Consider the following 228,628-nt stretch of genomic DNA (forward strand, 5'->3'; position numbering starts at 1 on the left):
GCTCTATGCGGACGAGTGGATCGTGTCCGTCACCGATGTCACGGCGACGGCCCGAACCATCCACGCCCTCGTACGGGAAGGCGAACTGGGCGCCGCGGCCGCGCTGTTGCCCGAGGAGACGGTGTATCCGGCGGACGACGAGCTGCTTGGGCGGCTGCGGGTCTGAGCGGGGGGAGCCGCGGGGGTGGAGGTCTAGAGCGGGGGCCTGGAACGGAGGCCTGGAGCGGGGCCTGACGCCGGGACTGAAGCGGGCCTGACGCCGGGACTGAGGCGGGGCCCGAGGCCGGGACTGAGGCGGGGCCCGACGCCGGGACTGAGGCGGCGGGCGGGATGGAGGCCCCTTCGGGGGACGGAGGTCAGTTCGGGGGATGGAGGTCAGTTCCGGGGATGGAGGTCAGTTCCGGGGACGGAGGTCAGTTCCGGGGACGGAGGTCAGTTCCGGCGGGTTGCCGTTTCGGAGCGGAAGCCGTGGCCCAGTTCGGGGCCGAGACCGAAGTAGTGGCGGAAGTTGTAGAGAAGGGGGCTCCACCGGGACGGGTCGATGTGGTCGGTGCCGGGCACGACGATCGTGGAGTCGGCGTGGACGCGTACCACCTCGCACTCCGCGATCCGGAAATGGCCCTCAGGACCGGCGGACCGCAAGGTGCGCACCCGCGCCTCCAGGTGCAGCGGGCACTCCGCGACCCGGGCCGGGCGCACCACGTGGGACGGCATCCGGCTGAGACCGGCCGCGCCGAACTTGTCGGGCTCGTGCCGGTAGACCGCGCGCTTGGCGTCCGGGACAGGGTGCGCGCCGGTGAGCGGAGCCAGGCGTTCCACCGCGGCCCACTGGTGCGGGGACGGCAGGCTGACGGCGAGTTCCGGACGTTCGGCCAGGTTGGCCGCGGTCCGGCTCTCCGCGCCGATGCCCAGGACGAGGGTGTGGCCGAGCGCCCAGGCCGACGAGATCGGGGCCAGATTGTCACTGCCGTCGGGGTTCTCGGTGGTCAGCAGGACCACCGGGGTGCCGAAGTACAGGATGGACGGGGAGATCGTCAGGTGGGACGGGGAGATCGGCTCGCGGGACGGGGAGTTCGCCAGGTGGGACGGGGAGATCGGCTCGCGGGACGGGGAGATCGGCTGATCGGTACTCGATGACGGAGCCGAGGAGGAAATCGGCAGGTGGGAAGGGGTGGTGTCCGCTGTGGTGGTCATGGAGGGACGCTAAGACGGGGTTGTTTCGGTGCCCGCCGAACCGTGGGGCGGACACAATCGATCCATGACCGTCACCTCGGCACCTGCCTCAGCGCTCGGGCCCGCCCGCACCTCGGCGCTCGCCCCCGCACCCGCCTCGGCACCCGCCCCCGCCCCGGCACCTGCCTCAGCGCCCGCCCCCGCCCAGACCGCGCCTGACCGCACCCCCGCCCAGACCACCCCCATCAGCATCTCCGCCCCCGACCTCGCCTCCCTCGCGGGGCTGCTCGCCGATCGCACCCGGGCGTCCATCTGTCTGGCCCTGCTCGACGGACGGGCGTGGACCGCCACGGAGCTGGCGCAGCACGCCGGGGTCGCCCGTTCCACCGTCACCGGGCATCTGCATCAGCTCGTGGCGGGCGGTCTCCTGGAGGAGGCACGGCAGGGCAGGCACCGCTATGTGCGCCTTTCGGGCCCGGCCACCGCGGAGATGATCGAGTCGCTCGCCTCGCATGCGCCGCTGCGGACGACTCCCGTACGTTCCCTGCGCGATGCCAGCCGCCGTCGCGCGCTCGCCCACGCCCGCTCCTGCTACGACCATCTCGCGGGCTCGGTGGCCGTGGCGATCACCGACGCCATGACCGAACGGGCGCTGCTCGCCTGGGACTACGGCCCGTCGCTCTCCGCGGACGGCAAGGCCTGGCTGCGGGACATGGGCATCGACGACCACCGCCCGCTCGGCTCCTGCCGCGCCCATATCCGCACCTGCCTCGACTGGACGGAACGGCGGCCGCATCTGGCGGGTGCGGTGGGCGCGGCCCTGTTCCAGCGGGCGCTCGACGCCGGGTGGGTGATACGCCGCGGCACGACCCGCGTGGTCGAGCTGACCGACGCCGGCCGTGCCGTATTCCGGGAGCAACTGGGCCTCGGGGACGAGGTGTTGACGCCTCCAGAGCGATGACGAGCAGTCAGGACACCGCAGCGACGAGGGGAATCAGACCGTCAGCACGATCTTCCCCCGCGTCCGCCCCTCCTGGCTGAGCCGCCAGGCCTCCGCGGCCTCTGCCAGCGGGAAGGCCTTGTCCACATGGACGGTCAGCTTGCCCGCGTCCGCGAGTTCGGCGAGCGCGGTGAGGTCCTCGGCCGACGGCCGCACCCACACATAGTGGCCACCGGCCTCCAGCGCGCCCTGGCCGTCCGCGATCGACGCGACCCGGCCCGGCTGCTTGAGCAGCGGCAGCGACTGCGCCACCGCGCCCTCGCCCACGAAGTCGAGCACGGCGTCGACACCGTCCGGTGCCAACTCCCGTACGCGCTCGACGAGTCCGTCGCCGTACGTGACCGGCTCGGCGCCCAGTTCCCGCAGATACGCGTGGTTGCGCTCACTGGCCGTACCGATGACCTTCGCCCCCAGCGCGACCGCGATCTGCACACCGAGCGAGCCCACACCGCCGGCGGCGGCATGGATCAGCACGGTCTCGCCCGCGGCCACACCCAGCCGCTTGAGCGACTGATACGCGGTGAGCCCGGCCAGCGGCACCCCGGCCGCCTGCTCCCAGGTCAGCGCCGCGGGCTTCTTGGCGAGGGTGCGTACGGGGGCGGAGACGAGCTCGGCGTAGGTGCCGTTCTGCGTCCAGTCCTTGCGTGCGTAGCCGAACACCTCGTCGCCGACGGCGAACTCCGTGGCGTCGAGACCCACCTGCTCCACGACACCGGCGACATCCCAGCCGGAGATGAGCGGGAAGCGGACCTCCATGATCGGGTCGAGGTAGCCGGCGGCGAGCTTCCAGTCGACCGGGTTGACCGCGGCGGCCTTCACCCGGATCAGCACCTCACCGGGTGCGACCTTGGGGTCGGGGAGGTCGACGAGACGCAGGTCGTCGGGGGAACCGTACTTTTCGAGTGCAATGGCCTTCATGATGATCGGCAACTCCGTAGGCGAGCGGAACATTCCTGGACTACTGGGACGCCGTCGGCCGCGCGGGATATTCGGATGCGCGAGCCGCGGCCTGGCGTGAGGATGAGCGCGGCCGCTTTGTCCAGCATCCGCACAGTCGCGGCGCGCGGCCACTTGGCACGTGTTCCCTTGGAGGCAGTCATCATCCAGCGCAAGGTCGCCGCCGCAGGTCTGCTCAAGCCGCCCACGTATTCCCATGCGTCGATCGTCGAGGCCGGTACGCGGCTGGCGTTCCTGGCCGGTTCCGTCCCGCTCGACGCGGACGGACAGCTGGTCGGTCCGGATGATCCGGTACGCCAGACCGAGCAGGTGCTCGCCAATCTCGAGGCCCAGCTGCGGGACATCGGCAGCGATCTGTCCCAGGTCGTCTATACGGATGTCTATGTGGTGAGCGGCGACCCGGCCGTGCTCGCGGACGTGTGGCGGGTGGTCGAGGCCTCGGGCCTGAGCAGGGCCGAGGGCGGTCCCCACTCGTCGACTCTGCTCGGTGTGGCGAGCCTCGGCTACCGGGGGCAGCTGGTCGAGATCACGGCCACCGCGGTCGTGCCGGAGTGACCCCTGAGCTGCGCAGGGCCCGCGCGGCGGACGCCGAGGACCTGGCCGAAGTCTGGCTGCGGTCGTACGCGGCCGCGCTGCCCGGCGTTCGGCGCGCGCATACGGACTCCGAGGTACGGGACTGGTTCCGCCATGTCGTCGTGCCGCAGCACGAGACCTGGGCGGCTTCGGCTCCGGACGGGACCGCGGTGGGGCTCCTCGTCCTCGACGGGCCGGAGCTCGACCAGCTGTATCTCGCACCCGAGTGGCGCGGCCGGGGTCTGGGCGACCGGCTCGTCACCCTCGCCAAGTCCCGCCGCCCGACCGGCCTTTCGCTGTGGACCTTCCAGGTCAACGAGCCCGCCCGCCGCTTCTACGCCCGCCATGGCTTCGTGGAACGGGAGCGTACGGACGGCTCGCGCAACGAGGAGAGCGAGCCGGACATCCGGATGACGTGGACCCCCTGACGTATGCCGACCCTGCGACGGCTCTGCCAAGCCGCCCGCCCCTGCGACGGCTCTGCCAAGCCGCCCGCCCCCGCGACGGCTCTGCCGAGCCGCCCGCCACGTGACGGCTGCGCCAAGCTCTCCGCCACCGCGAGGGCTGCGCCGACCCTGGACGTGAGCGCTCGGCGCACCCGCCGCCGTGAAGGCTGCGCCGAACTCTCCCCCACCGTGACGGCGGAGCCGAGCCCAGACGCTCGCGTCTGGCACCGCCCCGCCGGGCCCGGCGGGGGCTCCGCCCCCTGCACCCCCGACACCTCGCCCCCACACGCCCGCCATCCCCCCGAAGTGGCCTCGGCCCCACCCCGAGGCCGCGCCATCACTCCGAAGCCACACGGACACCCTCAAGCCCGCACCCCACGCACCCCACGCACCCCACCCACCCCGCCACCGCCTACCGCCCCGAACCCGCATCCCGATCCCCCGCCGCGAACCGGTCCGTAGCCCTCACCAGCAGATCCCCCACGCCGCCGTCCGCGGTGTGCCCCACCTCGTCCACCATGGTCAGTTCCGCGTCCGGCCAGGCCGCCGCCAGGCGCCAAGGGGTGCCCACGAGGTTGCCGAAGTCCAGGCCGCCCTGGACGAGCGCCGCCGGGATGCCCTTGAGTGCGCCGGCCTCGCGCAGGATCACGCCGTCCTCGCCGAGGAAGTGGCCCTGGCTCCAGTAGTGCGTGATGATCCGGGCGAAGGCCATCCGGAAGCGCGCGTCCTCGTAGCGCTCCATGGAGCGCGGGGGGCGCCGGGATCGTCGCCGTCTCCCAGTCGCACCAGGCGCGGGCCGCCCGCTCCCGTATCGCGGCGTCCTCCGAGGCGAGGAGCCGCGCGTAGCCGGTGGCCGGGTCGGGGTCGGGTACGCCGTCCATGAACGCTTCCCACGCCTCGGGGAAGATCCGCCCCAGCCCTCGCGTGAGCAGGTCCACCTCGACCTGCGTGCCCATGGCCAGACAGGTCAGGACCATCTCGGAGACCCGGTCGGGGTGCAGCTCGGCATAGCGCAGGCCGAGCACCGATCCCCAGGAGGCACCCCACACCAGCCACTGTTCGATCCCCAGATGCTCGCGCAGCAGCTCCAGGTCGGCGATCAGATGGGCCGTCGTATTGACCGAGAGATCGGTGGCGGGGTCGCTCGCGTGCGGCCGTGAGCGTCCGCAGCCGCGCTGGTCGAGCAGCACGATGCGGTACGCGGCGGGGTCGAAGAAGCGGCGGGGACGCGGACCGCAGCCGGAGCCGGGGCCGCCGTGCAGCACGACGGCCGGTTTGCCCGAGGGGTTTCCGCAGGCCTCCCAGTAGATCTCGTTGGCGTCGCCGACGTAGAGCATGCCGTGGTCATAGGTTCGATCTCCGGATACAGGCCCATGCCCGGCACCGTACCGACGGCTTTCCACAGGCGTCCCCGGGTTCCCGCCGCATCCGGACCGAAAGTCCCCTCCCTCGACGACCAACGGCACCACGTTCTTACGCGTCCCCGACTTGAGGCTTGTCTCGGGCTGACACCCCATACAGCCATGAACGAGAACAAGGGTGCCGAGAATGACCGTCACGGAGCAGGGCGCCGCAGTACACGGCAGCGGTGACATCACCACGCAGATGAGGGAGTTGGTGGATCTTGTCGGTGGCGCCGGCAATGTCGCCACCGTCAGCCACTGTCTGACCCGGCTCCGGTTCGTCCTGGACGACCCCTCGCTGCCCGACACGCAGAAGATCAGTCAACTGCCGGCCGTCAAGGGCTCGTTCGCGCAGGGCGGCCAGTTCCAGGTGGTCATCGGCAGCGAGGTCGAGGAGTTCCACAAGGAGCTCACGGCGCTGCTCGGTGCGCAGGCCGCCGGTTCGAAGGACGAGGCGAAGAAGGCGGCGCGCGCCAACATGGCGTGGTGGGAGCGCGGCATCTCGCATCTGGCCGAGATCTTCGTGCCGCTGCTGTTCGCGATCATCACCGGCGGTCTGATTCTCGGCGCCCGCAATGTCATCGGCGACATCAAGTTCGGCGATCGGACGCTCGCCGAGTCGAGCCAGTTCTGGCAGGGCACGTACGACTTCCTGTGGCTGCTCGGCGAGGCCATCTTCCACTTCCTGCCCGTCGGCGTCTGCTGGGCCACCGTGAAGAAGATGGGCGGCACCGAGATCCTCGGCATCGTCCTCGGCATCACGCTCGTCTCGCCGCAGCTGATGAACGCGTACGCGATCGGCACGGACACCCCGAAGGTCTGGGACTTCGGCTTCGCCGAGATCCCGATGGTGGGGTATCAGGCGCAGGTCATCCCGGCCGTGCTCGCCGGTCTCGCCCTCGCCTTCATCGAGCTCAGGCTGAAGAAGATCGTGCCGAACGCGCTCTACCAGGTGGTCGTCCCGTTCGTGGCGCTCGTCTCCACGGTGCTGCTCGCCCATGTCGTGCTCGGCCCGCTCGGCCGCGAGCTGGGCGACCTCGTCGGCAACGGCGCGAAGGCGATGCTGACCGGCGGTTTCGCGCCCGTCGGCGCGGTGGTCTTCGGCTTCTTCTACGCGCCCCTGGTCATCACCGGCATCCACCACACCACCAACGCGGTGGACCTGCAGCTGATGCAGGACATCGGCGGCACTCCGATCTGGCCGCTGATCGCGCTCTCCAACATCGCCCAGGCCTCCGCCGTGGTCGGCATGATCATCGTGGCGAAGCGCGGCAAGACCCGTGAACTCGCCGTCCCGGCCGCGATCTCCGCGTATCTCGGTGTCACCGAGCCCGCGATGTACGGACTGAATCTGCGCTTCAAGTACCCGATGCTGGCCGCCATGATCGGCTCGGCGTCCGCGGCCCTGATCTGCGGGATCGCGGGAGTGATGGCCAACGGCATCGGTGTCGGCGGGCTGCCGGGCATCCTCTCGATCAAGCCCGAGTACTGGGTCGTGTACGCCCTCGCGATGGCCGTCGCCATCGCCGTAGCCCTCGCCCTGGTGATCGTGTTCTCGCGCCGTGCCGCCGCCCGCGAGGCCCTCGCGGAGGCCGACGCATGAGCACCGCACCGACGCCTTGGTGGCAGACCGGCACCGTCTACCAGATCTATCCCAAGTCCTTCCAGGACACGACCGGTTCGGGCACGGGCGATCTGCGCGGAGTGATCCGCCGCCTCGGCCACCTGGCCGAGCTCGGCGTCGATGCGGTCTGGCTGACCCCGGTCTACCGCTCCCCTCAGGTCGACAACGGCTACGACGTCGCCGACTACTGCGCCATCGACCCGGCGTACGGCTCGATGGCCGACTTCGACGATCTGGTCACCGCACTGCACGCGCGCGGGATGAAGCTCGTGATGGACATGGTGTTCAACCACACCTCCACCGAGCACCCGTGGTTCCGCGCGGCCGTACAGGACCCCGAAGGCCCCTACCGCGACTTCTACATCTGGCGCGCGCCCGCCCCCGACGGCGGTCCGCCGAACAACTGGCGCTCGAAGTTCGGTGGCAGCGCATGGACTTACGAGCCGGGTTCGGGCGAGTACTACCTGCACCTGTTCGCGCCCGAGCAGGCCGATATCAACTGGGCGAATCCCAGGGTGCGTTCGGCAGTCCGGGACGTCATCCACTTCTGGGCCCGCAAAGGCGTGGACGGGGTCAGGCTCGATGTGGTCAACCTGATCTCGAAGACGCAGGGGCTGCCGGACGCCCCGGACACGGACGGCCGCGAGTTCTACACGGACGGCCCCGAGGTCCACGCGTATCTCCAGGAACTCAGCGGCAAGGCGCTGCGCCCCTACGGCTTGATGAGCGTCGGCGAGATGTCCTCGACGACCCTGGAGCACTGCCGGCAGTACGCGGACGCCTCGGGCCGCGAGCTGTCGATGACGTTCAACTTCCATCACCTGAAGGTGGATTACCCGGGCGGCGACAAGTGGACGGTCGCGCCGCCCGACCTCGTCGAGCTGAAGCGGCTTTTCGCGCACTGGCAGCAGGGGATGCACGGCCGGGCGTGGAACGCTCTGTTCTGGTGCAACCACGACCAGCCGCGCATCGTGTCCCGCTTCGGCGACGACGGCGAGCTGCACGGGCCGAGCGCGAAGATGCTGGCCATGGTGCTGCACGGCATGCAGGGCACTCCGTACGTCTATCAGGGCGAGGAGTTCGGCATGACGAATCCGGGCTACCGCTCGATCGGCGACTACCGGGACGTGGAGTCGCTCAACCTGTACGAGGAGCGGATCGCGGCCGGCGTACCCGAGGCGCGGATCCTCGACGTGCTCGCCGCGAAGTCCCGGGACAACGGCCGGACGCCCATGCAGTGGGACGACACCGTCAACGGCGGCTTCACCACGGGCACGCCCTGGCTGCGTCCGGCCGGCAACTCCGGTGCGCTGAACGCGGCTTCGGCCGTCAAGGACGAGGACTCCGTCTTCCACACGTACAAGCGCCTGATCGCGCTGCGCAAGGAGCTCGACGTCCTCGTGCACGGCGACTACACGGACCTGGATCCGGCCGATCCCCGCGTGTGGTCGTATGTCCGCCGCCATGGCGCCGACGAGCTGCTCGTCGTCGCCAACTTCTCGGGTACGCCGGTGCCGTGGGACCGTCCCGGCGTCCTCGACGGCGGTGGCTGGCTGCAGCTGCTCACCAACTACCCGCAGGCGTCCGGCACTCCGACCTCGGGGACACTGCGGCCGTACCAGGCGGGGATGTGGCTGCGGCGGGGCTGAACGCCTGAGCGGGGCGCGCCCCCGTGCGCACCCCGCTCCCCCGTCCCCCTCGCACCTGCCGCGTCCCCCTGACGCGGCAGGAACGGCTCCGTCACCGCAGCAGGAACGCCTCCGCGGCCCGCGCCCCGGCATCGCTGCGCCGCTGCACCGAATGCCCCGCGCCCTCGATCACGGCCAGTTCGCCCTTGGGCGTCTTCGCCGCCAGCTCCTCGGCCCAGACGACCGGCGTGGACAGATCGCGGTCGCCGTGAAGCAGCAGCACCGGCATCGTCAGCTTCGTGTGCGGCGGCGCCGGGTTGGGCACCGAGCGCGGCCAGGGCAGACACGTCTGCGGAATGCCCTGCTCACCGGCCGTCTTCCGTTCGAACGGCCAGGTGTACGAGGGCTTGATGCCCTGGACGGCCTTGCGCAGCGCCTGTTCCCTGCCCGCCACGGGAGCCGAGGCGCCGCCCCACGGGAAGCGGGTGTCCGCGCACAGCGTGGCCGCGTGCAGCCCCGCGCTGAACTTGGCCGGCGGGGTTCCGCTGGGGTCGTTGAAGCCGGCGACCAGGCCGTTCAGATGGGCCGTGTCACCGCCCGCCGCGCTGTGGATGGCGTCCAGGATCCGGAAGTTGGGGTTGTTCAGCTTCGGGTCGATGATGCTGGCGACGACGAGCATGCCGAAGACCGGCACCCCGTTGTCGTCCCTGCGCACGACCTCCGCCAGATCCTTCGCCGGGTCGAATCCGCAGGCCTGTTCCTTGCAGGCGGTCCGCAGCACCGTACGGGCGTGGTGCAGCGAGTCCTCGTACAGCGCGCCGGCCCCGTCGCTCGGCACGACCGAGTCGAGGACGAGCCGCTTGGTGTGCCGCGGGTACGTCAGCCCGTACTGCGCCGCCGTGAACGTCCCGTACGAGACGCCGTCCAGGGTCATCGACGGCACCTTCAGGGCGCGGCGCAGATCCTCGAAGTCGGCGACGGTGTCGGCCGTACGGTAGAAGTTCCGGTTCTTGCCGAGGAGTTGGGCGCACTCGTCGACGGCGGCGCGGCTCGGCGGGGTGGTGTCGCTGCCGCCGACTTCCTTCTGCAGCGTCGGGCAGTCGACGGCCGTGCCGCCCGTGCCGCGCTGGTCGATCATCACGAGCCGGTAGTCCTTGACGGCCTTGGGCAGCCGCTCGGCCATCGACTTGTAGAACTCCACACCCGGCTGCCCGGGACCACCGGTCAGGAGCAGGAGCACTCCGCGCGGTGCGTCGGTGTTGTTGCCGGTCGCCACCTGGAGTTTCAGGGTGCCGGGCTGTTTGCCGCTCCGGTCGAGCGGCACCACCAGGTCGGAGCAGGTGACGTCGGTGAGTTCAGGGCAGGGCCGCGGGTCGGTCAGGCGCGGCCCGGCCTGCGCCGCTCCCTCCGCCGGCGGTGCGGCGCCGGTGCAGGCCGCGATCGTGATCAGCGCCGCCGCGAGCAGGCCGGCGCGTCGAGTGTGAGCCATGAGCGTCCCCCGGGAAGCCGAAGTGCTGTCCGTCGGCCGCCATTCTCGAAGGCCCCCGGTCGCGCGGCGTTGGACATTCATGCTCACTTCACCCGTCCGCACCCGAGCAACTCCCGTACGGCGCTGGGAGGTTCCCCCGTATGGCGGCGCATCACCCGGGTCAGATGCGCCTGGTCGGCGAACTCGTACGCGGCCGCGAGGGCCCGCAGACCGCCGCGGCCGTCCTCGATGTCCTGGAGCACGGCCCGGATCCGCAGCTCGTTGCGGTACTCGGTCAGGGTCCGGCCCGTGACCCGCCGGAACACCCGGCTCAGATGGTGCGGCGAGGCCCCGACGCGGGCGGCCAGCGCGTCGAGGGAGCCGTTCAGGGACCCGGTGGCGAGGGCCGCGCACACATCGGCGACGAGCCGCTGATGGACCCGTTGCGCGGGCAGCGGCGGCGTGCCGTCATAGCCCCCGCAGCCGGTGCTCGCGGCCACCTCGTCGAGCAACTGGTGCAGCCGCTCGGCGAGTTCGAAGTCGTCGGTGCCCCGCCGTATCGCGGCCATCAGTGCCCGGTGGCGCAGGTCGGTGCGGCCCGTGATGACGAGCTTGCGCCGGCCGTCCCCTCCGTCGAAGCGCTCGCCGAAGACCTCCGGGCTCAGCGCGATCTCGGTCGAGCGGTCACCGGTGCCGAGCGGATGCGCGGTGAACACCTCGTCGCCGGGGCGTACGAGATAGCCGGCGGTCGCGTCCATCCACGACTCCTCGCCCTGCTGCCGCCACCGGTACGCCCCGGACCGCGAGAGCACCACGCCGTGACCGGTCTTGTAGCCGGGCCCGAAGAAGCCCTTGTGGTCGGTGCAGCACTCGGTGTCGACCACATGCACCCCGGGCAGCCGCAGCACCCGCCGCCCGCGACCGCCGCGCGCCCGCTGCGCCTCCGTCCACCCGCCGTCCTCGCACAACTCCCGTAAGCCCATGGGCCCACCCCCCGCGCCATCGTGCCGCGCGCGGGGCGGTGCGGGCGAGGTGGCAAGGGGTCACATTCTGGCGGCGGCCGCCTTGATGGCCTCGCGGATACGGACGTACGTACCGCAGCGGCAGACGTTGGCGATCTCGTCGATCTCCGCGTCGGTGGGCTCCGAGGTCCGCTTGAGCAGCGCGACGGCCGCCATGATCTGGCCCGGCTGGCAGAACCCGCACTGCGCGACGTCCTGCTCGAGCCACGCCTCCTGTACGGGGTGCAGCCGGTCGCCGTCCGCGAGGCCCTCGATGGTGGTGACGGAGCGGCCGGCCACCGCGGCCACGGGTGTGGCGCAGGGGTTGAAGGCCTCGCCGTCGAGATGGCTCGTACAGGCCTTGCAGACATCGATTCCGCAGCCGTACTTGGGGCCGCGGATCCCGAGCAGATCGCGCAGCACCCACAGGAGCGGCAGATCGTCGGGGGCGTCGACCGTCACGGTCTCGCCGTTCACGGTGAACGTCTGGTCCGGCATGGGTCCAACTCCTCAGCGGGGAAAGGGTTCGAAGTCGATGCGCGCGTCGATCGGGAAGCTGCGGGGCCGGCGCCCGGTGGCGCGGGCGTAGGCGTTGGCGATCGCCGCGACGGGCGCGGGCACACCCAGTTCGCCGATCCCGCCGGGTTCCGCCTCGGGTCCGCCGTCGAGGACGTGGACCTGCACCTCGTACGGGGAGTTGCGCTGGCGCGCGTAGTGGAACTGCGAGTAACTGCCCTCCAGCGGAAGGCCCTTGTCGAGGTGGAGTCCCGCCCGCAGGGTGGTGGCGATGGCGTCCGTGAGCCCGCCGAGCATCTGCGCCTCGATCCCGCGCGGGTTGACGGCCCGCCCCGCGTCCACCGCGATCACGGCCCGCATCACACGCGGCGCCTTCGGGTCGGTGGCGTCGAGGTCGACGACGCAGGCGGTGCGCGACTTGTACTCCTCGTGGAAGCCGACCCCCTGGGCCCACCCCTCGGGCAGCTCGCGTCCCCAGCCGCCCGCCGCCTTGTCGAGCACGGCCCGCTGCGCGGCCGTTTTCAGCCGGGCCCGCCGGAAGGCGACCGGGTCCTGTCCGAGCCGCTCGGCGAGCTCGTCGACGAACATCTCCTCGGCCGCGCGCCCCGTTCCCGAGTACACGCTGCGCCACGACCCCGTGGGCAGGGCGACCGGCAGCTCGGTGAGCGTCTGCCGGGTGGCGCCGAGGTCGTACGGGGAGCGCAGGGACAGTGCGAACATGACCTGCGCGGTGGCCTCGCCGAGCAGCGGAAGGCCGGTCAGGCCCGCCGTGAGCGCATCGCCGAACCCGTGCCGTACGTCCATCGCGACCGAGGCCATCCGGTGCCGGAACGACAGCGGCGCGCCGGCCGCGTACGTCGCCCGCAGCTTGTGATGCGTGGGCGGGCGCATCCGGCCGTGCCGCATGTCGTCGATCCGCGACCACATCAGACGTACGGGCCGCCGTACCGCCTTCGACACCTGGGCGGCCTCGATCGCCGCGTCGTGGAAGAGCCGGCGGCCGAACGAACCGCCCGCCTGCACCACATGCAGCTCGACGAGGGCGTCCGGCAGCCCGATCGCGTCGGCCACGGCCTTGCGGGCGGCGATCGGCGACTGGGCCGGGGCCCAGACGGTGGCGCGTGCGTCGCGCACGTCGGCGACCGCGCAGTTGGTCTCCAGGGGTGCGTGGCTGACGGGCGCGAAGTCGAACTCCGCGTCCAGATGCCGGCCGAGCAGCGGCGGGAACCCGTGCGCCACAGCGCCCCGCAGCTTCGCGCGCAGCGTCTCGTCGTCGAGTTCGTCTACGGGCCCGGGCCCCCACTCCACGTCCAGGGCCTCCTTCCCGGCGAGCGCCTGCCCGAAGGTCTCGGCGACGACGGCGACCCCGGTCGGGATGGTGGCGACGGCGAGCACTCCGGGCAGGGCCTCGACGGCGGCCGCGTTGCGGACCCGGCGTACCGTGCCGCGGAGCGTGGGCGGGCGGCGCACCATGGCGGGCTTGGCGCCGGGGATGTCCAGGTCGAGCGTGTACTGCTGCTTGCCGGTGACGAGCGCTCTCGCGTCGATACGGGAGGTCGGGCGGCCGATCAGCCGGTGTGCGGCGCGGGGCTTGAGCGCGACCGGCTGCTCGGCGGCACGGTCGCTGCTCGCCGCGCGGGCCAGTTCCCCGTACGAGGCGGAGCGCCCGTCGGCGAGGTGCGCCCGGCCGTCGCGCGTCGTGACCCGTTCGGGGTCGGTCCCCCACTGCAGCGCCGCCGCCCAGGCGAGGCGCTGCCTCGCTGCCGCGGCGGCGGTGCGGACCGGGTCGTAGAGGGAGCGGATGGAGTTGGAGCTGCCGGTGAGCTGGTTGAAGACCAGCTCGGGGCGCGCCTTGTCGAGATGGACGCGGACCTTCTCCAGGGGCGTGTCCAGCTCTTCGGCGACCAGCATCGCGACCGCGGTGGTGAGGCCCTGTCCGACCTCCTCGCGCGGCAGCCAGAAGTCGACGGTGCCATCCTCGGCGACCTTCAGGGTGAGCAGATGCGAGGTCGGCAGCGCGGCGAGGTTGAGCACGTCGCCGAGGTCGGGCAGCTCGGGCAGGGGCGCGGCGGGGGCGGCCTGCGGGTCGAGCTGGACGGCGACGGTGAGGGTGGGCGCGGCGACCAGGAGGGCGAGGAAACGGCGCCGGCCGACGCCGGGGCGCTCCGCGCTTGCTGCGGGCTCGGCGGGCTCGGCGGCCTCGGTGCGCTCCGAGCTTGCTGCGAGCTCGGCGGGCTCGGTGCGCTCCACGCTCTCTGCGAGCTCGGTGCGCTCCGCACCTTCTGCGAGTTCGGCGGGCTCCGTGTGCTCCACACTCTCTGCGTGCTCGGCGTTCTCGGTCACGGCGAGGGCTCCAGGCGAAGGGACAGCGCGTGCCGGACCGCACGCGGCAGTTGACAGACTGTCAGCAAGGCGGGTGGCGGGGAATGCCCCGGAAGCCGTGTCGTCCACCTCCGCACCACTTCCGCCCCACCGGATCACAGCCCGCGGCCGCGCCCATTAGGGTCGGTGCATGACTTCCGATCCCTCCGGAGCCTCCGGACTCTCCGAGAGCGGCAGCGTCCGGGTCGACGCGTGGATCTGGTCCGTCCGCCTGCTCAAGACCCGCTCCGCCGCGGCCGCGGCCTGCCGTGCGGGCCATGTCCGGGTCAACGGCGAGCGCGCCAAGCCCGCACAGCCCGTGAAGGCGGGCGACGAGGTGCGCCTGCGGGCCGAGCACCGCGAGCGGGTCGTGATCGTCAAGAAGATCATCCGCAAGCGCGTGGGCGCCCCGGTGGCCGTGGAGTGCTACCAGGACAACAGCCCTCCGCCGCCGCCCCGCGAGGCCGTCGCCCCGGCCGGCATCCGCGACCGCGGCGCCGGGCGCCCGACCAAGCGCGACCGCCGCGAAATGGAGCGCCTGCGGGGCCCCGCCTCGCCCGACCTGGCCGCGGCCCTCGGCGCCTTCGACCCGGTCACCGCGGAAGCACCGGACACCAAGTCCGGCCGCGGGCGCGACTCCCGCAGGTCCCGCCCCGACGACTCCCGTAGGTCACACCCCGACGACTCCCGCACGTCCCGGCGCGATCAGGGCCGCCGCTCCCGCTGAGTGACGCCCGTACGCGCGCCGAAAGGCCCGTACGCATGCCGAGGGCCCGGACCGCCGGACGTATCCGACGGGCCGGGCCACGCGGCCGGAGCCCGGGCATCACACCCGGCGCTGCACCGCCTTCAAGAGCCGCACCGTCTGATCCCGCTGCGCCCGCGCGATCAGGAGCAGCGGCACGATGAGGATCAGCGGCGTGTACCAGAACTCGCCGCCCAGGAAGGCGAGCGAGAAACTGAAGGCGCCCACCATGAGGCCCACGAAGGCGAGTGAGGCGACCCCGGACAGGACCGGGATCAACAGGGCGATTCCACCGGCCAGTTCGAGACCCCCGATGGCGTACATGAACCAGTCGCCGAACCCGATCTTGTCGAACGGCTCGGTCGCCGACACATGAGCCGTCAGCTTCGGGGACGCGGAGGCGATCGCAAAGAACAGCCCGAGCGCGATCCGCAGCGTGTGCAACGCGACGGTGGCACGGCGGCTGCGCTGGACGGCGGCGGGGGCGGCGAGAGTGGCGGACGCGGGAAGAGTGGCCTCGGACATGAGCTGCTCCTTGTGATGCGAGGGCGGGCGCTTGGTTGCGCTGTCACAGGGATGGACCGGGGGTACGGCCCCAACTCATCGGTGTGGCCCGACATCTCTCAGACCAGTTCGCGTCCGGCCGTGCTGTCCACATGCTCCGGCAGCTCGCCCTCGAAGCGGTCCCCGGTGGACACCGTCCCCGACGGCTCGAACATCAGGATCGACCCGCCGGGCGAGGACGGCTTGTGCTCGGTGCCGCGCGGCACCACGAACACATCTCCCTTGTGCAGCACGACAGTCGACTCCGCCCCGTCCGCGTCGCGCAGCGCGATGTCGAAGCGCCCGTCGAGGACGAGGAAGAACTCGTCGGTGTCCTCATGGACGTGCCAGACGTGCTCGCCTTCGGTATGGGCGATGCGGACGTCGTAGTCGTTCATCCGCGCCACGATCCGCGGGCTGTAGACGTCCTGGAAGGACGCGAGGGCTTCGGTCAGGTTCACGGGTGCGGCGGGCTTCGCCGTGCTGTTGTCCATGCGTCCAGCTTCGGGCCGGCGCCGGACGGAAGTCTTGTACGGAGCTGACACGGAATCCCGTACGGAACCGGCCGAGGCTCACCGGCCCTCTGGGACTCATCGCCCCCCACGGTCCGGTTCGTACGGCGGGACGTCGCGCCCCGGCTGATAGTGCGGACCCTGCCGGATGTGCCGCAGCACCATCGCCAGGTCCACCGTGATGACCAGCCACAGCAGCCCGCAGGCCACCGCCCAGCCCGTCCGGCCCGCGAGGGCGAACGCGACCGTACCGGCGATCGCCCACACCACACCCCACAGACTCAGCCAGAAACGCATCCTGAGCGGACTGCGCGCGGTCACCGGCTCACTGCCTGTACGCATCACGGCTCACCTCCCTGGCCTCCCGCCGCTCAGCTCAGCGTGGGCGGGCGCTCTCCTTCCAGGATGCACCCGCCGGGATGCGCCCGCCGGGCGGCCGAAGCCCGGCCAACTGGCTCCCGCGCGGCACTTAATCCCTTGCCGTACGGCGAGCTCCCGGATGCAATGTCCGACATGGCTCCCCAGGCAAGCCCGGCAGGGCATGACGACTCCCCCGGCTCCCCCGTCCGTATCGGCGTCCTCGCCCCGCTGACCAGGCCCGGCTGGACCGAGGCGGGCCAACAGCTGCTCGCCGGCGTCGAGTTGGCGGTCGACGAGGTCAACGAGAGCGGCGGGATCGACGGCCGCCCCCTCGAACTGCTCGTACGGGACACGGCGGCCGATCCGCAGCGGGCGGAGGCGGCCGCGGCGGAGCTCGATGCGCTGGGCGTGGCCGCCCTGGCCGGCGAGTACCACAGCGTGGTCGCCCGCGCCGCCGCTGGCCGGGCGGACGCCCTGGGGCTGCCGTACCTGTGCACGTCGGGTGTGCTCGACGCGCTCACGGACGAGCCGACGCAGTGGGTCGCGCGCCTGTCCCCGGCACAGTCCGTCGGCTGGCGGCTGTATGCGGACTTCCTGCTCGACGCGGGCCACCGCCGGATCGCCGTGGCGGCACAGCCGAGCGTCTACTGGGCCGCGGGGACTCGTATCGTCCGGGAGCATGTCGCACCGCGCGGCGGCAGCGTCATCGAGCTCGATCCGGTCGCGCTCGGCCCTGCGGGCGTCTGCGACGCACTCGCGGACAGCGGGGCGACGGCGCTGCTGCTCCTCGTCGGCACTCCCGAGCCCGCGGTGCCGCTCGTACGGGCGGTCCGCAGCGATCCGCGCCTGGGCGAGGTCCTGCTCGGCGCGCCCGCGGGGCAGCCGGAGTTCGCTCAGTGGGCGGAGCTGCTCGGCGCCGACGGGGCGGGGATCCCGTTCCTGCGCTATCTGCCCGCGCGACTGGGCGAGTTGGGCAGCCGGGTCGAGGGGCTGCTGCGTCAACGCCTGGGCGCGGCGCCCTCGTTCGTCGCGTTCGAGGGGTACGACACGGTCACCGTGCTCGCCGAGGTGCTGCGGACACACGGGACGGAGCGCAAGCGCGTGGCCGATGCCTGGCCGCAGCTCGCGGTCGAGGGCACGCGGGGCACGGTCCGTTTCTCGCGCGCCCCGGGGATCGGCGTCTGGCAGTGGGCGTGGCCGCCCGTCCAGATCACCGACCGCGACCCCGCGGCCCCGGACCGTTTCCGGGTCCTGCGGACAGCGGCGCCCTGAGGGGCCTCCTGAACGGCCTCGTGAAGGGACTACCCGGCCTCGTCGAAGCGCGCCGCCGCCAGATACTGCGGCTGCGGATCGAGCGCGGCCGCGAGGCGGAAGTGCCGTTTCGCGGGGCCGGGGCGGTTCATGCGCTCGTAGGTGCGGGCCAGCGCGAAATGAGCGAACGCATTGTCCGGCTCACGCTCGAGCACGATGGAGAACTCCAGCTCCGCGGCGCGCAGTTGGGCCCCCGCGAAGAAGGCACGGGCGCGCAGGAGCCGCGCCGCCGTGTGCTCGGGATGCGCCTCGATCACCGAGTCGAGCAGCTTGATCGCACCGCGGGGATCCCGCGCGTCGAGCAGCTGCTCGGCGGCACGGAAGTCGATGACGTCCGTCTCCGGGGTCCGTCCACGTCCATTGTCCAAAGACACGCCGTCATCCTTCCGCTTGCCGATCACCTACAACGCCCGTCGCTCCAGCGCTATTCCATACGGGACATACGAGCCGGGCATCCGGGCATCCGCACGCCGCTGTGCAGGACCCCGCCGGAGTTGTAAGGCTGCCCCGGCGCCGCACACCCCATACGCGCCGCCGCTCAGCGCCTGCTCAGCCCAGCGTGACGGCGAGCACCGCGCCGAGGACCACGAGGGCCGCACCGGCCGCGATGAACGTCCGGTCCAGGAGCACCCGCTCGCCGCCCAGGAGCACGGTGTCGCGGGGGTCGGCGGGGTCGTAGGCGAGGCGTACCTCGGTGCCCGGAAGCAGGGGTGTGCGCCGGTTCGGCGGCACGGGCGAGGGCAGTTCCATGACCCGTCCGTCGAGCGTCTCGAACTGCAGGAGCGGCCGCTGCGCCCCGTGCGGCGCGGGTTTGACCAGCGCGTTCACGGCCTGTCCCGAGGCCGCTATGCGGCGGGTCTGCCGGAGCCCGTAGGCACCGGCGAGCAGCGCGACCAGACCGCCGAACGAGGTGAGCGCGGCGAACACGACCACGTCCGCGCCCCGTCAGCCGCGCGCCGCGCGCGTCCGCAGCTCTTCCCAGACCGCTCGGACCCGGGGCTCGAGACGGTCGAGCGGCCCGTCGTTGTCGATCACGATGTCGGCGATCTCGAGCCGCTTCTCGCGGGTGGTCTGCGCGGCCATCCGCGCGCGTGCGTCGTCCTCGGTCATCCCGCGCAGCCGTACGAGACGGTCCAGCTGGGTCTCGGGCGAGGCGTCCACGACGACCACGAGGTCGTAGAGCGGCGCGAGGGAGTTCTCGGCGAGCAGCGGTACGTCATGGACGACCACCGCGTCCTCGGCGGCCGCACGCTCCAGCTCCGCCGAGCGGGCGCCCACGAGGGGGTGCACGATCGCGTTGAGCTGCGCGAGCCGCTCGGGGTCGGCGAAGACGATGGAGCCGAGGCGTGGCCGGTCGAGGGTGCCGTCCGGCGCGAGGATCTCCTCGCCGAAGGCCTCGACGACCGCGGCCAGGCCGGGAGTTCCGGGCTCGACCACCTCGCGGGCGATCCGGTCGGCGTCCACGATCACGGCGCCGTACGCGTCGAGCAGCCGTGACACCGCGCTCTTGCCGGCGCCGATTCCGCCGGTCAGACCCACCTTCAGCATGAGCGAGAGCTTAGGCCCTGAGTTCACTGTGTGCCCAGGGCCCCCGGGACGTACGCGAAACCCCTACGCGTCCTTGTCGCGGCCGCTCGTGCTCGCCCCTGCCCCGCCTACTTGTCCCCGTCCCTGTCCGCCAGGAACTGCTCGAGCTCCCGCCCGATCTCGTCCGCGGACGGGATCTCCACGGGCTCGGCGAGCATGTTGCCGCGGGTCTCCGCGCCGGCCGCCGCGTCGTACTGGTGCTCAAGCCCCTGGACCATGGAGACGAGCTCCTCGTCGCCCTCCTGGATCTGGCGCTCGATCTCGTTCTGCGTACGGTGCGCCTGGGTGCGCAGGGCGTGCGCGATCGCGGGCAGCACCAGGCCGGTGGCCGAGGTGATCGACTCCAGGACGGTCAGGGCGGCATCGGGGTAGGCGGACCGTGCGATGTAGTGCGGCACGTGCGCGGCGACGCCGAGCACGTCGAACCCGGCCTGGATCAGCCGGTACTCGACAAGGGCCGCCGCGCTGCCGGGCACCTGCGCCTCGTCGAAGGGGCTGCGGTGTCCGGGCACCAGGTCGGTGCGGTTGCCGTGCGGGGTCAGGCCGACGGGGCGGGTGTGCGGGACGCCCATGGGAATGCCGTGGAAGTTCACCGCGAGCCGTACGCCGAGCCGCTCGACGACCTCGCCGACGGCCTGCGCGAACAGCTCCCACTCGACGTCCGGCTCCGGCCCGGAAAGGACCAGGAACGGCGCTCCGGTGGCGTCCTGCAGCAGCCGCACCTCGATGGCGGGCTCCTCGTAGTCCACCCACTGGTCGCGCTGGAAGGTGAGCAGCGGGCGGCGGGCGCGGTAGTCCACGAGCCGGTCGTGGTCGAAGCGCGCCACGACCTGGCCGGGCAGTGCTTCGAAGAGTTCGTCGACGATCTGCTCGCCGGTCTCGCCCGCGTCGATGTAGCCGTCGAAGTGGTAGAGCATCACAAGTCCGGCCGAGTCCTGCGCCAGCGCCATGTCGGCCACGGCGAGACCCTTGGCATCCCATTCGTACAAACTCTGCGCGTCAACCACAGTGACCGTTCCTCCTTGTGTTCGTACGCAAGAACGCCCACGCCCCGCATGGCATTCCCCAACACCCGTACGTCCACGCCACGGAAGGCCCGAAAACGCAGCGAGGCCCGCATCCCCCGAAGGGGATGCGGGCCTCACCGGCGATCAACTACCGCCTAGGGGCAGAGCGTCAGCTCTGGCCACCCGCGAGCTTCTCGCGGAGCGCGGCAAGCGCCTCGTCCGAGGCGAGCGCACCGGAATTGTCCGCACCCTCGGAGGAGTACGAACCGCCACCCTGGCCACCGGCGGCCGGAGCGGCGCCGGCCGGAGCCGCCGCACCCTCGGCCTCGGCCTGGGCGTCGGCCTCGCGGGACTTGATGACCTGCGCCTGGTGCTGCTCGAAGCGCTGCTGCGCCTCGGCGTACTGGGTCTCCCAGGCCTCGCGCTGGGTCTCGAAGCCCTCGAGCCAGTCGTTGGTCTCGGGGTCGAAGCCCTCGGGGTAGATGTAGTTGCCCTGGTCGTCGTACGACGCGGCCATGCCGTACAGGGTCGGGTCGAACTCGACCGACGCCGGGTCGGCACCGAAGGACTCGTTGGCCTGCTTGAGGCTCAGCGAGATCCGGCGACGCTCGAGGTCGATGTCGATGACCTTGACGAAGATCTCGTCGTTGACCTGGACGACCTGCTCCGGGATCTCCACGTGGCGCTCGGCCAGCTCGGAGATGTGGACCAGACCCTCGATGCCCTCGTCGACGCGCACGAACGCACCGAACGGAACGAGCTTCGTGACCTTACCCGGGACGACCTGACCGATCTGGTGCGTACGGGCGAACTGCTGCCACGGGTCTTCCTGGGTCGCCTTGAGCGACAGGGAGACGCGCTCGCGGTCCATGTCGACGTCGAGAACCTCGACGGTGACTTCCTGGCCGACCTCGACAACCTCGGAGGGGTGGTCGATGTGCTTCCAGGAGAGCTCGGAGACGTGGACGAGACCGTCGACGCCACCCAGGTCCACGAAGGCACCGAAGTTGACGATCGAGGAAACGACGCCGGAGCGGACCTGACCCTTCTGCAGGGTGGTGAGGAACGTCTGGCGGACCTCGGACTGGGTCTGCTCCAGCCAGGCACGGCGGGACAGGACCACGTTGTTGCGGTTCTTGTCCAGCTCGATGATCTTCGCCTCGAGCTCCTTGCCCACGTAGGGCTGGAGGTCGCGAACGCGGCGCATCTCGACCAGGGAGGCCGGGAGGAAGCCACGGAGGCCGATGTCGAGGATGAGACCACCCTTGACGACCTCGATGACGGTACCGGTGACGATGCCGTCCTCTTCCTTGATCTTCTCGATGGTGCCCCAGGCGCGCTCGTACTGGGCACGCTTCTTCGAGAGGATCAGGCGGCCTTCCTTGTCCTCCTTCTGGAGAACAAGGGCTTCGATCTCGTCACCGACGGCGACGACCTCGTTGGGGTCGACGTCGTGCTTGATCGAGAGCTCGCGGCTCGGGATGACACCTTCGGTCTTGTAACCGATGTCGAGGAGAACCTCGTCCCGGTCAACCTTGACGATGACGCCGTCGACGATGTCACCATCGTTGAAGTACTTGATCGTCTCGTCGATGGCGGCGAGGAAAGCTTCCTCGTTACCGATGTCGTTGACCGCAACCTGCGGCGTGGTGGCGGTGGTCTCGGTGCTGCTCGTCATGTGGGAAAGGGCTCCGGTACGGGCATGGAAGTCGTAGGTACTGCTACGCCGGGAGCCCGTTTCGCTCTGCAGAAGCCGGACAGCCTAGGAAGCGCCTATCCGGAACCAGGTCCGTGGCGCCTCGACAACCGAGGGGACATACAACAGACGCGAGCGCAGCCTGCTCTGTCCGAGGCACGCAGGCTCGCAGCGCAACTTGTAGCATACGGGGGCTGCCGGGCAGGGTCAATGCGCGAAGGCGCACACCCGGGGCGGATCGCCGCATTCCCGGCACAAGAACTGTCGCACGAGGCCACCGGGGTAGCTCTGGTCCCGCTGGCCCGCACCTTACGACGCGGGAGCCCACCATCCAAGAGTCAGCAGCAGACGCTTCCCTATACGACGACGCCGTGGCCACGCGACGGGACGCCGGCGCAGCCGAGAGCAGCCGCGCGAACCGCGGCTGGTGGGACCGGAACGCGGACGAGTACCAGAGCGATCACGGGGCCTTCCTCGGGGACGACCGCTTCGTCTGGGGCCCCGAGGGCCTCGACGAGGCGGAGGCCCGGCTGCTCGGTCCCGCCTCGTCGTTGAAGGGTGCCGCGGTCCTGGAGATCGGCGCGGGCGCCGCCCAGTGCTCGCGCTGGCTGGCCGCGCAGGGTGCGCACCCGGTGGCGCTCGACCTGTCGCACCGCCAGCTCCAGCACGCGCTGCGGATCGGGGCCGAGGGCGTGGGCCTGGTGGAGGCGGACGCGGGGGCGCTGCCGTTCGCGGACGGCACCTTCGACCTCGCGTGCTCCGCGTACGGCGCACTCCCCTTCGTCGCCGACCCCGTCCTCGTCCTGCGCGAGGTGCGCCGGGTGCTGCGGCCCGGCGGCCGTTTCGTGTTCTCGGTCACGCACCCCATCCGCTGGGCGTTCCCCGACGAGCCCGGCCCCGAGGGCCTGTCCGTCTCGGGCTCCTACTTCGACCGCACGCCGTACGTGGAGCAGGACGACAGCGGTCACGCCGTGTACGTGGAACACCACCGCACCGTCGGCGACCGCGTACGGGACGTGGTCGCGGCGGGCCTGCGCCTGGTGGACCTGGTCGAGCCGGAGTGGCCGGACTGGAACACCCAGGAGTGGGGCGGCTGGTCCCCGCTGCGCGGCTCACTGATCCCGGGCACGGCGATCTTCGTCTGCGACCGCGACTGAGGTCACGGGGCCGGCTTTTCCGTACGGGAGCCCGGGGCCTTGTCCGGGCGGCGGGCCAGGTCCAGGGCGTAGTCGGGCCACCAGTTCCCCGCCGGCGGTCCGCCGCGGCAGGCGCCGTCGGAGTCGCCCGGGTGCTTGATCCACAGGAACGCGTCGATACGGGGATGGCCCGTCGCGGTCGTCGGGGTGCGCCCGAGGGTGCGGCCCGGCGGGTTGCACCAGGGTTCGGCCAGGCCCGGGGGCGGCGGTCCGCTGCCGTTGCGGCTCGTGTCCATGACGAAGTGCTTTCCGCCGAGGAGTTCGCCGAGCGTGTTCCCGTACGCGATGACCTCGGCGTCGGCGCGGAAGTTGGACACATTGAGCGCGAAGCCGTCGGCGCGGGCCGCTCCGGCGCGCATCAGGGCCGGGACCATCCGCCAGGGGTTGGGCACCCAGGCCGGATGGCCGGCGTCCAGGTACACCTTGGTGCGGGGCTGCTGCTTGAGCCGGTCGACCGCCTTGGTGAGCAGATCGACGCGTTCGTCGTGGAAGCGGGCCGGGGTGCAGCCGTCCAGCAGGTGCGGGACCGCGTCGGGTTCGAGGATCACGAGGGCCGGGGCGTCGCCGATCGCCGCGGCGAAGCGGTCGATCCAGCGCAGGTAGGCCGGTCCGCTCTCCGCGCCGCCCGCGGAGTACTGGCCGCAGTCGCGGTGCGGGATGCGGTAGGCGACGAGCAGGACGGTGCGCCCGTCCGCCTCCCGTACGGCGCGTTCGATCCCGAAGGTGGGGTCGGCGTCGGCGAGCCAGGTGGGGGTGGGCTGCTCGGCGATACGGCGCATCTGCCGAGCGTCTTCGATCCGGCCGGCCTGCTGCCAGGTTTCGGCCTGGCGGGCGGCGGCGCTTTGCGGGTCCACCCAGAAGGGGTGCGGGTCCTGGGCCGCGGCGGGTGTGGTCACGCCGGTCGTGAGGAGTGCCGCCAGGAGTGCGGGGGCGGTGAGGGCGCGGTTGAGCATGCGTTTCTTTCCCCCACCCCGCCCCTTCCCGAAACCGGGGCTCCGCCCCGGACCCCCTTTGCGGAGTCCCCACGGATGGGTGGGCCAGCGGGGGCTCCGCCCCCTGCACCCCCCTTTTCGCGCTGAACGCGCTCGGCCTCAATCGCCGGCGGGGCTGGGTATTCAGCCCCTGCGGCGATTGAGCAGATCCGAGCGAAGCTCGGATGCGGGGTCCAGGGCGAAGCCCCGGTTTCGGGAAGGGGCGGGGTGGGGGAGAAAGCCCGCCGCAGGCGCCCACCCACCCGCACCCTCACCGCCCCGCGCCCGTCCACCACACTGGACCCCGTGATCCGCACCGACGCCCTCGCCGAGCTGCCCGTCCGCACAGCCCTGCCCACCCTGGAGGCAGCGCTGGACACCCGCGGCACCGCGGTCCTGTGCGCCCCGCCCGGCACCGGCAAGACCACCCTCGTACCGCTGGCCCTCGCCGGGCTCCTGGGCCAAGGAGAGCCCCGCCGCGTCCTCGTCGCCGAGCCACGAAGGATCGCCGCGCGCGCCGCCGCACGGCGGATGGCCTGGCTGCTCGGCGAGCAGGTGGGCGAGAGCGTCGGTTTCACGGTACGCGGCGAGCGGAACGTCGGACGCGGCACCCGCGTCGAGGTGGTCACCACCGGCGTGCTGCTGCAACGTCTGCAGCGCGACCAGGAGTTGAGCGGCGTGGACGTGGTCGTCCTCGACGAGTGCCACGAACGGCATCTGGACGCCGATACGGTCGCCGCGTTCCTCCTCGACGTACGGCAGACGCTCCGTCCCGAGCTGCGCCTGATCGCCGCCTCGGCGACCACCGACGCCGAGGGCTGGGCCCGCCTCCTCGGCGACGGAGGCGACGGAGGCGACGGAGGCAGCCGAGCAGCCGAGCCCGCCCCCGTCGTCGAGGCGCAGGGCACCGCCCACCCCGTGGAGATCGTCTGGGCACCACCCACCCGCCCCGTACGTCCCCCGCACGGCATGCGCGTCGACCCCGCCCTGCTCACCCATGTCGCGGCCACCGTCCGCCGCGCCCTGACCGAACGCACCGGCGACGTGCTGTGCTTCCTGCCCGGCGTCGGTGAAATCGCCCGTGTCGCAGGCCAGTTGGGCGGTCTCGGGGACGTGGACGTGCTGCAGGTGCACGGCCGTGCACCTGCCGCCGTGCAGGACGCGGTGCTCTCCCCGGGGACGCGGCGCCGGGTCGTTCTCGCCACCGCCGTGGCCGAGTCCTCCCTCACCGTCCTGGGCGTGCGGGTCGTCGTCGACTCGGGGCTCGCCCGCGAGCCGCGTACGGACCATGCGCGCGGCCTGAGCGCACTGACCACCGTACGGGCGTCGCAGGCGGCCGGGCGGCAGCGTGCGGGGCGGGCCGGGCGTGAGGCGCCCGGTGCGGTGTACCGCTGCTGGGACGAGGCCGAGGACGGGCGTCTTGCAAGGTTCCCCGCGCCGGAGATCAAGGTCGCGGATCTGACCGCGTTCGCCCTGCAGACCGCCTGCTGGGGCGATCCGGACGCCTCCGGGCTCGCGCTGCTCGACCCGCCGCCGGCCGGCGCGATGGCCGCGGCGCGCCACTCGCTGACGGCGATCGGTGCGCTCGATCCGGCGGGCCGGGTGCCCGAACGGGGCCTGCGGATGGCCCGGTTGGGCCTGCATCCGCGCCTGGGCCGCGCGCTACTCGACGGTGCGCGCGAGCTCGGCGCGCGGACGGCGGCCGAGGTGGTGGCGCTCCTGAGCGAGGAGCCGCCACGTGAGTACGGGAACGACCTCGCGGGCGCGTTGCGCGCGGCCCGCCGCGGCGGCGACGCGTACGGCGCCCGGTGGCGCACGGAGACCCGCCGGCTGACCTCGGCGCTCGGCAGACAGGGCGACGGCCGGGAGGCCGGCCCCTCCCCCGCGACCGCACCGAACCCGCCGTCGGCCCGCCTGTCGGCGCCGACCGCCGAGGACCGCGCCCCCGCCCTCGTCACCGCCCTCGCCTTCCCCGAGCGCATCGCCCGCTCCAAGGGCGCCGGCGCCTACCTCATGGCCTCCGGCACGGCGGCCGAACTCCCCGACGGCTCCCCGCTGTTCGGCTCCGAATGGATCGCCGTCGCCGTCGCCGACCGGCCTGTCGGCTCCGCGCACGCACGCGTACGGCTCGGGGCGGTGCTCGACGAGGACACCGCACGTGCTGCCGCCGCACCGCTGTACAGCAGCGGCGCCGAGGTCGGCTGGACCGACGGCGACGTGGTCGCGCGGCGGGTCGACCGGCTCGGCGCGATCGAGCTGCGGGTGCGCCCGCTCGGCGACCCCGACCCCGCTCTCGTACGGCAGGCGCTGCTCGAAGGGCTGGCCGCGGAGGGCACCGTACTCCTGAAGTGGCCGCAGAAGGCACAGGAGTTGAGGCGGCGGCTGGCCTTCGTGCACCGGCAGCTGGGCGAGCCCTGGCCCGCCGTGGACGAGACGGCGCTGCTCGCGCGGGCGGACGAGTGGCTCGAGCCCGAACTGTCGAAGGCGCGGCGCCGCGCGGACCTCGCACGGATCGACGCCGGGCAGGCGCTCACCCGGCTGCTGCCGTGGGCGACCGGTGAGGCCGCACGGCTCGACGAGCTCGCACCCGAACGGTTCACGGTGCCGAGCGGCTCGTCCGTACGGATCGACTACACCGACCCCGAACAGCCCGTGCTCGCCGTGAAGTTGCAGGAGATGTTCGGGCTCGCCGAGACACCCGAGGTCGCCGGCGTGCCCGTACTCGTGCATCTGCTCTCGCCCGCGGGCCGGCCCGCCGCCGTCACGGCCGATCTCGCCTCGTTCTGGCACTCCGGCTATCAGGCGGTACGGGCCGAGCTGCGCGGACGCTACCCCAAGCACCCGTGGCCGCAGGACCCGGCGGGCGCAGCACCCACGAAGTTCACCAACGCCCGCCTGCGCAGGGAGAGTTGATCAGACCCCGGCCGGTTCGGGTTCCGGCTCGCGGTCACCCGAAGGCTCCGGACCGTCGGGACGGCGGCTGCGGGCCTCCAGCCACAGCGAGAGGGACAGCAACAGCAAGGCGAGGAACCCGAAGCCCCACGGAATGTACGTGGTCATCGCGAGCACCAGCTGACGCTGCGACTTGACCAGATCCACCGTGGACTTGATGAAGTCCTCGCGCATCTTCACATGCCCGTCGAAGACCGTGAGCTTGTCCTTGCCCGGGGCCATGGCCACCAGGAGCGAACCCCCGCGCATCTCCTCCTTGTGGATCTCCTCGCCGTAAACGGGCGCGCCGGTGGTGGGATCGACCCAGAACTTGCGCACGGTCGTGTACCACATCTCCGTCTTGCTGTTCTTCAGGACCTCGGGCGAAATCTCCATGCCGCCGGGCATCGTGCTGGGCCAGTCGACCTTCCGCCAGGGGATCGTCTGCTCGAAGTAGTAGACGTCGAGGCCACGGAAGTTCTGCTCGCCCTTGAAGAAGATGGTGTTGGTCGAACGGCTGCGCGCGTCGAAGTACTTGTAGTCGCGCTTCTCGGTGAGGAAGGGCCACTTGAACTCCAGGCCCTCGCGCTTGACCGGCTGCTTGTCGGCCATCTCGCCGGTGGCATGCACGGGCTCCGCGGAGTGGGCGTCGAAGATGTAGCGCTCGGGGATCTTGGTGACCATGTTGCCGTCGGAGTCCTGCGCGTAGGACAGGCCGTCCCACACGACGACGTCCTTGCCGGCCGTCTCCTCGATCTTCTCGGACTCCTCCACATTGCCCTTGAGCGTCTGCACGATCGACAGGTCGGTCTTCACCACCCCCTTCCCCACCTGGTAGATGCTCGCGCCCTTCGCCTCCAGGACCATGATCTGGTACTGGTTCGCCGGCACCTTCGCCAGGCGCGGGAACGCGTAGAAACGGATCAGCGGCGAGAGGGCCGCGAAGAACACGGCGAAGCCGAGAAGGATCAAGCTGGCCTTGCGGCGCATCGCAGCGGCCTCCCTACGGGTGCTTGGGAACGGTGGTGAGCAACGGCTTCGGCGAGGTCTTGCCGGGCGGCGCCTCCATCGAGGAAATGGTGAGGACCAGGGCGAGCGCTACGGCGAGACCGATCCCGGCGGCTATCAGAGCGCGCATATCCGGCCCCCCTCCCAGAATCTGATACGGCGTCAGGGCTGGGGCACCGTAGCAACGCGGGGGCGAGATGAGAACACGTCGCACCGCCCCTGATCCGGGATTCGGTTCAGGGGCGGTGCGGTGACGCGTGTGAAGTTGTGTGACGCGCTACGGCGTCACCGAGCGGGGCCGCACGGCCTCACGGAGTGGGGTTCGGCGACGGGGAAGGCGAAGGCGACTCCGCGGCCGCCACCTTCAGCTCGATGTCGAGCTTGCCGCCGCCGTTCGCGAGCAGACGCAGCGTGTACGTACCGGCCGTGTCGTCCGCGTAGATCTCCGGCACCTTCACCGTGCCGTCGGCGCCCGTGGTGAGCGTCAGCGTCCGGATGACCTTGCCGTCGGCGTCCTTGAAATAAGGACCGGCGTCGTTGGGGTCGCCCTCCGCATTCTTGATCATCGTGGCGGTGACCTTGACACCCGCCGCGGCCGCACCGTCCAGCGTGGCCTTCACCTCGACGGTCTCGGCGAACGCCGCACCCGGCGCACCGGTCAGCGTGGCCGTGGCACTCGTCAGCGCGTCGGCCTGACGGGCCGTGACCGTGGCGGAGAAGTCCGCGGTGATCACCCGGCTGCCCTCGGTGGTGGTGGCGCGGATGACGAACTCCCCGGGCTGCTCCCCCGCCAGGATCCTGGGCGCGGTCGCGAAACCGGAGATGTCGGTGGTGACGACGGCCGACTTCGACCCGTCGGCGAACGTCGCCTGCGTACTGCCGACGATCGCGAACCGCACCGCCTGCTTGGGCACCCCGGCACCGGAGGACGTGGCCGCCTTCACCTTCGGGCTGCTCGCGAAAGCGGTGCCCTCGGTGGCGGTGAACGGGCCACCGCTCTTGACCAGCCGGGCGACGGTCACCGGCGTGGGCGTCGTCGGCGGAGTGGTCGGGGGCGTCGTGGGCGGAGTCGTCGGCGGAGTGGTGGGGGGCGGCGTGGTCGCACCGCCGCCGGAGGGCGGGGTCGTGGCACCCGGAGACGTCGGGCCCGGCGTCGGGTCCGGGTCCGGAATGTCGTCGTCACTGCGGTTGCCCGGCTCACGGCCCGTGCCGTCCGGCACCGTGTCGACACCCTTGCGGAACTTCTCCAGCCACTTCAGGACCAGATCGAGATAGTCCGTGGAGTGGTTGTAGCTCAGGATCGCCTCACGCAGATCCGCGGCCTTCGACAGATCACGGTTGTTGGCACACAGATACTTGCCGGCCGCGAGCGCCGCGTCATAGACGTTGTTCGGATCCTCCCGGCCGTCCCCGTTGCCGTCCTGACCCCACGTCGCCCAGGTCTGCGGAATGAACTGCATGGGGCCGACAGCCTTGTCGTGCACCGTGTCACCGTCATAGACACCGCCGTCGGTGTCGGTGATGTTCGCAAAACCGTTGCCGTTCAACTGCGGGCCCAGAATCGGCGCGTTGGTCGTGCCGTTCGCATCGACCTTGCCACCGCGCGCGTGCCCCGACTCGACCTGACCGATCGCCGCCAGCAGCTCCCACGGAAGGTTGCACCCCGGATTGTCGCCGCGCAGCGCGTTCTCGGCCTTCTTGTACGCATCGAGAACCGTCTCCGGTATCCCCGACGTATCGGCCTCGACGGAGTCACCCGGGCTGTCGACATCCGGCGAAACAAGATCGGGCAGATCCGTGTAGTACGAGTCGTCGCCACTCGCCGAATCGGGAGCCTCGACCTTCCCCGTGGACTGACGCCCACCCGAAGGAACATCCGTGACGCCGGGCGCCTGCGAGGCGGACAGGGCGGCGAACGCCGCCGCGGCCACCGCGGCCGCTGCCGTTGTCTTCCGCATCCGCTTACCGAAGAGCGCTCGCATGCCTACGGTTCCCCTCCTGCAGTTCCCACCCGGCGCGCGCTCCCCACGCGCCAACGCACGCGACCCTACGACAACTTCCCTTGCGCAGAAACAGGTTGCTGTCCGGTTTATGACCGGATGGCTATGTGTGTGCACTCGGAAAGTTCACCGCGGCCGCACGGCACCTTCCACCGTCGATCAAGATGTCCCCGTACGCATACACGCCCGCCATGTGCCCGCCACCCGCCCGCCCCAGGAGCACCGTTGCCGTTCACGCTCAGCCACGCCGCCGCCGTACTGCCCCTGGTACGCAGGGACGGAACCGGGCGCGGACCCCTGCTGCCCTCCGCGATGATCGCGGGCTCCTTCGCCCCCGACCTCACCTACTTCGCGGCAAGCGTGCTGCCCGGCGCCATGGAATTCGGCACCTTCACCCACTCCTGGCCCGGCGTCCTCACCGCGGACGCCGCCATCACCGCACTCCTCGTCGCGGCATGGCTGCTCCTGCGCGAACCCGTCATCGCCCTGCTGCCCCACACCTGGCAAGGACGCGCACTCGGACTCCTCCGCGGACGCACATGGCACCAACGCCCGCGCGGCCCCCTGCTGTTGTGGGCCTACCTGTCCGCCGTCCTCGGCGCCGCGACCCACACCGTATGGGACGCCTTCACCCACCACGACCGCTGGGGCAGCGAACTCCTGCCCGCACTCGACGACAACATCGCCGGACAACCCCTCTTCTGGTACCTCCAATACGGCGGCTCCGCACTCGCCCTGCTCGCCGTGACCTGCTTCACCACCTCGGCCCTGCGCAGAACCAAAGCCGCCCCCACCGACACCCTGCCGCACCTCACCCACCGCGCCCGACTCGGCGCACTCGCCCTCATCGGCACATGCGTCCTCCTCGGAGCAGCCCACCGCACCGCACGCTGGCTCGACCACTGGGGCGGCATGCCCGGAAAACCCTGGGAAATCATCCCCACCCTCTGCTTCGGCGCCGGCGCAGGACTCGTCCCCGGACTCCTCCTGTACGCGACAGCAGTCAGGGTGCGGCCGGACCGGACGGGTCCTGACGCGACGGGCCGGACGGATCCTCACACGGCGGACCAGCAGGATCCGCACCCGGCGGAACCGACCCGTCCGACTCCTCACTGATCTCACTCAACGGCGTCAACCCCTGCCCCCCGGCACGCCCCTTGTTCAACGCACGATGCACCACCTGCGCCACCCGCTCGATCGTCCGCACCCCCTGCGCCTTCGACGGATTGTCATGACTCAGCACCACGATCCGATACGTACGCCCCGCCCCCGTGAACGCACCCACACTGTGCACCCGCCACCCATGCGTCGCCCGCGGCAGCCACCCGTTCTTCACATGCGCCGTGACACCCTTCGCCATCCCCGACGGCACACCCCACCGCTGATCCGCACGCACCTTCCGCAACTGCTCCAGCCCATACCCACGCGACCGCAGAAACGACCGCGCCTCCGTCAGCACACCCAGCAACCGCATCTGATCCAACGCCGTCGTACGCGTCAGACCCCACAGACCATTCGGGCCCGGAACGGTCGAGGTCGCCCGCGCCTTGCTCAGAAAACGCTCGATACGACTGGGCCCGAGATCCTGCCAGAGCTGCCAAGCCGAACCATTGTCCGAGACCTGGATCATCGGCGGGACACGACGGGCCTCCCACCCGGTGAGCTTGCGACGCCACTGCTCCGCCCGCCACAGCACCGTCTCCATGATCAACACCTTGGCGATGCTCGCCGAGTCGTAAGGCCGATTCGCATCCACCGCACACCACAAGTCACTCGCATCGTCATGCACCGCCACCGACACCGTGCCACCACCCGCCCGGGACGACAAAGCCGCCCGTATGTCCTTCGACATACGAGCGGCAAGACCCGGATCACGAGCAGAACGACAAGCCGGCGCTATCGCAGCACCCCGACGCACAGCATTCGCATCGGCCGCCGCAGCTATCGGAGCAATCAGCGCAGAAGCCACCGCGGCAGCAACCGCAGGACGCCAATGCCGCCCGCCACCGGCCACGCCATGACGGCGACGAATGGCCTGACGAGTGAGCGTACGGCGCGTGCGTATGTGAAGACCCATGCCCGCCACGATGCCGGGACGCCCGCAGTCAGGCCTGACTGCGAGGGCCGTCTGAGTGAGGGCCGATCGGGCGGTACGCCCAGGCCCCGCATCACAGGCAGGGCCCGGGGCCTCGCACTACGGGCAGGCCCGGAAGGTGAGCCCGGGGACTACTGGCCGCCCTTCGCCGCCTTCTTCTCCTCGGCATCCTCGATCACGGCCTCCGCCACCTGCTGCATGCTCAGCCGACGATCCATCGACGTCTTCTGAATCCAACGGAACGCAGCCGGCTCCGACAGCCCGTACTCCGTCTGCAGAATCGACTTCGCGCGGTCCACCAGCTTCCGCGTCTCCAGACGCAGCGTGAGGTCCGCGACCTCCTTCTCCAGCGTCTTCAGCTCCGTGTACCGCGACACGGCCATCTCGATCGCCGGCACCACATCACCCTTGCTGAAGGGCTTCACCAGATACGCCATCGCACCCGCGTCCCGCGCACGCTCCACCAGATCGCGCTGCGAGAACGCCGTCAGCATCAGCACCGGAGCGATCGACTCCTCGGTGATCTTCTCCGCGGCGCTGATGCCGTCCAGCTTCGGCATCTTCACATCGAGAATCACGAGATCGGGCTTGTGCTCCCGGGCAAGCTCGATGGCCTGCTCGCCATCGCCCGCCTCGCCCACGACGGTGTAGCCCTCTTCTTCGAGCATCTCTTTCAGGTCGAGCCTGATGAGCGCTTCGTCCTCGGCGATGACGACGCGGGTCGTCAGCGGGGGCACGTGTGCCTTGTCGTCGTCTTCTGCGACGGGCTGGGGCGACTCGGGGGCGGTCACGGGGGCTCCTCTGGGGCCGGGCCTGGCAGGTACTGCTGGCTGCAGCCTACCTAGCTGCGCTGAGCTGCGATGACCCGGTACACTTCCCGGCAGCCTCCCTGACTTGCCCGGTTGGAGGAACTGGTCAGACTCGCGGTGCTCAAACCACCGTGCCTTAGGGCATGTGGGTTCGAATCCCACACCGGGCACAAGCAGAAGCGGATGTTCACATTCTCGTGAACATCCGCTTTTTGTTACTCGCTGCGACGGCTGGTCGCACACAGTGTCGATATGAACTTTCATGGCACAGAAGTGCGACAGAAGGCGCTCACGCTGCTGCGAGGCGGGGCCAAGAACGCGGACGTCGCGCGCCAGCTGAACGTCCCGAAGGGAACGGTCGGCTACTGGAAGCACGAGGACCGCGCGAAACGCGGCGAGTGCCCAGGCCGAGTCCATACGAGATGCCCCCGATGCGACGACGACCTGGACAAACCTGCGTACGCATATCTTCTGGGCCTCTACTTAGGGGACGGCCACATCATCCAGCACAAGGCAATGCGGGCGCCGTCCCTCTCGATCACATGCACGGCAACCTGGCCAGCCCTCATGGACGAGTGCGAGAAGGCCATGCGCGCCGTGCTCCCCCACAACTCACCCTGTCGGGTCCGCCGTAAGGGCTGCTTCGACGTGAAGGTCTACTCGAAACACCTCTGGTGCCTCTTCCCGCAGCACGGCCCCGGCAGGAAGCACGAACGGACCATCGCCCTCGAACCGTGGCAACAGGAGATCGTCGACGCCAACCCGTGGGAATTCATCCGCGGGCTGATCCACTCCGACGGATGCCGGATCACCAACTGGACGACGCGCATCGTCGCCGGTGAGCGCAAGCGCTACGAATACCCCCGGTACATCTTCACCAACAAGTCCGACGACATCCGCCAGCTCTGCACTGACACCCTCGACAAGCTGGGCATCGCCTGGACCCACTGCACTCGCAACGGGAACCCGTACAACATCTCCGTTGCCCGCAAGGCGGATGTCGCCCTCATGGATCAGCACGTGGGGCCCAAGCACTGAGCCCCACCGTCGCCGCCTACTTGGGCTCCAGCCGTACCACCACCGCCTTGCTCACCGGCGTATTGCTGGTGTCGGCGGTTGAGTCGAGGGGGATCAGGACGTTCGTCTCCGGGTAGTACGCGGCCGCGCAGCCGTGGGCCGTCGGGTAGTGGACGACGCGGAAGCCGGGGGCGCGGCGTTCGACGCCGTCGCGCCATTCGCTGACAAGGTCGACGTACGTGCCGTCTTCCACCCCGAGCGATGCGGCGTCTTCGGGGTTGACCAGGACGACGCGGCGGCCGTTTTTGATGCCGCGGTAGCGGTCGTCGAGGCCGTAGATGGTGGTGTTGTACTGGTCGTGTGAGCGGAGGGTCTGCAGGAGCAGGCGCCCGGCGGGGAGTTGGGGGTATTCGACGGGTGCGGCCGTGAAGTTGGCCTTGCCGGTCGCGGTCGGGAAGCGGCGTTCGTCGCGGGGGGCGTGGGGCAGGGTGAAGCCGCCGGGTGCGGCGACGCGGGCGTTGAAGTCCTCGAAGCCGGGGATGACGGCGGCGATGCGGTCGCGGATGGTGGCGTAGTCCTTTTCGAACTCGGCCCAGGGTGTGCGGGAGTTGTCGCCGAGGACGCGGCGGGCGAGGCGGGCGACGATGGCGGGTTCGGAGAGCAGGTGGGGGCTTGCGGGCTGGAGGCGGCCGCGTGAGGCGTGGACCATGCCCATGGAGTCTTCGACGGTGACGAATTGTTCGCCGCTGCCTTGGAGGTCCTTCTCGGTGCGGCCGAGGGTGGGGAGGATGAGGGCGCGGGCGCCGGTGACGGCGTGGGAGCGGTTCAGTTTCGTGGACACGTGGACGGTGAGCCGTGCTCGGCGCATGGCTGCTTCGGTGACGTCGGTGTCGGGGGTGGCGGCGACGAAGTTGCCGCCCATGGCGAAGAAGACTTTGGCTTCGCCGTCGCGGAGTGCGCGGATGGCGCGTACGACGTCGAGGCCGTGGTGGCGCGGGGGTGCGAAGCCGAATTCTTTTTCCAGGGCGTCGAGGAAGGCGGGGGCGGGGCGTTCGAAGATGCCCATGGTGCGGTCGCCTTGGACGTTGGAGTGGCCGCGTACGGGGCAGACGCCGGCGCCGGGGCGGCCGATGTTGCCGCGCAGGAGGAGGAAGTTGACGACTTCGCGGATGGTGGGTACGGCGTGTTTGTGCTGGGTGAGGCCCATGGCCCAGCAGACGATGGTGCGCTGCGAGGCGAGGATCATGGCGAGGGCTTCGTCGATTTTGTCGCGGGTCAGGCCGGTGGCCTTGAGGGTTTCGTCCCAGTCGGCTTCGCGTGCGGAGGCTGCGAACTCTTCGTATCCGTGGGTGTGTTCGCGTACGAAGTCCTCGTCGACGGCGTCTTCGGTGTCGAGGATGAGTTTGTTGAGGAGGCGGAAGAGTGCTTGGTCGCCGCCGAGGCGGATCTGGAGGAAGAGGTCGGTGAGGGCGGTGCCTTTGAGCATGCCGTGGGGGGTCTGGGGGTTTTTGAACCGCTCCATGCCTGCTTCGGGGAGCGGGTTGACCGTGATGATCTTTGCGCCGCCGGCTTTGGCCTTTTCGAGGGCGGTGAGCATGCGGGGGTGGTTGGTGCCGGGGTTCTGTCCGGCGACGATGATCAGGTCGGCTTTGTAGAGGTCGTCGAGCAGGACGCTGCCCTTGCCGATGCCGATGGTTTCGACGAGGGCGGAGCCGGATGACTCGTGGCACATGTTGGAGCAGTCCGGCAGGTTGTTGGTGCCGAACTCGCGGGCGAAGAGCTGGTAGAGGAACGCTGCCTCGTTGCTGGTGCGGCCGGAGGTGTAGAACACGGCCTCGTCGGGGGATGTGAGGGCGTCGAGTTCTTCGGCGACGATGTCGAAGGCGCGTTCCCAGGTGACGGCTTCGTAGTGGTCGGCGCCTTCGGGGAGGTACATGGGCTGGGTGAGGCGGCCTTGTTGGCCGAGCCAGTAGCCGCTGCGGTGGGCGAGGTCGCTGACGGGGTGGGCGGCGAAGAAGTCGGGGGTGACGCGGCGCAGGGTGGCTTCTTCGGCGACGGCTTTGGCGCCGTTTTCGCAGAATTCGGCCTTGTGGCGGTGTTCGGGTTCGGGCCAGGCGCAGCCGGGGCAGTCGAAGCCGTCTTTCTGGTTGACCTTGAGCAGGGTGAGGGCGGTGCGTTTGACGCCCATCTGCTGTTGGGCCATGCGCAGGGTGTGGCCGATGGCGGGCAGTCCTGCGGCCGCGTGCTGCGGGGCGGCGACCTCGGGTGCGTCCTGGACGGGATCGCCGGCGGGGGGCTTGCCTGCCATGGCCGTTCTCCTTCGAGCGGGCTTTGTCGTACGGTCCGATCCTGCCACGCGAGGGTGACGGGGCTCACGCCGCAGGGCACGGGGCGGGCTCGGCTGTCAGTGGGGCGTGGGAGGATCGGGGGCGTGGCAGAGAAGACACCGAACTCGCAGCAGACACCGTCCCGACCGCGCCTGATGCTCATGGACGGGCACTCGCTCGCCTACCGGGCGTTCTTCGCGCTGCCCGCGGAGAACTTCACGACGGCGACCGGGCAGCCGACCAACGCGATCTATGGTTTCGCGTCGATGCTGGCGAATACGCTGCGTGATGAGCAGCCGACGCATTTCGCGGTGGCGTTCGACGTTTCGCGTAAGACGTGGCGTTCGGCGGAGTTCCCCGAGTACAAGGCGAACCGGTCGAAGACGCCGGATGAGTTCAAGGGCCAGGTCGAGTTGATCGGCGAGGTTCTGGACGCGATGGATGTGGACCGTTTCGCGGTGGACGGTTTCGAGGCGGATGACGTCATCGCCACGTTGGCCACGCAGGCGGAGGCCGCGGGTTTCGACGTGCTGATCGTGACGGGTGACCGTGATTCGTTCCAGTTGGTCACGGAGAATGTGACGGTGCTCTACCCGACGAAGGGTGTCTCGGAGCTGACCCGTTTCACTCCGGAGAAGATCGAGGAGAAGTACGGGGTCCATCCGTCGATCTATCCGGATGTGGCGGCGATCCGTGGTGATTCCTCGGACAATCTGCCGGGTGTGCCGGGCTTCGGTGAGAAGACGGCCGTGAAGTGGATCAACAAGTTCGGCTCGTTCGACGCGCTCCTGGAGAACGCGGACAAGATCACGGGTAAGGGTGGCGAGAATTTCCGGGCGCATATCGAGTCGGTGCGGCTCAACCGTCGCCTGACGGAGATGGTCCGCGATGTCGAACTGCCCAAGTCTCCGGCGGACTTGGAGCGTCGTCCGTATGACCGCAAGGCGCTCGCGATGATTCTGGACACGCTGGAGATCCGTAATCCGTCGCTGCGTGAGCGGCTGCTTGCGGTGGATCCGGGGTCGGAGGAGGCCGAGGAGGCGCCGGCCGCTCCCGGTGTCGAGGTCGACGGGCAGGTGCTCGGCACGGGTGAGCTGAAGCCGTGGCTGGAGGAGCACGGCACGGTGCCCCTCGGCCTGGCCAGTGTCGATGCGTGGGCGCTCGGCGCGGGCTCGGTTGCCGAGGTGGCGCTGGCCTCCGCCGATGGTGCGGCGGCCTGGTTCGATCCGTCGCAGTTGGACGAGGCCGACGAGAAGGCTTTCGCGCAGTGGCTGGCGGATGCCGCCAGGCCCAAGGTGCTGCACAACGCGAAGAATGTGCTGCGGGTGTTCGCCGAGCATGGCTGGGCGGTCGAGGGCATCTCGATGGACAGTGCGCTGGCTGCGTATCTGGTGAAGCCGGGGCGTCGTTCGTTCGCGCTGGATGCGCTTTCGCTGGAGTATCTGGGCCGTGAGCTGGCTCCGGCCGCAGCGGCGGAGGGTCAGCTGGCGTTCGGTGCGGAGGACAGTGCCGAGGCCGAGGCGCTGATGCATCAGGCGCGCACGATCCTCGATCTGGGGACGACGTTCTCGGAGAAGCTGAAGGAGGTCGGTGCGGCAGAGCTGCTCACCGATGTGGAGCTGCCGACGTCGATTCTTCTGGCGCGTATGGAGCGGTCGGGTATTGCGGCGGACCGGCCTCATCTGGAGGCGATGGAGCAGCAGTTCGCGGGCGCTGTGCAGCAGGCGGTGAAGGAGGCGCACGAGGCTGCGGGCCATGAGTTCAATCTCGGTTCGCCCAAGCAGCTGCAGGAGGTGCTGTTCGCGGAGCTGGGGCTGCCGAAGACGAAGAAGACGAAGACGGGCTATACGACGGATGCGGATGCGCTGGCGTGGCTTGCGGCGCAGACGGACAACGAGCTGCCGGTGATCATGCTGCGGCATCGTGAGCAGGCGAAGCTGCGGGTGACGGTCGAGGGTCTGATCAAGACGATCGCGGCGGACGGCCGGATCCACACGTCGTTCAGTCAGACGGTGGCGGCGACGGGGCGTCTGTCGTCGACGGATCCGAATCTGCAGAACGTGCCGGTGCGTACCGATGAGGGCCGGGCGATCCGTCGTGGGTTCGTGGTCGGTGAGGGCTTCGAGTCGCTGATGACGGCGGACTACAGCCAGATCGAGCTGCGGGTCATGGCGCATCTGTCGGAGGACGAGGGTCTGATCGAGGCGTTCACGTCGGGTGAGGATCTGCATACGACGGTGGCTTCGCAGGTGTTCTCGGTGGCGAAGGCGGATGTCGACGCGGAGATGCGCCGCAAGATCAAGGCCATGTCGTACGGGCTGGCGTATGGTCTGTCGGCATTCGGTCTGTCGCAGCAGTTGAACATCGACGCGGGTGAGGCGCGGGCGTTGATGGACACGTACTTCGAGCGTTTCGGCGGGGTGCGGGATTATCTGCGCCGTGCTGTCGACGAGGCTCGTGCGACGGGTTATACGGCGACGATGCTCGGTCGGCGCCGGTATCTGCCGGACTTGAACAGCGACAACCGTCAGCGGCGTGAGGCCGCGGAGCGGATGGCGTTGAATGCGCCGATCCAGGGCACGGCCGCGGACATCGTGAAGATCGCGATGCTGAATGTGGACAAGGCGCTGCAGGCGGAGCGGCTGACGTCGCGGCTGCTGCTGCAGGTGCACGACGAAGTCGTTCTGGAGATCGCTCCGGGTGAGCGGGCGCAGGTCGAGGAGCTGGTGCGCAGGGAGATGTCCTCGGCGGTGCAGTTGCGTGCGCCGCTGGACGTGTCGGTGGGTGTGGGCCCGGACTGGGAGTCTGCGGCGCACTGACCCCGTTGACGGAAGGGGCCCTGCTTCTCGTATGTACGAGAAGCAGGGCCCCTTCCGTGTGGGACTGGTGTCGGTCAGTCCTCGCCGAGGTAGGCCTTGCGGACGGACTCGTCGTGGAGGAGGTCCTGGCCGGTGCCGGACAGGACGATCTTGCCGATCTCCATGACGTGGGCCTGGTCCGCGAGGGAGAGTGCGGCCTGGGCGTTCTGCTCGACCAGGAGGATCGTCGTGCCGCGGGACTTGAGCTCGACGATGGTCTCCATGATCTTCTGCATCATGATCGGCGAGAGGCCCATGGAGGGTTCGTCGAGCATGAGCAGCTTGGGCCGGCACATCATGGCGCGGCCCATGGCGAGCATCTGCTGCTCGCCTCCCGAGAGGGTTCCGGCGGCCTGCTTGCGGCGTTCCCCGAGGATGGGGAAGAGGTCGTAGGCCTGCTGGATGTCCTTGAGGATGCCGTCCTTGTCGTCGCGCAGGTACGCGCCGAGGCGGAGGTTGTCCTCGATGGTCATGCGGGGAAAGATGTGCCGGCCTTCGGGGGAATGGGCGAGGCCCAGTGCCACGATCTGGTCGGCGCGGAACTTGCGCAGCGGTTTGCCGTCGAAGGTGACGCTGCCGGAGAGCGGCTTGAGCAGTCCGGACAGGGTGCGCAGGGTGGTGGTCTTGCCCGCACCGTTGGTGCCGATGAGGGTGACGACCTGGCCCGCTTCGACGCTGAAGGAGATGCCCTTGACGGCTTCGATCTTGCCGTAGGCGACCTTGAGGTCCTCGACCTCGAGCAGTGCGGTCACTGGGCTTCCTCCGTGCGGGAGTTGGTGCTGGGTGCTGCGGCCTCCGCTGCTTCGACCTCGGCGAGCTCGTCGGCGCCGGGTGCGCCTTCGAAGGGGGTGCCGAGGTAGGCGGCGATGACGCGTTCGTCGCTCTGGACGACCTCGGGGGTGCCCTCCACGAGCTTTTCGCCCTGCACGAGACAGGCGACGCGGTCGCAGAGGTTGAAGATGAACCGCATGTCGTGCTCGATGACGAGGACGGCGATGCCCATGTCGCGGATGGCGAAGATGAGTTCTTCCGCGGCGCGGGTTTCCTGCGGGTTCATGCCGGCGGTGGGCTCGTCGAGGAGCAGGAGGCCGGGTTCGCTGGCGAGGGCGCGGGCGATTTCGAGCTTGCGCTGTTCGCCGTAGGGCAGGTTGCGGGCGAGGTGGTCGGCCTTGGCGGCGAGGCCGGTGAACTCGAGGAGTTCCATGGCCCGTTCCTTGGATTCCTTCTCGGCCCTCTTGAAGCCGGGGCCGCGCAGGAGGGCGGACCAGAGGCCTTCCTTGGTCCTGGTGTGGCGTCCGACGAGGACGTTCTCCAGGACGGTCATGTTGGCGAAGAGCCGGATGTTCTGGAAGGTTCGGGCGATGCCTGCCTGGGTGACGAGGTGGGGCTTGGGCGGCAGGACGGTGCCCTTGTAGCTGACCTTGCCCTCGGTGGGGACGTACAGGCCGGTGAGGCAGTTGAAGAAGGTGGTCTTGCCGGCGCCGTTGGGGCCGATGAGACCGACGATCTCTCCGCTGTTGACGGTCAGGGACACCGAGCGGACGGCGGTGAGGCCGCCGAAGCGCATGGTGACGTCGCTGGCGTCGAGGACGGTGGTGGTGGTTGTGGTGGTCATGGTGTTCACGCCCCCGCCTTCGTCGTGTCCACGGCGGTATCGGACAGTCGCTGTTCGGGGAGGTCGAGTTGGTCGTTCTCGTGGAACTGCAGCTGGGCCCGCTTGTTGGCGACGATGCCCTCGGGCCGGAAGCGCATCAGGAGGATGAGCGCGAGGCCGAAGAGCAGGAGCTGGTAGTCGTCCATGAAGTCGAGCTTGGCCGGGATGAGGTAGAGCAGTGCGCCGCCGATGAGGGGCCCGCTGACGGTGCCCATGCCGCCGAGGATGACGGCGGCGAGCAGGAAGGCCGAGTTGGGCGGTGCGGTGCCGGCGAACTCGTACTGGTCGGGTGTGACCGAGTAGGCGACGTGGGCCTGCACGGTGCCGGCGAGACCGGCGAGGGTGGCGCCGAGGGCGAAGGCGATCAGCTTGACGCGGAAGCCGTTGATGCCCATGGCGGTGGCGGCGGTCTCGTCCTCGCGGATGGCGACCCAGGCGCGTCCGATACGGGAGGAGCCGGAGCGGTTGAACACCATGACCACGATGGCGGTGAACAGCAGCATCAGCAGGAAGTAGTTGGCGTTCCGGCCGAGGGTGAAGCCGCCGATGTCGTGGGGGGATCCGAGGTCGAAGCCGAAGATCTTCACGTCGGGGATGGCGGAGATGCCCTGGGCGCCGTTGGTGACGTCGGGGCCGCTGGCGCCGTTGAGGTTGTTCATGGTGACGCGGAAGATCTCACCGAAGCCGAGCGTCACGATGGCGAGGTAGTCGCCGCGCAGCCGCAGGGTCGGTGCGCCGATGACGACACCGAAGACCAGGGAGACCGCGCCGCCGGTGAGGACGGCGGCCCAGAACGGGAACTCGACGCCGATGGTGGAGGCCGCGGAGCCGGAGACGAGGGCCGCGGTGTAGGCGCCCACGCCGAGGAAGGCGACGTATCCGAGGTCGAGGAGGCCGGCGAGGCCGACGACGACGTTGAGGCCGAGGGCCACGGTCGCGAAGATCAGGATGTTGGTCCCGATCAGCGCGTAGTAGTCGTTGTCCTGGGTGAACGGGAAGCAGAGCGCGGCGGCGAAGGCCGCGGCGAGCGAGATGCCGCGGTACCTGGCGGTGAGCGCGGTGAGCCGGGAGACGAGGCCGGCTCGTGCGAGACCGGTGAAGGCGAAGGCGACCGTGATGAGGAAGCCGACGAAGAGCTCGCCGTACTCGGTGTCGATGCCGTACGTGAAGACGATCAGGCCGAGGGCGAAGCCGGCGACGATGATCAGGATCTCGACCGCGGAGGGCAGGGCCCGGGCGCGCGGCGGGTGGGGGGCCGTGAGGCTGTGGCGGAAGCGGGCCCAGCCTCCCTTGTCGGGGTCGCCGGCCGGGAAGGGCTGGTCGAACGGCAGGGCGAGGGAGCCCACTACGGCGATCAGTGCGCCGATGCCCGCGACCCACGCCCCGGGCTCGAGGTTGACCACGCCGCCGAGCTGGAAGGCGATGGCGCCCAGGGTGTAGCCGACGGTGCCGAGGGTGCCGAGCGCGGTCAGGCGCGCCGCGGCGTTGGGGCCGCCGGGGGCGACCCAGTTCAGGCCTCGGATGCCGTAGCCCGAGAGCGCGAACAGGAGGGTGAGTGCGGAGCTGATGAGGACGAGGACCTGCAGGCCGCCGGGGTAGCCGGTGACGGTGAGGTCGCCGGGGAAGGCGCTGGTCCAGGTCCACGCCATGAAGGTGCCGGCGAGTGCCAGGACGGAGCCCGCGACGGTGGCGATACGGGCGGTCGCGGCCGGCAGGGAGATCAGCGGGGTGACGTCGCCGCCGGTGGGCGGGCTGTTCTTGGTGATGGTGTCAGCCATGGTGATCACGCCCGATCCGCGACGCGTTCGCCGAGCAGGCCCTGGGGCCGCACGAGCAGGACGATGATGAGCAGGGCGAAGGCCCAGACGTCCTTCCAGCCACCGCCGCCGAACAGTTCCATGCCGGGAACGTCGCCCATGTAGCCGGTGGCGAGTGCTTCGGCGACGCCGAGGACGATGCCGCCGAGCATGGCGCCGTAGATGTTGCCGATGCCGCCGAGGACGGCGGCGGTGAAGGCCTTGAGGCCCATGATGAAGCCCATGAGGTAGCTGACCTGGCCCTGGTGGAGGCCGTAGCCGACTGCCGCGACGGCGGCGAACGCGGCACCGATGGCGAACGCCATGACGATGATGCGGTCGGTGTGGATGCCCATCAGCTTCGCGGTGTCCGGGTCCTGGGCGGTGGCCTGCATACCGCGCCCGGAGCGGGTCTTGTTGACGAAGAAGCCGAGGCCGAACATGCAGACCGGGGCGGCGATCAGGATGAACAGCGAGTTCACCTTGATGTCGGCGCCGAGGAAGGCGATCGGGTCTGCGTCGAACTGCGGGAAGGAGAGGTCCTTCGTCGCGTCCGGGTACCACTTCCAGATGGCCTGCTGGAGCAGGATGGAGAGGCCGATGGCGGTGATGAGCGGGGCGAGTCGTGGCGCTCCGCGCAGTGGCCGGTACGCGAAGCGTTCGGCCGCGGTGCCGACGGCGACCGAGCAGATCACGCCGAAGACGATCATCAGGGGGATCTGGGCGAGCAGCGGGAAGTCGCTCGGCAGCCAGAGCGAGACGGTCAGGGCGCCGAAGCCCCCGATCATGAATATCTCGCCGTGAGCGAAGTTGATGAGCTGGACAATGCCGTAGACCATCGTGTAGCCGACTGCGATGAGACCGTACATCGCGCCGAGGATGAGTCCATTGGCCAGCTGCTGCGGCAGTTCGTTCACCGCAAGGCCTCCGTGGAGTGGTTCGGATATGGCACCGCGCGGGAGCGCTGGTAGCGCCCCCGCGCGGTCTGGGTCAATGTGTTGGGGAGAGCCGAACTAGGACTGCGGCTTGACGGCCTCGCTGAACTTCGGCACCCAGGCGCCCTTTTCGACCTGGTAGGCGGTCATCAGGGTGTTGGTGGTGTCGCCGAACTCGTCGAACGAGACCTCACCGGTGACGCCGGAGAACTTGACCTTGGACATGGCCTCGAGGACCTTGGCGCGGGCGTCCTCGGGCAGCTTGCCGTCGTTGCCCTCGACCGCGATCTTGACGGCCTCGATGATCGCCCAGGTGGCGTCGTAGGTGGAGCCGCCGTAGGCCTCGTACGCGTCCTTGTAGCCGGCCGCCTTGTAGTCCGCGATGAACTTCTTGGCGGAGTCGAGCTGCTCGACGGGCTTGCCGACGGAGGTCGCGAGGTCGCCCTCGGCCTTCTTGTTCAGCTCGATGAAGTCGGCGCTGTAGATGCCGTCGCCGCCCATGAGCGGGATCTTGTTGCCGGCGTCCTTCAGCTGCTGGCTCAGCGGGCCGGCCGCCGGGTACTCGCCGCCGTAGTAGACCGCGTCGGCGCCGGTCTTCTTGACCTTCGTGACGACGGCGTTGAAGTCACGGTCCTCGGGGGTGACGTGGTCGCTGCCCACGATCTTGCCGCCGAGCTTGGTGAAGTTGTCCTTGAACGACGCGGCGAGGCCGGCGCCGTAGGTCTTCTGGTCGTCGATCAGGTAGACGTTCTTGATCTTCGCCGTGTTGTAGAGGTAGGTGGCGGCGAACGCGCCCTGGACCTCGTCCGTGGTGGCGGTACGGAAGAACGTCTTGAACTGGCGCTTGCGGTCGCCGGTCTTCCAGCCGTCGCCCTGGGTCAGCTCCGTACCGGTGTTGGCCGGGGAGACCTGGGTGAGGCCGGCGTCGTTGAACGGCTTCTGCATCGACTGCGAGACGCTGGAGTTCAGCGGGCCGACGACACCGACGATGTCCTTGTTGCCGATGAACTTGGCGGCGTTCTGCTGGCCGATGTTCGGCTGCGCCTGGTCGTCACGGGCTTCGATCTTGAACTCGACGCCCTTGACGTACTCCTCCTTGTTCGCGGTCTTGGCCGCGAGGTCGGCGGAGTTCTTGATGCCGAGGCCCAGTGCGGACAGGTCGCCGGAGGTGGGCGAGTCGACACCGATGACGACGGTGGTTTTGCCTCCCCCATCGCTGTTCTTGTCGTCGTCGCGCGAACCACAGGCAGTGAGGGTGAGTGCTCCGGTGGTCAACACCGAAGTGAGTATGAGCAAGGAACGGTTACGCACGATGGGTCCTTTCCCTGGCGCCGGCTTCCTCGACGTGAGGGCCGTACTGATCGCCGGGCCGTACTGGTGGTGGTACAAGGCCGTGCTTTTCAGTTCACGCCCGGCGGCGCGGTGACTGGCCGTGACTCTAAGCGCAGGTGACGGGCCTGGGGACCTGCGAAGACCAGATGTGACTCTCTTGTTATGCGTGCGGAATTCCCGGCGGAACAGTGCGGGCCAAACGGACTTCTCGCAGCCGCCCCAAGTGTTCACATACTGAGAAGTGGCAGTTCCGCTAAGGGGCTTGAGGCGATCTTGCTCCTGACACGTGCCAGGAATCCTCCAGACTGAATAAGGGATTCCGGAAAAGGGAAGATCGATTCGCGCCGCGAACGGAATGTGTTCGCGGCGCCCGCGGCGACTACTCAGGGTGAGGGGGACGCGGAGCCCATGGGGCCCGGGGGTGTCGAGCTCGGTTCGCGCCAGATGCCCTCGGTGGGCTTTCCGTGCCGGTAGCGCTCCTCGCATCCCTTTTCGACATGAGCGTCGAGCACCTTCAACGCGGCGTCCGTATCGGTCCTTTTACGCTCTTTCCGTGCCGCGTCGACGGCTTCGAGCAGAATCGCGTTCTGTCCGTTGGACAGGCCTTTCTGCATGAAATCCCGGCCTGAGGTGGGCCGTTCGAGAAAGACCTCTTTCGACCAGTAACCGACCAACGCGATACAGATCTCCGTATCGGAACTGGTGCGCGGGGAGGGGCCGGGCCCGGAACGGTCGTCGTCCGTACCCGAACACCCGGTCAGGGCCGCCGCGATGGCGCAGGCGGCCGCCAGGGCGAGGATTGCTCGGCGGGGGGCGGCTGGCGCGGGCCTCATGTTCGCGACGCTAAGGCGGGGTGCGTGCAGGCATCAAGAGTCGTGCAGACGGAAGCAGATGGATCCGGACGCATGCGGAGCGAAGGGGCACCCCGGTCCAACCGGCGTGCCCCTTCGGTGAGTTGGTGTCGCGTGCGTCAGTCGCGCGCCGGCTGCCCGTCGCCCGGGTTCACCTCGCGCAGCAGGCAGGTCAGGCGCGCGGTGCACACCCGCCGGTCCTGCTCGTCGGTGATGACGATCTCGTACGTGGCGGTCGAGCGGCCCCGGTGCACGGGCGTCGCCACCCCGGTGACGAGACCGGAGCGCGCCCCTCGGTGGTGCGTGCAGTTGAGGTCGACGCCGACGGCGATCTTGCCGGAGCCGCCGTGCAGCATGGCGCCGACCGAGCCGAGGGTCTCGGCGAGCACCGCGGAGGCGCCGCCGTGCAGGAGTCCGTACGGCTGGGTGTTGCCCTCGACCGGCATGGTGCCCACGACGCGGTCGGCGGCGGCCTCCTTGATCTCGACGCCCATCCGGGTGCCGAGGTGGCCGGCCGAGAACAGGGCGGGCAGGTCCACGCCGAGCGACGCGTACTCGTCGATGACTTCCTGCGGGAACTTCACGGTGTTCTTCTCGCCCATGGGGTCTCGCTCCAGTTCTGTTCGGACCGCGCGCACGGCGGTGCGTGCCGTGTGCACCGTCCTATCAGGATGACTGAGCGAACGCTTAGGCGGTAGCTGTGACGGTGGTCACGTCACGGCGGCCCGGACCCGGCCGCGCAAGAAGCGCCACAGGCGCGCGAAGGCCCCATGGACCGGCGGACGGCGATCCATGGGGCCGGTGCGGCGAGGCGTCAGCGGTGCGGGGTGTCGTCCTCGCCGATGCGGTGGACACGGACCAGGTTGGTCGAGCCGGGGACGCCGGGCGGGGAGCCGGCGGTGATCACGACCACGTCGCCGCGCTGACAGTGGCCGTACTTCAGGAGCAGCTCGTCGACCTGGGCGACCATCGCGTCCGTGGACTCGACATGCGGGCCCAGGAAGGTCTCCACGCCCCAGGTGAGGTTGAGCTGGGAGCGGGTGGCCGGGTCGGGCGTGAAGGCGAGCAGCGGGATCGGCGAGCGGTAGCGCGACAGGCGCCGCACCGTGTCTCCGGACTGCGTGAAGGCGACCAGGTACTTGGCGCCCAGGAAGTCCCCCATCTCGGCGGCGGCGCGGGCCACGGCGCCGCCCTGCGTACGGGGCTTGTTGCGCTCGGTCAGCGGCGGCAGGCCCTTGGCGAGGATGTCCTCCTCGGCGGCCTCCACGATGCGGCTCATGGTGCGCACGGTCTCGACCGGGTACTTGCCGACGCTGGTCTCGCCGGAGAGCATCACGGCGTCGGTGCCGTCGATCACCGCGTTGGCGACGTCGGAGGCCTCGGCGCGGGTGGGGCGGGAGTTGTCGATCATCGAGTCCAGCATCTGGGTGGCGACGATGACCGGCTTCGCATTGCGCTTGGCCAGCTTGATGGCGCGCTTCTGGACGATCGGCACCGACTCCAGGGGCATCTCCACGCCGAGGTCGCCACGGGCGACCATGATGCCGTCGAAGGCGGCGACGATGTCGTCGATGTTCTCGACGGCCTGGGGCTTTTCGACCTTGGCGATGACGGGGAGCCTGCGGCCCTCCTCGCGCATGATGCGGTGCACGTCCTCGATGTCGCGGCCGCTGCGCACGAAGGACAGGGCGATGACGTCGGCGCCGGTGCGCAGCGCCCAGCGCAGGTCCTCCTGGTCCTTCTCGGAGAGCGCGGGCACGGACACGGCGACGCCGGGGAGGTTCAGGCCCTTGTGGTCGGAGACCATGCCGCCCTCGACGACGCGGGTGCGCACCCGGGGGCCGTCGACCTCGATGACCTCGAGGGTGACCTTGCCGTCGTCCACGAGGATGCGCTCGCCCGCGGTGACGTCGGAGGCGAGGCCGCCGTAGGTGGTGCCGCAGGTCTGGCGGTCGCCTTCGACGCCCTCTTCCACCGTGATGGTGAACTCGTCGTCGCGTTCAAGGAGTACGGGACCTTCGCTGAAGCGGCCGAGGCGGATCTTCGGGCCTTGAAGGTCGGCGAGGACGCCGACGCTGCGGCCGGTCTCGTCGGAGGCCTTCCGCACGCGCTGGTAGCGCTCCTCGTGTTCGGCGTAGGTGCCGTGGCTGAGGTTGAAGCGGGCCACGTCCATTCCGGCTTCGACCAGTGCCTTGATCTGGTCGTACGAGTCGGTGGCGGGTCCCAGGGTACAGACGATCTTTGCTCGGCGCATGGTTCGAGCCTAGGCCTTACCGGCGGGTAGAGAATTGGCTGGGCATGACTACTCAACAACCTTTGCGTGAAAGGTTATTGACAAGTGTTGAATTGTGCGCCACCCCGCTCCAATGAGCATTTCCCTTACCGGTAAGGCCCGTTGGCCGCTCGAATGTGCGCCTATTCCTTCACCTGTTGACCGGTCCGAGGCGCATCGGCGTCAGTTGGTGGATGTCGTGCCGGGCGCGGAGCTCCCGCAGGGCGTCCGGGGCGGGCGGCCCGCCCGCGCTCATGAGGTCGGCGACCTCGTTGAGGTAGTCCTCGTGCCCGGAGGGCGCGACATGCAGCAGAAGCCGGGCCGGTGCGGTGCCGGGGTTGGCGAAGGCGTGCGGACAGCCCGAGGGGACGAACATGAGGCTGCCGGGTCCGCCACGGGCGACCTTGGTCCCGTCGGCGGACTCCCACAGCTGCCAGTCGCCCTCCGTGCGGTGGCGCGGCTCGAAGGCGAGCAGGTCGAGCTCGCCTTCGAGAACGTAGAAGAGCTCTTCGGCCGCGTAATGCAGATGGGCGCCGACGTCGAAACCGGGCTGTATGACGGCTTCGAAGACCGACCATCGAGGGGATTGCTCCGCGCCGATCTTGAGTGTCATACCGAAGTTGCCGATCAGCTGTCCCGTGCCCGGTTCGAGAACCAGTCCGTCGGTCATGAGCACGCCCCCTGGAAATCGGTCATGGAGAACTCCCCCTGGATTTCGGCGATGTCGACGCCTGGGAAGCATGCTCGCGGCACGCACCTGGGTTCGCCAGAGCGCACCGGGATGGTTAGAGCTCCGGCGGATGCATGGTGAAGCGGGCATTGACGGTGGCGTAGACGGTCTGGCGCTGCGGCTCGAGGTCGAGGGGGGCTGCGCCCTCGGCGGCTTCCATGTCGTAGGCCATACCCCTGGCGGCCATCATCTGGGGCCTGCCGTCGAACGGATGGTGGCCCTCAGCACCGACATCGGCCAGTTCGACGAGGGCCGCGAGCCGGGTGTCGAGGGCGGCGGCGTACTCGCGGGCGCGCTGGACCGCCTCGCGTACGGCTTGGCGGCGGGCCTCGCCGTGGACGGGCGATTCGGGTCGCAGCTCCCACCAGGGACCTTCGACGGCCGTCAGTTCGAGGTCGGCGAGCCGGGTGGCGAGTTCGCCGAGCGCGGTGAAGTCGCCGAGCACGGCGGTGATCCGTACATGGCCGTGATAGGTGCGAACGTGTTCACCGCGGCCCTTGGAGGCGTATTCGGGCCGGATGGACAAGGCCCCCGTCTCCAGCTTCTCCACGGCCTCCGCATAGGACTTGATCAGGTCGAGCACGGCGCCATTGCGGCGGGTGAGGTCGTCGAGCGCCTGCCGGCGGTCGCGGCCGCGGGCACTGACGGTGACGGCGATACGGGCCACCTCGGGGTCGACTTCCAGCCGCGCCTCTCCGCTGACGGCCACACGGGGCGCGTCGGGGGTGCCGTAGGGCGTGAAGGCCGGGGTCTCGTCCATGGGATTCCTCTCGTACGGAGGCGGATGCGGGCGTGTTCGTCACTGTTGCATCCGTTTACGACATCCGGGAGTCACCGGATCGCAACGCGCTGAGGGTGTTGCCGGGTGGGGTTCGCGGTGCAGAATCTACGCGCGTTACCGATGCGAGATCTACGCGCGTCACACAGGACTGCCGCACACGCGTCACCACAGGACGCAGCTTCACAAGGGAGACGAAATGCCGCTCGATCGAAGGACGTTCCTCGGCACGTCGGCCGCGACGGGTGTCGCGATCGCCGCGGGTGCCGCGCCGCAGGCGGCCGCGGCGCCGGCCGCCGGAAAGGGGCGCGCCAAGCGGTACTCCTTCACCGTGATGGGCACGACGGATCTGCACGGAAACGTCTTCAACTGGGACTACTTCACGGACAAGGAGTTCGACGACAAGGCGCACAACGACGTGGGCCTGGCGAAGATCTCCACCCTGGTGAACCGGATACGCGAGGAGAAGGGGCGCCGCAACACTCTCCTGATCGACGCGGGCGACACCATCCAGGGCACGCAGCTGTCGTACTACTACGCGAAGGTCGACCCGATCACCGCGGCGAGCGGTCCGGTGCACCCCATGGCGCAGGCCATGAACGCCATCGGCTACGACGCGGCGGCGCTCGGCAACCACGAGTTCAACTACGGCATCCCGGTCCTGCGCAAGTTCGAGGAGCAGTGCGAGTTCCCGCTGCTCGGCGCCAACGCCCTGGACGCGAAGACGCAGCGGCCGGCCTTCCCGCCGTACAGCATGCACCGCCTGCGGACCCCGCACGGGCGCGATGTGAAGGTCGCCGTGCTCGGCCTCACGAACCCCGGGATCGCGATCTGGGACAAGGCCAATGTGCAGGGCAAGATGACCTTCCCCGGTCTCGAGGAGCAGGCGGCGAAGTGGGTGCCGAAGCTGCGGTCGATGGGCGCGGACGTGGTGATCGTGTCCGCGCACAGCGGTTCCTCGGGCACCTCCTCGTACGGTGACCAGCTGCCCTACATCGAGAACGCGGCCGGTCTCGTGGCCGAACAGGTGCCGGGCATCGACGCGATCCTGGTGGGCCATGCGCACACCGAGATCCCGGAGTACTTCGTCACCAACAAGGAGACGGGCGAGCAGGTCGTCCTCTCCGAGCCCCTGAAGTGGGGCCAGCGTCTGACGCTGTTCGACTTCGACCTGGTGTGGTCGAAGGGCCGCTGGACGGTCGAGAAGGTCGCGGCCAAGGTCCTCAACTCGAACACGGTCGAGGAGGACCCGAAGATCACGGGCCTGCTCGGGGACGAGCACGAGAAGGTCGTCGCATACGTCAACCAGGTCATCGGCACGTCCCTCGCGGCGATGTCGACCGCCGAGGGCCCGTACAAGGACGTGCCGATCATCGACCTGATCAACCACGTCCAGGCCGAGACGGTCAAGGCGGCGCTCGCGGGCGGCAGTTACGCCGCGCTGCCCGTGCTCTCGCAGGCCTCGTGCTTCTCGCGGACCGCGGCGATCCCGGCGGGCGAGGTGACGATCCGCGACGCGGCGGGCCTGTACCCGTTCGAGAACACCCTCGAGGCGCGGATCATCACGGGTGCGCAGCTGAAGGAGTACCTGGAGTACTCGGCGCGCTATTACGTGCAGACCCCGGCCGGCGCGGCGGTGGACCCGGCGAAGCTGACGAACGCCGAGAGCATTCCGGACTACAACTACGACGCGGTGTACGGCGTCACGTACGAGATCGACATCGCGAAGCCGTCCGGCTCCCGGATCGTGAACCTGCAGTTCCAGGGCAAGGCGCTCGACCCCGCGGCCGAGTTCGTGCTCGCGGTGAACAACTACCGGGCCAGCGGCGGCGGCAACTTCCCGCATGTCCCGGCCGCCAAGCAGGTGTGGTCGAACTCGGACGAGATCCGCAACACGATCATCCAGTGGGTGACGGCGAAGGGCACGGTCGACCCGGCCGCGTTCGCCTCCGTGGACTGGAAGCTGACGCGGGACGGCGTGCCGGTCTTCTGACGGGCGCGCAGCTCAAGCTAAGGGGGCCGGCCTGGGAAAGGCCGGCCCCCTTTCGTACGAGGACATCCTCAGCTTCGTACGACGACATCCTCGGCTACGTACGGGAACTGCCTCAGCCCTTGAGCGGTACGAGCGTCCCCTTGCGGTCCGGCTCGCGGCGCTCCAGGGCCGCCGGGTCGAGCCCGAACGTGGTGAACGCGGTCCGCTTCGGCAGCACGTAGGGCTGCTTGCCTGTCAGGGAGTTGAGGATCGACGCGCTGCGCCACGCCATGAGGCCCAGGTCGGGGGCGCCCACCCCGTGCGTGTGCCGTTCGGCGTTCTGGACGTACACCGATCCCGTGACGGAGGGGTCGAGCAGGAGCCGGTAGTCCTCGGAGATCCGCGGCCGCGAGGAGCCGTCGCGGCGCATGTACGAGTCGAGCCCGGCGAGCATCTGGTCGAGCGGGCGCTCCCGGTAGCCGGTGGCCAGGACCACGGCGTCGGTGTGGATACGGGAGCGGGTGCCCTGCTGGGCGTGTTCGAGGTGCAGCTCCACACGGGTGGCGCCGACCCGTCCCGCGGTGCGCACGAAGACCCCGGGCGTGAGGGTCGCGTCGGGCCAGCCGCCGTGCAGGGTCCGCCGGTACAGCTCGTCGTGGATGGCCGCCATGGTGTCGGCGTCGATGCCCTTGTGGAGCTGCCACTGCGCGGGCATCAGCTTGTCGCGCACGGATTCGGGCAGGGCGTGGAAGTAGCCGGTGTAGTCCGGGGTGAAGTGTTCGAGGCCGAGCTTGGAGTACTCCATGGGCGCGAAGGCCTCGGTGCGCGCCAGCCAGTGAAGCTTCTCGGCGCCGGCGGGCCGCGCCTTGAGAAGGTCGAGGAACACCTCGGCGCCCGACTGGCCCGAGCCGATCACCGTGATGTGTCCCGCGCCGAGGAGCGTCTCGCGGTGGTCGAGATAGTCGGCGGCGTGGATCACCGGGACACCGGGTGCGTCGACGAGCGGCCGCAGCGTCTCGGGTACGTACGGGGCGGTGCCGACGCCGAGGACGACATTGCGGGTGTACGTACGGCCGAGGGCCTCGGCCTCCCCCTCGGCGTCGAGCTGGGTGAAGTCGACCTCGAACAGGGAGCGTTCGGGGTTCCAGCGCACCGCGTCGACCTGGTGGCCGAACTGCAGCCCGGGCAGCTGGCAGGAGACCCAGCGGCAGTACGCGTCGTACTCGGAGCGCTGGATGTGGAACTTCTCGGCGAAGTAGAACGGGAAGAGCCGCTGCTGCTCACGCTGGTAGTTGAGGAACGACCAGGGGCTGGTGGGGTCGGCGAGGGTCACCAGGTCGGCCAGGAACGGCACTTGGAGCGTGGCGCCGTCCAGGAGCAGCCCGGGGTGCCAGTGGAAGCCGGGCCGCTGCTCGTAGAACGCGGTGCGCAGTTCGGTCAGCGGGTGCGCGAGGGCGGCGAGCGACAGATTGGACGGCCCGATGCCGATGCCCACCAGGTCCTGGGGCTCTTCGGGGGCTGGGGCAGGGCCGCCGTTGACGGGAGGGGTCATCGGGGGGTGTGTCCTTCCACAAGGTGCAGCAGTGCGGCGAGGTCGCCGGTTGATGTGCAGGGGTTGAGCAGGGTGGCCTTGAGCCAGAGCCGCCCGTCGAGGCGGGCGCGGCCGAGCACGGCGCGGCCTTCGGCGAGCAGGTTCCGCCGGATGCCGGCGAGTGCCTCGTCGTCGGCGGCGCGGGGCCGGAACAGGACGGTGCTGAGCGCGGGACGGTCGTACAGCTCGAAGCCTTCGTGCGCCTCGATCAGGTCCGCGAACTCCTGTGCCCGTACGCAGACTTGGTCGACCAGGTCGCCGAGGCCGCGGCGGCCGAGCGCACGCCAGGTGACGGCCGTCTTGAGGATGTCCGGGCGGCGTGTGGTGCGCAGGGAGCGGCCGAGGAGGTCGGGCAGGCCGGCTTCGGTGTCGTCCTCGGCGTTGAGGTAGTCGGCGCGGAAGCCGAGCGGTGCCAGGTCGTCCGGATCACGGACGGCGAGGAAGCCGGCGGCGACGGGCTGCCAGCCGAGTTTGTGCAGGTCGAGCGTGACGGTGTGGGCGCGGTGCAGCCCCTGGAGCTTCGATCGCCGCGTACGGCTGAACAGCAGCCCCCCGCCGTACGCGGCGTCGACGTGCAGCCGTGCCCCGTGGGCGGCGCACAGGTCGGCGATCTCGTCGAGGGGGTCGATGAGGCCCGCGTCGGTGGTGCCCGCGGTGGCGACGACGAGCTGGGGGCCGGGCAGTTCGGTGAGGGCTTCGTCGAGGGCGGCGGGATCGAGCAGGCCCGCGGGCGCCGGCACGGTCACGGGGTCGGGCAGGCCGAGCAGCCAGGCGGCGCGGTGCACGGAGTGGTGGGCGTTGGCGCCGGCCAACACCTGTACGGAGCCCAGGAGTTCACGGGCGAGCAGCAGGGCGAGCTGGTTGGACTCGGTGCCGCCCGTGGTGGTGAGGGCGTCGGCGGTGGCGGTGAGGGCGTCGCTGTCCGTTCCCGCCTCCCCGTACACCTCGGCGGCCAGCGCCCGTGTGACCAGGGCTTCGAGGGTGGACGCGGCCGGTGCCTGGTCCCAGGAGTCGAGGGAGGGGTTGAGCGCGGACGCGGCGAGGTCAGCGGCGGCGGCCACGGCGAGCGGTGGCGCGTGCAGATGCGCGGCGCACAGCGGGTCGGCGGGGTCCGCGGCGCCGGCCGCCATCAGCGTGACGAGGGTCCGCAGGGCCTCTTCGGCGCCCTGGCCCTGCTCCGGAAGCACCTCGTCCAGGGCCTTGCCGAGCTGCAACTCGACGGCCCCCGGCCCTCCTTCGGGCAGCGGCCCACCGCGCGCGACCGCGCCTTCGGCGAGCGCGTCGAGGACGGCAGCGAGCAGCGGGCGCAGGCCGTCGGGGCCTGTTACGCCTCCGGCTAGGGGCGGGCTGCTCATGACTGGTGTCCTTCGAACGGGAGAGTTCGTGTGCGGGACATCCAGCGTGCAGCGTGATGTGCGGTGGCGCCCGCGGAGATAAACGAGCGCAACTCGAAAGTGGTACTGCCGTACGGGGAAAAGCAGTTGGAGTGGTATGGGAGGTACAAGCGGTTTCCGCTGCCCCCCTGTGACCGGCAGCGAAGGGGCGCCGGTACGTGACCGGCGCCCCCGACTACCGCGTGCCTACTGGACCCCGCGCACCCGCAGCGCCCGCGCCAGGTCGTCCATGTGGTCCGCCAGGCGGCGGCGCAGCGGCGGCGGGACCTCCGCCTCGGCCAGGCACCGCTCCCCCAGCTCCAGCGTCGCCGGCTCCACGACCGCGATCGGTACGGCGTGCCGGCCGATGCCGTCGGCGAGAGCCGGGCCCCTGCGCTTGGCGGTGGCGACGGCGTCGGTGAAGAAGCGGGTCACGTACGGGCGGACGAGGTCGAGCTGTTCCGGCTGCCAGAAGCCCTGGGCCGTGGCCACGAAAAGGTAGTTCGACAGGGTGTCGCCGCCGCCGAACATCGCCTCCCACGCGGCCTCCTTCGCGGCCGGGTCGGGCAGCGCGGCACGGCAGCGTGCGGCGCCTTCCTGGCCGCTGGCGCTCGGGTCGTGCAGGAGCTCGGCCTCGATCACGTCGTCGTCGATGGCGCCGAGCACCGCGAGCCGGGTGAGCAGCCGCCAGCGCAGCTCCGGGTCGAGCTCGGGGCCGCCGGGCACCGTGCCCTCGTCGAACCAGGCACGGATGACGTCCGCGCGCTGGGCATGGTCGATGAAGTGCCGTACGGCGGTCAGGCGCGCACCCGGCGAGGAGCCGTCCTCGGTGAGCCGGATGATGTCCTCGCACAGGTCGGACAGGAGCGTCAGGGCCCCGGGCCGGTCCTCGGGCGCGAGGTAGCGGTCGGTGACCTGGGTGCCCGCGAAGGCGAGGACGCCCTGGACGATCGCGAGGTCGCGCTCCTTGGGGAGGTGGGTGCGCGCGGCCTCCAGGTAGGCGGCCGGGGCGAGTTCGCCGTCGCGGACCATGTCGCGCAGGGCGTTCCACAGGACGGTGCGGTTGAGCGTCTCGGGGATGCCGGAGATCTGGCCCAGGGCCGTCTTCTGCGACTGCTCGTCGAGGCGGATCTTCGTGTACGTGAGGTCCTGGTCGTTGAGGACGAGGAGTGCGGGCCTGCGGCCGGAGCGGGTCGTCTCCGTGTGCTCGGCGGCGATGTCGAGCTCGAAGCGTTCGCGCAGCACGAGGGCGCCGTCGTCCTGCAGATCGGGCTCGTAGGCGGCGACCCCGATGCGGTGCGGGCGGCCGCCCTCGCGGGTGACGGTGAGCTGCCAGGAGTTGCCGGTCTCGGTGACGGCCGGGGTCAGCTTGTCGACGCCGGTGGTGCCGAGCCAGACGCGGGCCCATTCGTGGACGTCGCGGTCGGTGGCCGAGGCGAGGTTCTCGATGAAGTCGGCGAGGGTGGCGTTGGCGAACTTGTGCCGCGCGAAGTGGGCGTTGATGCCCGCCGAGAAGTCCTTGTCGCCGAGCCACGCGACGAGCTGGCGCAGCGCCGATGCGCCCTTCGCGTACGAGATGCCGTCGAAGTTGGCCTGCGCGGCGCCCGTGTCGGGGACGAGCTCCGGCTTCGGGGCGACCGGGTGCGTGGTGGGGCGCTGGTCGGAGTCGTAGCCCCAGGTCTTGCGGGCGATGCCGAAGTCCGTCCAGGTGTCCGAGAAGCGGGTGACCTCGGCGGTGGTCTGGTAGCCCATGTACTCGGCGAAGGACTCGTTCAGCCAGATGTCGTCCCACCAGCGCAGCGTGACCAGGTCGCCGAACCACATGTGGGCCATCTCGTGGGCGATGACCATGATGCGGGTCTGGCGCTCGGTGTCGGTGACGGCGGAGCGGTAGATGAACTCGTCGCGGAAGGTGACCAGGCCCGGGTTCTCCATGGCGCCCGCGTTGAACTCCGGGACGAAGGCCTGGTCGTACGAGTCGAAGGGGTAGGGCTCGGTGAACTTCTCGTGGTAGCGGTCGAAGAGCGCCTTGGTGGCGTCGAGGATCTCGTCGGCGTCGACGTCCAGGTGGGGCGCGAGCGAGCGGCGGCAGTGGATGCCGAAGGGCAGGCCGCGGTGTTCGGTGGTCACCGAGTGGTACGGGCCGGCGGCGAGCGCGGCGAGATAGGTGGAGATCCGCGGGGTGTCCGCGATGGTCCAGCGGCCCTGGCCCTCGGCCTTGGCGATGCCGTTGCCGAGGACGGTCCAGCCCTCGGGTGCGGTGACGGTGAACGCGAAGACGGCCTTCAGGTCGGGCTGGTCGAAGGCCGCGAACACGCGCTGGGCGTCGTCCATGCACAGCTGCGTGTAGAGGTACGTCTCGCCGTCGGCGGGGTCGGTGAAGCGGTGCATGCCCTCGCCGGTGTGCGAATAGCGCATCTCGGCGTCGACGGTGAGCTCGTGCTCGCCCGCGGTGAGGTGCTTGAGGGGCAGCCGGCCGTCGGCATACGACTCGGGGTCGAGCGGTTGTCCGTCCAGGGCGGCCTCGCGCAGCTCGGCGGCCTTGAGGTCGACGAAGGTGTCACCCGCCTCGCGAGCGGTGAAGCGGATCACGGTACGGGAGTCGAACGTCTCCTCGCCGCGCGTGAGGTCCACGGCGACCTCGTAACGCTGCACTTCGAGGAGTCGGGCACGGGTCTGCGCTTCGTCGCGCGTCAGTACGGACATGGGGACATGCTGCCTGATGTGCCGATCCGAGCACAGAGGGGGCCTGATCACGTGGGGCGGGCGGCCCGCGAGAGGCGGGAAGTCGGAGGGTGGCGACCCGGCCGACCCGAGCGTGTCCGGATCGCGGACACGTAGGCTCCCGTCCCATGACCACGCGTGACACCTCCCCCACCGACCCCGCCGTACAGGCCGAGCTGGCCCGGCTGCGCGACTCCATCGACAACATCGACGCGGCCGTCGTGCACATGCTCGCCGAGCGCTTCAAGTGCACCCAGCAGGTCGGCCATCTCAAGGCCGCCCACCAGCTCCCGCCGGCCGACCCGGCCCGCGAGGCCCACCAGATCGCCCGGCTGCGCGCGCTCGCGGAGAACGCGAAACTCGACCCGGCCTTCGCGGAGAAGCTGCTCAACTTCATCATCAGCGAGGTGATCCGCCACCACGAGCAGATCGCGGGAGCCGCGGAGCACTGAGAGCCGGGGGCGTCACGGGATCAGGCGTCGACTTCTTCGGCATCCCCTGCGCACGCCCCCAGCATCGGCGGATCGTCCGGGTCCGGGATCTCCTGGGACCAGCCGCCGGGGACCGTGCGCGCCTGCTGGTCGCGGAAGCGGATCGGGGCCAGGCCCACGCGGCGGGTGAACAGGCGGGAGAAGTACGCGGGGTCGTCGTAGCCGACGCGGCGCGCGACCGCGGCGACGGGGAGCTCGGTCGCGGCGAGGAGTTCCTTGGCGCGACCGAGCCGTATCGAGAGCAGATAGTCCTTGGGGCTGCAGCCGGAGCCGCGGCGTACGGCGGTGCGCAGTTCGGTGGGCGTCATGCCGAGCCGGGCCGCGTGCTCGGCCACGGACAGCGGCAGATACGCGTCGCGCGCCAGGGCCTGCAGGACCGGGTCGCCGTCGGGTGCGAGGTCGGCGCGCGAGCGGCGCAGCGCGACCAGGAGTTCATGGACGGCGGCGCCCGTCTCGACCTCCAGGAGCGGGTTGCCCACGCGGGCGGCGCGCGCGATGCGGGTCACGACCGCGCGGGCCGGGGCGCTGTCGCCGAGCGGCACGACGGGCCGGGCGGGTTCGATGTAGCCGAGTTCGGTGTACGTGGCCGTCGCGGGGCCCGTGAAGTCGACGAAGGCCTCGTCCCAGCCGGTGTCCGGATCGGCGCCGTACTGATGGGGCACCCCGGGAAGGAGCCAGACGAGGGCGGGTGCGGTGACGGTCAGGCGCCGTCCGTCCGGTAGCCGGTACCAGCCGCCGCCCGAGCAGATGACCATCGCGACATGGTGGTCGAGCGTGCGCGGTCCGACGGGCGGCAGGGCGCCGTACTGCAGGCCCACGCCGAGGCAGACCAGGCCGAGCCGGTGGTGGACGGGGCTGGGCGTGAAGTACCGCATCCACGTGTGAAACGTGTTGTTCATGCGGATCTGCCCCTTCTGGCCGGCTTTGGTTCGCGCCCGCAGTGCAGTGCAAGCACGGCTGATCTTTGTCCATGGACCGCCGCCCCGCCAGGGGGTGAATCTTGCGGCGTACCAGCACGAACCAAGGGGCGGGATCATGAGCACTAACGGGGTCGGCGAACTCAGGACCGGTGAGTTCGCCGTCGGTGACGAGCACTTCGAGCTGGACGGGCGCCCGGTGCGGCTCCTGTCCGGCGCGCTGCACTACTTCCGTGTCCACGAGGACCAGTGGGACCACCGTCTGGCGATGCTGCGGGCGATGGGCCTCAACTGCGTGGAGACGTACGTCCCGTGGAATCTGCACGAGCCCTCCCCCGGCACGTACCGCGATGTCGAGGCGGTCGGCCGCTTCCTGGACGCGGCGGCCCGCGCCGGGCTGTGGGCGATCGTCCGCCCGGGCCCGTACATCTGCGCCGAGTGGGAGAACGGCGGGCTCCCGCACTGGGTGACCGGACCGCTCGGGTCACGGGCGCGCACCCGCGACCCCGAGTATCTGCGCCTGGTGGACCGCTGGTTCGAGACCCTGATGCCGCAGATCGTGAGCCGTGAGATCCACCGCGGCGGCCCGGTGATCATGGTCCAGGTCGAGAACGAGTACGGCTCCTACGGCAGCGACGCCACGTATCTGCGGCACATCACCGACGTGTTGCTCGACCTGGGGGTGGAGGTCCCGCTGTTCACGTCGGACGGCCCCGAGGACCACATGCTCACCGGCGGTTCGGTGCCGGGCGTCCTCGCCACGGTCAACTTCGGTTCGGGTGCCCGCGCCTCCTTCGAGACCCTGCGTCGCCACCAGCCGGCCGGGCCGCTGATGTGCATGGAGTTCTGGTGCGGCTGGTTCTCGCACTGGGGCGGCAAGAGTGTCGAGCGGACCCACGAGGACGCCGCCGCCACGCTGCGCGAGATCCTCGACTGCGGCGCGTCCGTGAACCTCTACATGGCGCACGGCGGCACCAGCTTCGCGGGCTGGGCGGGCGCGAACCGCAGCGGCGAGCTGCACGAGGGCGAGCTGCTGCCGGACGTGACCTCGTACGACTACGACGCCCCGATCGACGAACAGGGCGGGCCGACGCCGAAGTTCTGGGCGTTCCGCGAGATCCTCGCCGAGTACGCGGACGGCCCGCTGCCCGAACTTCCCCCGCGGCCGGACCGGTTGGCGGCACCGGTGGAGACGAACCTCTCCTCGTGGGCCCCGCTCGACGAGGTCCTGGCGGAGCTCGGCGGCCCGGAGACGGTCTCCGGCACCCCGCCCACGTTCGAGGACCTGGACGTCGACCGCGGCCTGGTGCGCTACCGCTTCGAGGTGCCGGGCCCGCGTCAGCCCTATCCGCTGTCGGTCGGCGGGCTGCGGGACCGCGCGGTGGTGTACGTCGACGGCGAACGCGCCGGGGTGCTCACGGAGAGCTCCCCCGTCCTCGACAAGCCGGTGGCGGGCCCCGCGGTGGTGGAGCTGTGGGTGGAGTCGCTCGGCAGGGTCAACTACGGCCCGCTCGTGGGCGAGCCCAAGGGCATCACCGCGGGCGTACGCCACGAGCGCCAGTATCTGCACGGCGCGACCGCCCAGGGGCTGCGCCTCGACGCCTTCGACGCGGGCCTCGGCGCCCTGTCCCTGCGCTCCCCCGAGGGCGCGACGGGCCTCTACACGGGCACGCTGGAGATCTCCGGCGCGGGCGACGCGTGGCTCGAACTCCCGGGCTGGACGCGGGGCTTCGTCTGGGTGAACGGGTTCAACCTGGGCCGGTACTGGTCTGTGGGGCCGCAGCGCGCGCTGTCGGTGCCGGGGCCGGTGCTGCGGGAAGGGGCGAACGAGGTGTGGGTGCTTGAGCTGGAGGGGGCGGCGGTGGAGCGGGGGTTGCGGGTGCGGTAGGGGGCGGGTGCGGCTGTTCGTCGGGTGCGGGTGCGGGTGCGGTAGGGGGCGGGTGCGGCTGTTCGTCGGGTGCGGGTGGGTGGGTGGCGCCTGCGGGGCCGGCTAAATGGGAAGCACCGCCCGCACCTCCCACCCCCCCTCCGTACTCGGCCCCGCCGTCAGTTCTCCGCCCAGGGCCGTGACCCGTTCCGTCAGGCCGGCGAGGCCGAAGCCGCCGCCCCTTGCCTGGTCGTTCAGGGGGGCCGGCTTCGTGCCGTCGTCGGCTACGCGGATCTCGAGGCCCGCGGGGACGGTGCGCAGGCCGATGCGGACCGCCGTGGCATTGGCCGCGTGCTTGCGGATGTTGGTGAGGCATTCGCGCACGATGTGGTGGGCGACGGCCGCCAGGTCGGCGGGGAGACGTTCGTCGAGGGCGGGTTCGACGTAGAGGATCGCGGGCGGGCCGGTGGCCGAGAAGCGTGCGGTCATCTCGCGCAGCTCGGCCAGGCCCGCGGCGGGCGCGGTCTCCGCGGCACCCTCGCGCAGCACCTTGACCAGGCGGCGCATGGCGCCGAGTGCCTCCTCGCCGGCCTTCTCGATCCGCGCGAAGGTCTCGGCGGCCTGGTCGGCGGAGACGGCCGTGAAGCGGGCCGCGCCGGCCTGGACGACGATGCCGGTGACGTGGTGGGCGACCAAGTCGTGGAGTTCCCGGGCGAGTTCGATGCGCTCGGCGGAACGTACGGCCTGCAGATCGCGGGTGCGCTGGACGGACTGGGCGCGCAGGAGGAGGGAGTAGGCGGCGACCACGACCGTGAGGACCGCGAAGAGGGTGGTGAAGCGGCCCGGGTTCTCGTCGCGTACCGGGGCGGCCATCGCGGCGAGCCCGAGCAGCGGGCCGAGGACCGCGGCGACACGGGTCGGGGCGCGCTGCAGTACGCCGCTGAGGAGGATCAGGAGCGCGATGGCCTCGGCCAGGCCCCAGACCTTGAGCGGGTGGTCGCCGGTGAACAGGAACAGCGTGACCGCCCCGGACACCGCGACCGCGGGCCACGCGCGGTACAGGAGCGGGATCCCGGACCAGGGCACGGCGCACAGGCAGACGAAGACGCCGGAGAAGGCGACGATGGCGTGCGGGTAGGTGGGCTGGCGGGCGAGCGCGACGCCTTCGAAGGCGACCAGCGAGATCAGGACGAGGGCGAACAGGAGCTTCGCCGCGACGGCCCGCGCCCGGCTGCGGGCGAACCAGGCGAGCAGCGCGTTCACTTGTCGCCCGAGGCCAGTCCGCTCTCCCAGGCCCATGCGGCGATCTCCACGCGGTTACGGGCGTCGAGTTTGGCCTGCACGTTGGCCAGATGGGTCTTGACCGTGGAGAGCGAGACGAACAGGGCGGAGGCGATCTCCGCGTTGGTCATGCCCCGGGCCAGGCACCGTACGACCTCGATCTCGCGCTCGGTGAGCGGTTCGGCGGGCTCGCGGACCTCGCGGCGCGCGGAGACCGGGGCCATCTCGCGAAGGAGCCGTACGGTGATCGCGGGTGAGACCAGGGAGTCGCCGACGGCCGCGGCGCGTACCGCCTCGACCAGCATCGCGGGGCTCGCGTCCTTGAGGAGGAAGCCGCTGGCGCCGCCGTGCAGCGCGGCGTGCACGTACTCGTCGAGGTCGAAGGTGGTGACGATGACGATCCGGGGGCGTTCGCTGCCGGTCGCGGCAAGACGCCGGGTCACTTCGAGACCGTCGAGCCTGGGCATCCGGATGTCGAGCAGGAGCACATCGGGGTCATGCCGCCGTACGGCTTCGAGCGCGGCCTCGCCGTCCACGACGTCCTCGACGACCTGGATGTCGGACTGGCTCTCCAGGATCATGCGGAAGCCGGTGCGGACCATTTCCTGGTCATCCGCGATGACCACCGAGATCGCCATATGCGCCGCCGCCTGCCCACCGGTTTTCTGACATGTGCCTTCCATGGGACCGGCGCCCTGAGCGGCGCGCAACCGCAGGCGGTCCGGGGAAAGGAGGCCGCAGGGCCGGAGCGGCGCTGATCCAGCCCTGCGATGCCACGTACGACGCTACGCCGCCGGGGTGCACACGGCCTCGGCCGGACGGACGGCTTCGGACGGGCACCCGATCGGCCGGAAGAACCAGGCCAGGACGAACCAGGCACGGACGAACCTGACACGGACGAACCAGGCACGGCCCGGCTTCCGACCGGAAGAACCCGCCGCTGCCCGACTTACAGTGGAGAGCGACCTACGCGAGGGGGTGCGGGCGTGGCGAACGGCGGACCCGTGGAGCACGGCTACCCGCATCTGGAGACGGTGCGCTCGGCGATCACCGCGCTCTACAAGCGGCTCTCGTACGACACCGTGCACTCCTTCGACACCAGCGTCGCCCCGGCCGACGTGGCCTTCTGCGAGATCGACGACCTCCATCTGGGCGCCCAGCGCGTGGCCCGCGTCATGGTGCAGCATCTGCGCCTGCCCGACGCCCGGATGATCGTGTCCTTCCGCGAGATGGAGCACGCGGCCAATGTCGAACTGGCCGCGGGACCCGAGTACTTCATCGAGCTCAACGACCGTTTCCGCACCCACCGCCGCGACATCGGCGCCGCGCTCGCGCACGAGGTCATGCACGTCTATCTGCACCGCCTCGGCCTCGCGTTCGCCGGCACCCGCGACAACGAGATCCTCACCGACACCGCCACCGCCTATCTCGGCGCGGGCTGGCTGCTGCTCGACGCGTTCCGCGAGGACGGGACGAGTTCGCAGAAGCTGGGCTATCTGACACCCGAGGAGTTCGGATACGTCCTCGCCAAGCGGGCACTCGCGTTCGGTGAAGATCCGGCGATCTGGTTCACCAGCCCGCAGGCGTACACCGCGTACACGAAGGGCCTCGACCTGGCCCGCCGCGACGAGCGGCAGCCGCCGCTCACGGCGGCCGGCTGGGCGGGGCGCCGCCGCTATGCCAAGGACCGGCGCTACGCCCAGGACCACGGTCCGGGCGGTGCCTGCGGCGGACCGTACGCGTTCGACGCCGGCAGTCCGCTGCGGGTCTCGTTCCCCTGCCCGACCTGCCGGCAGCGGATCAGGGTGCCGGTGCGCGGGCGGGTGCGGGCGCGGTGCACGCTGTGCCGGTCGGTGTTCGACTGCGATACGTGAGCACGCGCCCCGCTGTGCGATACGTGAGCACGCGCCCCGCTGTGCGCAAGGTGAGCACGCACCCGACGCGCGATACGTGATCTTGAGAACAGGGGTGGAAAAACTTTGCGCCCTGCCGCCTTCCCGGGCGAAGGTAGTCGAACCATGCAGAACGCTCACGACCCGGTCCAACCTGTCCAACCCGTTGCATCAGCCCTCTTCTCCGCGGTGTTCGACGGAGACGAGAACGCCGCCGTGCGACTCCTTCGCGACGGCGCCGACCCCGACGCGGCCGACGAGGACGGCGAAAGCCTGCTGTATCTGGCGGCGATGAACAACCGGCCGGGCATCGTACGGCTGCTGCTCGCCGCGGGAGCGGATCCGGCCCGGCTGAGCAGGGACGCGGATCTGCCGCTGTGCGGTGCGGCCTGCGCGGGTCATCACGAGGTCGTACGGGCGCTGCTCGCGGCGGGCGCCGAGCCCGACCAGCCGGAGGAGGGCGGGTTCACGGCGCTCGCCTGGGCCGTGCAGCTCGGCCACGCCGACACGGCCGCGGCGCTGCTCGCGGCGGGCGCGGATCCGCAGCGGCCGGGTCCTGACGGTCTGCCGCCGCTGGTCTCGGCGGTACGGAGGGGCTCGTTCGGAACCGTACGGGCGCTGCTCTTCCATGGCGCGCGGCCCACGCACGAGGCGCTGACCGAGGCGCGGCGGTGGCTGGCCACCGATGTCGAGGAGCAGCTGCGCCAGGAGGTCGCGCAGGGCGCCGATCCGGCCGATGTGGTGGTGCGCCGCTTCGAGGAGTACGCGGGGATCACGGTGAGCGTGGAGGTGCTGCGGCCCGACGGCGGCGGATACGGCCGCGAGCAGCAGACGGGCCACGGCGCCATAGCGACCGTGCTCGAGCATGAGCTCGGGGTGCGGGCGCCGTTCGGTGAACTCCTCGACCGCGCCCTACCATCCCCGAGCTCTCAACTTCGTTCGAGCAGGGGAGACCCCACTGCGGACCCCGACAACGAGAACTGGCGCGAGGCCGCCGCCGAGCTGGCGGGGCGCGGCGACGAGGTGACGTACCGGACCGCGGCCGCGCTCACCCGGGACGAGTCCGCGCTGCGGGCGGCGTTCGGGGTGGATGTGCTCGGGCGGCTCGCGTCGGCAGCGCCGGCGTTCGCGGGGCGGGTCCTCGCGCTGCTCGGCACCGCCGTGGAGCGCGAGCAGGAGTCCGCCGGGGCCACGGTGCTCGCGCGCACCCTCGTGCGCGCCCTGGGCGAGCCGGGCGACCGGGCCGCGCTGCCGCTCGTGCTGCGGTTCGCCGGGCACGCGGACGCCGGCGTGCGGGCCGCGGCGGCCGCCACCCTGCACACGCTCGGCGTCGGCGCCGACGAGCCCGCCGCACAGGCCCTGGCCCGGCTGACCGGTGACGCCGACCCCGTGGTCCGGCACCGGGCGACGCTCGCGCTCGCCTGGAGCGAGGCCGACTCCCTGGACGTACGGGAGAGCCTGGCCGCACGGCTGGCGGACCACGACCCGGCAACGGCCGCGGAGGCGGCGCGCGGCCTTGCCCGGCGCGGCGACCCACGGGCCGTCGACGCCCTCGCGCGGCTGCTCACCCGCGGGGAACCGGGGAGCGCCGCGTACGACACGGCCACCGAGGCGGTCGACGAGGTCGGGGACGAGCGGGCGCGGGCGCTGCTGCGGGGGACGTTCCCGCGGCTGGGGACCTAGTGCGGCTGGCTAGCATGGCCGCGTGATCGTCGCCCGTTCCGTCGCCCTGTTCGCCGTGGCCGCCCTCTTCGAGATCGGCGGGGCCTGGCTCGTCTGGCAGGGCATCCGCGAGCACAAGGGCTGGATCTGGATCGGCGCCGGGGTGATCGCCCTCGGCCTGTACGGCATGGTCGCGACCTTCCAGCACGACGACAACTTCGGGCGCATCCTCGCCGCGTACGGCGGGATCTTCGTGGCCGGTTCGATCGCGTGGGGCATGGTGGCCGACGGGTACCGGCCCGATCGCTTCGATGTGATCGGGGCGTTGATCTGTCTGGCCGGGATGGCTGTGATCATGTACGCGCCGCGGGGGCAGTGATCCGCAGCAGGGTTCCGGCAAGGAACGGCCGGTGAAGTCTGCCGTGATCGTCCGAAGCGGACCCCCGGCATGGTCGGCGACACTCCCGTCATGAACGACGTCCTGGTCATCCGTATGCCGTACCACGCGAGCACGAAGGTCTTCATCGGTCTCGGTGTGCTCGCCACACTGGTGGTCATGGTGTGCGGGGCGTACCGCGTACGGGTGCTCGGCATGGACACGCCCCCGCACCCCGTGGACGCGGCCGCGCTGATCGCGCTGCTCTTCGCCCTGCTCGGCCTGTACGTGCTGCGCATGGCCACAGTCTCGGTGCGCGCCGACGCCCAGGGCGTGCACCTGCACACCTGGCTGCGGCCGCGGACCGTGCCGTGGCAGGACATCGCGGACATACAGCAGTTGGACAAGGTCTACCGTTCGACCCGGATCCGGCGGGCCGTGCTGCGCCTGCGCGGAGGCGGCCAGGTGACGCTTCCGCTGCCCTACGGCTCCGACCACGCGCGGTTCCATGCCCTCTTCGACTCCGAGCTGCACGCCCTGCGGGAACGGCACCGCCGCCACGGCACACCCGCCACCGACTACCTCACGGTGATCAACTCCCGCACCGCGGGACGGTCCTGGAAGGGCCTGCTCGTGGTCTGCGTCGTGCTGCTGGCCTGCAGCGCGCTGACCGCGTACTTCGTACCGCCGGCGTCGCGGCACCTGCAGGCCTGGCGGTCGGCGGTCGCCTGCCCCGCCGGCCGGGCGGCCCCGGACTGCCTCAGCACGATGCGGGCCGTCGTGGAGCACACCGACCCGAACCCCGGGAAGAGCCAGAGCTGGGTGTACTTCACCGACGACCGCCCCGTCGACCGCAAGTCGGTGCCCGAGGACACGGCCAAGGCGTTCCAGCCGGGCGACCGGGTCACCCTCACGCTGTGGCAGGGCGGCATCCACCGGATCACGGGCAGGCACCACCAGTGGACCGAGCACTTCGCGACGGGCGGTGAGGTGGCGGTCGTGTCGGCCCTGGCGGCGCTGGCCGCGGGGGTGCCGGCGGCCCAGCTGATGATCCGCCGACGGCACCGGCGGCTGCCCTCCGACGAGGTGCTGCCGTCGGTCCGGCCCTTCCTCGTGGCGCTGGCGGGCACGGGCGTGTGGCTGCTGCCGTACGTCCACACGCTCACCACGGACCCGTTCCTGTCACGTGCCGCGTACCTGTGGGCCGTACCCGGCGTGCCGGTGTCGGCGGCGCTGTTCGCGTGGGCGTGGCGGGCGACGCGGATCCGCCGCCCGGAGGCGGCCGGCTCGCCCGCCCCGGTGACGGGCGAGGTGTTCGTGTCCGCCCGCTTCCTGGACGCGACCGAGTACAACCCGCACGGCTTCGGCACGCACATCGTTGTCGGCGACGGGGCGCCCGCCGTGGTCCCGCATCCGGGCCCTGGACGTTTCGCGGCGAAGGAGATTCCGGCCCGGCGGCTTTCGGTACGGGGGATCCGCCGGGCCCGGGGCCCTGAGGCCGAGCTGATCCCGAGGTCGTGGCACATCGCCGAACTCGACGACGAGGGCCGGTGGGTGCGGCTCGCGGCCGCACCTCGGGATCTGCGCGTGGTCCTGCGGGAGCTGGGGCTCGACGACCGCCCCGCGCCCGCGAACCAGCCGGCACCGTAACCCCCGCACCCGCGAACCGGGCGGCACCGTAGCTCCCCGCATCCGGGCACAGCGCGGGCGCCGCGCGTCTCTCCCGCAGACGGACGGCGCCCCTTGGGCCGTGGTGCTCAGTTGTACATGCGCCAGTCGTACGTGAGCCGGTAGCGGCCCCCGTGCCCCGCGAACTCCACGGAGCGGTCGGAGCTGTTGTCCTGGCCGGCCCAGCGGCTGGTCAGGGACGGGATCACCGTGCTGACGGTGATCGGCTTGAACACCTCGTCGCCCCACAGGCCCTTCAGGAAGTCGAAGATCTGGGTCACGGCGTACCCCACGGCGATCCCGATCGCGATGCCCACCGGGCCTCCGGGAGAGCCGATCGCCCCGCCGATCGCGGCCGCGACCGCCGCGGTGACCTTGGACTTGACCTTGTCGAGAAGCCCGTTGAGGAAGTCCGCGAGGCCGCCCCAGTCGACCTCCGCCAGCACGAGCGTGACGAAGTAGGACTTGGGGAACGTCACCGTGGACTCGGTGAGCGAGAAGAACGTGAACCGCTTCGGCGGTGTGTACGTCTGCACGTCACCGGTGTTGAAGCTGCGCACCTTGAACGACGAGATCTTCTTGGTGTCGCCGCTCTCGTCGATGCTGGTGCCGCCGAGGTGGATCTCGTCCTTGCCGATCTCACTCGTCTCGTCGAGGCACTTGACCGAGTGGATGCGCAGTTCGAGCAGCTTGAGCTGGGCCACCGCCTGAGCCACGGCCTCGGCCTGGACCTCCTCGGCGGCCTCGGTCAGGGATGTCCCCGGCATCTTGCGCAGTTCGTCCGCGGGGAACTTCAGCTTGTCCGGGAACGGCAGCGCCCTGACCTGCGCCTCCACCGAGGCCGGCGAGCGCAGATCGACCTTGGCGAGATCGCCGAGGCGCCCTGCGCGCTTCGGGCTCTTCAGCTCGGCGGCCGCCTTGTCCGCCGCCTTCTTGCGCTGCCCTTCCGGCAGGCTCTTGAACCGCGCGGCGAACAGCTGCTCCACGGCCGACTTGGCCGTGGGCAACGGGTACTTGGCGGGGTCCCCGTGGTGGCAGGCGACCTTCTCCGCCGCCAGCTCCATCTCCCGTACGACACGGTCCACGACCGCTTTGAGCTTGGCGTTCGACAGCGTGGTCACCACGCTGTCCTTGTTGTCGGCCATATCGGCTTCTCCCCCGATCGTTGCCTCCGCGGCTCGTCCGAGGAGGTGTCAACGACGTTAGGGAGCAGGGCTGTCGCCCGCCCCGGGGAAGGCCCCGGGGTTATCCCCAGGGTCGCCCTGGTCCTCCGCGGCGAGCACCGCGGCCAACTGGGTACGGGAGTCCACGTTCAGCTTGTTGAAGATCCGGCCCAGGTGGTACTCGACGGTCTTCACGCTGATCACCAGCTCCCGTGCCACCTGCCGGTTGGTGAGCCCGCCCGCCACCTGACGTGCCACGGCCAGCTCCTGGGGCGTCAGGCGCGCGGACTCCCTGGTACGGCGCCTGCCCGGCTGCAGTCCGCAGGCCGCCAACTCCCGCTCGCAGCGCTCCAGATCGGGCCGCGCGTCCAGCCGTACGAGGAGTTCACGGGCCCGGGCCAGCTGCTCGCCCGCCCGTTTGCGCTGCCCCGCGCGCCGCAGGAACTGCCCGTACGCGAGGTGAAGCAGCGCACGGTCGAAGGGGATCTCGACGTGCTCGGCGTGCTTGAGCGCCAGCCGGAAGGCGCGTTCGGCCGCGCTCTGGTCGCCGCGGCCCGCCTCCAGGACGCCCCGGGCGCGGGCGGCGAGCAGCAGCGCACCGTGGTGGCCGCGCTGCACGGCCGCCGTCTCGCAGGACGCGAGGGCGGACGCGGCGCGCTTGTGGTCGTCGAGCGCCGTCCAGGCGTCGGCGAGCACATCGGCCCACGGCATTGAGCCGGGCTCGGCGAAGTCACCGCGGTCGCCGAGCGCGAGCAGCGGGTCGAGGGCGAACGCGACCTCCTCGTGGCGGCCTTGGGCACGGGCGAGGTGCGCTTCGGCGAGCGCCGCCCACACCACCGGGTTGAGATGGCCGAAAGACGCGTACTCGCGGACGACGCGGGCGTGGGCCGCCGCCTTGGCGAAGGAGCCGCGGGCGCTGTGCAGGAGGGTGGCGATGGTGCGGCAGTACAGGGCGATGTGCGGCTGGTCGGTGTCCGCGGCCAGGGTCAGCGCGAAGTCGCAGTGCACCAGGGCGTCGTCCCAGCGGCCCGCGCGGTACTCGGTGGAGGCCAGCGCCGTGGCGGCGAGCACCCGGAACGACGCGGCCCGCCCCGGGCAGTGCGCGTACACCCCGGTCAGGTCGGCGAGCGCGCCCCGCAGATCACCTGTCATCTCGCGCAGCGCGCCGCGGGCGAGCAGTTCCTCGAGTTCGGCCGGCGAGGCGAGCGCGGGGTCGGGGAGCCCGGGCAGTCCGGCGAGCGCGCCGGCCGCGTCGCCGCTCATCGCGCGGCCGATCAGGGCGAGGTAGCGGATCATGTCGGTGGCGGTGTCGTCCGGGGCGGTGTGCAGGGCGAGTTCGGCCCACTCGGCCATCTCCGCGCCGCGTGCCATGCTCCCGTACAGGGCGGCGAACTGGCCGGCGATCCGGGCCGCGAGCACGGGTTCGGCCTTCGGGTCGCAGCGCCGCCAGGCGTCCTTGAGCAGCAGCTCGGCCCGGTCGATGTCGAACAGGCTGAGTCTGCCGAGCAGATAGCTGCGCCAGCCCGACGCGGCGAACGTGCCGAGTTCGCGTGCGGCCTCGCCCACGTCCGGCACCTCGCCCGCGAGGATCCGGCACTCCACCGCTTCCAGGGTGTAGCGCTCGTACGCCTCCCGCTCCTTGACCAGCCGTGCGGCGGCGCCCAGGCGGGCCGCGGCGTTCGCCCAGGCGCCGTCGGCCGCGAACCGGCGGCCGAGTGCGGCGAGATCGGCGGCGAGCACCGGATCGGGTCCCGTCGCGGCGGCCGCGCGGTGCCGCAGGGCGACCGCGGGGTCCGCCGTGTGCGCGGCGGCGCGCAGATGCAGGGCGGTGCGCCGGGACGGGCCGAGGTGGTGGTAGACGGCGGCGTGCACCAGGGGGTGCGGGAAGCGGATCAGCGGGTCGCCCGGGCGTTCGCTCAACAGCCCGGCCCGCAGGGCCTCTTCGAGCGACTCGGCCGCTTCGGCGACGCCCGGCCGGGGGCCGATGCCGCCGGCGAGGGCGGCCGCCTCGTCCAGGGCGCAGGAGGTCCCGAGCACGGCGGCCGCGCCCACCAGCGCCTGTGTACCGGGTGAGCAGGCGCCGAGCCGGGTCAGGACGAGCGCGGTGTACGACTTCGGCGCGGGCGGCGCGGTCTCGCTGCGCTCCAGGGCGAGCAGGAGCTCGGGGCCCTCCTGGTCGAGCAGGGCGAGGGTGTGCAGCGGGTTGCCGCCCGTGTGGGTGCGCAGCCGGGACGCGGCACGTGCGGTGAGGGCGCCGCCGCTCAACTGCCGTAGTTCCACGGCGTCCAGACCGTCCAGTTCGACATGGGTCGCGGTGTCGGCGGTGAAGAGCCGCCGCAGGCCGTCCGGCAGCCGCGCGTCGTTGACGTCGCGTACGACGAGCAGGGTGAGGACCCGGTCGGCGCGGAGCCGGCGGACCGCGAACGTGAGCGCCTGCAGCGAACTGCGGTCCGCCCACTGGGCGTCATCGACGACCAGCGCGACCACCTGTTCCCCGGACAGATCGCCCTGCGCCTCGTCGAGTGCCGCGAGAAGCGCGGCGCCCGCGGCCGGCGGGTCGGGCCAGCGGGTGCGCCGCCCGTCGAGGAGCCGCTCGACCAACGCGTACGCCAGCTGCGCCTCGGCCTCGTCCCCGTCCGCGTGCAGCGCCCGGTCGACGGTCGTCAGGAACTCCCGTACGAGCGCGGTCTTGCCGATCCCGGCGGGGCCCTGGACGAGCACGTGCTGCGGCAGCCCGGAGCCCGCCAGCCGCCTCGCACGAGCAAGGGTGGCAAGTGCGGCCCGACGCCCTACGAAGCCCACCCCGCACCTCCCCCGTCGTGCGCATCGTTGCGCGCCCACGGGTTCGGGTCCAGGCTCTATCCAGCCCCTGCGGCGCTTGAGCAGATCTTTCAGCCCCTCCGGCGTTTGAGGAGATCCGAACGAAGTTCGGATGCGGGGTCCGGGGCGGAGCCCCGGTTTCGGGAAGGGGCGGGGTGGGGGAGAGAGTGCGCCGCAGGCGCCCTACCCCGCCCCGTACACCGCCCCCGGAACCTCCGCCGAAGCCAGCAACTTCAACGCCACCTCCCCCACCTCACCCGGCGCCCACCGCGCCCCCTTGTCCGCGGACGGCCCCCGCCGCCACCCCTCCATCACGGTCACCTTGCCCGCCTCGACCTCGAAGACCCGCCCTGTCACGCCCTCCGAGGCCGTGGACCCCAGCCACACCACCAGAGGCGAGACGTTCTCGGGAGCCATCTCGTCGAACGCCCCCTCCCCCGGCGCCGCCATCGTTGCCGCGAAGGTCTCCTCCGTCATACGGGTCCGCGCCGCCGGGGCGATCGCGTTGACCTGCACCCCGTACCGCCCCATCTCGGCGGCCGCCACCGCCGTCAGACCGAGGATCCCGGCCTTCGCCGCCGAGTAGTTGCCCTGCCCGACCGAGCCCAACAGACCCGCGCCGGAACTGGTGTTGATCACCCGGGCCGCCACCGGACGCCCCGCCTTGGCCTCCGCACGCCACCATGCCGCCGCATGCTTGAGCGGCAGGAAGTGCCCCTTGAGATGCACCCGCATCACCGCGTCCCAGTCGTCCTCGTCCAGGTTGACCAGCATCCGGTCCCGCAGGAACCCGGCGTTGTTGACCAGGGTGTCGAGCCGCCCGTAGGTCTCAAGTGCCGTACGCACCAAGGAAGCGGCGCCCTCGGACGTGGCGATGTCACCGCCGTGCGCCACCGCCGCACCGCCCGCCGCCTCGATCTCCGCGACCACCTGCGCCGCCGGGCTGTCCGCTCCGGCCGCCGTGCCGTCCAGACCGACCCCGAGATCGTTCACGACCACCCGCGCGCCCTCCGCGGCGAAGGCCAGCGCATGCGCCCGGCCGAGGCCACGCCCCGCTCCCGTCACGACGACCACGCGCTCCGCACACAGACCAACCGGCATATCAGCTCTCCTTGTTGACGTTCGCCGCATCCAGAAAGGCGGGCCGCTCCCCGCCGCCGTGCACGAGCAGCGAGGCCCCGCTGACATACGAGGCCCGCTCCGAGGCGAGGAACACGGCCGCCGCACCCACGTCGGAGGGCTCCGCGAGGCGTCCGAGCGGTACCGTCCCGGCGACGGCGGCGATTCCCGCCTCGTCCCCGTAGTGCAGCTCGGACAGCTCGGTGCGCACCATCCCGAGCACCAGCGTGTTCACGCGCACCTCGGGCGCCCACTCCACCGCCATCGACGTGGCCAGATTCGCCAGGCCCGCCTTCGCCGCCCCGTACGCGGCACTGCCCGGCGAGGGCCGCTGACCGCTGACGCTGCCGATCATCACGACCGAGCCGCGGCTCTCGCGAAGCAGCGGATACGCGGCGAGCGACACGGCCAGCGGGACGACCAGGTTGAGTTCGAGCACCCGCGCATGCCGGGCCGGGTCGGACTCGGAAAGGAGCCGGTACGGCGTGCCCCCGGCGTTGTTGACCAGCACGTCCAACCGGCCGTGGGTACGGCCGACTTCACTGAACAGCGCCTCGACCCCGGCCGGATCCCGCAGGTCGGCCGCCACGAACTCCGCCTTGCGCCCCGCCACTTCGACCGGCCCGTCAGGGGGTCTGCGGGCGCAGATCACCACCTGCGCACCGGCCGCGAGGAACGCCCGGGCGATACCGGCGCCGACGCCACGGGTGCCGCCCGTGACGACCGCGACCCTCCCATCCATGTCCATTCGCTGCTACCTTCCCCACCTAACAAATGTTTGGTGGAAAGGTAGCTGATCCTCACATGGGTGTCTCCACCTCGAGCCCGGACAAGGGCATCGCACTGGTCACAGTCGACTTCCCACCCGTCAACGCGCTTCCCGTACAAGGCTGGTACGAGCTGGCCGACGCGCTGCTCGCGGCGGGGCGTGACCCCGAGACGCGGGTCGTGGTCCTCAACTCCGCGGGGCGCGGCTTCAATGCGGGCGTCGACATCAAGGAGATGCAGCGCGACACCGGGCACACGGCGCTCATCGGTGCCAACCGCGGCTGCGCCGCCGCCTTTTCGGCGGTGTACGAGTGCGAGGTCCCCGTCGTAGCCGCGGTGCACGGGTTCTGTCTGGGCGGCGGGATCGGCCTGGTCGGCAACGCGGACGCCATCGTGGCCAGCGAGGACGCCACCTTCGGGCTGCCGGAGCTGGACCGCGGCGCGCTCGGCGCCGCCACCTATCTCTCGCGCCTGGTCCCGCAGCACCTGATGCGCGCCCTGTACTACACCTCGCGCACCGCGACGGCCGCCGAGCTGTACCAGCACGGCTCGGTCTGGAAGGTCGTCCCGCGCGAGCAACTCCTCGACGAAGCACTGGACTTGGCGCGCGAGATCGCGCGGAAGGACGGCTATCTGCTGCGGCTCGCGAAGGCCGCGATCAACGGGATCGACCCGGTGGACGTGCACCGCAGCTACCGCTTCGAGCAGGGCTTCACCTTCGAGGCCAACCTCAGCGGGGTGGCCGACCGCGTACGGGACACCTTCGGCACCTCCGGAAAGGACGCCTGAGCATGGCCGACAAAACCATGACGGTCGAAGCGGTCATCGGCCGCCTGGAGAGCGGGATGACGCTCGGCATCGGCGGCTGGGGCTCGCGCCGCAAGCCGATGGCGCTGGTGCGCGCGCTGCTGCGGTCCGAGGTCACCGACCTCACCGTCGTCTCGTACGGCGGCCCGGACGTGGGCCTGCTCGCCGCCGCCGGCCGGATCCGCAAGCTGGTCACGCCGTTCACGACCCTCGACTCCATCCCCCTCGAACCGCACTTCCGCGCCGCGCGCGAGAGCGGGGCCTTCGAGCTGATGGAGGTGGACGAGGCGATGTTCATGTGGGGGCTGCACGCGGCGGTGAACCGGCTGCCGTTCCTGCCGGTGCGCGCCGGAATCGGCTCGGACGTGATGCACGTCAACCCGACGCTCAGGACGGTGACTTCACCGTACGAGGACGGCGAGACCTTCGTCGCGATGCCGGCGCTCAGGCTGGACGCGGCCTTCGTGCACCTCAACCGCGCCGACCGGCTCGGCAACGGCCAGTATCTGGGCCCCGACCCCTACTTCGACGACCTGTTCTGCGAGGCCGCCGACGCCGCGTATGTCTCCTGCGAACGCATCGTCGAGACGGCCGAGCTCACCAAGGAGTCCGCACCGCAGACGCTCCTGGTGAAGCGGCACAGCGTGGCCGGGGTGATCGAGACGCCGAACGGCGCGCACTTCACCTCCTGCGCGCCCGACTACGGCCGCGACGAGCCCTTCCAGAAGCTGTACGCCACCACGCCGTACGCCGAGTTCGCCGAGCGCTTCCTCGCCGGGGACGAGGCCGCCTACCAGTCGGCCGTGGAGGCCTGGCACGAGGAGCAGAAGTGACGACGACCGTGCAGATCACCCGCGCCGAATACTGTGTCATCGCCTGCGCCGAGGCCTGGCGCGACAACGGCGAGGTGCTCGCCAGCCCGATGGGCCTGATCCCCGGCTTCGGCGCCCGCCTGGCCAAGCGCACCTTCGCGCCCGACCTGCTCCTGACCGACGGCGAGGCGATGCTCGTCGACCTGGACGGGACGGTGGAGGGCTGGCTGCCGTACCGCCAGCACCTCGCGATGGTCACGGGCGGCAAGCGGCACGTGATGATGGGCGCGAGCCAGATCGACCGCTACGGGAACCAGAACATCTCCTGCATCGGCGACTGGGCACAGCCCAAGCGGCAGCTGCTCGGGGTTCGGGGCGCGCCCGTCAACACCCTCAACAATGCGACCAGTTACTGGATCCCCAAGCACTCCCGGCGGGTCTTCGTCGAGCACGTCGACATGGTGTCCGGGGTCGGCTACCGGCGCGCGGCCGAGGCGGGCCCGAGCGCGACGCGCTACCACCGCCTCCCGCGCGTGGTCACCAACCTGGGCGTCTTCGACTTCGCGACCCCCGACCACGCGATGCGCCTGGCGTCCCTGCACCCCGGCGTCACGGTGGACGAGGTGGCCGAGGCCACCGGGTTCGCTCTGGTCGTCCCCGACGACGTACCGGAGACGCGGGAACCGACCGCCCACGAGCTGGAGTTGATCCGCGACGTGATCGACCCGCGCTCCCTGCGCGACCGCGAGGTGCCCGCCTGATGGAGACAGCACTCACGCGCCTGGTCGGCGTCCGCCATCCGATCGTCCAGACCGGCATGGGCTGGGTCGCCGGCCCGCGTCTGGTCTCGGCAACGGCCAACGCGGGCGCGCTCGGAATCCTGGCCTCCGCGACGATGACGGTCGACCAGCTGCGGACAGCGGTACGGGAGGTCAAGTCCCGTACGTCGGAACCGTTCGGGGTGAATCTGCGGGCGGACGCCGGGGACGCGGGCGACCGGGTGCGGATCATCATCGACGAGGGTGTGAAGGTCGCGTCCTTCGCGCTCGCGCCCTCGAAGGAGCTGATCGCCGAGCTCAAGGAGGCCGGTGTGGTCGTCGTCCCCTCGATCGGGGCGCGGCGGCACGCCGAGAAGGTGGCCGCCTGGGGCGCGGACGCGGTGATCGTGCAGGGCGGCGAGGGCGGCGGGCACACGGGTGACGTGGCAACCACCGTGCTGCTGCCGCAAGTGGTGGACGCAGTGGATATCCCGGTCGTGGCGGCGGGCGGGTTCCACGACGGGCGGGGTCTGGTGGCCGCGCTCGCGTACGGGGCGGCGGGCGTCGCGATGGGCACGCGCTTCCTGCTGACCTCCGACTCGACGGTCCCCGACGCGGTGAAGGCCCGCTATCTCGCGGCCACGGTGAAGGACGTGACGGTCACGACGGCCGTGGACGGGCTTCCCCACCGGATGCTCCGCACCGACCTGGTGACCTCCCTGGAGAACGCGGGCCGCACCCGCACCCTCGTCCGCGCCCTCCGCCACGCGGCGGCCTTCCGCAGGCTCTCCGGGCTCGGCTGGCGGGAGATGGTCCGCGACGGGCTCGCCATGAAGCACGGCAAGGACCTGGCGTGGAGCCAGGTGCTGCTCGCCGCCAACACCCCCATGCTCCTCAAGGCCTCCATGGTCGAGGGCCGTACGGACCTCGGCGTCATGGCGTCGGGGCAGGTCGCCGGAGTGATCGAGGACCTGCCCTCCTGCAAGGAACTGGTGGACCGCGTGATGGCCGAGGCCGAGGCGGTGCTCACGCGACTGCACGCGCAGTCGCGTCAGGCCTCCCCGGCACAAGCTCCCGCACCCGCATCCGCACCAGTGCACGAGCAAGCGCAAGGCACCCTGCCGACACCAGGGTGATCCCTTTTCTCCGTACAGGAGGAGCGTCATGCCCTTGACGCGACGCGCACTGCTGAGCACTACCGCCGCGACCGCAGCCCTCGCGGTCGCGGCGCCGACGGCCACGGCCCGCCCCGGCTCCACCGGGGTGCGGCACATCCCGCTGCAGGGCGCGGTCAATGTCCGCGACCTCGGCGGCTACCGGACGTACGACGGCGACCGGTTCCGCCACGGCCGTGTCTTCCGCGCCGACGAGCTCGGCAAGCTGACGGACGCGGACGTGACCACGCTCGCCGGGCTGCGCCTGGACCGTGCGATCGACTTCCGCGTCCCGTTCGAGATCCAGCAGAACGGCGCGGACCGGCTGCCCGCCGGGGTGACCGCGGTGGCCCGGCCGGTCAGCGATCTCGGCCTGTACGCCCAGCTGTTGCAGATCATCGGCTCGCGCGATCCGGTACGGCAGGAGGCCATGCTCGGCGGGGACCGGGGTGCGGCGCTGATGCGCACCATCTACCGCGCGTTCGTCACGGACGCGGCCAATCGCGGCCAGTTCGCCACGACCCTGCGCGATCTGGCACGGGCGCGCGGCCCGGTCCTGTACCACTGCACCTCGGGCAAGGACCGTACGGGCTGGACGAGTTATCTGCTCCTTCGCCTGGTGGGCGTGCCGGCCTCGGTGGCGGAGGCGGACTATCTGCTCTCCAACACCTACCGCGCCGAGGCGGACCGCCGTACGCGCGAGGGGGTGCGGGCGCTCGGCCTGATGCAGAACCCGGATCTGCTGATCCCGGTCCAGGAGGTGCGGTCCGACTATCTGGGGGCCGCGCTCGACCAGGCGCAGACGGACTTCGGCGGCCTCACCGGATACGTACGGGACGGGCTCGGCCTGAAGTGGGGGGACATCGCGGCGCTCAGGGCGCGGCTGGTGGACTGAGTCAGCCGCTCGGACGCGAGGCGGCGGACGCAGGCTCGGCCTGCGGTTCGGCGGACCCGGCCCGTACCGGACCCGCGTCCGCGCCCGTGTCCACCGCCCCGTCCATGACCTTCAACCGCCGCTTACTGGCCCGCATCTGCACGACGGAGAGCCCCGCGAGCACCCCGCCGAGCGCGAGCCAGCCGGCCGGGCCCGCCGCCATCACCGCACCGGTGACGAGCGGCGGCCCGGCGGACTTCTGCACGGACTGGGCCATCCCCGCGACGCCCAGATACGCGGCGCGCTCCCGTACGGGGGCGAGCGAGACCGCGAGTTCCCAGGAGCTGACCGACCGCAGCAGCTCCGCGACCGTCACCACGACCGCCGTGACCACGAGGAGCACCCCGGCCCAGACGGCGGACGCACCGGCGGACAGGGCGAGCAGTCCGCAGGCCGCCGCGACCGCCAGGCCGTAGCCGCGCAGGGCCCGCACCGCGCCCCGGGGTCCGTCGAAGCGTGCGGAGAAGGGGAGTTGGAGCAGCACCACCATCACCGTGTTCACCACGAGGAACGCCGGTACGAGGAGATGCGGCGCATCGGTGCTGCTCACCAGCCACAGGGGCAGGCCGACCATCAGGATCGTGTCGTCGAGGTTCAGGGGGATGTCGAGCAGCACGAACCGCAGATATCCGCGGTCGCGCCAAGGCCCGCGCCCCTTGCGGTCGTCCGTACCCGCCTGCGCCTCCTCGGTCCTGACGAGGGCGGCGGGTGTGCGCAGCCGCGTGCAGCGCACCAGACAGGCGGCCACCAAGAACGTGAGAACGTTGGCCAGGATCAGCGTCCGGTACGCGTCGAAGACGAGACCGACCGCCGCGATACCGGCACCGAGCGCGTATCCGGCGTTGGCGACCGTACGGAACAGTGCCTGGTAGGTGCCGCGCCGCTCCCCCGCCACCTCGGTCGCGAACACCATCTCCAGGGTCTTGGCCGCCCGGTCGCCGACGGAGGTGAGGGCGACGACGGGCAGCAGCGCGGCGAAGCTGTCGAGGGCGAGCAGCAGGCCGACGCTGCCGATCCGCAGCACATGGCAGGCGATCAGGAGCGTCCGTACGGGAAAGGCCATCGCAAGCCGTCCCGCGAGCGGCGAGCCCACGACCCCGGCCACGCCCGCGATCCCGAGGAGCAGCCCGATCCGTGCCGCGTCGAGGCCGGTGACGACTGTGAAGTACAGGACGCAGGAAGCGCCCCACACCCCGGTCCCCGTGCGGTCGACGAACTGCCCGAACAGCATCAGCCGCGCATCCCGCCCACCGGGCGGCCGCCTCAACTGCGCGATGAGCCCACCACCGTCACCCGTGCCCCGCACTTGTCCCCCACGCCTGAACCGGTAAGTATCTCGACATCAAGACACCGGGTAGTTTCATGTCGCGAATTCTCGATGTCAAGAAAGTTTCGGAGAGGGAGCCTACGCATGAGCCTGCACGACACCTGGCGCACGGACCGCATCGGCAGCGCACTCCGCGGCGAAAACCCCACGGTCATGCGCCGGTTGAGCGCCGGATTCGCGGTGATCGGCGATGTGCAGTTCCTGCCGGGCTACTCGGTGCTGCTCACCGACACTCCCGGCGCAGGCCGCCTCACCGACCTGCCGCGCGCCCGCCGCCTCGCCTTCCTCGAAGACATGGAGCGGCTCGGTGAGGCGGTGGAGCGGATCTGCGGGCGCAGGGACCCCGGCTTCCGCCGGGTCAACCTGGAGATCCTCGGCAACAAGGACCCCTTCCTGCACGCCCACGTCTGGCCCCGCTACGACTGGGAGCCGCCCGAGCTCGCCGCCAGGCCCGTATGGCTGTATCCGGCCGGGCACTGGACGGACCCGCGGTACACGCTCGGGCCGCAACAGGACTCCCTGCGGGCGCAGTTGGCGCAGGAGCTCGACAGGTTGCGCGGCGACGGCTCACTGTGAGCGCGCACCCGCGGCGGCCACCTCTCGTACGGCTTCACCGGGAGGTCCGGCCTCCGAGATCCCGAACCGCTCGTGCGCGCCCCTCATCCACCGGGGCGCCCACCAGTTCCACCGCCCCGCGAGCCGCATGAACACCGGGACGAGCACCGCGCGGATCAAGGTCGCGTCGACCAGAATCACCACGACCATGCCGATCGCCAGCATCTTCAGGAAGACGATCCCCGAGCTCGCATACGTGGCGAAGGACGCCGCGAGGATCACGGCCGCCGCGGTGATCAGCGGTCCGCTGCGCTCCAGGCCGGCCGCGACGGCGCCCGTGGTGTCCCCGGTGCGGTCGTACTCCTCCTTGATGCGCGACAGCAGGAACACCTCGTAGTCCATGGAGAGTCCGAACGCCACGCAGAACATCAGGATCGGGATGGACGGCTCGATACTGCCGGTGGCCGTGAAGCCGAGCAGGCCGGCGAGACGGCCGTCCTGGAAGACCCACACCAGCGTGCCGAACATGACGGCCATGCTGAGCGCGTTCAGGACCATCGCCTTCGCGGGCAGCAGCACGCTTCCCGTCATCAGGAAGAGAATGACGAAGGTGACGGCCAGAACGAGCCCGAAGACCAAGGGCATCCGGTCCGTCAACTCGGCACGGAAGTCGGCGAGTTCGGCCGGGTAGCCGCCGATCTCCACCGGTGCGCCGACACTCGCCCGGATGTCGCCGAGCATCCGGCCGGCCTCCTGCTCCAGGCCTTCGTGCGTGGCGATCACCGAGTACCAGGTGCCCCGGCCGCCCTCGAACCGCTGCGACCAGGCACCCTCGTCGAGGATGCGGCGGCCGTCGGCGTACGAGCCGGTGAGCGCGTCGACCTGGCGCACCTCGTCGATCCTCGACAGGGCGATCGCGGTCCGCTCGATCTCCCCCGCGGACGCCGACCGGCCGCTCTCCCCCGCCGACGCCGACCGGTCGAGCACCTGGATCGCGTCCATCTCCTCCGCCGCGAAATTGTCCCGGATGTCCTGCTGTACGACACGGCTCGAGGTGTCCTCGGGCAGCACCCGGTCGTCCGGGACACCGAAGGTCAGGCCGAGCACGGGCGCGGAGAGCGTGAGCAGCACGGCGAGGGCCGGAATCCCGTGGAGCAGCGGGCGCTTCATCATCCGCAGCGCGGTCCGCCGCCACCAGCCGCCGCCCCGGCGGACCTTGGCCGGGACGACCCGGTGACCGAGCCGCGCCAGAGCGGCGGGCAGGATCACCAGAGCGGCGAACACCGAGGTCAGGACCGTACCGATGCCGGCGTAGGCGAAGGAGCGCAGGAAGGGGAACGGGAAGAGCAGCAGGCACGCGAGGGAGACGGCCACCGTCAGACCGCTGAAGGCGACGGTGCGTCCCGCGCGCGTCACCGACTCCCGTACGGCATCCGGCACTTCGGCACCCGACGCCAGCGCCTCGCGGAAGCGGTTGATGACGAACAGGCTGTAGTCGACGCCGAGTCCGATGCCCATGACGAGCGTGAGGTTGGCGGCGAAGGTCGAGACCTCGGTGAACATCGTCACGATCCGCAGCAGCCCCAGCGTCCCGATCACCGAGAACAGGCCCATGCCGAGGGTCAGCGCGGCCGCCGAGAACCTGCGGTGGATCGCGAGGAGCAGCAGGAGCACCAGCGGGAAGACGATCATCTCGGCCCGCAGGAAGTCCGCTCGGGCCTGCTCGGCGGCCTGCCGGAACACCTCGTCCCCGCCGCCGACCCGCACCTCGACGAGCGCGCCCTCGCGGGTGAACTCCGGTGAGAACACCCCGAGTTGTGTCCGCGCCTCGGTGACCGAGCCCGCCATCCGGGCGATCACCAGGGCCTGCCGCCCGTCCTCGCCGCGCATCACGGGCGAGTAGCCGCGGCTCCAGTACGAGGCGGTCTCGGCCACCCCGTCCTGCGCGGCCAGCCCCTTCTCCAGGTCCCGTCCTGCCGCGGCGACCGCAGGGGTGTCGACGGTGCCGTCCTTGGCGGTGACCATGAGCAGCACGGACGGTGTGCCCGTGCCGAACTCCTTCTCCAGGACGGCCCGGGTCGTCACGGACTCGGAGCCCGGGCTCTCGAAGCGGCTCAGCGTCAGCCTGTCCATGGTGCCGGCGGCGAGCACGAGGGCGAACAGGGCGAGGACGACACTCGTCCACAGCGCGCGGCGCGGGCGGCGGGCGAGGGCCGACCCGAGGCGGGCCAGAGGGTCGCGAGGGGGCACGTCGGGTCTCCCTTACGGGGGCCGTGGCCCTCGAAGGCAGGGCGCACGGACTGGCGGGAACGGATCGCCCCCACCTTCGGGCCCGCCGCTTCCACGACCGCTGGAAGAACCGCTGGAAGTCCACATGCGTCAGCGGGAACTGCCCGGCCCCCGCCGGGAGTTGAGAGCGCAGGAGCCGGGAGACTCCCGGCGACCAGGGGGAGCGATGTCCGGAGTCCTGCTGCGGGACCGCCATGGCGGCCACGACTGCCGCGAGCACCCCGATCGTTCCTCGGTCACACTGCTCGGCCCGTTCGTAGTGCGCCGCGCCGGCGTGGAAACCCCGCTCGGCCCGCCCCGGCAGCAGGCGCTGCTCGCGGTCCTGCTGCTTCAGCCCGGCCGCACCCTCGGACTGAAGCAGCTCGTCGACGCACTGTGGGGCGAGCACCCGCCCGCGCACACCAAGAATCTGCTGCAGAAGTACCTCTCTGGCCTGCGCCCCGCGCTCGCCGCCCACGGGATGACCGTGGAGTGGACGGGCACCGGCTACCGCCTCGACCCGGGCGACGCCTGTGTGGACCTGTACGAGTACGACCGTCTCGCCTCAGCCGGCCGGACCGCCCTGGCCGCGGGCGAGCCCGTGCAGGCGGCGCGGCTGCTCGACCGGGCGCGGGCCCTCAAGTCGGGCCCGCTCGCCGAAGGCCTGGACGCTCCCCTGCTCGAACGCGAGCGGGTCTTCACGCGGTCCCGGCTGCTCGTCGACTTCGAGCTGCGCGCCGAGCTCGAACTGGACCTGGGCAGGCACCGCGAGGCCATCCCGTATCTGGAGTGCCTGGTCCACGCCCATGCGCTGCACGAACGCTTCGTCTGGCTCCTGATGCTCGCCCTGCACCGCGCGGGCCGCGACAGCGAGGCGCTCGCCGTCCACCGCGACCACCGGCGCCGGCTCGCGGCGGAGCTGGGCGCCGAACCGGGCCCGGCCCTCAAGGACCTGGAGCTCGCGGTTCTGCGCCAGGACCCGGCACTGGCGTCGCTCACCGCGCTGTCGTCCGCGCCACGGCCCACTGCGGTCGCGCACTGACCGGCGGGCTCCCTCGCGCACTGACGCGTTCGGACAGGAGGGTGATGCGCCGGGCCCCTTCCCGGGAGGGCCCGGCACACCACCCCGGTCCTCAGAGCCGCTCGATGATCGTCACATTCGCCTGACCGCCGCCCTCGCACATCGTCTGCAGCCCGAACCGGCCGCCCGTGCGCTCCAGTTCGTGAAGGAGCGTGGTCATCAGCTTGACGCCCGTGGCGCCCAGCGGGTGGCCGAGCGCGATCGCGCCGCCGTTGACGTTGACCTTCGAAGGGTCGGCGCCCGTCTCCTTGAGCCAGGCGAGGACCACCGGCGCGAACGCCTCGTTGATCTCGACGAGGTCGATGTCCCCGATCGACATCCCGGACCTCTTCAGCGCGTACGCCGTCGCCGGGATGGGAGCGGACAGCATCCGGATCGGGTCCTCACCGCGCACGGAGAGGTGGTGGATACGGGCGCGCGGGGTCAGCCCGTGTTCCCGTACGGCCTGTTCGGAGGCGATGAGCAGCGCCGCCGCTCCGTCCGAGACCTGCGAGGAGCAGGCCGCCGTGATGGTGCCGCCCTCGACCACAGGGTTGAGGCCCGCCATCTTCTCCAGGGAGGTGTCACGGCGCGGACCCTCGTCCACGGTCACGTCCCCGTACGCGACGGTCTCGCGTGCGAAGCGTCCCTCGTCGATCGCCCGCAGTGCCCGCTGATGCGACCTGAGCGCGAACTCCTCCTGGTCACGCCGCGTGATGCCCCACTTGGCAGCGATCAGTTCGGCCCCGTGGAACTGGTTGACCGGCTGCTTCCCGTACCGCTCCTGCCAGCCCACCGAACCGTGGAAGGGCCCGTCCGTGAGCCCGAGTGGCTCGCCGGCCTGGCGGGAGGCGAAGGCGATCGGGATCATCGTCATGTTCTGCACGCCGCCCGCGACCACCAGGTCCTGCGTGCCGGAGAGCACGCCCTGCGCGGCGAAGTGGATGGCCTGCTGCGAGGAGCCGCACTGCCGGTCGATGGTCACGCCCGGCACCTCCTCCGGCAGCCCGGCCGCGAGCCACGCCGTACGCGCGATGTCACCGGCCTGCGGCCCGACCGTGTCGAGGCAGCCGAAGACCACGTCCTCGACGGCGGCGGCGTCCACGCCCGAGCGCTCCACCAGCGCCTTGAGCACATGCGCGCCCAGGTCCGCGGGGTGCACCTGGGACAGACCGCCCTTGCGGCGCCCCACCGGCGTACGGACCGCTTCGACTATGTAGGCCTCGGCCATGACAACTCCCTTGTACAGAACGTGGATTACGTACGTACGGCGATTCCGTCCAGGACCATCGACAGATACTGCCGGGCGATCTCCTCCGGGCTGTGCTGCCCGCCGGGCCGGTACCAGGACGCGGCGACCCAGACGGTGTCGCGCACGAAGCGGTAGGTGAGGCGGATGTCCAGGTCGGAGCGGAAGACCTGGGCGGCGACCCCGCGTTCGAGCGTGCCGAGCCAGGCCTTCTCGAACTTCTGCTGGGACTCGACGAGATACGCGAAGCGCTCCTGCTTGGCGAGGTGGCGCGACTCCTTCTGGTAGATCGCGACGGCCGCGCGGTGCCGGTCGATCTCGCGGAAGGACTCGGTGACCAGGGCCTCGATGGTCTCGCGCGGCCCGAGCCCGGCGGCGAGCACCTCGTCGTAGCCCTGCCAGAGCTCGTCGAGGAAGGTGGAGAGGATCTCGTCGAGGATCGATTCCTTCGAGTCGAAGTGGTAGTAGAGGCTGCCCGCGAGCATCCCCGCCTCGTCGGCGATCTTGCGGACGGTGGTGGCGTTGTACCCCTGCGCGGCGAACACCTCGGCGGCGGTCGCGAGGAGTTCACCGCGGCGGGCGGGCGAGGGGGTCACGTTCTTGCTGTCGTTCTGCTTCGGCACGCGTCCATTGTCCCGCCCCTATGCGTGCTGGCTGCTGACGGAGACGACTTCACCGGTCATGTACGAGGAGTAGGGACCGGCAAGGAACACGATCACGTTGGCCACCTCCCACGGCTCGGCGTACCGCCCGAAGGCCTCGCGCGCCGTGAGCTCCTCCAGGAGCTCCGGGGTGGTGACCTTCACGAGATGCGGGTGCATGGCGAGGCTCGGAGAGACCGCGTTGACCCGTACCCCGTACTCCGCACCCTCGACGCCCGCGGTCCGGGTGAGCGCCATGACGCCCGCCTTGGCGGCCGCGTAGTGCGCCTGGCCGGCCTGGGCGCGCCAGCCGATGACGGAGGCGTTGTTGACGATCACCCCGCCGGAGCCGGACTCCTTGAAGTGCCGCAGGGCCGCGCGGACGCAGCGGAAGGTGCCGTTCAGGGTGACGTCGAGGACGCGCGACCACTGCTCGTCGGTCATGTCGACCAGGTCCGAAGTCCCGCCGAGTCCGGCGTTGTTGACGACCAGGTCGAGTCCGCCGTGGCGTTCGACGACATACGAGAAGAGGGCTTGCACCTGGGCTTCGGAGGTCACATCGCAGGGCAGCGAAGCCACCCGGTCCGCCCCGAACTCCTTGGCCAGTTCGGCCTCGGACTCGGCGAGGCGGCGCTCGTGCGCGTCGCTGATGACGATGGACGCGCCCTCCTCCAGGAAGCGGCGCGCCGTCGCCCCGCCGATCCCCGCTCCGGCGGCCGCGGTGATGACGGCCGTCCGTCCTTCGAGGAGGCCGTGGCCTTTCACGTACGGCGGCTTGGTGCCCGCCACAGGCTTGTTGTCGGTCACAGCAGGAGGCTAACCTACCAAACACTTGTTAGGGAAGGGAGTTGGGGCGCCCCGTGGACCTGGACGAATCACTCGAGGAGCAGGCATTCCGACAGGAGGCGAGGGCCTGGCTGCGCGCCAACGTCCCCGCCGAGCCGCTCACTTCACTGGAGACGGAGTCGGGCTTCGCCCAACACCGGGCCTGGGAGCGGCGGTTGTCCGAGGACCGCTGGTCGGTGGTGTCCTGGCCCGAGGAGTACGGCGGCCGGGGCGTGGACATCTTCCGGTGGCTGATCTTCGAGGAGGAGTACTACGCGGCCGGCGGCCCCGGCCGGGTCTCGCAGAACGGCATCAACCTCCTCGCCCCGACCCTCCTCGACCACGGCACCCCGGCCCAGAAGGCACGCATCCTGCCCTCGATGGCGAGCGGCGAGGTGATCTGGGCGCAGGCCTGGTCGGAGCCCGAGGCCGGCAGCGATCTCGCCTCGCTCAAGTCCCGTGCCGTACGCACCGACGGAGGCTGGCTGCTCAGCGGCCAGAAGACCTGGTCGTCGCGGGCCGCCTTCGCGGACCGCGCGTTCGGGATCTTCCGCACGGACCCGGCGGCGGACCGGCCCCACCGCGGCCTGACCTATCTGATGTTCGATCTGCGGGCACCCGGCGTCACCGTCCGCCCCATCGGCCGCCTGGACGGCAAACCGGCCTTCGCGGAACTCTTCCTCGACGAGGTCTTCGTGCCGGACGAGGACGTGATCGGCGAGGCCGGCCAGGGCTGGCGGATCGCCATGTCGACCACGGGCAACGAGCGCGGACTCACCCTGCGCTCCCCCGGCCGCTTCATGGCCGCGACGGACCGCCTCGCCGACCTGTGGCGCGCGCGGGGCAACCCCTCGGACACCGCGCTGCGCGACCGGGTGGCGGACGCGGTGGTCGGCGCCCGCGCCTACCAGCTGTTCACGGCGGCCAACGCGTCCCGCTTCGCGGCCGGCGAGACCATCGGCGCGGAGTCCTCCCTGAACAAGGTCTTCTGGTCCCAGTACGACATCGCCCTGCACGAGACGGCCCTCGATCTCCTGGGCCCGGACGGTGAATTGGCCGAGCACCCGGAAGGCTCGTACGACTGGGCCGAGGGCTATGTCTTCTCGCTCGCGGGCCCCATCTACGCCGGCACCAACGAGATCCAGCGCGACATCATCGCCGAGCGGCTGCTCGGTCTGCCGAAGGGACGGCGCGCATGAGGTTCCTGCTCGACGACGAACAGCGCGAGTTCGCCCGCAGCCTGGACGCCATGCTGACGGCCGCCGAGGTGCCTTCGGTCGTACGGTCCTGGGGCGCGGGCGAGTTCGGGCCGGGGCGCGCCCTGTGGTCGAGGCTCGCGGAGGCCGGGGTGTTCGCGCTCGCCGTACCCGAGGAGTACGAGGGTGTCGGGCCGCTGCCCGTGGAACTGGCGCTCGCGTACGTGGAGTTGGGTCGTCACGCCGTGCCGGGTCCGGTCGTGGAGACCGTGTCGGTGGCCGCGCTGCTCGCGGCGACCGGCGACTCCGCGCACGCCAAACAGCTGCTCCCGGGCATCGCCTCCGGCGCCGTGATGGCGACCGTCAAGGCTCCGGGCGGCCCGTACGCCCTGGACGCGGAGGCCGCCGATTTCACCGTCACCTTCGCCGACGGCGCCCTGCACACCTGCGCGAGGCACGGCCCTGTGCACCGCTCGGCCGACCCCGCGCGCCGCCTCGCCGAGCCGGGGGCGCCGGCCGAACTCCTCACCCAGGACCGCGCGGCGTTCGCGGCCACCGACGCCTGGGGCACGCTCGCCGCGGCCGCGCAGGCGCTCGGCGTAGGCCGGGCGCTGCTCGACCGGACGGTCGCGTACGTGAAACAGCGCAAGCAGTTCGGCGCCGAGATCGGGACGTTCCAGGCAGTGAAGCACCAGCTCGCGGACACCCTCCTGAAGCTGGAGTTCGCCACGCCGCTCCTGTACAGCGCAGCCCTCACCATGAGCCGCGCGGATCTCGCGGCCGCCAAGCTCACCGCGTCGGAGGCGGCCTACCACGCCTCGCGTACGGCGCTGCAGCTGCACGGCGCGATCGGGTACACCGAGGAGCTGGACCTGTCCCTGTGGATCCGCAAGGCGCAGGCCTTGCGCACGGCGTGGGGCTCGCCAAGCGCCTGCCGCAAACGGGTCCTCGCCTGAACCGTCACCCCCGGGCGGCGGCCACCAGCTCCGCGAGGGACTCCCGGGTGAGCGCGAGGCGCTCCAACTCCTGGTCCACCCGGGAGAGTTCCGCGAGCACCAGCGGGCTCAGGCACGGCTCGATCTCCTGCTCGCTGCCGCAGACGCACTCGATGATCTCGGCGATGATGCGCGTGGACAGGCCCGCGTCCAGGAAGCGGCGGATCCGCCGTACCGTCGCGGGTGCGTCCGCACCGTAGACCCGGTGGCCGCCGGGTGTGCGGGTGGAGGTGAGCAGGCCCTGCTCCTCGTAGTAGCGGAGCAGCCGGATGGAGACACCCGTCTCGGCGGACAGCTGCCCGATCTTCATCGCGTCCACGGCGATCCCCCGTCCACTGTGATCCCCCTCACAGGCACTTGAACCTCACATCGGTGTGAGCTCATAGCGTTCCCACCATGACGAACACCACGACGCGGCACACGGCCATCGACCCTACAACTGCCCACGTCAGCCCGACATTCCGGATCGGCGGCGACCTTCCCGTACGGCGCATCGGATACGGCACGATGCGCCTGGCCGACGGCCCGGGAGACCCCACGGGCCCCGAGGCCCGGATCTGGACCGCACCGGCCGACCGCGCGGGGGCGATCGCCCTGCTCCGCGGCGCGGTCGAGCAGGGCGTGCAGCTGATCGACACGGCGGACGCCTACGCCCTGGGCGCCGGCGAGGAGTTGATCGCGGACGCGCTGCACCCGTATCGCGACGGGCTCGTGATCGCGACGAAGGTGGGCGTCGTCCGGCCATCGCCCACTGAGTGGGTGCCGCTAGGGCACCCCGCCTATCTGCGCCAGCAGACCGAGCTGAGCCTGCGCCGGCTGCGCACCGACCGCATCGACCTGCTGTATCTGCACCGCATCGACCCCGCGTACCCGGTGGCCGAACAGCTGGGTGCGCTGCGGCAGTTGCAGGAGGAGGGCAAGGTGCGGCACATCGGTCTGTCCGAGGTGGGCGTGGAGGAGATTCGCGAGGCGCAGGAGACCGCGCCGGTCGCGAGCGTGCAGAACCTCTACAACCTGGCGGCGCGCGACCACGAGGAGGTCGTCACGTACACCGCCGCGCAGGGCATCGCCTTCGTACCCTTCTTCCCCGTGGCGATGGGCGCGCACGCGACGCCCGGCGGTCCGCTCGACACGATCGCCAAGGAACTGGGCGCCACCGCGGCCCAGACCGCGCTGGCCTGGCTCCTGCACCGCTCCCCGACGGTGCTGCCCATTCCGGGCACGGCCTCCGCGGCCCATCTGGCCGAGAACATCGGGGCGCTCGCAGTCGCCCTCGGTCAGGAGCAGTTCACCCGCATCGAGGCGGCGACCCGGGCGTGACCCAGGGGGCCTCGTCCCGGGGCCCGCCCGCGTGCCGTACGCATGGCCGACCGCGCACGGGTCATACGGTCCAGGAGTGACGGCGGCGGATACGGAGGCCACAGAGGACGGGTGCCGACGACGGCGGTGACGGTGTGCGAGAGCACGACAAGGCACTGGCACCCGTCCACCGGGCCCCCGCCTGCCGCACGCTCGAAGAGCTCGACCTGCTGGTCACCAAGTGCCGCGCGTGCCCACGGCTCGTCGAATGGCGTGAACACATCGCCGCCACCCGCAGGGCCGCCTTCCAGGAGGAGCGCTACTGGGGCCGGCCCGTCCCCGGCTTCGGTCCGCCGGACGCGGCCCTCGCCGTCGTCGGCCTTGCCCCGGCCGCACACGGCGGCAACCGCACCGGCCGGATGTTCACCGGTGACCCTTCGGGCGACTACCTCATGGCCGCTCTGCACACGGTGGGGCTCGCGTCGCAGCCCACTTCGACCGGCCTGGACGACGGCCTGCGGCTGCACGGGGTGCGCGTGTCCGCGCCTGTGCACTGCGCCCCACCGGACAACAGACCCACGCCCCAGGAACGCGACACCTGCCGGCCCTGGCTCGCGCGCGAACTGGACCTGTTGCGTCCCACCCTGCGCACGGTGGTGGTGCTCGGCGGATTCGGCTGGCAGGCGCTGCTCCCCGTGCTGTCCGCGGCGGGCTGGCGCCTGCCCCGGCCGCGCCCGGCTTTCGGCCACGGCGTCCATTTCACCGCGTACGGATCCGGCGGCGAGCTCGACGTCCTTGGCTGCTACCACCCCAGCCGACGCAACACCGCCACCAAGCGCGTGACGATGCCGATGCTGGTCGACGTCCTCGGCCGAGCGGCGGCCCTGGCGGGCCTGGCCGGACGGTGCGACTGAGGCTGCCGTGGCGGGGGATGAGCCCGGAAGCCCACGCGAGTGGCGTTGCGTATGCCACAAAAAGCAGCCGATGAAACTCGGGGTGAATCTTGTGCTGGTCTGCGGGTAAAGGGGGTGAGTTGCTCCTTTGACGACGAGTTCTCCCAGCGAAAGGTCGCTCCATGTCCCCCGACGGCCACGACACCGAGGCCGATCCGCAGGCCCTCAGACGGCACCGCCTGCTGTTCCGCGCGCTCGAACGCCGCCGCAACCCCCGGCTGCGGCGCACCGACATCACCGTGACGGACCAGGCGGCGGTGAAACGCGCCGTGAAGGCCGCTTCCCTCGGCAATGCCATGGAGTGGTTCGACTTCGGCATCTACAGCTATCTCGCCGTCACCCTCGGCCATGTCTTCTTCCCGTCGGGCAACGACACCGCGCAGCTGCTCTCGTCGTTCGCCACCTTCGCCGTGGCGTTCCTGGTGCGCCCCCTTGGCGGCATGGTGTTCGGACCGATGGGCGACAAGGTCGGCCGTAAGAAGGTGCTGGCCCTCACCATGATCATGATGGCCGTGGGCACCTTCGCCATCGGCCTCATCCCCTCGTACGACAGCATCGGCTTCTGGGCTCCCGTCCTGCTGATCCTCTTCCGGCTGCTTCAGGGCTTCTCCACCGGAGGCGAGTACGGCGGCGCCTCGACCTTCATCGCGGAGTACGCGCCGGACAAGCGCCGCGGATTCTTCGGCAGCTTCCTCGAACTGGGCACGCTGGCCGGCTATGTGGGAGCCGCCGGCCTGGTCACCGGGCTGACCGCCGCTCTCGGCAGCGACACCATGGAGGCATGGGGCTGGCGCGTGCCGTTCCTGGTGGCCGGACCGCTCGGCCTCGTCGGCCTCTACCTGCGGCTGCGCCTGGACGAGACCCCCGCGTTCCAGAAGCTGGAGGACTCCACCACGTATCAGGCCTCCGAGGCCGCCACCGCGGTGGAGAGCTCCATGAAGGGCGATCTCAAGAAGATCTTCCGGCAGTACTGGGGCACGCTCGTGCTGTGCATCTGTCTGGTGGGCGCGTACAACATCGTGAACTACATGCTGCTCTCGTACATGCCGACGTACCTCTCCGACGAGATGCACTACAGCGAGACCCATGGACTGCTGATCCTGGTGGCCACCATGGTCGTGCTGATACTGGTCATCAACCAGGTCGGCCGGCTCTCGGACCGCTTCGGGCGCAAGCCGCTGCTCACGGCCGGCATGCTCGGCTTCCTCGTCCTGTCGGTCCCGGCCTTCGCCCTCGTACAGGAGGGCAGTCTGCTCGCGGTCTCGTCGGGCATGCTGATGCTCGGCCTGTCGCTGGTGTGCCTGCTCGGCACCATGTCCGCGGCGCTGCCCGCCCTGTTCCCCACCCATGTGCGCTACGGCGGCCTCGCCGTGGGCTACAACCTGTCGGCTTCCCTGTTCGGCGGCACCACACCACTGGTCGTCACCGCGCTCATCCAGGTGACCGGCACGGACATGTTCCCCGCGTACTACGCGATGGGCGCGGCGCTGGTCGGCCTGGTGGCCGTGGCCTGCATGAAGGAGACGGCGCAACGGCCGCTGGAGGGTTCACCGCCCTCGGTGGAGACCCCTCAGGAGGCTGCGGAGATCGCCGAGGCCCAGGCTCCGGCGGGCCGTTTCTAGAGACGGCACGACTCTGAGCCCGGCGCGGGGCCGCCCCTCGTCGGGGCGGCCCCGCGGGTCTTCTCAGCGGGACTGCAGGGCGTCCAGAGCGACTGCCTGAGCAATGACAAGGCGCCGGTCGAGGCGGGGGTCCGCGATGTCCACCTGATACCGGTCGCGCAGCGCGAACTTCTTGGTCACCGAGAAGGCGGGGGCGCCGTCGGACGCGCCCTCCGCCCCGGCCGGCTTGCCCGCCGCACCGTCCTGCGGCGCGCTCTGCGACCTGAACGTGAAGTGGTACGGCCAGGCGAAGGGTATGGCGTTGAGGAACGGCAGAAACTCCCAGACGCGGCGCACTATCGCGAGCGCCGCATTGCTCTCCTCGCCCTTCGCCCTGGCCGCGCCCGGCTGTTCCAGATACCAGGTGGACCGCAGCAGCGAGCGCTTGAAGTCCTTGCGCAGCGAGCCGAGTTCGCCGCCGGACGGATCCGTGACGTCGTAGGTCGCGCCGACATCGATCACGTTGCGCGCCCGGAACTGGGCGAACACCCGCTCCTTGGACGCGTCCGTGTACAGGGTCACCTTCTCCTTGAAGGCCATCCGCTTCTGCTGGACGAACGCGACCAGCTCGCCCTCCGAGCCGTCGGGAGCCTGGGTGTGCACCTCGTACTGGTCGACCATGAACCGGACCCGCTGGCGGATGAGCAACCGGTCCTGCCGCTGCAGGGTCTGAACGTCCAACGACGCGCCTCCAGTCGTCACGGGTGCGCGGCCGAAACCGTGGCGGACTCGGAGGCGCACCAGGGGTTGTCCGGTACCGAATCCCCCGTTGCCGCGGACTCAGTGCCGGAGGGAGGCGTTCCGGCCACGGCCGGCCGGCATCCGGTACGGCGTGCCAGGTCCGCAATCCGTTGCCCGCGCCACAGGCTGGGTATGCGAGCCGGTGCCCACCTGCCGGGCCGGCCGGCCACACGGACCCACGGCCCTCCGGCTCATCAAGCCACCAACCCGCCGAGGAGTACACCAGCTCATGCACATCGATCTGACGGGACGGACCGCTCTGGTCACGGGCTCGACCCAGGGCATCGGCGCCGCCATCGCCACGTCCTTGGCCCGGGCCGGCGCACGCGTCGGCATCAACGGGCGCACCGAGGAACGGGTGAAGGAGGCGGTGGACCGTATCCGGGCCGAGGTGCCCGCGGCACAGCTCGTGCCGGTGGCGGCCGATGTCACCACCGATGACGGCGCGCGCGAGGCCGCCGCGGCGTTGCCGCAGGTGGACATCCTGGTGAACAACCTGGGGATCTTCGGGCCCGCCGATCCCCTGCAGATCAGCGACGACGAGTGGCGCCGCTACTTCGAGGTCAACGTGCTCGCCGCGGTGCGCCTCATCCGCCGGTACCTGCCCGGCATGAGCGAGCGCGGCTGGGGCCGGATCGAGAACATCGCCAGCGACTCGGCCGAGATGATCCATTACGGGATGTCGAAGACGGCCCTGCTCGCGGTCACGCGCGGCTTTGCCAAGCAGGCCGCGGGCACCGGCGTGACCGTCAACTCGGTTATCGCGGGCCCCACCCACACCGGTGGCGTGGAGGAGTTCGTGTACGAGCTGGTCGACAGGAGCCTGCCGTGGGACGAGGCCCAGCGTGAGTTCATGCGGGAGCACCGCCCGCAGTCCTTGCTGCAGCGCCTGATCGAACCCGAGGAGATCGCCAACATGGTGGTCTACCTCGCGTCCGACCAGGCGTCCGCCACGACGGGTGGTGCGGTGCGGGTCGACGGCGGATATGTCGACTCGATCCTGCCCTGACGCCGCGGTCGAGGACGGGCACGAGGGCCGGGCGGGGACGGGGACGGACACCCAAGTGCCTCAGTGCCCGCCCCGGCACCTCAGTGGCCGCCCCCGTCACCTCCGTGGCCGTGTCCGCTGGTGACCTCCCGGTACTCCTCCACCGTCGGCTTCTCCACCTGGGTACCGGGCCCGTACATCGCCTTGGACAGACGCACCCGCATCCGCTCGCCCCGCGTGACGGGCCGCCGCACGCCGTTGGTGTCGACCGCCGGACCGGGGTCGTACGCCGACCGCTGCTCATGCGAGGTGAGCGTGAACCGCTGGCCCTGCGTGAGCGGCTCGTGGATCTCCACGAACTCCCCGTGCGGAAGGCGCTTGATGGTGCCGCTCTCCCGGCCGTGCAGGACCTTGTCGCGGTCGCGGTGCTGCAGCCCGAGACAGATCCGGCGCGTGATCCAGAACGCCAGGACCGGGAGGACGAAGAAGCCGATCCGTACGAACCAGGTGATCGCGTTGATGGACAGATGGAGCTTGGTGGCCACGATGTCGTTGCCGCCGCCGATCAGGAGCACCGCATATCCCGCGAGCCAGGCGACACCCAGCGCCGTACGGGTCGGGACGTTGCGCGGACGGTCGGCGACATGGTGCTCGCGTTTGTCACCGGTGACCCAGGCCTCGATGAAGGGATAGACCGCGATCAGCGTCATGTACACCGGGAAGAGCATGAACGGGATGAAGACGCCGAGCACGAGCGTATGGCCGAAGGCGTTGATCTCCCATCCCGGCATCACCCGGATCAGGCCCTCGGAGAAGCCCAGATACCAGTCGGGTTGAGCGCCGGTGGTGACCAGGTCCGCGCGGTACGGGCCGAAGAGCCACACCGGGTTGATCGTCGCGACCGCGCCCATGAACGCGAGCACACCGAAGACCAGGAAGAAGAAGCCGCCGGCCTTCGCCACGTAGATCGGGAAGAAGGGCGCACCGACCACCTTCTTCTCGGAGCGTCCGGGCCCCGCGAACTGGGTGTGCTTGTGGTAGAAGACCAGGATCAGATGGGCCACCACCAGGCCCAGCATGATGCCCGGCAGCAGCAGGATGTGGATCGGGTAGAGGCGCGCGATGATGTCGGTGCCGGGGAACTCCCCGCCGAACAGGAACATCGCGAGATACGTGCCGACGATCGGGATCGAGAGAATCGCGCCCTGCGCGAAGCGCAGGCCGGTGCCGGAGAGCAGGTCGTCCGGCAGCGAGTAGCCGGTCAGGCCCGTGATCAGTGCGAGCATCAACAGGGTCCAGCCGAACAGCCAGTTGATCTCGCGCGGCTTGCGGAAGGCGCCGGTGAAGAACACCCGCATCATGTGCACGAGCATGCCCGCCACGAAGACGAGGGCGGCCCAGTGGTGGATCTGCCGGATGAGCAGTCCGCCGCGCACATCCATGCTGATCTCTACGGTGGACTCGAAGGCCCTGGTCATCAGGACGCCCTTGAGCGGCTCGTAGGAGCCCTCGTAGACGACCTCGACCTGGCTCGGCTCGAAGAACAGCGTCAGCCAGGTGCCGGTCAGGATCAGGATGATGAAGCTGTACAGACAGATCTCACCCAGCATGAAGCTGGGGTGGTCCGGGAACACCTTGCGCATCTGCGACTTGGCGAGCGCATAGACGCCGAGACGGCCGTCGGCCCAGTCGGCGAGACGTTCACCCTTGGCCGGCTGGACCGGCCGGCCATTACTGCGTATCCGCTCCTGGCTGCTCATTCCGGCCTCTCCCCTTCAGGCGTACTTCAGGGTAGACACAGCGCCCTTCCGCGCCAACAGGTACCCCCCACAACGGAGTTGCCGCACGCCCGTTGATGTTCCTGCGCCGCACCGCGAGTATGACGATTCGTCATATCCGCAGCAGGCACGGGAGGCGCACATGATCTCGCTCGACGGCAGGACGGTCCTGATCACGGGTGCCGCGCGCGGCCAGGGCGCCGAGGAGGCCCGGCTGTGCGCGGAGGCGGGGGCGTGCGTGGTGGTGACGGACGTGCGCGAGGAGGAGGGCCACCAGGTGGCCAAGTCCCTCGGGGAACAAGGCCTGTTCGTACGGCACGACGTGACCGGACCGGAGAGCTGGGCCACCGTGGTGCGTGCCGCGCTCGACCGGTTCGGACGGCTCGACGCGCTGGTCAACAACGCGGCCCTGTGGCGTACGGCCCCGGTCGAGGAGGAGACGTACGAGAACTTCGAGGCGCTGCTGCGGGTCAATCTGCTCGGGCCGTTCCTCGGGATCCAGGCCGTGGTGCCGGCGATGAAGGCCTCGGGCGGCGGCTCGATCGTGAACATCTCGTCCACGGCGGGCCTGAAGGGGCTGCCCGGACATGCGGCGTACGGCTCCACGAAGTTCGCCCTGCGCGGCCTCACCCGTTCCTCGGCGCTCGATCTCGCCCCGTACCGCATCCGTGTGAACTCGGTGCACCCCGGCGCCATAGAGACGCCGATGATCGCCGAGGCCACGGCGGGCCGCGACTGGTCGCATGTGCCGCTCGGCCGGGTGGGGCAGCCGCGGGACGTGGGCGCGCTGGTGGTGTTCCTGGCGTCGGAGGCCTCCTCGTACGTCACGGGCACGGAATTCACCGTCGACGGCGGACAGACGGCCTGACGCCTTCACCGCCGACAGCGGACAGACGACCCTGCCGCCTTCGGCAGGGACCGGACGACCTGACACCCTCTTCGGCTGCGGCCGTGGCCCGAGCCCTACCCTGTGCGCATGAAACGTGCCGGTTGCCTCTTCCTCACCATTGCTCCCGTGGCGACCCTCGCCGTCTATCTGCTCGGCCCCGAGCCGGACGCGGGCGGCCCGGACAGCAAGCCCTCGGCCTCCCAGGGCGCGGACGGCCTCGCGCGCGAGACGCAGGAGGAGCTTGAGGAGCGCATCAAGAAGATGCCGCCCGGGCTCGCGGCGCCGGACAAGAAGGAGCTGGCCCAGCAGATCGTGGCGAGCGCCGAGAACTCCACGCTCGACTGGAAGACGACCTACGGCTACATCGAGGACATCGGCGACGGCAACGGCTACACCGCCGGCATCGTCGGCTTCTGCTCCGGCACGCACGACATGCTCAAGCTCGTCGAGCAGTACACGGAGGATCACCCGGACAACGGGCTCGCGAAGTATCTGCCCGCCCTGCGCGCGGTCGACGGCACCGACTCGCACGAGGGCCTGGACGGTTTCCCCGCGGCCTGGAAGAAGGAGGCCGAGCGGCCCGAGTTCCGCGAGGCACAGGACTGGCTGCGCGACGACGACTACTTCGATCCCGCCGTACGCCAAGGAAAGATGGACGGTCTGAACACCCTCGGCCAGTTCGTCTACTACGACGCGATGGTGATGCACGGCCCCGGCACGGGACCCACCGAGTTCTACGGGATCCGCGAGGAAGCCATGCAGCGCGCCAAGACCAAGGCGGAGGGCGGCAAGGAGGAGGCGTACCTCAAGGCCTTCCTCGATGTGCGGCGCGAGGTGATGCAGTCCCACGACGCCCATCGCGACACCAGCCGGATCGACACCGCACAGGCGGTCTTCCTCAAGGCCGGGAACCTGCGCCTGGACACCCCGCTGGAGTGGCGGATGTACGGGGATGCGTACCGCGTGAAGTGAGCGGTCCCCGTCCGCACGCGGACGGGGACCCTCGCCGTCAGCCCTTGACGGCGCCGGCCGCAAGCCCCGAGCCGAGCCGCCGGTGCACCAGGACGAAGAAGATCATCACGGGCAGCGTGACCAGCGTGGAGCTGGCCATGACCGGCCCCCAGGCCGTCGAGTTCTCGCCGAAGAACTGGTAGATGCCCACGGCCGCCGTGTACTTCTCGCTGTCCTTCATGAAGGTGTACGCGAACACGAACTCGTTCCACGCCGTGATGAAGGCGAAGATCGAGGTGGCCACGAGCCCGGGCGCCACCAGGGGAAGCAGCACCGAGCGGAACATCCGGAACCATGAGGCCCCGTCGATGTAGGCGGCCTCCTCGACCTCCTTGGGCACCGCCTGGACGAAACCGCGCAGCGTCCAGATGGCGAACGGGAGCGAGAGCGCGATGTAGACGATCGTCAGACCGAGCAGCGAGTTGAGCAGCTCGTAGTCCCGCATCTGCAGGAACAGCGGGATGACCAGGGCCTCGAGCGGCACCATCTGCACGATCAGGACCATGATCAGCACCGAGGTGCGGAAGCGGAACTTGAAGCGGGCCACGGCGACGGCCGCGAACAGAGAGAGCACCGCGGACGCGAGGATCGTACCGAGTCCGACATAAGCCGAATTCAGCAGGAACGTTCCGAAGTTGCCCCGCTCGAAGACCAACTCGAAGTGCTCGAAGCCGAAGCCGCTGGGCAGCACGTCCGAGCCCCGGGTGCTCGCCTTCGGATCGAGCGCGGTCGACACCATCCAGTACACGGGGAACAGGGTGAAGACCAGGAGCGCGACGACGGCGGCCACGAGACCGGCGCGCGCGGCGGGTGAGGAACGGCGGGCTGTCACAGGTCCTCCTCCCCCTGCCGGAACAGCGTGCGGATGTAGACGACGGTGATCAGCAGGAGCAGCAGCGTGAGCAGCACCGCGGCCGCGGACCCTGCGCCGTAGTCGTCCTGGCCGAAGGCCTGGATGTACGAGTAGACGCCGAGGTTGTAGACCTCCTCGTTGGAGCCGCTGCCGCCGGGCATCACGAAGATCTGGGTGAAGACCTTGAAGTCCCAGATGGTCGACAGGATCGTGACGACCAGGAAGACGGGACGGATGGTCGGCACGGTGATCTTCCAGAACCGCTGCCAGGCATTGGCCCCGTCGATCATCCCCGCCTCGTACAGCTCCCGTGGAATCGTGAGCAGTCCGGCGAAGACGGTGATCGCCACGAACGGGAAGCCGTGGTGCACCACGTTGAGCGTGGCGATCGCATAGAACGGCAGCCGTTCGGTGAACCAGTTGGTGGTGGCCGGATCGATCAGGCCGAGCGCACCGGCGAGCTGGCTGAACATGCCCTCCTCCGGCTGGAAGAGCCAGATCCAGACATACGTGCCGGTCACGGCCGGCATCGCCCAGGCGGCCAGGATCGACACCGAGCAGATGGCACGCCAGGTGGTCCCGAGCCGGTTCAGGAGCAGCGCGACCAGGGTGCCGAGCAGCACGGTGAGGCCGACGCAGGCGGCGGCGAAGAAGACGGTGTTGGGCATGACCGTCTTCCACAGGAGCTCGCTGGAGAGCAGCTCGGTGTAGTGGTCGAACCCGGTGAACTCCCCCACACCGCCGCCGAACTTGACCTCCCAGTCCTGCAGGGAGATCTTGCCGACCTGGAAGATCGGGTAGAGCAGCAGTCCGGCGAGCACCGCGAGCGCGGGGGCGAGCAGCAGCCAGGGGCGGGTGAGGTGGACCAGGCGCCTGCGGCGGGCCGCCGGCGCCTCCGCGGAAGGGCGGCGGCGGACAGGGGACTCCTGCCCGCCGCCTGCGAGCATGTTCTTCACGGTCGCCGAGGCCCTACTTGTCCTTGGCGAAGATCGCGTCCATCTGCTGGGCCGCCTTGTCCGCGGCCTCCTTTACGGAGGATTTGCCGGTGATGATCGACTGGATCATGCCGGGGACGACCTGGGCGGCCTGGATCTTGCCGTACGACTCCGTCTTCGGGACCGTGGCGCCGGCCTCCAGCATCTGCTGGGCGAAGGGCTCGACGAGCGGGTCCTTCTTGGCGGCGACCTTCTCCAGCTCGGAGTTCTGGCCGGGGAAGTAGTTGGTCTGCTCGGCCCACTTGGCGGCGAACTCACCGGTGGTGAGCATCTTCACGAACTCCCAGGCGAGTTCCTTCTTGTCCGTGTCGAACGTGGACAGATAGGAGCCGCCGAGGAAGGAACGGCTCATCCCGCCGTCGGGGCCGGGAATCGGCACGGCGCCGAGCTTGCCCTCGAGCTCGGGGTTCTCGTCGACGAAGGCCTTCGGGGTCCAGTTGCCGGAGAGGGACATCGCGATCTGCCCCTTCTTCCAGGCGTCGCCGACCTCCTTCTCGGTCCAGGTGTTGACCTTGGCCGGGGAGACCTTGTCCTTGGTCGCGAGGTCCGTGTAGAACTCGATGCCCTTGATCGCCTCGGGCGAGTTGATCGCCGACTTCCAGGAACCGCCGTCCTGCTTCGCGAGTTCACCGCCCGCGCCCCAGATGAACGGGGCCGCGAACATCTCGGCGCCGCCGGCCACGGGGAAGGAGATCAGCCCCGGCTCCTTCTCCTTGAGCACCTTGGCGGCGTCCTGGAGCTCCTTCCAGGACGTCGGGGGCTTGATCTTGTGCTTCTCGAAGATGTCCTTGCGGTACAGAATTGAGCGAACGCCTGCATACCAGGGCATTCCGTACTGCTTGCCGTCGAGCGTGCCGGCGTCCTTGAGGCCTTCGACGAGATCGTCGGTGAGCCCGGACTTCTCGACCTCCTCGGTGACGTCGACCAAGGCCTCGGCCTCTGCGAACTGCGGCACCCAGGTGGTGCCGACCTCGGCGACATCGGGCACCTGGTCCGCACCGCCGGCGATCGCGGTGGTGAACTTCCGGTTCGCGGTGGCCCATTGCTGGTACTCGACCTTGATCTTGGCCCCGGTCTTCTTCTCGAAGGCGGCCGCGGCCTCCTTGAAGAACGGGCGCGCGTCGGGGTTGGTCCCCTCCATGATCCATACGGTCAGGGTCTTGCCCTTGCCGTCGGCCGCATTGCCGTTGCCGTCGCCGTCCCCCGAGTCGCCGCCGCAGGCCGTGGCGGTCAGTCCGAGCGTCAAGGCGATCGCTGCCGCGATGACACGTCGCTTCATGAGGAGCCCCCTTCATGGATGGCGGTCCATTTGCGTGGGTGATTGTCACCACAGGGCTTCCCGAGCGGTCCAGACCATCCCCGATACGCGGCCGAACCGTAATCACCATTGCAACCGATGCAACATACGCATGCGCCATTGCGCACAACGCAACGCCATTCGGACCCGGACAGGTACGCAATCGCCGATGTGAGGCACGTATCAGTCGCTTTCAGCGAACACCGGACAACTGTGGAGATCGCGTGTGTAACTTGTGCCCGTTCCATGCTCAACCCCCCCTTCGGGGGCCACTTCCGAGGAGTCCTTCTTGCGCTCTCGCACCGTCATAGCCGCCGTCACCGCCGTGCTCGCCACGAGCGGCCTGACCGCGCTCGCCGCCCCCGCACAGGCGGCCGAATACTCCTCAGCCCTCAAGCTGTACGGGGTGCAGTACGACGCTCCGGGCAGGGACGACAACCGCTGCTCGGGCGGCAACACCAAGAACGAGTACCTGACCGTCAAGAACTACTCGCGCACCACGACGGTGAACCTGAAGGGCTACGTCGTGAAGGACGCGACGGGCAACCGCTTCGTGTTCACGAACAACCACACGCTCCAGCCCGGCGACTACATCAAGCTGCGCGGCGGCAACGGCACGGACTCCGACGCGAACAACGTGGTCTACCGCAACAACTGCAACTTCATCTGGAACAACCCGGGCGACACGGTCTACCTCTACAAGCCCTCCGGCGCCGGGGCGGACTCCCACTCGTACACGAAAACCGGCAGCGATCCCGACAACAACGGGTACGTGAAGTTCCACGGCTGAGCGGCCCGGGCCGCGCTGAGCCACATCCCCCTCGACCTGGGCTTCCCGCCTCACCGACCAAGATCAATTGTCAGTGCCTGCTGGGAAGATGGAGACATCGAACGGGCGCTGCGGAGGCGCCCGGGACGAGGGGGATCACTCATGTCCGGATCGCAGAACTACATCAACCACGTCGCGCTGGTCCTCGACGCCAGCTCGTCGATGTCCCACCTCAGCCGCAAGGTCGTCGAGGTGGCCGACCAGCAGATCGCCTATCTGGCCCGCCGCTCACAGGAGTTGGACCAGGAGACGCGCGTGACGGTGTACGTGTTCGCGAGCCAGGTCGAGTGCGTCATCTATGACAAGGACGTGCTGCGGATGCCGTCCCTGAAGCAGCTGTACCGGGCGAACGGCTCGACGGCGCTGCTCGCCGCCACCCTGAAGTCGCAGCGCGAACTGGCCCAGACGGCCCAGCTCTACGGGGACCACAGCTTCCTGACCTTCGTTCTGACCGACGGTCAGGAGAACACCAGCCACCGCTGCCCGGACGGCCAGGGCAAGACGCCTCGGCAACTGGTGCAGGCGGTCGCCGACTTGGCGCGGACCCAGGAGGACAACTGGACGCTCGCGGTCCTCGTCCCCGACCAGATGGGCAAGCGCGAGGCCATGCAGTGCGGCTTCCCGAAGGACAACATCGCGATCTGGGACGCCACCAGCACCCAGGGCCTGGAAGAGGCCGGCCAGGTCATCCAGGAGGCCACCGAGAAGTTCATGGTGGGCCGCACCAAGGGCATCCGCGGCTCGCGCGCCGTGTTCTCCACGGGCGCGGACACGGTCAACAAGGACACGATTCTGGCGGCCGGCCTCACGCCCGTCGCGCCCGACACGTACCAGCTGCTCACGGTCGACCGGTCGGAGGCGATACGCACCTGGATCGTCGACAACGGCCACACCTACCGCACCGGCGCCGCCTTCTACGAGTTGAGCAAGTCGGAGAAGGTGCAGGCCCGCAAGCAGATCGCGGTCCTGGAGAAGAAGACGGACAAGGTCTACACGGGCCCGCAGGCCCGAGCCCTCCTCGGCCTGCCGGACGCGGAGGTCCGCATCAAGCCGGATCACAACGACGAGTTCACCATCTTCGTCCAGAGCACCAGCGTGAACAGGAAGCTGGTGGCGCAGACGCGGCTGCTCCTGATGACGCAGGGCTGACGGCACTCAAGGGCCCGGACTCCTGGCGGGGTCCGGGCCCTTGCGGTTCCCGTGCGTTCCTGTGGGCGCCTGTGAGAAGCATTGCGTTGCATCGTCTCGTGTGCAGTTGCGATGATCAGCCGTATGTCTGAGTACGGGGGTACGGCGGGCGAGCCGCCGCGGTCGCGACTTGCGGATTACGCGGAGTCGACCGAGGAGGTTTCCGCAGCCGCGCAGGAGCCGGCGCCGAGCACCGAGCCGCCGGACCGGCCGGCAGCGCCGACGGAACCCGCCGGGGCGACCATTCGGCGGCGGGAGTTCGCAGCGGTCCTCGGCGAGTTCCGGCGTACGGCGGTACTGGTGCCGTTGGCGACCGACGCGGCCGGCGAGTCGAGCCTGCTCACCGGCGACCTGGGCGGAGTCCGCTGGATCTTCGCGTTCTCGAACGAGCAGGCACTGGCCCGGTTCGCCGTGGCCCGGGGCGAGGGCGCCCGGGAGTGGCCGTACCGACGGGTGCTCGGCGCCCGGTTGCTGGATGTGGCGGTGCCCGCGGCAGGCGTGCCGTGCGGCGTGGCGCTGGACTGCGCGGACGGACCGGACGGGGTGGTGTTTCCCCCAGTGACCGGGATCGTGCCGGACGCTGCCGCCGTGGACACCGACGGACAGAGCGGGGGTGCGTCATGAGCGGTGACGGCAAGGATCTGAAAGCTCAAGGCCTCGGCCTCATCGCGCAGGGGCTGACCGCCGCGCTCGACGAGCTCAAGGAACTGGGCATGGTGGGCACGGCCGGAGCCGGGCGCGGTTTCGGTGATATCGCCCTGTCGGGCCTCGAGTTGGGCCACGAGGGCCTCACCACCGACTTCGGCTCGTTCTGCGAACGCTGGGAGTGGGGCGTGCGCTCGCTCATCAACGAAGGCAACTCGTTCGCCCAGAAGACCGGCCTGTCCGCAGGCACGTACTACGAGACCGATCAGTACGTGGAGGGGTCACTCAAGGTCGCCACGAACTCCCTGATCGGCAACCCGTATGCGACGGAGGACGAGGTGACCCGGCAGAACTGGGGCGACGTCGCCACCTCCGGCATCTTCGGCGGCGATGTCGACTACAGCAAGGAGTCCTTCGACACGGCGTTCGCCAATGCGGGGCAGGGCTGGAAGGACGCGGGCCGGGACGTGGCCACCTCCGACTTCCTGGGCACGTCCCGGGCTCAGGACCTCGCGGGAATGACCGACGCGGAGTACGAGGCGCAGCTGGACGAGACCTTCGGACCCTCGGCCGAGGAACGCGCGAAGGCCGCAGAGCAGGGCGGAGGTGCCGGCTGATGGGGCTCTTGGACGATCTCAGCGATGCCGGCGGTGCGATCAAGGACGGGGTCAACGACGGGCTCGGCGCGATCGAGGACGGCATCGACGCCGGCAAGAAGGCGCTCGGCGAAGGCGTCGACTGGACCACCGACAAGGTGGGCCAGGGCCTGGACTACGTGGGCTGGGAGTCCGGCGCGGACGCGGTCACGGACTGGGGCGACGAGATCGCCTCCGACCTGGGCGCCACCCCGGGTGAACAGCAGCTGGGGCAGACCGAGGACGCGAACGAACTCGTCCACGGCAACCCGGAGAAGATCCGTGCATCCGCCAAGCATCTCAAGGACTTCCACTCCGCCTTCGACAAGGTCGCGAGCGGCATGCGGAAGGTCGACTCCTCGGGCTGGGCGGGCGAGGGCGCCGACGCGTTCCGCAAGAAGTTCGGCGTGCACCCCACGAAGTGGGCGCAGGCCGCCGACGCCTGCGAGAAGGCGGCCGGTGCCCTCAACTCCTATGCGGACACGGTCACATGGGCGCAGGGGCAGGCCAAGGAGGCCATCGAGCTCTACAAGAAGGGCAGGAAGGCCTCCGACGACGCGGTGGACGCGTACAACAAACGCGTCGACGCCTACAACGCCAAGCTGAAGGCGAACGAGGATCCCGGCCCACGCCCGGAGCCCTTCAAGGACCCCGGCAAGGCGGACATCCAGCGCGCTCAGGAGAAGCTGACCGAGGCCCGCAAGCAACGCAACACCGCGGGCGCCGAAGCCCAGACCAAGGTCAAGGCGGCCCTCGCACACGCCCCCGCCGAACCCCCGCCGCTCGACCGGATCGGGGACAACGTCGTGGACGGCTTCAAGGCCCTCGACACCGAACTCACCCATGTCGTCGGCGGCGTGCTCAAGGGCGGCGCGGGCCTGGTCAACTTCGTCCGCGGCCTCAACCCGCTGGACCCGTACAACCTGACCCACCCGGCCGAGTACCTGCAGAACGCCTCGATGACGCTCTCCGGTCTGGTCTCCACGGCGGCCCACCCCGAACGCGCACTCTCCGCAGCGGTCGACGCCTTCAAGAACGACCCGTCGGAGTTCGTCGGCCGCCTGATCCCGGAGATCCTCGGAACCAAGGGCGCGGGGCTGGCGCGCGGGGCTCTCACCAGCGGGATCAAGACCGCGGCGAAGGAGTCCCTGGAGAGTGGGGCGCAGAGGGCGGCGCGTGAGTCGGTCGACGACGGCCCGAACCAGGTGGCCCGCGACAAGGACTCCGTGGAGACCAAGGGCTCCGACCCGGTCGACATGGCCACCGGCAAGATGTTCCTGCCGCAGACCGATGTGGTCCTGCCCGGCGTACTGCCGCTGGTGTTCCAGCGGCGCGTGGAATCGGGCTACCAGCTGGGCCGTTGGTTCGGTCCTTCATGGTCGAGCACGGTCGACCAGCGTCTGGAGATCGATGCGGAAGGCGTGCTCTTCGTCACGGAGGACGGCCGCATCCTGGCCTACCCCCATCCCGCTCCCGGTGTCCCCGTGCTGCCGAGCCACGGTCCGCGCTGGCCGCTGGACCGCGAGCCCGGCGGTTACACGATCACCGATCCGTCCTCCGGCCGCGTCCGGCACTTCTCCGACCGGAGCGACGAACTGGCCGTCCTGGTCCAGGTCGACGACCGCCACGGCAACTGGATCACCTTCGAATACGACGCCGAAGGCGCCCCCACGGCGCTGGTGCACAGCGCGGGCTACCACCTCGGGGTCACCACGACCGAGGGCAGAGTCACCGGCCTGCACCTGGCCGGGGCCGGCCCGGACGGCACGGCCCTCGAACTGATCCGCTACGGCTACGCGGACGGCAACCTCACCGAGACGGTCAACTCCTCGGGCCTGCCCCTGCGCTTCACCTACGACGACCGACGCCGGGTCACCTCGTGGACGGACACCAACGACCGTTCGTACCTGTACACGTACGACGACGAGGACCGGTGTATCGCCGAGGGCGGCAGCGACGGCCATATGACCCTGCGCCTGGACTACGACGGCATCGACCCTGCCACCGGGCACAAGGTGACCACGACGACCACGGGTGACGGCCGCACCCGCCGCTTCGTCATCAACGACGACGCGCAGGTGGTCGCGGAGATCGATCCGCTCGGTGCGATCACCCGCTACGAACGCGACCGCTACAACCGGCTGCTCTCCACCACCGACCCACTGGGCCACACCACGACGCTGGCCTACGACGAGTCGGGCAACCCGACCACCGTCACCCGCCCCGACGGCCGCAGCAGCACCGCCGAGTACAACGAACTCGGCCTGCCGGTACGGGTGGTGGCTCCGGACCGGACCGTGCGCCGCTACACATACGACGCCCGCGGCAACCGCACTGCGGCCACGGACCCGGCCGGCCTCACCACGCACTTCACGTACGACGAGGCCGGCCACCTCACCGAGATCACCGACCCGCTCGGGCACAGCACACGCATCCACTGCGACCGCGCAGGCCTGCCCCTCACCGTCACCGACCCGCTCGGTGCCACCACGCACTTCCGACGCGACGGCCTCGGCCGCCCGATCACGATCACGGACCCGCTCGGCGCGGTCACACGCCTCGAATGGACCGTCGAAGGAAAACTCACCCGCCGTACCGCGCCCGACGGCACATCCGCATCATGGACGTACGACGGCGAGGGCAACTGCACCACGCACACGGACCAAATGGGTGCGGTCTCCACCTTCGAGTACACGCACTTCGACCTGCTGACGGCCCGAACGGGCCCGGACGGTGTCCGCTACACGTTCGCCCACGACCACGAACTGCGCCTCACCCAGGTCACCAACCCCCAAGGCCTGACCTGGAACTACGCGTACGACGCCGCCGGCCGCCTGATATCCGAAACGGACTTCGACGACCGCGAGCTCGGCTACTCCTACGACGCCGCCGGCAGGTTGGTCTCCCGTTCCGACGCCCTCGGCCGGACCACCACGTTCGAGCGCAACGCGCTGGGCCAGGTCGTCCGCAAGGACGCGGCGGGCTCGGTCACCACCTTCGCGTACGACCTCACCGACCAACTCGCGCACGCCGCCGGGCCGGCGACCGAGCTGACGCTGCTCCGCGACCGCTTCGGCCGCCTGGTCGCGGAGACGGTCGACGGCCGCGAAATGCGGTACACCTACGACGAGTTGGGGCGCCGCACCGGGCGTACCACCCCCACCGGCGCGGTCAGCACCTGGTCCTACGACGCGGCAGGCCGCCGCACCCACCTCACCACCTCCGGCCGCACCATCGATTTCGCGTACGACGAAGCAGGTCGCGAAATCTCCCGGCACATCGGCGAAGCCGTCTCCTTCACGAACGCCTACGACCCCCTGGGCCGTCTTCTGGACCAGGAAATCACCGGGGCCGACAGCGCCACGGTCCAACGCCGCTCGTACGCCTACCGCGCGGACGGCAACCTGACGGCCATCGACGACCACCTCGCCGGCGCCCGCCGCTTCGACCTCGACGCCGCCGGCCGCGTCACGGCCGTCCACGCGGCCAACTGGACCGAGACGTATGCCTACGACGAGGCGGGCAACCAGACCACGGCCGCGTGGCCTTCCACCCACCCCGGGCACGAGGCAACCGGACCTCGCACCTACGAAGGCACCCGCATCACCCGCGCGGGCGGCATCCGCTACGAACACGACGCCCTCGGCCGAGTCACCCTCCGCCAGAAGACCCGGCTGTCCCGCAAGCCGGACACCTGGCGCTACGAGTGGGACGCGGAAGACCGTCTCATCGCCACAACCACCCCGGACGGCACGCTCTGGCGCTACACGTACGACCCGCTGGGCCGCCGCACGGCGAAGCTGCGCTTGGCAGGCGACGGGGAAACTGTCGTGGAGCGGGTGGAGTTCACTTGGGACGGGACTACGCTGTGCGAACAGATCTCGAATTCACCCGAGCTGCCATTCCCGATAGCACTCACGTGGGATCACCAAGGCCTGTGCCCCCTCGCCCAGACCGAGCGCCGCCTGATGACGGGGGCCTCCCGGGACGAAGTCGATTCCCGTTTCTTCAGCATCGCCACAGATCTGGTCGGCACGCCCACTGAACTCCTGGATGAGCGTGGGCATGTCGCTTGGCATGCACGAGCGTCTCTGTGGGGGCGGACTGCATGGAACACCTCAGCCACCGCCTACACCCCGCTACGGTTCCCTGGGCAGTATTTCGACATAGAAACGGAGTTGAACTACAACTACTTCCGCCATTACGCGCCCGAAACGGCACGCTACCTCACCAACGATCCGCTGGGACTTGCAGCAGCTCCGAATCCAGCATCGTATGTTGATTCTCCGCATACCACGACTGATCCGCTTGGGCTCGCACCCATAGATGGCGAATGCCCTCGCGCTCTCGGCTTCAGCAGTGACGTGGAGAGAGCCATCCAGAAGCTGGAAAACATCATTGCGGATCCAGTTGGCCGCATCAATTCCGAGCCGAATCACAATCACTACGACGCCGCAAGACGTGAGGCCAATGGCGAGGTGGTGGCCCGGAAGGCCAATGGGGTTCCGTTCGACCATATTCAGGATCTCAAGCAGGCGCGTAACGGGCTCGAAAACGTGCGTCAGATTCTGTGGTCTACCATGGAGAGGCTCCCGGATGGGCTCACCTATCGCGGACTCGAAGTACTGATTGCGAAGCATGATCTAACAGTCCATCATTTGGACAGTTTGAACGGATTTCTGCACAATATCGGCCATCGCTAACCTGAGGATGACGCGGAAAATGTCCTACGAAGTCGACAGAAGTCGATCCCTTGAAGAGCTCGACGGCGAGAAGTGGCCGGAGCCGGGCCCCGGTTCGACAAGCTTGGTGTCGGCAATCGATCGACTGCGCCGCAGACCCATCGGAGAACTCACGGCTTACGACTTGAGTCGGTTGATCGGCCAGGACATCGGCCTGCGTTGGCTCATTCCCGTTTCCTTGGAGATTCTCAGGGAAACCGCCCCCGATCAAGCTGCAGGCGGATTTTACGACGACGATCTGTTGACCGCTGTACTTTCACGTGGCCCCGACCTTTGGGAAACCCATCCGGAGTGGGCACGCGAAGTCAAGGAAATCCTTTCCATGCTCGGAGCCCTTTCGGTATACGTACAACGCGAAGCGGATGACTTCCTTGCGCGGTGCCCAGAGAAATCCTGATCGCATCGGTCGAATCGCGAGGCCTCGGTTTCGGCATGCCTGACGCGGTGCCCCCATTCTCCGCGATGCAGATCGCCGCGGTCGAATCGCGAGGCGATGGCATGGGGATCTTCGTCGTGCGCTGCGTGAACGGCACTGTCCGGGAGCGACAGGTCTTCGGCGTCGCCTCGGCGGCGACAGTGACGGTCTCCGTGGACTGGATCGACCGGTACGGCCGGAGAGTCGATGTCTTCGACGCGCCGCACGTAGCCATGGTTCAGCTGTCGGGGGACGCGGTGGGTGCGCTGGAGAGAGGGAGCATCCTCGCCGCGAGCCCACCACACGGCTGAAACCGAGTCCCTCAACGCCGCAACGCCCACCCCATCCGGTCGGGGACAGGGGCGGGCGTCGCGTCAGTGTTCCGTACGCCGTTGTACGGACCGTCTGTTGGGGCTCGCCTCGCAAGGAGGCGGGCCAGGGGGTCAGACCGTCAGCGAACGGTCCGTCGGGCGGATCGGGGCCGGCAGCTGAGACGCACCGGTGAGGAAGCGGTCCACACCGCGCGCCGCCGAGCGGCCCTCGGCAATGGCCCAGACGATCAGCGACTGACCGCGGCCCGCGTCACCGGCGACGAAGACACCGGGGACGTTGGTCTGGTACTCGTCGTCGCGGGCGATGTTGCCCCGCGCGTCGAGCTCCAGGTCGAACTGCGCGACCAGACCGTTCTCGACGTCCGTACCGGTGAAGCCCATCGCGAGGGTGACCAGCTGCGCCGGGATGACCCGCTCCGTGCCCGGCTTCTGCTCCAGCTTGCCGTTCACGAACTCGACCTCGATGAGGTGCAGTTCCTGGACGTTGCCGTCCTCGTCGCCCGTGAAGTGCGTGGTCGAGACGGAGTAGACCCGCTCGCCGCCCTCCTCGTGCGCCGAGGTGACCTTGTAGAGCATCGGGAACGTGGGCCACGGCTGGTGCGGCGCACGGTCCTCGCCCGGCTTGGGCATGATCTCCAGCTGCGTCACGGATGCGGCGCCCTGACGGTGGGCCGTGCCCACGCAGTCGGCGCCCGTGTCACCGCCGCCGATGACGACCACGTGCTTGCCCTCGGCCGTGATCGGCGGGGCCACGAAGTCGCCCTCGACCACCTTGTTGGCGAGCGGCAGGTACTCCATCGCCTGGTGGATGCCCTTCAACTCACGGCCGGGGACCGGGAGTTCACGGGCGGTCGTCGCACCGGCGGCGATGACCACGGCGTCGTACCGCTTGCGCAGGTCCGTCGCCTTGAGGTCACGGCCGATCTCGACGCCCGTACGGAAGCGGGTGCCCTCCGCGCGCATCTGCTCGATGCGCCGGTTGATGTGCACCTTCTCCATCTTGAACTCGGGGATGCCGTACCGCAGCAGACCACCGATACGGTCCGCGCGCTCGAACACGGCCACCGTGTGACCGGCCCGCGTCAGCTGCTGCGCGGCCGCGAGACCCGCGGGACCCGAGCCGACCACCGCGACGGTCTTGCCGGACAGGCGCTCGGGCGCCTGCGGCTTGACGTCGTTGGCGTCCCAGGCCTTGTCGATGATCGAGACCTCGACGTTCTTGATGGTCACGGCCGGCTGCGAGATGCCGAGGACGCAGGCCGACTCGCACGGAGCCGGGCACAGGCGGCCGGTGAACTCGGGGAAGTTGTTCGTCGCGTGGAGACGCTCGGAAGCAGCCGCCCAGTCCTCGCGGTACGCGTAGTCGTTCCACTCCGGGATCAGGTTCCCGAGCGGACAGCCGTTGTGGCAGAACGGGATGCCGCAGTCCATGCAGCGCGAGGCCTGCGTCGAGATGATCGGAAGCAGGGATCCGGGGACGTAGACCTCCTTCCAGTCCTTGACGCGCTCCTCGACGGGACGGGAGCAGGCGACCTCGCGGCCGTGCTTGAGAAAGCCCTTCGGATCAGCCATTGGTCGCCGCCTCCATCATCTTCTCGGTGATCTCGGACTCGGAGAGCCCGGCTCGCTCGGCGGCGTCCTTGGCGGCGAGCACTGCCTTGTACGTCTGCGGAATGATTTTGCTGAAGCGGGCGGCCGAAGCGTCCCAGTCGGCGAGCAGCTTCTCGGCGACGGTGGAGCCGGTCTCCTCGGCGTGGCGGCGCACGACATCGTGCAGCCACTGCTTGTCGGCGTCCGAGAGCTCCTCGACCGCGGCCAGGTTCCCGGAGTTGACGTTGTCGCGGTCCAGGTCGATGACGTACGCGGTGCCGCCGGACATACCGGCCGCGAAGTTGCGTCCCGTCTCGCCCAGGACGACCGCCTGGCCACCGGTCATGTACTCGCAACCGTGGTCGCCGACGCCCTCGGACACGACCAGCGCACCGGAGTTGCGGACGCAGAAGCGCTCGCCCGTACGGCCGCGCAGGAAGATCTCGCCACCCGTCGCGCCGTACGCGATGGTGTTGCCGGCGATCGTCGAGTACTCGGCGAGGTGGTCGGCCGCACGGTCGGGGCGCACGATGACGCGGCCGCCCGAAAGGCCCTTGCCCACATAGTCGTTGGCGTCGCCCTCGAGGCGCAGCGTCACACCGCGCGGCACGAAGGCGCCGAAGGACTGACCGGCCGACCCCGTGAAGGTGATGTCGATCGTGTCGTCCGGCAGGCCGGCTCCGCCGAAGCGCTTGGTCACCTCGTGACCGAGCATCGTGCCGACGGTCCGGTTGATGTTGCGGATCGCGACCTGGGCCCGAACCGGCTGGGCGGCCTCGGCGGAGTCCACGGCGAGGGCGTCGGCGGCGAGCTTGATCAGCTCGTTGTCGAGCGCCTTCTCCAGACCGTGGTCCTGGGAGATCAGCTGGTGACGGACGGCGCCCTCGGGCAGGTCCGGCACGTGGAACAGCGGAGCGAGGTCCAGGCCCTGTGCCTTCCAGTGCTCCACGGCCCGCTCGGTGTCGAGGAGTTCGGCGTGGCCGACGGCCTCCTCGATGGTGCGGAAGCCGAGCTCGGCGAGCAGCTCGCGGACCTCTTCGGCGATGAACTCGAAGAAGTTGACGATGTACTCGGCCTTGCCGGTGAAGCGCTCGCGCAGGACCGGGTTCTGCGTGGCGATGCCGACCGGGCAGGTGTCCAGGTGGCAGACGCGCATCATGACGCAGCCGGAGACGACGAGCGGCGCGGTCGCGAAACCGAACTCCTCGGCGCCGAGCAGCGCGGCGATGACCACGTCACGGCCGGTCTTCAGCTGACCGTCGGTCTGCACGACGATGCGGTCGCGCAGGCCGTTGAGCAGCAGCGTCTGCTGGGTCTCGGCGAGACCGAGCTCCCAGGGACCGCCCGCGTGCTTGAGCGAGGTCAGCGGCGAAGCACCCGTACCGCCGTCGTGGCCCGAGATCAGCACGACGTCGGCGTGCGCCTTGGAGACACCCGCGGCGACCGTGCCGACACCGACCTCGGAGACCAGCTTCACGTGGATACGCGCGGCCGGGTTGGCGTTCTTGAGGTCGTGGATCAGCTGAGCCAGGTCCTCGATGGAGTAGATGTCGTGGTGCGGCGGCGGCGAGATGAGGCCGACGCCCGGCGTCGAGTGACGGGTCTTGGCCACCCACGGGTAGACCTTCGGGCCCGGCAGCTGACCGCCCTCACCGGGCTTGGCGCCCTGGGCCATCTTGATCTGGATGTCGTCGGCGTTGACCAGGTACTCCGAGGTCACACCGAAGCGGCCGGAGGCGACTTGCTTGATCGAGGACCGTCGCGCCGGGTCGTACAGACGCTCCGGGTCCTCGCCGCCCTCACCGGTGTTGGACTTGCCGCCCAGCTGGTTCATGGCGATGGCGAGGGTCTCGTGCGCCTCCTTGGAGATGGAGCCGTACGACATGGCGCCGGTGGAGAAGCGCTTGACGATCTCGGAGACGGGCTCGACCTCGTCGATGGAGATGGACGGGCGGTCCGACTTGAAGCCGAACAGACCGCGCAGCGTCATCAGGCGCTGGGACTGCTCGTCCACGCGCGAGGTGTACTGCTTGAACACGTCGTAGCGGCGGTTGCGCGAGGCGTGCTGCAGACGGAAGACCGTGTCCGGGTCGAACAGGTGCGGCTCGCCCTCACGGCGCCACTGGTACTCGCCGCCGATGTCCAGGGCGCGGTGCGCCGAGGGGACGCCGGAGGCCGGGTAGGCCTTGGCGTGCCGGGCGGCGACCTCCTTGGCGATCACGTCGATGCCGACGCCGCCGATCTTGGAGGCGGTGCCGTTGAAGTACTTGTCCACGAAGGCCTGGTCGAGACCGACGGCCTCGAAGACCTGCGCGCCGCGGTACGAGGCGACGGTCGAGATACCCATCTTGGACATGACCTTGAGGACGCCCTTGCCGAGCGCGTAGATCAGGTTGCGGATGGCCTGCTCGGCCTCGATGCCCGGCAGGAACGTTCCGGCCCGGACGAGGTCCTCGACGGACTCCATCGCCAGATACGGGTTCACGGCGGCCGCACCGAAACCGATGAGCAGCGCGACGTGGTGCACCTCGCGCACATCGCCGGCCTCGACGAGCAGCCCCACCTGGGTGCGCTGCTTCGTACGGATGAGGTGGTGGTGCACGGCCGCGGTGAGAAGCAGCGACGGGATCGGCGCGTGCTCGGCGTCCGAGTGCCGGTCCGACAGGACGATCAGGCGGGCGCCGTCGGCGATCGCGGCGTCGGCCTCGGCGCAGATCTCCTCGATACGGGCGGCAAGCGCGTCACCGCCACCGGAGACCCGGTAGAGACCGGACAGCGTCACGGCCTTCATGCCCGGCATGTCGCCGTCGGCGTTGATGTGGATGAGCTTGGCCAGCTCGTCGTTGTCGATCACCGGGAAGGGCAGCGTGACCGAACGGCAGGACGCGGCCTGCGGGTCGAGCAGGTTGGAGCCCGGGCCGAGCGACGAGAGCAGCGAGGTGACGAGCTCCTCGCGGATCGCGTCGAGCGGCGGGTTGGTGACCTGCGCGAACAGCTGGGTGAAGTAGTCGAAGATCAGCCGCGGACGCGAGGACAGCGCGGCGATCGGCGAGTCCGTACCCATCGAACCGATCGGCTCGGCACCGGACTTGGCCATCGGCGTGAGCAGGATGCGCAGCTCTTCCTCGGTGTAACCGAAGGTCTGCTGGCGGCGGGTGACCGAGGCGTGGGTGTGCACGATGTGCTCACGCTCGGGCAGGTCCGAGAGCTCGATCTCGCCGGCCTCGAGCCAGTCCGCGTACGGGTGCTCGGAGGCGAGCGCCGACTTGATCTCGTCGTCCTCGATGATGCGGTGCTCGGCGGTGTCGACGAGGAACATCTTGCCGGGCTGAAGCCGTCCCTTGCGGACCACCTTCGCGGGGTCGATGTCGAGCACGCCGACCTCGGAGCCGAGCACGACGAGACCCTCGTCGGTGACCCAGTAGCGGCCGGGGCGCAGGCCGTTGCGGTCCAGGACCGCGCCGACCTGGGTGCCGTCGGTGAAGGTGACACAGGCCGGGCCGTCCCAGGGCTCCATCAGCGTGGAGTGGTACTGGTAGAACGCGCGCCGCGCCGGGTCCATCGAGGCGTGGTTCTCCCACGCCTCCGGGATCATCATCAGGACCGAGTGCGGCAGCGAACGGCCACCCAGGTGCAGGAGTTCGAGCACCTCGTCGAAGGACGCGGAGTCCGAGGCGTCCGGCGTGCAGATCGGGAAGATCCGCTCCAGCTGCTCGCTGCCGAACAGATCGGAGGCGAGCTGCGACTCACGCGCCGTCATCCAGTTGCGGTTGCCCTTGACGGTGTTGATCTCACCGTTGTGCGCGATGAAGCGGTACGGGTGGGCAAGCGGCCAGCTCGGGAAGGTGTTCGTCGAGAAGCGCGAGTGCACCAGCGCGAGCGCCGAGGCGAAGCGGCGGTCGGACAGGTCCGGGAAGAAGGGCTCCAGCTGGCCGGTGGTCAGCATGCCCTTGTAGACAATGGTGCGCGCGGAGAACGACGGGAAGTACGTCGCGGCCTCCCGCTCGGCCCGCTTGCGCAGCGCGAAGGCCTTGCGGTCCAGCGCGATGCCCTCGGACGTACCGTCCGCGACGAACATCTGGCGGAACACCGGCATCGTCGAGCGGGCGGAGGCGCCGAGCAGCTCGGGCGCGACCGGTACCTCACGCCAGCCGAGGACGTTCAGGCCCTCCTCGGCGGCGATGCCCTCGATCTTCGCGGCGGTCTCGTCGGCTTCCTCGACCGGCAGGAAGGCGATACCCACGGCGTACGAGCCGGCCTCGGGCAGCTCGAACCCGGTGACCTCGCGCAGGAACGCGTCGGGGACCTGGCACAGGATGCCCGCGCCGTCACCCGAGTCGGGCTCGGAGCCGGTGGCACCGCGGTGTTCCAGGTTGCGCAGCACGGTCAACGCCTGCTCCACCAGCTGGTGGCTGGCAACACCGGTCAGGGTGGCCACGAACCCGACACCACAGGCGTCGTGCTCGTTACGGGGGTCGTACATCCCCTGCTGGGCGGGGCGACCGTCCATGGGCGACCAGGCGTCGGAACGCATCGGCTCTCCCGTCGTCGTCGAGGCAAAAGTGCAGGTGCCGAGGGACGACGTTGGCCCTCACGCTTCAAGTCTGCGCGAAATTTCGTGCAGGTTACATGATGGAGCGCTTCTCAGGAATCGGATAGCGCGTTCCACCATGCGGACACCGCGGGTGACGGTCTTCCCCTCGGGGACAGGACCTTCGCGGGCAGATCAGTGACCGGGGGCCCATGTTCTGTGTGGGCTTCTTTGCCCATGGGTGCGCCCGGGCCTCATTGCCCACGGCGCTTACGGCTCATGCCCTGCTGTCATGGCTTCGAAACCGCTCGGTAACGACTACTTATGCCAGCAGCCGCATAGACCTGCAAGCCCTTATCCTACGGCCGTTCCGAACAGAGTGCCGAGGGCGTACGTCACACCGGCCGCCGCGCCACCGAGCGCCAACTGCCGCAGACCGCTGTACCACCAGCTCCGCGCCGTCACCTTGGCCACCACCGCTCCGCAGGCGAACAGGCCGGTCAGCGCGAGCAGCAGCGCCGGCCACAGCGCGGTCGCGCCGAGCAGATACGGCAGTACGGGCAGCAGAGCGCCGAGCGCGAAGGCCCCGAAGGACGAGACGGCCGCCACGACGGGCGAGGGCAGATCGTCCGGATCGATACCGAGCTCCTCGCGCGCGTGGATCTCCAGCGCCTGCTCCGGATCCTTGGACAGCTGCCGCGCGACCTCCCGCGCCAGCTCCGGCTCGACACCGCGGGAGACATACAGCTCGGCGAGCTCCTGCTCCTCGCACTCGGGGTGCTTGCGCAGCTCGCACCGCTCCACGTCGAGTTCCGCCTGGACGAGCTCGCGCTGGGACGCCACGGAGGTGTACTCCCCCGCCGCCATGGAGAACGCACCGGCCGCGAGACCCGCGAGCCCGGTGATCACGATGGTCTGCTGCGATACGGCCCCGCCGGCGACACCGGTCATCAGCGCGAGGTTCGAGACCAGCCCGTCCATCGCCCCGAACACGGCAGGCCGCAGCCAGCCACCGTTCACATCACGATGCGTGTGGTTGTCACGGTGCGCCTCATGCAACGGCGCTTCGGTCTCGATGATCGCCATGTCTCCATGCCCCCTGTTTCCTTCGCGGTACGCCATCGAAAGTACGCGCGAAATATCGCCCCTGCCAGCAAGGAAGGCCTGGCTAACACTCCTCCTTCGCCCCCTGCGGCGTTGAGCAAGCCATCCAGCCCCTGCGGCGTTTGAGCAGACCTTCCAGCCCCTGCGGCGCTTGAGCAGATCCGAACGAAGTTCGGATGCGGGGGTCCGGGGGCGAAGCCCCCGGTTTCGGGAAGGGGCGGGGCGGGGAGAGAAGCGGCCGCAGGCGAAGGGGTGACATAAGCCGCATAAACGCAGCGCAAGCAACCCGCGTGGAACGCATGACCCATGCAGCAACCGATTGCATACGTTCCGTCCGGCACTCAGGAGCGCACAGCCCTCCCCGCCCCGGACACCCTCGCGCAGCGCAGCCGCGCACGAGGCGCCCTCCTCGGCCTGGCCGTCGGCGACGCCCTGGGCGCCCCCGCCGAGAACCTCAAGCCCTCCGAGATCCGCGAACGCTGGGGCCGTATCGAGGACTTCGTCGTCGACAACCCCGCCGGCACCGACGACACCGAGTACGCCATCTTCTCCGGCCTCCTCCTCGCCCGCTTCGGCTCGGCCCTCACCACGGCACGCGCCGAGACCGCCTGGCACCAGTGGATCGCCGACCTCGACGAGGGCCCCTTCAAGGGGGCCGGGTTCAGCGAACGCGGCACCCTCGAGAACCTCCGCCGCGGCCTCGCCGCCCCTGTCACCGCCCAGCACCGCCACGCCTGGAGCGACGGTCTGGCGATGCGGGCCGCACCCTTCGGGGTGTACGCGGCGGGCCGGCCCGCCGAGGCCGCGCGGCTCGTCGCCATCGACGGCTCGGTCAGCCACGACGGCGAGGGCATCTACGGAGGACAGGCCGTGGCCGCCGGGGTCGCCGCCGCGATGGGCGGCGCGGGCCCGGCCGGCGTCATCGGCGCCGCGCTCTCCGTGATCCCGATGGACTCCTGGACGGCACGCTCGCTGCGCCGCGCCGTGATCGCCGCCCCCGCCGGCGAACGCGCGGTGCGCAGCGCGGTCGTCATCGGCGGCTACCCGTGGACCGACCTCGCCCCCGAGGCGGTGGGCCTGGCCTTCGGCGCCTTCGCCGCGGCCCGCGGCGACTTCCGCGAGGCGGTGCTCACGGCGGTGAACATGGGCCGCGACGCCGATACGACGGCCGCGCTGGCAGGCGCTCTGGCCGGCGCACTCCAGGGCGAGGCCGCCATCCCGCAGGCGTGGGCCGAGGCGATCGGCCCCGTCCGCGGCAGCTGTCTGCCCTCCATGGCGGGCCATCACGTCCTGGACGTGGCCGACCTGCTCACCCCGGACGACGAGGAGGTGTCGGGATGACGTCGAGCCATTTCCACCGCGGCGCAGGGAGCGCCACCAGTGATGGCACGCGTACCAGGTCAGGTATCCCGGGGTTTCCGGGGGCTCCTATCAGTCGCCCCCAGCGCATCGAAGGACTCCTCCTCGGACTCGCCGCAGGCGACGCCGCCGGCTGGCCCGCGGCCAGACACCGGGCGGCCCGCATGCCCGAGTGGACCAGGCGGCTCACCCGCGAGCTGGACACCTTCGCCGAGCAGAACGCCACCACCACGCTCCCCGTCCCCATCGCACTCAACCAGCCGCCCGAGCCCCTGCGCCTCGGCCCGTCCGACGACGCCGAATGGGCCGCGTTCACGGCCGTCTCGCTGCTCAAGTCGGCGGCCGCGGGCGACCCCGCACTGCGCGTACGGGCGGCCGTGGACCACACCTGGCAGACCCTCGCGGCCCAGATCGCCGAGGCCGAACAGCGCGCCCCCGAGGTCGAGTCCGCGGTGATCCCGCTGCGCGCCCGTATCTCCGTACGCGCCGGCCTGGGCAATCTCGCCGGCGGTCTGCGGCCGCCCGCGACCGGCCACGACAATCCGCACTACTTCGACGACGCGGCCTGTGTACGCGGCTGCGTCCTCGCTCTTGTCCACCCCGGCGACCCTCAACCGGCCGCCGATCTGGCCGAGTTCGACGCTCGCTACACCCAGGACGGCGACGGCGTGCACGGCGCGCGCGCCATGGCCGCGGCGAGCGCCGCGCTGCTCGGCGGCTGGGACATCGACGCGGCCGTGGACGCCGCCCTCGACCAGCTCCCCGACGACACGGAGATCGGCCGCAACGCCCAGCACGCGGTGAAGCTCGCCCGCGACGCCGAGGACGCCTTCGCCCTCGTACCGGTCCTGGAGCACCAGATCGTCGACCACGTCTACAGCTACGGGATCGCCGCCGCCGAGACCGTCCCCGTCGCCCTCGCCCTGACCACCGCATCGCGCGGGTCCCTCGCCCGCGCGGTGCCGGCCGCCGCCTGTCTCTCCCGCGTCGCCGACTCGGCCCCGGCACTCGCGGGTGCCCTTGCCGGTGCGTACGAAGGGGCGGCGGGCGTCCCCGAGTCCTGGCGCGCGGCCTGCCGCACCCTGTCGGGCTGTGCGCTGCCCCGGCTCGCGGACACCGATCTGGTGGAACTCGCCGCGGAACTCGCCGAACTCCTCGCACCAGACCGGGAACTGGCCGCCACGGGTGGACAATTCACGCATGACAGACAAGAAAGGTGCACCTGACGCAGCCGCCGCGGGTCCGGGTCTCGACGACCGGATCAGCCGCGCCCTGACCGGCGCCGCGGTCGGCGACGCCCTCGGCGGGCCCGTCGAGGGCTACAGCCCCGAGCAGATCCTGGAGCGCCACGGCGGCCGGATCCACGGCATCGTGGGCCCCTGGTTCGAGGACTGGCGCACCGCACGCCCGATCGCCCCGTACCACAAGGGCGATGGCCACATCACGGACGACACCTTGCTGACGCACGCGCTGATCAGGGTGTACGAGAAGGTGCGCGACCACCTCGACGCGTACGCGGTGGCGGAGCACCTGGTCCCCGAGCTGACCTCCGAGCCCCGCTGGATCCCGGAGCTGGAGACCGAGGCGATCCTGCTCCAGCGGGTCTTCCTCGCCGAGAAGTGGCTGGTGGCCCGCCTCCACTACGGGCATGTGGACCCCCGCGAGGCGGGCTCGGGCAACATCGTCAACTGCGGTGCGGCGATGTACATGGCGCCGGTCGGGCTGGTCAACGCGGGCAATCCCGCGGGCGCTTACGCGGAGGCCCTGGACATCGCGGGCGCCCACCAGTCCTCGTACGGCCGCGAGGCGGCAGGGGTCTTCGCGGCGGGCGTGGCCGCGGCCTGCACCCCGGGCGCGACGCCTTCGTCCGTGGTGGACACCTGCTTCTCCCTGGCCAAGGACGGCACACGGGCGGCGATCGAGGCGGTCTGCACCGCGGCCTGTTCGTACGACTCCTTCGAACCGGCGCTCGCTCCGCTCCGCGCGGCGGTCGAACCCTTCGACACGGTGGGCCCGGAGTACCGCTCCCCCTCCCTGGGCGCCCGCCGCCCGTCCCGTCTGCACTCCATCGAGGAACTCCCCGTCGCCCTCGGCATGCTCCTCGTCGGCGGCGGCGACTACCGGCGTACGGTCCTCGGCGCGGTCAACTACGGCCGCGACTGCGACTCGATCGCCACGATGGGCGGGGCGCTCGCGGGGGCCCTTGGCGCGGAGGTCCCGGCCGAGTGGGCGAAGACGGTCGCGGAGGCCAGCCGTATCGACTTGTCGGCACCGGCGGTCGCGCTGACGGGCGTGGCCCGCGAGATCTTCGCGCGCGACGTGGACCGCAGGCGCACGCACGAGGCGGCGTTCACGGCACTGGAGGCCTCGGCGTGACCGCCGCCGTCGCCGCACCACTGCGCCTCACCTGGGTCCAGCCGGAGGACCTGATCGGCCACGAGCTGCGCCAACTGGCCCTGGAGGGACGCGATGTGTCCGCCCTCGAACGGAGATGGCTGGCAGCGGGCGGCCACTTGGCCCCGGACCGGGCGGGCGCGTCCGCCGGCCCTGCCACCCCGGAGCTACGCCGACTCGCGACAGAACTCCTGGACGAGGCGGCTGCCATTTCGGCCCCTGCGGCGCTTGAGCAGATCCGAACGAAGTTCGGATGCGGGGGTCCGGGGGCGAAGCCCCCGGTTTCGGGAAGGGGCGGGACAGGGGAAGAAGAGACCCCACCCACCCACCTGCACGCCCTCCACGCAGCCTGGCTGGGCCGAGCCGCCGGCTGTCTCCTGGGCAAGCCCGTCGAGAAGCTCCCCCTGCAAGGGATCAGACAGCTCGCCCGAGCCGCGGGCAACTGGCCACTCCGCACATGGTTCACAGAGCGCGGCGTCCCCGCAGACCTCAAGGCCACGTACCCGTGGAACAGACGCAGCGCGACCACCAGCCTCGCCGAGAACATCAACGGCATGCCCGAGGACGACGACCTCAACTACCCCCTCCTCGGCCTGCTCCTGCTCCAGCGCCACGGAAAGACCTTCACCACCGCCGACGTGGCCAAGCTCTGGCTGGACGAACTCCCCGCCGGCCGCACCTTCACCGCCGAGCGCATCGCCTACCGCAACCTCCTCGACGGCATCGAGCCGCCGCACACCGCCCGCCACCGCAACCCGTTCCGCGAATGGATCGGCGCCCTGATCCGCGCCGACCTCCACGGCTGGACGAACCCGGGGCAGCCGGAGCGGGCCGCGGCCCAGGCCCGCCGCGACGCCGAGCTCACCCACACCGGCAACGGCGTGCACGGCGCCGAGTTCATCGCGGCCGTGATCGCCGAAGCCGCCACGGGCGCGGACGTCCACCAGGCGATCGGGGCCGGCCTCGAAGCCGTACCCGAGGACACCCACCTGTACCGGGCGATCGCGCACGCCCGCCAACTCGCGTACGTCATCAAGGACTTCGACGAGATCGTCGACGTGCTGCACCAGGTGCACGCGGAACACCACTGGGTCCACGTCATCCCCAACACCGCGGCCATCACCGCCGCACTCCTCCACGCGGACGGCGACTTCACCGCCACCATCACCCGCGCCGTGAGCGCCGGCTGGGACACCGACTCCAACGGCGCCACGGCCGGTTCCATCGCGGGCCTGATCGCCGGCCACCCCGACCGCATCCCGGCGCAGTGGACCGACCCTCTGCGCAACCATCTCTCCACGACCGTCGCCGGCTTCGACGGCATCGGCTTCGACACCCTCGCCCAGCTCACCTTCCGGGAGGCGGCCCGATCATGAGACTTACGCCCCGTATCTCCGTACTCGGCTCCACCAACATGGACCTCGTCGCCTACGTGGCGAAGGCCCCGGACCGCGGAGAGACCGTCACCGGACGGGAGTTCCGCACGATCCCCGGCGGCAAGGGCGCCAACCAGGCCATCGCCGCGGCCCGCGCGGGCGGGGACGTCACGATGATCGGGGCGGTGGGCGCGGACGACTTCGGCGTACGGCTGCGCGGCGCGCTCGGCGAGTCCGGTGTGGACACCAGCCGCCTGCGTACGGTGGAGGGCGCGAGCGGCACCGCGCACATCGTGGTCGACGACGAGGGCGGCAACGCGATCGTGGTCGTGCCCGGCGCCAACGGCACGGTCACCGGCCTCGCCCCCGGCGATGCGGAGGCCATCGAAGCCACGGACACGCTTCTGCTCCAGCTGGAGATCCCCCTGGAAGGGGTGCTCACCGGGGCGCGCACCGCCCGCGAACGCGGCGTACGCACGATCCTGACGCCCGCACCCGCACAGCCCCTGCCGCCCGAACTGCTCGCCGCCACGGACCTGTTGGTGCCCAACGAGCACGAGGCCGCCGCGCTCACCGGACGCACCGACCCGCACGAGGCCGCGGAGGCCCTCCTCGAACAGGTCCCCGAGCTGGTCATCACCCTGGGCTCGGTCGGCAGCCTGTACGCGGACCGCTCCGGCACCCGGCTCACCGTGCCCGCGCCGCAGGTCAAGGCCGTGGACACGACGGCCGCGGGCGACACCTTCGTGGGCGCGCTCGCCGTGGCGCTCGGCGAGGGGCGTCCGATGCCGGACGCACTGGCCTGGGCCTCGGCTGCGGCCGCGCTCTCGGTCCAGCGCCCGGGCGCCTCGGCCTCGATGCCGGCCCGCGCGGACATCGACGCCGCCGTCCGCCCGTAGCGCAAAACCCCTCACCAAAGGACCCCATGGCACCCGCACCCCCTCCCCCACTCACCGGCCTGCGCGTCCTCGACCTGGCCACCCTCTTCGCCGGGCCGCTCGCCGCCACGATGCTCGGTGACTTCGGCGCCGAAGTGATCAAGGTGGAACACCCCCGCAAGCCCGATCCCTCGCGCGGCCACGGGCCCGCCAAGGAGGGCGTCGGCCTGTGGTGGAAGCTGCTCGGCCGCAACAAGCGGACGATCACCCTCGACCTGTCGACGAAGGGCGGCCGCGAGACCCTGCTCAAGCTCGCCGGCACCGCCGATGTCGTGATCGAGAACTTCCGCCCGGGCACCCTGGAGAAGTGGGGCCTCGGATACGAGGAGTTGAGCGCGGTCAACGAGCGGCTGGTGCTGGCCCGTGTCACGGGCTTCGGCCAGTTCGGACCGTACGCGCACCGCCCCGGCTTCGGGACGCTCGCCGAGGCGATGAGCGGTTTCGCGGCGATCACCGGGGAGCCCGACGGACCGCCCACGCTGCCGCCGTTCGGCCTCGCGGACTCCATCGCGGGCCTGGCCACGGCGTACGCGGTGATGACGGCCCTGACCGGCCGGCAGCGGACGGGCCGCGGCCAGGTGGTGGACATGGCGATCATCGAGCCGATCCTCACGGTCCTCGGCCCCCAGCCCCTCTGGTACGACCAGCTGGGTCTGGTGCAGCCGCGTACGGGCAACCGCTCCACGAACAACGCGCCCCGCAACACCTACCGCACCGCGGACGGCCGTTGGGTCGCGGTCTCGACCTCGGCGCAGTCCATCGCCGAGCGCGTGATGCGTCTGGTCGGCCGCCCGGAACTGATCTCCGAGCCGTGGTTCGCGACGGGCGCCGAGCGCGCCGCCCACGCGGACGTGCTCGACGAGGCGGTCGGCTCGTGGATCGCCACGCGCACCCGCACCGAGGTGATCGCGGCCTTCGAGCAGGCACAGGCCGCGGTGGCGCCCATCCAGGACGTACGGGATGTCATGGCGGATCCGCAGTACGCGGCCCTCGACACCCTCACCACCGTCGACGACCCCGAGCTCGGCCCCCTGCGGATGCAGAACGTGCTCTTCCGGCTCTCCGAGACCCCGGGCGCCATCCAGTGGGCGGGCCGCCCGCACGGCGCGGACACGGACGAGGTCCTGTCCGAACTCGGCCTGTCGGCGGGCGATATCAGTGAGCTGCGCACGGAGGGCGCCGTATGACCGCGAAGATCCCGCTGACCTGGCTGTACGTTCCCGGCGACCGCCCCGAGCGGGTGGCGAAGGCCCTCGCGGCCGGCGCCGACGTGGTGATCGTGGACCTGGAGGACGCGGTCGCCGCGGACCGCAAGAGCTATGCGCGCGCGGCCACCGCGGAACTGCTCGGTGACCGCCACGCCGTCCCGGTCCATGTCCGCGTGAACGCCCTCGACGGCACCCTGGCCCGCCTCGACATCGAGGCGCTCGCGGACCGGCCCGGGCTGGCCTGTCTGCGCCTGCCGAAGGTGACCGCACCGGACCAGATCGCGCGGGTGGCCGAACTCGCCGGCTCTCCCCCGCTGTTCGCGCTCATCGAGTCGGCCCTCGGCGTCGAGGAGGCCTACGCGATCGCCCGCGCCCACCCGTCCCTGACCGGTCTCTCCCTCGGCGAGAGCGATCTGCGCGCGGATCTGGGGATCAGCGCGGACACGGGCCTCGACTGGGCCCGCTCACGCGTGGTGTGCGCGGCGCGTGCGGCCGGGCTGGCACCGCCGCCCCAGTCCGTGCACACCGACCTCTACGACCTGAACGGTCTCGCGGCCTCCTGCGCACGTGGCCGTGCCCTGGGTTTCCTGGGCCGGGCGGCCATCCACCCCAGCCAGCTGCCGGTGATCGAGCGGGCGTACCTGCCGACGGCGGAGGAGATCGCCGCCGCGGAGGACATCACCAAGGCGGCGGCCACGGACTCGGGCGCCCTGGCGCTCCCCGACGGCCGCTTCGTGGACGCGGCCGTGGTGGCGGGCGCCCGCCGCACCTTGTCCCTGGCCCACCGCCGTCCGTCCGCGTAACCCATCCATGCAGCTTCCCGTCCGCATAATTCCCTTGGCCCCGTCCCCCGACCTCCGTACGCTGCCGCGGTGATCCCCCATACACCGCACCTGCTCGACGCCACCGGCCGCGCCGTCACCCTGCACGAGGTGACGGCGGCCAACTGGCGCTCCGTCGCCGACATCGCCCCGCTGGACTCCCAGCGCACCTTCGCCCCGGCGCTCGCGGGCCGCTACCTCCTGCTCTCGCTGCTCGAGAACGTCTGGCACTCCTTCGCGGTGCACGCCGACGACAAGGTGGTCGGGCACGTCATGTGGGCCCGCGACGAGGACGGCTCGCACTGGGTCGGCGGCCTCCTCATCGACGCATCCGAGCAGGGCAAGGGCCTGGCTCGCGCGACGATGCGCGCGCTGATCCCCTGGCTCGCGGCGCAGCCGGGCCATTTCGCCACCCGCCTGTCGTACGACCCGGCGAACGTGCCCGCGGCCCGCCTGTACGCATCCCTCGGCTTCACGCTCACCGGAGCCGAGGAGGACGGCGAGGTGGTGGCGGAACTGCCCGCCTGACGGGACAGCACGGCCGTGGTCGCGGGACGCCTCCTAGGCTGCCCGCCATGGACATAGTGATCCCGCTCTTCGACCGCTTCGAGCCCCTGGACGCGATCGGCCCGTACGAGATTCTCGGCTACGCACCCGGCGCCACCGTGCGCTTCGTGACGGCCGAACCCGGCCTGGTGCAGGACGTGTTGGGCTCGCTGCCCGTGCACGTCCCGACGCGGTACTCCGACGTGGAGCGCTGCGATGTGCTCCTTGTCCCCGGCGGCGGCAGCTTCCTCGCGATGGTGGACGACCCGGCCTTCCTCGACTGGGTGCGCCGTATGCACACCACCACCCGCTTCACCACCTCGGTCTGCACCGGGTCCCTGGTGCTCGGCGCGGCAGGCCTGCTCGACGGGCTGCCCGCGACGACCCACTGGGACGCGGCGGCCCAGCTGGAGTCGTACGGAGCCCGCTACACCCCCGACCGCGTGGTCCGCGAGGGCCGGGTGATCACCTCGGCCGGGGTCTCCTCCGGGATCGACATGGCCCTGCAGCTCACCGCCCTGCTCACGGACGAGCTGAGCGCCCGGGCGATCCAGCTGTACACGGAGTACGACCCGCAGCCCCCGTACGACGACGGCTCACTGGCCAAGGCCCCGGCCGAGGTCGTGGCACGGGCGCGCACGCTGGGCTGAGCCACTGGAGCTCGTAAAGCCGCCGGCGCAAAAGCGGGCGGGCCGCCGAACCCGGAAGGTTCGACGGCCCGCCACGCGAAAGGAAAGCTCAGCCCTTGTTGGCCGATCCGGCCTCGTCCTTGACGTCGGCATCGGAGTCGGAGTCGGCGGACTCGGTCTCGGAGGCGCCACTGTCCTTGGACAGCTCGACCTTCTCGCCATTGGCGTCCGCGTCGGAGTCCGACTCCGCATCCGCGTCACCGGAGGCGCCGGAGACAGCGTCCCGGTCCGGCTCCACGACTTCCTCGCGTCCCGGCCGCAGACGGGCCGACACCACCATGTACACGACGGCGAGGACGAAGACGACGATCGACGTCCATACGTTGAACCGCAGTCCGAGCACATCGTTCAGCTGGACGTCGTCCACGCGCATGTACTCGATCCAGCCGCGCCCGACGCAGTAGGCCGCGACGTACAGCGCGAACGCCCGCCCGTGACCGAGCTTGAAGCGGCGGTCCGCCCAGATGACGAGCAGCGCGACGCCGATGCACCACAGCGACTCGTACAGGAACGTCGGGTGGTACGTGCCCGGCACGCGCCCGCCGTCGGAGCGGGTGATCTCCAGCGCCCAGGGCAGGTCCGTGGAGCGTCCGTACAGCTCCTGGTTGAACCAGTTGCCCCAGCGGCCGATGGCCTGCGCGAGGGCGATGCCCGGCGCGACCGCGTCCGCCCAGGCGGGCAGCGGGATGCCGCGGCGCCGGCAGCCGATCCAGGCACCGAGCGCGCCGAGGGCGATGGCGCCCCAGATACCGAGGCCGCCCTCCCAGATCTTGAACGCGTCCACCCAGTTACGGCCCTCACCGAAGTAGAGGTCGTTGTCGGTGATCACGTGATAGAGGCGGCCGCCGACAAGGCCGAAGGGCACGGCCCACACGGCGATGTCCGCCACCGTGCCGGGCTTGCCGCCGCGGGCGACCCAGCGCTTGCCGCCGATCCATACGGCGACGAACACACCGATGATGATGGCGAAGGCGTAACCGCGCAGAGGAATGCCGAAGAGGTCGAGTTCACCCTTCGACGGGCTGGGGATCGATGCAAGGATTTCCATGGCGGGGTCGACGCTACCCTGCCGACTCCCTTGTGCGGCAATCCACCCGGCCTAACGGCCTGATAACGGGTACGGCCCCGTCCGCCGGGACGGGGCCGCACACAGAGTCACTTGGGCGCTGACGGGACTACTTCGCCGCTTCCTCGACCTGCTTCTTGAGCTTCTCGGGGGTCAGCGGGTTCTTCTGGTCCGCGAAGATGTTCTTGCCGTCGAGCAGCACGGTCGGCGTGCCGGTGAACTTGCCGTCGCGGAACGCGTCGTTCGACTTGTTCACCCAGCTCACATGCTTGCCGTCCTCGACGCAGCTCTTGAACTCGGCGGAGTCGAGGCCGTCCACCTCCTTCGCCAGCTCCAGGAGCCGCGCGTCCTTGCCGAACGCGTCGTCGGTCTCCGGCGGCTGGTTCTTGTAGAGCACGTCGTGGTACGGCGTGAACTTCCCGGCGTCCTGTGCGCAGGCCGCCGCGTTCGCCGCGTTCACCGAGCCGGTGCCGCCCATGTTGCCGTCGATGATCGTGGCCAGGTGGTACTCGACCTTGAGCTGCCCCTTCTCGGTGAGCTCATGGATGGTCGGGCTGTACTGCGTCTCGAAGGAGGCGCAGGCCGGGCAGCGGAAGTCCTCCCAGATGGTGAGCGTGGACTTGGCGCTGTCCTTGCCGACCGGAATCGCCAGACTGTCCTTGCCGCTCGCCCCGGCGGGCGGCACGACAGGACCGGACGCGTCCTTCTTGTCGCCGCCCGCATTGGCCGCGATCACCCCGGCGATCGCGGCCAGGCCCAGGACGCCTACCACGGCGCTCACCACGATCAGCGCGCGTCGGCGCTTGTCGCGGGCCTTCTGCTGTTCCCGCTCCTGTGCCAGCCGGTCGCGGGCGGCACGCTTTCCCTCACGGTTCTTCTCGCTCACACCCCGCAAACGAACCGGGGAGGCACGAGCGTGCCTCCCCGGTCCGATGTCCACCCGTATGGGCGAGCGACTTCCGTGCTCAGTTCGCCTTGGCGCGTACGCCTTCGGCCAGCTCACCGGCGAGTGCGCGCACGGCCTCGATGCCCGCGGCCTCGTCCGGGGCGTCGAGCATCCGCTTGACGAACGCGGAGCCGACGATCACTCCGTCCGCGAACTGGGCGACCTCCGCGGCCTGTTCGGCGTTGGAGACACCGAGACCGACACAGACCGGCAGGTCCGTGGTGGCCTTCGTCCGCCGTACGAGGTCCTCGGCGGCCTCGCCGACCGACTCGCGCGTACCCGTGACACCCATCAGGGAGGCCGCGTAGACGAAGCCGGAGCCCGCCGCGGTGATCTCCTTGAGGCGCGCGTCCTTGCTGCTGGGCGCGACCACGAACACCGTGGCGAGGTCGTGCTTGGCGGCGTGCTCCCTCCACAGCGCGGACTCCTGCACCGGCAGGTCGGGCAGGATGCAGCCCGCGCCGCCGGCCTCGGCGAGCTCGGCGGTGAAGCGCTCGACGCCGTAGCGGTCGATCGGATTCCAGTACGTCATGACGAGGACGGGCTTGCCGGTGGCCTCGTGGGCCTCGCGGACCGTACGCATCACGTCGGCGATCTTGAGGCCGTTCTTCAGCGCGATGTCGTCGGCGGTCTGGATGACCGGTCCGTCGAGCACCGGGTCGCTGTAGGGCAGGCCGACCTCGACGATGTCCGCGCCGCCGTCGAAGGCGGCCTTCACGGCCTCGATCCCGCCGTCGACGGACGGGAATCCGGCGGGCAGGTAAGCGATCAGCGCGGACCGCCCCTCGGCCTTCGTATCGGCGAGGGCCGCACTCAACAGCTCGATGTTCCCGCTCACTTGGCGTCCCCCGCGTTCTCGTCGGCGTCGTAGTACCCGAAGTAGCGGGCAGCCGTGTCCATGTCCTTGTCACCGCGGCCGGAGAGGTTGACGACCATCAGGCCGTCCTCGCCCAGCTCCTGGCCGATCCGCAGCGCACCGGCGAGCGCGTGCGCGCTCTCGATGGCCGGGATGATGCCCTCGGTCTGCGAGAGCAGGCGCAGCGCCTGCATCGCCTCGTCGTCGGTGACCGGGATGTACTCGGCGCGCCCGGTGTCCTTCAGATACGCGTGCTCGGCGCCGATGCCCGGGTAGTCGAGCCCGGCCGAGATCGAGTAGGGCTCGATGATCTGGCCCTCCTCGTCCTGGATCACGTACGAGCGCGAGCCGTGCAGGATGCCGGGGTCGCCCGCGGTCAGCGTGGCCGCGTGCTCGCCGGAGTCGACGCCGTGGCCGCCGGCCTCGCAGCCGATGAGCCGTACGTCCGCGTCGTCGAGGAAGGCGTGGAACAGGCCGATCGCGTTGGAGCCGCCGCCGACGCAGGCGACGGCCGCGTCGGGCAGCCGGCCGGTGCGCTCCAGGAGCTGGCGGCGGGCCTCGACGCCGATGACGCGCTGGAAGTCGCGCACCATCGCCGGGAAGGGGTGCGGGCCCGCGGCCGTGCCGAAGAGGTAGTGGGTGTCCTCGACGTTGGCGACCCAGGCGCGGAAGGCCTCGTTCACCGCGTCCTTGAGCGTGCGCGAGCCGGACTTCACGGCGATGACCTCGGCGCCGAGCATCCGCATGCGCGCGACGTTCAGCGCCTGGCGCTGCGTGTCGATCTCGCCCATGTAGATGGTGCATTCGAGGCCGAAGAGGGCGCAGGCTGTCGCGGTGGCGACACCGTGCTGGCCGGCGCCGGTCTCGGCGATCACCTTCGGCTTGCCCATGCGCTTGGTGAGCAGGGCCTGGCCAAGGACATTGTTGATCTTGTGCGAGCCGGTGTGGTTGAGGTCCTCGCGCTTGAGGAAGACCCGGCCGCGGCCCGCGTGCGACGCGAAGCGCGGCACCTCGGTCAGGGCGCTGGGGCGGCCCGTGTAGTTGGCGAGCAGCTCGCTGAGTTCGCGGGCGAACTCGGGATCGCTCTTGGCCTTCTCGAACTCGACGGCCACTTCGTCCACGGCGGCGACGAGCGCCTCGGGGATGAACTTGCCGCCGAACTTCCCGAAGTAGCCCTCGGGCGTGGGCACTTGGCCCTCGGGGTCGGGGATGAAGAACTCGCTGTGGTCGCGAGCCGCGGTGTTTTCGCTGGGCATGACGAGATGCTCCTACGTCGAGGCAGTAGACCTGCCCCGGATGTCGGGTTTGCGATGGTCAGGGTATGACGGGATCGCCCGACGAAGCCGCCCACCGAGACAAGGGTGGCAGCTTTCGGCTTACGGGCGGTTCGACCGCCCGCGCCATCGCATCCCGTTGATCTGCCCCGGCTCGGCCCCGATCACGTACCGCACCCGACGCCCGTGCACGCGACGCGCCGGCGCCCGGCAGCCGCGCGGGCGGCAACCGGGTGCGAGACGTCGGGCGATGGGCATGGCGGTGGGTCAGCCCCGTCCGTGGCGCAGGGCCGGGTGGGCGCCGGCGGCGACCAGGTCGACCACGGCGGACCGGGGGTCCTTGCCGGTGACCAGGGACTCGCCGACGAGCACGGCGTCGGCGCCGTCGTTGGCGTACGCGATCAGGTCGTGCGGACCGCGGACACCGGACTCGGCGATCTTGACGATGTGCGGCGGGATCTCGGGCGCGACGCGCGAGAAGGTCGCGCGGTCGACCTTGAGGGTCTTGAGGTCACGCGCGTTCACACCGATGATCTTCGCGCCGGCCTCGACCGCGCGCTCGACCTCGTCCTCGTCGTGCACCTCGACCAGCGGCGTGAGGCCGATGGACTCGGCGCGCTCGATCAGGGAGACCAGGGCCTCCTGGTCGAGCGCCGCGACGATGAGCAGCACCATGTCGGCGCCGTACGCACGGGCCTCCCAGAGCTGGTACGCGGTGACGATGAAGTCCTTGCGCAGGACCGGGATGTCCACCTTGGCGCGGACGGCCTCGAGGTCCGCGAGCGAACCGCCGAAGCGGCGCTCCTCGGTGAGCACGGAGATGACGGCGGCGCCGCCCGCCTCGTAATCGGCGGCGAGCCCGGCCGGGTCGGCGATCGCGGCGAGCGCGCCCTTGGACGGGCTGGAGCGCTTGACCTCGCAGATCACCTTGACGCTGTCGCCGCGCAGGGCCGCGACCCCGTCCTTGGCCTGGGGGGCCTTCGCCGCACGCTCCTTGAGCTCGTCGAGGCTGACGCGCGCCTGCCGTTCGGCGAGGTCCTCGCGGACGCCTTCGATGATCTCGTCGAGCACACTCACGCGAGTGGTCCCCTTCCATAGCGGCGGACATGACGGCGACTGCCCGTCCTGGCGGTCCGGGCGGATGTCCCCCGGACGGTGAAACTCTGTACCGGGGGGCCACTGCGATGGTATCCGCAGAAGGGCGAAGGCCCCGCATCCGGTTGACGGCGGTCCCACTACCTGGACGCCCCCGGCCCAGTACGGCGGGCGGTTCATGGGCGGTTCATGGGTGCAGGAAAGATCCGAACGGCAGATTCCGTACGACGGTGAAGACGGCGAGCAGACCGCCGAACGCCCACGCGTACGACGAGCGGATCGTGAGCCCCGTGGGCCCGCCGCGCCAGGCGCGCCGCAGCCACAGGACCCAGACGAACGCGGCGATCACGAACCCGGTCACGGCCATGACGTTCGCGCCGAGCGCGGCCGGCAGATCGCCCTGGACGAGGGCGTGCACACAGCGCAGACCGCCGCAGCCCGGGCAGTACAGACCGGTCGCCGCGAGCAGCGGACAGGTCGGATAGTGCCCGGCCTCGTTGGGATCGACGGCGCCGACATACGCGACGGCCGCCGCGGTGGCGCCGAGCGCGGCCACCGGAGCGAGCAGACGGCGGGCCCGCGAGGCGCCCGTACGGGGTGCGACGGGCTGCGGGGCCCACTGCTGGGAGCCTGACGGCTGCTCGGCGTGTTCTGCGGTCACCCCCGCATTCTGCCCCGCCGCGGCCGCCCGCGCCCGGTCAGCGCGTACGGCCGTGGGTCGCGGCGGATACGGCGGTGGGGCGGGACCTTCCCGAAGGAGGTACCGCCCCACCGCCGTACGCGACGGAAAGTGCTCAGCCTTCGCTGTTCACCAGGATCTGGCGCTTGGGCTTCTGCCCCATGCCCGCGGCGCGCATGGCACCGCCGATCACACCGCCCGCGGCGATGACGATCATGCCGGCCCAGAAACCGATCGGGCTGTCCAGCACCATGAAGGCGCCGGCGACGCAGAAACCGACGAACGCGATGATCGAACCGACCCAGGCAGCCGGGGTGTGTCCGTGGTCATGGGCCATGACGTGCTCCTTGTTTCTTGCCCCTGGGGGTACCCCCGGCTCCAAGAGCCCGGGGGCGGATGGTCCCGCGGATGAATCTCGAACGCTTGGCTTCATTGTCGCGCATGCCGGGGCGCGAACTGCGCGCGGCCCCGGAGTTGGTGTCGTGCGGGCGGGTCGAGGCGGCGGGCCCGCCTCAGTTGGTCGGGTCCTCGCCGCGGTCGAGTGCCTTCCACAGGTCCTCGGGACGGTCCGGGTCCACGGTCTGCTTACGGGTACGCGGGCCGGCGCCGCGCTCGTAACGTCCGCCCATCGCCGGCCAGCGGGAGCCGAAGCGCAGCGCCAGCAGGCCCGCGAGCAGCAGCAGCGCGCCGCCCGCGCAGGCCACGTAGGGCCAGACGCTGTGCGAGACGGCGGCGATCTGCGCGGCGGCGTCACCGGTGGTGGCGGCCGCCTTCTCGTCGAGCACCGAGGTGTCGGAGGCGCCGAGCAGTGCGGCGGCCATGATGCCGGCGCCGCTCAGAGCGAGCAGGAGCGAGACGAGGGTGCGGCCGCTGCGCCGTACGGCGAAGACCGCGACGAGGGCGGCGAGGCCCACTATCGCGAGCGCCGCGGGCACTCCGGTCACATCGCTGCCGGTGGCGGTCTGGTGCAGCGCGCCGCCGACGGTCCGCGCCTCGCCCTCGGCCCACGGCTGGCGCGAGGCGAGCAGCACGACGGTCGCGCCGAGCGCGCCGAGCAGCAGGGCGGCGGCCAGGCTGCGGCGGCCGCCGGAGGACTTCTTGGCCTCGTCGGAGTCCGGGGAGGTACGGGCCTTCGGTACTGCAGTCACGCCTCCACTATCCCTCACGGCTCGCGGAGCGTCCCAGGCGGTTGGCCGTGTGCACCGCGCGCAGCACCGCGGCGGCCTTGTTGCGGCACTCCGTGTCCTCGGCGACGGGGTCCGAATCGGCGACGACACCGGCTCCGGCCTGCACGTATGCCACTCCGTCGCGGATCAGGGCGGTCCGGATGGCGATCGCCGTGTCCGAGTCGCCCGCGAAGTCGAGATAGCCGACGCAGCCGCCGTACAGACCGCGCCTGCTCGGCTCGAGCTCGTCGATGATCTGCATCGCGCGCGGCTTGGGCGCGCCCGAGAGGGTGCCCGCGGGGAAGCAGGCGGTGAGCACGTCGAAGGCGCTGCGGCCCCCGGCCACCCGGCCGGTGACCGTCGAGACGATGTGCATGACGTGCGAGTAGCGCTCGATGGACATGAAGTCCACGACCTCGACGGAGCCGGGCTCGCAGACCCGGCCGAGGTCGTTGCGGCCGAGGTCGACCAGCATCAGGTGCTCGGCGCGCTCCTTGGCGTCGGCCAGCAGCTCGTCGGCGAGCGCCTGGTCCTCCTGCGGGGTGGCGCCGCGCGGGCGGGTACCGGCGATGGGGTGCACCATCGCGCGGCCGTCCTCGACCTTGACCAGGGCCTCCGGGCTGGAGCCCACGATGTCGAAGTCCTCGAAGCGGAACAGGTACATGTACGGGGAGGGGTTCGTCGCCCGCAGCACCCGGTAGACGTCCAACGCGCTTGCCGTGCAGGCCGTTTCGAATCGCTGCGAGGGCACGACCTGGAAGGCCTCGCCCGCACGGATCCGCTCCTTGATGTCCTCGACGGCGTCCTGGTACTGCTCGCCGCCCCACAACGGCGCGTCGAACGGCGGGAGTTCGGACGGCGGCAGTACGGCGGGCGGCTGGGCGACCGCGCGCGACAGGTCGGCCTCCATGGCGTCGAGGCGGGCCACGGCGTCCGCGTACGACTCGTCGACGCCCGTGTCGAGGTCGTTGTGGTTGATGGCGTTGGCGATCAGGACGACGCTGCCGTCCCAGTGGTCGAGCACCGCGAGGTCGCTGGTGAGCATCATCGTCAGCTCGGGCAGCTTCAGGTCGTCGCGCTCGCCGGGGCCGATCTTCTCCAGGCGGCGCACGATGTCGTAGCCGAGGTAGCCGACCATGCCGCCGGACAGGTGGGGCAGGCCCTCGGCCTCGGCCACGTCGTTCGGGGTGTGCAGCGCCTCGACCGTGGCGCGCAGCGCCTGCAGCGGGTCGCCGTCGGCCGGGACACCGACCGGCGGGGTGCCCAGCCAGTGCGCCTGACCGTCGCGCTCGGTCAGGGTGGCGGCGCTGCGGACGCCGATGAACGAGTACCGCGACCAGGAGCGGCCGTTCTCGGCGGACTCGAGCAGAAACGTGCCGGGGCGTTCGGCCGCGAGCTTGCGGTAGAGCCCGACCGGGGTGTCGCCGTCCGCGAGCAGACGGCGGCTGACGGGGATCACCCGGCGGTCGGTGGCGAGCTTGCGGAACGTCTCGAGGTCCATGGCGGGATCGGCCTTCGGTGGGAGCGCGGGGCGGGCATCAGGGGCGGGGCGGGCGTCTGAGCCGGGCGGGCGTCAGCGCCGGGAGGACGTCAGCGCCGGGCGGGCGTCACGGCTGGGCGAGCGGGAGTACGTCGGCGTCGAAGCAGGTGCGGGCGCCCGTGTGGCAGGCGGCACCGACCTGGTCGACCTTGACCAGGACCGTATCGGCGTCGCAGTCGAGCGCGACCGACTTCACGTACTGGAAGTGTCCTGAGGTGTCGCCCTTGACCCAGTACTCCTGGCGGCTGCGGGACCAGTAGGTGCAGCGCCCGGTGGTCAGCGTGCGGTGCAGCGCCTCGTCGTCCATCCAGCCCAGCATCAGCACCTCACCGGTGTCGTACTGCTGGGCGATCGCCGGGACGAGCCCGTCGGGGCCGCGCTTGAGGCGCGCGGCGATCTGCGGGTCCAAGGAGCCGGGGGTGCCGGGCGTGCTGGTCATGGGGCCCATTGTGCGCGATCCGGGACCGGTGCCGGGCCGCCGTCCGGGGGCCGGACAGGGCCGCCGTCCCATGGCAGTGCGGCCCCCGCGGACGTACGCTTGCCGGCATGTCGACCCATGCCAAGCGTGAACGGCTGCTGCTCGCCGATCTGTTGGAGGCCGCGGGCCCCGAGGCGCCCACCCTCTGCGAGGGCTGGAAGACCCGGGATCTCGCCGCCCATGTCGTGGTGCGCGAGCGCCGCGCGGACGCGGCGGGCGGCATCCTGATCAAGGCGCTGCAGAGCCGCCTGGAGAAGGTCATGGCGGAGTTCACCGACAAGCCGTACGAGGAGCTGATCCAGCTCATCCGTACGGGTCCGCCGCGTTTCTCGCCGTATGCCCTGAAGCAGGTGGACGAGGCGGCCAACGCCGTCGAGTTCTATGTGCACGCCGAGGACGTGCGCCGCGCCCAGGAGGACTGGTCGCCGCGCACCCTGGACGCGGTGTTCTCGAACGCGCTGTGGTCCCGCCTGGAGAAGTCGGCCCGCGTGCTCGGGCGCAAGGCCCCGGTGGGCATGGTGCTGCGCCGCCCCGACGGCCAGACGGTGGTCGCCCACCGCGGCACCCCGGTCGTGACGGTGACCGGGGAGCCGGGTGAGCTGACGATGTACGTCTTCGGGCGCCAGGGGGCGGCGAAGGTCGAGGTCGAGGGCGACAAGGAAGCGATCGAGCGGCTGCAGGGCGCGAAGCAGCTCGGGATCTGAGGCGGCTGCGGCTTGCGAGCCGAGGCCGGCCTCGGCTCGCCGTACGGGTTCCGTCCGCTAGCGCGTCAGGGTGCAGACTCCGTCCACGCACTGACGGCGCAGACGGCCCCGCGAGACGGTCTGCACCAGGCCGACCGCCCAGCAGGTGGGGCAGCCGCGGAAGGCGATCAGGGCCAGGGGCGCCACGAGCAGGGCGGCCGGTCCCACGGTGGGCACCAGGGCGATCGCGCCGATGATCAGCCCGAAGCCGAGCGCGCCGCGCGCCAGGTGGCGGGGGACGGACTTGCTCGCGAAGTCCTTGCCGGCTGTGTTCACGGTCGTACGTCTCCGTTCTCTGCGTGCTCTTCGTCCGCTCCGTTCATCCCGTTCTCCAAGGCGTGCCGCAGCGCCGCGCGGGCCCGGTGCAGCCGGGACTTCATCGCGGGCGTGCCGATGCCGAGCGCCTTGGCCACCGTCCTGCCGGGCAGCCCCTGCACATCCCGCATGATCAGGACCTGCCGCTGGTCGCGTGGCAGCGCGCTCACCGCGGCCGCGATCCGCTCCGCCTCCAGGCGGTGCAGGACCGCGTCCTCGGCGGAGGACTCGGGGATCTCCGGCGGCGCCTCCTTGGGCGCCGTCAGGGTGCGCAGCTGCCGCAGGCATTCGTTGCGCACGATCCGAAACATCCACGAGGCGAGCGCGCCCGTGGCCCGCAGCGTGCCGATCTTCCGGTAGAGGATGATCAGCGCTTCCTGTGCGGCGTCCTCCGCGTCCTGCGGCGAGGCGCACAAGGAGCGGGCGAACTTGCGGACGTGGGGCTGCGATTCCAGGACGACGGTGGTGAGCGAGGTGAGGTCGCCGTCCTGGGCGGCCTTGACCAGCCGGTCGTCCGGCCAGGTGAAACGTCGGTTCAACTCCGGCTCCTGTAACGGCGCATGAGATGCCAGCTGCAGGCGCCCACGAGCAGGGCGCCGATCACGATGAGGGCTGTGACCATCCTGTACGTCTCCTCCGGTTGTCGGCCTGCTTCTTTTCGGCCGGTACACGGATAGGAGACGGGGGCGCCCGGAAAGGATTCAGGTCCGGGCGGAGTTTTTTCCCGTCAGGTGCCCGCCTTCGCGCCGTCCGCCTGTGCCACCACCCGGGACAGCTCCACGCGGGAGCGCACCCCGAGCGCGGCGAAGACATTGCGCAGATGGTGGTCGACGGTACGCGGGCTGACGGACAGGTGCCGGGCCACCTCACGGTTGGTGGCGCCCTCCGCCACCAGCAGGGCGATCCGCAGCTGCTGGGGCGTCAACCCGTCCAGGGTGTGCGGGAGTTGGGGCGCCGAGGCCTCGCCCGTGGCCCGCAGTTCCGCCGCGGCCTGGGCGGCCCAGGCGCCGGCGCCGCAGCGTTCGAAGGCGAGGAGCGCGTCGCGCAGGGCGTCGCGCGCGGTGGCCGGGCGGCGCGCCCTGCGCAGCCACTTGCCGTACAGCAGCGCGGTGCGGGCCCGTTCGAAGTCGCCGTCCGTCGTGTCGTGCCGGGCCAGGGCCTCGGTGTACAGGGCGTCCGCGAGCTCCGGGTCGTCCGCGGCGAGCAGCGCCCGGCAGCGCAGCAGCTGCGCGGGGGCCTGCGGATCGTGCCCGAACCCCGCCCACTGCGCGAACTCCCCCACCGCGGCGTGCACTTCGGCGGGCCGCCCGGCGAGCACCGAGGCCTCGACGAAGCAGGGCACGGCGAGCATCCGTACCGCGAAATGACCCCGCGCACGGCCCGGCCCGATCAGCGGCTGCAGCCGGGCGGCCGCTTCCTTGGGCCGGCCCCTGGCCAGGTCGGCGCGGGCCAGCGCCCACTGGGCGAGGGTCGCGGTCTGGCCGAGCCCATGGCGTACGGCGGTCTCCTCGGCGGCCGCCGCGTACGACTCGACCGTGCGGGCGTCCTGGTCGAGCGAGGCGACGAGCGCGAGGATCGCCGAGTGGTGCGCCAGATCATTGCTCCGGCCGGTGCGGCGCGCGGTGCGGACGCCTTCCTCGGCGTGGGCGCGGGCGCGCGCGTGGCGGCCTGCGCGGAGCTCTCCGTACGCCAGTTGCTGCAGGGCGCGGGGCACCACCGTGAGCAGGCCGCGGGCCCGGGCCGCCGCAAGGGCGCGGCTGCCGAGTCGGCCCGCGGCGTTGAGGTCGCCGACGACCAGGGCGGCGGCCGAGGCGCAGAGCAGCAGTTCGGCCTCGGCCGACTCCTCACCCTGGGCGCCCTCGACGACCTGGCGCAAGGCGCCGCGGCCCGCCGCGAAGCCGCGCGGATCGCCGCTGAGCACCGCGTCCATGCCACGCAGATACGTGCCGAACGTGCTGCCGCCGTCCGGTTCGCCGTGGCGAACGCCCCGGGTCAGCGGGGCGAGCGCCTCGCGGTAGGCGGCCGCGTCGCCCATCGCCCAGGAGGCCTCGGCCGCGGCGAGGCGGGCGCGCAGGGCCTGTGCGGGGTCGTGGTCGGCGAGCAGCCGGGCCGCGAGCAGCAGGGACGCGCGGGCGTCGGCCACCGGCCCGTCCCCGGCCTCCAGAAGGCCGTGAACGAGGGCGGCCCGCCCGGTCACGGCATCGGGCAGCGCGAGCCTGCGCACGGGGGCGAGCAGCCGCGCGGCCCGGTCGGGCCGCCCACCGAGCTGAGCCGCCTCGGCGGCGTTCACCAGACGGAGGGCCTGGGCGGTACGGCGGTCGGAAGGCGAGGCATCCTCGACAGCGGCCGAGACTCCCCCGGCAGCGGCCGGAAGCTCGACCGCACATGCCAGGGCCCTTGTTGCCGTGAGTTCCCGCAGGGCGAGCGGGTTGCCGGCGGCCGAACCCAGCATGCGGTCCCGTACGTCCGAAGGAAGCGGCCGGTCCCCGAGCAGCTGCTCAAGGAGCTCGGCCGCCGCCGCGTCGTCCAGCGGAGCGAGCCGCAGCACGGGCAGCCCCTCGGAGAGCCCGGCGGCGCGGTGGGCGGCGACGGAGAGGACGAGCGCCAGCGGCGCCGGCCGGTCGGCAAGACCGCGGCCGAGGGCCTGCAGCGCACGCCGCGGCGCCTCGGGCCACAGATGCAGATCGTCCACACACACGAGAAGAGGCCGCGCTGCCGAAAGCAGCGCGGCCCGCAGGCGCCCCGCCGGATGTCCGGCGTAGAGGTGCCCGAGCACATCGTCCTGGACGTCCCGCGGCGGAACGGCGGGCGCATAGCGCGCCGTTCCGCCACGGGAGGTGAACACATGGGCGAGGTGGCGCAGCAGCGCCGTACGGCCGAGGCCCGGGTCACCGGTGAGCGCGAGCGCGCCTCCGCGGCCGGCCCCGAGCTGCTCCAACAGCCGCTCGCACCAGGCCAGTTCACGGCCACGGCCGTACAGCCGGGCCCCGGGACCCACCCATTCCGCTCCGGTCACGCCTCGCACGCTACTGCCGCGTAACCACCCGCGGAAGCCCTGGCGCAGGCCCCGCTGCGGACCCGGGGATCAGCCGGTGTGCGGGCAGTTCCCGCGGTACTCCTCGATCGTCAGACTCGGCCGGGGCAGCGGGCACAGGAACTGCTCGTACCGGGTGTCGTTGTCGATGAAGCGCTTCAGCCACGAAATGCTGTACTTCGCGATCGTGGTGTTCGAGGAGTTGGGCGTGAAGTGCGAGGCGCCGTTCAGCTCCAGATAGGCCTTGTTCAGGCTGCTCGGCAGGCTCTGGTAGAAGGGCTCGGAGTGCGAGGACACCGGAGCGACGGTGTCACCGTCCGCTCCCACGATGAGCGTGGGCGTCTGGATCTCGGGCCAGGTCTTGTCGGTGTTCCAGCCGGTGAGCGGGATCGCCGCCTGGAGCGAGGGCCGGCTCTTCGCGGCCTCCAGGGTGCCACCGCCGCCCATCGAGTGCCCCATGACCCCGAGCCGGGTCGCGTCCACCCGGCCGCGCACCGTGCTGCGCTGGGTCAAGTGGTCGAGTGCGGCCAGGAGTTGGCGGCCGCGGCTGTCGGGCTGGTCGAGCGTGGTGAGGGTGTCGATGGTGAACACCACGAAGCCCTGCGAGGCCAGGCGCGGCCCGAGCCAGGCGATGGAGGACTCGTACGCGGTGAAGCCGGGCGAGATGACCACCGCGCCGAAGGTGCCGTCGCTCGTGGTGGTCGGGTAGTAGATGGTGCCGCCGCCGAAACCGGAGGCGCTGAGCGAGGAGACCGAGGTCTGGGACACGGCGTACGGGCCGCGCGAGGCCTCGATGCTGGACTGCGTGGGGGCGGGGCCGCGCTCGTAGGGGTTGTCCGCGCCATGGGCGGTGACCGTCTGCGAGGTCATCAGGGCGCCGGCGGCCAGGACGGCCGCCAGCGCGGCGCGGACCCCACGCGCCCGGAGCTTGTTCCGTGCGGCGGTGGGGGTGCGGCTCTCTTCGGTGAACTGCTGCACGACGAAGGGTTCCTCTCGCTGGAACAGTGAGTGACAGCCGCCACTGTCACCGCGGAACCGGAACCCGTGCATCGGCGAAATCACCAGTGCCCGCGCGGACGGTCAGCCGGCCGAACGCGCCGCCGCCACAGGGGTGTTCGCCTCCGGTGCGCCCTGCGGCTCCCGCGCACCCTCCGGTTCGTGTGCACCCTCCGGCACCCGCGCGCCCTCCGCCTCCGATACGGCCGGCGCCTTGGGCTGCGGCAGTTCCGCCGTACGCAGGGACCGCGAGGCCAGACCGATCAGCGAGCCGACCACGATCAGACAGGCGCTGGCCGCGAACACCGGACGCGAGCCCCAGATCCCGATCGCGGCGCCGGTGACCGGGTAGCACAGGGGCGCGAGCCCGAGGGCGAGCAGCATGTAGACCGAGGTGACGCGGCCGATGTACGCCGGGTCGGACTGGGTCTGCAGCAGCGCACCGCTCAGCGCGCCGCTCAGACCCGCGAGCAGCCCGACGAACAGTCCGGCCACGGCGGCCAGCGCCACCGAGGGAGCAAAGGCGATCGCGACCAGCGCGACGGCGCCGCCGATCTCCGCGACGCCGCGCAGCAGACCGGGGCGCGGCAGCCGTCCGCGGACGGCGAGCAGCAGCGAGGCGGCACCCGCCCCGACGCCGAAGCCCGCGATGGTCAGGCCCATCCCGGAGGCGCCCCAGCCCCGCTCGTCGGCGAGCAGGACGAGGCCGATGTTGGCGGGCCCCGAGAAGCCGAGCTCGGTGATGCCCATCGCGATGATCAGCGGCAGGAGCACCTTGTGGTGGCGGATGTAGCGCAGCCCGGCCCGCAGCTGCCCGGCCTCCGGCTGCCCGCCCTCCGCGTCCGCCGAGCCCGCCTTGCCGTCGGGCGCCAACTCCCTTACCCGTACGGCGAAGAGCAGCACGAGTGATACGGCGAACAGTGCGGCCGCGACGGCGAACGCGGCCGCCGAACCGCCGAGCGCCACCGCGAAGCCGCCCACAGGACCGCCGGTGACCAGGGCGATCCGGGCGGCGAGCCCGCGCAGGCCCTGCACGCGGGCGAGCTGGGACGGTCCGGTGATCCGCGGCGGCAGCGCGCCGACCGCCGGCATGAACACCGCGTCGACCGCACCGAAGACCAGCGCGATCACGGCGAGGAACCAGATACCGGGCTGCGCGGCGAGCAGCACCCCGGCGGCGACGAGGATCACCGCGAAGCGCACGGCGTCCGAGCCGATGACGACGCGGCGCGGCCCGAGACGGTCCGCGATCACCCCTCCGTACAGCATGAGGAGGGCGCGCGGCACGGCGCTGATCGCGAGCACGAGTCCGGCCTGGCCCGCGCTGCCGGTGCGGGCGGCGGCCCAGGACAGCGCGATGAAGTAGACGGCGTCGCCGATCATCGAGGAGCCGTAGGCGCCGAGCCAGCGCAGGACGTTGGGGTCGCGGTGGGCGGGGCGGTCCACGGCCCCGGGTATGGCGCTCACGGGCGGAAGGGGAAGCCGTAGAGGTGGACGACGGCGGTCTCGCGGCCCTCGCTGTCACCGGCCGCCTCGGCGGCCCGGCCCTGCTCGGCGTAGCGCTTGATGACCGCGTGCAGCTCCTCGGTGAGCTCCTTCAACTCGCCCGCGGTGAGCCGGGCATGGAAGTCGGAGGCGTCGGAGGCGTCCTGCCACGCCTCGCTCCAGCCGGAGCGCTGCTCCACGAACCGCAGATAGTGCTCGCGCCGCTGCTCGTAGATGATCCGGGACAGCGCGGTGTGCGCGGCGGCGCCCTCCGGGCTGCCGCGGAAGTCGGCCCCGTCGATCCGCAGCGACTCCTGCGCCGGCCGCCACCAGCGCTCGCGCCCGTCGCGGCCGCTCTCCGCCGGGGCCTCCTCGATCAGCCCGTGCTCGGCGAGCTTGCGCAGGTGATAGCTGACGAGACTGACGGCCGTCCCGTCGTCCAGGCTCTCGGCGAGCTGGGACGCGGTGGCGGTGCCCCGCATGTAGAGGTCCCCGTAGAGCCGCACCCGCAGCGGGTGCCCCATCGCCTTGAGGGTGGCGACGTCGGTGATGCGCCTGGTCTCGGTCATGACAGCAAGCGTAGATAGGAAAGAAATGTTGCGCAATATTTGTTGCGCAACAAACCTTTTCCATCTCGGGAGCCGTGCGCCCCAGGCGGGACGCGACCTCACCGCTTGTGCGGAAGCTCCGCGTGCCAGACCTCCCGGGCGAACAGCGGCAGCAGCGAGGCCGCCATGCTGACCGCGCCGCCCACGACGAACACCGAGGCCGCCCCCCAGTTCCCGGCCGCCCAGCCGCCCACCGGGAAGAACAGCGGGGTCACCCCCACCGCGGTGAACGCCATCACCGAGGAGACCCGGCCCAGATAGCCGGACTCGGTGTTGGCCTGGATCAGGGTCGAAGAGAGTCCGCCGCACAGCCCGCTCACCAGGCCCGCGGTCAGCGCCACGGCCGCGGCGGCCGCGACGGTGGGCATCAGGCCGATCGCGCCAATCGCGGCGGAGGCCACCAGGAGGGTCACGGTCGCCCAGAGGCCGGCGCGCGGGAACCGGCCCGCCACCGCGAGCCCGAGCGTGCTGACGCCCGCGCCGAACGCCATCGCGCCCAGGACGAAGCCGACCCCGGCCGGACTCCAGCCGCGCTCCTCGCCGAGCACCACGATGCCCACGGTGAGCGGGGGCGAGATGCCGACCTGGCTGATGCAGCCGGACACCACGAGGGGGCCGACCACGGGGTGCCGCCGCACGTACCGCAGCCCGTCCCGCAACTCCCGCAGGACACTGCCGCCTCGGCCGCTCGGCGAGGGCGCTTCATCGGACCGCGCGTCACCGGACCCCGCGCGAGCGGACCGCGCGCCATCGGACCGCGCGCTGTCCGGCCGTACACCCGGGATCCGTACGGTGATCAGGAGGACCAGGGACAGGGCGAAGAGCACGCCCGCCGCCGCGAACGCCGCCTCGGGCCCGCCCGCACCCAGCGCGAACCCGGCGAGGGGCGGGCCGGCCAGCCTGCCGAAGCGGTCCACGAAGGCCTTGAAGCCGAGCAGCCGCATCAGCTCGCCCCGCGCGGTGATCCGCGCGGGCAGCGCGCCGACCGCGGGCATGAACAGCGCGTCCACGACACCGAAGAGCAGGGCGAGCGCCACCAGGACCCAGAGCCCGGGCGCGGAGAGCCAGAGAACGGCGGCCACCGCGAGGATCAGGACGCTGCGCACCGTGTCCGATCCGATGACGACCTTGCGCGGCCCGAACCGGTCCGCGACCACTCCCCCGCCGAGCATCAGCAAGGCCCGGGGTATCGCACCGACGGCCATCACCACACCCACCTGCGCGGGCCCGCCGATCTGCGCGGCGGCCCAGCCGAGAGCGAGGAAGTAGACGCTGTCGCCGACCATCGAGGCGGCATACGCACTCAGCCAGCGCAGGACGTTGGCGTCGCGATGGACCGCTTTCCCGGGCGGCGCTGCGGCGGTGGGACGGTCGGACGTTTTCGCGTGCTGGGGCGCGTCAGGAGTCACGTTCGGCGATGATCGCGCCCGACGCCCGGACGGTGCAAGCGATTTCCGTACGGTGAGAAGGCCGGGCTGCCGTCCGGCGAGAGGGCCGCGCGGCCGTACCGCGCGCAGCCCGGCAGTCGCCGCCTCAGCGCACCACGTGCCCCGCGTCGCGCAGCGCCGACTTGACCTCGCCGATGCGCAGGTCGCCGAAGTGGAAGACGGACGCGGCCAGTACGGCGTCGGCGCCCGCCGCGACCGCGGGGGCGAAGTGCTCCAGCTTGCCTGCGCCGCCGGAGGCGATGACGGGGACCGTGACGTGCTTGCGTACGGCCTCGATCATCTCGATGTCGTAGCCGTCCTTGGTGCCGTCCGCGTCCATCGAGTTGAGCAGGATCTCGCCCGCGCCCAACTCGGCGGCCTGGTGGGCCCATTCGACGGCGTCGATGCCCGCGGACCTGCGGCCGCCGTGCGTGGTGACCTCGAAGGAGCCCGACGCGGTGCGACGGGCGTCGACCGACAGGACGAGGACCTGGCGGCCGAAGCGCTCGGCGATCTCACGGATCAGGTCGGGACGCGCGATGGCGGCCGTGTTCACGCCCACCTTGTCGGCGCCCGCGCGCAGGAGCTTGTCCACGTCCTCGGCGGTGCGCACACCGCCGCCGACGGTGAGCGGGATGAAGACCTGCTCGGCGGTGCGGCGGACCACGTCGTACGTGGTTTCGCGGTTGCCCGACGAGGCGGTGATGTCGAGGAAGGTCAGCTCGTCGGCGCCCTCGGCGTCGTAGACCTTGGCCATCTCGACCGGGTCGCCCGCGTCGCGCAGGTTCTGGAAGTTGACGCCCTTGACGACCCGGCCGTTGTCGACGTCCAGGCAGGGGATCACACGGACGGCGAGCGTCATGCGGTTTCAGCTCCGTTCTTGTCCGCCGCCGAGGAGGGGCGGAAGGCTTCTAGTTCTACTTCGACCAGGATGCGCGGATCGACGAAGCCGGAGACGACGGCAAGCGTCGTGACCGGACGGACGGAGTCGAAGAACTCCTTGTGCGCCCGGCCCACCTCGTCGGCGTCGCGCCCGTGGATCAGGAGCATCCGGGTGCGGATGACGTGCGAGGCGTCGAGTCCGAACTCCCCCAGCGCATCGAGGGCGTTGGAGAAGGCGACCCGCGCCTGTTCGTAGGGATCGCCCTCGCCGTACAGGACAAGGCCCTTGAAGGACGTGGTCCCGCCGACGAGGACGCGATCGCCCGCGGCGACGGCGCGTGCGAAACCGAAGGCGTCCTCCCAGGGACTGCCGCTCTGCACGCGCCGTACGCCGTCGGACGTCATGAGGACACAGCCTCCAGGGCCTCTTCCAGGGTGAACTGCTTGGCGTAGAGCGCCTTGCCGACGATCGAGCCCTCGACGCCGAGGGGGACGAGCGAGGCGATCGCACGCAGGTCGTCGAGGCTGCTCACGCCGCCCGAGGCGACGACCGGGCGGTCGGTGGCCGCGCACACGTTGCGCAGGAGCTCCAGGTTGGGGCCCTGCAGCGTGCCGTCCTTGGCGATGTCGGTGACGACATAGCGGGCGCAGCCCTCGGAGTTGAGGCGCTCCAGGGTCTCGTAGAGGTCGCCGCCGTCGCGGGTCCAGCCGCGGCCGCGCAGGGTCGTGCCGCGTACGTCGAGACCGACCGCGATCTTGTCGCCGTGCGAGGCGATGACCTTGGCGACCCACTCGGGGGTCTCCAGGGCGGCGGTGCCCAGGTTGACGCGGGTGCAGCCGGTGGCGAGCGCGGCCTCCAGGGAGGCGTCGTCGCGGATGCCGCCGGAGAGCTCGACCTTGATGTCCATCGCGCCGGTGACCTCGGCAATCAGGGCGCGGTTGTCTCCGGTGCCGAACGCGGCGTCCAGGTCCACGAGATGCAGCCACTCGGCGCCCGCGCTCTGCCACGCGAGGGCGGCCTCGAGCGGGGAGCCGTACGAGGTCTCCGTACCGGACTCGCCGTGGACGAGGCGGACGGCCTGGCCGTCGCGCACGTCGACGGCGGGGAGGAGTTCGAGCTTGTTCGCGCTGGTCATCAGAGGGTTCCGATCCAGTTGGTCAGGAGCTGCGCACCGGCGTCGCCGGACTTCTCGGGGTGGAACTGGGTGGCCCACAGCGCGCCGTTCTCGACGGCGGCCACGAACGGCTTGCCGTGCGTGGACCAGGTCACGAGCGGGGCCGTGATGGTGGGGTTGTGGGCCTCGAGGGACCAGTCGTGCACCGCGTACGAGTGCACGAAGTAGAAGCGCGCGTCGGCGTCCAGACCGGCGAACAGCTGGGTGTCCGACGGGGCTTCGACCGTGTTCCAGCCCATGTGCGGGACCACGTCGGCCTGCAGCGGGCCGACGGTGCCGGGCCACTCGTCGAGGCCCTCGGTCTCGACGCCGTGCTCGATGCCGCGCTCGAAGAGGATCTGCATGCCGACGCAGATACCCATCACGGGGCGGCCGCCGGAGAGCCTGCGGCCCACGATCCAGTCGCCGCGGGCCTCCTTGAGGCCGTTCATGCAAGCGGCGAAGGCCCCGACGCCGGGCACGAGGAGCCCGTCGGCGTTCATGGCCTTGTCGAAGTCGCGGGTTATCTCGACGTCCGCGCCGACCCGGGCGAGGGCGCGCTCGGCGGAACGGACGTTACCGAAGCCGTAGTCGAAGACGACGACCTTCTTGGATGCCGGAGAGGTCATCAGTTCCACACCTCCAGGCGCAGGATCCCCGCGACGAGACACATCGCGGCGCCCACGGCGAGCAGCGTGACGACGTTCTTGGAGATGCCCTGCTTGACGAAGGAGATCACGCCGCCGAGCAGGAACAGACCGACGACGATGAGAGCGGTCGAAGTGCCGTTCATGGCTTAGAGGGCGCCCTTCGTGGAGGGGAGGATGCCGGCCGCGCGCGGGTCGCGCTCGGAGGCGTAACGCAGCGCGCGGGCAAGGGCCTTGAACTGGCACTCGACGATGTGGTGGGCATTGCGGCCGTACGGCACGTGGACGTGCAGCGCGATCTGGGCCTGCGCGACGAAGGACTCCAGGATGTGCCGGGTCATCGTCGTGTCGTACTCGCCGATCATCGGCGCCATCTTCTCGGGCTCGGTGTGCACGAGATACGGGCGGCCCGACAGGTCCACGGTCACCTGGGCGAGCGACTCGTCGAGCGGGACGGTGCAGTTGCCGAAGCGGTAGATGCCGACCTTGTCGCCGAGCGCCTGCTTGAAGGCGGCGCCGAGGGCGAGCGCGGTGTCCTCGATGGTGTGGTGCGAGTCGATGTGCAGGTCGCCCTCGGTCTTCACCGTGAGGTCGAACAGGCCGTGCCGGCCGAGCTGGTCGAGCATGTGGTCGTAGAAGCCGACCCCTGTCGACACATCGACCTTGCCGCTGCCGTCGAGGTCGATCTCGACGACGACGGAGGTCTCCTTGGTGGTGCGCTCCACGCGGCCGATGCGGCTCATGCGTCCAGCTCCTTCTTCAGTTCGGTTACCGCGTCGAGGAACGCGTCGTTCTCCTCGGGCGTGCCCGCGGTGACCCGCAGCCAGCCCGGTACGCCGTTGTCCCTGACCAGGACGCCCCGGTCGAGGATCTTCTGCCAGACGCCATGGGTGTCGTCGAACCGACCGAACTGCACGAAGTTGGCGTCGGACGGGGTGACTTCGTAGCCGAGCCCGCGCAGCCGGCCGACGAGCCGGTCGCGCTCCTGCTTCAGCTGCTCCACGTACGCGAGCAGGGTGTCGGTGTGCTCCAGGGCCGCGAGCGCGGTGGCCTGGGTGACGGCCGACAGGTGGTACGGCAGCCGTACGAGCTGCACCGCGTCCACGACCGCCGGGTGGGCGGCGAGATAGCCGAGGCGCAGGCCCGCCGCGCCGAAGGCCTTGGACATGGTGCGCGAGACGACCAGGTTCGGGCGGCCCTCGATCAGCGGGAGCAGCGAGGCGCCGTGGCTGAACTCGATGTACGCCTCGTCGACCACGACCAGCGAGGGCTTGGCGGCCTGAGCGGCCTCGTACAGCGCGAGCACCGTCTCGGCCTCGACCGCCGTGCCCGTCGGGTTGTTGGGCGAGGTGATGAAGGTGACGTCGGGCGCCTGCTCGGCGATCGCCTTCGTGGCCGCCTCGACGTCGATGGTGAAGTCCTCGTTGCGCGGTCCGGAGATCCAGCCGGTGCCGGTGCCGCGCGCGATGAGGCCGTGCATCGAGTACGAGGGCTCGAAGCCGATCGCCATACGGCCGGGGCCGCCGAACGTCTGCAGGAGCTGCTGGATGACCTCGTTGGACCCGTTGGCCGCCCACACGTTCTCGACGCCGACCCGGTGGCCGGCCGTCTTCGTGAGGTAGCGGGCCAGCTCGGTGCGCAGCTCGACCGCGTCGCGGTCGGGGTAGCGGTTGAGGCCGCGGGCCGCTTCGGTGACGCGCTCGGCGATCCGCTGCACGAGGGGTTCGGGCAGCGGATACGGGTTCTCGTTGGTGTTGAGGCGGACGGGAACGTCCAACTGGGGGGCGCCGTAAGGGGACTTGCCCTTCAGCTCGTCCCGGATGGGGAGGTCGTCGATACGGATGTCGTTCACTTGCCGGGGACCTTCCAGCCGAACCTCGCCTTGATCGCCGCGCCGTGCGCCGGCAGATCCTCCGCCTCCGCCAGCGTCACCACGTGCTGGGCGACCTCGGCGAGGGCGTCCTCGGAGTAGTCGACGATGTGGATGCCGCGCAGGAAGGACTGCACGCTCAGGCCCGAGGAGTGGCAGGCGCAGCCGCCGGTGGGCAGCACGTGGTTGGACCCGGCGCAGTAGTCGCCGAGCGACACGGGGGCCCAGGGGCCGACGAAGACCGCGCCCGCGTTGCGTACACGGTCGGCGACCGCGGTGGCGTCGGCGGTCTGGATCTCCAGGTGCTCGGCGCCGTACGCGTTGACGACGCGCAGGCCCTCCTCGAGACCGTCGACCAGGACGATCGCGGACTGCCGGCCCTCGAGGGCCGGGACGATCCGGTCCTCGATGTGCTTGGACGCGGCGACCTGCGGCGCCAGCTCCTTCTCGACCGCGTCGGCGAGCGCGAGGGAGTCCGTGACGAGCACGGCGGCGGCCAGCGGGTCGTGCTCGGCCTGGCTGATCAGGTCGGAGGCCACGTGCACGGGGTCGGCGGTGTCGTCCGCGAGGATCGCGATCTCGGTCGGCCCGGCCTCGGCGTCGATGCCGATCTTGCCGGTGAAGTAGCGCTTGGCGGCGGCGACCCAGATGTTCCCGGGGCCGGTCACCATGTCGGCGGGCGGGCAGGACTCGGTGCCGTACGCGAACATCGCGACGGCGGTGGCGCCGCCGGCCGCGTACACCTCGTCGATGCCGAGCAGCGCGCACGCGGCGAGGATCGTCGGGTGCGGCAGGCCGTCGAACTCGGCCTGCGCCGGGGACGCCAGCGCGATGGACTCGACGCCGGCCTCCTGGGCGGGCACCACGTTCATGATCACGGACGAGGGGTAGACGGAGCGGCCGCCCGGTGCGTACAGGCCGACGCGGTCGACCGGTACCCACTTCTCGGTCACGCTGCCGCCGGGCACCACCTGGACGGTGTGCGGGCTGCGGCGCTGCTCGCGGTGCACGGTGCGGGCACGCTTGATCGACTCCTCGAGCGCGGCCCTGACCTGCGGGTCGAGCTCGGCGAGCGCCTTGCTGAGCGCCTCGGCGGGCACCCTGACCTGCGCCAGGCGTACGCCGTCGAATTTCTCCGCGTACTCGACCAGCGCCGCGTCCCCGCGATGATGCACGTCCTCGCAGATCGGACGCACCTTCTCCAGGGCGGCCGAGACATCGAAGTCGGCACGGGGCAGCAGCGCGCGCAGTGCGGCGCCCTGAGGCAGGGCGTCTCCACGCAGGTCGATTCGAGAGATCACGCACCAATTCTCTCAGACGTGCCGCGAGCGCCGGACGTGCGTATCAATGGCTGATACAGGACCCCGTCACGTGCCGTAACCGGGGGTCCGCCGCCGGAAAACCTCCGCCACCGTCGTGTTCACCACGACCACGAAGCCAGCGACCACCGCCGCGACCGGATGCCCGAGCCCGTACAGCGCCGCCGCACCGCCGCCGAGCACGAGCGCCTTCACGACGAGCACGACCGCGAGCCCCGGCTGGAGCTTGGACTTCGGCGCCGCGCAGAGCCACCAGAGCACGATGGCGACGGCGGGGGTGCCGAGCCCGAGCAGCAGGCTGAGCAGCACACCGTCCCCGGTGGCGAACCCCCACCAGCACAGCAGCACCAGTGCCGCCAGCTCGACCACGAACGCAAGCAGCTCATTGGCCACGAACCAGGGTGGCCCTTCGAGCCCCGTCGGCCGCTGCACCTCTTCACTCACGGTGAACCCCTCCCCAAGGTCATCTGCGCAACGGCTCACCTTGGCACGCACCCTCGCCCCGCGGCAGCCGATTGCCCACCGAATGCCCGCCCGCCCCATCGGCTGATATCAGCCCCTCTGGATCTCCCTCACCACTAGCGTTCAGCCCGTCACTCAGCGGGCATGACACAGGTGTACGAGTGCGGGGAGGGGCAACCCACGTGACCAGCGAGATGCCGGACGACCTGACCGCGGCCGAGGCCGGGATGTGGCAGGCATTCCAGAACGGGTCCCGCTACGACCTCTCGACCGGGAACCCGCAGATCGACGATCCGCACGGCGTGCGCCACTGGGGCGAGGAACGCAGCGTGCGGGCCCGGGTCGTCTGCATGCTGCTGCTCAACGGGCCGCCGGCCCTGGACGGCAGGGTCTCCGCCGTCAAGCTCACGGGCCTCCTGATCAGCGACTACCTCGATGTCGCGGGCGGCACCGTCGCGCCGTACGTGGAGTTCAAGGACTGCCGCTTCGAGAAGGAGATCCTGCTGCCGGAGAGCCGCTTCACCACGCTGCGGTTCCTGAACTGCTCCATCCCGCGCCTGGAGGCCGCCAGGCTGCAGACCGAGGGCGATCTGCATCTGCCGCGCTGCCGTGTGCACCGCGGCATCCGCTTCACCGACGCGCAGATCGGCACGGACCTGCTGCTCAGCCAGGCCGTCGTGCACGGCGACCGGCAGGACCGCACCATCAACGGGGACGGCCTCTCGGTCGGCCAGGACCTCCAGGCCGAACTGATCGAGTCGTACGGGGAGTTCCGGATGCGAGGCGCGAAGGTCGGCGTCTCCCTGAGTCTGCGCGGCAGCCGGCTGGTCAACGAACCGGGCAAGTACGCCCTGAACGCCCCGCAGCTGACCGTCGAGCGCGCCCTGTACATGACCCCGGCGGCGGTCTCCGACCCGGTCTTCACCGCGGGCGCGACCCCGGCACGCGGCACCCGGATCCAGCACTTCGAGTGCCGCGGCGGCATCCGGCTCGACGACGGACGCGTGACCGACGCGATCGACCTCGACCGTGCACGGCTGCTGATGAAGGAGCACCACGAGTTCTCGCTGCGCCGCATACAGACCGCCGAGCTGCGCTTCCTCGGCGAGCGGCCGGAGAGCGGCAAGGTGGTGCTCTCCGGCGCGAAGGTCACCAACCTGCGCGACCAGGCCCGGAGCTGGCCGGGCCCCGGACACCTGGAGATGAAGGGTTTCGCGTACGAGAACCTCATCCCGGTCGACAAGTTCCCGCTCCCCGCCCGCCTCGACTGGGTCGAGGCGGCCACCCCCGAGTACCACCCGGAGCCGTACGAACGTCTCGCGGCGGTGCTGCGCGACACCGGCGAGGACTCCGAGGCCCGCGAGGTGCTCCTCGCCAAGCAGCGCCGCCGCCGCGAGACGCTCCCGGTCGCGGGCAAGCTCTGGGGCTACCTCCAGGACTGGACGGTCGCCTACGGCTACCGGCCGGGCCGTGCGGCGCTGTGGATGGCGGTCCTGTGGGCGCTGGGCGGCTACGCCCTGTCGTACTACGAACCGGACGCGATGAAGGCCGGCGAGGGCCCCGCGTACCAGCCCGTCCTGTTCGCCCTCGACCTGATCCTGCCGGTGATGAACCTCGGCCAGGACGGCTACTGGCGCCTGGAGGGCACCTGGCAGTGGCTGGCCGCGACCTTGACCCTCCTCGGCTGGGTCCTGGCGACGACGGTGGCGGCGGGGGCTTCGCGGTTGCTGCGACGGGGGTGACCTTTTCAGCCGGTCCGGCACACTCAGCCCCTGCGGCGCTTGAGCAGGCGGGGTCTGGGGGCGCAGCCCCCAGTGGGGGCAAGGGGCGAAGCCCCATCAGGGGGGTGCAGGGGGCGAAGCCCCCGCTTGGCCCACCCGCCCTGGGGGCTCCGTCAACAGGGGCCCGGGGCGCAGCCCCGGTTTCGGGAAGGGGCGGGTAGGGGAAATCCGCCCGCCGCAGGCGCCCCACCCGCACCCCCACCCACCCGTCACCCGACAACGCACCCGCACGCACAGAGCACCCCGCAGCCGAACCGTTACCGATCACCCCACAACCATCCCGCCGCCACACCAGTCTTCCCCCGCACCATGGCACTGCTCCGCGCCCTCCTCACCACAGCCCGCATGCTCAAGCACACCAAGCACCTCGCCCTCGGCCTGCCCACCGACGACGAGGTACTGCTCGATGCCCCCGACGAACGCCTCGCCCCCGCCCTCGTCGCCGCCGGCCAGGACGACTACGGCCCCGCCGCGGCCCTGCTCGCGGCCACCCGCGAAGAGGCCGCCTGGGAGAACCGCGACCAGTACAGCCGCCGCCTGGCCGCCTTCGCCCGCAGCCGCCCCGACTGGTTCGAGCACTGGCTCGCCGACCGTCCGCAGGACCCGGACGCGCTGCTCGTGAAGGCCGAGCTCGCCCTCGCCCGCGCCTGGGAGTCCCCCGCGTACGCGGAACTGCTGCGCGACGCCGCCCCATTGATCAACGCCGCGGCCGACGGCCACCCCCGCGACCCGGTCCCGTGGCGCCTCGCGCTCGACCACGCCCGCGGCACGCACGCCCCGCGCGGCGTCTTCGACGTGCTGTGGCAGCAGGCGGTGGACCGCGCCTCGCATCACTACGGCTGCCACACCTCCGCGGTCCAGTACCTCTCCGCCGCCTGGTACGGCTCGCACCGCGAGTGCTTCGACTTCGCGGAGCAGGCCGCCGAGGACGCACTGCCCGGTTCGCTGATCCACGCACTGCCGGCCCGCGCCGCCCTCGCGTATCTCACGGGCCCCGGCTCCAGCGTGCCCCGCGAGCGCCTCGACGCGGCGGCCGACCGTGCGATCACGCTCTCGCGGAGCTATGAACCCGGTGACCCGTACCCGGCCGAGGTGCGCAATCTCCTCACGTACGTCCTGATCCGCCTCGAACGCTGGCAGGACGCCCTGGACCAGCTGCACCTGATCGGGCCGTACGCGACCTCGTTCCCCTGGGACCGGGTCTCGGACGATCCGCTCGGCCAGTTCCTGGAGCTGCGCGACGGCATACGGCTCCAGGTCGCGGCGGCCACTCCCCTGCGCACACCGGCCAAGTCAGTGCTGCGCGGCGACTAAGGTAAAGGGTCGTGACCACCGTCCGGCTTCCGCTCTTCCCGCTGAACACCGTGCTGTTCCCGGGACTCGTGCTGCCCCTGAACGTCTTCGAGGCGCGCTATCGGGCCATGATGCGCGATCTGGTGAAGTCCGTCCCCGACGACTCGGACGAGCCCCGCCGCTTCGCCGTCGTGGCGATCCGCGACGGCCACGAGGTGGCACCGGCCGCGCCCGGACTCCCTGACCAGACCGCCACGGTCGAGAAGGGCCCCACGGCCGGTTTCGGCGACGACCCCGCCAAGGCCTTCCACGGCGTGGGCTGCATCGCGGACGCGGCCACGATCCGCGAGCGCGCGGACGGCAGCTTCGAGGTGCTCGCGACCGGGACCTCCCGGGTACGCGTGGTCTCGGTGGACGCGAGCGGCGAGTATCTGACCGCCGAGCTCGAAGAGCTTCCCGAGGAGCAGGGCGAGGAGGCGGGCGCGCTCGCGGAGGGCGTCCTGCGCGCCTTCCGCAGCTACCAGAAGCGTCTGGCCGGCGCCCGCGAACGCTCCCTCGCCACCGGCGCCGAGCTGCCCGACGAGCCCTCGGTGGTCTCGTACCTGGTCGCGGCCGCCGCCGTGCTCGACGTACCGGCGAAGCAGCGCCTCCTCGAAGCCCCGGACACCGCGCGCCGCCTGCGCGAGGAACTCAAAATCCTTCGCGCGGAAACCGCCCTGCTCCGTAACCTGCCTTCGCTTCCGGCAGTGGAACTGACCAGGTCCCCGACAAGCCTCAACTGAACCATCCAGCCCAATCCGGCCCAATCCAGCCCCTGCGGCGCTTGAGCAGATCCGAACGAAGTTCGGATGAGGGGGCCCGGGGCGCAGCCCCGGTTTCGGGAAGGGGCGGGTAGGGGAACTCAGCCCGCCGCAAGCGCCACTCACCCGCACCCGAAAACGCACCCGCACCCACACCCGACCCGGAGCATCCCAGTGGCCAAGAAGTCCAAGAAGCAGCAGCCCGGCGGCACTCCGGCAACGGTGGCCCTGACCACGGCGGGCACCGAGTTCACCGTGCACAGCTACGAGCACGACCCCGCGCACCCGTCGTACGGCGAGGAGGCGGCCCAGGCGATGGGCGTCTCGCCCGAGCGGGTGTTCAAGACCCTCGTCGCGGACGTGGACGGCGAACTGACCGTCGCGGTCGTCCCCGTCGCCGGCACCCTCGACCTCAAGGCCCTCGCCTCCGCCGTCGGCGGCAAGCGCGCGGCGATGGCGGACCCGGCCGCGGCCGAGCGGACCACGGGCTATGTACGCGGCGGCATCTCCCCGCTCGGCCAGCGCAAGAAGCTGCGCACGGTCCTCGACGACTCGGCCTCCGCGCACGACACCATCTGCATCTCGGCGGGCCGGCGCGGCCTGGAGGTCGAGCTCTCACCGGCCGACCTCGCGAAGCTCACGGATGCGGTGCTCGCACCCATCGGCCGCGGCTGAAGCCCGCCTGACGACCTCGGGCCGGCCGCCTGCCGCCCTCGGCCGAGCCGCCGCGAAGCCGCCGCCCGGCCGCAGCCGACGCACGCAGGCCCCCTATGCGTACGCCCTGTTCTCGACTAAGTACCGAGGACATGTCGAAGAAGACGCGCAAGCGGAAATGGCGGATCAAAAAGGGCAAGGCCAACCACGGAAGGCGCCCCGCCTAGCAGGAGTCGGCCTGGCCGGGGGGCCGGCGAGGACCTAGCTCGGGCTCTGCGGCGTCCCGTAGCCGTCCTTGCTCGGGCTCTGCGGCGTCCCGTAGCCGTCCTTCGGCTGCGGGGCGTCCCACCCCGCGGGCTGCGGCGGCTCGGGGTCGCGCGGCCCGAACAGCGCCGTCAGCGCCAGATGCACCGCGAGCGCCGCGATCGGCCAGGCGAGCAGCGCCCCCTTGGCGTTCAGCTCGAGCGGGGCGTCGAACGCCACGCCTTCACCGGCCTCCTTGGCCCGTGCCACGACATCGTCGCCGGGACCGAAGACCAGCCCGAGCTGCCAGGCGACCACGGAGGCGAGCAGTCCGCCCACGGCCAGCGCGATCACCAGCGGGATGCCGCCGTGCCTGCGGAGCAGGAAGACCAGCGCTCCGGTGACGGCGCCGCAGGCCAGGGCGAGCAGGATGAACGTTCCGTCCGAGCCGATCGCCTGCTCCCCCTCGGTGTCGCCGAGGAAGACGGCCTTGCCGTCCGAGACCAGCGGTACATGCGGCGAGAGCCAGGCCCAGAGCACCCCGAGGACGACACCGGTGACCGCGAGCCCGATGACGATCAGGACGGCGTCCCGTACCTCCGCGGTGAGACCGGGACCGCCGGCCGCGTACGACTCGGCGGGCACCTGGGGCGGGGCCTGCCAGGGGTCGCTCGGCTGGTTCGTGTGCGGCTTCTGGGGCGGCGTCAACGGTGCGGTCACCCTGCCATCGTGCCAGGCCTCGCCGTCACGCCCAGGGGGTGGGCCGCCGATCGGGGGTCACGGGCGTCTGCCGGACCACCCCTCAGCGCACGGAAGCCTTGCGGTAAGCCCAGGTCGCGGCGGCCAGCGAGATCACACCGACACCGGCGCAGACCCCGAGGTCGAGGGCCACGGCGGCCCAGTCCGGGCTGCTGTCGAACGTACCGGCGAAGGCCTCCACGCCGTACGTGGAGGGCAGCAGATCCCGCGCGTACTGCAGCAGCACGGGCATGCCGTCCGCGGGCAGCACCCCGAGCAGGAGCGCCGCCGACATACCCAACTGGCCGAGCAGCGTGGCCAGTTCGGGCCGTGGCGCGAGCAGCCCGAGGGCGGCGCCGAGCCCGGCGAGCGCGGCGCCGGAGAGCGGGATCACCGCGATCAGGATCCACAGATGCGTCAGCGGCAGCCCGAAGAGCACGCTGCCCACGACGGCCGTCACGAACGTGCCGGGCACGGTGAACGAGGCATACGCGGCCGCCGCCCCGAGCACCACCGACGAGGGCGGCACGGGCAGCGTGGCGTAGTGGTCGAGGCCGCCGCTGGCCCGCAGCTGCCCGAAGTACTGGGCGAGCAGGTTCAGCGCCACGAAGGCGACGACGAGCACGGACGAGCCGGCGACGACGGCCCGCGCCTCGGACCCGCCGTCCACGACCCCGCGCATCAGGATCATGATCCCGACGGACTGGAAGGTCGCCACGAAGAGCAGCGGGATACGGGCCACCCGAGCCCGCGACAACTGGGCACGGTAGACGGCGGCGAGCGATGGGAACAGCCGCGCCTTGGGGGCGAGTGCGGCCTCCGCCGCTGTGTCCTCGCCGGTGGCGGCGACCGCCCCCGCGACGGCCTCGACAGGCACCACGCTCACGCCTTCACCAGCCCCTTTGCTCTGTCGGTACGGCCGCCGAGTGCGAGATAGACATCCTCGAGGCTCGGCGTGGCCAGCGTGAAGTCGTCCAGTGCCGCGAAGGCCTCTCCCCCGGTGACGGCGGCGACGGCGGCCCGCGCCTCGTCGGGTCCGAGCCGCAGCGTCCAGCGCCGGCCGGTCTCCTCGGCGGAGCCGCGCAGCGCGGACACCTCGGGCACGTCGAGCGGCGCCTTCTCGCGCCAGACGAGTTCGAGCCGCACCTCGCCGGCGACGGCGGTCTTGAGCCCACCGGGGGTGTCGCAGGCGATGACGCGGCCCTCTTCGAGTACGGCCACCCGGTCGAGCACGGTCTCGGCCTCGATGACGTTGTGCGTGACGAGCAGCACGGTGGTCCCCCGCTCGGCCCGGCGCCGGTCGACGGCGGCCCAGACGGCCCTGCGGGCGACGGGGTCCATCCCGGTGGTGGGCTCGTCGAGCACGAGCAGCGAGCGCTCGCCGACCAGGGCGGTGGCGAAGCAGGCGAGCCGCCGCTGTCCGCCGGAGAGCTTCTTGAGCGGCCGCGAGGCCAGCGAGCCGAGTCCGAGCTCGTCGAGGACGGCGTCCCGCTCGACGCGCGCCTCCTTGAGCGGCAGCCCGCGCAGCCTGGCGGTGGTCTCGGCCGCAAGGGCGACCGTCAGCTCGTCGAGTGCGGTGGACTCCTGCCCGAGATACGCGAGAATCCGGGCGGCACGTTCAGGGTGGCGCACGATGTCGTGGCCGAGGATCTCGACGCTGCCCGAGTCGGGCCGCATCAGGCCGGTGAGCTGCCGTACGAGGGTGGACTTGCCGGCGCCGTTGGGCCCGAGCAGGCCGAAGATCTCCCCGCGCCTGACCTCGAGCGAGATCCCGTCGGTGGCCCTGACCTCGGGCGTCGCGGGCACACCGCGCCGCCCACGCGTGGCCGGGTACGTCTTGACCAGCTCACGCACGACACACACGGCGTCATCACCGTGCCCGGCCTCGGTTCCTGTGCGCGCACTCACGACCGAGCAGCCTACGGGACCGTGGGGTACCGCTTTGCCGCCGACCCCCACAAACCGGCCCGCTCACGCCACCGAACCGGCCGGCTCACTCCGCCGAGGCCCCCGCCTCCGCCCCCGTACGCACATCGATCTCCCGCCAGAACCCGGCCCTGATCGCATACCGATCATGCTCGTCGATCTGGTCGTCCTTGTGCGCGAGCAGCCCGAAACGGGCGGCGTACCGCAGCAGCTCCCCATCGATCCGGTGCGGAATCCGCGGGTAGAGCACCGACAGCTTCTGCCGACCCGCGGGATCCGGCAGCCGCGCCAGCCAGCGCCGCGCGAAGACCTGGCCGACCTCGTACGGATCGCCGCCCACGGTCGTGATGTCCTCCTCGCGGTCCGCCCAGCGCTGCTCGGCGGTCGTCACCTGCGCCAGCGTCGGCAGCGAGGCGACCTCGGCCGGCTCGGAGGGGGTGCCGGGACGGTCGACCCAGCCCTTGTCGGAGGACCAGCGCAGCGTCGCGTTCGGCGGGTGCGGGGCCGCCGAACCGGCGCCGGGCGCACGCAGCGCCGCCAGGTCCTTCGGCGTGGGCACGCCCTTGGCGGGTGTGTGCCGCTCGGCCGACTGGTGCTCCGCCGAGCCTCCCCCAAGCTCTCGACTTCGCTCGAGCAGGGGGTGCCCCCCTTGCGCGGCGGCCTCCGCGGACCGCTCGGCCGCGGCGGCCAGGGCCGAGTCCGGCAGCGGCGCCGACAGGATCGCGGCGATCTCGGGGCGGGGCACGGGCGGCGGCGCACAGACCCCGCCGAGATCCTTGGCCCGTACGGCCTGGGTGATCCAGGCCCGGTCGAGCACGCGCCGCTCGTCGGCCTCGGCCACGAGGTCCTCGGACTGGTTGTAGTCACCATCGGCGGCCTGTACGGCCCACAGGTGGACGGCGACCCCGTGCTCCTTGGCCGACATCAGGCCGGGCAGCAGATCTCCGTCACCGGTCACGAGCACCACGTCCGAGCAGGCCCGGTTGCGGGCCAGCTCGGTCAGCTCGGCGTGCATGGCGGCGTCCACGCCCTTCTGCGCCCACCGTCCGTCGCTGCGGGTCAGGGCGCCCAGGCGCACGGTGACCCGGGACATCACGCGCAGCCGCCGGTGCTCGGGCTGCGGTACGCGGTCGGGGGCTCCGTCGAACCAGTAGATCCGCAGCAGTGGCTGCTGCGTATCGGATTCGGCGCGTTCTCGCAGGGCCTGGATGAGGGCGGCGTGGTCGACGGTGATCCGCGACCGTGAGGGTTCTCCGGCGAGCAGGCTCGCGGCGGCGCCCAGCAAGTAGCCGGCGTCCACCAGGACAACGCAGCGGTCCACGAGTTCCACCCTCTTCCCAAAAGGCCCGGGACTCTCCGCGTGAGGCGGGAATGCGGGGCGGGTTTGCAACGGGGTTGTCTTCGAGTCTGCCCGAAGGCGCGGAGGTTAACGGCCGGAACTCGATCTTCGGCGTGGCGTAGGGCGCATGAACTGACCATCACTCTCATACGCGCAGGAAAATCACTCCCCGACAGCCCTTATTACGCACGGTAATTCTCCAAAATGCGGTGTATGTCGCCATATGTGAATGTGGTCTCGGCCCTGGCCCCTAGATCCCCCTCAGGAGGCAGATCACCATGGCCAAGAACAAGAACCGTCAGCAGCAGCGCGGCCAGCAGCAGCGCGGAGCGCAGCAGGAGCAGGCCGAGCGCGGTGCCGAGCAGGTCGAATCCGCGGCCGAGCAGGCGCCCAGCCCTTCGCAGTTCGCCGGCGGCAACCCTGGTAAGCGCCAGAAGAAGTTCGGCCACAACTGAGTACCGGCTAGGTCCGGTCCAGGCACACCCAAGGGGCGCGTCCACTGCGGGCGCGCCCCTTGGCGTATCAACTCATCTGATCCAGAAGCCGGTTATCCGGCCAGGCACGAGGGACCGAGCAGCACCTTCAGATCGCCGAACAGCGCCGGATCGGGCTGTACGCGGTGCCGGTCGAGCCGCAGCACGGTGGTCTTGCGCGCACCCTGGAGCTTGATCCGTACCTCGGAGTTGCCCTTGTGGTGGCCGAGGATCTCGCCGAGGCGGGTGACCATCGGCGGGGTGACCTTGACCGTCGGGATCGTGATGATCACCGGCGCGTTGGTGCCCGCGTTGGACAGGTCGGGCACCTGCATCTCCATCGCGACCAGGCGCGGCACGTCCTCGCGCTTGTCGAGGCGCCCCTTGACGAACACCACGGCGTCCTCGACGAGTTGGGTGGACACCAGCTGGTACGTGGCCGGGAAGAACATGCACTCGATGGAGCCCGCGAGGTCCTCCACGGTGGCGATCGCCCACGCGTTGCCCTGCTTGGTCATCTTGCGCTGCAGGCCCGAGATGATGCCGCCGATGGTGACGACCGCGCCGTCGGAGAAGTCACCGCCGGTGAGCTGTCCGATGCCCGCGTCCGCCTTGTCCTGCAGGACGTGCTCGAGGCCGAAGAGCGGGTGGTCGGAGACGTACAGACCGAGCATCTCCCGCTCCTGCGCGAGGAGATAGGTCTTCTCCCACTCGTCGGTGGAGAACTCGACGTCGAGTCCGAAGCCGGGCTCGTCCGATGCGCCCTCGTCGCCCATGCCGCCGAAGAGGTCGAACTGCCCCTCGGCCTCCTTGCGCTTGACCTGTACGACGTTGTCGATCATCGGCTCGTACTGCGCGGTGAGGCCCTTGCGGGTGTGCCCCATCGTGTCGAAGGCGCCGGCCTTGATCAGGGATTCCGTGGTGCGCTTGTTGCAGGCGACGGCCTCGACCTTGTCGAGGTAGTCGGGGAAGGAGGTGTACTTCCCCTTCGCCTTGCGGCTGCGGATGATCGACTCGACCACGTTCGTACCAACATTACGCACCGCGGAGAGGCCGAAGAGAATGACGTCGTCGCCCTGCGCCGCGAAGTTCTGCTCGGATTCGTTGACATTCGGCGGGAGCACCTTGATGCCCATGCGCCGGCATTCGTTCAGATAGACGGCCGACTTGTCCTTGTCGTCCTTCACCGAGGTGAGCAGGGCCGCCATGTATTCGGCCGGGTAGTTCGCCTTCAGATACGCGGTCCAGTAGGTGACCAGACCGTACGCGGAGGAGTGCGCCTTGTTGAACGCGTAGCCGGCGAAGGGGACCAGCACGTCCCACAGGGCCTGGATCGCCGAGTCCGAATAACCGTTCTTCCGGGCACCTGCCTGGAAGATGGCGAAGTTCTTCTCCAGCTCCTCGGGCTTCTTCTTGCCCATCACGCGACGGAGAATGTCGGCTTCACCGAGCGAATAGCCGGCGACGATCTGCGCGGCCTTCTGCACCTGCTCCTGGTACACGATGAGGCCGTAGGTCAGACCGAGCGTCTCCTTCAGGGGCTCTTCGAGCTCCGGGTGGATCGGCGTGATCTCCTGGCGGCCGTTCTTGCGCTCCGCATAGTTCGTATGCGAGTTCATTCCCATCGGGCCCGGCCGGTACAGGGCCGAAACAGCGGAAATGTCCTCGAAGTTGTCGGGCTGCATCTGGCGGAGCAGCGAACGCATCGGGCCGCCGTCGAACTGGAACACACCCAGCGTGTCACCGCGGCAGAGCAGTTCGTACGTCTTGGGGTCGTCGAGCGGCAGGGCCAGCATCTCCAGATCGATGCCCTTGTTGGCCTTCACCATCTTGACGGCGTCGTCCATGATCGTCAGGTTCCTGAGACCCAGGAAGTCCATCTTGATCAGGCCGAGCGACTCGCACTGCGGGTAGTCCCACTGCGTGATGGTCACGCCGTCGGTGTGCCGCACCCAGACCGGGGCGTGGTCGATGATCGGCTCGCTGGACATGATGACGCCGGCGGCGTGCACGCCCATCTGCCGGACCAGGCCCTCGACGCCCTTGGCGGTGTCGATGACCTTCTTCACGTCCGGCTCGTTCTCGTACATCGCCCGGATCTCGCCCGCCTCGCTGTAGCGCGGGTGCTGCGGGTTGGTGATGCCGTCGAGGTCGATGCCCTTGCCGAGGACGTCCGCGGGCATGGCCTTGGTGAGGCGGTCGCCCATCGCGTACGGGTAACCGAGTACGCGGGCGGAGTCCTTGATGGCGTTCTTCGCCTTGATCTTTCCGTACGTGCCGATCATGGCGACCTTGTCGGCGCCGTACTTCTCGGTCACGTACCTGATCACTTCGACGCGCCGACGCTCGTCGAAGTCGATGTCGACATCGGGCATCGAGACGCGCTCGGGGTTGAGGAACCGCTCGAAGATCAGTCCGTGCTCGATCGGGTCGAGGTCGGTGATGCCCATCGCGTACGAGACGATCGAACCGGCCGCGGAACCTCGGCCGGGGCCCACCGCGATGCCGTTCTTCTTGGCCCACATGATGAAGTCGGCGACCACGAGGAAGTAGCCCGGGAACCCCATCTGGATGATGATGTCCATCTCGTAGTCCGCCTGTTTCTGGCGGTCCTCCGGGATGCCACCGGGGTAGCGGCGGGCCATGCCGCGCCGCACCTCCTCCTTGAACCAGGTGACGTTGGTGTAGCCCTCTTCCGGGATGTCGAACTTCGGCATGAGGTCGCGCTTCTCGAACATGCCGGTGGTGTCGATCTGCTCGGCCACCAGGAGGGTGTTGCGGCAGCCCTCCTGCCAGGCGTCCGAGGAGTCCACCGCGTACATCTCGTCGGTCGACTTCAGGTAGTAGCCGGTGCCGTCGAAGCGGAAGCGGTCGGGGTCGCTGAGGTTCTTGCCGGTCTGGATGCACAGCAGGGCGTCGTGGGCGGTCGCCTCGTGCGCGTACGTGTAGTGCGAGTCGTTGGTGACAAGGGGCGGGATGCCGAGCTTCTTGCCGATCTCCAACAGGCCGTCGCGGACCCGGCGTTCGATCTCGATGCCGTGGTCCATCAGCTCCAGGAAGTACCGGTCCTTGCCGAAGATGTCCTGGTACTCGGACGCGGCCTTGAGTGCCTCGTCGAACTGGCCGAGGCGCAGGCGCGTCTGCAGCTCACCGGAGGGGCAGCCGGTGGAGGCGATCAGCCCCTCGGACCACTGGGAGATCGTCTCCTTGTCCATACGGGGCCACTTCTGCAGCCAGCCCTCCTTGTACGCGTCCGAGGACAGCTTGAAGAGGTTGTGCAGACCCGTCTTGTTCGCCGCCCAGATCGTCTTGTGGGTGTAACCACCCGAACCGGACACGTCGTCGCGCTTCTGGTGCGGCTGGCCCCACTGGATCTTGCGCTTGGTGCGCCGGGACTCGGGGGCCACATAGGCCTCGATGCCGATGATCGGCGTGATACCCGCCTTGGTGGCCGTGTGGAAGAAGTCATAGGCGCCGTGCAGGTTGCCGTGGTCGGTCATCGCGACGTGGGTCATGCCCATGTCGTTGGCCGCCTTGAACATGTCCTTGAGCCGCGCCGCACCGTCGAGGAGCGAGTACTGCGTGTGCACATGCAGGTGCGTGAAAGGCGGCTTGGTCACGGCGAAAGACCTCCGGGAAACGCTCGGCGACGGACAAGGGGGGCGGCCATGAAGTCTACGTCCGCCCACTGACAGGTCGCGGGCACTTAGGGGTACCTTCGAGCGTTGGTACGGACGGAACACCTGTCCCCCAGCACTTGCACCAGGAGGCACCAGGCATGTCGGTCACGCAGACGGGCGCCGAGGAGCGCGGCGAGCAGATTCTCGCCGTCTTCGACACCGCGTTCGGCGAGTTGCTCGCCGCCGACCCGGCCGCGTTCCGGGTGAAGTTCCGCAAGATGGCGGCCTCGGCCTTCGCCTTCTACCGCGGCACCGCCTGCCTCTTCTACGCCGACCTGGAGCGCGAGCAGCACGGCGGCCCGTTCCTCGACGACCGTACGGGCCGGGTGTGGATCCACGGCGATCTGCACGCGGAGAACTTCGGCACGTACATGGACTCCACGGGCCGGCTGATCTTCAACGTCAATGACTTCGACGAGGCCTATGTGGGCCCCTTCACCTGGGACCTCAAGCGCTTCGCCGCCTCCGTCGCGCTGATCGGCTACTCCAAGGCGCTCAGCGACGAGCAGATCTCCGAGCTGGTGACGATCTATGCGGCCGCCTACCGCGAGCGCGTCCACGCCCTGGCCACGGGGGCCAAGGACGACGAGGTGCCGCCGTTCACCCTGGACACCGCCGAGGGCCCGCTCCTGAAGGCGCTGCGCGACGCCCGCTCGCTGACCCGGTTCTCGCTGCTCGACTCGATGACCGAGATCCGTGAGTTCGAGCGCCGTTTCGCGCCCGGCGGCGGCTCGATCGAGCTGGACGCGGCCACGCGCTACAAGGTGCTCGCCGCCTTCGACGGCTATCTGGAGACCCTGCCGGAGTCCTCGCTGACCCGCCCCGACTCGTACCGCGTCAAGGACGTCGTCGGCCGGCGCGGGATCGGCATCGGCTCGGCGGGACTGCCCTCGTACAACATCCTGCTCGAAGGCAACTCCGACGCCCTCGAGAACGATGTCGTGATCTACATGAAGCAGGCCCAGACCCCGGCGGTCTCGCGGCACATCACCGACCAGGCGATCCGCGAGTACTTCCGGCACGAGGGCCACCGCACGGTGATCTCCCAGCGCGCCCTGCAGCAGCACGCCGACCCGTGGCTGGGCTGGACCGAGCTCGACGGCTCGGGTCAGCTGGTCGCCGAGGTCTCGCCGTACGCGGTGGACCTGGACTGGTCGGACATCGACGACACCGAGCAGATCGCCGCCGTGGTCGCCGACCTCGGCCGGGCGACCGCGACGATGCACGCGGCGGCGGACGACGAGAGCGGGTACACCGGGCTCGTGCCGTTCTCCACCGAGCGCGCCATCGACGCCGCGATCGCCGCCGACGAGGAGGGCTTCGCGCCGCTGCTCGTGCAGTTCGCGCACGAGTACGGGGCGCGGGCGCGCGCGGATCACCAGATCTTCGTGGACCTGTTCCGCAACGGCCGGATTCCGGGTCTGTAGCGGACCGGCGTTCACAGGAAACCCTGAGCCGACCTTTACTTATCCGTCTGGCAGACTCGCAGCGATGGACATATCGGGGACGCAGCCGAGGGTGCTGCGGGCGGCGCTCTTCACGGCCTTGGTCGTGACGCTGTCCGCGGCATCCCATGTGCTGCTCTCGCAGGTTCCGCTGCCGCTCGGCACCGTCGCCGCGGTGGCCGGGGGCGTGTTCGTCCTCGCGTATCTGCTCGCAGGACGCGAGCGCGGCTTCTGGTCGATCGCGGCGCTCGTGGTGCCGCTCGAACTCGCCGCGGACACGGTGTTCACCACCGGTCAGCACGTCTGTTACGGCCAGACCGGCGGCCCGATAGCCGGCACCCTGCGCTCCTTCGGACTCGACGTCCTGTGCGGCGGCTCCGACGTGGGCGCCTCGCTGGTGTCCGGCGCGGGCGCACGCCCGGCCGCCGAACTGCTCGCGTCGGCCGACCCCTCGGCCGCCTGGTTCCTGCTCGCGGCCCACGTCGTGATCGGCCTGGGTGCCGCGGCCTGGCTGCGCCGCGGCGAGCAGGCCTTCGCCCAGCTCGTGCGCGCGATGGTCGCGGTGGCGTTCCGGCCGCTGCGGATCGCGGTGGCCGCGGTCACCACGCGGCCCACTCCCGTACGCCGCGTCGTGCGCACCGCGCAGCAGACGCGCCCCCTGTCTCCGCTCCTCATCGCCCACTGTGTGGGCCGGCGTGGACCGCCTTGCCCGGCTGCTGTCTGAGCCACCGGTCAAGCGAATCCACCCGCTGGGGGTCCAGGGCCCCCGGGAAAACACAGTACGGAGATTGAGTCATGAGCAAGCGCAACAGTCAGGCATCCAAGGCGGCGGCCCGTGAGCGGCTGCGCGTCGAGCGCGAGCGCCAGGCGAAGAAGGACAAGGCCCGCCGGCAGATCATCGTGGGCGCGAGCATCGTCGGTGTGCTCGCCGTCGCGGCCGGCGCCGGTTTCCTGATCATGCAGGCCAACGAGCCGAGTGGCTGGGACAAGGCCGCCGAGGCCAAGGTGGTCGCCCCGGCGAACACCTCCGGCAAGAACGGCTCGACCGTCACCATCGGCGACGCGGCCAAGAACACCGTCCACCTCTACGAGGACCCGCGCTGCCCGGGCTGCGCCGCGATGGAGCAGTCCATCGGCGAGGCGGTCAACAAGGGCATGGAGGACGGCAAGTACAAGCTGTCCTTCACGATCGGCACCTTCCTCGACGGCAACCTCAGCGGCGAGGGGTCCAAGAACGCGCTGAGCGCTCTGGGCGCGGCCCTGAACGTCAGCCCCGAGGCGTTCCTCGACTACAAGGCGGCGCTGTACTCGAAGGAGTACCACCCCGAGGAGTCCACGGACGAGTTCGCCAAGGACGACTACCTGATCAAGGTGGCGAACACGGTGGACGGCCTGAAGAACAACAAGGACTTCCAGAGCGACGTCAAGAGCGGCACGTACGACGCCTGGGCGATGAAGATGAGCAAGTCCTTCGACGACGCCGAGGGCGTGGACTCGACGCCCACCATCAAGATCAACGACAAGAAGATCGAGACACCTTCGGACGCGGCCGGCTGGGACGCGGCGCTGAAGACGGCGGGCGTCACCAAGTAACGGGACGAGCAGCTCGGGACGGGCAGCTGAAGAGCGGGCGAACTTTCCCGGTTCGCCCGCTCTTGGCGCTTACTGATCAGTAATGTCAGCGCTCGTGACCAGTAGACTCCAGGCTCCCCACGAGCTCTCATCCGCCTCAACTCCCCGTCGCCGTACGGTCGTCAAGGCCGCCGCGACCGTCGCCGTCGCCGCTCCCCTCGCGGCCGGCGCCCTGCCCGCACGGGCCGCCGAGCCCCCCGCCTTCCTGCACGGCGTGGCCTCCGGCGACCCGCTGCCCGACGGCGTCCTGCTGTGGACCCGCGTCACACCGACGCCCACGGCCACCCCCGGATCCGGCATGGGCCCGGATACGGAGGTGAGCTGGGAGCTCGCCGAGGACAAGTCCTTCACCCGGACCGTCGCCCGGGGCACGGTGACCGCGCGGGCCTCCTCCGACCACACGGTCAAGGCCGATGTGCGCGGCCTCAAGGCCGCCACCGACTACTACTTCCGCTTCTCGGCAGGCGGTACGACATCCGCCGTCGGCCGCACCCGCACCACCCCGGCGTACGAAGCGGCCGCGGGCAACGTCCGCTTCGGCGTCGTCTCCTGCGCCAACTACGAGGCGGGCTACTTCTCCGCGTACCGCCATCTCGCCGCACGCCAGGACCTGGACGCGGTGCTCCATCTCGGCGACTACATCTACGAGTACGCGAGCGGCGGCTACCCCGCGACGGACCAGGTCCTGCGCGCACAGCAGCCGGCGCACGAGATCCTCACGCTCGCCGACTACCGCCTGCGGCACGGCACGTACAAGACGGACGCCGATCTGCAGGCCCTGCAGGCGCGCCACCCGGTCATCGCGATCTGGGACGACCACGAGGTGGCCAACGACGCCTGGTCGGGCGGCGCCGAGAACCACACGCCCGCGTCCGAAGGCCCGTACGCGGACCGTGTGAAGGCGGCCAAGCAGGCCTACTTCGAGTGGATGCCGGTGCGGCCGGCCACCGAGGGGACGGTCTACCGCCGGATCCGTTACGGCAGGCTCGCGGATCTGCATCTGCTCGATCTGCGCTCCTTCCGCGACCAGCAGGCGGGCATCGGCAGCGGCAAGGTGGACGACCCCAACCGCACGATCACCGGCCGCGCCCAGCTGGACTGGCTGAAGGAGGGACTCAGCCGTTCGCAGGCGCAGTGGAAGCTGGTCGGCACCTCGGTGATGATCTCGCCGGTGGCCTTCGGGTCCGTACCGGCCCATCTGCTCGGCCCGCTCGCGGAGTTGCTCGGCCTGCCCAAGGAGGGCCTCGCGGTCAATGTGGACCAGTGGGACGGCTACACCGACGACCGCCGTGAACTGCTCGCGCATCTCACGGACCAGGGGATCAAGGACACCGTCTTCCTGGCCGGCGACATCCACATGGCCTGGGCCAACGACGTACCCCTGAAGGCCGCCACGTACCCGTTCTCGCGGTCCGCCGCGACCGAGTTCGTGGTCACGTCGGTGACCTCGGACAACATAGACGACATCCTCGGCGTCGCCCCGCACACGGTCTCGCTCGTCGCGGCCGGTGCGATCAAGGCGGCCAACCGCCATGTGAAGTGGCTCGACATGGACAGCCACGGCTACAGCGTGCTCGACGTGACGGCCGCGCGGACGCAGATGGACTACTACGTCCTGTCCGACAAGACCGACCTCAACGCGACGGCGCGGTGGGCGCGTTCGTACCGCACGGCGAGCGGCACGCAGAAGGCCGAGCGAGTGGACAAGCCGGTGGCCTAGCCTCCGCACCGTCGAATTCCGGCCATCACAGCGCGTGTTACCGGAAGATCACACCGTCACTGCAGGTGGTGTGTCCCGGACCCCGAACCCGGACACACCACCCGCCCCGGTGACTCCTCTTGTTGCGTCCGCATCTCAAACCTCGGACAGCACAGGAGTTTTTCTCCCGCTTGACCCGATTCGCCGCACGATCCATTGGACTTGATCCAAGCTCCTCAAGATCTGACATGGCCACGTAATCTCCCGGCGGCGGCGAGGAAGTCCCTCGCCGTTCGCCCCCACGAGGAGACCGTCATGTCGGCTCTTGCCCGTATATCCCGCCGTACACGGGGACGGCTGCTGTCCACCGCCCTGGTGGCCGGAACCCTGATGCTGGCCCCGCTCTCCGCCCCGGGCGGAGCCGTCGCCGCGGGTGCCACGCCTTCGGCGCAGGAATGCGACGAGACCACCGTGAGCTCCGCACGGGAGACCAAGGCCGGCGCCTCGCACGCGAACGAGCCCAACGAGATCAGCGCGACCAAGGCCAAGGCCATGGACGCCGATCTGCAGCAGAGACTCGACCGGCTGCGCGCTAGCGGTCAGCGCACCACGGCCGCGGCGGCCACGATCCCCGTGTACTTCCACGTCGTCCACGACGGCGCCACCGGCAAGCTCACGGCCACCGACATCGCGAAGCAGATGGACGTACTGAACGCCGGCTTCGGCGGCCAGGGCACCGGGAACGCCGACTCCGGCTTCCAGTTCACGCTGGCCGGCACGGACTACACCGACAACGCCTCCTGGTACAACGGCATCCAGCCGGGCTCCACCGCCGAGAAGGCGATGAAGTCCTCGCTGCGCCAGGGCGGCGCGAACGCCCTGAACTTCTACACCGCCAAGCTCGGCGGCGGTCTCCTCGGCTGGGCCACCTTCCCGTCCTCGTACAACTCCAACCCGTCCGACGACGGCGTCGTCGTGCTCGACTCCTCGCTGCCGGGCGGCTCGGCCGCCAACTACAACGAGGGCGACACCGCCACCCACGAGGTCGGCCACTGGATGGGGCTGTACCACACGTTCCAGGGCGGCTGTAACGGCAACGGCGACTACGTCGAGGACACCGCCGCCGAGAAGAGCCCGGCCTACGAGTGCCCCGAGGGCCGTGACACCTGCGCCCGCAAGGCGGGCGTGGACCCGATCCACAACTTCATGGACTACACGTACGACAACTGCATGTACCAGTTCACCGCGGGCCAGGCCAAGCGCATGCAGGACAGCTGGGCCGCCTACCGCGCGTGACACGTCCCGGCTCGCACCGCGCGTGATGCTCCCCCGCTCGCACCCGGCGTGATGCAGCCCACCGCACACGCGCAGGCGTCCCCCTCTACTCTGAGCTGCGACAGACGGGGTGGAGGGGGAACGGCGGCATGGGTGCGCCAGGCGAGATGATCGACGGCCGCTTCGAGCTCATCGAACGGCTCGGCAGCGGCGGCATGGGCACGGTCTGGCGCGCCCGCGACACCGCCCTCGACCGCGAGGTGGCGCTGAAGGAGGTCCGCCATGTGGACCCGGCGTTCATCGAGCGCAACACCGTGCTGCGCGAGCGGGCCCTGCGGGAGGCGCGGGCTCTCGCGCGGATCAGCCATCCGCACGTGGTCACGATCCACCAGATCCTGGAGCCCGGCGGGCACGTGCACCCCTGGATCGTGATGGAGCTGCTGCCCGGCAGGACGCTGCAGGACCGCCTTGCCGCGGGCCCGCTGCCGCCCGCCGAGACCGCCCGCATCGGCCGCGAGGTGCTGTCCGCGCTGCGCGCCGCCCACGCGGCCGGAATCCAGCACCGCGACGTGAAGCCCGCCAATGTGATGCTGCGCGAGGACGGCAGCGCGGTGCTCACCGACTTCGGCATCGCCGCGCTCCAGGGCTCCACCTCCCTCACCCAGACCGGCGAGATGGTCGGTTCGCCCGAGTTCATGGCCCCGGAGCGGATCCGCGGCACGGACGGCGACCCGGCCTCCGACCTGTGGTCCCTCGGCATCGTCCTGTACGTGGCGGCGGAGGGCGTCTCCCCGCTGCGCCGGGCCACACCGCTGGCCACGCTCGCCGCCGTCCTGGACGAGCCGGTGCCGCCGCTGCGTTCGGGCCCGCTGACCCCCGTACTCGAAACCCTGCTCGTACGGGACCCGGCGGCACGGCCCGACGCGGCGCGGCTCGACGCGATGCTGGCCGAGATCGAAGCCGGGCGTTCTCCACACGTGCCACAAGCCAGGACCCAGGCGGTCGGCTCACCCCCGCTGCCGGGCACGCGTACCGACAGCCCGCGGCCGGTCGCACCCACCGCGGTGGCGCCCGCGCCGCGGCGGCGCCCCCGTCGTCGTACGCCGGTGATCGCGGCCGCCGTGGCCGTCGCCGTGGCGGCCACGGCGCTGGTGGTCACGCTGCGCGGCAACAGCGGCGACCAGAACAAGGACCGAGGTGCGGGCACGACACAGCCCCCCGCCCGCGGGGACTCCACCGCACCGCCCACCAGCGCCGCCCCCTCGCCGGGCGCCGACCCCATCCCCGCCTCGGGGCGCTGGGTCGCGATGCTGTACTCCGAGCCGACCTCGAGCGGCGAGGCGACACGCGACGCGCGACTGGCGACGCTGCAACAGGACGTACCGGACACGAAGTACGTGCTCAGCGACGACTACGCCTCGCTGAGGCCGGGATTCTGGGTCTACTACGCCGGACCGTTCCCCGACGGCAACGCCGCGCTGTCGTACTGCGCCGAGCGGGACCTTGTGGACAAGAACCAGTGCGTCGGCCGCTACATCAGCACCTACCCGGCGGACCTGGACCTCCTGTGCTACCCACCGGCCACCGCACCGACGGGCACCTGCCGACGCGACTAGGGCGGCCGGAGCAGGGTCCGGAACGACCGAGTGGCTAAAGCGTCCCGAGGAACCCGAGCGCCGTCTGCCAGGTCTGCTCCGCCGCCTCGGCGTCGTAGTCGGGAAGGTCCGGGTCCGTGTACAGGTGCCCGGCACCCCGGTAGCGGAAGACCTCGACATCGGCGCCCGCCCGGCGCATCCGCAGGTACCAGGCGTTCTGCCAGTCCTCCGGCTCGAAGGCATCGGGGTCGGCCACATGCAGCTGCACCGGCAGATCATCGGCGGAGGCGTCGTCGGCGATGTCCGACGTGCCGTGCAGCAGAAGCAGGCCGCGTGCCTTGTCGTCGGCGAGCGCGACATTCTGCGCGAGCGCGGCACCGAGCGAGAACCCCGCGTACACGAGACCGCTGTCGGAATACGGCGCCGAGGCGGCGACGGCCCTGCGCAGCAGCTCGTCCGTGCCGATCTCGTCCTGGATCTTCCTGGCGTCCTCGACGTTCCCGGCGGTCTTGCCCTCGTAAAGATCGGGTACCTGCACCTCATGCCCGGCAGCCCTCAGCCGGTCGGCGGCTTGGTGTACAGCGGGACGCAGGCCGTAGACCGAATGGAAAAGCATGATGTTCATGTGGCCATCGTGCCACCTACCCTCGGAGGCATGGAGAACGTGCTGCGTCCGTTGATCGTGATCGGCGCCGCGGTCGTCATCACGCTGGCCATCGGCTGGCTTGTCGACCGCCTCCTGCGCCGTACCGACGCCCGCCACACGGAGACTCCGCTGTGGGGGCTGCTGCGCCGTTGCCGGCTGCCGCTGCAATGCGTGCTGCTCCTGGCCTTGTTGAGGGGGTTCTACGAACAAGCCGAAGTATTCGAGAAACAGTCCGCGGGCATCGGCCGTGTGCTCAGCCTGCTCCTGATCGGAGCCTGCGCCTGGCTGGTGGTGCGGATCGCCGCGGCCGTCGTCGAGTCGAGCTACGCGCACTATGCGTCGCGCAGCCACGACCCGGCCAGGCTCCGCCGGGTCCGTACCCAGGTGTCCCTGATCATGCGCGTGGTCACCGCGGTGGTGGGCGTCGTGGCGGTCGCCGCGATGCTGCTCACCCTCCCCGCGATGCGCACGGTCGGCACATCGATGCTGGCCTCGGCCGGTGTGCTCGGCATCGTCGCGGGCATCGCCGCCCAGTCCACGCTCGGCAATCTCTTCGCCGGTTTCCAGATCGCGTTCGGCGACATGGTGCGCCTCGGCGACACCGTGGTGGTGGACGGCGAGTGGGGCACGGTCGACGAGATCACGCTGACCTTCCTGACCGTACGGACCTGGGACGAGCGCCGGATCACCATGCCGGTCTCGTACTTCACCTCGAAGCCCTTCGAGAACTGGTCACGCGGTGGCGCCCAGATGACCGGAACGGTCTTCTTCCACCTCGACCACTCGGCGCCCGTCGCCAAGATGCGCGAGAAGCTCCACGACATCCTGCGCGAATGCCCGGCCTGGGACGGCCGCGACTGGGGCCTCGCGGTCACCGACACCACCCCGTCCACGATCCAGGTCCGCGCCCTGGCCACGGCCAAGGACGCGGACGACATCTGGACGGTACGGGTGACGGTCCGCGAACAGCTCGTCGGCTGGCTCGCCGACCACCACCCGTACGCGCTGCCGCGCATCATGACGTCCCTCGCCACGCCGCCGAACGGCGCCGTGGACCACTCGTCGGCCGACGGCACGGCGCCCAGGACCGGGCGCGGGTAGCGGGCGCGGGCAGGGGCACGGGCCCGGGGGAAAGCCCCTCGGAGCTCAATGCCCGCGCTCTGCCCCGCCGTTGACCTGGATCACCTGCGAGGTGATGTGACCGGCCCCGGGCGACGCCAACCAGTGCAGGGTCCCCGCGATGTCCGCTGGCGTGCCCGGGCGCCCGGTGGAGGTCTCCGCGATCCGCGCGGCCCGCCGCTCCTCGGGCATCCCGGCACCGAAGAACTCGGTGTCCTCGACATAGCCGGGCGCCACCAGGTTCACGGTGATCCCGCGCGGCCCGAGGTCACGGGCCAGGTCATGGGCGTACGGGTGGAGCGCGGCCTTCGCCGCGGCGTACGCGCCCGAGCCCGAGCCCCGGTAGGCGGCGATGGAGCTGAGGAACAGCACCCGGCCGCCGGGCGAGACGAGCTGCTCGCGCAGGGCCTCGGTGAGCAGCGCGGCCGTCAGGACGTTGATCCGGAAGTTGACCGTCCAGGCGTGGGCGACCGCGTCGAGCGGATCGTCCGACTCCGCCCCGGGCTCGAGTCCGCCATTGCCGCCCGCGCTGTGGATGAGCACATCGACCCGGCCGCCGAGCTCCGCGGCCACGAACTCCCGTACTCCCCGCACCTCTTCGGGCTCCGCCAGATCCGCCGCATACGTCACGGAGCCGGGCACCTGGGCCTTCTCCAGGACCTCACGTCGCCGTCCGAGCAGCAGCACCCGGTCCCCGTCCGCCGCGAAGGCCCGCGCGGCCGCGAGCCCGATCCCCGTACCACCACCGCTGATCACCACATTGCGCGTCATACGGAGATCGTACGAAGGCTCACGGCCGCGCCGCCCGGAAAAGACGGAGCTCAGCGCAGACTGCGCACATCCAGATGGCGAAGCACCCGGTCCACGATCTCCGGATCGGCACCGGGTTCGCTGCGTGCGGAGAGCACCTCGTGCCGGGCGGCCGACATCATCTCGCCCCGGATGGAGCGCATCCGCTTCATCTTGGCGGCGCGCTCGGCCAAGTGTTCCTTGCGGTTGTCGTCGAGCATGTCCGGGTTGATGCGCATCCCGATGTCGAGGGCGGCACGCATCAGCTGATCCATCGACTCCTGAGACAGCTCCTCGACGGCCTCGATCTCCTTGAGCCGTGCCTTCGCCGCCTTCGTGGCCCGCAGCGCGAGCTCCCGCTCGAAGGCGTCCTCGGCCTCCGCGTCCGCCTCGACGCCGAGCCGGCGCACCAGCCAGGGCAGCGTCAGACCCTGGACGACGAGGGTGACCATGATGACCCCGAACGCGATGAACACGATCTGGTCCCGGCCAGGGAACGGCGATCCGTCGTCCATGGTCAACGGCACGGCAAGGGCCAGCGCGACCGAGGCCACGCCCCGCATGCCCGACCACCACATGACGACGGTCTCGCGCCAGCTGACCGGGATCTCCTCCTCGTAATCCCTGCGGTCGTGCAGCCGTTTGGCGAGCCAGGTGGCCGGGAGCAGCCACAACAGCCGGAGGAACACGACGACTCCGACCACCGCCGCGGCCCAGCCGCTCCACTCGACCCAGCGGCCGGATGCGGCGCTGATGGCGTTGTGCAGTTCGAGCCCGATGAGCCCGAAGGCGATCCCGGTGACCAGGGTGTCGACGATCTCCCAGAAACTCCGGTTGACCAGCCGCCCCATGACATCGTCGGCGTCGGCGGCGTACTCGGCGACGAAGAGCGCGGTGACGAGCACGGCGAGCACCCCCGAGCCCTTCATCTCCTCGGCCGCGAGGTAGGAGACGAACGGCACGAGGAGCGTGAGACCGACCTGGAGCGTCGCGTCCCCGAGCAGCCCGATGAGCTTGTTCGTGGCCCAGCCGATGGCCACACCGACCACGATGGCGACGACCGCCGAGAGCACCAGGTCGAGCACGGCCTGCGGCAGCGAGAAGGTTCCGCTCACGGCGGCGGCGATCGCCACGTGGTAGAGCACGATCGCCGTCACGTCGTTGAAGAGCCCCTCGCCCTCCAGGATCGACACAAGCCGTCGCGGCAGCCCGAGTTGGCCGGCGACCGCGGTCGCCGCGACGGGGTCGGGCGGTGCGACCAGCGCACCGAGGGCGACGGCGGCGGCGATCGGCAGCCCCGGCACGAGGGCGTTGGCCACGGCGGCGACGGCCACGGTCGTCACGAACACCAGGGCGACGGCGAGCAGCAGAATGGGCCGCACATTGGCCGCGAACTGCCGCCAGGAGGTGCGCTGCACGGAGGCGTACAGCAGCGGCGGCAGCACCAGCGGCAGGATGTAATCGGGGTTGATCTCGACGTTCGGCACGAACGGAATCAGCGCGAGCACGATCCCGGCGAGCGTCATCAGCACGGGCGCCGGCAGCTTCAGCCGCTCCCCGACCGGCACACTGACCACGGCCCCGAGCAACAGCACGAAAAGCAGCGCCAACTGTTCCACGGGGCCCTCCGGTCACACGCCAAGATCACGTGCTCTCAAGAGTGCCACGCAAACCGGACATTACCCTCGGGCCCCACGACGAGCCGTCCGACAGCGCAGCCCTACTCCCCCAACACCCGCCGCATCCCCCGATGCGGAATCCCCGCATCAAGGAACTCCGGCCCGTACGCCTCGTACCCGAGCCGCTCATAGAAGCCCAGCGCATGCGTCTGCGCATGCAGATCCACCGCGGAAAGACCCCGCGCTGCCGCACACTCCTCGATGGCCCGCACGAGCGCGATCCCGACCCCGAGCCCCCGCGCGGCCTTCGCCACGGCGAGCCGCCCGAGCGACCCCACCGAGGCGTCGCCCGTCTTGGCGAGCCCGGCGTCCCCGAACAGCAGCCGCCCGGTCCCGAGCGCCACCCCGTCCTCGGCCCGCACCGCGAGCACATGCACGGCGGAGGCGTCGTACTCGTCGTACTCGATTTCCTCGGCCACACCCTGCTCGGCGACGAAGACCTCCTTGCGCACGGCGAAACAGGCCGCGCGGTCCTCGTCGCTCACCGCTTCCCGTACGAGAAAGGGGGTCTCCGAGACCCCGAGCACCCAGGACCCGCTCACCCGTACGTCTCCGCCGCGATCAGGTCCAGCGCCTTCTGCAGATCGGCCGGGTACTCGCTCTCGAACTCGACCCAGCGCCCGTCCCCCGGGTGCTCGAACCCGAGCTTCACCGCGTGCAGCCACTGCCGCGTGAGCCCCAGCCGCTTCGCGAGCGTGGGATCGGCGCCGTACGTCAGGTCGCCGACACAGGGGTGTCGATGAGCCGACATATGGACCCGGATCTGATGCGTACGCCCGGTCTCCAGCTTCACGTCGAGCAGCGAGGCCGACCGGTACGCCTCGATCAGGTCGTAGTGCGTCACGGACGGCTTGCCGTCGGCGGTGACGGCCCACTTGTAGTCGTGCTGCGGGTGGCGCCCGATGGGGGCGTCGATCGTGCCGCTCAGCGGGTCCGGGTGCCCCTGCACCAGCGTGTGGTACCGCTTCTCCGGCACCCGCTCCTTGAACTGCCGCTTCAGCGAGGTGTACGCACGCTCCGACTTGGCGACCACCATCAGACCGGACGTACCGACGTCGAGCCGGTGCACCACGCCCTGCCGCTCGGCCGCACCGGACGTGGAGATCCGGTAGCCGGCCGCCGCGAGGCCGCCGATCACGGTGGTCCCGGTCCAGCCCGGCGAGGGGTGCGCGGCCACGCCCACCGGCTTCACGATCACGACGATGTCGTCGTCGTCGTAAGCGATCTCCATGCCCTCGACGGGCTCGGCCACGATCTGTACGGGCGCGGGCGCCTGCGGCATCTCGACCTCGAGCCAGGCGCCCCCGTGCACCCGCTCGGACTTCCCGACCACAGCCCCGTCGACCTGCACCTTTCCGGCAGCAGCCAGCTCGGCCGCCTTGGTGCGGGAGAAGCCGAACATCCGGGAGATGGCAGCGTCGACGCGCTCGCCCTCCAGGCCGTCAGGTACGGGCAGACTGCGGATCTCGGGGTGTGTGCTCACCTGGAAAGTATGACGGACCGCCGCGGACAGTTCGTCCGCGGCGGTCCGCCGGTGCTCTGGAAGCCTCAGGCCCTCAGTGCTCGTGGGGCTTCAGGCCCTCAGTCCTTGTGTACGGTCCCGTCCGGGTCCAGGCCCCTGAAGGACAGGATCACGATCAGGATGCCGCCGCACACGATTGCCGAGTCCGCCAGGTTGAACACGGCGAAGTTCTTGGGCGCGATGAAGTCCACGACATGGCCCTCGAAAACGCCGGGGGCACGGAAGATGCGGTCCGTCAGATTGCCGAAGGCACCGCCGAGCAGCAGACCGAGCGCGATGGCCCAGGGCAGGCTGTAGAGCTTGCGGGCGAGCCGCGCGATCACCACGACCACCGCCGCGGCGATGAAGGTGAAGATCACGGTGAAGGCCTCACCGATGCCGAAGGCCGCACCCGCGTTCCGGATCGCCTCGAAGCGCAGCCAGTCCCCGATGATCTCGATCGGCTCGTGGTGCTCGAGCTTGGCGACCACGATCATCTTGCTGATCAGATCGAGCGCATAGGCGACCGCGGCGACCGCGAAGAGCGCCACGATCCTGCGGCGCCCCTTCGGTGCCTGCTCGCCCCCGGGGACCGACTCGGCCTGCGGATCCTGCTCCGGCTCCGCACCCTCAACATCCGGCGTACCGATGATGCTCTCCGCCTCTGCCACGTGAGTCCCTCAACCTAGATGCCTGACTGAGCACGAGGGTACGACACATGCGTACTGCGTCCGAGACTCAGTGGCGCCGTTCCTGCTTCTGCTTGCACTCCACGCACAGGGTCGCCCGCGGGAAGGCCTGCATACGCGCCTTGCCGATCGGGTTCCCGCAGTTCTCGCACAGGCCGTACGTCCCCGCGTCCAGGCGGTCGAGAGCCCGCTCGCTCTGCTCCAGCATCTCGCGGGCGTTGTTGGCGAGCGCCATCTCGTGCTCGCGCGTGATGTTCTTCGTGCCGGTGTCGGCCTGGTCGTCGCCGGCCCCGTCGCCCGAGTCGCGCATCAGACCGGCGAGCGCCTCCTCGGAGGACGCGATCTCGGCGCGCAGCCGCAGGATCTCCGTCTGCAGCTCGGTCCGCGCCTCGGTCACCTCCTCGGGAGTCCACGGGTCCTCACCGGGACGTACGGCGAGCTCACCGGGCTCGGCCGCGACGCCGCGCGCCTTGGGCACCGCACCCCCACCCTTGCCCGAAGCGACCGTCTCGACCGTCTTCACAGCCTTCTTCGCACTCACCGACCTGGCTCCCGTCTGCTTCGCGGCCTGTTCGCTGCTGTCCGGCTTGCTCTGCGCCTTGCTGGCCGCCGCCTTCTTGGCCGGCGTCTTCTTCACCGCTGCCTTCTTGGCCACGGCCTTCTTCGCCGGGGCCTGCTCGGCCACGGCCTTCTTGACCGGAGCCTTCTTCGCAGGAGCCTTCGCCGCGGTCTTCTCCGCGGCGCCCTCCTGCGTGGTGCCCTTTTCCGCGGCACCTTCCTGCGAGGTGCTCTTCTTCGCGGCCGCCTTCTTGGCCGCGGCCGTCGTCTTCACGGCGGCCTTCTTCGCCGCGGCCGTCGTCTTCACGGCGGCCTTCTTCGCCGTGGTCTTCTTCGCCGTCGCGGTCGACTTCACGGCCTTCTCCGGCTTCACCGCCTTGTCCGTACGAGGTGCCGCAGCAGCGGTCGACTTCTTTCCGCTCACGTCCTTTGCCGCGGAAGTGGATCTGCTCGACGCCGAGTGCTGTTCGGCGGTCTCTTTCGCCACCATGGCCGCGGCCCCTTCACATATTGTGATCTTGCTCGCGAATCGTGCTGGGACGATAAATCGACTCCAGGCCCGCGGCAACGGGGCACGCCGCCCGATCCACCCGCCCCGCGACGTGCACGCGACGGGTCTGCATCGGTTGTGCCCAGCTCCCCGCCCGGTAATCCGCGACTCGGCTCCGGCCGGATCCCCAGAAGGCACCGAGTGGCCATTCGGGTCACTCCCCTCCCACCCGGGGCCCGCCCCGCAGATCCCGTTCCGCGCCCGAAAACCGGTCGGCCGAGCCCCGCCCGGCGCCGTACACTGGGCGCAGCGAAAAGGCATCGATGGGGACGAGTAGCGTCCGTACGCAGCCCAGAGCGACCCGGGGACGGTGTGAGCCCGGGGGCGAGCGCGAGCGTGAAGATCACCCCGGAGCCGCCGGAAGAACGCTCTCGAGGACAGAGAGCCAGTAGACCCGGCGTCGCGCCCCAATGAGGGGGCTCACCGGCAGCGGCCGGGGAGCCAAGGAGGGTGGTACCGCGGGAGCCCTGCGCCAGGAGCTGCAGGCACTCGTCCCTCCGACGGAAGGCAGCACATCCGCCGGAGGACGACAGATGACGCAGTACCAGCAGGTACCCGCCCAGGTCGACCTGCCCGCCCTCGAGCACGCGGTGCTCGACTTCTGGCGCGAGCAGAAGATCTTCGCGAAGAGCCTCGAGCAGACCGAGGGACGCCCCGAGTGGGTGTTCTACGAGGGCCCGCCGACGGCCAACGGCATGCCGGGCGCCCACCACATCGAGGCCCGCGTCTTCAAGGACGTCTTCCCGCGCTTCCGCACGATGCGCGGTTACCACGTCGGCCGCAAGGCCGGCTGGGACTGCCACGGCCTGCCCGTCGAGCTCGCCGTCGAGAAGGAGCTCGGCTTCAACGGCAAGAAGGACATCGAGGCGTACGGCATCGCCGAGTTCAACGCCAAGTGCCGTGAGTCCGTGACCCGGCACACCGACGCCTTCACCGACCTGACGACCCGCATGGGCTACTGGGTCGACCTCGACGACGCCTACCGCACGATGGACCCCGAGTACGTGGAGTCCGTGTGGTGGTCGCTCAAGGAGATCTTCAACAAGGATCTCCTGGTCCAGGACCACCGCGTGGCCCCCTGGTGCCCGCGCTGCGGCACGGGTCTGTCGGACCACGAGCTCGCGCAGGGCTACGAGACGGTCGTCGACCCGTCGGTCTTCGTCCGTTTCCCCCTCACCTCCGGGCCTCTGGCGGGCGAAGCCGCGCTCCTGGTCTGGACGACGACGCCCTGGACCCTGGTGTCCAACACGGCCGTCGCCGCGCACCCCGACGTCACCTATGTCGTGGCGACGAACGGCACCGAGAAGCTCGTGGTCGCCGAGCCGCTGCTCGCGAAGGCCCTCGGCGAGGGCTGGGAGGCCACCGGCCAGACCTTCACGGGCGCCGAAATGGAGCGCTGGAACTACCAACGTCCGTTCGAGCTGGTGGAGTTCCCGGCCAAGGCCCACTTCGTGGTCAACGCCGAGTACGTGACGACCGAGGACGGTACGGGTCTGGTCCACCAGTCCCCCGCGTTCGGCGCCGACGACCTCCTGGTCTGCAAGGCGTACGAGCTCCCCGTCGTGAACCCGGTGCTGCCCGACGGCACGTTCGCGCCCGAGGTCCCGATGGTCGGCGGTGTCTTCTTCAAGAAGGCCGACGAGAAGCTCACCGCGGATCTGCAGGAGCGCGGCCTGCTCTTCAAGCACATCCCGTACGAGCACAGCTACCCGCACTGCTGGCGCTGCCACACCGCGCTGCTGTACTACGCGCAGCCCTCCTGGTACATCCGCACCACCGCGGTCAAGGACCGTCTCCTCGAGGAGAACGAGAAGACCAACTGGTTCCCGGAGTCGGTCAAGCACGGCCGCTTCGGTGACTGGCTGAACAACAACATCGACTGGGCCCTGTCCCGCAACCGCTACTGGGGCACCCCGCTGCCGATCTGGCGCTGCGAGGACAGCCACCTCACCTGCGTCGGCTCCCTGGCCGAGCTCTCCGAGCTGACCGGCACCGACCAGTCGAACCTGGACCCGCACCGCCCGTTCATCGACAAGGTCACCTTCACCTGCACCCACGAGGGCTGCTCCCTCGAAGCGGTGCGCGTGCCGGAGGTCATCGACGCCTGGTACGACTCGGGCTCGATGCCGTTCGCGCAGTGGGGCTACCCGCACAAGAACAAGGAGCTCTTCGAGTCGCGCTACCCGGCGCAGTTCATCTCGGAGGCCATCGACCAGACCCGCGGCTGGTTCTACACGCTGATGGCCGTCGGCACCCTGGTCTTCGACAAGTCGTCCTACGAGAACGTGGTCTGCCTCGGCCACATCCTCGCCGAGGACGGCCGCAAGATGTCCAAGCACCTGGGCAACACCCTGGAGCCCATCCCGCTCATGGACCAGCACGGCGCCGACGCGGTGCGCTGGTTCATGGCGGCCGGCGGCTCCCCGTGGGCCGCGCGCCGCGTGGGCCACGGCACGATCCAGGAGGTCGTCCGCAAGACCCTCCTCACGTACTGGAACACGGTCGCCTTCCAGGCCCTGTACGCCCGTACGTCGAAGTGGGCGCCGAGCGACGCCGACCCGGCCGCGGCCGAACGCCCGCTCCTCGACCGCTGGTTGCTCTCCGAGCTCAACGCGCTCGTCGAGCAGACCACCGAGGCCATGGAGGCGTACGACACCCAGCGGGCCGGCAAGCTCCTGTCGTCCTTCGTCGACGATCTCTCCAACTGGTACGTGCGCCGCTCGCGCCGCCGCTTCTGGCAGGGCGACAAGGCCGCGCTGCGCACGCTGCACGAGGTCGTCGAGACGGTCACGCGCCTGATGGCCCCGCTGACCCCGTTCATCACCGAGCGGGTCTGGCAGGACCTGGTCGTGCCCGTGACGCCCGGCGCCCCGGAGTCGGTGCACCTGTCCACCTGGCCGGAGGCGGACAAGTCCCTTGTGGACCCGTCCCTTTCCGCGCAGATGACACTGGCCCGCCGTCTGGTGGAGCTCGGCCGCGCGACCCGCGCCGAGTCGGGTGTGAAGACCCGCCAGCCGCTGTCCCGTGCGCTGATCGCCGCGGTCGGCTTCGAGCAGCTCGGCGAGGAACTGCGCGCGCAGATCACCGAGGAGCTCAACGTCCAGTCCCTCGCGTCCCTGAGCGAGGTCGGCGGCTCGCTGGTCGACACCACCGCCAAGGCCAACTTCCGCGCGCTCGGCAAGCGCTTCGGCAAGGGCGTCCAGGACGTGGCCAAGGCCGTCGCGAACGCGGACGCCGCGGCGCTGTCCCTGGCGCTGCGCGAGGGCACGGCCACGGTCGAGGTCAACGGCGAGACGGTCACCCTGACCCCCGAGGAGGTCTTCATCATGGAGACCCCGCGCGAGGGCTGGTCGGTCGCCTCGGAGGCCGGTGCCACGGTCGCCCTCGACCTGGAGATCAGCGAGGAACTGCGCCGTGCGGGCCTGGCCCGTGACGCGATCCGGCTGATCCAGGAGGCCCGCAAGAACAGCGGCTTCGACGTCGCGGACCGCATCGCGGTGCGCTGGACGTCCACGGACCCCGCACTGACCGAGGCACTCACCGAGCACGCCGAACTCATCGCGGACGAGGTCCTCGCCGTGGACTACGCCCGGGGCGATGCGGACGACTCGTACGGCGAGACGTTCACGGACGAGGCCCTGGGCCTCACCTTCCGCCTCCGCAAGACGCAGTCGTAAGCAGCCGGTGGGGCCTTGGCAACCGCCAAGGCCCCACCACGCCGGCAACCCGAAGGCCCGCCCCACCCGATCCAGTGGATCCAGGTGAAGGCGGGCCTTCGGCGTTGTGTGCCGCCGCACACCTGGCCACCGCCAGGCATACAAAAGGGCCGGGCCCCGGGGAATCCCCGGGGCCCGGCCCTACAAGCCGCCGACGGCTACACGCGCAACCCGCGCGCAGAACCCGTCAGTTGTCGTCCTCGTCGATGAGGAACCCGCGCATCGGCGAGGGCGCCTGCTGCATCGGCTGCGGAGCCTGCGGCCGCACCGGCGCCATCGGCTGGGTCATCGCGGGCGACATCTGCTGCTGGCCACCGTACGAAGGCGCACCGGCCATGGACTGCTGGCCGCCCATCGACTGGTTGCCGCCCATGGTGTGGCCGCCCATGGAGGGCGCACCCGCACCGGCCGGCTGCATCGAGGGCGACGGCGGCAGCGAAGCGGTCGCCGGGGTCCGCGGCGGAGCCAGCGAGTCGTCGGCCTGCGTCTCCAGCTGGCGCAGCTGCGACTCCAGGTAGGACTTCAGACGCGTGCGGTACTCGCGCTCGAAGCCGCGCAGGTCCTCGACCTTGCGCTCCAGCGTGGCGCGGGCGGACTCCAGGGAGCCCATCGCGACGCGGTGCTTCTCCTGCGCGTCCCGCTCCAGGGCGTCGGCCTTGGCACGGGCGTCGCGCTCGAGGCCCTCGGCACGCGAACGCGCCTCGCCCACGATCTTGTTGGCCTCGGAACGGGCCTCCGCGATCGCCTGGTCGGCGGTCTGCTGCGCGAGCGAGAGCACGCGCGCGGCGCTGTCGCCGCCGGGACCCTGACCGGGCTGCGGCATCTGCGGACCGTGGTTGCCCATGGGGCCGCCCATCGGACCGCCCATGGGGCCGCCCTGCATCGGGCCGGGACCCTGCGGGCCGTGGCCACCCTGCGGACCGTGTCCGCTGGGGCCGGCCGGAAGCTGCGGGGCACCGCTCGGCAGCTGCGGCGGACCGCCCATGGGGCCGCCCATCTGCTGCGGCGGGCCCGATATGCCGGCAGGCACGGGGGCACCGGGACCACGCTGGTCCTGCGGCTCCGGGGGCTTGCGCATGCCCTGCTGTTGGTTCTGCGCGGCGGCACGCGTCGCGGCGGCCAGCTTGGCGCGCAGGTCCTCGTTCTCGCGGAGCAGGCGGGTCAGTTCGGACTCGACCTCGTCGAGGAAGGCATCAACCTCGTCCTCGTCATAGCCTTCTCGGAGGCGGACGGTCGTGAACTGCTTGTTCCGCACGTCCTCGGGGGTCAACGGCATCTCTTCACCTCAACGTAGTCGTCGGCATTCGGCAAGACCGTAATAGACATCGTGCTCACAGCCGGCTCACAACGGAGATCAGGATGTAGACGATGATCATCAGCACGAAGAAGGACAGGTCGAGCGCCACGCCCCCGAGACGCAGCGGCGGAATGAACCGCCGCAGAAGCTTGAGCGGTGGATCAGTGACAGTGTAGGTGGCCTCCAGAACGACCACCATCGCCTTGCCGGGTTGCCATGAGCGGGCGAACTGGAAGACGTAGTCCATGACCAACCGGAAGATCAGCACCACAAGAAACAGCGTCAACGCGATATAGAGCACATTCCAGACAACGCTCATGACTCGCGCTTCCCTCTCCCCTGTGTCTCGTGCTGTTCGTGTTCTTCAGGTACTGCGTCTCAGCTCTGGTTGAAGAACCCGCCCTCTGCGATGCGGGCCTTGTCCTCCGCCGTGACATCGACGTTAGCAGGAGACAGCAGGAACACCTTCTGCGTCACCCGCTCAATGCTGCCGTGCAGTCCGAAGACCAGACCGGCGGCGAAGTCCACCAGACGCTTCGCGTCGGTGTCGTCCATCTCCGTCAGATTCATGATCACCGGAGTGCCCTCACGGAAGTGTTCCCCGATGGTACGGGCCTCGTTGTAGGTCCGAGGGTGCAACGTCGTGATGCGGTACGGCTCCCGCTCGGAGACAACCTTGGGCATGATCACCGGTGCGTTCTTCTCCAGGCTCTGACGTTCAGGTGTGATGGATGCCACGGGGGCAATACGAGCGGGACGCCCGATTTCAGCCGAAAGCGCACTCGAACCTCCGGCCGCAACAGGGACGGAGGAGGAAAGGGGCGCCCGAGGTGCGGGAGTTTGTACCTTTCGCTCCGGTTCCTCCCGGTGCAGTTCGCGCGACGGCTCGTGCCGCCTGCGGTCCCGCTCCGGTTCGGGGTCCAGCTCGGGTTCGAACTCGTCATCGGGGTCAAAGCCCCGGCCGTCGTAACCGTCGTCCTCCACGAGGCCGAGGTAGACCGCCATCTTGCGCATCGCGCCGGCCATGCTCTGAGTCCTCCGCTCGTCTGTGGATACGCCGGCGCCGCCAAGTGCCCACGATCCACTGGATATCCCCGCCGATCTGCGAGAATCACCATATTTTCTGCTGTGGTCCGACTTCTTGGCGACGTTACCCGAGCCGGGGTCGGACTCCGAGTACCGCAGTGCCGACGCGTACATGTGTCGCCCCTGCCGCTACGGCCTGTTCGAGGTCCGCGCTCATCCCTGCCGAGACCATGTTCGCAGCCGGATGAGCGCGGCGCAGGTCAGTCGACAAATCCATCAGCCGCTTGAACGCCTTGAGTTGTTCACCGGCGTACGGTCCCGCGAGTGGAGCCACGGTCATGAGACCGTCGAGCCGCAATCCGGGAGATTCCGCGACAAGCGCCGCCAACTCCTCGATTCCGTCAGGGGCCACGCCTCCTCGGTCGCCCCGGCCGCCCACTTCGGCGTCGAGCGCGACCTGGATCAGGCACCCCACTTCACGTTCCGCGCGCACGGCCGCCGACGACAGCGCCGTGACCAGCTTCGGCCGGTCCACCGACTGCACCACATCGGCATAACCCACCACGGAACGGACCTTGTTGGTCTGCAGCTGCCCGACGAAGTGCCACTGCAGCGGAAGGTCCGCACAAGCGGCCGCCTTGGGCGCCGCGTCCTGGTCCTTGTTCTCCGCGACATGGCGTACGCCGAGTTCGCACAGGAGACGGGCATCGCTCGCGGGGAAGGTCTTCGTGACCACGATGAGCGTCACTTCTTCGCGATCGCGACCCGCCGCCGCACACGCGGCCGCGATCCGCTTCTCCACATCCGCCAGATTCGCGGCGAGTTCGGCCTTACGGTCCGTCATGTCGTATCAGTCCAGCCAGATGTAGCTTGCGAGCCGCCCGGTGGTGCGGTCGCGGCGGTACGAGAAGTGGTCGGCGGATTCCCGGGTGCACACATCGGAGCCGGCGAAGTCGCCCACGCCGAGCCGCTCCAACTGCGCCCGCACCCCTGCCGTGACGTCGACCGCCGGGGTTCCCCAGCTGGTCTCCGCGTACGCCGCGGGCTCCACGGCCGCGACCTCCGCGCGCATCGCGTCGGGGACTTCGTAACAGCGGCCGCAGACCGCGGGACCGGTGCGGGCGATGATCCTTCCGGGCTCGGCGCCCAGCTCGACCATTGCCGCGACGGCCTCCGGCACCACCCCGGCCACCATCCCCGGCCGGCCCGCGTGCGCGGCGCCGATGACACTGGAGACGGGATCGGCGAGAAGTACGGGGGTGCAGTCGGCGGTGAGGACCGCGAGAACCAGACCCCGCCGGGCACTCACCACACCGTCCACGGAAGGGATTTCCGATGCGGAATCCCAGGGGCCGTCGACGACGGCGACGTCCTTGCCGTGCACCTGGTTCATCCAGACGACCCGCTCGGGGTCGAATCCCAGGGACTTCGCGACGAGTTCGCGATTGCGGAGTACGGCCTCGGGGTCGTCGCCGACCGCCCCGCCCAGATTGAGCTGCTCGTACGGAGCGGCGCTCACCCCGCCCCACCGGTTGGTGAAGGCGAAGTGGGCGCCGCTCACGAGGTCCTGCTGTGCCGCTATGGGTACCGGTGTCACTTCAGGAAGTCCGGTACGTCCAGCTCCTCGGCCTGGGTGTCCTGGTAGGGACGGGCCGGCGGGACCTGCGGCGGGGCGATCGGCGCGGCCGGGGCGTCGGCCGGCTTGGCCTCCGCGACCGGCTCGGGAGCCGAGGGCTCGTCCCGCGGGGTCACGCTGCCCAGGCCGCCGAACGCCGGACGCGATTCCTGGCGTACCGGGGTCGGCTCCTCGCGCTTGGTGGAGGAGGCGCCGATCACGTTGTCCCGCTTCGCCGGCGGCTGGCCGCCGTCGAAGCCGGCCGCGATGACCGTGACCCGGACCTCGTCACCGAGCGCGTCGTCGATGACCGCGCCGAAGATGATGTTGGCCTCGGGGTGCGCGGCCTCGCTCACCAGCTGGGCGGCCTCGTTGATCTCGAAGAGACCGAGGTCGCTGCCGCCGGAGATGGAGAGCAGCACGCCACGGGCGCCGTCGATGGACGCCTCCAGGAGCGGCGAGGAGATCGCCATCTCCGCGGCGGCCACCGCGCGGTCGTCGCCGCGCGCCGAGCCGATGCCCATGAGCGCCGAACCCGCCTCGGACATCACGGACTTGACGTCCGCGAAGTCGAGGTTGATCAGACCGGGCGTGGTGATGAGGTCGGTGATGCCCTGGACACCGGAGAGCAGGACCTGGTCCGCCGACTTGAATGCGTCGAGGACGGAGACCTGACGGTCCGAGATGGACAGGAGCCGGTCGTTGGGGATGACGATGAGGGTGTCGACCTCTTCGCGGAGCTCGGCGATGCCGTCCTCCGCCTGGTTCGCGCGCCGACGGCCCTCGAAGGTGAACGGCCGGGTGACCACACCGATGGTGAGGGCACCGAGCGAACGGGCGATGTTGGCGACGACAGGTGCGCCGCCGGTTCCGGTGCCGCCGCCTTCGCCGGCGGTGACGAAGACCATGTCGGCCCCCTTGAGGACCTCCTCGATCTCCTCGCGGTGGTCTTCTGCGGCCTTGCGGCCGACGGCGGGGTTGGCGCCGGCGCCGAGTCCGCGGGTGAGTTCACGGCCGACGTCGAGCTTGACGTCGGCGTCGCTCATCAACAGGGCTTGCGCGTCGGTGTTGATGGCGATGAACTCGACACCCTTGAGACCGACCTCGATCATCCGGTTGATGGCATTGACACCACCGCCGCCGACACCGATGACTTTGATGACTGCGAGGTAGTTCTGCGGTGCTGCCACGTCGAAGGCCTCTCGCCTCGAGTTACGTGCGTCGCCTCGCCGGTCGTGCGCGGCGACGACTGATGCCGAATTTGGGACGGTCCGAGCGCCGACCCGAACCCTAACGCTGAAGTTTAGGGTTACCAGTGCGTCTGTTGCTGGTCTTTGTCTGACCCTTCCGAACAGGACACTAAGTCGACAAGTGGCGCGCGTTCAACGAACACGCCGAACCTCCCGTTTTTCTTTTCACCCTATGTGATCAGCCGTTGCGCTGACCAACCAGGGTGCTGGCCAGCACCTATGTGCGTCAACTCCCTGATACGGCAGGGGAGGTGGGGGCGCTCACATCGAAGTGCCCGGCATCCGGGGCCGCTTTCAACAGCGCGGTCAACGCGGCCGCCTTCGACTCACCCTTCTCGCTGCTTCCCCAGTCGACGGTGCGCCCGTCGTTCAACTCCAAGGAGATGGAGTCATATGAACGCACTTCCATGATGCTCGTACGAGAGGCCACCGCGGGCGGGATGTCACGGGCCACTTCCACCGCTTCGACGAGCAGCCGGTCGATGCCGAAGCGCTGCAGACTGGGCGAGCGGTCGGCGGTCATTTGCAGGACCGGTACGTTCTTCGGCGCGCGCGATACGGTCGCGAACCGGACGCCGGTGGCGTCGACTTCGACAAACTGCGCGCCCTTTTCGAGGAGCAGAACCGGCTTGCGTTCGGTCACTTTCAACGCGATTCCGCGCGGCCAGGAACGCACGACGTCCACCGAGTCGATACGCGGCAGTTGACGCCGCAGCCGGCCCTCAATCGCCTCGGTGTCGACGGAAATCAGGGGTGCGCCGACCGGAACGGACGCGGCGTTCATGACCTCGTCCGGGGTCAGCACCTGCGTCCCGGACGTGGTCACGCGTTCCACGCGCAGCCACTCCGAGCCGTACAGGAGCCAGACCACTCCCCCGCCGAGCACCGTCACGAGGATCGCGACGACGAGCAGCAGGCGGGGCGAGGGAAGCCGAAGCCGGCGGCCGCCGGACGGCCGTGGCGGGCGGGCCGGGGTTCCCGACCGCTGCCGTTCGCCGGTGACAGCCGATGGTCCGGCCACGCTCGCCTGCCTTCTCTCACGCCATGGGGCGTGCCGCTCGGTCCAGTCGCGGCCTCACGCCCGGTGGCGCGCCGCGATCGCCTCGTACACCATGCCGACCAGGAGTTCGTCGGCGTCCCTGCGCCCGAACTCCGAGGCGGCGCGGGACATCTCGTACAGACGGTGCGGATCGGCGAGGACGGGCAGCACATTGTGCTGGACCCACTCCGGCGTCAGTTCCGCGTCGTCGACGAGGAGTCCGCCGCCCGCCTTGACCACCGGCTGGGCGTTCAGCCGCTGTTCGCCGTTGCCGATGGGCAGCGGGACGTAGGCGGCCGGGAGTCCGACGGCGGAGAGCTCGGCGACGGTCATCGCGCCCGCGCGGCAGAGCATCATGTCGGCCGCGGCGTACGCGAGGTCCATCCGGTCCACGTACGGTACCGGGATGTACGGGGGCATCCCCGGCATCTGCTGCACCTGCGGCAGTTCGTTCTTCGGGCCGACCGCGTGCAGGATCTGGATGCCCGCCTGCTGCAGGAACGGTGCCGCCTGCTGGACCACCTCGTTGAGGCGGCGGGCGCCCTGCGAGCCGCCGGAGACAAGCAGCGTGGGCAAGTTGGGGTTGAGTCCGAAGGCGGCGCGGGCCTCGGGGCGCACCCGGGCGCGGTCGAGGGTCGCGATGGTGCGGCGCAGCGGGATGCCGATGTAGCGCGAGCCGCGCAGCTTGCTGTCCGGCGTGGAGACCGCGACGGCCGCGGCGTAGCGCGAGCCGATCTTGTTGGCCAGACCGGGGCGCGCGTTGGCCTCGTGCACGATGATCGGCACACCGAGGCGCTTGGCGGCGAAGTACGCGGGCAGCGCCACGTATCCGCCGAAGCCGCAGACGGCGTCGGCCTTGGTGCGCTCCAGGATCTGCTCGGCGGCCTTGATGGTGCCGCGCAAGCGGCCCGGGACCGTGAGCAGTTCGGGGGTGGGCTTGCGCGGGAGCGGTACGGCGGGGATCAGCGCGAGTTCATAGCCGCGCTCGGGCACGAGCCGGGTCTCGAGTCCGCGCTCCGTGCCCAGGGCCGTGATGCCCGTGGTCGGGTCCTGCCTGCGCAGGGCGTCCGCGAGGGCGAGCGCGGGCTCGATGTGGCCGGCGGTCCCCCCACCGGCGAGTACGACATGCACCGAAATTCACCGCTCTCCGGACGGTCGCACCTTGGTGCGCCGTCGCATCGTGTTCCATCTCCCCGCAGACCGCTTCTTACCAGAGGCGGCTGACCTCATGGCAAGTGCGGCCCGGGCCGCGGGTTCATCGCGCGCGAACGCGATGAGCAGACCGATCGCGAACATGGTCGGCAGCAGGGCCGAGCCTCCGTAGGAGAACAGCGGGAGCGGGACTCCGGCGATCGGCAGCAGGCCGAGCACCGCACCGATGTTGATCACGGCCTGGGCCGTGATCCAGGTGGTCACACCTCCCGCGGCGTACCTCACGAAGGGCTCCTCCGTGCGTCCGGCCACGCGGATACCCGCATAGCCTAGAGCCGCGAAGAGACCGAGTACGGACAGCGTCCCCGCCAGGCCGAGCTCCTCCCCGGTGATGGCGAAGATGAAGTCCGTGTGGGGTTCGGGTAGTTGGCCCCATTTTTCCACACTCGCTCCGAGACCGGAACCGAAGAATCCGCCTGAGGCGAGCGCGTAGATTCCGTGCAGCGCCTGCCAGCACGCGTCCCCAGGGCCCGTACCCGATTCGCCCAGGCAGGACAGCCGGGCCATGCGGTTCGGGCTGGTGCGGATCAGGATGAAGCCGAGCAGGGCCGCGACCGCGAGCACACCGCCGAAGAGCCGGGTCGGGGCGCCCGCGAGCCAGAGCAGGCCGAAGAGGATGGCCGTGAGAATGATCGCGGTGCCCATGTCGCCGCCGAGCATGATCAGGCCGAGCAGCATGAACGTCACCGGAACGAGCGGCACCAGCATGTGCTTCCACTGCGTGAGCATCTGCTTGTCGCCCTTGCGCGCGAGCAGATCCGCGCCCCACAGGACGAGCGCCAGCTTGCCGAACTCACTGGGCTGCAGCTGGAACGGGCCGCCGAGCGAGATCCAGTTCTGGTTGCCGTTCACCGCATGCCCTATCCCCGGCACCTGCACGAGGATCATCAGGAAGACGCTGCCGACGAGGATCGGATACGCGAGGGCGCGGTGCAGCCGTACCGGCATCCGCATCGCCACGACGAGCAGGATCGTGCCGAGCACCGCCGCGAGGAACTGCTTGCGGAAGAAGTACGAGGGCGACAGGGAGTATTCGAGCGCCTGGATCTGCGAGGCCGAGTAGACCATCACGAGCCCGAGGGTCGTGATCAGCAGACTGCCGCCCAGGATCAGGTAGTACGCGGTCAGCGGCCGGTCCCAGGCCCGCTTGGCCTGCTCGTGCAACCGTCTGAGCTGCCCGATGCCGCCCGGCGGACGGCCGGGGCCTGACATCCGCGGCCGTGGCCGCGGTCGCGACGAGGGCCGCCGCACTGTGCCGGAACGGCTCGCACCCATCTCGTGTCCCCTCCAGTCGTCGCCGCGCCCGGGTCCGGACGCGGTTGCTCGGACAGGGCTAGGCGGTCTCGGCGGCCAGGGCGCGGACCGCATCCGCGAACGCCTCGCCACGCTTGTTGTAGTTCACGAACATGTCCATCGAGGCACAGGCCGGCGCCATGAGGACGGTGTCCCCCGGCTGTGCGAGCCGTGCCGCCTCGCGGACCGCCGCGGACATCGCCCCAGTGTCGGTCCGTTCGAGGTCGACGACCGGGACGTCCGGCGCGTGTCGCGCAAGGGCTTCGGCGATCAGCGCGCGGTCGGCGCCGATGAGCACCGCACCGCGGAGTCGCTTTGCCGACTTCTGTACGAGTTCGTCGAAGGTCGCGCCCTTGGCGAGCCCGCCGGCGATCCAGACGATGGACTCGTACGCGGCCAACGAGGCTTCCGCGGCATGGGTGTTGGTCGCCTTGGAGTCGTCGACGTACGCGACACCTTCGACGTCCTCGACGTGCGAGATGCGGTGCGCGTCCGGACGAAAGGCCCGCAGACCCTCCCGTACGGCCGTGGGCTGGACGCCGTAGGCGCGCGCGAGGGCCGCCGCCGCAAGGGCGTTGGCGATGTTGTGGGGCGCCGGCGGATTGATGTCGGCGACCTCGGCGAGCTCCTGGGCGTTCTTCTGCCGGTTCTCGACGAAGGCGCGGTCGACCAGGAGGCCTTCCACGATGCCGAGTTCGGAGGGGCCGGGAGTGCCGAGGGTGAAGCCGATCGCGCGGCAGCCCTCCTCGACATCGGCCTCGACGACCAGGTCCTCGGTGGCCTTGTCGGCCACGTTGTAGACGCAGGCGACCTGATTGCCCTCGTAGATACGGCCCTTGTCGGCGGCGTACGCCTCCATGGAGCCGTGCCAGTCGAGGTGGTCGGGCGCGAGGTTGAGGACGGCGGCCGAGTGGGCGCGCAGCGAGGGCGCCCAGTGCAGCTGGTAGCTCGACAGCTCCACCGCGAGCACGTCGTACGCGTCGTCGCCTTCGAGCACGACGTCGATGATCGGGGTGCCGATGTTGCCGACCGCGGCCGTCTTCAGTCCGGCCGCGCGCAGGATCGACGCGAGCATCTGCGTGGTGGTCGTCTTGCCGTTGGTACCGGTGATCGCGAGCCAGGGGGCGGCGTCCGGACCGCGCAGGAGCCAGGCGATCTCCACGTCGCCGACCACGTCCACGCCCGCCTCGGCGGCGGCCGCGAAGAGCGGCGAAGAGGGCTTCCAGCCCGGCGAGGTGACGACGAGCGAGGTGGCGTCGGGCAGGCTCTCGGCGTCCCCGAGGCGTACGGAGATGCCGTCCGCCTCCAGGGCCGCGGCCCGCTCCTTGTGCAGCTCGCCCGAGCCGCCGTCCACCACGGTCACCGAAGCGCCGAGGCCGGCCAGGGCGCGGGCGGCGCTGATGCCGCTCACGCCGAGACCGGCGACGGTTACGTGCTTGCCCTCCACGGACAAAGAGGTCACTTGTTGTTCGCCCAACCTGCGTAGAAGAGACCGAGACCGACGATCACGCACATGCCCTGGATGATCCAGAAGCGGACCACCACAAGGACTTCGGACCACCCCTTGAGTTCGAAGTGGTGCTGCAGCGGCGCCATGCGGAAGACGCGCTTGCCGGTGAGGCGGAACGAGCCGACCTGGATGACCACGGACAGGGTGATCAGGACGAACAGGCCGCCGAGCAGGGCGAGAAGCAGCTCGGTGCGCGAGCAGATGGCGAGACCCGCGAGGGCGCCGCCGAGCGCGAGCGAACCGGTGTCGCCCATGAAGATCTTGGCCGGCGAGGTGTTCCACCACAGGAAGCCGAAGCAGGAACCCATCAGCGCGGAGGCCACGATCGCGAGGTCGAGCGGGTCGCGCACCTCGAAGCAGGCCGAGGGGTTGGTGAGCGTGGTGGCGTTGGCGCAGGACTCCTGGAACTGCCAGACACCGATGAAGGTGTACGCGCCGAAGACCATCACCGAGGCGCCGGTCGCCAGACCGTCGAGGCCGTCGGTGAGGTTCACGCCGTTCGACATGGCCAGGATCATGAACAGCGCCCAGACCACGAACAGGACCGGGCCGATCGACCAGCCGAAGTCCTGCACGAAGGAAATCTTCATGGACGCGGGGGTGTTGCCGCGGATGTCCGCGAACTGCAGGGCGAGCACCGCGAAGGTGATGCCGACGATCAGCTGACCGGCCATCTTCGCCTTGGCCCGCAGACCGAGCGAACGCCGCTTGATGATCTTGATGTAGTCGTCGAGGAAGCCGACGAGGCCCATGCCCGCCATCAGGAAGAGCACCAGGAGACCCGAGAAGGTGGTCGGCGCTCCGGTGATCAGCTTCGTGGCGAAGTAGGCGATGATCGTCGCCAGGATGAAGGCGATACCGCCCATCGTCGGCGTACCGCGCTTGCTGGCGTGCTCACGCGGGCCGTCGTCGCGGATGTACTGCCCGTACCCCTTCTTCGCGAGCAGCTTGATGAGCAGCGGGGTGCCGATCAGGGTCAGGAAGAGCCCGATCACACCGGAGAAGAGAATCTGCCTCATCGGCTCAGACCTCACCCTCGAGCAGTGCGAGCGCGACCTGCTCCAGGCCCACCGACCTGGAGGCCTTCACGAGCACGACGTCTCCCGGGCGCAGCTCGCTGCGCAGCAGGTCGACAGCCGCCTGTGCGTCGGACACGTGCACCGACTCCTCACCCCACGAACCCTCGTTGTATGCGCCCAGTTGCAGCCAGGACGCTTCCCTGTCCCCGACCGCGACGAGCTTGCTCACGTTGAGACGGACGGCGAGCCGTCCGACCGCGTCGTGCTCGGGCAGCGCTTCGTCGCCGAGCTCGGCCATCTTGCCGAGCACCGCCCACGTCCGGCGGCCCTTCGCCATGGCGGCCAGGGCACGCAGCGCGGCCCGCATGGATTCGGGGTTCGCGTTGTAGGCGTCGTTGACGACGGTCACACCGTCCGCGCGCTCGGTGACCTCCATACGCCAGCGGGACAGGTTGCCCGCCCCGGAGAGCGCGGTCGCGATCTCGTCGGCGGACATACCCAGGTCATGGGCGACGGCGGCCGCGGCGAGCGCGTTCGACACGTGGTGCTCACCGTACAGGCGCAAGGTCACGTCGCTGCACCCGGTAGGCGTGTGCAGCGTGAAGGCGGGCTGTCCCTGGTCGGTGAGACGGACGTTCTCGGCGCGTACGTCCGCCTCGTCCGACTCTCCGAAGAAGAGCACCTTCGCCTTCGTACGGGAGGACATGGCGCGTACGAGCGGATCGTCCGCGTTGAGGATCGCCGTGCCGTTCTCCGGCAGGGCCTCCACCAACTCGCCCTTGGCCTGGGCGATCTGCTCGCGGCCGCCGAACTCGCCGATGTGGGCGGTGCCGACGTTGAGGACCAGGCCGATCTTCGGCGGGGTCAGACCCGTGAGGTAGCGGATGTGGCCGATGCCCCGGGCCCCCATCTCCAGGACGAGGTGCCTGGTGGTGGAGTCCGCGGTGAGGGCGGTGAGCGGCAGACCGATCTCGTTGTTGAGCGAGCCCGGCGTCCAGACCGTGGGCGCGTGGTGCTGCAGCACCTGCGCGATCAGGTCCTTGGTGGACGTCTTGCCCGCGGAGCCGGTGAGTGCGACCACCTCGGTCCCGAGGCGCTGCACCACTGTGCGGGCGAGCTTGCCGAGCGCGGTCTGCACGTCGTCGACCACGATGGCGGGCACGCCGACGGGGCGCGTCGCGAGGACCGCGGCCGCTCCGGAGGCGATGGCCTTGTCCGCGTAGTCATGGCCGTCGACATGCTCGCCGGCGAACGCGGCGAACAGGCCGCCTTGTTCCACCTTGCGCGAGTCGATGACGACGGAGCCGGTGACCTCACGGCCGGTGTCCGGTATGTCGTGGGGCTGCCCGCCGGTGATGGTGGCGATCTCGGCGAGGGAGAGGGCGATCACTGCTTCATCCCCGGGGGTTCTGGGCGGCTGCGCGGTGGCGCCGGATTGCGGTCCGCAGCACGTCGCGGTCGTCGAAGGGGCGTACGACCCCGTTGATGTCCTGGCCTTGTTCATGGCCCTTGCCGGCGACGAGGACCGTGTCACCGGCCTCGGCACGGGCGACCACGGCCTCGATGGCGGCGGCCCGGTCCTCGAAGAGGACCACGTCGCCGCGCTCGTGCACGGGCACCTCGGCGGCGCCCGCGATCATCGTGGCGAGGATCGCGAGGGGGTCCTCGGAGCGCGGGTTGTCGGAGGTGAGCACCGCGGTGTCGGCGAGCCGTGCGGCCGCCGCGCCCATGGGCGCTCGCTTGGTCCTGTCCCGGTCGCCGCCGCAGCCGAGCACGATGTGCAGCTTGCCCTCGGTGACCTTGCGCAGCGCGCGCAGGACCGATTCGACGGCGTCCGTCTTGTGGGCGTAGTCGACCACGGCGAGATACGGCTGGCCCTCGTCGACCCGCTCAAGGCGGCCCGGTACGCCGGGCACGGCGGCGATGCCGTCGGCGGCGGTCTGCGGGTCGATGCCCGCGGCGGCCAGGGCGACGATCGCGGCGAGGGTGTTGGCCACGTTGAAGGGGCCGGCCAGCGGGGACTTGGCGGTGACGCGCTCACCGGACGGGCCGATCACCGTGAACGCGGAGTCCATCGGGCCGACCTCGACCTGCTCGGCGCGCCAGTCGGCGTCCGGGTGGCCCTCGGCGGAGAAGGTGACGACCGGGACGGTCGCCTCCTTGACGAGCCTGCGGCCGTACTCGTCGTCGAAGTTGACGATGCCGAGCCTGGACCGCTCCGGCGTGAAGAGCTGCGCCTTCGCCTGGAAGTAGTCCTCCATGTCGGAGTGGAACTCCATGTGCTCCGGGCTCAGGTTGTTGAAGACAGCGATGTCGAAGACACAGCCGTCCACACGACCGAGCACCAGGGCGTGGCTGGAGACCTCCATCGCGACCGAGTCGGTGCCGCGCTCGCGCATCACCGCGAACAGGGCCTGCAGATCGGTGGCTTCGGGCGTGGTCCGCTCGGACTTGATGCGCTCGTCGCCGATGCGCATCTCGACCGTGCCGATGAGTCCGGTGGTGCGCCCTGCCGCCTTGAGCCCGCCTTCGACGAGATACGCGGTGGTGGTCTTGCCCGACGTACCGGTGATGCCGATCTGCAGGAGGTCCTCGCCGGGCCGCCCGTAGATCGTGGCCGCGAGCTCGCCCATCCGGCCGCGCGGGTCGCCGGCGACCAGGACCGGCAGACCGGTCGTGGCGGCGCGGGGCAGACCGGCCGGGTCGGTGAGGATCGCCACGGCGCCGAGGTCGGCGGCCTGCGCGGCGAAGTCGGCGCCGTGGACACGGGCGCCGGGCAGGGCGGCGTAGATGTCACCGGGGCGTACCGCACGGGAGTCGTGCGTGATGCCGGTGACCTCGGCGGCGGCGGGGGCGTCGACACCCAGTACGGCGGCGAGGTCGGCGAGGGTGCTCGCCTCGACCCGCTCCGGCCGCGGCGGTCCCGGATAGGTCACGGGGCCGCCCTCACGGGTGGTGGGGGACTGATCAGCGTGTGGCACGGCGGTGAGCGTACCGGGCGCGGGTGGCCGGGGGCGAAATGGGGCGGCGTGGGGGCCCGGCTGCTCGGCCCGGTTCCCGGGGCCCGGGGTGATCGTTGTCACGGCGGCGGTACCTGTAATCCAGTGCTCGTGGGGTCTGCGTCCATGGTGTTACCGGTTGTTCGTCGCGGTCAGTCCTCCGGTTTGAACGTGACGGGCAGCCCGGGCGCCTTCGCGCCGGACGGGGCCACTTGCAGGGTCTTCAGGGCGAACTCCATGACCTGCTTGTAGATGGGGGCGCAGATCTGGCCGCCGAAGTAGTTGCCCTTGGTCGGGTTCTGTACGACGCAGTAGACGGCGAGCCTGGGCTTGTCCGCCGGGGCGAAGCCGGCGAACGAGGAGGTGTAGCCGTTGTAGCGGCCGGTCTCCGGGTCGACGCGGTTCGCGGTGCCGGTCTTGCCGGCCACGCGGTAGCCGTCGATCTGCGCCTTGGTGCCGGTGCCCTCCGGGTCGTCGACCACGGACTGCAGCATCTCGGAGAGCGTCTTGGCCGTGCTCTCGCTGATGACCCGGGTCTTCTTGGGCTCGTCCTCGGGCGTGAACCGGCCGTCGGGCCCCTTCTTCCCGCGGACGAGAGAGGGCTCCACACGGACCCCGCCGTTGGCGACGGTCGAATACATGGAGACGGCCTGTACGGCGTTGAGCGAGTAGCCCTGACCGAAGGGGACCGTGAACTGCGTGGACGTCGACCAGTCCTCGGGCTTGTTCAGGATGCCCGGGGTCTCGCCGGGGAAGCCGGTGCCCGTCTTGCTGCCCATGCCGAACTTGCGCAGATAGTCGTAGAGGACCTTGTTGGCGTCCTGCTGCGTCTTGCCGAGCTGCTGAGTCGCCAGGATCGTGCCGATGTTGGAGGACTTGGCGAGCACACCGTTCAGGGTGAGGTACCAGGTCTCGTGGTCGATGTCGTCCCGGAAGAGCCGGTCGCCGCGGTGCAGGCGGTTGGGCACCGTGACATGGGTGTCGGGCGCGGCGGCCTTCTCCTCGAGTACGGCGGCCATCGAGATCAGCTTGCTGGTGGAGCCGGGCTCGTAGGCGTCCTGGAGCGCCGGGTTGCCGAGGTTCTTCGGGCTGGCCTTGGACAGGTCGTTGGGGTCGAAGCCGGGCGCGTTGGCGAGCGCCAGGATCTCGCCGGTCTTCGTGTCCTGGACGACCACATATCCGCGGTCGGCCTTGGACTTGGCGACCTGGTCCGAGATCGCCTTCTGCGCCACGTACTGGATGTCGCGGTCGAGCGTGAGCTCCACGTCCGAGCCCGGGACGGCCGGGGTCTCGCTGCTGCCCGCTGTCGGTACGCGCCGGCCGCCGGACTGGGCGTAGGTGATCCTGCCGTCCTCGCCCGCGAGGTCCTTGTCCAGCTGGGACTCGATACCGCCGCCGCCCACGCCGTCGGCGTTGACCCAGCCCAGTATCCCGGCGGCAAGGTCGCCGTTCGGATAGATCCGCTTGGTGCTGGGCTCCTGGAAGATGCCGGCCAGGACGCCGCCGGTCTTGGGGTTCTTCTCGGCGAGCGCGCTCTTCAGGTCCTTGATCTGCTTCCAGACCTGCGGGGTCTGGCGGCGGGCGAGGAGGGCGTAGCGCTTGTGGTGCTTCTTGAGCTTGCCCGCGATCTCGGCCGCGTCCTTGCCCAGGATCGGTGCGAGCAGCGCCGCCGCCTGCTCGGGCGCGTCCTTGGTCTCGGAGTCCTTCTCCGAGAACATCTTCGGGTCCGCGGTGATGTCGTACGCGTCGACGCTGGTCGCGAGCTCGTAGCCGTTGCGGTCGGTGATCTGGCCGCGCGTGGCGGTGAGCGTGCTGCTGAAGTAGCGGTTCTGCTCCGCCTTCGACGCGTAGACGCTGGCGTCGACGGCCTGCACCTGCACGAGGCGTACGACGAAGGCGAGCAGCACCAGGGTCAGACCGAGGCTCACCAGACGCAGGCGCGGCCGGGGGCTGCCCAGCCGGATCAGCGAGGGCTGTGCCTTGCGCGGGGCGGGCTGCGGACGGCGCGCGGCCGGCCTGGCGCCGGGGCCCGGCCTGCGCGGGGCGCCGGGGCGGGGCGGCTTGGCCGGTCCGGGGACGCGGCGGCGCGGAGGTTGCCGGTCGGTCACGGGCTCACCTGCCGGGGGTGGTGGAGGGCGACGGGGTGGTCGAAGGCGCCGGTGCAGTGGACACGGCGGGCGCGGAGGGCGCGGGAGATACGGAGACGCTGGGCGCCGGCGAGACGGACACGGTGGGCTTCGGGGAAGCGGGCGCCTTGACCGGCTCCGGCGGGGCGGTGGCCTCCTCGGCTGTACCGCGCACCTTGCCGTCGGGGGCGAGGAAGGCGGGCGGGCCGCCCGGCACCATGCCCAGCTCGCGGGCGCGGCGCTCCAGGGCGTCGGGCGCGGAGTAGCCGTCGACCTCGGTCTCGAGTTCCTGCTGGACGTCGGTCAGCTCGGTGGTCTCCCGCCGCAACTTGCTGAGCTGGAACGACCCTTCGTTGAGCGCCGAGTTGAGCATCAGGAGCACGATCAGACCGCCGCCGAGCAGCACCACGATGAGAAGCACGAACGGGGTGCGGGCCGCCGAAGTGGGCCCGGCGGGCAGCAGCCGGGCGAGGCGGGCGGCCCTCCCCCGCAGGTGCGGTACTCGGCTCATGTGCGCTCCCCCCGACGCCGGGTCACGACAGGTCCTCCCGGATGCGCTGGGCCGCGCGGCACCGTGCCGGGGCGGCCCTGCGGTTCTCGGCGACCTCTTCCTCGGTGGGCAGTTCGGCGCCGCGCGTGAGCAGCTTCAGACGCGGCTGGTAGCGCTCGGGTACCACCGGCAGGCCGGGCGGCGCGGTGTTGGCGGCGCCTTCCGCGAACACCTGCTTGACAAGGCGGTCTTCGAGCGAGTGGTACGACAGGACGGCGATGCGCCCGCCGACCGCGAGCGCCTTGACCGCGGCGGGGATCGCCCTTTCCAGGACGGTCAGTTCACCGTTGACCTCGATCCGCAGCGCCTGGAAGGTGCGCTTGGCGGGGTTGCCCCCGGTCCGCTTGGCGGCCTGCGGCAGCGCGTCGCGGATGAGTTCGACGAGCCGGGCGCTGTTGGCGAACGGCTCCTTGTCGCGCTCGCGCACGATCGCGCCGACGATGCGCTTGGCCTGCTTCTCCTCGCCGTACGCGCGGAGAATGCGCACGAGTTCACCGGGCGGGTACGTGTTGAGGACCTCGGCGGCGCTCATGCCCGTCGTCTGGTCCATGCGCATGTCGAGCGGTGCGTCCTGCGCATAGGCGAACCCGCGGTCGGCCTCGTCGAGTTGCATGGACGAGACCCCGAGGTCGAACAGGACGCCCTGGACCTTCGGGATGCCAAGACGTTCGAGTACATCGGGGAGTTCGTCGTAGACGGCGTGCACGAGGGTGGCGCGCTCACCGAAGGGAGCGAGGCGTTCACCGGACAGGCGCAGGGCTTCCTTGTCGCGGTCGAGCGCGACGAGGCGGGCCTCCGGGAACTGCTGGAGCAGGGCCTCGCTGTGTCCGCCGAGCCCGAGGGTGCAGTCGACGACGACCGCCCCTGGCTTGGTGAGCGCGGGGGCCAACAGGTCCAGGCACCGCTGGAGCATCACCGGGACGTGTCGCTGCTCGCTCAACGCACCCTCTCAGGTCGGGTGCCGCCGGGCATACGAGCCGGGTCCCCGCCCGCTCGTGGAAGGGGAAGCGGTCCGCAGGCGCCGGGAAGGAGCCGGCCGACCGGAGCGGGAGGAGGCCGAGCCGTACGTACGACCGCACGCGCGGGGAGACCGTGAGCGGTCTCCTGGTGGTTCGGTAACCGTCAGGCGCGTACACGTCTGTCGGTTCGCGTCACTTTAGTCCACCGCTTGTCCCGGTCAATCAACCGGGACAAGCGCGTCGCCGCCTGCCTCGTTCACCCGTACGGACCTCTCGGAACACATCTGTGGCGTCCGTCACGACAAGGGTCTTTGATGTTCTTTGTCGGACCTCACAGCGGGCTTGTATACACATTGAACGCTACCTTTTTGCCATGTCGACTTCGCGATCGCTTTCCTCGAGCCCGAGCGGTGCCATATCCGGGCAGGGCACCGTCACCGACCGCCTCGTCGAGGCGAACCAGGCCTACGCCGCGGACTTCGTGGACCCGGGCATGGATGCCCGACCGGTCCTCAAGGTCGCTGTCGTGGCTTGTATGGACGCCCGGCTCGACCTGCACGACGCGCTGGGCCTGGAGCTCGGCGACTGTCACACGATCCGCAATGCCGGTGGTGTCGTCACCGACGACGTGATCCGCTCCCTCACCATCAGCCAGCGCGCGCTCGGCACCCGCAGCGTGGTCCTCATCCACCACACCGGCTGCGGTCTGCTCAACCTCACCGAGGACTTCCGGCACGAGCTCGAGGACGAGGTCGGCCAGCGTCCGGCCTGGGCCGTCGAGGCCTTCCGCGATGTGGACCAGGACGTACGGCAGTCCATGCAGCGCGTGCGGACCTCGCCGTTCCTGCTGCACACCGATGACGTCCGCGGCTTTGTCTTCGATGTGAAGACCGGTCTGCTGCACGAGATCGACGCGGCCTGAAATACGCCGGGCGCCCCCGCGCGGCGCCCGGCCCGCACCCTTTCTCGGCCATTGCGCTGCCCCATAAACCGCCCCAAAACCCGACATAGGACAGTCACTTGTCCACAGGCAAGTGACACGAACGGGTAACGGCAACAAGAATGCGGGGAAGGCATCGCACGGGAACCATCCGGCCGCGGTGTCCGTGTTTCGGGGTGGGCCGGGTCGAACAGAGACATCGGCCCGTTGAACGGGCCGAGGAGGGCCGGGGTGACGACCTATGAAGATCGAGCGAGCCTCACAGATCTGACCACCACCGTGGATCAAGTCCGCAGGTCGGTGGAGGGAGTGATCGAGGGCAAGCCGGAGGTCGTACGGCTTTCGCTGACCGTGCTCCTCGCCGAGGGACATCTGCTCATCGAGGACGTACCGGGCGTGGGCAAGACCATGCTCGCCAAGGCACTGGCGCGGTCCATCGACTGTTCGGTGCGGCGTATCCAGTTCACACCGGATCTGCTGCCGTCGGACATCACCGGTGTGTCCATTTTCGACCAGCAGCGCAGGGACTTCGAGTTCAAGCCGGGGGCGATCTTCGCGCAGATCGTGATCGGCGACGAGATCAACCGTGCTTCGCCCAAGACCCAGTCCGCGCTCCTGGAGTCCATGGAGGAGCGGCAGGTCACCATCGACGGGCAGACGTACGAACTGCCCAATCCCTTCATGGTCGTCGCGACCCAGAACCCGGTCGAGATGGAGGGCACCTACCCGCTGCCCGAGGCCCAGCGCGACCGTTTCATGGCGCGGGTCTCGATCGGCTATCCCAACGCCGAGGCCGAGCTGCAGATGCTCGATGTGCACGGCGGGGTCTCGCCGCTCGACGATCTGCAGCCGGTGGCCCACGCGCACGACATCGTCAAGCTGATCGACGCGGTCCGCAAGGTCCATGTCGCGGACGCCGTACGGCGCTATGCGGTGGAGATCGTCGGCGCCACGCGCAACCACCCGGACCTCAGACTCGGCGCCTCGCCGCGCGCGACGCTGCATCTGCTGCGGGCGGCGAAGGCTTCCGCCGCGCTGAGCGGGCGTGACTACGTCCTGCCGGACGATCTGCAGGCGCTCGCCGTCGCCGTGCTCGCGCACCGGCTCCTTCCCACCGCGCAGGCCCAGTTGAACCGGCGTACGGCCGAGCAGGTCGTGCTGGAGATCCTGCAGCGCATCGCGGTTCCGGCCGCCCAGGCTCCGGGCGTCGGCTATCCGCCGGCGCCTTCCGTGCAGATGCCCGGCATGGCGGGCTACGGCCAGCAGCCGCCCGGCGCGCGGAGGCTGTGATGCAGGCCGGGGGGCCGGCGCAGGGCACCACGCAGCGGGCCTTGGGCCGGATTTCCCAGTCGGACGACGACAAGGGCGGACTGCGTACCGCCTTCGCCGGGCTGACCACGCGCGGCCGGTCGTTCCTGGCCGCCGGGGTGGCCGCGGCCGTGTGCGCGTATGTGCTCGGCCAGGCCGATCTGCTGCGGGTGGGGCTGCTGCTCGCCGTACTGCCGCTGGTCAGCGCGATCGTGCTGTACCGCACGCGCTACCGGGTGGCCGGATCGCGACGGCTCTCGCCCGCGCGGGTGCCCGCGGGCTCGGAGTCGCGGGTGCATCTGCGGATGGACAACGTGTCGCGGCTGCCCACCGGGCTCCTGATGCTCCAGGACCGGGTGCCGTACGTGCTCGGGCCGAGGCCCCGCTTCGTGCTCGACCGGGTCGAGGCGGGCGGGCGGCGCGAGGTGTCGTACCGGGTGCGCTCCGATCTGCGCGGGCGCTATCCGCTCGGGCCGCTGCAGCTGCGGCTGAGCGACCCGTTCGGGATGTGCGAACTGACCAGGTCCTTCAGCGCGTTCGACACCCTGACGGTGATCCCGCGCGTCGAGCCGCTGCCGCCGGTGCGGCTTTCCGGTGAGGCGCAGGGGTACGGCGACGGACGGCAGCGCTCGCTCGCCCTGGCCGGCGAGGACGATGTGATCCCGCGCGGCTACCGGCACGGCGACGATCTGCGCCGGGTGCACTGGCGCTCGACCGCGAAGTACGGCGAGCTGATGGTGCGCCGCGAGGAGCAGCCGCAACGCGCGCGCTGCACCGTCCTGTTGGACACCCGCCGCATCGCCCACCAGGGCGCGGGCCCCGACTCGGCCTTCGAATGGGCGGTCTCGGGCGCGGCCTCGGCGCTGGTGCACATGCTGGAACGGGGCTTCTCCGTCCGCCTGTTGACCGACACCGGCACCTCCGTGCCGGGCGAGGGCTCCGACGGGTTCGCGGGCTCCACGCAGGAGTCGGCGGACGCCGCGGGAATGATGATGGACACACTCGCCGTGGTGGACCACTCGGACGGCGCGGGCCTGTCCCGTGCGTACGACGTGCTGCGCGGCGGTTCCGAGGGACTCCTGATCGCGTTCCTCGGCGAACTCGACGAGGAGCAGGCGGCCGTGGCCGCCCGGATGCGCCAGCGCAGCGGTGCGGCGGTCGCCTTCGTCCTGGACAACGCGGCCTGGGCGCACGGCGCCCAGGGCCCGTCGGCCCAGCTGGAGGAGCGGCTTCGGCTGCTGCGCGAGTCGGGCTGGACGGCGGTCGCGGTGCCACCGGGGCAGCCGATGGCCGAATTGTGGCGGCATGCGGACCGGCAGCGCACGGGCGTGGTCGGGCGCTCCGAAGCACAGGCGACAGGAGAATGGTCATGAGCGGCCGCACGCGGCTCGCGCTCAGCGCCTACGCGGCCACGCTGATGGCCGCGTGCGCACTGCTGCCCCTGGTCAACTCGGCCGCGTGGCTGGTGCAGGGCGCGTTCCTGCTCGCCGCGCAGTCCGGTGTGGGAGCGGCGGCCCGGCGGGTCCCGCTGGCTCGTCCGGTGACGGTCGCGGCCCAGGTCCTGGTGACGCTGCTGCTGCTCACCCTGTTCTTCGTACGGGAAGAGGCCTTCGGTCTGTTCCTGCCGAGCCCCGACTCCGTCCGGGAGTTCGGGGTGCTGCTCCAGGCCGGTGGCCAGGACGTCGGGCAGTACTCGACTCCCGCACCCCTGACCGACGGCATCCGGCTGATGCTGGTGGGCGGGGTCCTGGTGATCGGGCTCGCCGTGGACGCGCTCGCGGTCACCTTCCGCAGCGCCGCTCCCGCGGGGCTGCCGCTGCTCGCCCTGTACTCCGTCGCGGCCGGTCTGTCGGACGGGGGCGCGGGCTGGCTCTACTTCATACTCGCCGCGGCCGGCTATCTGCTGCTGCTGCTCGCCGAAGGGCGCGACCGGCTCTCCCAGTGGGGCCGGGTGTTCGGCGGTGCGCCGCGCCGGTCCACCGGGTACTCCTCCGGGCTCGACGGCGGCGGGCCCGCCGCCCCCGTGCGCACCGGGCGGCGGATCGGCGCGGTCGCCCTCGGCATCGCGCTGGTGGTGCCGGCGGCGCTGCCCGCGCTGGACAGCGGTCTGTTCGATCCCACGGGCAGCGGTGGAGGGGGCGGCGGCGGAGGCGGCACCATCTCCGCGGTCAACCCCCTGGTCTCGCTGCAGAACAACCTCAATCAGCCCGAGGACCGCGAGGTCCTCAGGTACCGCACGAACGCCGAGTCCGCCCAGGACCTGTACATGCGGATCGTGTCGCTCGACCAGTTCGACGGCACGGCATGGCAGCCGGCGGAGCGTTCGATCCAGGAGGTCCCCTCGTCGTTCCCGCAGCCCGTGGGCCTCGGCGGCGACGTGGACCGCAAGGAGATCACCACCCGGATCCAGGCCGCCGACGACTATGCGCAGGACTGGCTGCCCATGCCGTATCCGGCGACCGAGCTCGACATCGGCGGAAAGTGGCGCTTCGAGCCGATCGGCCGTGCCGTCGTGGGCGACCGCGGGGAGACGACCAAGGGCAAGGAGTACACGGTCAAGAGCCTGGTCGTGGAGCCGACGGCGGCCAAGCTGGCCGGCGCCCCGGCTCCCAGCGAGGCCATCGCGAACGAGTTCACGGACGTCCCCAACTCTCTGCCGGACGATGTGTACGACACCGCGCGCGAGGTGACCAAGGGCGCGACCAACGACTACGAGAGGGCCGTCGCGCTGCAGGAGTGGTTCGCGGTCAGCGGCGGTTTCTCGTACGACACCGAGGTCACCGCGGGCAGCGGTTCGGCGGCCATCAGCCGCTTCCTGAAGGACAAGGAGGGCTTCTGCGTCCACTTCTCCTTCGCGATGGCCTCGATGGCCCGCACCCTCGGCATTCCTTCGCGGGTCGCGGTGGGCTTCACGCCCGGTTCGCCGACCGCCGACGGTTCCATGACGGTGGGACTGCGCGATGCGCACGCCTGGCCCGAGCTGTACTTCGAGGGCGTGGGCTGGACGCGTTTCGAGCCGACCCCGACGCGGGGTTCGGCGCCCGACTACACCCGTGAGGACACCCCCACGGAGGGCCCGACCACCTCTGCTCCCTCGGCCTCGAGTTCGGCGGCGCCCACCGACGAGGCGTCCTCGTCGGCTTCGGAGTCCTGCCCGCCGGACCTGCGCCGCTTCGGCGAGTGCGGCAAGGAGGACCTGGGTGCGGGGGCGGCCGGTGCGGACGGCGGTCCGCCCTGGGGCACCTACCTCGGGATCTCGGCCGCCGTGCTGCTCCTGCTCGTGGTGCCGCTGCTGCCCCTGATGTGGCGTACGCGGGCCCGTCGGGCACGGCTCGGTTCAGGGGGCCGTACGGCGGCGGACGGGGCGTCGAGGACCCTGGCCGCGTGGCTGGAGATCACGGATACGGCCTGGGATCACGGCATCGCCCCCGACGAGGCGCAGACCCCGCGCAAGGCGGCGGCCCGGATCGTCCGGCTCGGCGAGCTGGAGACCGATGCGGCCGAGGCCGTGCACCGGATCGCGGCGGCGGTGGAGCAGGTGCTCTACGCACCGGTGCCGCGGCCCGCGCCCGGTGTGGCCGAGGACGTCCGCAGGGTGCGGGCCGGTCTGCGGGCCACGATGAGCCGCGGCACCCGGCTGCGTGCGACGTTCGCACCGCGTTCGGCTGTCCGGGTGGCCTGGTCGCTCTCGGACCGCTGGTCCGCTCTCAAGGAGCGCTGGGGCGTGGGCCGGTGGAGCCTGGAACGGCTGATCCCACGCCGTGCGGGCGGCCCGCAGGAGTAGCACCTGAGCAGGGGGCGGAGGCTTTGGTCTCCGCCCCCTGTTTACTGCGCCTGGGCGGCAGACCCACCATGCGGGAACGGGCGACGGCGCGGGTCGGGTGCGTGGTGCCGGCAACAGACGACGGCACGGTCGGGTGCGCGTCGGCTACGGACGACAGCGCGGGCCTGGTGCGCGCAGGCAACAGACGACAGCGCAGGCCTGGCGCGCGCCCGGGCACAAACGACGGCGCGGGTGTGGGCCGGACGTTCAAGACGTCCGGCCCACACCCGCGTCGGGCTGAAAACTCAGTGGCCTTCTTCGCGGCGCCGCTGCCAGCGCTGCTCGATACGGTCCATCATCGACCGCCGCTGCCGGCCCTGACGACGGGTCGTCGGGGGAGCTGCCCCGCCCTGACCGGCCGCCGCACCGGGGGCCTGCTCACCCGGCTTGGGCGCCCTGCGCCAACCGGTTACCGCGAGCACCGCACAGCCGAGCATGACGAGGAATCCCACCACGCTGATCCAGATCTGCTGCGCGACCATTCCTGCCATGAGGAGCGCGATTCCCACAAGGAAGCCGGCGACCGCTTGGTAGACCCGCTTCCGGGTGTACGTACGCAGCCCGCTTCCCTCAAGCGCTGTCGCGAACTTGGGATCTTCGGCGTACAGCGCTCGCTCCATCTGCTCGAGCATGCGCTGCTCGTGCTCTGAGAGCGGCACGGAGTCCCTCCTCATCGTGCAGTCGCCGGGGCGACCGGGGGTCCCCTTCAGGATAGGCAGGGAATCGCCCCCGTGAAACCCGCCCCTCTACGCCAATTCGCCATTCCGGCCCGTCATGGCACCCGATGCTGAGGCGTTCATTCCCCAGCGGTACGGCCGTCATGCCGGACGGTGTCCCTCGATCATACGGGTCACAGGCCCTGATCGGGGGGCCTGTGGCGTACTCCATCTGCGGTTGCGCCCCTGATCAGGAGGAGTGCGCAGGATGCGGCGATTCCGCCGGCCGCTCCCGTTCCTCCGGTCACGGGAGTTCCGGCCACCGGGACCGTTTTTCACCCCTGCGGAGAAGCCGCTTTTCACCCCTGCGGAAAGGCCGCGGATCCACCTTCTCCCCCGGTGGTGGGCTCAGCCCGCCTCCGGCGCGGGCTCAGCCCTTCTCCCCCAGTACGTGCAGCTGGGTGGCGACCGCGTGGAAGGCGGGCTGCTCGGCGGCAGCGGCCTCCAGCTTGATCAGCGCGTCCAGGGCTCCGGGCTCGGTGTCCACCAGGACGCCGGGCACCAGGTCGGCGAAGACCCGTACGCCGTGCACCGAGCCGACCCGCAGACCGCCCTCCTCGACCAGGCCGGTGAGCTGCTCCGCGCTGAAGCGGCGCGGCACCGGGTCGCCCTCGCCCCAGCGTCCGGCCGGGTCGGTCAGGGCGTGCCGGGCCTCGGTGAAGTGGCCGGCCAGGGCGCGGGCGAGCACGGCGCCGCCGACGCCGGCGGCGAGCAGGCTGAGGATGCCGGTCTCGCGCAGCGCTCCCGCCGCGTTCCTCACGCCCTCGGCCGGGTCGTCCACGTACTCGAGCACGCCATGGCAGAGGACGGCGTCGTACGAGCCGGGCTGCACCACGTCGAACAGGCCGTGCACATCGCCCTGGACTCCACTCACCCGCTCCGCGACCCCGGCCTCGGCGGCGCGGCGCTCCAGCGCGAAGAGCGCGTTGGGGCTCGGGTCGACGACCGTGACGCGGTGGCCGAGCGCGGCGACGGGCACGGCGAACTTGCCGCTGCCGCCGCCGGTGTCGAGCACGTCGAGGGATTCCCGCCCGGTCGCCTTCACCTGCCGGTCGAGTGCGTCTTTCAGTACCTCCCAGACCACGGCGGTACGGAGGGAAGCACGGGGGCGCATCGGGTCCGACACGGCAGTTGACTCCTCGCGTGGTTCCGCCGGTGAGGCGGGGTGGGGACGGTTCGTCCCCACCCTATTGCCTCTGCGGCGCGGCCCCTCTCACCCCGCATCCGACTGTTCGGGCCGCGGCTGCGGCAGTACCGGCTGGAGCACGAGCATCCGCTCGACCAGGCGCAGGAACATCGCGACATCGCGCAGCAGATCGTCGGCGTCCCGGATGCTCGCCGCGCCCTGGATGCCCGCGTCCGCGCGGGCCCGCTTGGTGGCGCCTGAGGCGAACAGGGCGCTCCACTCGGCCAGTTCGGGCGCTATCTCGGGGAGCACCTCCCAAGCGCTCCTGATCTTGGCCCGCTTGCGTGCGCTGGTCTCGGGGCGGCCGCGCGCGGCGAGCACGGCGGCGGCGGTGCGCAGGGCCGCGAGGTGGGCGGCGGAGTAGCGCTCGTTGGGAGTTTCGAGGCGGGCCGCCTCGTCGAGTCCGCTGCGGGCCTGGGCGAGCAGATCGAGGGCGGCGGGCGGGGCCGAGGCCCGGCGCAGGACCGGGTGGACGTCGCTCGCGGGACCGTTCAGTGAGGGGGCAGGGCCGGAAGCGCGGCGCCGGCGTGCGGCGGCTGCGTAGGAACTGGCCATGACGAACCTCCTGTCGTCGTTTGACGGCACTGGTGAGGAACCTGCCGTATGACCCCATCGTGAAGTACGCCACTGACAATCGACCCTGACCTGCACTTTCGACTCGATCAAGGGTTCGGGTAAGGGAGTTGGGCTGCTTCACGGAAGGGGCGCGCCGACGAGCCGCACACGCGTCGTGTACGTTTTTGCACTGACCAGTCAGTTTAAAAACAGGGGGAGCACGTGCTCGCGGTCGAGGGATTCGGTGTGCGGGGGCCGAGGGGGTGGGCCTTCCGGGATGTGACGTTCGCGGCGGAGCCCGGCGCCCTGGTCGCGGTGGAAGGTCCGTCCGGTTCGGGGCGGACCTCGCTGCTGCTCGCGCTCACGGGACGGATGCGGGCGACGGCGGGCCACGCCGAGGTGGGTGCGCTGCGGCTGCCCCGGCAGGCCGCGGCCGTACGGCGGATCAGCGCCCTGGCCCATGTGCCGGGCGTCACCGACCTCGATCCGGCGCTGACCGTCGCGGAGCATCTGCACGAACGGACCCTGCTGCAGCGGCGGTTCGGCACGTCCCTTCGCGCGCTGCTGAGGCCGCGGGCCGAGCGGGCGGCCGCCTCCGCACTCCTGCGCGAGCGCGCCCTGACCGCCGCCGGGCTCGACCCGGCGGACCTCGCCAAGGGCTCGCGCACCGCCGTGAGGGATCTGGAGCGCAGTGAGGCGCTGCGGCTGTCCGTGGCGCTCGCGCTGATCGGGCGGCCGCGGCTGCTCGCCGTGGACGATCTCGGCCTGAAGCTCTCGGCGGCCGAACTGGACGCCGCCTGGCGGATGTTGGCGGAGATCGCCGAGGGCGGCACGACCGTCGTGGCCGTGGGGCACGGGGCGCCGGATGCGGCGCTGAAGATCCAGCTGGGCAACCCGGACGAGAAGGGGGCGGCCGATGCGCTCGCCGAAACTGGCCGTTCTTGAACTGAAGCGCTTCGGCCGGGGCCGGCTGCCCCGTGCCGCGCTCGTCTCGCTGCTGCTGCTTCCGCTGCTCTACGGGGCCCTGTACCTGTGGTCGTTCTGGGATCCGTACGGGCGCCTGGACAAGATTCCGGTCGCGCTGGTCAACGCCGACAAGGGCGCGAGCGCCGACGGCAAGAAGATCGCGGCGGGTGACGGGATAGCCGAGGGCCTGCGGGAGAGCAGCACCTTCGACTGGCACGAGGTGGACGCGGCGCAGGCGCGCGCGGGGGTCGAGGACGGCACGTACTACCTGTCGCTGACCGTGCCCGAGGACTTCAGCCGGCGGATCGCCTCCAGCTCGGGCGACTCCCCGGAGACCGGCGCGCTGCAGGTCCGTACGAACGACGCCAACAACTACATCGTGGGGCAGCTGTCGCGGACGGTGTTCTCCGAGGTGCGGGCGGCCGCGTCGAGCAAGGCCTCGCGGACGTTCCTGGACAAGATCTTCGTGTCGTTCTCCGACATCCACGGCAAAACCGAGAAGGCCGCCGACGGCGCCGGACGCCTGGAGGAGGGCGCGGGCAAGGCCAAGGACGGGGCGAAGCAGCTCGCGGACGGGCTGGGCGACGCCAAGTCCGGCAGCGGTGAACTGGCACGCGGGATCGAGAAGCTGGACACGGGCGCCGGCGATCTGGAGACCGGCGCGGGCCAGGTGGCCGACGGGACCCAGGCGCTCGCGGACAAGGTGAACGGTGCGGCGGAGAAGGTCGGCCCGTTCCTGCGCGAGAACGGCGAGAGCATCGGCGACACGGCCCGGCTGGTCGCGGACACGGCCGGTGCAGTACGGGGGCATCTGGACACGCTCGTCGACAAGGCGCCCTTGGCCGCATCCGGTGCGAAGAAGGCCTCCGGCACGCTGGACACCGTGTACGAGGCGCGCTGCGAGGACGCGCTCCTCAAGGATCCGAACTGCCCGCAACTCAAGCAGGCCAAGGACGCGGGCGACGACGTCGAGCGGATCGCCGCCGACGTGAACGCCGTCGTCCAGGACTACGCCGGGGACACCGACCGGCTGGACGATCATCTGGCCAAGCTGGAGAAGCAGGCGAGCGCGTTGGCCGACCGCGCCCCGCATCTCGCCGACGACCTCGACTCGGCCGTGAAGAAGATCAACGAGCTGAACCGCGGCGCCAAGGCCGTGGCCGAGGGCGCGGGCCGGCTGCACACCGGTCTGACCAGCGCCAAGTCCGGTTCGTCCGACCTCGATACGGGGGTGGGCCGCCTGAAGGACGGCGCGCAGGACCTGGACGGCGGCCTGTTCAAGCTGGTCGACGGCTCCGGCGAGCTGGCCGGCGGGCTGCGCGACGGCGCCGCGCAGATCCCCGACTACGACAAGAACGACCGCGACGCCCGTACGGAGGTCATGGCCGATCCCGTACAGCTGGCCGCCAAGTCCCTGCACCAGGCGCCCAATTACGGCACCGGTTTCGCCCCGTACTTCATCCCGCTGTCCCTGTGGGTGGGCGCGATGGTCGCGTACATGGTGATCGCCCCGCTCAACCGGCGCGCGCTCGCCACCGGTGCCTCGGCCTGGCGGATCGCGCTCGCGGGCTGGCTGCCGGTGGCGGCGATCGGAGCGCTGCAGACCGGTGCCCTGATGGCCGTCCTGCACTGGGCGCTCGGCCTGCAGATGGCGCACGCGGCGGGCACGGTCGGCTTCCTGCTCCTGGTCACCGGGTGCTTCGCGGCGATCGTGCAGTGGCTCAACGCCCGCTTCGGGGCCGCGGGCCGCATCCTCGTCCTGGCCTTCCTGATGCTCCAGCTGACCTCGGCCGGAGGCACGTATCCGGTGCAGACGAGCCCGACGTTCTTCGGCGCGGTCCATCCCTTCCTGCCGATGTCGTACGTGGTGGAGGCGCTGCGGCGGCTGATCACGGGCGGGGGTCTCGGACCCGTGTGGCAGGGGTGTGCGGTGCTCGTGGCGTTCACGGTCGGGGCGCTGGCCCTGACGGCTCTGTCGGCGCGCAAGCGGCAGGTGTGGACCCTGGACCGGCTGCATCCGGAGCTGACGCTGTGAGTGCTGCGGTGCGTACCGGGCGTGCGGGCCTGTGAGAATCGGACCCATGCAGAAGGCAGCGGGGGCCACCGGCTCCAAGGGGAGCAGTGGCGGCGGGCGGCGGCAGGCCACGAAGGCGAAGTTGTACGAGGCGGCCGTGACGCTCATCGCGGAGCAGGGTTTCTCGGCGACCACGGTCGACGAGATCGCCGAGCGCGCCGGGGTCGCCAAGGGCACGGTCTACTACAACTTCGCCAGCAAGGCCGAGCTCTTCGAGGAGCTGCTGCGCTACGGCGTCGGGCTGCTCACCGAGTCGCTGCAGCGGGCTGCGGACGACACGGAGCGCTCCGGCGGCACGAAGGTGGCCGCCCTGGACGCGATGATCCGGGCGGGCCTGGACTTCATCGCCACGTATCCGTCCTTCACGCAGCTGTACGTGGCCGAGCTGTGGCGCACCGGCCGTGCCTGGCAGTCCACGCTCCTCGTCGTACGGCAGCAGGCCGTGGCCGTGGTCGAGGAGGTGCTGCGCGAGGGCGTGGCGGCCGGTGAGCTGAGCGACGAGATCGACATCCCGCTGACGGCGGCCGCCCTGGTGGGGATGGTGCTCGTGGCGGCGCTCGACTGGCAGGCCTTCCAGCCGGAGCGCTCGATCGACGATGTGCATGCGGCGCTGTCGCGGCTGCTGCAAGGGCGGGTGGGCGGCAGCCGGGCCTGAGCGTTTGTGTGTTCGCCAGGAGTGATTCGGCGGGAGCGATGAGTTCCGGCGCCGGATCGGGTCTGCCCCGTATGACGCGAACCCATGCGACCACTGTCGACGTCGACGGAATCACCCTCGGCATCGAGTCGTTCGGTGCCGAGGACGCGCCGCTCGTGCTGCTCGCGGGCGGCACGACGATGCTCTCCTGGCCCGACGAGCTCTGCGAGCACCTGGCCGCCGGCGGCCGCCGCGCGGTGCGGTACGACCTGCGCGACAGCGGCGCCTCGACGACCGCCGATCCGGAAGCGCCCGCCTACACGCTGCGCGACCTCGCCGCCGATGCGGCGGCCCTGGCCTGCGCGCTCGGCGGCGGGCCCGCGCACCTGGCGGGGATCGGCGTCGGCGGCATGGTCGCGCAGGTGGCGGCGCTGGAGCACCCGGATGCCTTCTCTGCCCTCACGCTCGTCGGCACCCGCTCGGTCGCGCCAGGACCAGCCGACGAGGACCTGCCCGACCACGACCGGGCGACGATGGGCCGGCTGTTCGCGCGGCCGATGCCCGACTGGGCCGACCGCGAGGCGGTGGCGGAGTTCGCCGCCGGCGGCGCGGAGATCCTCGGCAACGATCCGGATGCGGCGCGGGCGAACGCCGCGCGCATCTGGGACCGCACACCCGGCACCGCTCCCCCGGTCCAGCTGGCCAACCAGATCGGCATGGTGTTCTCACGGCTCGACTGCACGCCGCGCTGGCGCGAGCGGCTGCCGGAGATCGCCGTGCCCACGCTCGTGGTGCACGGACTGCGCGACCCGTTCTTCCCCGTCGGCAATGGTGAGGCGCTCGCGCGCGAGATCCCCGGGGCGCAGCTGCTCGTCCTCAAGGAGGCCGCCACCGCGATCCCCGCCGCGGCGTCCGCCGAGGTGGCGGAGGCAATGCTCGGGCTCGGATAGCTCTGCTCGTACGGGATGCTCGAAGGCCCGGGCTCTGCTCGTACTGGATGCTCGAATGCCCGGCCTTGGCGGGTCCGGCACTCGGCAGGCCCGGAAAACGACACTGGTCCGGCGCGGCTCGATGTTTCCCACGAGCCTCACCGGACCAGTGCTTCCCCCGTTCCCCCCGTGGTCCGCCCCGCCCGCCCGGTGTCCCTCCGGGCCCCGGGGCGCCCCCGCTCCGTCAGGGGAGCCGCACCGTTCCGCCGCCCCGTGTCGGCGGTGCCGGCGCCGCGCCCCTTCCGTGCCCCCCACTCTTCCGTCCCTGCAGGTGGGACCCCATCCGTGCGCGTACTCATCTCACTCACTAGGTACGGATACTCAGGCATACGCACTCATCCCCAGGACGGGGCGTTGCCGACTGGTTACGATCGCGTCCGTGTCCGTACTCCCCCTGGTTATCACCACTGGGGGTTTTGCACCCCAACTGATCAGGTACGACCCAAGGGCCAAAACTGGCACATCCGGATATGTCAGAGCTGGATGACCGTAGCGGTGCTGGCATGGTGCTGAGTTCTCCAAATGGAGAAAGACCCCCGACCGGCCGTAGTGGCTAGTCGGGGGTCTTCGTGTTCCTGACCGTGTACTCCGGGCCGACCAGGGACGGAAGCACTCTACGGTTTCCCGTTCTGGAAACCCGAACCTCTTGCCCCACAGGTACCGGCCCCGGAACGATCGAACGCGACAGTCAGCAGGCCAGCGGAAGGGGAACGCCGTGAAGGTCGAAATGCTCGCGACGACTTGTGACAAGAAGGACTGCCCGGCCATCTACAAGACAGACAGGGGCACGATCCTCGTGCAGGGCGAGACACCCACGGACCACGGGCTGAACATCCCGGCACACGAAACCCTCGTAGAGATCCCCATGGACCTGGTGCTGAAGGCTTTCGGTGACCAGCTTGGCTAGCCGCAGCCTGGGCGACCTGTTCGACGACTTCCAGCGGGAAGCGTTCCGGCTAGAAACCCTCGACGACTACAGCCGCTCAGGCAGTGTCGACGCCTACCGGCTCTTCCTCGACGGCCAGCCGCAGCCAGCCGACTACAACGCCGACTGGCTCGAAGAGGTTCAGGCGCACGTCGACGCGGGTCGGCGCATGTACCGGGTCCACATCCTCACCCGACCCCTGACGCCATATCTCAGATTCGAACTGGGCTGGGGGTACGTCACGAACGCCACGGCCGGTGAAGAGTTCTTCATCCTCGACGTCACCGACCAACCCTCCCCACTTCCCTCGGGAGTTGGGGACTTCTGGCTGTTCGACTCGACGACAGCCGCCCCCATGCACTACAGCCACGATGGCAAGTACCTCGGGGCCGACGTGCTGCCCGAAGATCAGGGTGGCCGGTACGTCACCTACAGGGACACAGCCCTAGCGCACGCTGTGCCGTTCGCTGATTGGTGGGCAAAGCACTCAGAGTGAACCGTTCGGAGCTAGGCACCGCGCTGCGGGCACTGCGGAACGCTTCCGGGAAGGAAGCCAAAGCGGTCGCCCGCAGTGCTGTCATGTCTGCCAGCAAGCTAAGCAAGATCGAGACAGGGAAGCTGGCCCCGAGCGCTGACGACGTCGACCGCATCCTGACCGCCATCGGCGTCTCCGACGACGTGAAGGCCGAGTACATGGAGGCCGCCCGCGCCGTCGCCACAGAGGCCACAGCGTGGCGACTGATCCAACGCGCGGGACTCCACAAGGCACAGCAGCGTCTGAGGGACGTAGAGGCCCGCATGAGCCTCCTGCGCGTCTTCCAGCCTGCCCTGGTGCCTGGCCTGCTCCAGACACCGGAGTACATGCGGGCAATCCTGTCTCGTCACGCCGACCTGTCCGAGGCCACCGTGCGAGAAACGATCAGCGCTCGACTGGAACGGCAACAGGTCCTCTACGACCAGACCAAAACCCTCAGGTTCGTGATCACGGAACCAGTGCTCAGGTGGCTGATCGTGCCGCCGCTCGTCATGGCCGGGCAGCTCGACCGGCTCGTCACCGTGTCCCGACTCCCGAACGTAGATGTCCGAGTCGTGCCGCTCGGCCAGCCTCAGACCGACATTGCCAACCATGCGTTCGTCATCCGTGATGACCGGGCCGTGACCGTAGAGACCGTGCATGCGGAAGTCGTCGTCACCGACCCCCGCGACGTTGCTGTGTACGTCGACAAGTTCGAGGGATTCGCCAGGCACGCCGTTGAGGGCAGCGACATGCAATCGCTCCTGACCACCATCAGGGACGACCTTTTGAGGCAACGGGAAAGCGGCTAGGGCCAGTTCGCCTCTGGCCGCACGATGGATTCCGCAACCGAATCCGGGAGGCAGCGGGCCATGACAGCGACCACCGACGCGAGGCAGGGTGAGTACGTCACCTACGCGCCCAAAGGCGAGAAGTGCGCCAAGTGCAAGCAAGGCTTCGGCCCGCTGGAACGCGTATGGCGACTGACCGTTGAACGACAGTCCGGCGCCCCGGCCTTCGGCCCGTACCAGCACTACGAGAAGTGCCGGTAATGGTCGGCATCCGGGACATCGGCCAGAAGGTTGCGGACACCGCCGGGCGGGTTGGCATCCTGCGCGACGTCATCCCTGATTGGGAGGACCCTTCCGACCCACCCAACGAGCGGATCAAGCGGCCCACTGCGTTCGTGTGGCCCGAGGGTGGCGGCAGGGAGTGGCTACTCAACCCCAACCGGCTGAGGCGGGCGTCATGAGCGACAAGGACCAGGAGAAGGCTCCGGAGCAGCCGCGTACAGGCGGCGCTAGGAGAGGCTTCGTGTTCACCAAACCCAGTAAGCCCCGGTGACGCGGGACGGCGAATCCCGAAAGCTGCGCCTACCGGTACGCCCCGCCAGAGTGCAGGCTCTGGCGGGGCTTCGATTTAGCTACTTCTTGACGCGCCAATGTTCACCGCATGCCCTAATTATTTCAGGTCTCTCAGTTGCCTTAGAGCCCTTTAGTGCAACGAGCATAGTTATGCCCTTTATGGAGAGACGCCCCAAGGCTGCCGCTGCGGCAATAACCCCTGCGGTACCCAACGCGTCGATTAGTGCCACAGTGCACCCCCTAGCGGTGAGGCTAGGCAGCCCCGACTGGCAAACAATTGGACCGCTTTTGCTGGGAAAACACAAACCCCTGCAAAAGAGGCGGGGGTTCAGCGGGGACACGCACGCCGTCTACCTGGGAAGCAAGAGCGATACGTGACGATACGCCCAAGTTTCAAGGCCACTTCGCGCAAAGATGCGACATAACCGGACCTACCAGAACCTACTACGCATCTTCGTAGCGTCTCGGACGCCGGCTGCGGCCCCAGACCTTGGCGCTACTGGGCTCTGAGCTACGACCACGCTTCGTAGTGACCAGTCAATTACAGGGCTCCGGGATGCCGGTTGGCCTTACCCGTCTGCCTACGTCCCGCCGCTTCTCGACGCCCGTTCGCCGCTTCCTGAGCGGTCTTCTGCTTGTGGTGCCACGAGCAGAGAGCCTGAAGGTTAGACATGCGGTGATCGTCACCAGGAACGATGTGGTCAACGTCCGTGGCAGTCAGGAAACACGGCTGACCAGTGTCATAGCGAATGTGCTGGCAAAGCCAATTGTCACGACGTAGGGCATTAGCCCTCAGCGTTCCCCAATTGCCGGGAAGTCGAGATGCACGATTCGAGTTATGCCAATTCGCGACAGCCGCCACAGCGGCAGGGTTCGGGTCATCAGGGTTTCGGTCGATTGGATGGAACATAGCAATCTCCTTTTCGGTGTGGCGCAGGTCTCTTTTTGTTCAAACTCCGGCGAGAGCTAATGTTGGGGACTCCGGATCGATCTGAGCTGCTATCACGTTCCGGTCCGCGCGTTGCGGCTTGCGGGGGTAGCCCCCCTACCTGCCTATGCATATCCGTACGTTTACTCGCGCTGTTTGTTTCGCTTTGCTTTGAAGAAAGTTTTTCAGAAACTTTTTCGTTTTTGTTTTTCTTTTCTTCAATCAAACTTGTTTCGTTGATTTGTTTTTCTCTTGTTGTGTTTGTGTCCACGTGTCTCTGTCTCTACGTGTGTCTCTCTATGTGTGTGACGCTATGCGTTAAGCTTTATGCTTTAGCTGTCATGCTTGTTGCTTAAGCTTTTTGTTTTCTCTTTTTCTTTTCTTTTGTTTGTTGCTTGTGCTTATGCGTGCGTGTGCCCGTGTGTAGGTGGTGCGTGTGCATGCTTCGGTATGTCGTGCACATGCTGTCTTGTGTGTGTGCCCGTATATACGTGTGCCCCTGCACTGGGCCGTATATGGCAGGACCGTCCATGGACTGTCCTTAGGGTGGGCACAGTGAGGGGCTTAGACAGGGGCTAGACACCGAGCACCAGCGGAGCGCAGGAGTCGGCTAGGGCTGGATAGAACCGGGGGAACTGAAAAGGGCCGCCCCCAGAACTGGAGGCGGCCTCAATTTCCTTACGGACCTTCAACCCATTCACTCTGGCCGGTCGAGTGGTCGAGGTACATGCCGTCCATTGCGTTACCGCGAGGATCGCCACCGATACCGATAGCACTCAGGAACTCGGCATCCGATGCAAACTCCATAACATTGGCGTTCGCGTACGCCTCTGAGTGAGGCATGAACGTATTCAGCGTGGCGTTATAAAGTTCCTTCGCTTCCTGCTCATCGAGCACGTACCGCTTGCGCGGAGTGTGCGCAAGCTTCCAATCCACCACCGTGGCCGTAGCGTTCTTATCAGATTCAATCTGAGCCCAACCAGCGGTAAGCGTATGGAGCGCGTCAATAGCCCCGCCTATGGCCGTCATGGTGTCCTCGGCCTTCGATTCGGGAGCGACAGCGTCTTCACCGATACCTTCCGCGATAGCCTCGCGGACATTCACGGAATAGCCCATGAGGGTCTGAGACTCGGATAGCAGCGGGATAAGCGTACGGACCGCTTCAGTAATCTGCGGGCCAGCGTCGGCAAGCTTCGTGGCCATAGCGGAAACAATGTTGTCGTGCCACTCTTCGAGACCCTTGGAGGTCTCGGCAACCACCGTGCGGTAAACATCGCTCAGAGCCTTATACAGGACGTTCCGCTGCTCCACCGCAGTGTGGTACTTCGTGGCAGCATCCTTGCGGGCCTTCTCGGCGCTAGCCGGTCCCTTGTTGCCCGGCTTCAGCAGAGAACCGTTCTTAGCAGCCTCAACCATCTTCGCCTGTGCAGCCTGACCAGCCGTCGCATAGTCCTCAAGCAGTGCCTCGCACGTGTCCTCAATCTCACCAAGGGTGCTGTTGAGTTCCACCAGGGATGCGCGGACCGTCTGAACGCTTTCCGGCGCGTACTTGAGAGGAAGCTGTGCACCGGGGAAGGTGTGGTTTTCGATCCGCTCAAGCCACGACTCCTTGCAGACACCGGAGGAGAAGTTGATAGTGCCCTCACCGTCCGGCCGCATGCGCTTATGGTGCTTAGGCATGCCGTGAATACCCTCAGGCTGGTAAAGCACCTTCTCGGCCTCTGCCGCTGCTGCATCAATCTTCCTGGAGTTCGCTACGGACGCGGCGAAACCGTCGCCACCGAACCAACCTCGACCCTGAGTAATCATCATTCTCCACCTATCCCAGTAAGGCTCTTAGCCTTCTGCATTACCTTGTCTGCATTCGCGAGAATGCTCTTGCGTTCCGCAATCTGAGCCTCGGCGGCTTGAGCGGCTTCCTGCTCCCGTGCTGCTTCTTCAGCGGCCTTAGCCTCAGCAGCCTTGATCTCCGCCTCTGCGGCGGCCCGCTTTTCGGCAGCGGCCTTGACCACTGCGGCCTGCTCCTTCTCGTATCGTCGTTTGGCGTTGTGCCGTGCCTTGCCCGCGTCCGAATCCCCGAAGGAGATCCCTAGAAACAGGGCGTCGCCTTCGGCGTTACCGGACCGATCCGGAGCGAACTTCAGATAGGGCTCACAGCGGCCTGTGCGCTTGTCGAGAAGCACCGGGTACGCCTCGCCTGTCGCGGCTCCCTGATGGGTCTTGTAGACCCACGAGAGGACACGTCGCCGGTGGCAGTGGTTCTTGGTTTCGGGCGCGTAGAACCAGGCAAAGACGGGGCGCTGCTCGGGGACGATGTTGCTCATCACTCCGCACCCCCAGTCGTGACGCACGACGGCGTGCACGCTGCTCCACCGCTGGTCTCCTTCTCGCAGTCAACGCAGTAGCAGACGCGGGGAGTTGAGAGGTTCGGGGTGCTCGCCGGCCGACTCTGTTCCGGGTCGTTCGCGAAGGGCTCCTCACGCTCTTCATAGTTCAGAAACGACAACAGGTCTGAGAGCGCCTTAGCTCGCATCTCGATGTTCTTGATATCTGCACCGGCGATAACGCGAATAGCGCGGTCGGGAAGCCCATACGTATCGGTCATACCCTTTGCGACCCAGTAGGCGGCAATCTCGGTCCCGCGATCGGCGCAGTCGTCGGCGAGCAGGTAGAGGGAAGGATCGGAATTAAAGCGGTCAATTATCATGCGAAATCATCCTCACTAATCAAATGCATCCGCCCTTCACCGATACCAAACGGTGTGAGCGGGTGTACCGGGTGTTCAACGGCATATCGAAAGGCAAGCTCGAACAGGTCTAGGCACTTGTCAGAGCAGAATCTGTCTCGCCGGTCATGCCTGATGTGGCAGCAGTCGCAGACATAGCGCCTAAGCATCGTCGTCCGCCTCGCTGGCGGCCTTACACAGGGCCAGGTATGGACTAATCGAAGCGAGCGGCTTGGGCCGCTCTAGCTGGCTTTCAGTGATTCCGGTGAACAGGTCGTACGGGTGGATGCCGAAGAACAGTGCCAGCGAGATCAGGTGCTTTGACGATGGGCAACCGTTACCGGCTTCCCAGTCGTAGAAACGAGAGGCAGGAATATCTGTAGCAGCAGCCACACGAGGTATGGAGCCGCGCCGTGAGCGCAAGCTCTTAAGTTCAGCGTGATCAAAGTCGTGCATCGGTTCATCTCCAAGGGCGTACTTCCGGTTTCGGAACTGATGGGCAAATAAAAGAACCCCTCGCGGCAATGCGGGGGCCAAGTCGTCTCATTCGGCTTGAGGGCAACAGGGAAGGCCCCCGGGGGACGCAACTCCCAGGGCCCAACCTTGAAGCCTCAAACCAGCGCGCCTGTTACTTGGCGTCCTTCTTGGCTTCGGCGAGCTTCAGTAGCGCAATCACGTACAGGGCCGAAGCCGTCACGTAAGACGGGCCATAACTGCTAGCTGCAATGCTCGAAAGCTCGGCCTCCGCCTTCTCAATGGGAGTCATCTCGTCTGCCATGGGGGATCACCTCCTTTCGTGCATGAAGAAACCCCGCACCGGGTTGGTGCGGGGTTCAAAGGGTGAGAAGGAGATCCCTTCCTGATCTCTTTCTCTACTAGCTACATAGTTCACCGGAACAAAACCCCTGGTCACGCATCTTCGTAATCCCAGTAGTCGTCATCGCCTACAGGATCAGGCTCACATTGCCGTTCCATATCCGTGATTGTCAGTGGCCTACCGAGATACTGGGCAAGCCTTGCGTTCTGCGCCCGCCACCTCTCGAAGTTCGCGTCACGCTGCGGCTTACGAGCCGCGCGGAGACGAGCCATGCGCTTCGGAGCATCGCCGTACGCGTGCCTCCACTCAGCCCACCTACGGCAGTCCGGGCAACGCTTCGGCCAGGCACCCCCAGAGCCGCGCTGACGGCGCGACCAGGCCCTACCCGAGCAATCGGCACACGGACCGCTGTAGTAGACGTGGGAGCGCGTCACAAGCACCGTGCCGCCGCTCTTGGCGGTGTACGTGTTCAGGTAGCCGTGAGGCTCGCGAGCAAGCCGCCGCGCCTCCTTCGCGGCTACCGCAAGCTCCCGGGCCTGCCAGGTCGACATGCCGCGAACGGGACCTCCGTCCTGGGCCCGAGGCCCCGGGCCGGCGAGGGCAGAAGTCACACCATGACTCGTGCCGTTGTGCTCTACCCGGTTCATGCGGTCGCCTTGCGAGGCATGACCAATTGCGGCTTCCTGTCCGAGCGCCAGGTAACGAGACCGGCGTCCGTCAGCACCCGAACGACTGTTTCCAGCGGACCGCAATCGCGGCCGAGGTCAGCTCGGTAAGCGATCGTGGTCGGCTTAGCCTTGATCACCCCATGGTTTCCAGTGAACGCCCCGTAGTGGGCGAGAGCTTCAACAATTGCTTCGTTGTGGTCCAGTCCCTCAGTCGCCTTGAGGGCGACGCGGGACCAAGCGGTTACATCCCAATTGCTCATGATCAGTTGCACTCCAATTGTTGTCATTGCGACCACGGCCCTTGAAGCCGTGGCCTGAATCTCCTCAATTGCCTAGATCCACAATTGCTGTCATCGTCCGTCGCTCACCGCTCCGAACGACCTCTTAAGAGAGTATTGTCAATCTAGCGTTTGCCCAGGTCAGAGGCCGTTTTCGAGAGGGTGGGCGTGCGTCTCGTGCACGGCCTCTCACGCCGCCCTCTGCCGGTCCTCCCACGCCATAGACCGCGCCCGCAGGATGCGAGCGAACCTGTCCTTGACGACGATCCGTGCCTCTTCGCGAGGCTCACGGACCACACGCACCGGGGGCACGTCCGGAACGTCATGGCTCACCGTCCACAGCTCCCACCACCTAGGCCCGCCGAGAGCGCGAAGTGCCAAGAGGGCTTGGCTCTCGTCTCGCCGGTCCTGGTCGACCTTCTCCCGGATCTCCCGCGCCCGGTCCGTGAAGTTCGGGTGCACGTATGCCTTCGCGTCGCCCGCGCCATGCTTGGGGCACTCGCGCCGGTCGTACTGAAGATCAGCAGTCACGTACTCCGGGTTGACCATGACGCACATGGCGTCCGAGTCGGGCAGGAATACCCCAGCCTTGACCAGAGCAGCCATCGCGCGCCGGACCGTCGAACCGTCCTTACCGAGAGCCTCTGCAAGCTCCCTCTCCTTGAAGGGAGCGTGACCGTTCGACATGAGCCGTTCCGCCACGAGCAAGAACAAGCGGAAGTCCGTGGACACCTTCGGGTTACGTGCCGCATTGAAGCCGTACAGCGGCTTGTGCAGCTTGTTGAACAAGAGCGCCACCGCTCACACCTCCCGAGCGATCACGAAGAACGTTCCGTCGTTACGGTCCAGATCCGGACCCCAAACGATGGCTGTCTTCTCGACGGCTATCCGTCCGGCCGTCTGCTCGTCCAGGCCGTCATAGAGCCACGTACCGGAGTCGCCCACCTTTCGATGCTCGATCTCCATCACTTCTTACGGCCCATCGCTCGCCACGCTCGCGCATCCCGTCGGGCCTTGTCGTTCCACTTTTCGGCAAGCCGCCAATAGCGGCCCTGAACAAGACGATTCATCACGCGGCAGCCTTGAACGCTGCGACGACACCGGCACGGTTACGGGCACGAGCCCCGTACGGGTCGAGAATGTCCCGGGCTTCATTGATGGCCCGCATAGCCGACAGGGCGTCGACGTTGACGAGTTCCTGAATCTCGCGGAGAGCGGTTGCGTTCCGGCCGCTCACAATGTCGGAAACGATGGCTCCTGCGGCAGCCTCGGTAACACCAAGCTTCATGATCTTCTGCGTTGCGGTCATTTCGGGGGGTTCCTTTCTGAGGCGCCGGGCCGTTCCCGGCGAACACTCTCGACTGTCCCTGACTCATCCGGATGACACAAACCCGGATGGCTGCCGAATTGCACTATCGGGAGTAGTTGATGAGCCGAAAGTCCCGACACCACAACGAAGCCGGCCTGCGCTACACATCCCTGACGGGACAAGGGTTGCGAGCACGGGCCGGCGAGGTCGACCGGCCTCTACTAGGCCGTATCGTTTTTGGGGCCTTCGCCCTCAATCTCGGCTGGCTTTGTCACAGCCGGATGCGTACCTTCGTATGCATGACAGAGCAGCAACCGCCCGAAGAGTTCCGTTCGGCAGTGCAGGGGCCCGGGACGTGGCAACGGCAGGAAGTGGCGCACGGCAACTTTGAAGCCTGGCACTTCTTCCGGGAAGGTTCACAGGGTGCGCCAACACATGTGTTCATGCGCCCGGTTGAAGGTGGCGACCCTGCCGCTATCGCTCGCGGGATCACAACAACCGTGCTCCGAGAAGTAAAGCCGTCTATGCCGAAATACCGCGCCGAGCTTCTGGCAGTAGGAACCGTCCCGCCACACGAAGCGAAGCTAATCGATCTACTCACGGAATCGACCCGGCCGACAGACGAGTACCTAGCCGCACTGGCCGTCCAGTACGAGCGACTGACAGACATGGGGGTTCGCTCCCCTGTTCAGCAACTCGCAATGATCACCGAAAAGAGCCTCGGCACCGTCAAGACCCATATCCAATCCGCCCGCAAAAAAGGCTTCCTTGAAGCCATCGGCAGCAAGGCAGGCGGAGCAGCAACCGACAAGGCCCACGTCCTCTTGGGGACCGCAACACCGATTAAGTAAGGCAACTAGACACCGTGGCAACACTTATCGACCGGGGGGCCGATTACGACAAGGGCAAGCGATGGATGGTCCGCTACCGGGAAGCCGGTGGCCGGTCCGGAAGGCAGCGCGAGAAGTCGTTCCGTCTCAAGAAGGACGCGATGGACTTCAAGGCCACCGTGGAGCACCGCGTACGAGACGGCTCGTACATCGACCCTGACAAGGGCGCGGTGACCGTCAACGCCTATTGGGCCGAGTTCTGCGGACGCCGACAGGTCAAGGACACGACCGCGTACCGGGACGAGAAGAGCTACATACGGCATCTCAAGCCCTCGATAGGTCACAAGCCGCTCGGCAACGTGGTTGCAGCGGACCTTGAGCGCATCGCGCACACCATGACCACGGGTGGACTCACAGCGGCAACGTTCTGGGCCGTCGCGAACTCCCTCAAGGCCATGTTCCGGCAGGCAGTCAAGGACAAGGCCATAGCTCACTCGCCGTTCGCCTCTGCGGTGCTTCCCAAGCTCCCGCCGAAGATGGTGGACGAGACGGAGCTACCGACGTTCCCGGATATCGACCGCATCGCTCGCGGCATGAAGCCTCAGAACGCTGTGGGTATCTGGCTCATGGCTGGATGCGGCTTGCGTATCGGTGAGGCCATGGGCGTACGTGAAGGTGACTTCCGTCTTGTGGGCGGTACGCGGGTGCTCCGTGTCCGGCGACAGGTCCAGAAGGTCAGGAGCACGGACGGGAAGCTGCGGCCCGCCCTGGTGGCGCTCAAGCATCGGCAAGAGGGCGAGTGGCGAGACGTGCCCGTGCCCGGCATCGTCTGGGATCACGTCCAGTGGCATGTACGGCGCTTCGGCACCGCTGAGGACGGCAGGCTTCTGCGCACGTCCACAGGCGACCTGATGACCCCCGATTGGTACCGCGAGGATTGGTACAAGGCCGTTCCTCGTGTCGGTACCGGGCCGACTCTCGCGAGCACCGCACGTTGGTCCCCTCACGCACTGCGGCGCTACTTCGCGACGACGTGTCTCCTCAACGGTCTTCCCCTCCTGTCGGTGAGCCGATGGCTTGGACATGGCAGCATCACGGAAACGGCTGACACGTACGGGCACCTCACTCCCGACGCGGTTGATACCGCCGTCTCGGTGCTGGATCTCGCGATGGTCGCGTAACCCGTGCTGAGATGTGCTGGAATCAGCACATGAAGAGACACCATTTCCGCAGGTCGGAGCCACAGTGAGTGTTCTTCCCCTCGTGTTCACCAGCGGCTGGGCCAGCGGCATCAACGCGTATGCGGTGGTGCTCCTGCTCGGCATCTTCGGCGTGACCGGCGTCAGCGACGAGGTACCTCCCGCACTGGAGCGCACCGATGTGCTCTGCGCGGCGGGCTTCCTCTTCCTGTGCGACGCGGTCTGCGACAAGATCCCTTACGTCGACTCCCTCTGGGACACGGTGCACACCGTGATCCGGCCCGTGTCCGGCGCCGTGGTCGGCGCGCTGCTCGCCGGGCAGAGCGGTTCGGTCTCGGACCTCGCGGCCGGTGCGCTCGGCGGTTCGACCGCGCTGGCGAGCCATGCCGTGAAGGCAGGCACGCGGATGGCGATCAACACGTCGCCGGAGCCCTTCAGCAACGTGATCATGAGCACCGCCGAGGACCTCGGCGTCGGCGGGCTCGTCACCTTCGCGATGTTCTATCCGGAGGCGGCGGCGATCATCGCGGCCGTACTGCTGCTCATCGGCCTCGTGCTGCTGCTCTTCCTGGCCCACCGCATCCGCCGCTTCCTGCGCAGGCGCGCTCAGAAACGCGAGGAGAAGCGCCTGGCTGCCGGAATGGGCGGCCCACCACGCTGAACCCCTTCGCGGTGGAGGCCGGAGGGCCGGTGCGACGGAGGGCGTGCGGGGCGGAGGGCCTGCGGGGCGGAGGGCCTGCGGGGCGGAGGGCCTGCGGGGCGGAGGGCCTGCGGGGCGGAGGGCCTGCGGGGGCTCCGCCCCCTGCACCCCCGATGCGCGGGGTGGCGGCGGGCAGGGGCGTCGGCCCCGATGCCCTGCCGCCGCGGAGCGGCGGAGCAGCGTCCGGGGCGCAGCCCTCGGCATTGCTCCGGGGGTACGGGGCGTCAGCCCCACACCCATCCCACCGCCGCGGAGCGGCGGAGCAGCAGGGCGGGGCGCAGCCCTCGCCAAAGGCCCGGGGGGCGTGGGGGCGTCAGCCCCCGCACCCCACCACCGCGCGGAGCGGCGGAGCAACCGCGGGCGCAGACCCGCAAGGTACCCGCGACGACCCGGCCGGTACCCTCCCCGCATGGCACAAATCGTGGTGATCGGCGCAGGTATGGGCGCGATGGCGGCCGCCGCACGGCTCGCCGTCGCGGGCCACCGCGTCACCGTCTTCGAGCGCGCGGAGACCTACGGCGGATCGGTGGGCACCCTCGAACGCGACGGGTTCCGTTTCGACACAGGACCCGGTCTGCTCCCGCTGCCCGCCGTCTACCGCGATCTGTTCATCAAGACCGGCAAGCAGCCCCTCGAGGACTGCGTCGACCTCGTCCAGGTCGACCCCGCCGTCCGGCACCTCTTCGCCGACGGCACCGCCGTCGACGTGCCCAACGCCTCCCGCGCCGGCACCGTCGACGCCATCGAGGCGGCGCTCGGCGGCGGCGCCGGTGAACGCTGGGCCCAGTTCCTGAACCGGGCCCGCGAGGCCTGGGACCGCGCCCGCCGCCCGCTGCTCGAGGAACCGCTCTGGGAGGACTGGCGGGTGCTCGGCGAGCGGGATCCGTATCCCGCCGTCCGCAGGAGCGGGCTGCTGCGGAAGCGGCCGCCCACCTTCGGCGAGGCGATGAAGCACGAGCTGGCCGACCCCCGCCTGATCGCCCTCGTGGAGAGCTCCGTGCTCGCGTACGGGCTCGATCCGCGCACCGTTCCCGCGAGCGCCGCCGTGCTGCCGTACATGGAGCAGGCCTTCGGGACCTGGTACGTCCGCGGCGGCATCCGCGAGCTCGCCCGCGCCGTGTACGAGCGGTGCGTGCAGCGCCGGGTGGAGTTCGTCTTCGGCGCCGAGGTCGTCCGCATCGTCGAGAAGGACGGACGGGCGGCGGGCGTCGAGCTGGCCGACGGTTCCGTGCACGAGGCCGAGCACGTCCTCGCGGGCGTCGACCCCCAGCCGCTCGCCGACCGGCCGCTGCACGTTCCGGGGCAGGACGCCGTGCTCGACACGGCACGGGTCCGCCCCGGCCGCTGCACCGTGCTGCTCGCCCTGCGCGGCGCACGCGAGGACGGGGCGGCGCACCGCACCGTCGTCCACGCCCCCGACCGCAAGGCCGAACTCGACGCCCTCGCAGGCGGGTTCGGGCCCGGCGTACGCCCGACGGTGACCGTGCTGCGGCCCGGCGACCCGGCCCTTGTCCCCGACGACGGGCACGAGTCGGTGGTCCTGACCTCCGCCGCGCACAAGATCGCCGACACCGAGGACTTCGCCGACCGGATGCTCACCGCCGCCGAGCGCGCGGTCCCCGGCCTGCGCGACCGCCTCCTGTGGCACGAGATCCGCACGCAGGGCCCGGTCCCCCACCCCGCCCTGGCCGGCGCCGACGCCCGCTACCTCTACCCGTCGAACACGACCCGCCTGCCCGGCCTGTACCGCGCGGGCGGCTGGGCCCACCCCGGGGGCGGGCTCCCGCACGCCGGCATGTCCGGCGCCCTCGTCGCGGGCCTGATCGTCGAAGGGCCGGACTTCCGGGGCTCGCAGTGAGCCCCGGCCGTCCGGCCCTCGGATGCGTCAACGCTCAGTAGCGGTACTGCTGCTGCTCGTTGTACCCGGTGTCGTACCCCTCCGGGTTGTACGGCGGATACCCCGGCTGCTCGGGCGGCAGGCCCCCGGAGAGCGTCTCGTCGCCGTTGCGCTGCTGCGGTACCCAGACCCCGCCGGGCGGGGTGCTGTCCCCGTAACCGCCCTGCTGGTACTGGTCGTACTGCCCGCTGTCATAGCCCTGCTGCCCGCTGCCGTACGTGTCGTACTGGCCGGTGTCGTACGTCCCCGCGCCGCCGATGTACGGGTCCGAGTAGGCCGCATAGCTCTGCTGGCCCTGCTGGTCGTACCCGTAGTTCTGCTGGTCGTAGCCGTTGTTGTAGGCGTCATAGCCGTACGAGGACGAGTCGGCCGCTGCCGCCGCGGCGGCGGGCTGCTGCGGGTAGCCCTGGGCCGAGGTGTCGTAGATGCCGTAGCTGCCGGTGTCGTCGGGCAGCGGCTCGGGCGCGTAGACGGAGGCCTGCTGCGGTGCGTAGCCGTCACTGCTGCCGTACGCCTGGTCACCGCTGCCGTACGCCTGATCGCGGTCGCCGTAGCCCTGGTCGCGGTCGTCGTAGCCGGCGCCCGGGCCGTCCTGGCGGTACTCCGCCTCGTACTCGAGATCCGAGACCTCGAGCGTCGGGTCGGACTCGGGCACACCCTTGCGACGGCGGCTCTCCCCCGGGTTGCCGCCGATCGCCCAGCCCGTGGAGAAGCCGCGGCGGAAGGAGAGGGTCACATACGTCTGGCCGATGGCGAACGCTATGGCGCCCGCCCCGATCACGTACACCGAGGGAATCAGCACACCGAGCACCACGCCGACGAAGCCGGCGAACGCGAGCAGCCGCCAGCGCAGCCGCGCCTTGTACTGCAGCAGCACCTCGCCGAGCAGCCACAGCGCGACCAGTCCGAACGCGATGTAGAGGACCGTCCAGCCCATGTACGCCCCTCTCCTACGGCCCGCCGCGTGGGGGTGTGCGGCTGTACCGGTTCAGGCCTGCGGGTGGTGCAGGCCCAGATTTTCGTAGATTTCCAAGGCCGCCGTGGAGTTGTTGAGCGTGATGAAGTGCAAACCGGGCACTCCTTCGGCCTTCAACCGCGCACCGAACTCCGTCGCGAACTCGATGCCAATGGAGCGTACAGCCGCGGCGTCGTCTTTGGATGTGAGGATCCGCTCTTTCAGCCCGGGGTGAATCGCGGCGTTGCTGAGCTGCGGGAGGCGTTCGAGCATCCGCACGCTCGTGACCGGCATGATCTCGGGGATGATCGGCGTCGAGCACCCGGCGGCCTCCACGCGGTCGCGAAGCCGCAGGTACTCCTCGGGATGGAAGAACATCTGCGTGATCGCGTAGTCGGCTCCCGCGCGGCATTTGTCCACGAAGTGCCGCACGTCCGTGTCCCAGTCGGGAGAGCGCGGATGCATGGCGGGAAAGGCCGCGACACCCACGCAGAAATCGCCGGATTCCTTGATGAGCCGGACCAGTTCGGCCGCGTAGGTCAGCCCCTGGGGGTGCTTGACCCACTCGGCCATCGGGTCGCCGGGCGGGTCGCCGCGGACCGCGAGGATGTTCCTGATCCCGGCGTCGGCGTACTGGCCGATGATGTTGCGCAGTTCGGCCACCGAGTGGTCCACGGCGGTCAGATGCGCGACCGGCGTGAGCGTGGTGTCGGCGACGATCTGCTGGGTCTCCGTGACGGTGCCGGCGCGGGTCGAGCCGCCGGCACCGTACGTGACGGAGACGAAGTCGGGGGCGACCGCCTCGACCCGGCGCAGCGAAGTCCACAGATTCCGCTGGCCCTTCTCGGTCTTGGGCGCGGAGAACTCGAAGGAGTACGTGGTCTTGCCGGTCGCGAGCATGTCGCGCACGGTGCGTGCGCGATCCATCCTGGTGGAAGCGGTACCGAGGGCCATACCCGCAGGTTAGTCACGGCGGCCCCGCACCCCAACTGCGAGTGACGGTTATGCCGGGATTGCCGGTTTTCCGT

At 70.1% G+C, this 228,628-nt stretch carries 206 protein-coding genes, 1 tRNA gene and 1 pseudogene (1 of these 208 cut by a window edge); 83 read left to right on the plus strand and 125 right to left on the minus strand.

The window, feature by feature from the left end; genetic code table 11:
* Positions 1-166, plus strand: partial view of a DUF4291 domain-containing protein gene (locus H9Y04_RS05590; RefSeq protein ID WP_187812534.1) — the final stretch only. 434 nt of this gene lie to the left of the window's left edge; only the last 166 of its 600 coding nucleotides appear in the window; its start codon lies off the left edge, out of view; its stop codon occupies positions 164-166.
* A 266-nt stretch (positions 167-432) separates the two neighbouring features.
* Here the strand turns inward: H9Y04_RS05590 and H9Y04_RS05595 are convergent, their stop codons facing one another.
* Complete coding sequence (locus H9Y04_RS05595; RefSeq protein WP_187812535.1) at positions 433-1,194, minus strand: flavin reductase family protein; 762 nt, start codon at positions 1,192-1,194, stop codon at positions 433-435.
* A 64-nt stretch (positions 1,195-1,258) separates the two neighbouring features.
* Between H9Y04_RS05595 and H9Y04_RS05600 the strand changes: the two genes are divergently transcribed.
* Entirely contained in the window at positions 1,259-2,134 is an 876-nt protein-coding gene (locus H9Y04_RS05600; RefSeq protein WP_187812536.1) for an ArsR/SmtB family transcription factor, read from the plus strand.
* 33 nt (positions 2,135-2,167) lie between these two features.
* Here H9Y04_RS05600 and H9Y04_RS05605 read toward each other — a convergent pair whose 3' ends face one another.
* Positions 2,168-3,091: an NADP-dependent oxidoreductase gene (locus H9Y04_RS05605; RefSeq protein ID WP_187812537.1), complete on the minus strand. Its 924-nt coding sequence runs from the start codon at positions 3,089-3,091 to the stop codon at positions 2,168-2,170.
* A gap of 168 nt (positions 3,092-3,259) precedes the next feature.
* Between H9Y04_RS05605 and H9Y04_RS05610 the strand changes: the two genes are divergently transcribed.
* Positions 3,260-3,685, plus strand: a complete 426-nt coding sequence (locus tag H9Y04_RS05610) for a RidA family protein (protein ID WP_236070604.1) — start codon at positions 3,260-3,262, stop codon at positions 3,683-3,685.
* Positions 3,682-4,131 (plus strand): GNAT family N-acetyltransferase, encoded by a 450-nt coding sequence (locus H9Y04_RS05615; RefSeq protein WP_187812539.1) that lies wholly within the window; start codon positions 3,682-3,684, stop codon positions 4,129-4,131. Before H9Y04_RS05610 ends, H9Y04_RS05615 begins: the two co-directional genes overlap by 4 nt.
* Before the next feature lie 430 nt (positions 4,132-4,561).
* Here the strand turns inward: H9Y04_RS05615 and pip are convergent.
* A pseudogene (gene pip / locus H9Y04_RS05620) lies at positions 4,562-5,524 on the minus strand (prolyl aminopeptidase).
* A 173-nt stretch (positions 5,525-5,697) separates the two neighbouring features.
* On the opposite strand from pip, the gene treB reads away from it, so the two are divergent.
* Positions 5,698-7,155: a PTS trehalose transporter subunit IIBC gene (treB, locus tag H9Y04_RS05625; RefSeq protein WP_187812540.1), complete on the plus strand. Its 1,458-nt coding sequence runs from the start codon at positions 5,698-5,700 to the stop codon at positions 7,153-7,155.
* The gene (locus tag H9Y04_RS05630) at positions 7,152-8,825 is read left to right on the plus strand and encodes an alpha,alpha-phosphotrehalase (protein WP_187812541.1); all 1,674 of its coding nucleotides are present in this window, start codon (positions 7,152-7,154) and stop codon (positions 8,823-8,825) included. The genes treB and H9Y04_RS05630 overlap by 4 nt, the downstream gene beginning before the upstream one ends.
* A gap of 91 nt (positions 8,826-8,916) precedes the next feature.
* Here the strand turns inward: H9Y04_RS05630 and H9Y04_RS05635 are convergent, their stop codons facing one another.
* The 4 genes from H9Y04_RS05635 to H9Y04_RS05650 all read right to left on the minus strand — a co-directional run bounded on the left by H9Y04_RS05635 (position 8,917) and on the right by H9Y04_RS05650 (position 14,132).
* On the minus strand, positions 8,917-10,293 hold the full coding sequence (locus tag H9Y04_RS05635; RefSeq protein WP_187812542.1) for an alpha/beta hydrolase: 1,377 nt from the start codon (positions 10,291-10,293) through the stop codon (positions 8,917-8,919).
* Positions 10,294-10,376: 83 nt separating this feature from the next.
* The gene (locus H9Y04_RS05640; protein WP_187812543.1) at positions 10,377-11,255 is read right to left on the minus strand and encodes a helix-turn-helix domain-containing protein; all 879 of its coding nucleotides are present in this window, start codon (positions 11,253-11,255) and stop codon (positions 10,377-10,379) included.
* A 60-nt stretch (positions 11,256-11,315) separates the two neighbouring features.
* A complete protein-coding gene (locus tag H9Y04_RS05645) occupies positions 11,316-11,771 on the minus strand; it encodes a (2Fe-2S)-binding protein (RefSeq protein ID WP_187812544.1) in 456 nt (151 codons plus the stop codon).
* A 12-nt stretch (positions 11,772-11,783) separates the two neighbouring features.
* Positions 11,784-14,132, minus strand: a complete 2,349-nt coding sequence (locus H9Y04_RS05650) for a xanthine dehydrogenase family protein molybdopterin-binding subunit (protein ID WP_308800869.1) — start codon at positions 14,130-14,132, stop codon at positions 11,784-11,786.
* Positions 14,133-14,301: 169 nt separating this feature from the next.
* On the opposite strand from H9Y04_RS05650, the gene H9Y04_RS05655 reads away from it, so the two are divergent.
* Positions 14,302-14,877 carry an RNA-binding S4 domain-containing protein gene (locus tag H9Y04_RS05655; protein WP_187812545.1) on the plus strand — a complete coding sequence of 192 codons (576 nt, stop codon included), beginning with the start codon at positions 14,302-14,304 and terminating at the stop codon, positions 14,875-14,877.
* A 99-nt stretch (positions 14,878-14,976) separates the two neighbouring features.
* Here the strand turns inward: H9Y04_RS05655 and H9Y04_RS05660 are convergent, their stop codons facing one another.
* The 3 genes from H9Y04_RS05660 to H9Y04_RS05670 all read right to left on the minus strand — a co-directional run bounded on the left by H9Y04_RS05660 (position 14,977) and on the right by H9Y04_RS05670 (position 16,292).
* The gene (locus H9Y04_RS05660; RefSeq protein WP_187812546.1) at positions 14,977-15,420 is read right to left on the minus strand and encodes a DoxX family protein; all 444 of its coding nucleotides are present in this window, start codon (positions 15,418-15,420) and stop codon (positions 14,977-14,979) included.
* A gap of 98 nt (positions 15,421-15,518) precedes the next feature.
* A complete protein-coding gene (locus tag H9Y04_RS05665) occupies positions 15,519-15,932 on the minus strand; it encodes a cupin domain-containing protein (protein WP_187812547.1) in 414 nt (137 codons plus the stop codon).
* Positions 15,933-16,028: 96 nt separating this feature from the next.
* Entirely contained in the window at positions 16,029-16,292 is a 264-nt protein-coding gene (locus tag H9Y04_RS05670) for a DUF6343 family protein (protein WP_187812548.1), read from the minus strand.
* 171 nt (positions 16,293-16,463) lie between these two features.
* Here H9Y04_RS05670 and H9Y04_RS05675 point away from each other — a divergent pair, with 171 nt between their 5' ends.
* Entirely contained in the window at positions 16,464-17,582 is a 1,119-nt protein-coding gene (locus tag H9Y04_RS05675) for an ABC transporter substrate-binding protein (protein ID WP_236070605.1), read from the plus strand.
* A 29-nt stretch (positions 17,583-17,611) separates the two neighbouring features.
* Here the strand turns inward: H9Y04_RS05675 and H9Y04_RS05680 are convergent, their stop codons facing one another.
* From H9Y04_RS05680 to rpsA, 5 genes are all read right to left on the minus strand, one after another.
* Positions 17,612-17,995, minus strand: coding sequence for a tetratricopeptide repeat protein (locus H9Y04_RS05680; RefSeq protein WP_187812550.1), 384 nt, complete (start codon positions 17,993-17,995; stop codon positions 17,612-17,614).
* A gap of 175 nt (positions 17,996-18,170) precedes the next feature.
* Complete coding sequence (locus H9Y04_RS05685; RefSeq protein ID WP_187812551.1) at positions 18,171-18,554, minus strand: DUF3592 domain-containing protein; 384 nt, start codon at positions 18,552-18,554, stop codon at positions 18,171-18,173.
* A gap of 12 nt (positions 18,555-18,566) precedes the next feature.
* Positions 18,567-19,169: a dephospho-CoA kinase gene (coaE, locus tag H9Y04_RS05690; RefSeq protein WP_187812552.1), complete on the minus strand. Its 603-nt coding sequence runs from the start codon at positions 19,167-19,169 to the stop codon at positions 18,567-18,569.
* Positions 19,170-19,276: 107 nt separating this feature from the next.
* Complete coding sequence (locus H9Y04_RS05695) at positions 19,277-20,215, minus strand: PAC2 family protein (RefSeq protein WP_187812553.1); 939 nt, start codon at positions 20,213-20,215, stop codon at positions 19,277-19,279.
* A 169-nt stretch (positions 20,216-20,384) separates the two neighbouring features.
* Positions 20,385-21,893, minus strand: a complete 1,509-nt coding sequence (gene rpsA, locus H9Y04_RS05700) for a 30S ribosomal protein S1 (RefSeq protein ID WP_187812554.1) — start codon at positions 21,891-21,893, stop codon at positions 20,385-20,387.
* A gap of 347 nt (positions 21,894-22,240) precedes the next feature.
* On the opposite strand from rpsA, the gene H9Y04_RS05705 reads away from it, so the two are divergent.
* On the plus strand, positions 22,241-23,068 hold the full coding sequence (locus H9Y04_RS05705; RefSeq protein WP_308800906.1) for a class I SAM-dependent methyltransferase: 828 nt from the start codon (positions 22,241-22,243) through the stop codon (positions 23,066-23,068).
* A 2-nt stretch (positions 23,069-23,070) separates the two neighbouring features.
* Here the strand turns inward: H9Y04_RS05705 and H9Y04_RS05710 are convergent, their stop codons facing one another.
* Complete coding sequence (locus H9Y04_RS05710; RefSeq protein ID WP_187812555.1) at positions 23,071-24,060, minus strand: glycoside hydrolase family 6 protein; 990 nt, start codon at positions 24,058-24,060, stop codon at positions 23,071-23,073.
* Between the two features lie 324 nt (positions 24,061-24,384).
* Here H9Y04_RS05710 and hrpB point away from each other — a divergent pair, with 324 nt between their 5' ends.
* Entirely contained in the window at positions 24,385-26,991 is a 2,607-nt protein-coding gene (hrpB, locus tag H9Y04_RS05715) for an ATP-dependent helicase HrpB (protein ID WP_187812556.1), read from the plus strand.
* Here the strand turns inward: hrpB and pgfA are convergent, their stop codons facing one another.
* The 3 genes from pgfA to H9Y04_RS05730 form a co-directional block, all read right to left on the minus strand.
* A complete protein-coding gene (gene pgfA / locus H9Y04_RS05720) occupies positions 26,992-27,999 on the minus strand; it encodes a cell envelope lipid trafficking protein PgfA (RefSeq protein WP_187812557.1) in 1,008 nt (335 codons plus the stop codon).
* Between the two features lie 13 nt (positions 28,000-28,012).
* Complete coding sequence (locus H9Y04_RS05725; RefSeq protein ID WP_107407016.1) at positions 28,013-28,147, minus strand: SPW_0924 family protein; 135 nt, start codon at positions 28,145-28,147, stop codon at positions 28,013-28,015.
* A 178-nt stretch (positions 28,148-28,325) separates the two neighbouring features.
* Positions 28,326-29,999: a lytic transglycosylase domain-containing protein gene (locus H9Y04_RS05730; protein ID WP_187812558.1), complete on the minus strand. Its 1,674-nt coding sequence runs from the start codon at positions 29,997-29,999 to the stop codon at positions 28,326-28,328.
* Between the two features lie 243 nt (positions 30,000-30,242).
* Between H9Y04_RS05730 and H9Y04_RS05735 the strand changes: the two genes are divergently transcribed.
* Positions 30,243-31,133: a DUF4184 family protein gene (locus H9Y04_RS05735; RefSeq protein WP_187812559.1), complete on the plus strand. Its 891-nt coding sequence runs from the start codon at positions 30,243-30,245 to the stop codon at positions 31,131-31,133.
* Here H9Y04_RS05735 and H9Y04_RS05740 read toward each other — a convergent pair.
* Positions 31,021-31,869, minus strand: coding sequence for a serine hydrolase (locus tag H9Y04_RS05740; protein ID WP_187812560.1), 849 nt, complete (start codon positions 31,867-31,869; stop codon positions 31,021-31,023). The two genes, H9Y04_RS05735 and H9Y04_RS05740, sit on opposite strands and share 113 nt — an antisense overlap.
* A gap of 374 nt (positions 31,870-32,243) precedes the next feature.
* Complete coding sequence (locus H9Y04_RS05745) at positions 32,244-32,903, minus strand: ANTAR domain-containing response regulator (RefSeq protein WP_187812561.1); 660 nt, start codon at positions 32,901-32,903, stop codon at positions 32,244-32,246.
* 105 nt (positions 32,904-33,008) lie between these two features.
* On the opposite strand from H9Y04_RS05745, the gene H9Y04_RS05750 reads away from it, so the two are divergent.
* Both H9Y04_RS05750 and H9Y04_RS05755 read left to right on the plus strand, forming a co-directional pair.
* A tRNA-Leu gene (locus tag H9Y04_RS05750) sits at positions 33,009-33,091 on the plus strand.
* 82 nt (positions 33,092-33,173) lie between these two features.
* Entirely contained in the window at positions 33,174-33,959 is a 786-nt protein-coding gene (locus tag H9Y04_RS05755; RefSeq protein WP_187812562.1) for a helix-turn-helix domain-containing protein, read from the plus strand.
* A gap of 16 nt (positions 33,960-33,975) precedes the next feature.
* Here the strand turns inward: H9Y04_RS05755 and H9Y04_RS05760 are convergent, their stop codons facing one another.
* Entirely contained in the window at positions 33,976-36,246 is a 2,271-nt protein-coding gene (locus H9Y04_RS05760) for an FdhF/YdeP family oxidoreductase (RefSeq protein WP_187812563.1), read from the minus strand.
* A 174-nt stretch (positions 36,247-36,420) separates the two neighbouring features.
* On the opposite strand from H9Y04_RS05760, the gene polA reads away from it, so the two are divergent.
* Positions 36,421-39,084 (plus strand): DNA polymerase I, encoded by a 2,664-nt coding sequence (gene polA / locus H9Y04_RS05765; RefSeq protein ID WP_187812564.1) that lies wholly within the window; start codon positions 36,421-36,423, stop codon positions 39,082-39,084.
* 74 nt (positions 39,085-39,158) lie between these two features.
* Here polA and H9Y04_RS05770 read toward each other — a convergent pair whose 3' ends face one another.
* The 10 genes from H9Y04_RS05770 to H9Y04_RS05815 all read right to left on the minus strand — a co-directional run bounded on the left by H9Y04_RS05770 (position 39,159) and on the right by H9Y04_RS05815 (position 49,453).
* On the minus strand, positions 39,159-39,875 hold the full coding sequence (locus tag H9Y04_RS05770; protein ID WP_187812565.1) for an ABC transporter ATP-binding protein: 717 nt from the start codon (positions 39,873-39,875) through the stop codon (positions 39,159-39,161).
* Entirely contained in the window at positions 39,872-40,738 is an 867-nt protein-coding gene (locus tag H9Y04_RS05775; protein WP_214660953.1) for an ABC transporter ATP-binding protein, read from the minus strand. Before H9Y04_RS05775 ends, H9Y04_RS05770 begins: the two co-directional genes overlap by 4 nt.
* A gap of 5 nt (positions 40,739-40,743) precedes the next feature.
* Positions 40,744-42,555 carry a branched-chain amino acid ABC transporter permease gene (locus H9Y04_RS05780; protein ID WP_187812567.1) on the minus strand — a complete coding sequence of 604 codons (1,812 nt, stop codon included), beginning with the start codon at positions 42,553-42,555 and terminating at the stop codon, positions 40,744-40,746.
* Positions 42,556-42,560: 5 nt separating this feature from the next.
* Positions 42,561-43,490: a branched-chain amino acid ABC transporter permease gene (locus tag H9Y04_RS05785; RefSeq protein WP_187812568.1), complete on the minus strand. Its 930-nt coding sequence runs from the start codon at positions 43,488-43,490 to the stop codon at positions 42,561-42,563.
* A 96-nt stretch (positions 43,491-43,586) separates the two neighbouring features.
* Complete coding sequence (locus tag H9Y04_RS05790) at positions 43,587-44,804, minus strand: branched-chain amino acid ABC transporter substrate-binding protein (RefSeq protein ID WP_187813053.1); 1,218 nt, start codon at positions 44,802-44,804, stop codon at positions 43,587-43,589.
* A 419-nt stretch (positions 44,805-45,223) separates the two neighbouring features.
* Entirely contained in the window at positions 45,224-45,673 is a 450-nt protein-coding gene (locus H9Y04_RS05795) for a hypothetical protein (RefSeq protein WP_187812569.1), read from the minus strand.
* Between the two features lie 137 nt (positions 45,674-45,810).
* Positions 45,811-46,293: a PaaI family thioesterase gene (locus H9Y04_RS05800; protein ID WP_187812570.1), complete on the minus strand. Its 483-nt coding sequence runs from the start codon at positions 46,291-46,293 to the stop codon at positions 45,811-45,813.
* 212 nt (positions 46,294-46,505) lie between these two features.
* Positions 46,506-47,945: a pyruvate kinase gene (gene pyk, locus H9Y04_RS05805; protein WP_187812571.1), complete on the minus strand. Its 1,440-nt coding sequence runs from the start codon at positions 47,943-47,945 to the stop codon at positions 46,506-46,508.
* Positions 47,946-48,114: 169 nt separating this feature from the next.
* Positions 48,115-48,633, minus strand: coding sequence for a cupin domain-containing protein (locus H9Y04_RS05810; protein WP_187812572.1), 519 nt, complete (start codon positions 48,631-48,633; stop codon positions 48,115-48,117).
* A gap of 115 nt (positions 48,634-48,748) precedes the next feature.
* Positions 48,749-49,453, minus strand: coding sequence for an SIMPL domain-containing protein (locus tag H9Y04_RS05815; RefSeq protein WP_187812573.1), 705 nt, complete (start codon positions 49,451-49,453; stop codon positions 48,749-48,751).
* Positions 49,454-49,670: 217 nt separating this feature from the next.
* Here H9Y04_RS05815 and H9Y04_RS05820 point away from each other — a divergent pair, with 217 nt between their 5' ends.
* On the plus strand, positions 49,671-51,464 hold the full coding sequence (locus H9Y04_RS05820) for a bifunctional metallophosphatase/5'-nucleotidase (RefSeq protein WP_187812574.1): 1,794 nt from the start codon (positions 49,671-49,673) through the stop codon (positions 51,462-51,464).
* Between the two features lie 112 nt (positions 51,465-51,576).
* On the opposite strand, the gene H9Y04_RS05825 is transcribed toward H9Y04_RS05820, so the two are convergent.
* From H9Y04_RS05825 to pepN, 3 genes are all read right to left on the minus strand, one after another.
* Entirely contained in the window at positions 51,577-52,995 is a 1,419-nt protein-coding gene (locus tag H9Y04_RS05825) for a lysine N(6)-hydroxylase/L-ornithine N(5)-oxygenase family protein (RefSeq protein ID WP_187812575.1), read from the minus strand.
* A complete protein-coding gene (locus tag H9Y04_RS05830; protein WP_187812576.1) occupies positions 52,992-54,389 on the minus strand; it encodes a pyridoxal phosphate-dependent decarboxylase family protein in 1,398 nt (465 codons plus the stop codon). Before H9Y04_RS05830 ends, H9Y04_RS05825 begins: the two co-directional genes overlap by 4 nt.
* A gap of 225 nt (positions 54,390-54,614) precedes the next feature.
* Complete coding sequence (pepN, locus tag H9Y04_RS05835; RefSeq protein WP_187812577.1) at positions 54,615-57,113, minus strand: aminopeptidase N; 2,499 nt, start codon at positions 57,111-57,113, stop codon at positions 54,615-54,617.
* A gap of 146 nt (positions 57,114-57,259) precedes the next feature.
* On the opposite strand from pepN, the gene H9Y04_RS05840 reads away from it, so the two are divergent.
* Positions 57,260-57,583 (plus strand): chorismate mutase, encoded by a 324-nt coding sequence (locus H9Y04_RS05840; protein ID WP_187812578.1) that lies wholly within the window; start codon positions 57,260-57,262, stop codon positions 57,581-57,583.
* Positions 57,584-57,603: 20 nt separating this feature from the next.
* On the opposite strand, the gene H9Y04_RS05845 is transcribed toward H9Y04_RS05840, so the two are convergent.
* Complete coding sequence (locus H9Y04_RS05845) at positions 57,604-58,521, minus strand: helix-turn-helix domain-containing protein (RefSeq protein ID WP_187812579.1); 918 nt, start codon at positions 58,519-58,521, stop codon at positions 57,604-57,606.
* A 136-nt stretch (positions 58,522-58,657) separates the two neighbouring features.
* Here H9Y04_RS05845 and H9Y04_RS05850 point away from each other — a divergent pair, with 136 nt between their 5' ends.
* On the plus strand, positions 58,658-60,427 hold the full coding sequence (locus H9Y04_RS05850) for a glycoside hydrolase family 35 protein (protein WP_187812580.1): 1,770 nt from the start codon (positions 58,658-58,660) through the stop codon (positions 60,425-60,427).
* Between the two features lie 102 nt (positions 60,428-60,529).
* Here H9Y04_RS05850 and H9Y04_RS05855 read toward each other — a convergent pair whose 3' ends face one another.
* Both H9Y04_RS05855 and H9Y04_RS05860 read right to left on the minus strand, forming a co-directional pair.
* A complete protein-coding gene (locus tag H9Y04_RS05855) occupies positions 60,530-61,705 on the minus strand; it encodes a sensor histidine kinase (protein WP_187812581.1) in 1,176 nt (391 codons plus the stop codon).
* Positions 61,666-62,325 carry a response regulator gene (locus H9Y04_RS05860; RefSeq protein WP_187813054.1) on the minus strand — a complete coding sequence of 220 codons (660 nt, stop codon included), beginning with the start codon at positions 62,323-62,325 and terminating at the stop codon, positions 61,666-61,668. The genes H9Y04_RS05855 and H9Y04_RS05860 overlap by 40 nt, the downstream gene beginning before the upstream one ends.
* Before the next feature lie 348 nt (positions 62,326-62,673).
* On the opposite strand from H9Y04_RS05860, the gene H9Y04_RS05865 reads away from it, so the two are divergent.
* The 4 genes from H9Y04_RS05865 to H9Y04_RS05880 all read left to right on the plus strand — a co-directional run bounded on the left by H9Y04_RS05865 (position 62,674) and on the right by H9Y04_RS05880 (position 67,267).
* On the plus strand, positions 62,674-63,561 hold the full coding sequence (locus tag H9Y04_RS05865) for a hypothetical protein (protein ID WP_187812582.1): 888 nt from the start codon (positions 62,674-62,676) through the stop codon (positions 63,559-63,561).
* 144 nt (positions 63,562-63,705) lie between these two features.
* Positions 63,706-65,262, plus strand: coding sequence for an ankyrin repeat domain-containing protein (locus H9Y04_RS05870; RefSeq protein ID WP_187812583.1), 1,557 nt, complete (start codon positions 63,706-63,708; stop codon positions 65,260-65,262).
* A 22-nt stretch (positions 65,263-65,284) separates the two neighbouring features.
* A complete protein-coding gene (locus H9Y04_RS05875) occupies positions 65,285-65,620 on the plus strand; it encodes a YnfA family protein (protein ID WP_187812584.1) in 336 nt (111 codons plus the stop codon).
* A gap of 90 nt (positions 65,621-65,710) precedes the next feature.
* Positions 65,711-67,267 carry a PH domain-containing protein gene (locus H9Y04_RS05880; RefSeq protein WP_187812585.1) on the plus strand — a complete coding sequence of 519 codons (1,557 nt, stop codon included), beginning with the start codon at positions 65,711-65,713 and terminating at the stop codon, positions 67,265-67,267.
* 107 nt (positions 67,268-67,374) lie between these two features.
* Here H9Y04_RS05880 and H9Y04_RS05885 read toward each other — a convergent pair whose 3' ends face one another.
* From H9Y04_RS05885 to H9Y04_RS05900, 4 genes are all read right to left on the minus strand, one after another.
* Positions 67,375-68,430: a hypothetical protein gene (locus tag H9Y04_RS05885; protein ID WP_187812586.1), complete on the minus strand. Its 1,056-nt coding sequence runs from the start codon at positions 68,428-68,430 to the stop codon at positions 67,375-67,377.
* Positions 68,431-68,487: 57 nt separating this feature from the next.
* Entirely contained in the window at positions 68,488-71,250 is a 2,763-nt protein-coding gene (locus tag H9Y04_RS05890) for a helix-turn-helix transcriptional regulator (RefSeq protein WP_187812587.1), read from the minus strand.
* Positions 71,251-71,451: 201 nt separating this feature from the next.
* Positions 71,452-72,369 (minus strand): SDR family oxidoreductase, encoded by a 918-nt coding sequence (locus tag H9Y04_RS05895; RefSeq protein ID WP_187812588.1) that lies wholly within the window; start codon positions 72,367-72,369, stop codon positions 71,452-71,454.
* A 1-nt stretch (position 72,370) separates the two neighbouring features.
* Positions 72,371-73,135, minus strand: a complete 765-nt coding sequence (locus H9Y04_RS05900) for an SDR family oxidoreductase (protein ID WP_187812589.1) — start codon at positions 73,133-73,135, stop codon at positions 72,371-72,373.
* Positions 73,136-73,191: 56 nt separating this feature from the next.
* On the opposite strand from H9Y04_RS05900, the gene H9Y04_RS05905 reads away from it, so the two are divergent.
* Genes H9Y04_RS05905 through H9Y04_RS05925 form a run of 5 tightly spaced genes read left to right on the plus strand, consistent with a single transcriptional unit; the run spans position 73,192 to position 77,581 of the window.
* The gene (locus H9Y04_RS05905) at positions 73,192-73,944 is read left to right on the plus strand and encodes an enoyl-CoA hydratase family protein (RefSeq protein ID WP_187812590.1); all 753 of its coding nucleotides are present in this window, start codon (positions 73,192-73,194) and stop codon (positions 73,942-73,944) included.
* Between the two features lie 2 nt (positions 73,945-73,946).
* Positions 73,947-74,795, plus strand: coding sequence for a CoA transferase subunit A (locus H9Y04_RS05910; RefSeq protein ID WP_187812591.1), 849 nt, complete (start codon positions 73,947-73,949; stop codon positions 74,793-74,795).
* Complete coding sequence (locus H9Y04_RS05915) at positions 74,792-75,535, plus strand: CoA-transferase subunit beta (protein ID WP_187812592.1); 744 nt, start codon at positions 74,792-74,794, stop codon at positions 75,533-75,535. Before H9Y04_RS05910 ends, H9Y04_RS05915 begins: the two co-directional genes overlap by 4 nt.
* Positions 75,535-76,668, plus strand: a complete 1,134-nt coding sequence (locus tag H9Y04_RS05920) for an NAD(P)H-dependent flavin oxidoreductase (protein ID WP_187812593.1) — start codon at positions 75,535-75,537, stop codon at positions 76,666-76,668. Before H9Y04_RS05915 ends, H9Y04_RS05920 begins: the two co-directional genes overlap by 1 nt.
* A gap of 28 nt (positions 76,669-76,696) precedes the next feature.
* A complete protein-coding gene (locus H9Y04_RS05925; protein ID WP_187812594.1) occupies positions 76,697-77,581 on the plus strand; it encodes a tyrosine-protein phosphatase in 885 nt (294 codons plus the stop codon).
* A 1-nt stretch (position 77,582) separates the two neighbouring features.
* On the opposite strand, the gene H9Y04_RS05930 is transcribed toward H9Y04_RS05925, so the two are convergent.
* Positions 77,583-78,926: an MFS transporter gene (locus tag H9Y04_RS05930; protein ID WP_308800870.1), complete on the minus strand. Its 1,344-nt coding sequence runs from the start codon at positions 78,924-78,926 to the stop codon at positions 77,583-77,585.
* A gap of 105 nt (positions 78,927-79,031) precedes the next feature.
* On the opposite strand from H9Y04_RS05930, the gene H9Y04_RS05935 reads away from it, so the two are divergent.
* A complete protein-coding gene (locus H9Y04_RS05935) occupies positions 79,032-79,523 on the plus strand; it encodes an HIT family protein (RefSeq protein ID WP_438818075.1) in 492 nt (163 codons plus the stop codon).
* Here the strand turns inward: H9Y04_RS05935 and H9Y04_RS05940 are convergent.
* A complete protein-coding gene (locus H9Y04_RS05940; RefSeq protein WP_187812595.1) occupies positions 79,515-81,752 on the minus strand; it encodes an MMPL family transporter in 2,238 nt (745 codons plus the stop codon). The two genes, H9Y04_RS05935 and H9Y04_RS05940, sit on opposite strands and share 9 nt — an antisense overlap.
* Before the next feature lie 205 nt (positions 81,753-81,957).
* Here H9Y04_RS05940 and H9Y04_RS05945 point away from each other — a divergent pair, with 205 nt between their 5' ends.
* Positions 81,958-82,812: an AfsR/SARP family transcriptional regulator gene (locus tag H9Y04_RS05945; RefSeq protein WP_187812596.1), complete on the plus strand. Its 855-nt coding sequence runs from the start codon at positions 81,958-81,960 to the stop codon at positions 82,810-82,812.
* A 91-nt stretch (positions 82,813-82,903) separates the two neighbouring features.
* Here H9Y04_RS05945 and H9Y04_RS05950 read toward each other — a convergent pair whose 3' ends face one another.
* Genes H9Y04_RS05950 through H9Y04_RS05960 form a run of 3 tightly spaced genes read right to left on the minus strand, consistent with a single transcriptional unit; the run spans position 82,904 to position 85,527 of the window.
* Positions 82,904-84,061 carry an acetyl-CoA C-acetyltransferase gene (locus H9Y04_RS05950; RefSeq protein WP_187812597.1) on the minus strand — a complete coding sequence of 386 codons (1,158 nt, stop codon included), beginning with the start codon at positions 84,059-84,061 and terminating at the stop codon, positions 82,904-82,906.
* Positions 84,062-84,087: 26 nt separating this feature from the next.
* Entirely contained in the window at positions 84,088-84,675 is a 588-nt protein-coding gene (locus H9Y04_RS05955) for a TetR/AcrR family transcriptional regulator (RefSeq protein WP_187813057.1), read from the minus strand.
* A gap of 45 nt (positions 84,676-84,720) precedes the next feature.
* Positions 84,721-85,527 carry an SDR family oxidoreductase gene (locus H9Y04_RS05960; protein WP_438818076.1) on the minus strand — a complete coding sequence of 269 codons (807 nt, stop codon included), beginning with the start codon at positions 85,525-85,527 and terminating at the stop codon, positions 84,721-84,723.
* Positions 85,528-85,580: 53 nt separating this feature from the next.
* On the opposite strand from H9Y04_RS05960, the gene H9Y04_RS05965 reads away from it, so the two are divergent.
* Both H9Y04_RS05965 and H9Y04_RS05970 read left to right on the plus strand, forming a co-directional pair.
* Complete coding sequence (locus H9Y04_RS05965; RefSeq protein ID WP_187812598.1) at positions 85,581-86,744, plus strand: acyl-CoA dehydrogenase family protein; 1,164 nt, start codon at positions 85,581-85,583, stop codon at positions 86,742-86,744.
* The gene (locus tag H9Y04_RS05970) at positions 86,741-87,697 is read left to right on the plus strand and encodes an acyl-CoA dehydrogenase family protein (RefSeq protein WP_187812599.1); all 957 of its coding nucleotides are present in this window, start codon (positions 86,741-86,743) and stop codon (positions 87,695-87,697) included. Before H9Y04_RS05965 ends, H9Y04_RS05970 begins: the two co-directional genes overlap by 4 nt.
* Before the next feature lie 4 nt (positions 87,698-87,701).
* Here H9Y04_RS05970 and H9Y04_RS05975 read toward each other — a convergent pair whose 3' ends face one another.
* Entirely contained in the window at positions 87,702-88,046 is a 345-nt protein-coding gene (locus H9Y04_RS05975) for a MerR family transcriptional regulator (RefSeq protein WP_187813059.1), read from the minus strand.
* A gap of 86 nt (positions 88,047-88,132) precedes the next feature.
* Between H9Y04_RS05975 and H9Y04_RS05980 the strand changes: the two genes are divergently transcribed.
* The 3 genes from H9Y04_RS05980 to proP all read left to right on the plus strand — a co-directional run bounded on the left by H9Y04_RS05980 (position 88,133) and on the right by proP (position 91,610).
* On the plus strand, positions 88,133-89,056 hold the full coding sequence (locus tag H9Y04_RS05980) for an aldo/keto reductase (RefSeq protein WP_187812600.1): 924 nt from the start codon (positions 88,133-88,135) through the stop codon (positions 89,054-89,056).
* A gap of 134 nt (positions 89,057-89,190) precedes the next feature.
* Positions 89,191-89,949, plus strand: a complete 759-nt coding sequence (locus H9Y04_RS05985) for a uracil-DNA glycosylase (RefSeq protein ID WP_187812601.1) — start codon at positions 89,191-89,193, stop codon at positions 89,947-89,949.
* A gap of 161 nt (positions 89,950-90,110) precedes the next feature.
* Complete coding sequence (gene proP / locus H9Y04_RS05990; protein ID WP_187812602.1) at positions 90,111-91,610, plus strand: glycine betaine/L-proline transporter ProP; 1,500 nt, start codon at positions 90,111-90,113, stop codon at positions 91,608-91,610.
* A 63-nt stretch (positions 91,611-91,673) separates the two neighbouring features.
* Here the strand turns inward: proP and H9Y04_RS05995 are convergent, their stop codons facing one another.
* On the minus strand, positions 91,674-92,330 hold the full coding sequence (locus tag H9Y04_RS05995; protein WP_236070606.1) for an LURP-one-related family protein: 657 nt from the start codon (positions 92,328-92,330) through the stop codon (positions 91,674-91,676).
* A 289-nt stretch (positions 92,331-92,619) separates the two neighbouring features.
* Between H9Y04_RS05995 and H9Y04_RS06000 the strand changes: the two genes are divergently transcribed.
* Positions 92,620-93,399, plus strand: a complete 780-nt coding sequence (locus tag H9Y04_RS06000; RefSeq protein WP_187812603.1) for an SDR family NAD(P)-dependent oxidoreductase — start codon at positions 92,620-92,622, stop codon at positions 93,397-93,399.
* Between the two features lie 80 nt (positions 93,400-93,479).
* On the opposite strand, the gene qcrB is transcribed toward H9Y04_RS06000, so the two are convergent.
* Positions 93,480-95,138 carry a cytochrome bc1 complex cytochrome b subunit gene (gene qcrB / locus H9Y04_RS06005; protein WP_187812604.1) on the minus strand — a complete coding sequence of 553 codons (1,659 nt, stop codon included), beginning with the start codon at positions 95,136-95,138 and terminating at the stop codon, positions 93,480-93,482.
* A gap of 160 nt (positions 95,139-95,298) precedes the next feature.
* Between qcrB and H9Y04_RS06010 the strand changes: the two genes are divergently transcribed.
* Together H9Y04_RS06010 and H9Y04_RS06015 are read left to right on the plus strand one after the other, a co-directional pair.
* Positions 95,299-96,024, plus strand: coding sequence for an SDR family NAD(P)-dependent oxidoreductase (locus H9Y04_RS06010; protein ID WP_187812605.1), 726 nt, complete (start codon positions 95,299-95,301; stop codon positions 96,022-96,024).
* A 108-nt stretch (positions 96,025-96,132) separates the two neighbouring features.
* Complete coding sequence (locus tag H9Y04_RS06015; RefSeq protein ID WP_187812606.1) at positions 96,133-97,017, plus strand: chitosanase; 885 nt, start codon at positions 96,133-96,135, stop codon at positions 97,015-97,017.
* Positions 97,018-97,054: 37 nt separating this feature from the next.
* Here H9Y04_RS06015 and H9Y04_RS06020 read toward each other — a convergent pair whose 3' ends face one another.
* From H9Y04_RS06020 to H9Y04_RS06030, 3 genes are read right to left on the minus strand one after another with little or no spacing between them, the layout of a single operon-like run.
* Positions 97,055-97,888 (minus strand): carbohydrate ABC transporter permease, encoded by an 834-nt coding sequence (locus H9Y04_RS06020; RefSeq protein WP_187812607.1) that lies wholly within the window; start codon positions 97,886-97,888, stop codon positions 97,055-97,057.
* Entirely contained in the window at positions 97,885-98,856 is a 972-nt protein-coding gene (locus H9Y04_RS06025; RefSeq protein WP_187812608.1) for a carbohydrate ABC transporter permease, read from the minus strand. Before H9Y04_RS06025 ends, H9Y04_RS06020 begins: the two co-directional genes overlap by 4 nt.
* A 22-nt stretch (positions 98,857-98,878) precedes the next feature.
* On the minus strand, positions 98,879-100,183 hold the full coding sequence (locus H9Y04_RS06030) for a sugar ABC transporter substrate-binding protein (RefSeq protein ID WP_187812609.1): 1,305 nt from the start codon (positions 100,181-100,183) through the stop codon (positions 98,879-98,881).
* Between the two features lie 307 nt (positions 100,184-100,490).
* Between H9Y04_RS06030 and H9Y04_RS06035 the strand changes: the two genes are divergently transcribed.
* From H9Y04_RS06035 to H9Y04_RS06065, 7 genes are all read left to right on the plus strand, one after another.
* A complete protein-coding gene (locus H9Y04_RS06035; RefSeq protein ID WP_187812610.1) occupies positions 100,491-100,991 on the plus strand; it encodes a lamin tail domain-containing protein in 501 nt (166 codons plus the stop codon).
* 141 nt (positions 100,992-101,132) lie between these two features.
* Complete coding sequence (locus tag H9Y04_RS06040; protein ID WP_187812611.1) at positions 101,133-102,179, plus strand: vWA domain-containing protein; 1,047 nt, start codon at positions 101,133-101,135, stop codon at positions 102,177-102,179.
* A 123-nt stretch (positions 102,180-102,302) separates the two neighbouring features.
* Positions 102,303-102,842, plus strand: a complete 540-nt coding sequence (locus tag H9Y04_RS06045; RefSeq protein WP_187812612.1) for a hypothetical protein — start codon at positions 102,303-102,305, stop codon at positions 102,840-102,842.
* The gene (locus H9Y04_RS06050) at positions 102,839-103,480 is read left to right on the plus strand and encodes a hypothetical protein (protein ID WP_187812613.1); all 642 of its coding nucleotides are present in this window, start codon (positions 102,839-102,841) and stop codon (positions 103,478-103,480) included. The genes H9Y04_RS06045 and H9Y04_RS06050 overlap by 4 nt, the downstream gene beginning before the upstream one ends.
* Positions 103,480-108,201 carry a putative T7SS-secreted protein gene (locus H9Y04_RS06055; RefSeq protein ID WP_187812614.1) on the plus strand — a complete coding sequence of 1,574 codons (4,722 nt, stop codon included), beginning with the start codon at positions 103,480-103,482 and terminating at the stop codon, positions 108,199-108,201. Before H9Y04_RS06050 ends, H9Y04_RS06055 begins: the two co-directional genes overlap by 1 nt.
* A 19-nt stretch (positions 108,202-108,220) precedes the next feature.
* Positions 108,221-108,637: a contact-dependent growth inhibition system immunity protein gene (locus H9Y04_RS06060; protein ID WP_187812615.1), complete on the plus strand. Its 417-nt coding sequence runs from the start codon at positions 108,221-108,223 to the stop codon at positions 108,635-108,637.
* The gene (locus H9Y04_RS06065; protein WP_187812616.1) at positions 108,619-108,966 is read left to right on the plus strand and encodes a hypothetical protein; all 348 of its coding nucleotides are present in this window, start codon (positions 108,619-108,621) and stop codon (positions 108,964-108,966) included. Before H9Y04_RS06060 ends, H9Y04_RS06065 begins: the two co-directional genes overlap by 19 nt.
* Before the next feature lie 132 nt (positions 108,967-109,098).
* Here H9Y04_RS06065 and H9Y04_RS06070 read toward each other — a convergent pair whose 3' ends face one another.
* The 3 genes from H9Y04_RS06070 to H9Y04_RS06080 form a co-directional block, all read right to left on the minus strand.
* On the minus strand, positions 109,099-110,559 hold the full coding sequence (locus tag H9Y04_RS06070) for a glutamate synthase subunit beta (RefSeq protein WP_187812617.1): 1,461 nt from the start codon (positions 110,557-110,559) through the stop codon (positions 109,099-109,101).
* On the minus strand, positions 110,552-115,111 hold the full coding sequence (gltB, locus tag H9Y04_RS06075) for a glutamate synthase large subunit (RefSeq protein ID WP_187812618.1): 4,560 nt from the start codon (positions 115,109-115,111) through the stop codon (positions 110,552-110,554). The genes H9Y04_RS06070 and gltB overlap by 8 nt, the downstream gene beginning before the upstream one ends.
* A gap of 351 nt (positions 115,112-115,462) precedes the next feature.
* On the minus strand, positions 115,463-116,194 hold the full coding sequence (locus H9Y04_RS06080) for a VIT1/CCC1 transporter family protein (RefSeq protein ID WP_187812619.1): 732 nt from the start codon (positions 116,192-116,194) through the stop codon (positions 115,463-115,465).
* 324 nt (positions 116,195-116,518) lie between these two features.
* On the opposite strand from H9Y04_RS06080, the gene H9Y04_RS06085 reads away from it, so the two are divergent.
* The 9 genes from H9Y04_RS06085 (at position 116,519) to H9Y04_RS06125 (ending at position 125,504) form a co-directional block, all read left to right on the plus strand.
* On the plus strand, positions 116,519-117,553 hold the full coding sequence (locus tag H9Y04_RS06085) for an ADP-ribosylglycohydrolase family protein (RefSeq protein ID WP_187812620.1): 1,035 nt from the start codon (positions 116,519-116,521) through the stop codon (positions 117,551-117,553).
* On the plus strand, positions 117,550-118,797 hold the full coding sequence (locus H9Y04_RS06090) for an ADP-ribosylglycohydrolase family protein (protein ID WP_187812621.1): 1,248 nt from the start codon (positions 117,550-117,552) through the stop codon (positions 118,795-118,797). Before H9Y04_RS06085 ends, H9Y04_RS06090 begins: the two co-directional genes overlap by 4 nt.
* Positions 118,772-119,947, plus strand: coding sequence for an ADP-ribosylglycohydrolase family protein (locus tag H9Y04_RS06095; RefSeq protein WP_187812622.1), 1,176 nt, complete (start codon positions 118,772-118,774; stop codon positions 119,945-119,947). The genes H9Y04_RS06090 and H9Y04_RS06095 overlap by 26 nt, the downstream gene beginning before the upstream one ends.
* Positions 119,944-121,341, plus strand: a complete 1,398-nt coding sequence (locus H9Y04_RS06100; RefSeq protein ID WP_187812623.1) for an ADP-ribosylglycohydrolase family protein — start codon at positions 119,944-119,946, stop codon at positions 121,339-121,341. The genes H9Y04_RS06095 and H9Y04_RS06100 overlap by 4 nt, the downstream gene beginning before the upstream one ends.
* Positions 121,338-122,240 carry a ribokinase gene (gene rbsK / locus H9Y04_RS06105; RefSeq protein ID WP_187812624.1) on the plus strand — a complete coding sequence of 301 codons (903 nt, stop codon included), beginning with the start codon at positions 121,338-121,340 and terminating at the stop codon, positions 122,238-122,240. The genes H9Y04_RS06100 and rbsK overlap by 4 nt, the downstream gene beginning before the upstream one ends.
* Positions 122,241-122,266: 26 nt before the next feature.
* Complete coding sequence (locus H9Y04_RS06110) at positions 122,267-123,466, plus strand: CaiB/BaiF CoA transferase family protein (protein ID WP_187812625.1); 1,200 nt, start codon at positions 122,267-122,269, stop codon at positions 123,464-123,466.
* Positions 123,463-124,290 (plus strand): HpcH/HpaI aldolase/citrate lyase family protein, encoded by an 828-nt coding sequence (locus H9Y04_RS06115; protein ID WP_187812626.1) that lies wholly within the window; start codon positions 123,463-123,465, stop codon positions 124,288-124,290. The genes H9Y04_RS06110 and H9Y04_RS06115 overlap by 4 nt, the downstream gene beginning before the upstream one ends.
* A gap of 72 nt (positions 124,291-124,362) precedes the next feature.
* Positions 124,363-124,836: a GNAT family N-acetyltransferase gene (locus tag H9Y04_RS06120; RefSeq protein WP_308800907.1), complete on the plus strand. Its 474-nt coding sequence runs from the start codon at positions 124,363-124,365 to the stop codon at positions 124,834-124,836.
* 47 nt (positions 124,837-124,883) lie between these two features.
* Positions 124,884-125,504 (plus strand): DJ-1/PfpI family protein, encoded by a 621-nt coding sequence (locus H9Y04_RS06125; RefSeq protein WP_187812627.1) that lies wholly within the window; start codon positions 124,884-124,886, stop codon positions 125,502-125,504.
* Positions 125,505-125,592: 88 nt separating this feature from the next.
* Here H9Y04_RS06125 and lgt read toward each other — a convergent pair whose 3' ends face one another.
* The 11 genes from lgt to hisI all read right to left on the minus strand — a co-directional run bounded on the left by lgt (position 125,593) and on the right by hisI (position 134,604).
* Positions 125,593-126,591, minus strand: a complete 999-nt coding sequence (lgt, locus tag H9Y04_RS06130) for a prolipoprotein diacylglyceryl transferase (RefSeq protein WP_187812628.1) — start codon at positions 126,589-126,591, stop codon at positions 125,593-125,595.
* Between the two features lie 127 nt (positions 126,592-126,718).
* Positions 126,719-127,495: a DsbA family protein gene (locus H9Y04_RS06135; protein ID WP_187812629.1), complete on the minus strand. Its 777-nt coding sequence runs from the start codon at positions 127,493-127,495 to the stop codon at positions 126,719-126,721.
* Positions 127,496-127,574: 79 nt separating this feature from the next.
* Positions 127,575-128,393 carry a tryptophan synthase subunit alpha gene (trpA, locus tag H9Y04_RS06140; protein ID WP_187812630.1) on the minus strand — a complete coding sequence of 273 codons (819 nt, stop codon included), beginning with the start codon at positions 128,391-128,393 and terminating at the stop codon, positions 127,575-127,577.
* Entirely contained in the window at positions 128,390-129,667 is a 1,278-nt protein-coding gene (gene trpB / locus H9Y04_RS06145; RefSeq protein WP_187812631.1) for a tryptophan synthase subunit beta, read from the minus strand. The genes trpA and trpB overlap by 4 nt, the downstream gene beginning before the upstream one ends.
* 120 nt (positions 129,668-129,787) lie before the next feature.
* A complete protein-coding gene (trpM, locus tag H9Y04_RS48400; RefSeq protein WP_368858425.1) occupies positions 129,788-129,943 on the minus strand; it encodes a tryptophan biosynthesis modulator TrpM in 156 nt (51 codons plus the stop codon).
* A 9-nt stretch (positions 129,944-129,952) separates the two neighbouring features.
* Positions 129,953-130,762 carry an indole-3-glycerol phosphate synthase TrpC gene (gene trpC / locus H9Y04_RS06150; protein WP_187812632.1) on the minus strand — a complete coding sequence of 270 codons (810 nt, stop codon included), beginning with the start codon at positions 130,760-130,762 and terminating at the stop codon, positions 129,953-129,955.
* Positions 130,763-130,967: 205 nt separating this feature from the next.
* A complete protein-coding gene (locus H9Y04_RS06155) occupies positions 130,968-131,441 on the minus strand; it encodes a DUF2752 domain-containing protein (RefSeq protein WP_187812633.1) in 474 nt (157 codons plus the stop codon).
* Between the two features lie 133 nt (positions 131,442-131,574).
* Positions 131,575-131,796 carry an HGxxPAAW family protein gene (locus H9Y04_RS06160; protein WP_187812634.1) on the minus strand — a complete coding sequence of 74 codons (222 nt, stop codon included), beginning with the start codon at positions 131,794-131,796 and terminating at the stop codon, positions 131,575-131,577.
* A gap of 175 nt (positions 131,797-131,971) precedes the next feature.
* Positions 131,972-132,607 carry a TIGR02234 family membrane protein gene (locus H9Y04_RS06165; protein WP_187812635.1) on the minus strand — a complete coding sequence of 212 codons (636 nt, stop codon included), beginning with the start codon at positions 132,605-132,607 and terminating at the stop codon, positions 131,972-131,974.
* A 7-nt stretch (positions 132,608-132,614) separates the two neighbouring features.
* A complete protein-coding gene (locus H9Y04_RS06170) occupies positions 132,615-134,126 on the minus strand; it encodes an anthranilate synthase component I (protein ID WP_187812636.1) in 1,512 nt (503 codons plus the stop codon).
* 106 nt (positions 134,127-134,232) lie between these two features.
* Entirely contained in the window at positions 134,233-134,604 is a 372-nt protein-coding gene (gene hisI, locus H9Y04_RS06175; RefSeq protein WP_187812637.1) for a phosphoribosyl-AMP cyclohydrolase, read from the minus strand.
* A gap of 107 nt (positions 134,605-134,711) precedes the next feature.
* Between hisI and H9Y04_RS06180 the strand changes: the two genes are divergently transcribed.
* Positions 134,712-135,347, plus strand: a complete 636-nt coding sequence (locus tag H9Y04_RS06180; RefSeq protein ID WP_187812638.1) for a TIGR03085 family metal-binding protein — start codon at positions 134,712-134,714, stop codon at positions 135,345-135,347.
* A 57-nt stretch (positions 135,348-135,404) separates the two neighbouring features.
* On the opposite strand, the gene H9Y04_RS06185 is transcribed toward H9Y04_RS06180, so the two are convergent.
* From H9Y04_RS06185 to H9Y04_RS06260, 16 genes are all read right to left on the minus strand, one after another.
* Positions 135,405-135,662, minus strand: a complete 258-nt coding sequence (locus H9Y04_RS06185; protein ID WP_187812639.1) for a hypothetical protein — start codon at positions 135,660-135,662, stop codon at positions 135,405-135,407.
* Entirely contained in the window at positions 135,659-136,240 is a 582-nt protein-coding gene (locus H9Y04_RS06190) for an RNA polymerase sigma factor (RefSeq protein WP_187812640.1), read from the minus strand. Before H9Y04_RS06190 ends, H9Y04_RS06185 begins: the two co-directional genes overlap by 4 nt.
* 188 nt (positions 136,241-136,428) lie before the next feature.
* The gene (locus H9Y04_RS06195) at positions 136,429-138,717 is read right to left on the minus strand and encodes a helix-turn-helix transcriptional regulator (protein WP_308800872.1); all 2,289 of its coding nucleotides are present in this window, start codon (positions 138,715-138,717) and stop codon (positions 136,429-136,431) included.
* A 69-nt stretch (positions 138,718-138,786) separates the two neighbouring features.
* The gene (gene bdeA, locus H9Y04_RS06200) at positions 138,787-139,713 is read right to left on the minus strand and encodes a bis(hydroxyethyl) terephthalate hydrolase (protein WP_187812641.1); all 927 of its coding nucleotides are present in this window, start codon (positions 139,711-139,713) and stop codon (positions 138,787-138,789) included.
* Between the two features lie 102 nt (positions 139,714-139,815).
* Complete coding sequence (locus H9Y04_RS06205; RefSeq protein ID WP_308800873.1) at positions 139,816-141,198, minus strand: MFS transporter; 1,383 nt, start codon at positions 141,196-141,198, stop codon at positions 139,816-139,818.
* A complete protein-coding gene (locus tag H9Y04_RS06210) occupies positions 141,195-141,785 on the minus strand; it encodes an ArsR/SmtB family transcription factor (RefSeq protein WP_187812642.1) in 591 nt (196 codons plus the stop codon). The genes H9Y04_RS06205 and H9Y04_RS06210 overlap by 4 nt, the downstream gene beginning before the upstream one ends.
* A 98-nt stretch (positions 141,786-141,883) precedes the next feature.
* Positions 141,884-143,233: an MFS transporter gene (locus H9Y04_RS06215; protein ID WP_308800874.1), complete on the minus strand. Its 1,350-nt coding sequence runs from the start codon at positions 143,231-143,233 to the stop codon at positions 141,884-141,886.
* Positions 143,234-143,357: 124 nt separating this feature from the next.
* Positions 143,358-144,113, minus strand: a complete 756-nt coding sequence (gene hisF / locus H9Y04_RS06220) for an imidazole glycerol phosphate synthase subunit HisF (protein ID WP_187812643.1) — start codon at positions 144,111-144,113, stop codon at positions 143,358-143,360.
* Positions 144,110-144,538, minus strand: a complete 429-nt coding sequence (locus tag H9Y04_RS06225) for a RidA family protein (RefSeq protein WP_187812644.1) — start codon at positions 144,536-144,538, stop codon at positions 144,110-144,112. Before H9Y04_RS06225 ends, hisF begins: the two co-directional genes overlap by 4 nt.
* Entirely contained in the window at positions 144,535-145,269 is a 735-nt protein-coding gene (gene priA, locus H9Y04_RS06230) for a bifunctional 1-(5-phosphoribosyl)-5-((5-phosphoribosylamino)methylideneamino)imidazole-4-carboxamide isomerase/phosphoribosylanthranilate isomerase PriA (RefSeq protein WP_187812645.1), read from the minus strand. Before priA ends, H9Y04_RS06225 begins: the two co-directional genes overlap by 4 nt.
* The gene (gene hisH, locus H9Y04_RS06235) at positions 145,269-145,916 is read right to left on the minus strand and encodes an imidazole glycerol phosphate synthase subunit HisH (RefSeq protein ID WP_187812646.1); all 648 of its coding nucleotides are present in this window, start codon (positions 145,914-145,916) and stop codon (positions 145,269-145,271) included. The genes priA and hisH overlap by 1 nt, the downstream gene beginning before the upstream one ends.
* Complete coding sequence (locus tag H9Y04_RS06240) at positions 145,916-146,080, minus strand: CG2302 family histidine operon protein (RefSeq protein ID WP_187812647.1); 165 nt, start codon at positions 146,078-146,080, stop codon at positions 145,916-145,918. The genes hisH and H9Y04_RS06240 overlap by 1 nt, the downstream gene beginning before the upstream one ends.
* 3 nt (positions 146,081-146,083) lie before the next feature.
* Complete coding sequence (gene hisB, locus H9Y04_RS06245; RefSeq protein ID WP_052576231.1) at positions 146,084-146,677, minus strand: imidazoleglycerol-phosphate dehydratase HisB; 594 nt, start codon at positions 146,675-146,677, stop codon at positions 146,084-146,086.
* Positions 146,674-147,786 (minus strand): histidinol-phosphate transaminase, encoded by a 1,113-nt coding sequence (locus tag H9Y04_RS06250; protein WP_187812648.1) that lies wholly within the window; start codon positions 147,784-147,786, stop codon positions 146,674-146,676. Before H9Y04_RS06250 ends, hisB begins: the two co-directional genes overlap by 4 nt.
* Positions 147,783-149,105 carry a histidinol dehydrogenase gene (gene hisD / locus H9Y04_RS06255; RefSeq protein WP_187812649.1) on the minus strand — a complete coding sequence of 441 codons (1,323 nt, stop codon included), beginning with the start codon at positions 149,103-149,105 and terminating at the stop codon, positions 147,783-147,785. The genes H9Y04_RS06250 and hisD overlap by 4 nt, the downstream gene beginning before the upstream one ends.
* A 66-nt stretch (positions 149,106-149,171) precedes the next feature.
* Positions 149,172-149,567: a YrdB family protein gene (locus H9Y04_RS06260; protein WP_308800875.1), complete on the minus strand. Its 396-nt coding sequence runs from the start codon at positions 149,565-149,567 to the stop codon at positions 149,172-149,174.
* Positions 149,568-149,779: 212 nt separating this feature from the next.
* Here H9Y04_RS06260 and H9Y04_RS06265 point away from each other — a divergent pair, with 212 nt between their 5' ends.
* The 5 genes from H9Y04_RS06265 (at position 149,780) to H9Y04_RS48945 (ending at position 154,340) form a co-directional block, all read left to right on the plus strand.
* A complete protein-coding gene (locus H9Y04_RS06265) occupies positions 149,780-151,327 on the plus strand; it encodes an oxidoreductase (RefSeq protein WP_187813065.1) in 1,548 nt (515 codons plus the stop codon).
* A 348-nt stretch (positions 151,328-151,675) separates the two neighbouring features.
* Complete coding sequence (locus tag H9Y04_RS06270) at positions 151,676-152,680, plus strand: hypothetical protein (protein ID WP_187812651.1); 1,005 nt, start codon at positions 151,676-151,678, stop codon at positions 152,678-152,680.
* Between the two features lie 11 nt (positions 152,681-152,691).
* Positions 152,692-153,441, plus strand: a complete 750-nt coding sequence (locus H9Y04_RS06275) for an LON peptidase substrate-binding domain-containing protein (RefSeq protein WP_187812652.1) — start codon at positions 152,692-152,694, stop codon at positions 153,439-153,441.
* A 192-nt stretch (positions 153,442-153,633) separates the two neighbouring features.
* Positions 153,634-154,134 carry a Cys-tRNA(Pro) deacylase gene (ybaK, locus tag H9Y04_RS06280; RefSeq protein ID WP_187812653.1) on the plus strand — a complete coding sequence of 167 codons (501 nt, stop codon included), beginning with the start codon at positions 153,634-153,636 and terminating at the stop codon, positions 154,132-154,134.
* A 131-nt stretch (positions 154,135-154,265) separates the two neighbouring features.
* Positions 154,266-154,340, plus strand: a complete 75-nt coding sequence (locus H9Y04_RS48945) for a hypothetical protein (protein WP_465270599.1) — start codon at positions 154,266-154,268, stop codon at positions 154,338-154,340.
* A gap of 34 nt (positions 154,341-154,374) precedes the next feature.
* On the opposite strand, the gene H9Y04_RS06285 is transcribed toward H9Y04_RS48945, so the two are convergent.
* From H9Y04_RS06285 to H9Y04_RS06300, 4 genes are all read right to left on the minus strand, one after another.
* Positions 154,375-155,076: a DUF2567 domain-containing protein gene (locus tag H9Y04_RS06285; protein ID WP_187812654.1), complete on the minus strand. Its 702-nt coding sequence runs from the start codon at positions 155,074-155,076 to the stop codon at positions 154,375-154,377.
* Positions 155,077-155,158: 82 nt separating this feature from the next.
* The gene (locus H9Y04_RS06290; protein WP_308800908.1) at positions 155,159-155,971 is read right to left on the minus strand and encodes an ABC transporter permease; all 813 of its coding nucleotides are present in this window, start codon (positions 155,969-155,971) and stop codon (positions 155,159-155,161) included.
* Between the two features lie 5 nt (positions 155,972-155,976).
* The gene (locus H9Y04_RS47695; RefSeq protein WP_187813066.1) at positions 155,977-156,957 is read right to left on the minus strand and encodes an ABC transporter ATP-binding protein; all 981 of its coding nucleotides are present in this window, start codon (positions 156,955-156,957) and stop codon (positions 155,977-155,979) included.
* Positions 156,958-157,087: 130 nt separating this feature from the next.
* Complete coding sequence (locus tag H9Y04_RS06300; protein ID WP_187812656.1) at positions 157,088-158,341, minus strand: NYN domain-containing protein; 1,254 nt, start codon at positions 158,339-158,341, stop codon at positions 157,088-157,090.
* Positions 158,342-158,637: 296 nt separating this feature from the next.
* Between H9Y04_RS06300 and H9Y04_RS06305 the strand changes: the two genes are divergently transcribed.
* Positions 158,638-158,814, plus strand: a complete 177-nt coding sequence (locus H9Y04_RS06305; RefSeq protein WP_187812657.1) for a hypothetical protein — start codon at positions 158,638-158,640, stop codon at positions 158,812-158,814.
* 92 nt (positions 158,815-158,906) lie between these two features.
* On the opposite strand, the gene dnaE is transcribed toward H9Y04_RS06305, so the two are convergent.
* On the minus strand, positions 158,907-162,452 hold the full coding sequence (gene dnaE / locus H9Y04_RS06310; protein WP_187812658.1) for a DNA polymerase III subunit alpha: 3,546 nt from the start codon (positions 162,450-162,452) through the stop codon (positions 158,907-158,909).
* Positions 162,453-162,610: 158 nt separating this feature from the next.
* Here dnaE and H9Y04_RS06315 point away from each other — a divergent pair, with 158 nt between their 5' ends.
* The 6 genes from H9Y04_RS06315 to H9Y04_RS06340 all read left to right on the plus strand — a co-directional run bounded on the left by H9Y04_RS06315 (position 162,611) and on the right by H9Y04_RS06340 (position 170,179).
* Positions 162,611-163,939 (plus strand): DUF2252 domain-containing protein, encoded by a 1,329-nt coding sequence (locus tag H9Y04_RS06315; RefSeq protein WP_187812659.1) that lies wholly within the window; start codon positions 162,611-162,613, stop codon positions 163,937-163,939.
* 64 nt (positions 163,940-164,003) lie between these two features.
* Complete coding sequence (locus H9Y04_RS06320; protein ID WP_187812660.1) at positions 164,004-164,681, plus strand: hypothetical protein; 678 nt, start codon at positions 164,004-164,006, stop codon at positions 164,679-164,681.
* A gap of 71 nt (positions 164,682-164,752) precedes the next feature.
* Positions 164,753-165,550, plus strand: coding sequence for a DsbA family protein (locus H9Y04_RS06325; protein ID WP_187812661.1), 798 nt, complete (start codon positions 164,753-164,755; stop codon positions 165,548-165,550).
* Positions 165,551-165,632: 82 nt separating this feature from the next.
* The gene (locus tag H9Y04_RS06330) at positions 165,633-167,309 is read left to right on the plus strand and encodes an alkaline phosphatase D family protein (protein WP_187812662.1); all 1,677 of its coding nucleotides are present in this window, start codon (positions 165,633-165,635) and stop codon (positions 167,307-167,309) included.
* A 294-nt stretch (positions 167,310-167,603) separates the two neighbouring features.
* A complete protein-coding gene (locus H9Y04_RS06335) occupies positions 167,604-168,584 on the plus strand; it encodes a zinc metalloprotease (RefSeq protein ID WP_187812663.1) in 981 nt (326 codons plus the stop codon).
* Positions 168,585-168,712: 128 nt separating this feature from the next.
* Complete coding sequence (locus tag H9Y04_RS06340; protein ID WP_187812664.1) at positions 168,713-170,179, plus strand: serine/threonine-protein kinase; 1,467 nt, start codon at positions 168,713-168,715, stop codon at positions 170,177-170,179.
* Between the two features lie 34 nt (positions 170,180-170,213).
* On the opposite strand, the gene H9Y04_RS06345 is transcribed toward H9Y04_RS06340, so the two are convergent.
* Positions 170,214-170,783, minus strand: a complete 570-nt coding sequence (locus tag H9Y04_RS06345) for a dienelactone hydrolase family protein (protein WP_187812665.1) — start codon at positions 170,781-170,783, stop codon at positions 170,214-170,216.
* A gap of 30 nt (positions 170,784-170,813) precedes the next feature.
* Between H9Y04_RS06345 and H9Y04_RS06350 the strand changes: the two genes are divergently transcribed.
* Entirely contained in the window at positions 170,814-171,905 is a 1,092-nt protein-coding gene (locus H9Y04_RS06350; RefSeq protein WP_187812666.1) for a mechanosensitive ion channel family protein, read from the plus strand.
* A 45-nt stretch (positions 171,906-171,950) separates the two neighbouring features.
* Here H9Y04_RS06350 and H9Y04_RS06355 read toward each other — a convergent pair whose 3' ends face one another.
* The 6 genes from H9Y04_RS06355 to H9Y04_RS06380 form a co-directional block, all read right to left on the minus strand.
* Positions 171,951-172,694: an SDR family NAD(P)-dependent oxidoreductase gene (locus H9Y04_RS06355; RefSeq protein ID WP_187812667.1), complete on the minus strand. Its 744-nt coding sequence runs from the start codon at positions 172,692-172,694 to the stop codon at positions 171,951-171,953.
* A gap of 50 nt (positions 172,695-172,744) precedes the next feature.
* The gene (locus tag H9Y04_RS06360) at positions 172,745-174,322 is read right to left on the minus strand and encodes a Na+/H+ antiporter (protein WP_187813067.1); all 1,578 of its coding nucleotides are present in this window, start codon (positions 174,320-174,322) and stop codon (positions 172,745-172,747) included.
* 110 nt (positions 174,323-174,432) lie between these two features.
* Positions 174,433-174,918 (minus strand): GNAT family N-acetyltransferase, encoded by a 486-nt coding sequence (locus H9Y04_RS06365; RefSeq protein ID WP_187813068.1) that lies wholly within the window; start codon positions 174,916-174,918, stop codon positions 174,433-174,435.
* A gap of 11 nt (positions 174,919-174,929) precedes the next feature.
* A complete protein-coding gene (locus tag H9Y04_RS06370) occupies positions 174,930-175,874 on the minus strand; it encodes an RluA family pseudouridine synthase (RefSeq protein WP_187812668.1) in 945 nt (314 codons plus the stop codon).
* Between the two features lie 98 nt (positions 175,875-175,972).
* Entirely contained in the window at positions 175,973-176,563 is a 591-nt protein-coding gene (gene lspA / locus H9Y04_RS06375; RefSeq protein WP_187812669.1) for a signal peptidase II, read from the minus strand.
* A gap of 67 nt (positions 176,564-176,630) precedes the next feature.
* Positions 176,631-177,629: a TraR/DksA family transcriptional regulator gene (locus tag H9Y04_RS06380; protein ID WP_187812670.1), complete on the minus strand. Its 999-nt coding sequence runs from the start codon at positions 177,627-177,629 to the stop codon at positions 176,631-176,633.
* Positions 177,630-178,222: 593 nt separating this feature from the next.
* On the opposite strand from H9Y04_RS06380, the gene ileS reads away from it, so the two are divergent.
* Positions 178,223-181,366: an isoleucine--tRNA ligase gene (ileS, locus tag H9Y04_RS06385; RefSeq protein ID WP_187812671.1), complete on the plus strand. Its 3,144-nt coding sequence runs from the start codon at positions 178,223-178,225 to the stop codon at positions 181,364-181,366.
* 226 nt (positions 181,367-181,592) lie between these two features.
* Here ileS and H9Y04_RS06390 read toward each other — a convergent pair whose 3' ends face one another.
* The 16 genes from H9Y04_RS06390 to rsmH all read right to left on the minus strand — a co-directional run bounded on the left by H9Y04_RS06390 (position 181,593) and on the right by rsmH (position 199,281).
* Positions 181,593-182,681 (minus strand): DivIVA domain-containing protein, encoded by a 1,089-nt coding sequence (locus tag H9Y04_RS06390; RefSeq protein WP_187812672.1) that lies wholly within the window; start codon positions 182,679-182,681, stop codon positions 181,593-181,595.
* A 55-nt stretch (positions 182,682-182,736) separates the two neighbouring features.
* Complete coding sequence (locus H9Y04_RS06395) at positions 182,737-183,021, minus strand: YggT family protein (RefSeq protein ID WP_165335537.1); 285 nt, start codon at positions 183,019-183,021, stop codon at positions 182,737-182,739.
* 59 nt (positions 183,022-183,080) lie between these two features.
* A complete protein-coding gene (locus H9Y04_RS06400; protein ID WP_187812673.1) occupies positions 183,081-183,728 on the minus strand; it encodes a cell division protein SepF in 648 nt (215 codons plus the stop codon).
* A 124-nt stretch (positions 183,729-183,852) separates the two neighbouring features.
* Complete coding sequence (locus H9Y04_RS06405) at positions 183,853-184,572, minus strand: YggS family pyridoxal phosphate-dependent enzyme (RefSeq protein ID WP_187812674.1); 720 nt, start codon at positions 184,570-184,572, stop codon at positions 183,853-183,855.
* 6 nt (positions 184,573-184,578) lie between these two features.
* A complete protein-coding gene (pgeF, locus tag H9Y04_RS06410; protein ID WP_438818087.1) occupies positions 184,579-185,289 on the minus strand; it encodes a peptidoglycan editing factor PgeF in 711 nt (236 codons plus the stop codon).
* 32 nt (positions 185,290-185,321) lie between these two features.
* Positions 185,322-186,533 (minus strand): cell division protein FtsZ, encoded by a 1,212-nt coding sequence (ftsZ, locus tag H9Y04_RS06415; protein ID WP_187812675.1) that lies wholly within the window; start codon positions 186,531-186,533, stop codon positions 185,322-185,324.
* A gap of 286 nt (positions 186,534-186,819) precedes the next feature.
* On the minus strand, positions 186,820-187,614 hold the full coding sequence (locus H9Y04_RS06420) for a cell division protein FtsQ/DivIB (protein WP_187812676.1): 795 nt from the start codon (positions 187,612-187,614) through the stop codon (positions 186,820-186,822).
* 54 nt (positions 187,615-187,668) lie between these two features.
* Positions 187,669-188,763, minus strand: a complete 1,095-nt coding sequence (gene murG / locus H9Y04_RS06425; protein ID WP_187812677.1) for an undecaprenyldiphospho-muramoylpentapeptide beta-N-acetylglucosaminyltransferase — start codon at positions 188,761-188,763, stop codon at positions 187,669-187,671.
* Positions 188,764-188,769: 6 nt separating this feature from the next.
* Positions 188,770-190,119: a putative lipid II flippase FtsW gene (gene ftsW / locus H9Y04_RS06430; RefSeq protein ID WP_187812678.1), complete on the minus strand. Its 1,350-nt coding sequence runs from the start codon at positions 190,117-190,119 to the stop codon at positions 188,770-188,772.
* 58 nt (positions 190,120-190,177) lie between these two features.
* Positions 190,178-191,599 (minus strand): UDP-N-acetylmuramoyl-L-alanine--D-glutamate ligase, encoded by a 1,422-nt coding sequence (murD, locus tag H9Y04_RS06435; RefSeq protein ID WP_187812679.1) that lies wholly within the window; start codon positions 191,597-191,599, stop codon positions 190,178-190,180.
* Entirely contained in the window at positions 191,596-192,666 is a 1,071-nt protein-coding gene (gene mraY / locus H9Y04_RS06440) for a phospho-N-acetylmuramoyl-pentapeptide-transferase (RefSeq protein ID WP_187812680.1), read from the minus strand. The genes murD and mraY overlap by 4 nt, the downstream gene beginning before the upstream one ends.
* A 4-nt stretch (positions 192,667-192,670) precedes the next feature.
* Positions 192,671-194,056 carry a UDP-N-acetylmuramoyl-tripeptide--D-alanyl-D-alanine ligase gene (locus tag H9Y04_RS06445; protein WP_187812681.1) on the minus strand — a complete coding sequence of 462 codons (1,386 nt, stop codon included), beginning with the start codon at positions 194,054-194,056 and terminating at the stop codon, positions 192,671-192,673.
* Between the two features lie 4 nt (positions 194,057-194,060).
* Entirely contained in the window at positions 194,061-195,749 is a 1,689-nt protein-coding gene (locus tag H9Y04_RS06450; protein WP_187812682.1) for a UDP-N-acetylmuramoyl-L-alanyl-D-glutamate--2,6-diaminopimelate ligase, read from the minus strand.
* A 68-nt stretch (positions 195,750-195,817) separates the two neighbouring features.
* Entirely contained in the window at positions 195,818-197,773 is a 1,956-nt protein-coding gene (locus H9Y04_RS06455; RefSeq protein WP_187812683.1) for a peptidoglycan D,D-transpeptidase FtsI family protein, read from the minus strand.
* 4 nt (positions 197,774-197,777) lie between these two features.
* Positions 197,778-198,302: a cell division protein FtsL gene (gene ftsL, locus H9Y04_RS06460; protein ID WP_187812684.1), complete on the minus strand. Its 525-nt coding sequence runs from the start codon at positions 198,300-198,302 to the stop codon at positions 197,778-197,780.
* Positions 198,303-198,324: 22 nt separating this feature from the next.
* A complete protein-coding gene (gene rsmH, locus H9Y04_RS06465) occupies positions 198,325-199,281 on the minus strand; it encodes a 16S rRNA (cytosine(1402)-N(4))-methyltransferase RsmH (RefSeq protein WP_187812685.1) in 957 nt (318 codons plus the stop codon).
* A 392-nt stretch (positions 199,282-199,673) separates the two neighbouring features.
* Here rsmH and H9Y04_RS06470 point away from each other — a divergent pair, with 392 nt between their 5' ends.
* From H9Y04_RS06470 to H9Y04_RS06485, 4 genes are all read left to right on the plus strand, one after another.
* Positions 199,674-200,222 carry a beta-class carbonic anhydrase gene (locus tag H9Y04_RS06470; protein WP_187812686.1) on the plus strand — a complete coding sequence of 183 codons (549 nt, stop codon included), beginning with the start codon at positions 199,674-199,676 and terminating at the stop codon, positions 200,220-200,222.
* Positions 200,223-200,471: 249 nt separating this feature from the next.
* Entirely contained in the window at positions 200,472-201,530 is a 1,059-nt protein-coding gene (locus H9Y04_RS06475; protein WP_187812687.1) for an AAA family ATPase, read from the plus strand.
* Positions 201,530-202,921 carry a DUF58 domain-containing protein gene (locus H9Y04_RS06480; RefSeq protein ID WP_187812688.1) on the plus strand — a complete coding sequence of 464 codons (1,392 nt, stop codon included), beginning with the start codon at positions 201,530-201,532 and terminating at the stop codon, positions 202,919-202,921. The genes H9Y04_RS06475 and H9Y04_RS06480 overlap by 1 nt, the downstream gene beginning before the upstream one ends.
* Positions 202,918-205,332 (plus strand): transglutaminase TgpA family protein, encoded by a 2,415-nt coding sequence (locus H9Y04_RS06485; protein ID WP_187812689.1) that lies wholly within the window; start codon positions 202,918-202,920, stop codon positions 205,330-205,332. Before H9Y04_RS06480 ends, H9Y04_RS06485 begins: the two co-directional genes overlap by 4 nt.
* 284 nt (positions 205,333-205,616) lie before the next feature.
* Here the strand turns inward: H9Y04_RS06485 and H9Y04_RS06490 are convergent, their stop codons facing one another.
* The 3 genes from H9Y04_RS06490 to H9Y04_RS06500 all read right to left on the minus strand — a co-directional run bounded on the left by H9Y04_RS06490 (position 205,617) and on the right by H9Y04_RS06500 (position 207,828).
* A complete protein-coding gene (locus H9Y04_RS06490) occupies positions 205,617-206,030 on the minus strand; it encodes an SCO2097 family morphological protein (RefSeq protein WP_187812690.1) in 414 nt (137 codons plus the stop codon).
* A 427-nt stretch (positions 206,031-206,457) separates the two neighbouring features.
* Complete coding sequence (locus tag H9Y04_RS06495) at positions 206,458-207,213, minus strand: methyltransferase (protein ID WP_187812691.1); 756 nt, start codon at positions 207,211-207,213, stop codon at positions 206,458-206,460.
* An 87-nt stretch (positions 207,214-207,300) separates the two neighbouring features.
* On the minus strand, positions 207,301-207,828 hold the full coding sequence (locus H9Y04_RS06500; protein ID WP_187812692.1) for an SAV_6107 family HEPN domain-containing protein: 528 nt from the start codon (positions 207,826-207,828) through the stop codon (positions 207,301-207,303).
* 222 nt (positions 207,829-208,050) lie between these two features.
* Here H9Y04_RS06500 and H9Y04_RS06505 point away from each other — a divergent pair, with 222 nt between their 5' ends.
* The 8 genes from H9Y04_RS06505 to H9Y04_RS06540 all read left to right on the plus strand — a co-directional run bounded on the left by H9Y04_RS06505 (position 208,051) and on the right by H9Y04_RS06540 (position 214,982).
* The gene (locus tag H9Y04_RS06505; RefSeq protein WP_187812693.1) at positions 208,051-208,773 is read left to right on the plus strand and encodes an ATP-binding cassette domain-containing protein; all 723 of its coding nucleotides are present in this window, start codon (positions 208,051-208,053) and stop codon (positions 208,771-208,773) included.
* Positions 208,745-210,829 (plus strand): YhgE/Pip family protein, encoded by a 2,085-nt coding sequence (locus tag H9Y04_RS06510; protein ID WP_187812694.1) that lies wholly within the window; start codon positions 208,745-208,747, stop codon positions 210,827-210,829. Before H9Y04_RS06505 ends, H9Y04_RS06510 begins: the two co-directional genes overlap by 29 nt.
* 46 nt (positions 210,830-210,875) lie before the next feature.
* Positions 210,876-211,523 carry a TetR/AcrR family transcriptional regulator gene (locus H9Y04_RS06515; RefSeq protein WP_187812695.1) on the plus strand — a complete coding sequence of 216 codons (648 nt, stop codon included), beginning with the start codon at positions 210,876-210,878 and terminating at the stop codon, positions 211,521-211,523.
* A 71-nt stretch (positions 211,524-211,594) separates the two neighbouring features.
* Positions 211,595-212,452, plus strand: a complete 858-nt coding sequence (locus H9Y04_RS06520; RefSeq protein ID WP_187812696.1) for an alpha/beta fold hydrolase — start codon at positions 211,595-211,597, stop codon at positions 212,450-212,452.
* Between the two features lie 754 nt (positions 212,453-213,206).
* Positions 213,207-213,398 carry a hypothetical protein gene (locus tag H9Y04_RS06525; RefSeq protein WP_187812697.1) on the plus strand — a complete coding sequence of 64 codons (192 nt, stop codon included), beginning with the start codon at positions 213,207-213,209 and terminating at the stop codon, positions 213,396-213,398.
* Positions 213,391-213,912 carry a DUF6879 family protein gene (locus H9Y04_RS06530; RefSeq protein ID WP_214660982.1) on the plus strand — a complete coding sequence of 174 codons (522 nt, stop codon included), beginning with the start codon at positions 213,391-213,393 and terminating at the stop codon, positions 213,910-213,912. Before H9Y04_RS06525 ends, H9Y04_RS06530 begins: the two co-directional genes overlap by 8 nt.
* Entirely contained in the window at positions 213,909-214,742 is an 834-nt protein-coding gene (locus H9Y04_RS06535) for a helix-turn-helix domain-containing protein (RefSeq protein ID WP_187812699.1), read from the plus strand. The genes H9Y04_RS06530 and H9Y04_RS06535 overlap by 4 nt, the downstream gene beginning before the upstream one ends.
* Positions 214,743-214,802: 60 nt before the next feature.
* On the plus strand, positions 214,803-214,982 hold the full coding sequence (locus tag H9Y04_RS06540; RefSeq protein WP_187812700.1) for a hypothetical protein: 180 nt from the start codon (positions 214,803-214,805) through the stop codon (positions 214,980-214,982).
* 1,918 nt (positions 214,983-216,900) lie between these two features.
* On the opposite strand, the gene H9Y04_RS06545 is transcribed toward H9Y04_RS06540, so the two are convergent.
* The 9 genes from H9Y04_RS06545 to H9Y04_RS06585 form a co-directional block, all read right to left on the minus strand.
* Positions 216,901-218,034: a hypothetical protein gene (locus tag H9Y04_RS06545; RefSeq protein WP_187812701.1), complete on the minus strand. Its 1,134-nt coding sequence runs from the start codon at positions 218,032-218,034 to the stop codon at positions 216,901-216,903.
* The gene (locus H9Y04_RS06550; RefSeq protein ID WP_187812702.1) at positions 218,031-218,546 is read right to left on the minus strand and encodes a hypothetical protein; all 516 of its coding nucleotides are present in this window, start codon (positions 218,544-218,546) and stop codon (positions 218,031-218,033) included. Before H9Y04_RS06550 ends, H9Y04_RS06545 begins: the two co-directional genes overlap by 4 nt.
* The gene (locus H9Y04_RS06555; protein ID WP_187812703.1) at positions 218,546-218,929 is read right to left on the minus strand and encodes a hypothetical protein; all 384 of its coding nucleotides are present in this window, start codon (positions 218,927-218,929) and stop codon (positions 218,546-218,548) included. The genes H9Y04_RS06550 and H9Y04_RS06555 overlap by 1 nt, the downstream gene beginning before the upstream one ends.
* Positions 218,930-219,109: 180 nt before the next feature.
* The gene (locus tag H9Y04_RS06560; RefSeq protein ID WP_187812704.1) at positions 219,110-219,403 is read right to left on the minus strand and encodes a helix-turn-helix domain-containing protein; all 294 of its coding nucleotides are present in this window, start codon (positions 219,401-219,403) and stop codon (positions 219,110-219,112) included.
* A gap of 172 nt (positions 219,404-219,575) precedes the next feature.
* Complete coding sequence (locus H9Y04_RS06565; RefSeq protein WP_187812705.1) at positions 219,576-219,725, minus strand: hypothetical protein; 150 nt, start codon at positions 219,723-219,725, stop codon at positions 219,576-219,578.
* A 682-nt stretch (positions 219,726-220,407) separates the two neighbouring features.
* On the minus strand, positions 220,408-220,704 hold the full coding sequence (locus tag H9Y04_RS06570) for a hypothetical protein (protein WP_187812706.1): 297 nt from the start codon (positions 220,702-220,704) through the stop codon (positions 220,408-220,410).
* 195 nt (positions 220,705-220,899) lie between these two features.
* Entirely contained in the window at positions 220,900-221,508 is a 609-nt protein-coding gene (locus H9Y04_RS06575; RefSeq protein WP_187812707.1) for a helix-turn-helix domain-containing protein, read from the minus strand.
* A gap of 3 nt (positions 221,509-221,511) precedes the next feature.
* The gene (locus tag H9Y04_RS06580; protein ID WP_187812708.1) at positions 221,512-221,676 is read right to left on the minus strand and encodes a hypothetical protein; all 165 of its coding nucleotides are present in this window, start codon (positions 221,674-221,676) and stop codon (positions 221,512-221,514) included.
* Between the two features lie 103 nt (positions 221,677-221,779).
* Positions 221,780-222,019: a hypothetical protein gene (locus H9Y04_RS06585; protein WP_187812709.1), complete on the minus strand. Its 240-nt coding sequence runs from the start codon at positions 222,017-222,019 to the stop codon at positions 221,780-221,782.
* Between the two features lie 299 nt (positions 222,020-222,318).
* Between H9Y04_RS06585 and H9Y04_RS06590 the strand changes: the two genes are divergently transcribed.
* The 4 genes from H9Y04_RS06590 to H9Y04_RS06605 all read left to right on the plus strand — a co-directional run bounded on the left by H9Y04_RS06590 (position 222,319) and on the right by H9Y04_RS06605 (position 226,606).
* Positions 222,319-222,870 (plus strand): hypothetical protein, encoded by a 552-nt coding sequence (locus H9Y04_RS06590; protein ID WP_187812710.1) that lies wholly within the window; start codon positions 222,319-222,321, stop codon positions 222,868-222,870.
* A gap of 140 nt (positions 222,871-223,010) precedes the next feature.
* Positions 223,011-224,030, plus strand: coding sequence for a tyrosine-type recombinase/integrase (locus H9Y04_RS06595; RefSeq protein WP_187812711.1), 1,020 nt, complete (start codon positions 223,011-223,013; stop codon positions 224,028-224,030).
* A gap of 64 nt (positions 224,031-224,094) precedes the next feature.
* Complete coding sequence (locus H9Y04_RS06600; protein ID WP_187812712.1) at positions 224,095-224,709, plus strand: DUF4126 domain-containing protein; 615 nt, start codon at positions 224,095-224,097, stop codon at positions 224,707-224,709.
* Positions 224,710-225,157: 448 nt separating this feature from the next.
* The gene (locus tag H9Y04_RS06605) at positions 225,158-226,606 is read left to right on the plus strand and encodes a phytoene desaturase family protein (protein ID WP_187812713.1); all 1,449 of its coding nucleotides are present in this window, start codon (positions 225,158-225,160) and stop codon (positions 226,604-226,606) included.
* 34 nt (positions 226,607-226,640) lie between these two features.
* Here H9Y04_RS06605 and H9Y04_RS06610 read toward each other — a convergent pair whose 3' ends face one another.
* Both H9Y04_RS06610 and metF read right to left on the minus strand, forming a co-directional pair.
* The gene (locus H9Y04_RS06610; protein ID WP_187812714.1) at positions 226,641-227,582 is read right to left on the minus strand and encodes an SCO2102 family sporulation regulator; all 942 of its coding nucleotides are present in this window, start codon (positions 227,580-227,582) and stop codon (positions 226,641-226,643) included.
* A 51-nt stretch (positions 227,583-227,633) separates the two neighbouring features.
* A complete protein-coding gene (gene metF / locus H9Y04_RS06615) occupies positions 227,634-228,554 on the minus strand; it encodes a methylenetetrahydrofolate reductase [NAD(P)H] (RefSeq protein ID WP_187812715.1) in 921 nt (306 codons plus the stop codon).
* Between the last annotated feature and the right edge of the window lie 74 nt (positions 228,555-228,628).

Source organism: Streptomyces polyasparticus, assembly GCF_014493765.1.
Classification (GTDB): domain Bacteria; phylum Actinomycetota; class Actinomycetes; order Streptomycetales; family Streptomycetaceae; genus Streptomyces; species Streptomyces polyasparticus.

What these genes read in the sequence shown, in the direction of transcription:
- H9Y04_RS05595 (WP_187812535.1), bottom strand. Translation starts at nt 1,194, where the DNA reads ATGACCACCACAGCGGACACCACCCCTTCCCACCTGCCGATTTCCTCC.
- H9Y04_RS05600 (WP_187812536.1), top strand. Translation starts at nt 1,259, where the DNA reads ATGACCGTCACCTCGGCACCTGCCTCAGCGCTCGGGCCCGCCCGCACC.
- H9Y04_RS05605 (WP_187812537.1), bottom strand. Translation starts at nt 3,091, where the DNA reads ATGAAGGCCATTGCACTCGAAAAGTACGGTTCCCCCGACGACCTGCGT.
- treB (WP_187812540.1), top strand. Translation starts at nt 5,698, where the DNA reads ATGACCGTCACGGAGCAGGGCGCCGCAGTACACGGCAGCGGTGACATC.
- H9Y04_RS05630 (WP_187812541.1), top strand. Translation starts at nt 7,152, where the DNA reads ATGAGCACCGCACCGACGCCTTGGTGGCAGACCGGCACCGTCTACCAG.
- H9Y04_RS05635 (WP_187812542.1), bottom strand. Translation starts at nt 10,293, where the DNA reads ATGGCTCACACTCGACGCGCCGGCCTGCTCGCGGCGGCGCTGATCACG.
- H9Y04_RS05640 (WP_187812543.1), bottom strand. Translation starts at nt 11,255, where the DNA reads ATGGGCTTACGGGAGTTGTGCGAGGACGGCGGGTGGACGGAGGCGCAG.
- H9Y04_RS05645 (WP_187812544.1), bottom strand. Translation starts at nt 11,771, where the DNA reads ATGCCGGACCAGACGTTCACCGTGAACGGCGAGACCGTGACGGTCGAC.
- H9Y04_RS05655 (WP_187812545.1), top strand. Translation starts at nt 14,302, where the DNA reads ATGACTTCCGATCCCTCCGGAGCCTCCGGACTCTCCGAGAGCGGCAGC.
- H9Y04_RS05660 (WP_187812546.1), bottom strand. Translation starts at nt 15,420, where the DNA reads ATGTCCGAGGCCACTCTTCCCGCGTCCGCCACTCTCGCCGCCCCCGCC.
- H9Y04_RS05665 (WP_187812547.1), bottom strand. Translation starts at nt 15,932, where the DNA reads ATGGACAACAGCACGGCGAAGCCCGCCGCACCCGTGAACCTGACCGAA.
- H9Y04_RS05670 (WP_187812548.1), bottom strand. Translation starts at nt 16,292, where the DNA reads ATGCGTACAGGCAGTGAGCCGGTGACCGCGCGCAGTCCGCTCAGGATG.
- H9Y04_RS05675 (WP_236070605.1), top strand. Translation starts at nt 16,464, where the DNA reads ATGGCTCCCCAGGCAAGCCCGGCAGGGCATGACGACTCCCCCGGCTCC.
- coaE (WP_187812552.1), bottom strand. Translation starts at nt 19,169, where the DNA reads ATGCTGAAGGTGGGTCTGACCGGCGGAATCGGCGCCGGCAAGAGCGCG.
- rpsA (WP_187812554.1), bottom strand. Translation starts at nt 21,893, where the DNA reads ATGACGAGCAGCACCGAGACCACCGCCACCACGCCGCAGGTTGCGGTC.
- H9Y04_RS05710 (WP_187812555.1), bottom strand. Translation starts at nt 24,060, where the DNA reads ATGCTCAACCGCGCCCTCACCGCCCCCGCACTCCTGGCGGCACTCCTC.
- pgfA (WP_187812557.1), bottom strand. Translation starts at nt 27,999, where the DNA reads ATGCGCCGCAAGGCCAGCTTGATCCTTCTCGGCTTCGCCGTGTTCTTC.
- H9Y04_RS05725 (WP_107407016.1), bottom strand. Translation starts at nt 28,147, where the DNA reads ATGCGCGCTCTGATAGCCGCCGGGATCGGTCTCGCCGTAGCGCTCGCC.
- H9Y04_RS05730 (WP_187812558.1), bottom strand. Translation starts at nt 29,999, where the DNA reads ATGCGAGCGCTCTTCGGTAAGCGGATGCGGAAGACAACGGCAGCGGCC.
- H9Y04_RS05740 (WP_187812560.1), bottom strand. Translation starts at nt 31,869, where the DNA reads ATGTCGAAGGACATACGGGCGGCTTTGTCGTCCCGGGCGGGTGGTGGC.
- H9Y04_RS05755 (WP_187812562.1), top strand. Translation starts at nt 33,174, where the DNA reads ATGAACTTTCATGGCACAGAAGTGCGACAGAAGGCGCTCACGCTGCTG.
- H9Y04_RS05760 (WP_187812563.1), bottom strand. Translation starts at nt 36,246, where the DNA reads ATGGCAGGCAAGCCCCCCGCCGGCGATCCCGTCCAGGACGCACCCGAG.
- polA (WP_187812564.1), top strand. Translation starts at nt 36,421, where the DNA reads ATGCTCATGGACGGGCACTCGCTCGCCTACCGGGCGTTCTTCGCGCTG.
- H9Y04_RS05775 (WP_214660953.1), bottom strand. Translation starts at nt 40,738, where the DNA reads ATGACCACCACAACCACCACCACCGTCCTCGACGCCAGCGACGTCACC.
- H9Y04_RS05780 (WP_187812567.1), bottom strand. Translation starts at nt 42,555, where the DNA reads ATGGCTGACACCATCACCAAGAACAGCCCGCCCACCGGCGGCGACGTC.
- H9Y04_RS05795 (WP_187812569.1), bottom strand. Translation starts at nt 45,673, where the DNA reads ATGAGGCCCGCGCCAGCCGCCCCCCGCCGAGCAATCCTCGCCCTGGCG.
- H9Y04_RS05800 (WP_187812570.1), bottom strand. Translation starts at nt 46,293, where the DNA reads ATGGGCGAGAAGAACACCGTGAAGTTCCCGCAGGAAGTCATCGACGAG.
- pyk (WP_187812571.1), bottom strand. Translation starts at nt 47,945, where the DNA reads ATGCGCCGAGCAAAGATCGTCTGTACCCTGGGACCCGCCACCGACTCG.
- H9Y04_RS05810 (WP_187812572.1), bottom strand. Translation starts at nt 48,633, where the DNA reads ATGACCGACGGACTGGTTCTCGAACCGGGCACGGGACAGCTGATCGGC.
- H9Y04_RS05815 (WP_187812573.1), bottom strand. Translation starts at nt 49,453, where the DNA reads ATGGACGAGACCCCGGCCTTCACGCCCTACGGCACCCCCGACGCGCCC.
- H9Y04_RS05820 (WP_187812574.1), top strand. Translation starts at nt 49,671, where the DNA reads ATGCCGCTCGATCGAAGGACGTTCCTCGGCACGTCGGCCGCGACGGGT.
- H9Y04_RS05825 (WP_187812575.1), bottom strand. Translation starts at nt 52,995, where the DNA reads ATGACCCCTCCCGTCAACGGCGGCCCTGCCCCAGCCCCCGAAGAGCCC.
- H9Y04_RS05830 (WP_187812576.1), bottom strand. Translation starts at nt 54,389, where the DNA reads ATGAGCAGCCCGCCCCTAGCCGGAGGCGTAACAGGCCCCGACGGCCTG.
- pepN (WP_187812577.1), bottom strand. Translation starts at nt 57,113, where the DNA reads ATGTCCGTACTGACGCGCGACGAAGCGCAGACCCGTGCCCGACTCCTC.
- H9Y04_RS05840 (WP_187812578.1), top strand. Translation starts at nt 57,260, where the DNA reads ATGACCACGCGTGACACCTCCCCCACCGACCCCGCCGTACAGGCCGAG.
- H9Y04_RS05845 (WP_187812579.1), bottom strand. Translation starts at nt 58,521, where the DNA reads ATGAACAACACGTTTCACACGTGGATGCGGTACTTCACGCCCAGCCCC.
- H9Y04_RS05850 (WP_187812580.1), top strand. Translation starts at nt 58,658, where the DNA reads ATGAGCACTAACGGGGTCGGCGAACTCAGGACCGGTGAGTTCGCCGTC.
- H9Y04_RS05855 (WP_187812581.1), bottom strand. Translation starts at nt 61,705, where the DNA reads ATGGGCCTGGGAGAGCGGACTGGCCTCGGGCGACAAGTGAACGCGCTG.
- H9Y04_RS05860 (WP_187813054.1), bottom strand. Translation starts at nt 62,325, where the DNA reads ATGGCGATCTCGGTGGTCATCGCGGATGACCAGGAAATGGTCCGCACC.
- H9Y04_RS05870 (WP_187812583.1), top strand. Translation starts at nt 63,706, where the DNA reads ATGCAGAACGCTCACGACCCGGTCCAACCTGTCCAACCCGTTGCATCA.
- H9Y04_RS05880 (WP_187812585.1), top strand. Translation starts at nt 65,711, where the DNA reads ATGAACGACGTCCTGGTCATCCGTATGCCGTACCACGCGAGCACGAAG.
- H9Y04_RS05885 (WP_187812586.1), bottom strand. Translation starts at nt 68,430, where the DNA reads ATGGCCGACAACAAGGACAGCGTGGTGACCACGCTGTCGAACGCCAAG.
- H9Y04_RS05895 (WP_187812588.1), bottom strand. Translation starts at nt 72,369, where the DNA reads ATGCCGGTTGGTCTGTGTGCGGAGCGCGTGGTCGTCGTGACGGGAGCG.
- H9Y04_RS05900 (WP_187812589.1), bottom strand. Translation starts at nt 73,135, where the DNA reads ATGGACATGGATGGGAGGGTCGCGGTCGTCACGGGCGGCACCCGTGGC.
- H9Y04_RS05905 (WP_187812590.1), top strand. Translation starts at nt 73,192, where the DNA reads ATGGGTGTCTCCACCTCGAGCCCGGACAAGGGCATCGCACTGGTCACA.
- H9Y04_RS05910 (WP_187812591.1), top strand. Translation starts at nt 73,947, where the DNA reads ATGGCCGACAAAACCATGACGGTCGAAGCGGTCATCGGCCGCCTGGAG.
- H9Y04_RS05920 (WP_187812593.1), top strand. Translation starts at nt 75,535, where the DNA reads ATGGAGACAGCACTCACGCGCCTGGTCGGCGTCCGCCATCCGATCGTC.
- H9Y04_RS05925 (WP_187812594.1), top strand. Translation starts at nt 76,697, where the DNA reads ATGCCCTTGACGCGACGCGCACTGCTGAGCACTACCGCCGCGACCGCA.
- H9Y04_RS05935 (WP_438818075.1), top strand. Translation starts at nt 79,032, where the DNA reads ATGAGCCTGCACGACACCTGGCGCACGGACCGCATCGGCAGCGCACTC.
- H9Y04_RS05945 (WP_187812596.1), top strand. Translation starts at nt 81,958, where the DNA reads ATGTCCGGAGTCCTGCTGCGGGACCGCCATGGCGGCCACGACTGCCGC.
- H9Y04_RS05950 (WP_187812597.1), bottom strand. Translation starts at nt 84,061, where the DNA reads ATGGCCGAGGCCTACATAGTCGAAGCGGTCCGTACGCCGGTGGGGCGC.
- H9Y04_RS05970 (WP_187812599.1), top strand. Translation starts at nt 86,741, where the DNA reads ATGAGGTTCCTGCTCGACGACGAACAGCGCGAGTTCGCCCGCAGCCTG.
- H9Y04_RS05975 (WP_187813059.1), bottom strand. Translation starts at nt 88,046, where the DNA reads ATGAAGATCGGGCAGCTGTCCGCCGAGACGGGTGTCTCCATCCGGCTG.
- H9Y04_RS05980 (WP_187812600.1), top strand. Translation starts at nt 88,133, where the DNA reads ATGACGAACACCACGACGCGGCACACGGCCATCGACCCTACAACTGCC.
- proP (WP_187812602.1), top strand. Translation starts at nt 90,111, where the DNA reads ATGTCCCCCGACGGCCACGACACCGAGGCCGATCCGCAGGCCCTCAGA.
- H9Y04_RS06000 (WP_187812603.1), top strand. Translation starts at nt 92,620, where the DNA reads ATGCACATCGATCTGACGGGACGGACCGCTCTGGTCACGGGCTCGACC.
- qcrB (WP_187812604.1), bottom strand. Translation starts at nt 95,138, where the DNA reads ATGAGCAGCCAGGAGCGGATACGCAGTAATGGCCGGCCGGTCCAGCCG.
- H9Y04_RS06010 (WP_187812605.1), top strand. Translation starts at nt 95,299, where the DNA reads ATGATCTCGCTCGACGGCAGGACGGTCCTGATCACGGGTGCCGCGCGC.
- H9Y04_RS06015 (WP_187812606.1), top strand. Translation starts at nt 96,133, where the DNA reads ATGAAACGTGCCGGTTGCCTCTTCCTCACCATTGCTCCCGTGGCGACC.
- H9Y04_RS06025 (WP_187812608.1), bottom strand. Translation starts at nt 98,856, where the DNA reads ATGCTCGCAGGCGGCGGGCAGGAGTCCCCTGTCCGCCGCCGCCCTTCC.
- H9Y04_RS06030 (WP_187812609.1), bottom strand. Translation starts at nt 100,183, where the DNA reads ATGAAGCGACGTGTCATCGCGGCAGCGATCGCCTTGACGCTCGGACTG.
- H9Y04_RS06040 (WP_187812611.1), top strand. Translation starts at nt 101,133, where the DNA reads ATGTCCGGATCGCAGAACTACATCAACCACGTCGCGCTGGTCCTCGAC.
- H9Y04_RS06045 (WP_187812612.1), top strand. Translation starts at nt 102,303, where the DNA reads ATGTCTGAGTACGGGGGTACGGCGGGCGAGCCGCCGCGGTCGCGACTT.
- H9Y04_RS06050 (WP_187812613.1), top strand. Translation starts at nt 102,839, where the DNA reads ATGAGCGGTGACGGCAAGGATCTGAAAGCTCAAGGCCTCGGCCTCATC.
- H9Y04_RS06055 (WP_187812614.1), top strand. Translation starts at nt 103,480, where the DNA reads ATGGGGCTCTTGGACGATCTCAGCGATGCCGGCGGTGCGATCAAGGAC.
- H9Y04_RS06060 (WP_187812615.1), top strand. Translation starts at nt 108,221, where the DNA reads ATGTCCTACGAAGTCGACAGAAGTCGATCCCTTGAAGAGCTCGACGGC.
- H9Y04_RS06070 (WP_187812617.1), bottom strand. Translation starts at nt 110,559, where the DNA reads ATGGCTGATCCGAAGGGCTTTCTCAAGCACGGCCGCGAGGTCGCCTGC.
- gltB (WP_187812618.1), bottom strand. Translation starts at nt 115,111, where the DNA reads ATGCGTTCCGACGCCTGGTCGCCCATGGACGGTCGCCCCGCCCAGCAG.
- H9Y04_RS06080 (WP_187812619.1), bottom strand. Translation starts at nt 116,194, where the DNA reads ATGGCGATCATCGAGACCGAAGCGCCGTTGCATGAGGCGCACCGTGAC.
- H9Y04_RS06085 (WP_187812620.1), top strand. Translation starts at nt 116,519, where the DNA reads ATGCAGCAACCGATTGCATACGTTCCGTCCGGCACTCAGGAGCGCACA.
- H9Y04_RS06090 (WP_187812621.1), top strand. Translation starts at nt 117,550, where the DNA reads ATGACGTCGAGCCATTTCCACCGCGGCGCAGGGAGCGCCACCAGTGAT.
- H9Y04_RS06095 (WP_187812622.1), top strand. Translation starts at nt 118,772, where the DNA reads ATGACAGACAAGAAAGGTGCACCTGACGCAGCCGCCGCGGGTCCGGGT.
- rbsK (WP_187812624.1), top strand. Translation starts at nt 121,338, where the DNA reads ATGAGACTTACGCCCCGTATCTCCGTACTCGGCTCCACCAACATGGAC.
- H9Y04_RS06110 (WP_187812625.1), top strand. Translation starts at nt 122,267, where the DNA reads ATGGCACCCGCACCCCCTCCCCCACTCACCGGCCTGCGCGTCCTCGAC.
- H9Y04_RS06115 (WP_187812626.1), top strand. Translation starts at nt 123,463, where the DNA reads ATGACCGCGAAGATCCCGCTGACCTGGCTGTACGTTCCCGGCGACCGC.
- H9Y04_RS06125 (WP_187812627.1), top strand. Translation starts at nt 124,884, where the DNA reads ATGGACATAGTGATCCCGCTCTTCGACCGCTTCGAGCCCCTGGACGCG.
- lgt (WP_187812628.1), bottom strand. Translation starts at nt 126,591, where the DNA reads ATGGAAATCCTTGCATCGATCCCCAGCCCGTCGAAGGGTGAACTCGAC.
- trpB (WP_187812631.1), bottom strand. Translation starts at nt 129,667, where the DNA reads ATGCCCAGCGAAAACACCGCGGCTCGCGACCACAGCGAGTTCTTCATC.
- trpM (WP_368858425.1), bottom strand. Translation starts at nt 129,943, where the DNA reads ATGCCCATCGCCCGACGTCTCGCACCCGGTTGCCGCCCGCGCGGCTGC.
- H9Y04_RS06160 (WP_187812634.1), bottom strand. Translation starts at nt 131,796, where the DNA reads ATGGCCCATGACCACGGACACACCCCGGCTGCCTGGGTCGGTTCGATC.
- H9Y04_RS06170 (WP_187812636.1), bottom strand. Translation starts at nt 134,126, where the DNA reads ATGGACCTCGAGACGTTCCGCAAGCTCGCCACCGACCGCCGGGTGATC.
- hisI (WP_187812637.1), bottom strand. Translation starts at nt 134,604, where the DNA reads ATGACCAGCACGCCCGGCACCCCCGGCTCCTTGGACCCGCAGATCGCC.
- H9Y04_RS06180 (WP_187812638.1), top strand. Translation starts at nt 134,712, where the DNA reads ATGTCGACCCATGCCAAGCGTGAACGGCTGCTGCTCGCCGATCTGTTG.
- H9Y04_RS06210 (WP_187812642.1), bottom strand. Translation starts at nt 141,785, where the DNA reads ATGACCGAGACCAGGCGCATCACCGACGTCGCCACCCTCAAGGCGATG.
- hisF (WP_187812643.1), bottom strand. Translation starts at nt 144,113, where the DNA reads ATGACGCTCGCCGTCCGTGTGATCCCCTGCCTGGACGTCGACAACGGC.
- H9Y04_RS06225 (WP_187812644.1), bottom strand. Translation starts at nt 144,538, where the DNA reads ATGACGTCCGACGGCGTACGGCGCGTGCAGAGCGGCAGTCCCTGGGAG.
- priA (WP_187812645.1), bottom strand. Translation starts at nt 145,269, where the DNA reads ATGACCAGCGCGAACAAGCTCGAACTCCTCCCCGCCGTCGACGTGCGC.
- hisH (WP_187812646.1), bottom strand. Translation starts at nt 145,916, where the DNA reads ATGACCTCTCCGGCATCCAAGAAGGTCGTCGTCTTCGACTACGGCTTC.
- H9Y04_RS06240 (WP_187812647.1), bottom strand. Translation starts at nt 146,080, where the DNA reads ATGAACGGCACTTCGACCGCTCTCATCGTCGTCGGTCTGTTCCTGCTC.
- hisB (WP_052576231.1), bottom strand. Translation starts at nt 146,677, where the DNA reads ATGAGCCGCATCGGCCGCGTGGAGCGCACCACCAAGGAGACCTCCGTC.
- H9Y04_RS06265 (WP_187813065.1), top strand. Translation starts at nt 149,780, where the DNA reads ATGCCGGACGACCTGACCGCGGCCGAGGCCGGGATGTGGCAGGCATTC.
- H9Y04_RS06270 (WP_187812651.1), top strand. Translation starts at nt 151,676, where the DNA reads ATGGCACTGCTCCGCGCCCTCCTCACCACAGCCCGCATGCTCAAGCAC.
- H9Y04_RS06305 (WP_187812657.1), top strand. Translation starts at nt 158,638, where the DNA reads ATGGCCAAGAACAAGAACCGTCAGCAGCAGCGCGGCCAGCAGCAGCGC.
- H9Y04_RS06315 (WP_187812659.1), top strand. Translation starts at nt 162,611, where the DNA reads ATGTCGGTCACGCAGACGGGCGCCGAGGAGCGCGGCGAGCAGATTCTC.
- H9Y04_RS06320 (WP_187812660.1), top strand. Translation starts at nt 164,004, where the DNA reads ATGGACATATCGGGGACGCAGCCGAGGGTGCTGCGGGCGGCGCTCTTC.
- H9Y04_RS06325 (WP_187812661.1), top strand. Translation starts at nt 164,753, where the DNA reads ATGAGCAAGCGCAACAGTCAGGCATCCAAGGCGGCGGCCCGTGAGCGG.
- H9Y04_RS06330 (WP_187812662.1), top strand. Translation starts at nt 165,633, where the DNA reads ATGTCAGCGCTCGTGACCAGTAGACTCCAGGCTCCCCACGAGCTCTCA.
- H9Y04_RS06335 (WP_187812663.1), top strand. Translation starts at nt 167,604, where the DNA reads ATGTCGGCTCTTGCCCGTATATCCCGCCGTACACGGGGACGGCTGCTG.
- H9Y04_RS06340 (WP_187812664.1), top strand. Translation starts at nt 168,713, where the DNA reads ATGGGTGCGCCAGGCGAGATGATCGACGGCCGCTTCGAGCTCATCGAA.
- H9Y04_RS06345 (WP_187812665.1), bottom strand. Translation starts at nt 170,783, where the DNA reads ATGAACATCATGCTTTTCCATTCGGTCTACGGCCTGCGTCCCGCTGTA.
- H9Y04_RS06350 (WP_187812666.1), top strand. Translation starts at nt 170,814, where the DNA reads ATGGAGAACGTGCTGCGTCCGTTGATCGTGATCGGCGCCGCGGTCGTC.
- H9Y04_RS06355 (WP_187812667.1), bottom strand. Translation starts at nt 172,694, where the DNA reads ATGACGCGCAATGTGGTGATCAGCGGTGGTGGTACGGGGATCGGGCTC.
- H9Y04_RS06380 (WP_187812670.1), bottom strand. Translation starts at nt 177,629, where the DNA reads ATGGTGGCGAAAGAGACCGCCGAACAGCACTCGGCGTCGAGCAGATCC.
- ileS (WP_187812671.1), top strand. Translation starts at nt 178,223, where the DNA reads ATGACGCAGTACCAGCAGGTACCCGCCCAGGTCGACCTGCCCGCCCTC.
- H9Y04_RS06390 (WP_187812672.1), bottom strand. Translation starts at nt 182,681, where the DNA reads ATGCCGTTGACCCCCGAGGACGTGCGGAACAAGCAGTTCACGACCGTC.
- H9Y04_RS06395 (WP_165335537.1), bottom strand. Translation starts at nt 183,021, where the DNA reads ATGAGCGTTGTCTGGAATGTGCTCTATATCGCGTTGACGCTGTTTCTT.
- H9Y04_RS06400 (WP_187812673.1), bottom strand. Translation starts at nt 183,728, where the DNA reads ATGGCCGGCGCGATGCGCAAGATGGCGGTCTACCTCGGCCTCGTGGAG.
- H9Y04_RS06405 (WP_187812674.1), bottom strand. Translation starts at nt 184,572, where the DNA reads ATGACGGACCGTAAGGCCGAACTCGCCGCGAATCTGGCGGATGTGGAG.
- ftsW (WP_187812678.1), bottom strand. Translation starts at nt 190,119, where the DNA reads ATGGGTGCGAGCCGTTCCGGCACAGTGCGGCGGCCCTCGTCGCGACCG.
- mraY (WP_187812680.1), bottom strand. Translation starts at nt 192,666, where the DNA reads ATGAGGCAGATTCTCTTCTCCGGTGTGATCGGGCTCTTCCTGACCCTG.
- ftsL (WP_187812684.1), bottom strand. Translation starts at nt 198,302, where the DNA reads ATGAGCCGAGTACCGCACCTGCGGGGGAGGGCCGCCCGCCTCGCCCGG.
- H9Y04_RS06470 (WP_187812686.1), top strand. Translation starts at nt 199,674, where the DNA reads ATGTCGACTTCGCGATCGCTTTCCTCGAGCCCGAGCGGTGCCATATCC.
- H9Y04_RS06480 (WP_187812688.1), top strand. Translation starts at nt 201,530, where the DNA reads ATGCAGGCCGGGGGGCCGGCGCAGGGCACCACGCAGCGGGCCTTGGGC.
- H9Y04_RS06485 (WP_187812689.1), top strand. Translation starts at nt 202,918, where the DNA reads ATGAGCGGCCGCACGCGGCTCGCGCTCAGCGCCTACGCGGCCACGCTG.
- H9Y04_RS06500 (WP_187812692.1), bottom strand. Translation starts at nt 207,828, where the DNA reads ATGGCCAGTTCCTACGCAGCCGCCGCACGCCGGCGCCGCGCTTCCGGC.
- H9Y04_RS06510 (WP_187812694.1), top strand. Translation starts at nt 208,745, where the DNA reads ATGCGCTCGCCGAAACTGGCCGTTCTTGAACTGAAGCGCTTCGGCCGG.
- H9Y04_RS06515 (WP_187812695.1), top strand. Translation starts at nt 210,876, where the DNA reads ATGCAGAAGGCAGCGGGGGCCACCGGCTCCAAGGGGAGCAGTGGCGGC.
- H9Y04_RS06520 (WP_187812696.1), top strand. Translation starts at nt 211,595, where the DNA reads ATGACGCGAACCCATGCGACCACTGTCGACGTCGACGGAATCACCCTC.
- H9Y04_RS06540 (WP_187812700.1), top strand. Translation starts at nt 214,803, where the DNA reads ATGACAGCGACCACCGACGCGAGGCAGGGTGAGTACGTCACCTACGCG.
- H9Y04_RS06545 (WP_187812701.1), bottom strand. Translation starts at nt 218,034, where the DNA reads ATGATGATTACTCAGGGTCGAGGTTGGTTCGGTGGCGACGGTTTCGCC.
- H9Y04_RS06550 (WP_187812702.1), bottom strand. Translation starts at nt 218,546, where the DNA reads ATGAGCAACATCGTCCCCGAGCAGCGCCCCGTCTTTGCCTGGTTCTAC.
- H9Y04_RS06555 (WP_187812703.1), bottom strand. Translation starts at nt 218,929, where the DNA reads ATGATAATTGACCGCTTTAATTCCGATCCTTCCCTCTACCTGCTCGCC.
- H9Y04_RS06560 (WP_187812704.1), bottom strand. Translation starts at nt 219,403, where the DNA reads ATGCACGACTTTGATCACGCTGAACTTAAGAGCTTGCGCTCACGGCGC.
- H9Y04_RS06565 (WP_187812705.1), bottom strand. Translation starts at nt 219,725, where the DNA reads ATGGCAGACGAGATGACTCCCATTGAGAAGGCGGAGGCCGAGCTTTCG.
- H9Y04_RS06580 (WP_187812708.1), bottom strand. Translation starts at nt 221,676, where the DNA reads ATGGAGATCGAGCATCGAAAGGTGGGCGACTCCGGTACGTGGCTCTAT.
- H9Y04_RS06585 (WP_187812709.1), bottom strand. Translation starts at nt 222,019, where the DNA reads ATGACCGCAACGCAGAAGATCATGAAGCTTGGTGTTACCGAGGCTGCC.
- H9Y04_RS06590 (WP_187812710.1), top strand. Translation starts at nt 222,319, where the DNA reads ATGACAGAGCAGCAACCGCCCGAAGAGTTCCGTTCGGCAGTGCAGGGG.
- H9Y04_RS06595 (WP_187812711.1), top strand. Translation starts at nt 223,011, where the DNA reads ATGGACTTCAAGGCCACCGTGGAGCACCGCGTACGAGACGGCTCGTAC.
- H9Y04_RS06605 (WP_187812713.1), top strand. Translation starts at nt 225,158, where the DNA reads ATGGCACAAATCGTGGTGATCGGCGCAGGTATGGGCGCGATGGCGGCC.
- H9Y04_RS06610 (WP_187812714.1), bottom strand. Translation starts at nt 227,582, where the DNA reads ATGGGCTGGACGGTCCTCTACATCGCGTTCGGACTGGTCGCGCTGTGG.
- metF (WP_187812715.1), bottom strand. Translation starts at nt 228,554, where the DNA reads ATGGCCCTCGGTACCGCTTCCACCAGGATGGATCGCGCACGCACCGTG.